Genomic DNA, 167,956 nt, shown 5'->3' on the forward strand with positions numbered 1-167,956 from the left:
GTGTTCAGCGGTTATGCGACCGAAGTGTTCCGCGGCGCCATTGCCGCGGTCCCGGCAGGCCAGACCGAGGCCGCCATGTCGCTTGGACTGAACGCCTGGCAGCGCTGGCTGCTGGTTGTTGGACCGCAGTTGCTGAGGCTCGCCCTGCCGGCCTATGGCAATCTCTGCATCTCGCTGTTCAAAGATACCGCACTGGTCTCGATCGTCGGCCTGACCGACGTCATGCGCGTCGCCTTCGTCGGAGCCGGATCCATGCGCGCGCCCCTGGGCTTGCGGCCACGCTTCACATAGCCGTTGCCCTGGCTGCCATAAGGGATGCCAAACATGTGGTTCGCCTGGCGCTGGTTCGCTTCAGCGTAACCTTTCAAGGAAGGTGGTGGCAAAGATCTTCCCTGGGTTCATGATATTTCCGGGATCGAGCGCCCTCTTGACCGCCCACATGCTTTCGACATTGTCGCCGTGTTCCCTTAGCAGGAAGCCACGCTTTCCTTGGCCGATTCCATGCTCGCCGGTGCACGTTCCCTCCATTTCAATAGCGCGCAGATTGAGTCTGCCTATGAAGTCGTCAATGCGCTGCATCTCGCCCGCGTCATTAATGTCCGCCATTACTGAGACATGGAAATTGCCGTCGCCGACATGGCCAACGATCGGTGCAACCAATCCTGTTTCTAAAATATCTTTCTGTGTTTGAACCATGCAATCGCCAAGTCGTGAGATTGGGACGCAAACATCCGTAGCGATGAATTTCGATCCGGGACGTAGCGCCAGGCAAGCCCAATACACGTCATGGCGCGCCTGCCATAGCCTGCTTCGATCCTCCGGCCGCAACGCCCGTCCAAAATCGCTGCCGCTCCATTCCCGGGCAATCTCCTCGAATAATTCCACCTGCTCAACAACCCCGGCATCCGTTCCGTGAAATTCGAGAAACAGGGTAGGCTGCTCGGGTATCGACATCTTCGAATGGAGGTTGCAGGCTCTGATCTGAATCTCGTCCAAAAGTTCAATCCGGGCGATCGGAAGTCCAAATCGGATCGTGGAGATCACCGCGTTGCACGCGGATAGCAAATCTGGAAAGGAGCAGGTCGCAGATGAAATTGCCTGCGGCACACCGTGAAGCCTGACCGTTAGTTCGGTAATAACGCCGAGTGTGCCTTCAGCGCCGACGAAAAGCCGGGTCATGTCATAGCCAGCCGCCGATTTGCGCGCCCTCCCCCCAGTCTTTCGGATCGAGCCGTCGGCCATCACGACGGTAAGCCCAAGTACGTTTTCCCGCATCGTGCCATAACGAACCGCGTTCGTTCCGGAAGCTCGCGTCGATGCCATTCCGCCAAGCGTCGCGTTGGCGCCCGGATCGATTGGGAAGAACAGGCCCGTCGCCTTGACATATTCGTTGAGTTGCTTACGCGTCACCCCGGCCTGAACGACGCAATCCATGTCCTCCTCATTCACGGCCAAGATCTCCGACATGCCGCTTAGATCGATGGATACTCCGCCAAAGGGTGCATTGACATTACCTTCTAGTGACGTGCCGGCGCCGAAAGGAATAATTGGCACGTTATGTTCCGCGCAGATGCGCACGGCTTCGGAGACCTCGTCCGTCGATCTGGGAAAGAAGACTGCGTTGGGCGATTGCACAGGATGCCACGTCGTAATGTTCGCGTGCTGTTTGCGGATCGTTTCATTGACGGAGACCGCTTGGCCAAATCGGTTGCGCAGTTTCTCAACCGCTTCCGCAATACCTGTTCCGTCGACTAGGCTCGTATCAACTTCGGTATCTGAAATCATAGCCGCGGATCTCCTCAGATTCTCTCGTGCAGCCGCTTAGTTGCATCAACGATGTGCGAGCGGGCCCGCTTTTCGCGCGACGCCTTCTTAGGGGTTGAAGGTGTTGGTCAGTTGCTTGTACACGGCGCACGGGTTTGCGACCCAGAGGTTCCCGCCGCGAGGATCCACCTCTGTTTGCGATCAATTATAAAACTACGCGTCAGATTCATCCTCCGCATAGTGCTTTTTTAAGCGCGTGGTTCGCTAAAGATGAGAACGCGAACTCCTTGGAATTAATGACTGGCGTCAACAAATTGCGAGCGCGGTGGTCGCAATTATGAAGACGATTGTCCCAGCCACTGCTGCTAGTCTTGCTCATCGGCCATGGCGGTGGGAGGCCGTTCCGATAGCAGATGGGCGGGAGGCCGACGATCGGAGGTTACGGGTGCGAAAAGCGCTCTGGTGCCGATGAGTTGATCACAAGCCAGTCCCAGTCTTCTGTCCAATTGCGCATCTCATTCGAGGTGTCGCGTTTCGATCAGATTGAGGCCCTTTATGGAACCCGGAATAGCCTTGCAGGGGAAAGTGACGGCTCCCACCGAAAGTGCTGTGACTGCCCCGGCCATGCGGGAGGAGCGTTCGAAACGCCGGCTATCCCAAGAAGGCATTGTTTTCGTTCTGGCAGTTGTCCTTGCATGCGGCTTTGCGATCATTCTTGGCGACGGTTTCTACCGTGTCGACAACATTATCGCACTCGTCCGCAGCGTTTCCGTATTGGGAATGCTGGGTCTGGGGATGGCTCTCGTTGTAATCGGACGAGGCATCGATCTCGCCATGATCGCTACGATGGTCGTAGCGGTGTCTTGGGCGCTCAACCTCGCCCAAGGGGGACACGACTTCTACTACGCCCTGCTACTTGGCGCGATTTTCGTCATCCTCGTCGGCTTAACGACCGGCTTTCTGGTCGCGTATGCCGAGGTGCCAGCGATTTTTACGACGCTCGCAATGGGGTCGGTGATATTCGGTGTCGGCCGACTTTTCTTCTTTCAGCTGGACAGCCAGAACACGCCAACCGGCTATGACTGGTTCGACTTCATTGGTCACGGATCGATATTTACGCTGCCGACCATCAATGGAAACGGCGTAGCCATTCCGACGCCGATCGTGCTGTTCGCGCTGGTTGCTGTGCTGCTTTTCTTGGCGCTAAAGTTCACGATTTTCGGTCGTTACGTTTACGCAAGTGGCGACAATCCACTCGCGTCTCGCACCGCAGGCATCCCCACGCGGGTGCTAACAATGGCCGAGTACACCGTCAGCAGCGCAGTCGCCTACTGCGCAGGAATCGTGATGGCTTCTGCAGCCAACGGAATTAACACGCGGATCTACAATTCGACGATGATCTACGACGTCTTGCTGATCGTTGTCCTGGGCGGGATCGGACTCAGCGGCGGACGCGGCGGCATAAGGAACGTCATCGTGGGCACGATTCTTGTGGGCGTGTTGCTTAACGGCATGACGATCATGAACGTGCCATACACCGTCCAGAACCTGGTGAAGAGCGTTACCTTGCTTACCGCGCTCTTCATAGAGTCCGCTGTCAATCCGCGGGACGAACAGACATCCCAGCAAGGTGATATTTGAGGTTTTGGCGGCGCTGCTATGGCAACCAAGTAAGGGAGGAAATGAAATGAAAAAGCTATTGAGTTCGCTGGCTTTCGCGGCCACAACACTCATCGCATCGGCGAGCATGCTGTTGGCCGAGGAGAAGGGGCTCGATGACGCCACCAGGGCGCCGTACTACGACGCCATCAAGGGTAAAAAGGTGGTGTTTGTCCCTCTGGCCATGGGCTTCGACCTAACCGAAGGATGGGCGGCGGCGATGCGCAAACAGGCAAATGAATTCGGATACACGTTCGATATCCGCGATCCGAATTGGAGCACCGACGCCGGAACGCGTGCCATTACCGCCGCAATCCAGGAGAAGCCCGACGTGCTGGTGGTGCAGAACCCCGATATTCAGTCTTATGCCCGCCTGTTGAAGCGAGCAGAAGAGGCCGGCATCAAGACCATTCAGATCAACATGAACTCGGTTTACACAACCGACGCGTTCATCGGCGTCGATCAGGTCAAGTTGGGCGAAGTGCAGGCGCAGGCGCTGGTTGATCATTGCGGCGCCGGCAAAGGCCCATCCACCAAAGTGGCACTCTTGCAGGGCGTCCCGAACGGCGCCGCAAATCTTTACATGATGCGAGGGATCTATAGCGTCTTGTCCCAGCATCCTGAGATCCAAGTCGTGTCCGAGCAAGCTGCGAACTACGATCCCTCCAAGGCACGTGCAATCATGGAAACGGTCCTCCAGCAGCATCCGGATATCTGTGGCGTATGGGGGGTATGGGATAGCCAGGACGTTGGAACGGCGGCTGCCATCGCGGAGGCCAAAAAGACCGGAAAAGTTTTCCTTGTGACCAGCGGCGGCGGCAACGAAGCCGCATGCGAAAACGTCAAGAAAGGATTGTTCGACCTCTACGTCACCTACGACACCTCGGTTCAGGGCATGGAATTGAACCAGAAGATTGCGGAGTTTCTGCAGACCCAAACGGCAGCTGGCGCGGTGAAGACGACTTACTTCACGCCCTTGCGAATGATCACCAAGAGCAACGTCAATGTACGAAATTGCTGGTCATTGACAGACATGCAGTAGAAAGCTCGGTCGCCGGCTACAAGATAGCCGGCGACTTCCGGATATGATCACCTGATCTCCACTTTATACTGGTAATCGCTATGTATGATGTAGGCATATTAACAAAGCTGCGGTATAGATATGTTCCCGATCACATCATCGGTGAGCTGTTGACAAAGCGATGGATGGACAATGCCATTCCGTTCGCCGCGTTGGCGTGTCTAATAGCCGCAATCGAACTGGCAGGGTTGAATTTCTTTGCCATCGACGCGTTGTTCGACCTTGCACGCCAGCTTGCTGAATTTGGGTTAATCGCCCTCGGGCTGGCAATCGTTATGATGTCGGGAGGCATCGACCTTTCCGTTGGTTCGGTGTTTGCGCTTTCAGCACTTGCGACACTCATCTGTATCAACGTGTATGAACAGTCGGTCTTCGTTGCCTTCCTCACTGCGATGGCCGTTGGCGGCCTGTGCGGTGCCATCAATGGCGTGTTGATCGGCTACTCACGCATCCGCGCCTTCCTCACGACCCTTGTCACCCTGATTATCTATCGCTCGATTTACGAACTAGTTTTCGCGAAATTCTCGACGGCGATCATGGCGACTATGGCAGATTCGCCCACCTGGGACTTCTTGGGTTATGGTACGTTGTTCGCGGTGCCAGTCTCATTTGGGATTGCGCTCATCATTGCGATCGGGTGGCATGTTGTGCTGTCACGTATGCGCTTCGGTTGGCGGCTGCAGGCCGTCGGGGGCGCCCGGCGCTCGGCTTTCAATGCCGGGATTGACGTCAGCCTCACGATCTTCAGTGCCTATACGGCGTCGGGTCTGCTTTGTGCCGTGGCGGGTTTCCTGATGGCTGCGCGGCTTGGCAGCACTGGCACGGACACGGGAGTTGGCCTTGAGGTCCAGGCGCTCACAGCCGTGGTTCTGGGTGGCATTTCACTCGGCGGCGGTCGCGGTTCCGTCTCCAAGGCCAGCATGGGTGCCATCTTCGTGCTCGTTCTAACAAACGGCTTGATCTCTCTTGGTGTGACTGGCCCCACCGCGTCGCTTATATTGGGCCTTGTCTTGATTACCGCGGTTTACCTTGATGTCCGCTGGTTGAAGAACCGCGAGAAGCTATTGCGGTCTGTCTACATCTCACCCGCCTATGCACAATTGCCGGATCTGGCAAAGTCACGTTCGGATCTTGGGCGGACTTTCGAGATCAACGATCGGTTGCGGAGCGTCGAAGTGATCGGGCTCGGGGAAATCGAATCCCCTGAGGATGTCATTCTAGACGACAACGATGACCTTTATTGCGGAACTCGAAATGGCGACATCATCCGGTTCTTCGCGCCCGACTATAAGCGGCAGGAACTGTTCGCTCATATTGGAGGGCAGCCGCTGGGCCTCGCCTTCGATCGGATTGGCAATCTGATCGTCTGCGTCGCCGGAATGGGACTTTATCAGGTTGCACAGGACAGGATTGTCTCCAAACTGACGGATGAAACCAACCGGAGTTTGACCTCTATTGTCGACGATTCCCAATTGAGGCTGGCCGACGACCTCGACATCGCGCCCGACGGCCGAATTTTCTTCAGCGAAGCGACAGTCCGTTATGGAATGCACGATTGGCCGGTCGACGCACTGGAGAGCCGTGGGAATGGCCGCATTATCTGCTACGATCCTACAAAAGGGACCACCCGCACCGAAATCCGGGGACTGATCTTTCCCAACGGCGTTTGCATGTGCGAGGATGGCCAATCGTTCATCTACGCAGAAACCTGGGCTTGCCGTATCACCCGCTATTGGTTTGACGGACCAAAAAAGGGAAAGTCGGAGAGCGTCGTGGAGAATTTGCCCGGCTATCCGGACAACATCAACCGCGCCTCCGACGGTGGGTTCTGGCTGGCGCTTGTCGGCATGCGCTCGCCGGCCTTGGACCTCGCGTTACGCATGCCCGGTTTCCGGCGCCGAATGGCGCGGCAAGTCGCCCGCGACAACTGGATATTTCCCAACATCAACACGGGCTGCATCGTCAAATTCACACCCCAGGGCGAGGTCGTCGAAACACTCTGGGACCTGGGCGGAATCAACCATCCCATGGTTACTTCGATGCGCGAACACAAAGGCTGTCTATTTATCGGCGGCATCTCAAATAATCGCATCGGGCGATACACGCTAGAGCGCGGCCGCTCCGACTGGACCGGTATGTCGAGTTACTGGGGCAGGAAATGATCCAACATGCTATACGCTGGCTCGATGGAATGTTGGGACGTGGGCAAGCGTCTATCACAGTGCCCGTCTACGATGGCCCGTTACAGGCCAACGACCTTCTCGAAAACGCCGCGGTGATAGCCAGGCTGCCGGCACCCGACAACCTCGTCTTGGCTTCGGAAGCTACTTGGCTATCGAGCGGCAGAAATCTTTGTCGGGTGACGCTTGGAAGCGAAACCGGATATGAGCTCGTCCAGCCCTTTGACAGCGAGATTTCCAGCCTCGCCGCCTCACCTGAGGGCGCGATTGCGATTGGCCTCGACGGTGTGGGCATAGTCATTCGTGGCGGGCCGCATGACGGATACGCGACTACAGAAGTTATGGAAAATCTCACTTGTCCCACGGCGGCTGCTTTTGTCGATGAAAATACCCTTCTCGTTGCCAATGGCTCAGCTGACAACAACGCCGCCGATTGGAAAAGGGATCTTATGGAGCGTCGCTCCTCGGGCTCCGTGGTGAAGCTTGATCTCGCCAATGGAAAATCTGAGTTGTTGGCGGACGGGCTAGCGTTCCCGGCCGGCATCGCCCGAGGGCCAAACAACTGCGTGCTGATATCTGAAGCCTGGAAGCATCGGGTGGTGTCGCTTGAGGCTCGCTCCGTGCAACCTGCCGTGGTCCTGAGCAATCTGCCGGGCTATCCGTCAAGGATAGAGCCCGCTCGTTCGGGCGGATATTGGCTGTCGGTTTTCGCGCCGAGAAACCAACTGGTTGAATTCGTTCTGAAGGAGGACCAGTACCGCCAACAGATGCTGAAACATATCGAGCCCGGCTTCTGGATCGCGCCGGCCCTGTCGAGTGGCACCAATTTTGGAGAGCCCCTCCAAGGAGGCGCCGTCAAGCAAATGGGTTTGTTAAAACCTTGGGCGCCGACGTTATCATACGGACTGGTGATCCGCTGCGGTGCCGAAATGCAACCGCTCCGCGGCTTTCACAGCCGAGCGGGCGGAACTCGCCACGGCGTGACTGCAACCCTCGATTATCCCGACGGTCTCCTGGTTGCGGCCAAGGGGACAAACGTCGTCGTGCTCATTGCCAAGGCAGAGTCTGGACAACTATGACCGAAACGATCATCGAATTGAGGCAGGCCACCAAGGCCTTTCGCGGGATCCAAGCCATCCAGAACATTAATTGGACGCTGCGGCGCGGCGAGATCCATGCGATCCTGGGAGAGAACGGGGCGGGCAAATCCACGCTGACAAAAGCGATTGCCGGTGTCCACCGGCTTTCGTCCGGAGAAATTCTGCTTGATGGCAAGGCTATAACGTTCCGGACCCCCTCCGATGCGCTGGCAAACGGCATTGCCATGGTGTTCCAAGAAACCAATCTCGTGCCATCGATGAGCGTTGCCCAGAACATTTACCTTGGCAATGAGAAACTATTCAACCGCCTGCGCGGCCTTTACATCGAGGCTCAGCAATTCTTGCAGTCGTTGAATTTTCAGGTCGACCCCACCAGCCTGGTGAGCGCCCTGGGCGGCGCGCAAAAGCAGATGGTGGAAATCGCCCGCGCGGTACATCATAAGGCCCGCGTCATCATCTTTGATGAGCCGACCGCGACATTGACGCCGGAGGAAAAGAAGCACTTCTTCAGCCTGGTTCGCCGCCTGCAGAAGCAGGGCGTCTCGATCGTCTTCATCAGCCACGCACTGGAGGATGCCTTGCTCATCTCCAACAGGATTACAATCCTACGCGATGGTGAACTGGTCGCGAGTGATACTTGTTCCGCCTTCAATCACGACAGGATCATCCGAGCGATGGTTGGGCGCGAACTGACCAGTGAAATATATGGCGCCCATGGGGCTACGGCGCGGCGTAGGCGACCATACGGCAAAAAGCTGCTCGAGGTAGAAAACCTGTCGATGGGAAAGATGGTGCGAAACTCTTCGTTTTCCATCTTCTCCGGCCAGATCACAGGGGTTTTCGGACTTGTTGGAGCGGGCCGTACCGAGATGATGAAGGTTGTGGCCGGGTTGATCAAGCGCGACTTGCTGCATGGAGGCACAATCAAGCTCGAAGGCCGGCAGGTGCGTTATCGAACACCGCGTCCGGCCGTGCAGGACGGCATCGTTTATGTGACTGAGGACCGGAAGCTTGAGGGCTTTTTTGAGACGATGTCGATTTCGGAGAATATCCAGATCGGACAGGTGGCAACCCGCTCAAACCCGTTGGCAATCGTAACGCCAGCCATGGCCCGCCAGTTGGCCAGCTCCTGGACCACTGCGCTTGGCGTCCGCGCCATTGATCCTGGCGCAAAAGTAATCGAGCTCTCAGGGGGCAATCAGCAGAAGGTTGTCATTGCTAAGGCGCTTGTACAAAAGCCACGAATTGTTATCTTCGACGAGCCGACACGCGGAGTTGACGTCGGCGCCATCGCTGAAATTCATGAGTTTCTCAACAAGCTTGCCGACAATGGTATTTCGGTGATAGTGATATCTTCCTATCTTCCGGAGGTTAAAGTACTTTCCGATCGCATCCTGATTGCACGGCAAGGCAAAATCGTTGAAGAAATGTCGGCTGAAACAGCGACCGACGAACTAATTATGTATGCAGCAGTTCATTGATCTCGCTGTCTACCGAACCTGCAGCGGACTTTTTCCAATCGAGGTTGTTCCGCAATGGCCAGTGCACCTTTACCTCGTTTGCATCGCAAAATAGGTCCATGTGCTTGTCCATGATGCTGATCAATTCCATTGTCGTGGGATGATCCTTGCCTAGATTGCTAATAAAGGCTCGGACAGGAATTCTATTAAGCAGCTCGTCCGACACTGCAAGGTGGCGAATGTCATGCTTTGACGACTTGGGACTGATCGCAAAGTCCGGCAGCAGGGTTGGCCCAAGCCCGCTATAAACAAACTGCTTGAGCGCATAGAGTGAATTGGTCTCCATCGCTACCTGGAGCCGGACACCCGCCGCCCTCTCCGCCGCATCAATCATTCGCCGCGCGCTGAAATCCCGCGAGAGCAGGCCACAGGGATGGCTGCTCAGTTGGCTGACCGAAACAGTGTCGCCGTCCAGTCCATGCCAGCTTCGTGGCACAATGCAGCTGAAATTGCTCGTCCGTTCAAAAACCGTGATGGCCGATTGGGGATCGGGCGGATTGAATGCCAGACCGATGTCGGTGATGTTTTCTTCGAGCGATTGCATGATCTGCTCGGTATTCATGACCTGGATGATAAAGCAAATCTCGGGATGCTTTTGCCGAAACCGGGCAGTGGCCGATGTCACGAAATCCAGAAGGAACGCCTCGCCGAGGGCTACCCGAATTTCCCCCCGCTTAAGCCGGGTCAGTTCCAGCAAGTGACTGATGATCTCGGAATCCTGGCGATGGCGCCGCGTCACATATTCCAGGAAGACGACTCCTAAGGCAGTCGGTGATACACCTTTTGAGGTGCGCGTCAGCAGAACAATTCCGAGGTCGGCTTCGAGTTCTTTCAACTTTCGTGCAACCGCCGATGGCGCGATACGCAGACGCTCGGCGGCTGCCCGCACCGACTGCTCTTCACAAACGACTGCGAAATAACGGATGGCACGCTCGTCCAGCTGGCGCAAATGTGTCCACGACATGTCATTCTCCTGCAAGCCGACTGGAAAAGGCGCACTGCATCGGTCGGTCGGCGCTGCTTCCGCTTATGGCCTGCGCCGCCAGGGGAGACCGCCAGACAAGCTTCCGGCGGCTATTGTCGCCCAGATTGGCCGATCTTTAAGCATCATAGGCCACATTCTCGGCGTGAGGCAAGAAGGCCTCAGGCGGCGAAATTCAGCACTCACGAGAGCCGATTCGCTGTTGCGCCCCTTAGGCGGAACGGGTTGTGTCGACCGCTCCTCAACGCAGATCGGCCCTAAAAGACCTTCGCCGAGACCGGCTGAGCGGTACCGCAGCCATGCTTTCTCCGCCTTCAAGTTTCACTGCCGCGCAGCCGGTCTCGGCCATCAGTCGGGCGGCATTGCGAAAGGCTGCTCTTCACTTTCTTCATAGGAGCCGAAAGGCATGTCTACGACCATCAAAGCTCGCTCCAGGCCACGCCTGACGGCCCTGCCGTGCAGGATCATCATGCCAAGGGTACACCTACGGTGACATTCCGTGCAACAGCATGCCGACACTGTCACCAACAAGAACAAAGTCGCAGTGCCGGTCGACCAGCGCGGCCATCGGAGTGGTATATGCCGTGAGGCCGACGAGAGGTGTTCTCCTCTTCATCGGACCAATATCCGACTGACCTGGTATGAACAACGGTGCTCAAAAGAGTATCCTCGTTTGTCTGCTGGCCGGTGGCGCGTTGCCATCAAGAATGTGTATGCCTGCCAGAACACCGCGTCCGGCGGGCAGCTATGTGTTGCGCCGTCTGCCTTCCAGGAGGTCAAGCACGCGGCGTGCCGCGTCAAGAACATTGGTACCAGGACCGAAGACCGCGGCGACGCCGTGGTTGAGCAGGAACTGATAGTCCTGTCGAGGAATGACGCCGCCGACCACCACGACGACGTCGCTCGCCCCTCGCGCCCTGAGCGCTTCGACGAGCTGCGGAGCCAGGGTCTTGTGGCCGGCCGCCAGCGAGGACATGCCGACGACCTGTACGCGGGATTTGACGGCAAGGTCGGCTGCTTCGTCCGGCGTCTGGAACAAGGCGCCGGCGATCACCTCGAAACCGACATCCCCGAAAGCCGACGCGATGACCTTGGCGCCACGGTCGTGGCCGTCCTGGCCAAGCTTTGCCACCATGATGCGCGGCTTCCCGCCAAGCGATGCGGCAAGCTCTTCGAGGCGCGCAACCAGCGTCTCGTACTCGGGCTCTCCGGAATAGGACTTGCCATAGATATTGCGCACAACCCTGGGCGCCGCCGCATGGTCGCCAAAGGCCCGGCGCAGGACGTCGGAGACCTCGCCGACGCTGGCGCGCGCACGCGCCGCTTCGACCGCCGCTGCGAGCATGTTGGCCTCGCCAGTGCGGGCGATTTTCTCCAGGTTCGCGAGCGCGGTCTCGGCGCGGAGGGGATCACGTTGCCGGCGGATCTGATCGAGGCGCTTCACCTGCGCCTCGCGCACCGCCTTGTTGTCGATGTCGAGGATGTCGATTTGATCCTCGTTCTCGAGACGATACCTGTTGACGCCGACGATCACGTCGTCGCCGCGATCGACCGCGGCCTGCCTGCGCGTCGCGGCCTCTTCGATCAGGCGCTTGGGCAACCCTTCGATGACCGCCTTGGTCATGCCGCCCCTTGCCTCGACCTCCTCGATCAGCGCCCACGCCGCGTCGGCGAGTTCCTTGGTCAGGCTCTCGACATAGTAGGAGCCGGCCAGCGGATCGACCACCTTCGTGACACCCGTCTCGTGCTGGAGGATGAGCTGGGTGTTGCGCGCGATGCGCGCTGAGAATTCGGTCGGAAGCGCAATCGCCTCGTCGAAGGAATTGGTATGCAGGCTCTGCGTGCCGCCCAGCACCGCGCTCATCGCCTCGAAGGCCGTGCGCACGATGTTGTTGTAGGGGTCCTGCTCCTGCAGCGAGACGCCGGAGGTCTGGCAGTGGGTGCGCAGCATCAGCGAGGAGGCCTTCTTCGGCTGGAACTCCTCCATGATCCGGGTCCACAGAAGCCGCGCCGCGCGCAGCTTGGCTGCCTCCATGAAGAAGTTCATGCCGATCGCGAAGAAGAAGGACAGCCGGCCCGCGAAATCGTCGACATCGAGCCCTTTCTTCAGCGCCGCGCGGACATATTCGCGCCCGTCGGCTAGCGTGAAGGCGAGTTCCTGCACCAGCGTCGCCCCGGCCTCCTGCATGTGGTAGCCAGAGATCGAGATCGAGTTGAATTTCGGCATCTCCTGCGCGGTGTACTCGATGATATCGGCGACGATCCGCATCGAGGGCTCGGGCGGGTAGATGTAGGTGTTGCGGACCATGAACTCCTTGAGGACGTCGTTCTGGATCGTCCCGGAGAGCTGCGCGCGCCGCACGCCCTGCTCCTCGCCGGCGACGATGAAGCTGGCGAGGATCGGGATCACCGCGCCGTTCATCGTCATCGACACCGAAACCTTGTCGAGCGGAATTCCTTCGAACAGGATCTTCATGTCTTCGACGGAATCGATTGCCACGCCCGCCTTGCCGACATCGCCCTCGACGCGCGGGTGGTCGCTGTCATAGCCGCGATGGGTGGCAAGGTCGAAGGCCACCGATACGCCTTGCTGGCCGGCGGCAAGCGCCTTGCGGTAGAAGGCGTTGGAGGCCGCGGCCGTCGAGAAGCCGGCATATTGCCGGATGGTCCATGGACGGCCGGCATACATGGTTGCGCGTGGCCCGCGCAGGAACGGTCTTTGCCCCGGCAAGCCGCCCAGATAGTCGTTTCCCTCAAGATCCTGTGCCGTGTAGAGAGGCTTGACGTCGATGCCTTCCGACGTGCGCCAGGTAAGCGTGTCCGGGTCGGCCTTGACCTCGCGCTCGGCGAGGGCACGCCAATGTTCGAGCTCGTCGGCCATCACTCGAACTCCATGATGAGGTCGTCGACCGCGAGGCTGGCGCCGGCCTTCGCCGCGATCGCCTTCACCACCGCCAGGCGCTCGGCGCGCAGCACGTTTTCCATCTTCATCGCCTCGACGGTCGCAAGCGTCTGCCCGGCCTCGACCGTGTCGCCCACCTGCACCGCCAGGGAAGTGATGACGCCGGGCATCGGGCACAGCAGCATCTTCGACGTGTCAGGCGGCGCCTTGACCGGCATCAGACGCGCCAACTGCGCGGCACGCGGCGAACGCACGATGGCAACAAGGTCGATGCCACGCCATTGCAGCCGCCAACCGGACTTGGACGGGGCTATTTTGCCCCCTACGTTCTCGGCCCCAACAAGAAAATGCGCGTGTGGCCTGCCGGGCAGCCAGTCGCTTTTCACCCGGACAGCCTCACGGCCGTCGAGCGAGACCAATGTGTGCCCGCTCTCCTCCAGGGCCGTGGCGACAAACTGCCGGTTGCCAAGTGTCACCGCCCAGTCCTCGCCAATACGGCGCGGATGGTTGGCAAGCGCCCCCGAAATTCGTGCGGCGCGTTGCTCCGCCAGGCGGTTGACAAAAACCGCGATCTGCGCCAGCAGGCACGCCTGGGTATCGTCCGGCTCAACGCCTTGAAAACCGTCCGGGAACTCTTCCTGGATGTAGGCCGTGGTCAGCCGGCCCTCGCGAAAGCGCTGCTGTCCCATCACCGCCGATAGGAATGGGAGGTTGTGGGCGATGCCTTCGACCTCGAAATCGTCGAGCGCGCGCGCCATCGCATCGATCGCCGCGTTCCGGTCCGGCGCCCAGGCGCAGAGCTTTGCGATCATCGGGTCGTAGTACATCGAGATCTCGCCGCCCTCGAATACTCCGGTGTCGTTGCGCACGACCGTGCCATCCTCGCGCCGCCCCTCGACCGGCGGCTGGTAGCGGGCGAGACGCCCGATGGAGGGCAGGAAATTGCGATGGGGATCCTCGGCATAGAGCCGGCTTTCGATCGCCCAGCCATTCAGCTTCACATCGTCTTGTGTCATGCGTAGCCTTTCGCCGGCAGCCACCCGGATCATCTCTTCCACCAGGTCGAGGCCGGTGATCAATTCAGTCACAGGATGCTCGACCTGAAGCCGGGTGTTCATCTCGAGGAAGTAGAAGTTCTTTTGCCCGTCTACGATGAACTCGACCGTGCCAGCGGAGAAATATCCCACCTGACGTGCGAGCGCGACGGCCTGCTCGCCCATGGCCTTGCGGGTAACCGGATCGAGGAAGGGTGATGGCGCCTCCTCGATGACCTTCTGGTTGCGTCGCTGGATCGAGCATTCACGCTCGCCGAGATAGACGATGTTGCCGTGCTGATCACCCAGCACCTGGACTTCGATATGGCGCGGCTGAGTGACAAATTTTTCAATAAAGATGCGGTCGTCGCCAAAGGAGGCCTTGGCCTCGTTCCTTGACGACTGAAACCCCTCTCGAGCTTCGCTGTCACTCCAGGCGATGCGCATGCCCTTGCCGCCGCCGCCGGCGGACGCCTTGATCATAACCGGATAGCCGATCGACGAGGAGATGCGAACGGCCTCGTCGGCATCCTCGATCAAGTCCATATGGCCGGGCACGGTTGAGACACTCGCGGCGGCGGCGATGCGCTTGGAGGTGATCTTGTCACCCATGGCCTCAATCGCCACCACCGGCGGACCGATGAAGGCGATACCGGCGTCCTTGAGCGCATCGGCAAAATTGGCGTTCTCCGACAGGAACCCGTAGCCCGGATGCACCGCGTCGGCGCCAGTGGCACGGATCGCGTCGAGTATCTTGTCGATGACGATGTAGGACTGCGAGGATGGAGCCGGTCCGATATGCACCGCTTCGTCGGCCATCTTCACATGCAGTGCGTCGCGGTCTGCGTCGGAGTAGACGGCCACGGTGGCGATGCCTAGCTTCCTTGCCGTCTTGATGACGCGGCACGCGATTTCGCCCCGGTTGGCGATCAGGATCTTTCGAAACATCAATTTACCCAAGTTGGAGATTCTCGTTGGTGCACGTACTCGAGTGTCAGAATATTTTGGGATCTTGCCTTTATGACGAATCCAGCAATTTCGAAGAAGCGTCGAACATCTTCCCCACGATTAAATATATTTACTTGAATATTTCGCATACCAATTGAGGCTTTGTTTATAATTTCTACAAGAACGACCGTTCCAATTCCAATATTTTGACAAGTACGTACGATGTAAAATTGATCTATTAATATTAACCCTCTCTCTTCATGAATTGTAATGCACCCGACATCGTCATTTTTATATTGAATTATCCAGCTGCATTGAGGGAATCTGTCCCCCATGCCTGGTCGAGGTGTCCAACGACCGAAAGTGCTTTCCGCCGCCTTTCTTATGGTCGACCGTTCGAGTTCGAGTATCAACGACTCGTCCTCGCCGGCCGCCTGGCGCAAGCGAACATCCGAAGTCTTTGTGAATCGCGCTTTTTTCATAGCGGCATGGTGTCGTGTTTCTTCCAGCGTGACTCGAGGTTCTTGCCGCGCAGCGCCGCGAAGGCGCGCGCAATGCGCTTGCGTGACGAGTGCGGCATGATTACCTCGTCGATAAAACCACGTTCGGCGGCAACGAACGGATTGGCGAAACGCTCCTCGTAATCCTGGGTCCGCTTGGCGATCTTTTCGGCATTGCCGAGTTCGGAGCGGTAGAGGATTTCGGTTGCCCCCTTGGCGCCCATCACGGCGATCTCTGCTGTCGGCCAGGCGTAGTTGACGTCCGCGCCGATGTGCTTGGACGCCATGACGTCATAGGCGCCGCCATAGGCCTTGCGCGTGATCAGCGTCACCATTGGCACTGTGGCCTGTGAGTAGGCGAACAGGAGCTTGGCACCATGCTTGATCACCCCACCATATTCCTGCGCGGTTCCCGGCAGGAAGCCGGGCACATCGACCAGCGTTAAGAGTGGAATGTTGAAGGCGTCGCAGAAGCGGACAAAACGCGCTGCCTTGCGGCTGGAATCGATGTCGAGGCATCCGGCCAACACCATCGGCTGGTTGGCGACGACACCCACCGTCTGTCCTTCGATGCGCAGGAAGCCGGTGATAATGTTTCTGGCGAAGGCCTGTTGGATTTCGAAGAAATCGCCTTCGTCGGCGATCGCCAGAATAAGTTCCTTCATGTCGTAAGGCTTTGCCGCATTGTTTGGTACCAGCGTATCAAGCCGCATGTCGAGCCGCGCCGGATCATCGAAGAATGGCCGCACCGGCGGTGCCTGCCGATTGTTCAGCGGCAGAAAGTCAAAGAGCCGTCGCACCCCTTCCAACGCCTCGATGTCGTTCTCGAAAGCGCCATCGGCGACCGACGACTTGCTGGTATGTGTTTGTGCGCCACCGAGCTCTTCTGCCGTCACGATTTCATTCGTGACGGTCTTGACCACATCCGGGCCGGTGACAAACATGTAGGAAGAATCGCGGACCATGAAGATAAAGTCCGTCATGGCCGGCGAATAGACGGCGCCGCCGGCGCACGGTCCCATGATCACGGAGATCTGCGGGATGACGCCGGAAACGTCAACGTTGCGCTTGAATACTTCGGCATAGCCGGCGAGCGAGGCGACACCCTCCTGAATGCGGGCGCCGCCGGAATCGTTCAGTCCGACCACCGGCGCACCGTTGCGGGCAGCCATGTCCATGATCTTGCAGATCTTCTGCGCGTGTGTCTCGGACAGCGAGCCACCGAGCACGGTAAAGTCCTGGCTGAAGACGTAGACCATGCGGCCATTGATCGTCCCCCAACCGGTCACGACCCCATCTCCGGCCACTTTCTGCGCGGCCATGCCGAACTCGGTGGCCCGGTGGGTTACATACATGTCGTATTCTTCGAACGATCCTTCATCGAGCAGCACTTCAAGCCGCTCGCGCGCCGTCAGCTTGCCTTTGGCGTGCTGGGCATCGATACGACTTTGGCCGCCGCCGAGCCGGGCTTCGTTCCGCCGAATTTCAAGCTGCTCCAGGACCAGGCGCATCAAACAATATCTTTCATGCTTAACCCACGTATTGCGGGGAAGGTTGCCTTCTGCTCCGTTGCGTCAAGCAAGAGTGCCGAACCGAGCGCCAAAAAATCTATCGGGGCCGTTAGCGCCTCCATCGAAACGTTTATTGCCATCTGACTGCTGCCTGCCCTCTTCAATCGCCTCACATGTGTTCCTTGAGCAAAACTCCAAGCGCGCTGATCCTTTGGCGATCTGCTCATCAGTTTGCGTCGAATAGCTGATCCGCGCGTTGTTGACTTTCTGTCTGCCTGCAAAAAAAGGAGCGCCCGGGACATAGGCCACTTTGGCGCGCGGCAGGGAAAACGCCTGCATGAATTCGCCAGCATCGAAGCCGTCGGGAAAAGTCAGCCAGGTAAACATACCGCCGCTTGGGTCGGTGAAGGCGATCTCTTGGGGAAAGCTTCGCCGGATTGTGTCGAGCATCAGGTTTTTTTTGCGAAGGTAGGTCTTGCGAATATCTTCTATGTGGCGCTCGACATCCGCCCGCTCCAGGAAAAGCGAGACTGCCGTCATGTTGAGCGTGTTGCATTGGGTGTCAGCGGCAAGTTTGAGCAGCGTCATATGCTCGATGACCGGGCGCGGGGCAACGGCCCAACCTAAGCGCAGGCCAGGTGCGAGTATCTTGGAAAAACTGCCGAGGTAAATAACGCGATCCTCGGTATCCAGGCTTTTGAGCGAAGGCAGCGAATTCCCTTCAAACCTGATCTCTCTGTAGGGCGTGTCCTCAAGGATCAACACGTCGTACTTGTTGGCGAGCTGGATCAGCGTCTTTCTGCGCTCAAGGCTGAGGGTCACTCCCGTGGGATTTTGGAATTCAGGAACAGTGTAAATGAACTTGGCTTCCGGATGACCGCGAAGCGTGCGTTCAAGAGCCTCCATGTCGATGCCTTGGTCGTCGATGGGCACGGTCGCATAGGTCGGCTCGTAGGGATTGAAGGCAGCCAGCGCCCCAAGGAATGTCGGATCTTCAACGACGATCAGATCATCCTTGTCGACCAGCATCTTGGCGACCAGGTCGAGACCTTGCTGCGCTCCCTGCAAGATGAGGACACAATCGGCGTCGCATCTTACCCCTTCCGCGCCCATCCGCACGGCTATCTGGGCCCTCAGCCGCGGTATGCCATTGGAGACCGTGTATTGAAGTGCCTCGCGACCGCTTTCACGAATTGCAGTCTCGAAGGCTGACGAGAGGGTATCGAGCGGGAAAAGGCTTGCGTCTGGATAGCCGCCTCCGAAGGAGATTATTTCCGGATCCGCGCCCAGCTTCAACAGGTCCCGGATGGCCGAAGGCCTGACATGCTTCATTCGTTCGGCGTAGGGAGAATTCTTCATGGGTCTCAATTCGTTCTTCAACAGCTGCGCGAGCGCATGGCGGATATAGCCACATGTGGCGCTGGTGCGTGCATTGCGGCTGCGGCTGCCCCAGGCGCGCCATGTTGAAAAAGTGCCAGCCGGGCTTCGACCGGCTGGCAGTTGGCCCGCGGTCCGCGGGCTTGGGAGGGTTATTTCATCGTGGTGAGGAGTTCGTAGTCCTTGCCATTGACCTTGTAGAGGCCGTAGCTCCCCGGTACGTCGCCATTCTTGTCGAACTTGAACTCGCCTGAAGCGCCCTTGTAGTGGATGTCCTTGCCGGCATCGATCAACTCCTTGGCCTTCTTCCATTGGCCGGGCTCGACGACATCGCCCTTTCCAGCAGTTACATCGCGAAGGGCCGCGGAGATCTTTGATTTTTCGCCGCTGGCTTTTTCTATGGCGAGCGCAAGCAGGAACACCGCGTCGTAGGAATTCGTTACGAAGGTGCCGTTGGGGTCACCGCCGGCTTCCTTGAACTCGTTGTTGAAGGTGTCCAGCGCATCCGACTGTTCGCCTTTCGGTGAGGAGACAAGAAAATTTGCGAGATTGTCCGCGCCGATGCCGTTTATAAGCGCCGCAGAGCGCATGCCCTCCGAGCCGACAAAGTTCTTGAAGAAGTCGTTCTCAATGGACTCCCTCACAATCGTGAGGCCCGATGTGTCACCATAGTCCAGGACAAGCAGGGTATCGGCGCCGCCCTTGGCGAGTTCGGCGAGATCGGCACGATAGGAGGGCTTTGATTCATCGTGCGCTGCGTAGCCGGCGATTTTTCCGCCTTTAGCTTCGTATTCTTTCTTGAAAGCCTCGGCCAAGCCTTTTCCATAGTCATTGTTGATATAAGCCACGGCGATTTTCTTCACACCGCGCTCGAGCATGGTACGAGCGAGGACCTGCCCCTGATATTCGTCCGACGGCACTGTGCGGAAAACTGTATCGTTGTCTTTGAGCGTTGTGATTACCGGTGAGGTACCGGCCGGCGTGATCAGCACGATGGCGGCGGGAATCGTAACGGAATTGGCAGCGGATATAACAGCGCCAGAGCACCAAGGACCAACGATGCCGATGACCTTGGAGACATTCACAACCTTACCGGCTGCATCGGCGCCAATTTGCGGATTGCACCCATCGTCTGCCACGACGCCGATCAACTTCTCGCCCTTCAGCAGTCCCCCCTGATCGTTGATCTGCTTGACGGCAAAGTCGTAGGATTTCATGATCTCGGGCGCCAGGGCGGCGGCTCCGCCAGTGATCCCGCCGAGCAGACCGATGGACTGATCCGCCCAGGACGGGGTTGACAGCGCCGTCGCTCCCATCGCCAACGCGAAAGCGGCAACTAGTTTATTCATGTGTGTTCTCCATTCGTGTGTTCCCCATCGAGATGGGCTGCGTTGATTTGACTTTTCAGGCACGTTCGGCGGCTTGGTCCGGCTCCTCCTCTTGGCGAGCATCCTTCAGCAGCGGGCGCTTCTCGGGAAATATCCCCTCCGGCCGAAAGCGAAGGACGAGTTGGAGCATGAGGCCGATCAGGAAGATTCGGCCGTACTTGGCCTGCAGGGCGTATTCGATTGGCAGTTGGTCGGTGACGAACTCGGAGGCGGACCAGATAATCCAAACGACGGCGACGCCGGCAAGAACGCCGCGGTTGTTGCCCGAACCTCCCAGGATCACCATGATCCATATCAGGAATGAGGCTATCATCGGATCGACGGCATCAGGGGTGATGGATCGACCCAGGTGCGCGTACAGCGCCCCGCCGAGACCCATCAAGGCGGCCCCGAAGACGAAGGCCTGCAGACGTCGAAAGGGGACGTCTTTGCCCATGGCCAGTGCGGCAACCTCATTGTCGCGAATTGCCCGCATCATCCTGCCCCAGGGCGCGGATGATTGCCTTTCTACGAGAAGGTAGGTTACCAGAAGGATCGCGGCGGCCATGCCGAAAAAAGCCAGCTGCGAGATAGTGTACGGCAAGTCTCCAAAGGGCCGGGGAACGTCGTTGATGCCGCGCGTCGAGCCCGTCAACCAGTCCTCGGACCTCGCAATGAGCCGGATCGTCTCGGCGACTCCGATGGTGACGATGGCGAGATAGTCGCCCCTGAATCTGAGGCAAAGTTTTCCCACAGGCCAAGCAATGATTGCGGACAACGCCATCGCTCCGATCACGCCAACGAAGACCGGCAGGCCGAAGCCGCCGAGCCTGTCGGCTACCGGGGGAGACGTGAGGATCGCCGTTGTATAGGCGCCGACCGCGAAGAAGCCGGCGATACCGGCATTGAACAGGCCGGCATAGCCCCATTGAATATTGAGGCCGATGGCCAAGAACCCGTAGATGCAGATGAAGGTTGCGACGTAAATGGGGTAGTTCAATGCGCCAAGAAGCTCCATGTCACACCGCCTACAAAACTTTGCCGATGAAGAGACCCGTGGGACGCACCAGGAGCACGAGCAGAAGGATCGCGAACGCGCTGAGGGCTTTGTATTCAGTCGGCAGGAACGAGACTGAAAGCTCTTCGACGACGCCTATGATCAAACCGCCGATCAGTGCGCCCTCGATGCGCCCGACCCCGCCAAGGATGGCCGCCGAGAAAGCTGGCAGAATGATGTTCCAGCCCATCATGGACTTCAGTTCGTAATTCATTCCCAGGAAGAAGCCGGCTGCCGCGCAAAGCCCACCGACGATCAACCAGGTGAGAGTGACGACCTTGGCGTTGTCGATCCCGCAAAGAAGAGCCAGATTCCGGTTGTCCGACATCGCGCGCATCGCCTTTCCCCACTTTGTGCGCGTGAGGAAGAGGACCAGGCAGGAAACCACGACAATGAGAGCCACAACCGTGTACAGTTCCGAGATCTTGACTCTCAATCCGAACCAGTCCTGCGGGCGCGTGATGCCTTTGGCGTAGGTCGTGGTGTTGACCCCCCAGATGACCTGAACGACGGAGCGGAGCATCAGGGCAACCCCCAGAGAGGCGATCGTGGTCAGGATCTTGGGTTTGGCCCGCAAGTGTTCATAAAAAAGGCGATCAAGCCCCACAGCGATCGCTCCCGTGATCGGTATCGCGACGAGCAGAGCGACGTAGACTGGCAGCCCGATCGACGCGGATCCGGCCAAGGCAAGATAAGCGCCGACAGTCGCCATGTCCCCGTGAGCAAGATGGGCATGCCGCATAATTGAGAACACGAGCGTGATTCCAATTGCGGCAAATGCGTACACCGAGCCGATGACAATGCCTGGCACGACGTAGAAGTTGAGAAATTCGGCCATCGAAAGCAGCCCCTATCCACCAAGGAACATGTCAGCCACGGTACGGTCAGCCAGCAATTCGCTGCCCTTTCCATCGTGCCGGTTGCGTCCGGCGGCCAGCACGTACCCGCGATCGGCAAAGGCGAGGGCCTGCTTGGCGTGCTGCTCGACAAGAAGGATGGAGACGCCCGTGTCTCTGACGTCCCGGCTGATCTGAAAGATCTGCTCCATATACTTGGGAGATAGTCCGGCCGTTGGCTCGTCAAGCAGAAGGACCTTGGGCTGGAGCATGAGAGCCCTGCCCATCGCCACCATCTGGCGCTGACCGCCGGACAGGCCACCGGCAAGCGCCTTCCTCTTGCCCTTTAGATCCGGAAACAACTGATAGACGCGGTCGCATGCCGCCGAGAAGTCGCCCTTCGTCAGGAAGGCTCCCATCTCCAGGTTCTCGTGGACCGTCATGTCACCGAAGACATTATCCACTTGTGGGACGTAGCTGATGCCGGCTTGAACAATCCTGTTGGGCGACCAGCCGGTGATGTTGGTTCCGTCGAAAACGATTGAACCGTCCCGGACTTGCAAAAGACCGAAAACGGCCTTCATCGCCGTGGACTTGCCGGCGCCATTGGGTCCGACCACTGCGACGATCTCACGCTCGGCAACTTCCATCGAGACATCGAGCAGAATATCGGCGTCTCCGTAACCGCCGCGCACATGCGTCATGACAAGGGCGGGGTTCATTGCTTCGCTCCCGCTCTTTCTCCGAGATACGCTTCGAGAACCTGGGGATCGGAGCGGACGGTCCTGAAATCCCCCTCGATCAAAACCTTGCCCTCAGCCATGCAGATCACAGGTTGGCAGAGGCGCTCGATCATCTCCATGTCATGCTCGATCAGGATGAACGTGTATCCGAGCTTGTCGTGCAGGTACTCAATCTTCTGCTCGATCTTGCGCAAAAGGGTGCGATTCACCCCGGCCGCCGGCTCGTCAAGCAAAACGAGCTTGGCGTCGGTCATCATTGTCCTGCCCAACTCCAGGAGCTTTTTCTGTCCACCCGAGATCAGGCCCGCGGGCTGGGAAGCAATGTGGGTGAGTTCGATGAACTCGAGCACATCCCGCGCCTTGTCGCGCGTTTGCCGCTCGGCTCTCCTCGTCGTCATCGGCGACAGCCAGTTACTCAAAAATCGTTCCCCGGGTTGATGCGGGGCTACCATCATCAGGTTCTCCAAGACGGTCAGATGGTGAAATTCGTGGGGTATCTGGAAGGTCCGAACGAGGCCGCGGGCAAAACGCTGATTGGGAGCGAGATCCGAAATGTCCTCGCCCAGGAATACGATCTTGCCGGACGTCGGACGGTGGGCACCGGCGATCAAGTTGAATAGTGTCGTCTTGCCGGCGCCGTTGGGGCCAATAAGACCGGTGATTGAGTTGGCACCCACGGAGATCGAACAATCGTTCATGGCCTGAAAAGGGCCAAAGAACTTCGTGAGCTTTTCACACGACAGCATTGGCGCGGAACTCATGCCTCCTCCGCCGTTGACTGAAAGAGAGACAGATGAAAGTCGAGCAGTAACTGCCCGCACTCTTTCGTGTCCGTGAAAGCCTCTATCAAACTTTTCCCCTCTTCCGCCTTTGAGCCGCCTAGCGAGGTGGACGCGGATTTGACTGGGAAACGTTAGCAGTTCGACGCTTGGCCCGTTTTTGTAAGCGGGCCGTGTTTTGTACATGAGGGCCCGATTCTTGACGGGCACATGCATAATACCAGGCAGGAGATGGCTCCCCGTCACCCTGAAAATGCCGTCGCCGGCGATCTGGCGTCAGGGCTGCCTGGATCGCGTCATGATCGTCTGATGAGTTTGGTTTGAAGAACCGAAGGTGCCGGCAACGTCCAACAGGGGTTTTTGGCCTGCCGAGTTTCTCTGGCCAAATCCAGCTGTCGCGGCAGAGGCCGAGGATGCAGCGTCCCCTCAACCCCAAGGTCCATGTGAAGCGACGTCAGTTCAGGCCAACAGCAGCCGCGGTCGCCCGAGAGTGACTTTTCACGAACTGTCTGGCGCGCTTCGGCCGGACCGCGCAAAGGCACATCCATGGTCAGCAGCCGAGGGAACGACAGCAGCCAGAACGCAGCCGACTGGGAAAGCCAAACTCCTTCCTTGCGGTGTTGCCTAGGCGCCGCTCAGGGTCTCAATGGAACGGGTGGGCCAGACTGCCAATTTCTGAGGGGGCGCCGCGACTCCGTTTCGGGCAGCAGCATCACGATCGCCCTGCAATGCGGGAGAAGCGCTAGCATACCGGTTCGCCATGAGACACATATCCACTCGATATCCCCTTGTTGCGCCGCTTCGTCGGCTGGTCCAGCGGCCATGGCAGTTTCATGGCAGAAATGGCTCTCTGCGAAAAGCAGGCCGGCAAACGACCGGGTACAAATGTGTCCCGGCGTGATGCGATCTGTTGGCCATATCGCTCCCGCTCGTGGGCCAATTCGAGAGGACTTTGCATGCCAAAAGTAAGGACCACCATAATCGGGTCCGTCGCACGAGGTCTCCCAAAGCGAGCGTCGGTCATCGCCTCCTGACATGCCCGAAAGATATTTCCAAAGTCCGCCTTTCATTCCGATCGGAAGTTAGTCTTCGAGTCGCATCGAAGGAGTGTATTGCTATGAACGCTGACAGCATAAACAACATTGACGATCTTGACCCTCTCGAGACTGCGGATTGGGTGGCATCCCTAGAGTCGCTGATACGGGAATCCGGTGACGCTCGAGCGCGCTTCGTGATGAGCGCCCTTGACGAAAAGGCCAAAGAGCTCGATGTGTTGCCCGACGTCCTGCCGTTTTCTCCCTATCGAAACACGATCTCGCTGGAGGCGCAGCCGCCGTTTCCTGGCGATGTGGAATTGGAGACCCGGCTGACCGCCATTATGCGCTGGAACGCGTTGGCGATGGTTGTGAGGGCGAACAAGGCCTACGGTGAGCTCGGCGGCCACGTGGCAAGCTACGCTTCGGCGGCCGAGATCTTTGAAGTCGGCTTCAACCACTTTTTCAAAGCGGATTCGGGCGAAGACGACGGCGACCTGGTCTTCTTTCAACCGCATTCGGCGCCAGGTGTGTATGCCCGGGCCTTCCTTGAAGGCCGGCTGACGAAGGAAAACCTGGAGAACTATCGAAGGGAAATCGGCGGGTCTGGCCTCTGCTCCTATCCGCATCCCTGGCTCATGCCTGACTTCTGGCAAGTCCCTACAGGTTCGATGGGCATCGGCCCGATCAGCGCCATCTACCACGCCAGGTTTATGCGCTACCTTCGGGACCGCAAGCTCGTTGATACTGACGGACGTCATATATGGGGCGTGTTCGGTGACGGCGAAATGGACGAGCCCGAGTCCATTGCGGGCCTGACGCTGGCCGCGAGGGAAAAACTCGACAATCTGACTTTCATCATCAATTGCAACCTTCAGCGTCTCGACGGGCCGGTGCGCAGCAACGGCCAGATCATCCAGGAACTCGAACAGCTCTTTCGTGGAGCGGGCTGGAACGTGATCAAGGTGCTGTGGGGAACCGAGTGGGACAATATCTTCGCTCGGGACAAGAGCCATGCGCTGTTGCGCCGCTTCGCGGCAACCGTCGACGGTAAATTTCAGACGCTCGGGGCCAAGGACGGCGCCTATAATCTGGCCAATTTCTTCGGAGAGGACCCTGAGGTGCGGGCTCTCGTCGCGCATATGTCAGATAAGGACGTCGATCAGCTCAAGCGCGGCGGTCACGATATTCGCAAACTCTTTGCCGCGTTCGAGGCAGCCAAAGCCACCAAGGGCAGGCCGACGGTAATCCTGGCGAAGACCAAGAAAGGATATGGAATGGGTGGTGCGGGCGAGTCCCGCATGACGTCTCATCAGGCAAAGAAACTCGACGTCGAGGCGCTGCTTGCATTCCGAGACCGCTTTGGTCTGCCGCTGACGAACGTTCAGGTTGAGACTCTCGAGTTCTACAAACCGGCTGATGATAGCGCCGAAATAAAGTACTTGCGCGACCGGCGTGGCGAGCTCGGCGGTTACATGCCGGCCAGGCGGAGGGTCTCCGAACCGGTCGCGATTCCTCCCATATCAACCTACGCTGACTTTGCCCTGCAAGCCCAAAACAAGGAAATGTCCACCACGATGGCCGTGGTGAGGATGTTCACCAATCTGCTTAAGGACAAGACTTTGGGGCCCCGGATTGTGCCGATCGTCGCCGACGAGGCCCGTACGTTCGGCATGGCGAACTTGTTTCGCCAGGTGGGGATCTATTCGCCGGTCGGACAACTTTATGAACCTGAAGACGCCGGCACCATGCTCTACTACAGGGAAGCGCGCGACGGGCAGCTTCTCGAAGAGGGCATCACCGAAGCGGGTGCGATCTCCACATGGACGGCGGCCGCAACCTCGTACAGCGTTCACGGGAAAGCCCTCCTGCCCTTCTATATCTACTATTCGATGTTCGGCTTCCAGCGTGTCGGCGACCTCATCTGGGCGGCGGCGGATCAACGTGCCCGGGGTTTTCTGATCGGCGCTACGGCGGGCAAGACCACATTGGGTGGAGAAGGACTGCAGCACCAGGACGGCTCGAGCCATCTCGTGGCCACGACGGTCCCAAACTGTCGGGCCTACGATCCCACTTTCGCTTACGAAATGGGGGTGATCCTCGATCATGGCATGCGCTCAATGCTCGAAGAGCAAGTAGACGAATTCTACTACATCACCGCGATGAACGAGAATTACGCGCAGCCGTCCATGCCTGCCGGGGTAGAAGCCGACATCGTGCGCGGCCTCTACAAGTTCGAAGGCAGCGCCAAAGCCACGGCCGATGTCCGCCTGCTCGGCTGCGGCACTATCCTCGTGGAGGTGATCCAGGCCGCCAAGCTGTTGCGCGAGGATTGGAACATAGCGACCGAGGTCTGGTCCGCAACAAGCTTCGGTGAACTGGCCCGAGAGGGTCGCGAGGTCGAACGCCACAATCGTTTCAATCCCCTTGGTGAGCAGAAAGTCAGCCATGTCGCGAAATGCCTGGGCGGGAAAACACCGATTCTCGCTGCCAGCGACTATGTACGTGCATATCCTCAGCTGATCGCGTCCTACGTGGAAGCACCCTACACGGTCCTCGGTACCGACGGCTTCGGACGAAGCGATACCAGGCAGGCGCTACGCAGCTTCTTCGAAGTGGATCGGCATCACATTGTCTTGGCAGCGCTCTCGGCACTGCAAAAGAGCGGGAAGCTGAAAGCGATGGCGGTCGCGGAGGCGATCGAGCGCTACGGCCTCCACGGCAACGCGGCTCCATGGAACATCTAAATATCAACGGAGTGTAGCGATGGTTGACCCGATCGAAGTGAGGCTGCCCGATATCGGCGACTACAAAGACGTGCCCGTCGCCGAAATCATGGTGAAGGCGGGTGATCTCGTCGAACTGGATCAACCCATTCTAACCGTCGAATCCGACAAGGCTACCATGGAGGTTCCCTCTCCAGTGGCTGGTCGGGTTGTGGAACTGAAAGTGGCGCTCGGAACCAGGGTCTCACAAGGAAACGTCTTGCTGACTTTGGATGCGGCGAACAGTCCCGAGAAACCGGCATCACCCGCCTCCGCCACAACCGAAGTCGTCACCGGTGCGGCTGTTCCCGCAGTTCCCGTGACACCGGCGAAAGAGGCGTCTCGCAGCGCTCCGCCCGCCGCGCCCCCGTCCGGCGAGGTTTCGACCTCCGACACCCATACCACGCCTTCCGTGCGCCAACTGGCTCGTGAGCTGGGCGTCGATCTGCAACAGGTCACAGCCACGGGACCGAAAAGCCGCATCCTGCGCGAAGATGTGGCGGCATATGTGAAATCAATCGTGGAGGGCGCACCGGCACGAACGGATCAAGCCGGTGGCGTCCTCCGGCGGGACCTGCCTGAATGGCCATCCGTCGACTTTTCGAAGTTCGGACCCGTACGACGCCAGCCACTGGCGCGTATCCAGAAGATTTCGGGCGCCAACCTCACAAGGAACTGGCTCACCATTCCTCACGTGACCAACTTCGACCACGCTGACGTGACCGACATCGAGGCCTTCCGCAAAGGCATCAATGCGGAACGCAAAGACGTGAAGCTCACGATGGTCGCGTTCTTGATAAAGGCCGCGGCGATCGCGTTGCGGACCTATCCGCGGTTCAACTCGTCCCTCGACGGCGATGAACTTGTCTTGAAGGAGTATGTGCACGTCGGCTTCGCCGCTGACACCCCGAAGGGCTTGATGGTCCCCGTCATCCGCGACGCCGACCGGAAAGGCCTGATCCAGATCGCGGAAGAAATGCGCGGACTGGCCGACAAGGCGCGGGATGGGACGCTGAACGCCAAGGACATGCAGGGTGGCTGCTTCTCGGTGTCCTCGCTCGGTGGCGTCGGCGGCGACGGCTTCACGCCAATCATCAACGCCCCCGAAGTGGCGATCCTCGGCGCCGGCAAGGCTTCGATGCAAGCCATTTGGACCGGCGACCGGTTTGAACCGCGGTTCGTTCTTCCCATAAGCCTTTCGTGGGACCATCGCGTGGTCGACGGCGTGGCCGCGGCGCGGTTCCTGGGCAACGTTGCATCAATCCTGAGCGACTTGCGTCGCTCGATCCTGTGAGCGGGACATGACTAGCAAGACGAAGATCGAGATCCCCGACATCGGTGACTTTGCCAACGTTCCGGTCATCGAAATCCTGGTCAGGACAGGTGAGGCCGTTTTGGTCGATCAGCCGATCCTGACGCTCGAGTCGGATAAGGCAACGCTCGAGGTCCCATCCCCCGCAGCGGGAATGGTCGACGCCATCCATGTATCGGTCGGAGACGAGGTATCGAAAGGCACGCTCATTGCAACCGTGGTCGGGCTTGAAACAGCCCAGCAGGACGTCGAGCCATCGAACGCGATCCAGAAGCAGGCTGCGTCGACGGCTGCTCGAACCGAAGGCGGCGTTGACTGTGACGTCGTGGTCATCGGCGCAGGACCAGGCGGCTATTCGGCGGCCTTTCGAGCGGCAGACCTTGGGCTGAAAGTCATCCTCATCGAGAAACACCAGACGTTGGGCGGCGTCTGCCTGAATGTCGGCTGCATCCCTTCGAAAGCACTGCTGCATCTCGTCGCCGTAAAGGAGGAAGCCGAGAGGCTGGCAGTACCCGGAATATCGTTTTCGCCCCCTCAAGTGAGCCTCGACGCAATCGTCAAGTTCAAGCAGGCGACGGTCGCACGCCTTACCGGTGGCCTTTCACAAATGACGAAAATGCGAAAAGTCGAGGTGATCATTGGAACGGCGGAGTTTCTTTCAAGCGACGCGCTGAACGTGAGCACAGCAGAAGGTGGGCGAGCCGTAAGGTTCCGAAAGTGCATTATCGCCGCAGGATCAGCGGCGGCCCATATTCCCGTCCTGCCGGATGACCCGCGTGTGGTCAATTCCACAGGCGCGCTTGAGCTTCCTTTTGTCCCAAAACGCATGCTGGTGGTCGGTGGAGGCATTATCGGCCTCGAGATGGCGACTATCTATGGCGGGCTCGGCGCGACCGTGGATGTTGTCGAACGATTGGAGGGGCTGTTACCCGGTGTGGACAGAGACGGCGTAGATATCTGGCGCAAGCAAAACAACCATAGATTTGGCGAGATCGCGGTCGGAGCCCAAGTCACCAGCGCCGTTGCGACGCCCTCGGGCATCAAGGTTACGGTTCAAGGCACAACGTCCTTCGAACGCGAGTATGACCTCGTTCTGCAGTCGGTCGGTCGACGGCCCAATGGCGCGGCACTCGGGCTCGATCGCGTTGACGTTGCTTGCGACAAGCGTGGCTTCATCGTCGTCGACGAACAGATGCGAACGAGTGCCCCTAACATCTTTGCGATTGGAGATATCGCCGGAGAGCCGATGCTGGCGCATAAGGCCATCCACGAAGGCCACGTAGCGGCAGAGGTGTGCGCCGGACTGAAAAGCGCTTTCGATGCCACCGTTGTCCCCAATGTGGCCTACACCAACCCGGAAATCGCCTGGGTCGGGCTGACTGAGGAACTGGCCAAGCAGTCTGGCGCAGCAGTTTCGGTGTCCAGGTTCCCATGGGCGGCTTCTGGTCGTGCAATCGCGAATGGAGCCGCTTATGGCGCGACCAAGCTGATCTTCGACAAAGGGACGAAGCGAGTGGTCGGCGGCATGATCGTTGGTCCTGGTGCAGGCGACATGATCGGCGAAATCTGTTTGGCAATAGAGATGGGCGCGGACGCGACAGACATGGCCAAGACGATCCATCCGCACCCCACACTCGGTGAAACGATCGGCATGGCAGCGGAAGTCGAGAAAGGCGTCTGTACCGACCTACCTCCAGCGGGAAAGAGATAGACCGCGCATCTCTACCACCCCTCGGGGCAGGTATGGATTCGCAACGAAATCTGGTCCGCTTCGGTTAAGGGCCTGGTGTTGTTATTTTGACGGCCGGACCAATCGAAACTGAAACGAATGGCCACAAGGTCGACTGCGGCGTGGCGAAAAGCAAGTTTGCCGCGTTTCTGCGCGGCAAACAGCCCAGCCCGAGAACGCTTTGCAACGGCGCTCCCTGCTTGAGGGCGCCACCGACGGCCAGGCAGTGTGCGAGAGAAGGGGGCACGGAGTACGAGTTCTCTACGCCCGCATCGATGGTGCGGTGCCTGACACATGAAAAGGCTGGCAGTATCGAGAATGGAGACCGTTCGACGAATTGGTTATGTTCGGTGACCGAAGGGTGAAGAAGAAAATGTATTTCGTGGTCCTCTGTGAAGATAAAGATATGAGCGGAAAGTTGCGCTCTCGAACGCGGCCCGCGCATTTGCAGTATCTTCAACCTTATCGCGACAAAATATTGCTCGCCGGCCCGCTATTGCAGGACGGGAGCGAAGAGTCTGCGGGTGGACTGATCATCATAGATCTTCCCGATTACGACGCAGCCGTATCATTCGCTCAAAATGACCCTTATGCGCTGGCGGGGCTCTTTGCACGCATCGAAGTACGGGCCTGGCGCAAGGTGATTCCCGCGTAGCCTGAGACACCAGCTCAGACGCGAAAATTGTTCTACGGAGGATTGACATTCATGGGGAACGCGAAAGACGACAAGCCCGGCAAGATGTTGACCAGCATGCGCGAGGCGGGATCGGCAATTGTTGTTACTGGTGCCGGGGGCGGTATCGGATCGGGCCTTGTAAGACGCCTCATCGGAGACGGCTGGCGCGTGCTTGCGGTGGATTTGAACCGCGACGGCTTGGCCAAGTTGCAGTCAGAGCGGTCGGTCGGCGCGCGACTGGATGTTTTCACCTTGGATGTGTCCCGGCCCGGGGACGTAGAAAGAACCGCCAGGCAAATCGATGACCAGGGCATCGCTGTGGCCGGCCTGGTCAACGCCGCAGGAATCCTGCAAGATGTCGTCCCATTCATGTCCCTTGATATCGAGCGACAGCGACAGATCTGGGACGTTAACTATTTCGGCGCGTTCTACTGCACCAAGTGGTTTGGAAACCTCATGATCAAGAACGGTGGCGGTTCCATCGTCAATATCACCTCGATCAATGAGCTGCGCGTGCTCCCCCTGCACGCTTACGGGCCGACCAAGGTCGCCATGGGATCGTTGACAACGCTGACCGCGGGCGAGTTCGGTGCAAAGTCGGTGCGGGTCAACTCAGTGGCGCCAGGGTTCACGTTGACCCCGGCAATGCAGGAAAAAATCGACTCCGGGAAGCGTGACGTCAGCGCGTTGAAGCGGGCCACAGCAATGCGGCGGCTGGTGGAGATCGATGAGGTCGCATCCGTTGTCAGCTTTCTCATGTCTGACGAATCCAGCGCTGTTACCGGAGTTTCAATTCCCGTCGATGCCGGGTGGCTTACAACCTCGCATTGGATGAATTTTGGCGATCTGCTGGCGACAGGCAGCGAAGAGAAACCAGGATCATGAAGCTCCTTCGAGTCGGCGAAGCAGGTCGGGAAGTGCCCGCCGCCGTGGATAGCCAAGGCAATCTTCGCGATCTGTCCGGCGTCGTCGATGACCTTTGCGGCAGGAGCCTTGCACCGAACGCGTTGCAGGCCTTGGCGAAACTCGATCTCGAAGCATTGCCGAAGCTCCAGCCTGCTCGCATCGGCCCGTGTGTTGGCTCTGTCGGCAAAATCGTGTGCATCGGCTTGAATTACAGGGATCATGCGCTTGAGGCAGGCCTGCCGATCCCCGCCGAACCGATCGTCTTCCTCAAGGCATCAAGCGCCATCTGCGGCCCAAACGACCCGATTCTGGTCCCAGCCGCGGCCGAGAAAACGGATTGGGAGGTGGAACTCGCGGTCGCAATCGGCACCGAAGCGAGCTACATCACGGAAGACGCCGCACTGACGCACGTTGCCGGTTATTGCGTGTTCAACGACCTTTCCGAACGAAGCTTTCAGTTTGATCGCGGCGGCACCTGGGACAAAGGCAAGAGTTGCGACACATTCGCCCCGCTTGGGCCATGGCTGGTCACTATTGACGAGGTCAAGGACCCACAGGACCTAAGGCTTTGGCTGGATATCGACCAAAGGCGTTACCAGGACGGGTCGACGCGAACCATGATCTTCAGTCTCGCGCAGATCATAAGCTACGTGAGCCGCTTCATGCGACTTGAACCCGGCGACATCATTGCGACCGGCACACCTCCGGGCGTTGGCATGGGTCAGAAGCCACCGGTGTTCCTGAAAGGCGGTGAGACCGTTCGAGCCGGGATACAGGGCTTAGGCGAACAAGTTCAACGGGTCGAGCTGCGCCAACCCGCCCGGGCCTGACCTTGTCCAGCAAACACCGCCTTTGTTCAAGGCACGTGTCTGCCAAACTTCTAGCATGCAGAGGCAACAATGACGAAGTCTATGGGTACGGTGGTCGCGAGGAATCTTGCGCCAGAACTGACGTCAGTCCAGGAATGCCGCCAGCTTACGGGAAGCAATCCCCTGTTTGGCGCCGTTTTCACCCAGCACATGGTGACAGGCCAGTACGACGCCGAGAACGGGTGGCACGATTTCCAAGTCGAGCCGCTGTCGCCATTCAGCTTTCACCCCGCGACCTCGACCCTGCATTACGGTCAGGCAATCTTTGAGGGATTGAAAGCTTATGCCCAGCCGGACGGCTCGATTGCGGTCTTTCGTCCTGAAGTGAATGCCCAGCGGTTTGCCGCAAGCGCGCGCCGCTTGGCCATGCCGCCCCTGCCAGAGCAGGTGTTTGAAGCGGCGATTCAACAGTTGGTTGATGTGGAACGCAATTGGGTGCCGCAGGGCTACGGAGAGAGCCTCTATCTTCGACCCATGATGTTTGCGCGGGACGCCCGCCTGACTACGCGGCCATCGGCAACCTATACTTTCTGCCTCATTGCATGCCCGGTGGGAGCGTATTTTCCAAACGGCGTCTCGGTGGTGACCGTTTGGATCTCCGAGGACTATGTCAGGGCCGTTCGGGGAGGCACTGGAGAGGCAAAATGCGCGGGCAACTACGCCGCAAGCTTTCTAGCCCAGCAGGAAGCGACGGCAAATCGATGCGACCAGGTCGTTTGGCTCGACGCCATCGACCGTGAGACCATCGAAGAAATGGGCGGTATGAACCTCTACTTTGTATTGGACGACGGGGGTCAAAGGAAGTTGATCACACCGGTGCCGACAGGATCCCTGTTGAAGGGAGTTACGCGGGCATCGCTGCTCACCGTTGCAAATGATCTGGGCTACCAGGTCGAGGAACGTCGTATTACGACTGAGGAATGGGAGCACGGTAGCCGGACGGGTACGATTGTTGAATCGTTCGCCTGCGGGACCGCGGCTGTCGTGACCCCTGTCGGCGCGGCCAAATCACGAAAAGGCAGTTTTACGATTGGCGACGGCGCGCCCGGGCCTGTCACCATGGAACTGCGCCAGCGGTTGCTCGATATACAGCATGGCCGGCAGAAAGACACACACGGATGGCTTTGCCCGATTGGACCGGCTGAAAAGGGCTAGGCAGGTTCGACCATAAGGCACTTCAAATGATCGAAAAAAGCGCTTAATTTGCGATGGAGCAACGAACAGGACGCACATACCTCATGGCCAGCCAATCCATCGACTGCACTACTGGCAGCACATGGAATAGCTTCGCTGACTACTTCCGGGCTGCCGCATATTCCAGTTTTCCGCAGGAGCACAGAACGTCTCCGGGCCGGCTGCGCTGCAGGATGGTGCTCGCCGAGTTCGGACCGCACAGCTACGACGACCCTGACGTTCCCGATCTCGTTATCTCATCGCCGCTGGAGATCATCAAGCCGGGCGAGACGTCATGGAACTTCGGCAGCGGATGGTCTCGAGGCGTTTGGACCCCCGGCAGCCTTTTTGCCATGCCTCCACATCATCGCAGTGACTGGCGCGCCGATGGCGTGCGCAGAGCCCTGTTGTTGATCGTCCCGACGGAGACGCTTAGGCGCGTCTTTGGGGTGTCGACGCCCGCCAACCTTCAGGAAGCTTTTGTTCCGCTCTCGAAAGACATCTGGCAGGACAATTTGGTGCATTCGCTCATTGTCAAATTGTGGGAGGCTTCAGAGCGAAATAGAAATACCGATTACATCTTGGCTGACGGCCTGCTTACCACCTTACTGAGTATTCTTCTTCAGCGCGCAGCCACCTCGGACATGCCGCAAAAGATCGTCTTGTCTCCGTTTAAATTGAAGCGAGTGAGCGACTTCGTGGATGGCAATCTGGATCAGAGCATTACAGTCAGAGACCTTGCGACCGTCTCAGGCCTCAGTGGCCGTCACTTTGCCAGGACTTTTACGCAGGAGACTGGGTTATCGCCTCACCGTTGGCTCATGCAGAGGCGCATAAGCAGCGCAACGCGCCTGCTGGTCGAGTCTGATCTCGACTGCGGATCCATCGCCGAGATGTGTGGCTTTGCTAGCCAGAGCCACCTGAGCGTTGCGATGAAGAGCCATCTCGGCGTGACACCAATTTTCTATCGGCGGGGCAATAAACCGGACTGATAGATGTGCTAACCGCCCACGGCAAGGGATCCATCGGCCGGTCTGAAGGGCCGGAATGTCGAGGGGTGCGTGCGCGCGATCCGATCATCGGCAATGGGTGAGTGAGAGGCTGCCTCAACGACCCGCAGCACCACCCCGGGGTTGACCGCCGACCCGACACCTACTTCGCAGCTCTGCTCATTCTCAATGGACCGCCGCATACATAATAGCTTCCTCAGTGGCCTGGGAGGGAGCGAACTCTTCGACCATGCGACCCTGGCGATAGACCAAGATACGATCGGAAAGGTTCATGATTTCCGGCAGATAAGACGAAATCACCACGACCGCATGGCCGTCGTCGGCGAGTTGGTTGAGGAGCGCATGGATCTCTGCGATGGCGCCTACATCGACGCCTCGAGTCGGTTCATCGAAGATGATAATCTCCGGCTTCTGCACAAGTCCCTTGCCGATCACCACTTTCTGTTGATTGCCCCCAGACAATTCGATGACGCGCGCGCTGCTCCTAATCGAGCGGATGGCAAGCTTCTTCTGCCAGGTTTCCGCGAGTCTGCGCATTTCACGTACGCTCACGAAAAGGCTCTTCCTGTTTCCGCCAGCAAGCAAGCCCGCATAAAGATTTCCGGCTATTGTTGTCGTATCGAAGAAGCCTTCGACCTTTCGATCTTCAGTGATGTACACGATGCCATCGCGCACGGCAGATCGCGGGGTCGGATAGCGCACAGGTTTGCCGTGCAATTCTATGATGCCGCCTCGTGTAAAGTCGCGTTTGACGATGCCGGCTATAACCTTGGCGGTTTCGGTTCGACCTGAGCCGATCAAGCCGAACAGGCCTGTGATCTGCCCAGCAAAGATTGAAAGTGAGTTGTTTCTGACAACCCCGGCCGCCGAGATATCCTTCAAGCTGAGGACCTTCTTTCCGGCCGGCCTGGCTGCTGCGCCGGCGTGTTTGCCGTAAAGTTCTCCAGAGAGAGTGCGCCCTACCATGGCGCGCACAAGCCTGTCGCGATCAAACTTGGTCACGTCGTCGGTGATCACGAGCTCGCCATCCCGCAGCACGCTGATGCGGTCGGCGAGCATCAACGCTTCCTCGAGTGCGTGGGAGATAAACACGATCGTAACGCCTTGCGCCTTGAGGCGCCTTACAAGCGAGAAGAAGTGGCGCTTTTCTTCCGGTGTGAGCGTGGCCGTAGGTTCGTCGAAAATGATGAGCCTTGCGTTCTGTTGAACCGCCCTGGCTATCTCCACCATCTGTTTTTTGGCCGCGCCAAGCGTCGCCACCAACGCCGTCGGATCGACCTGAAAATTCAGCGACTGCAGAAATTGTTGCGCCTGAATGTTCGTACCGCGAAGGCGGTTCAGTATCCCTTCAGAGCCGAGGAACAGGTTCTGAGCGACCGTCATGGACGGCACAAGCGAAGTCTCCTGAAACACCATTGCAATGCCGGCGGAAATTGCCTGCGAGGGCTTCGCAAAGGAAACGGGCGCACCGCGCAGAAGCATAGATCCGGATGTTGGCTCAACGACCCCGGCCATCATCTTGGTGAACGTCGACTTGCCAGCTCCGTTCTCACCGAGGAGCGCGTGGATTTCACCCTCACGGAAAACGATCGTTACGTCCCGTACTGCAAGACTTCCGCGGTAGCTTTTGGTGACGCCCCGCATCTCAACAATGTTTGTCATGCGAGCGCATCCTCGAATTCAATTACCGCATTGGCGCCCTTGGCCGTGACCAGAACACCGTCGCCGACGTCCAGGACGCTGGTCGTTCCATGGCGCAACCCGTTGGCACGACTATGATAGCTCGCAACCGGCACAAGATTCTTATCCAAGCGCACGATCAGGCCATAGGAGCGCGTCGGCGCCCAGGCCTTGGAAATGCCCATCGTTCGAACCGACCCGCATTGCAAAGGTTCCATGAAGGTTCGTGGGGGTGAAAGCGCGGGGGCAACCCATAGTTCAGGTGCAACCTCCGCCATCATTTTACGACGGAACTTCGCCTCGCTCAGGACGAACTCGATCAACCGGTTGCGCGGCGCGAACAATGCCAGCCAGAAGCCTCCGTCACGGGCATGAACCAGTCTTGAAGGGTACCCTGGCAAATCGCCCAGGATCGGTTGAGGCGATCCGCCCTCGAGAACGATTTTGACGAGACGATTGCACCACGCTTCGGAGACGAGGACGTGGCGACCTTCATCGATTGGCGCAATGCCATTCGGGAAGGCGAGGCCATCCGCCAACCTCCTTGCCCTCCCCTTCGACAGTTCTACGGCCCAGACGGCACCGCTGCTATTTCGTTCCAGGAAATCCCGACGCCATTCCGAAGGACGTCGACTCTGAGATCCCTGAGCGACGAGGACGGTGGATGGATCCAGAACCGCGAGTGCCGTCGGGCAGGCTATCTCAGGCAGATCGAGGACCGTCGAGTCATTACCGCCGAGCCATCTCCTTAGCCTGCCATCGTCGAATGCCACAACGACCGAGCCGTCCGGCATTGCTGCCAAGGCCGTGATCGTCTCATCAAAACTGACGAGGGCTGTAGCGCGATGCCCCAAACGATCCAGCTCGAAGATCTGTTTACCACTGGCTACCAGAATCTGGCCGCCACTTGTGCAGGCGAGATCGTCTGGTGCATCCAGTTCCACGACAATGCCTGCCTCGTCGAGCCTGGCATTGGGACGAAAGGCTCCGTCGAGCGGCGGGACGGTGATTGCCTTTCCGCGGAAGAGATCGAGAACAGGATCAAGAAGCGTCATTTTTCAGTCCAATACGACCCAGGTCCGGTCCAATTCCTGTCCCGCCCTGGCAGCGTTAGACAGCCAACTCGATTGTTCAGAATGCCGCCGATAAAGAGCCTGCCCTTATGCTCTCGCATCGACGTCACCATTGGATGTGAGCTGCCGCCGAGATCGCCAAGCGTCTCGACGATCTCTCCATTGTCGTCGAAACGAACGACCCCGCCTGTATTGACGTTTGGAAACAGCCAGTCGTCCTGTGGAAGCTTGCGGGTCATGCGGCGGCGCACATCAGGCATGCGAAGCGCCAGATCGTAGCTGGGCGTGCGCATTCCGAGGAATGCCATCCAATACGTGCCGTCGCTGGCGCGATTGATGTTATCCGGGTAGCCCGGCATGTCGGCGATCACGGGCTCGACCACACCAGTCTTGGGTCCGGATATCCAGTACCTTTGGACGCGGCAGGCCCAGCTTTCGGCGAAGAGGATCGACTGGCCGTCGTGCGCCAGACAGACCCCGTTGCTGTAGCAGAGATTGCGAAGGACTGTCCTGGTCTTCCCCGTCTTCGGATCGTAGCAAAGCAGTCGTCCTGTGGGGCGGCTTTCGACGGAATCGAGCGCCCAGTCATGGGCGTCATATCGGGTGGTAGAATCCGTGAAAAATATGCGCCCGTCCACGGCGATATCGCAGTCGTTGGGATCGCGCAGGCGTGCGTCGTCCACGATTGAAAAAAGTGACCGGTTTGTTTCGGCGGAAAGTCGAGTGACGGAACGATCCGGAGCCACTGAATAGAGGCCCATGCCACCGACACATACCTTGAGCGAGCCGTCCCGATCGAAAGCCATCCCCAAGGGGAACCCGCCGATGTGGGCGTACACCTCGCGAACCTTATGGTCCGGCGCAAGAAACCGGACGATCTCGCCGTGGCGCGTACCGGTATAGAGATTGTCCTCAAGGTCGAGGATGACGTCTTCCGGGCCTTCGACCTGACCAAGACCTATAGGGTCAGCGGCAGCCAGGCGATTATCCAGCGCATATGGTGAATCCGAGCTCGGAAGAGCCGTATCGCCATCAGCCATTTGGCTGTAGACGGGCGCCACATAGACCTTGGACAGGACCTTGTCGCGGTTTTTCAACCACCGCACATCAAGCATCACCGCCAGCGCCAGAAGGATGCCCAGCACCATTTGCGTGGATCCGGAGGCAAACCCCAGTCGGATAAGCCCGTTGGTCAAGGTCAGGATGATGACCGCTCCCATCAGACCCTTGGCCACGGAGCCGCGGCCGCCGCCCAGACTAATGCCGCCGACGACCGCCGCCGTCAGCGCAGAGATTTCCAGCCCTGCCCCGGTACCAGGCCCAACACCCCCCAGGCGCGCCCCGATTAGGAATCCGCCGAGCCCGGCGCAAACGCCCGAAATGACATAGGTGAAGAAGACCGTCCGCCGCACCGGAATTCCGATGTTGTGAGCGGAGCGGCGCGATCCGCCAACCGACTGGATATGCCAGCCCCAGCGTGATCGGCTAATGAAGACGTGCGCCGCAATGGCAAACACAGCAGCCACCACAAAACTCATCGGCAGGCCGGCAATCGTCCCGTCGCCGATGAAGTTGAAGCTCGCGTTGTCTACGTCAGAGGTCTGGATAAGATTGGCAAATCTTACCGTAAGGATGTCATATACGGCACGCAGGATCAAAAAAGTGACGATCGTGGTGAGGAACGCGCGCATCCTCATGTATCCGACCAACACGCCGTTGATTGAACCCGCCAAGGCGCCTACGGCCACAGCCGATAGGGCCGCCAACCACACCGGTCCGCCCAAGATGTAAATGACGGAAACGGCGGAGAAGGCGCCCAGGGCAAAGATGGCACCTACCGCGAGATCGATGCCGCCCCCGAGCATCACGATTGTCAGGCCGGTGACAACCAAGGCAAACTCGCCCAGTTGCCGGAGGGCGTCGATACCGCTGCGAATGGTGAAGAAATCGGGGATCAGCGAACCAAAGCCGACGATCACCGACACCAATGCAAAAACGGGAACTGCGTTGTCGGTCCAGCGTTTGGTGAGCACTTCGCCCAGAAGATGATCTGGAACGTACGTGTAGCGAAGGCGTACGAGCGTTTCTGACATACTCATCGTTGATCTAATGCTCCCGCAACGCTGGACCTGGGTCGTTCAAGATTAAGTCTCTCTCATTGCTCTTTCTGGAGCTCTTTGAGATTCCAGCAACGCCCAGCTACAGCGTTGTCCTTGGTTAGCGTGACCAGGTCCGTGTACAGGGACGTCTTCATCTGTCCGGCCGGAACCCCACTCTGAAGCAGCATCTTGATCGCGGTCGTTATGTTGCGAGACTGCTGTGGTACCTCAGTCGAAATCTCGGCGTTGATGATGCCCTTGTTGATCAGGTCACAGGCAATCTGCTCGCCGCCACCCGTGGACACCAGGTAGACCTTGCCGTCGAGCTTCGCATCGCGCAGTGCAGCGGCCGTGCCCTGTGCGGTGTTGTCCCAGTAGTCAATGATCCCGCACAAATCAGGGTGCTGCTGGATGACAGTGGCCGCTACGTTCTTGGCCGTCGTTGCGTCCCAGTTGGAAACCGGCTTGGCAACGATTTGAATGTCGGGATGGCTGGCTAGTTCCTTGGTTATGCCGGCATACATTCCAAGGCTGGTTGCATTGACGTCATCGCCCTGGATCAGCGCGATCTTCTTGGACGAGCCCTCGCTGCACCCCTTGAGGACTGCGCGCGCCTCAAGCTGACCGAGTTGGACCCAGTCCGCGCCCGCATAGAGGTCTGTTGAGACATTCGACGGATTGTCGATCTGGACTACATAGATCCCCTCCGCCATCGCTTTCTTCGTCAGCTTGACGTAGGAATTCACGTCAGGCGGCATTATGATCAGCACGTCTGGCTTGGCCGCTATAGCGTCCGTAATGGCCTGCGCACCCGCATCCACGACCCAGTTCGGATCCCGCACGTCGAGAGTGCTGCCCCAAGCTTTGACCTCCTTGCCGATATAGTGGATCCAGCCTTGGGCCAGGTCAAAGCCCGTCGCCATCGGCACCATGATGATCTTCTTTCCCGAAAGGGATTTGTCATAGTGCGGCCGGCCAGGATCCTCGTTGAAGGACCCCTCCGCGATGGCATGTGTCGTGACGCCCAGCAGAAGCGCCGCCGCCGTAAGAACTCGCCTCAAAGACATTTCATTTCTCCCTGTGGATTGTCAGATATCGCCCTGCTTTTCCGTCTGCTCATTGCGAGGATTGAGCAGGCTGTCGGCGATGAGGGCGCACAGCAGGACGAGCGCCTTCACCAATTTCTGGTAGAGATCGGGAACATCGAGGATTGTCAGTCCGTTGGACAAAATGCCCACGAGCAGCGCACCGATAACGACATTGCGAATGCCGCCCTTACCACCATTTAGTCCAATGCCGCCGACGACAACAACCAGGATGATATCGTATAGAAGTTGTGAATTGACGATCCTGGTGCTCATGCTGAGCAGGTTTGCCGCAGTAATGATTCCCGCGGTGAACGCCACCAGAGACGAAAACAAATACTGGGCTACGATCATTGGGCGCACGGGTATACCGACATTTCGGGCGGCGAGGTAATTGTCACCCATTAGGTAGACATACTTACCAAAGACCGTCATGCGCAGTATCATCTCGGCAAGTATCGCCGTTCCGGCAAAGAAGATTATCTCGATCGGAAATGGGCCAATATAAGTCGCTCCGAGCCATTGAAAAAAACTGTCGGTGGATGTGACTGCGACAGTATCCTGAGTGATCAGCGTAGAGCGTCCGAAGCCGTAGACGAACGAACCCGTGGCCAAGGTCGCAAACAGCGCGGGAACCTCGGCGTATGCGATCATCACGCCATTCAGAACACCTACCGCTATGACCGCCAGGAAGGCCCACCCCGCAGCCACCAGGAGCGGAGTACCGTCGTTGGCCATTGAAAGCATCCAGGTCACCGAGAGCGCCATGACAGCGACCATCGACAGATCGATGCCGCGACCGATCACGACAAGACCCATCCCGATTGCAAGTACGCCCAGGATCGAGACGCCGCGAACCAACGCGATCAGATTCCCCGCCGAGGCGAATCCAGGGACCAACAGGGCAAAACCGGCCAATAGCGCTACCGTCAGGAGAAGGACTATGTTCTCTTGACTAAGATATTCCGGTTTCAGCTTAGGCATCGCGATCTAGACCTTGGAAATTGCGGCTCTGTGTCTCCAGGCGATTGCGGGGGTCGCGCTCAACTCTTGGCTCGTCTCGCAAACCCGGGAGGTGTTTTGGAGAAACGCTGATCGCCTGAGGCAGACGTACGGAAGGCGTACGACTCCAAATTGGACAGCTGTTCCCCAATGCGCCCTGTGAGATCAGTGGCTGCGTATTCTTTCGATGAAGATTATTCGGGTTTTCGTTGCCCGACTTTTCCCGGTGAGCCGAGAATTGCACCAGCCGGCCATTTCAATCGGAGCTGGCCATTACAGCCTCCCCCAGGGAGGCCGGCAAACCATTTGCCGGACGTGCGCTGCGAACATGTTGTGGGTGTGAACATGCGCAGGAAAGGCAATCATCGGCGGTCGTTGCCCGGACAGTTCCGTTCCGCGATCCAGGATCAAAGGCGAGGCTAGCCTGACGTTGCGCGGGTTTTGGGAGCCAGGCGAACGGATCGGCGCGCATCTTCTGCTGCAAACCCGCATGCAGACCCTTGACGGTTCCCTCCGCTCGACATTCCGGCAATGGTATCCCCGGCATGGCCAACGACAATCACGAGCACAGAGAAACGGCCCGCGCCGCATGACCGCCTCACAAATCTTCATGCTCCCCGACATGGCGTCGTGATTGCCGCGGATCATGTAGACCCTGACGCCAGCTCGATGGAGGCGCGTCATCTGGGAAGCCAGAAAGCGCGCGGTCTTCATCGAAGTCTGGTCGCCATCGTAAAGACCGCCGGCAACCACGAGAGCGTCGACACGCTCCGCAAGGCAAAGGTCCACTATTGCAGCGAATGCCTGCCGGCTGGCATCGCCGACGAGCTCGGCAAGCTCAGAATTTCTGAGGACTAGCGAGCGCGGTGGCGAATCGAGATGGATATCGGCCGTATGAACAAATCGTAATGTCATCCCCAGTTCCGAACCGAAGCTCGGGCTTGTTCCTGCGAAGTTTAAGTCGCCCCAAACATAAGCCGGCGATCACTCTTAAAGCCTCGGTAGCAAAATCCGCCAGCGTTGGGCAACGGGAGGTGCCAGATACGGTGGCCTATAAGAAACCGGAACTCGACCGTCAAACGCGTGGGTCGCCGTAGACTCGCATGGCTCAGCCTGCGTTTCCTGAGTGCGACAAGAACGCGTGCCCAACCGGATGTGGTGGGAACTGTGATTCCAGCGCAGGTGGCCTCAGGCCCTTCTTTAGGTTCAAAGTTGACTGCCAAAATTCCTCGGTTCACGCTCGGAATCGGGCGTGGTGCGGCGAGACCGGCCGCCGTACGGTATCAGATCCGAGGACCGCATGAGCATGAGGCGGAAAATATCTTGAAGCAGCCCGCGAAAGCCGATCAGCGACATTCCATTGCCGCGGAACTGATTGCGGTACTGGCGGCGGTAACATCCGGCCAGCCACGCGTCATGACCATTCAAAACGGTAAGGCCCTGCCCTCCGGTCCATTCGAACTTGGGCACCGGTCGCTGCAATCCGGCCTCAGGGGTTGGGTCGAACACCAGACGCGACATCCCCTAGGTTACATAGAACAGCTTTACACTTTCGCCGACCGCGACCGGGCAGGAGACGAGGCGCAACGGGTGATTTCGATCAGTTACCTCGCTCTGGCCCGTGAGGAACAGGCAGAGCCCGCCGATAAGGCGACATGGCGCAACTGGTACGACTATTTTCCTTGGGAAGATCACCGCGACGGCGCTCCACATGCATTGCCGGACGTGATCATCCCGCGACTGCACGCCTGGGCGGAAGCCGCCGGCGATATCTCCGTACGAAGTGACCGTCGGCTGCGAATATCGATTGCCTTCGGCCTCGATGACCATGCATGGAATGAGGAACTGGTGCTGCAGCGGTACGAGGTGCTTTATGAAGCCGCGCTTGTCGAGGAGGCGCATCGCAGCCGGGCCGAGGACGCCAAGCTGTCTGTCTTCGGCCCGGCCATGGCGGCGGATCATCGCCGTATCCTGGCCACCGGCATCGCCAGGCTGCGCGCCAAGATCAAATATCGTCCCGTCGTCTTCGAATTGATGCCGCCGGTATTCACACTGCTTCAGCTCCAGCGCAGCGTCGAGGCGCTCGCCGGCCGGCAGGTGCACAAGCCGAATTTCCGGCGGCTGATCGAGCAGCAGGAACTGGTCGAAGAGACTGGCGCGGTGACGGCCGATACCGGTGGGCGGCCGGCCAAGCTGTTTCGCTTTCGCCATGACGTTCTGGCCGAGCGCGCCGTTGCCGGGACGAAATTGCCAGTTTCGCGTGCTTGACTCTCCTTATACTCCATATAAGTATATGTCATATAAATACTCATATGGAGTATATGCGCCATGGCTGTCGATCAGGCACGCAGCTCTGCCCTTTACGATCGCGTGCGGCGCGTCATTCCGGCCATCGAATGGCCGGTATTCGCCGATGATGTCGACGCCATTGTTGATCTGAAACGGCAGCGAAACGCTGTCATCCTGGCGCATAATTATCAGACGCCGGAAATCTTCCACTGCGTCGCAGACATCGTCGGCGACAGCCTGGCGCTTGCGCGTAAGGCGATGTCGACCCAAGCCGATGTCATCGTGCTCGCCGGCGTGCATTTCATGGCCGAGACGGCGAAGCTGCTCAATCCGCAAAAGACCGTGCTCATTCCCGACTTGCGAGCGGGCTGTTCGCTGGCGGATTCGATCACCGCCGAGGACATCCGCCTGCTTCGGCAACGCTATCCGGGCGTGCCAGTCGTCGCCTATGTCAACACGTCCGCCGAGGTGAAGGCGGAATCGGACATCTGCTGCACTTCGGGCAATGCGAAGGCGATCGTCGAGTCCCTCGGTGTTCCCCGGGTGATCATGCTGCCGGACGAATATCTGGCGCAGAACATTGCCGCCCAGACCGACGTCCAGATCATCGCCTGGAAAGGCCATTGCGAGGTGCATGAGCGCTTCACGCCCGACGATATCCGCCAGTTGCGCGAGGATCATCCCGGCGTGACGGTGCTGGCGCATCCCGAATGTCCGCCCGACGTGGTGGCCGAAGCTGATTTTTCCGGCTCGACCGCTGCCATGTCCGATTATGTTGGAAGGCAAAAGCCGCTCCGCGTCGTGCTGATGACGGAGTGCTCGATGAGCGACAATGTCGCGGTCGAGCATCCCGAGGTCGAGTTCATCAGGCCCTGCAATTTGTGCCCACACATGAAGCGGATAACGCTCGCCAACATCCGTGCGGCGCTCGTGCACAACCGCCATGTCGTGACCATCGATCCGCAAGTCGCCGGGCGCGCGCGGCTGGCCGTCGAGCGGATGCTGGCGGTATGAGCATGGGCGTCCACGATCTCGCAGGCCGGCCGGTCATCATCGGCGGCGGCATCGCCGGGCTGATGACAGCACTGCATCTGGCGCCGGAGCCGGTACTTCTTCTGTCGCGGTCGCCGCTTGGCGCGGACGCTTCGAGCGCGTGGGCGCAAGGCGGGCTTGCCGCCAGCCTGGGCGACGATGATGAGCCGGCACTGCATCTTGCCGACACGCTCGCCGCCGGCGATGGCCTTTGCGACGCTGAAGCGGCAAGGCGTATCCTGTACGCGGCGCCCGCAGCAATCGAGGATCTGGCCAGGCTTGGGGTTCGCTTCGACAGGACAGCCGAAGGCACTCTTCGTCTCGGGCTGGAAGCCGCTCATGGTCGCCGGCGCATCGTTCATGCCGGAGGCGACGGCAGCGGACGCGAGGTCATGCGCGCCCTTGTCGCCGCCGTGCGCTCTACGCCGACAATAGCAGTCGTAGAGGGCTTTGACGCGCGCCGGCTGGCCGTGGAGGACGGCAGGGTCACCGGCGTATTGGCGAACTGTTCGACGGGCCCAGTGTTCCTTGCCTCGGGCCGGGTCGTTCTCGCCACTGGCGGGATTGGCGGTCTGTTCCATGACTCAACCAACCCGTTGGGCAGTTGCGGACAGGGCCTGGCGCTCGCAGCGCGCGCGGGCGCAACGCTTGCCGACCTGGAGTTCATCCAGTTCCATCCGACCACGCTTGACGGGCCCGGTCGTCCGATGCCGCTCATTAGTGAAGCGGTTCGCGGCGAAGGCGCGACCATCGTCGACGAGACGGGCCGGCGTTTCCTTGACGGCGTGCCGGGTGCGGAGCTCGCCCCGCGAGACATCGTCACGCGCGCCGTCTGGCGACATCTTGGGCAGGGCCATCGCGCCTTCCTCGACGCGCGCGAAAAGCCGGGCGCGACATTCGCGCGGCATTTTCCAACGATTGCATCGGCCTGCCGCGGCGCCGGCATCGACCCGGCGCACGACCTCATTCCGATCCGGCCGGCCCAGCATTACCACATGGGTGGTGTCGCTGTAGACCTGGCCGGGCGAACCTCAATTCCGGGGCTTTGGGCTTGCGGGGAAATCGCTTCGACCGGTCTGCACGGCGCCAACCGGCTGGCCAGCAACTCGTTGACCGAGGCGGTCGTCTGCGCGCGCTGGGTTGCCGAAAGCGTTGCCGGTTCCAAGAGCGGCCGCATTGTGCGAGCGATCGTGAGGGAGTTGCCTGGGCCCGATCCGGCGCCTGTGCGCCCTCACCTTTCTCGTGCCCTCGGTGTCACCCGCGATGGTGAAGGGCTGAAAGGCGCGGCACGCGCCCTGCTGCCATTGGCGCAACGGTACGATGCGGCGTCAGATCCGGCCGCTGTCGGGTTAATGATCGCAGTCGCGGCCTTGCAGCGCCGGGAAAGCCGAGGCGCTCATTTCCGAACGGACTTTCCCGATCATGCAGCCTTCGCCCGCCGCTCCGAAATCATCCTCGACGCAGCCTTGGCTGCTGTGCGAGAACTTGCATCCTCCCCAATGCTGGAAAGCGTCGTTTGATGATCCTCACGCCACTTCCCGCGATCATGCTCGAGCCGCTGATACGAGCTGCTCTTCTCGAGGATCTCGGTAGGGCCGGCGACCTGACCACGGATGCGGTCGTGCCGAAGGACCACCACGCTACAACCGTGCTTTCGCCGCGCCAGAAAGGAACCGTCGCCGGGCTCGATCTGGCGATGCTGGCTTTCCGGCTGATTGACCAGGATGTCGACATAACGGTGCATCGCGCGGATGGCAGCGACATCGCGCAAGGCGAGGTCATTGCCTCGGTCAGCGGCCCTGCCCGAGCCATTCTTACAGCGGAACGGACCGCGCTCAATTTCCTTTGTCACCTTAGCGGTATTGCGACGGCGACGGCATCGATCGTGGCGGCGGTCCGCGGTCACGACGCCAAGATCGTCTGCACGCGCAAGACGACGCCCGGACTGCGGACGATCGAGAAATACGCCGTGCGTGCTGGCGGCGGCTGCAATCACCGCTTCGGCCTCGACGATGCGATCCTGATCAAGGACAATCACATCGCCATCGCCGGCGGAATCCGCCCCGCGATTGAGCGGGCGCGTAGCTGCGTTGGCCATCTCGTCAAGATCGAAGTCGAGGTCGATACACTGACCCAGTTGGACGAGGCCTTGGCGCTTAGCCCCGACGCTGTCCTGCTCGACAACATGTCGGTTGACGAGTTGCGCCAGGCGGTGGCCATGGTCGCCGGCCGGGCGATCACCGAGGCGTCAGGCAGGATCACCGCGACGACGGCACCAGCCATCGCCGGGACCGGTGTTGACCTGATTTCCATCGGCTGGTTGACTCACAGTGCGCCGATCCTCGATATCGGTCTCGACTACAACGAGCTTGATCGTCCTGCCTGACCAACCTCTCCCCGACACAGTTCGCCAGCTCCACGGACGCTCAGCTCGCCACAACGCAAGGAACAGGGTGGAAAATGCACGCAGCGACCTCGGAAAAGATCATGCCTGAAGTCCAACCCTTCGACGACCGCAGGATGTGGACTCTGGAGGAGGCTCGGGCACTCCACGACGCGCCTTTCAACGACCTGCTGTTTCAGGCGCAAACCGTTCACCGCCAGAATTTCGATCCCAACAAGGTCCAGCTCAGCCGCCTTCTCAGCATCAAGACAGGCGGCTGCCCGGAAGACTGCGGCTATTGCAGCCAGTCGGCGCATCACGAAACCGGCCTGAAGGCATCGAAACTGATGGAGGTCAAGCGCGTCATCACCGAGGCGACCAAGGCGCGCGACGCCGGCGCCACCCGCTATTGCATGGGTGCCGCCTGGAAGAACCCCAAGGCGCGCGACATGGATGCGGTCGTCGCCATGGTCGAGGGCGTGAAAGCACTCGGCATGGAGACCTGCATGACCCTCGGCATGCTCGACTTTGAGCAGGCCGCTCGTTTGAAGCAGGCTGGTCTCGACTACTACAACCACAATATCGATACGTCGGAGCGCTATTACAGCGAGATCATCAGTACCCGCAGCTTCGCGGAGCGGCTCGATACGCTCGAGCATGTTCGCCAATCCGGCATCAAGGTCTGCTGCGGCGGCATTGTCGGCATGGGCGAAGAGACGGTGGACCGGATCGACATGCTGGTAACGCTCGCCAATCTGCCGGAACATCCGGAAAGCATTCCGATCAACATGCTGATCCCGATCGCCGGCACACCGCTTGCCGACGCCAGGCCGATCGAGCCGATCGAATTCGTACGCGTGATCGCGCTGGCACGCATCATGATGCCGAAATCGCATGTCCGACTTTCCGCCGGCCGCACCGCCATGACCGACGAGATGCAGGCGCTGTGCTTCTTTGCCGGCGCCAATTCGATCTTCGTCGGCGACACGCTGCTGACGGCGGACAATCCCGGTGAGGACAAGGATACCCTTTTGTTCAGGCGTCTCGGCATCGAGCCGATGGAACTTGAGGCGCAATGACCGAGGCACGTCTTGCCCGCTATGACACAACCTTGCAGGGGCTGGCGCGCAAGGACCGGCTGAGGACGCTGTCGCCACGCACCGGGCTCGACTTCTCGTCGAACGATTACCTCGGGCTCGCCGCCTCCAAAAGGCTTGGCGATGCGGTAGCCGCTGCCATTGCCCGCGGCACGCCTGTAGGCGCCACCGGGTCACGGCTGTTGCGCGGCAACGCACCGGAGCATGAGGAATTGGAGGCGGACGCAGCAAGGTTCTTCGGGACTGAGCGCGCGCTGTTCTTCGGCGGCGGCTACATCGCCAATTTCGCTCTCCTGACCGCGCTGCCGCAGAAGGGCGACCTGCTCGTCCTCGACCAGCTCGCCCATGCTAGCGTGCATGAAGGTGCACGGGCCGGACGCGCTGAATTCGTGCTGGCCGCGCACAACGACGTCGACGCTTTCGAGGATGCGATAAAGCACTGGCGTGCCGAAGGCGGCAAGGGGCGGGTCTGGATCGCGGTCGAAAGCCTCTACAGCATGGATGGCGACTTCGCGCCGATGGAAAACCTTGTCGCGCTGGCCGATCTGCACGAGGCATTCATCATCGTCGACGAGGCGCATGCCACCGGTGTCTGGGGACCGGACGGCCGCGGCCTCGCCGCCGCGTTCGAAGGCCGCGACAACATCGTCGCGCTCCACACATGCGGCAAGGCGCTCGGCGCGTCGGGCGCACTCGTCACCGCGCCGAGAACACTGTGCGACTACCTCGTCAACCGTTGCCGGCCATTCATCTACGCCACCGCGCCATCGCCGCTGATGGCCGTCGCGGCGCGCGAAGCGCTCGCCATGCTGTCCGGAGAACCGACGCGCCGTGTTCGGCTGCAGGAAATCGTTGCCTCCACAGGCCGCCTGCTGGCCGAGCGCTTCGGCGTGGTGCCCAGCGGCTCGCAGATCCAGCCATTTGTCATCCGTGACGTCAGGCGCACCATGGCAGTGGCGGCGGCACTGCAGGTGCGCGGCTTCGACATACGCGGTATTCGTCCGCCAACCGTGCCCGAAGGTACGTCGCGCCTGCGCATTTCGCTGACGCTCAACGTCGACGAAGCCGCCATCTCTGCAATGATCGATGCGCTTGTCGAGGCGTTGGCCCAGAAAGACCAAAGGTGACATGACCAGAGGCATCGTCATCACCGGAACAGATACCGGCATTGGCAAGACGGTGTTTTCGGCCGGGCTCGCCGGCCTTCTCGACGGCTTCTACTGGAAGCCGGTGCAATCGGGCCTTGAGGAGGAGACCGACAGCGAGGTCGTTGAACGGCTCGCCGGTCTGCCGGCAGGGCGCGTGCTACCGGAGGTCTATCGCCTGAGGGAGCCGCTGTCGCCGCATCGTTCAGCCGAAATCGACGGCGTCGCGATCGAAGCGGCAAAGCTCTCGCTTCCAGCCTTGCCGGGTCCGCTCGTCATCGAAGGAGCTGGCGGACTGATGGTGCCGCTCAATCGGCAGACAAGGTTCATCGACATTTTTTCGCAATGGCGGCTCCCGGTCATTTTGTGCGCCCGCACCACGCTCGGCACCATCAACCACGCGCTGCTCTCGATCGAGGCGCTGCGAGCCCGCTCTATTCCGATCGTCGGCATCGTCTTCATCGGTGATGAGATGGCCGATACGCAAAAGACAATCGCGGAATTCGGCAATGTGCGGCAACTCGGCAGGCTGCCGCACCTTGATCCGCTGACATCCGCAACGCTGAGAGACGCGATGATCGCCAGCTTCGACCTCGCGCTGATTGCCGGGGGTGAATGATGTCGCAGTCTCAAGTCTGGCATCCGTTCACGCAGCATGCGCTTGAGCCGGCGATGCCTGAAATCGTCCTGACCGAAGGCGCCTATCTCCACAAGGCCGACGGCAGCCGCATCCTGGACGCCATTTCCTCCTGGTGGGTCGTCACCCATGGCCACCGCCATCCCCGCATCATGAAAGCCATCGAGACGGCTGCATCGACGCTCGACCAGATCATCTTTGCCGGTTTTACCCACGAGCCGGCCGAGCGGCTGGCCAAGGCGCTTGTCGGCCTCGCGCCGTCCGGGCTCGACTGGGTGTTCTATTCCGACAGCGGCTCGACCGCCGTCGAAGTCGCGCTGAAGATGGCGCTCGGCTATTTCCGCAACATCGGCGCGCCGCGTTCGCGCATCGTCGTCATGGAACACAGTTACCATGGCGATACCATCGGCACGATGAGTGTCGGCGCTCGCGGCGTCTTCAACGCCGCCTACGAGCCGCTGCTGTTCGAGGTCGACACCATCCCATTCCCGGCCGCTGGACGGGAACAGGAAACACTGGATCGGTTCGAGGCAGTCGTCGGCGATCGGCGCGCCGCCGCGCTGATCGTCGAGCCGCTCGTGCTTGGCGCCGGCGGCATGCTGATGTATCCGGCCTGGGTTCTCACCGAACTGAGGAAGATCGCCGAGGCCTCCGGCACCCTGCTCATCGCCGATGAGGTGATGACCGGCTGGGGACGCACGGGAACGATGTTCGCCTGCGAGCAGGCGTCGATCTCTCCGGATATATTGTGCACCTCGAAGGGCCTGACCGGCGGCGCGATCCCACTGGCCGTCACGCTCGCCACCGATGCGATCTTCCAGGCTCATTATTCCGAGGACCGCAAGAAGACCTTTTTCCATTCAAGCTCCTACACCGCCAATCCGATTACCTGCGCCGCCGCGATCGCCAATGTCGAGATCTGGCAGAACGAGCCGGTGGCCGAGCGGATCACGGCCCTGAGTGCGAAGCAGGCTGCCGGGCTTCGCCGCTTTGGCGACAATCCCTTCTTCACCGACAGCCGGGCGACCGGCACGATCGCGGCACTCGATTTGCGCACCGGCTCCGCCGGCTATCTCGCCGAGATCGGGCCGAAGCTGCGTGCGTTCTTCCTCGACAAGGGGCTACTTGTGCGTCCGCTCGGCAACGTCGTCTATCTTCTGCCGCCCTACTGCGTCACCGGCGACGAACTCGACCGGCTTTATAACGCCATTGAGGAGGCCGGCGAACGCTTCGGTTCGAGAGCATGAGCAGGTCGTCGCGCCTTCTCGGCTTCGGCCACCACGCGCCCGGACGCAAGGTGGCCAACGCCGAGATCGAGAACAATCTCGGGCTCGAGCCCGGCTGGATCGAGCGGCGCACCGGGATACGGTCGCGCTTCTGGGCAGCGGATGAGGACACGCTGTCGGGCATTGCCGCGCACTCCGGCGACATGGCGCTGGCGAATGCCGGTATCGACCGCAACGAAATCGGCCTGCTGCTGCTCGCCACCTCCACACCTGATCACCTGCTGCCGCCCAGTGCGCCGCTGGTCGCCCATCGGCTTGGACTCGGCCGATCCGGCGCCGTCGATCTGACCGGAGCCTGCGCCGGCTTCATCTATGCGCTGATGTTCGCCGATGGCTTCACCCGTCTGCACGGCAAAGCGGCACTTGTCATTGCCGCCAACATCCTCAGCCGCCGCATCAACCCGGCCGAGCGCGCCAGCGCCGTCCTGTTCGCCGATGCCGCCGGCGCCATTGTGATCGGTCCGTGCGATGACCCGGATCGAGGCATTCTCAGTGCTTCGGTGGATTCCGACGGCTCGCGCTACGGGCTGATCCAGATTCCCGCCGGCGGAAGCAACACCCCGTTCCATGGCGACCTCGACCTAGAGCAGACCCGGATGACGATCACCGACGGCCGCGAAGTGTTCGCCAAGGCGGTGGAGATGATGACTGCCTGCTCGCAGGACGCGCTCACAGCTGCTCGGATGCGGCCGCAGGACATCGATCGGTTCGTGCCGCATCAGGCCAACGCCCGTATTTTTGATGCTGTTGGGCGCAACCTAGGCGTTGCCGATCGTGCCGTCGTCAAGACGATCGCTGAATACGGCAATTCCTCCGCCGCGACGATCCCTCTGTCGCTGTCGCTGGCCAACCAGACGGAGCCGTTTCGGTCTGGCGAAACAATACTTCTGGCGGCGGCGGGCGCCGGCTTAAGCGGCGGCGCGCTTGTGGTTGGAATCTAGCGGACCACGCTCCAATGACGACCTGCCGGATCGAGATGCGAAGGAAAAAGAGGATCAAATGCGCAAAATCGTAGCCGGCAAACTTCATGGCATTCACGTCACCGAAGCAAACCTGAATTACCACGGATCGATAACGCTGGACCCTGACCACTGCGAGGCAGCAGGAATACTGCCCATGGAATTCGTGGAGATTTGGAACAAGAATTCCGGTGCCCGAATTTCGACCTATGTCATTCTTGGCGAACGCGGCTCGCGATGCTGCATTCTCAACGGCGCCGCCGCCCGCACCTGCCAGCCCGGCGACCAGATTATCGTCTGCAATTCCGTCTATTTGGACGAAACCGAAATCACCTTGCTGAAACCGCGGATCCTCATGTTCGACCAGGACAACCGCATACGCGATCGCCTGAGCTACTCGGTCGAGCTTGATTCACATGGCCGATACAGTTTCTCCATCCTGGATGAAGCGAACGCGCCTTTGGCCATTCCTGTCCTGGTCTCCGGCACCTGACGTGGCCGCGACACATCCGCAAGTGGCTACTTCGCCGCTTGCCGCAATACTCTTGTGTTGCCGTGACAGTCGCGGGTACCGGCCGATGGCATTGCAGACAGCCTTGATGCTACCTGCTGCCGCCTAACGCAGCCCCCCTGCTTGAGCAGGCTGAATATGTCGTGCGGCTTGAGTGAAGCGATCGGAACCTCGTCGACATAAAGCCGAAAGCGCTTGCTGCTGATTGGACCATTGATGAACAATGGTGTTCCGACCCGATTGTGGCGTGGCGCCGCCAGGAAGGTCATTATCTGGGCTGCGCCATGTCGGTTAGGCTTTGGTCTAGTTTAGAATTTCGCCGACGGATCTTACTCCATCGACGTGTGACCGCCTTGCTCCTTGTTGAGCAATTTCGCGATGCCTTGGGCGGAGACCGGCTTGCTGAAGTGATAGCCCTGCATCTCGTCGCAATTGTTCTTGCGCAGGAACGCCACCTGGTCGTTCGTCTCCACGCCTTCGGCAATGACCCTGAGATTGAGTTTCTGTCCAAGCGAGATCACGGCGCTGGCGACAGCCTGATCGTTCTCATCGGTAACGAGATCGTTGATGAAGGACTTGTCGATCTTCAGCCGCGCCACCGGAAAAGTCTTCAGTGCGCTGAGGCTCGAATACCCGGTGCCGAAATCGTCGATTGAGATCTGCACGCCGAGGCTCTGCAGCGCGTTCATCGTCGACACAGCCATGTCGACATTCTGCATGATCAGGCTCTCGGTCAGTTCGAGCTCGAGATATTTCGCCTCCAGGTCGCAGTCCTTCAGCGCGTTGACCACGCGATTGATCAGATTGCTTTCCTTGAACTGTCTTGCCGACACATTCACGCACACCACCATCGGCGGCAGGCCATCATCCTGCCAGGCCTTGTTCTGCCGGCAGGCTTCGTGCAGCACCCAGTCACCGATCGGCACGATCAGGCCGGTCTCCTCGGCCAACGGGATGAACTTTATCGGCGAGATTAGCCCCAGGCTCGGATGTTTCCAGCGTATCAGCGCCTCGACAGCAAAGACATGGCCGGAGCGAAGGTCGACCTGCGGCTGGTACAGCAGCGTGAATTCGCCGCGTGCCAGCGCATTGCGCAATTCCTCCTGCAGCAGGAATCTCTCATGGCCGCTCGAATTGAACTCGGGCGCATAGAACTGGACATTGTCGCGGCCAAGCTCCTTGGCGCGGTACATCGCTGCATCGGCATTGGCCAGCAGCGCATCAGCGGTTGCGCCGTCATCCGGATAGTTGGCAACGCCGATGCTGGCTGTCGTTCTCAGATGATGTTTGCCAAGATGAACTGGCTCGGCGACCGCCGCCCGGATCTTCTGCAAAGTCTCGGCCACAAGCTCGGCATTCGGCTCCTGGTCGAACAGGACGACGACGAATTCGTCGCCGCCCAGCCGCACGACCGTATCGGTCGCCCTGACGCATTCGACCATGCGGCTGGCGACGGCCTTCAACAGCAGGTCTCCCGCGTTGTGGCCGAGCGTATCGTTGACCAGCTTGAAATTGTCCAGATCGATGAACACCACGCTCACCCAGCGGCCGTAGCGCTGGGCATAAAGGATGGCCTGAGAGAGTCTGTCGCCGAGCAGGGCGCGATTGGGCAGCCCGGTCAGCGTGTCGTGGTTGGCCATGAAATGGATGCGGTCTTCGGCAAGCTTGCGCTCGATGGCAATGCCGGCGATGCGGGTGGTGAAATCGATGAGATTGCTCTCGGCCTTTGTCGGCTCGCGCACCGTCTTCGAATACATGGCAAAGACGCCGAGCACCACGCCGGTATGCGACAGGATCGGCGTCGACCAGCAGGAACGGTAGCCATAGGGCCTCACCAGATCGCGAAAATCCTCCCACAAGGGATCGCTCACAATATCGATGACGATGACAGGCTCGCGCCGGTAGGCGGCGGTGCCGCAGGAGCCGACCTTGGGGCCGATGCGGATGCCGTCGATGGCGTCGGTGTAGTCCTTTGCCAGGCTGGGCGCCGCGCCGTGCCGCAGATGGGCGCCGTCGGCGTCGAGCAGCAGCACGGAGCCGAAGATATCGCTAAGCTGCGATTCGATCAGCCGCACGAGCCGTTCGAGCACTTCTTCCAGCGGCGCGCTCGTCGCGATCATCTCCAATATATGCGCCTGGCCGCTGCGCAGGTCGTCGGCCAGCTTGCGCTGGGTGATGTCGTGGGCAATGCCGACCAGGCCAAAGACCCCGTTCTCGGCGTTCCTGAGCGGCACCTTAGTCGACGACATCCATTTGCCCGCGCCCGAGGCGTCGACGATGAATTCCTCCTTGTCGATCATCGGCTGGCCGCCGCGCAGCAGAGCCTGCTCGCTGGCGCGGAATTGCCGGGCCAGCTCTGGGGCATGCAGGTCGAAATCGCTGAGGCCGATCATCTCGCTCGGGTCATGTCGGCCATGGTCAGTCGCAAGTGCCTTGTTGACGACGACGAAGCGGCTTTCGGTGTCCTTGACCCACAGATAGTCGGGAACCCAGTCGATCAGCGCCTGTAGCGAAACACGCTCGCTGACCATCACGCGGCTGGCGGCGAGCTCGGTGATGTCTTCATGCGTGGCGATCCATCCGCCGTCGGGCATCGGCTGATGAATGATCTGGATGGTGCGGCCGTCGTTCAGCTCGGCGGTCCAGTTGGTCGAACCGTTGCTTGAGTTGATCGAACGGGCAAAGGCGAGGTAGGCCTCGCTCTCCATCGCAGATGTCCCTGCGGCGACCCGGTGTTCGATGATATCGGCAAGTGTCATGCCCGCCTGCAGCTTTCCTGGCGAGATGCCGTAGATCTCGGCGTAGCGGCGGTTGCACAGGATCAGCCGTTCAGCGACGTCGAAAAAGCAGATGCCTTGCGAGATGTTGTCGATTGCCGTCTCGAAGCGCCTGGCCTGGGCTTCGAGCGTGGCGATGGTGGCCTTGAGCTCGCGCTCCAAGTCTTCGTAAGCAGCAACGGCCAGCTTCGACAGCGCTGTGATTCCCGCCTGGTCCGCCGCCTCGGCACTTCGTTTCGATGATTTCGTGACCAAGCAGCGTTCTCCGGTTCAGGAGCAAGCAACATTGCTTGTTGGCACTAAACCACCGATTGTATTGGCAGATGCCTAATTTTGGGTGAATTCGTGCCGGAGCGCCCGGCCCCACCGATCAGCCGGGCGGATTTTGTCGGCCGGCGATTTCCCCCCGCGAACCGAATGCGGTTGACAAAAGGTGACGGTCCCGTTCAATTCGACGCATTCACCAGGGGAGTCCCGGCAAGGGGCTGAGATACTGCTGGCTTTCGCGGCGCAGTGACCCGTTGAACCTGATCCAGTTCATACTGGCGTAGGGACGGTGCAAGCGCTTTGCGGGAGTTCATGCCCGAAGACCTGTCTTAAGCAGGTAGATCGAAGCGTCTTTTCATCCTTCCGGCACAGAACTGGGTCTCCAATGCAAATGAGCAAAGGAGCCTCAAATGAATGCCTTGACCCCCGCCGTGTCGACGGGACCGCTGCCCGCCTCGCGGAAAACCTACAAGCCCGGCGCCATCCACCCGCAGATCAGGGTGCCGATGCGCGAGATCGCCGTCCACCCGACCGCCGGTGAGCCACCGGTCACGGTTTACGATCCGTCCGGCCCTTATACCGACCCCGCTATCGAGACCAGCATCGAGACCGGCCTTGCCCGGCTTCGGCAAGACTGGATCGTGGCGCGCGGCGATGTCGAATCCTATGACGGCCGCCATGTCAGGCCGGAGGACAACGGCTTTGCGACCGGTGAGCGCCTGACGCCGGAATTTCCCATTCGCAACCGGCCGCTCAAGGCCAAGCAGGGCAAGGCTGTGACTCAGCTTGCCTATGCCCGCGCCGGCATCATCACGCCCGAAATGGAGTTCGTCGCCATTCGCGAGAATCTTGGCCGCGAGATGCTGCGCGGCAAGCTGCAACGAGACGGCGAGGCCTTCGGTGCCGCGATCCCGGATTTCGTCACGCCAGAATTCGTACGCGACGAGGTGGCTCGCGGACGCGCTATCATTCCCGCCAACATCAACCATCCAGAGAGCGAGCCGATGATCATCGGTCGCAATTTCCTGGTCAAGATCAACGCCAATATCGGCAATTCCGCCGTCACCTCGTCCATGGCCGAAGAGGTCGAAAAGATGGTCTGGGCGATCCGCTGGGGCGCCGACACGGTCATGGACCTGTCGACGGGCCGCAACATCCACAATATTCGCGAATGGATCGTACGCAACTCGCCGGTGCCGATCGGCACGGTGCCGCTTTACCAGGCGCTGGAGAAGGTCGGCGGCATCGCCGAGGACCTCAACTGGGAGGTCTATCGCGACACGCTGATCGAGCAGGCCGAGCAGGGCGTCGACTATTTCACCATCCACGCCGGCGTGCGGCTGCACTACATCCCTCTGACCGTTGACCGGGTGACGGGTATCGTCTCTCGCGGCGGCTCGATCATGGCGAAATGGTGCCTGCACCATCACCGCGAAAGCTTCCTCTATGAGCATTTCGAAGAAATCTGCGACATCTGCCGCGCCTATGACGTGTCCTTCTCGCTCGGCGATGGCCTTCGTCCGGGCTCGATCGCCGACGCCAATGACGCGGCACAATTCGCCGAACTGGAGACGCTCGGCGAACTGACGAAGGTCGCATGGGCCAAGGATTGCCAGGTCATGATCGAGGGGCCCGGCCATGTTCCCATGCACAAGATCAAGCAGAACATGGACAAGCAGCTCGCAATCTGCGGCGAGGCGCCCTTCTACACGCTTGGACCGCTGACGACCGATATTGCGCCCGGCTACGACCACATCACCAGCGGAATCGGTGCCGCCATGATCGGCTGGTTCGGCACGGCCATGCTTTGCTATGTGACGCCGAAGGAACATCTCGGCCTGCCGGACCGCAACGACGTCAAGACCGGCGTCATCACCTACAAAATAGCCGCACACGCCGCCGACCTCGCCAAGGGCCATCCTGCGGCGAAGATTCGCGACGACGCGCTTTCGCGGGCGCGGTTCGAGTTCCGCTGGGAAGACCAGTTCAACCTGTCGCTCGATCCGGAGACCGCGCGCTCGTTCCACGACGAAACTTTGCCCAAGGAAGCGCACAAGGTCGCGCATTTCTGTTCCATGTGCGGGCCGAAATTCTGCTCCATGCGCATCTCCCACGACATCCGTGCCGAAGCGCAGAAGGAGGGGATGGCGGCGATGGCGGAAAAATACCGCGCGGGCGGCGATCTCTATATGCCGGTGAGTGACACCACGCCCGAGGTGCCCGAGCCGTCATGAGGGTGCTGGTCAAGGGGGCCGGCGTCGCCGGCCTCACCGCGGCCTTCGAACTCGCGGCTCGTGGCGCGGCAGTCACCGTCGCCGAAATCCGGTCCGGTCTCGGCGGCAACGCATCGTGGTTCGCCGGTGGCATGCTGGCGCCCTGGTGCGAGCGCGAAAGCGCCGAGCAGCCCGTGCTGGACCTCGGACGCGGCGCCGCCGAATGGTGGGATCAAGTGCTGCCAGGTCAGGCGACGCGGGCCGGGACGCTGGTTGTTGCAACGCCGCGGGATGCGGGCGAGCTTGACCGCTTCGCAAGCCGCACCTCAAGCTATTGCTGGATCGATGAGGAGGAAATCGCGCGGCTGGAGCCCGACCTCGCCGGCCGTTTTCGCCGCGGGCTGTTCTTCGCCGGCGAGGCGCATCTCGACCCGCGCACTGCGATGGCAGCGCTTCACGAAAAGCTTGTCGCGATGGGCGTCGACTTCCGCTTTGCCACGGACGCCCGGCAGCTTTCCGGATTCGACCGCGAGATCGACTGCATGGGAATGGCGGCGGGCGATGAGAGGCTGCGCGGCGTTCGCGGCGAAATGCTGATCCTGCACACACCCGATATCTCGCTGTCGCGCTCAGTCCGGCTGCTGCATCCGCGCTTTCCGCTCTATGTGGTGCCGCGCCCCGATCACCGTTTCATGGCCGGCGCGACGATGATCGAGAGCGATGACAGCGGTCCGGTCACGGTCCGTTCGATGATGGAACTTCTGAGCGCGGCCTGCGCGCTCCACCCGGCCTTCGGCGAGGCCGGTATCGTCGAGACCGGCGTCGGAGTTCGTCCAGCCTTTTCCGACAATCTGCCGCGTGTCGAAGCATGTGGAAATGGCGTCGCGATCAACGGGCTCTACCGCCATGGTTTCCTTCTTGCGCCCGCCATGGCGCGGCTGGCCGCCGATCTTGTCTTCGATCACGACAAATCCAAGGAACTTGCACATGATACTGATCGTCAACGGCGAAGCGCTTGAGAGTGCCGCCACAACGCTGGCGGAGCTGCTTGCAGCGCTCGACTATGAGGGCGATTGGCTGGCGACGGCCGTCAACAGCGACCTCGTGCACAAAGCCGACCGGGTAGAATTCCTGTTGAGCGACGGCGATCGGATCGAGATCCTGTCGCCCATGCAGGGAGGCTAGCGCCATGCTCGATCTGTTTGGAACGACGCTTGGCTCGCGCCTGCTTCTCGGCACCGCCCAATATCCTTCACCGGCCATCCTCGCCGACGCTGTCAGGGCATCGGGCACGTCAGTGGTGACCGTCTCGCTCCGCCGGGAAATGGCAGGCGGCAAGGCTGGCGAGAAGTTCTGGTCGTTGATCCGGTCGCTCGGCGTCCACGTCCTGCCCAACACCGCCGGCTGCCATTCCGCCAAAGAAGCCGTCACAACCGCGAAAATGGCGCGCGAAGTCTTCGGCACGTCCTGGATCAAGCTCGAAGTGATCGGCAACCATGATACGCTGCAGCCCGACGTGTTTGGCCTGGTCGAAGCCGCCCGCATCCTGTGCGAAGACGGCTTTGCGGTCTTCCCTTACACCACCGACGACCTCGTCGTTGCCGAACGGCTGCTGGACGCGGGCTGCAAGGTCCTGATGCCGTGGTGCGCGCCGATCGGTTCCGCGCTCGGCCCGGTCAACATCCCGGCGCTGCGCTCGATGCGCGGACATTTCCCCGGCGTCCCGCTGATTGTGGATGCGGGGCTCGGACGGCCATCGCACGCGGCAACCGTCATGGAACTTGGCTTTGACGCCGTGCTCTTGAACACCGCGGTTGCCAAGGCAGCCGATCCGGTCGGCATGGCGGGTGCGTTCGGCAAAGCGGTAGATGCCGGACGTGAGGCTTTCTGCTCGGGAATGCTCGAACCGCGCTATGTCGCCATGCCGTCGACGCCCACGTTCGGCAGGGCGGCCCTTTCATGAAGCTCGATCCCTTCTATCTGATCGTCGACAGGGCCGGATGGATCGAACGGCTGGTGCCACTTGGCGTCAAGCTGGTGCAGTTGCGCATCAAGGACAGGGATGAGGCCACGCTGCGGACGGAAATCCGCCGCGCGAGCGACGTCTGCACGGTCCATGGTTGCCAACTGATCATCAACGACTATTGGCGGCTGGCCATCGAGGAAGGCTGCGACTTCGTCCATCTCGGTCAAGAGGATTTGGCTGCGGCCGATCTGCTGGCGATTAAATACGCCGGATTGAAGCTCGGGCTTTCGACCCACGATCACACCGAACTGGAAACGGCGCTGGCGGCCGAGCCGGACTATGTGGCGCTGGGACCCATTTATCCGACTAGCCTCAAGAAGATGAAATGGGCGCCGCAAGGGCTCGAACGGATCAGCGCGTGGAAGCGACAAGTTGCACCGATTCCGTTGGTTGCCATCGGTGGCCTCAACCCTGACCGGCTCGACGGTGTCTTCGAGGCTGGCGCAGACTGCGCGGCAGTGGTCACCGACATTACGCTGAATGCCGATCCCGAAGCGCGCACGCAACAATGGATCGAGAAGACAAACCGATGGCGCTAAGGCAAGAGCCGCACGTGCTTGTCGTCGGGGGATCCGACTCCAGCGGGGGTGCCGGCGTTGCACGCGATATCGAGACGATCTCTGCCGTCGGCGTGCGCACCTGCCTTGCCGTCACCGCGGTGACGGTGCAGACCCACGATGCCGTCATCGCAATCCATCATCAGCAACCCGGGCTGGTCGCCGACCAGATGCGCGCAGCATTGCGGGCCAACAAGGTGTCGGCCATCAAGATCGGCATGCTCTCAACGGGGCGGGTCATTGTCGCGGTCGCGGCCGTGCTCAGCGAATATCCATGGATACCGGCTGTACTCGACCCTGTACTGGCTTCCTCTTCGGGCAGGCCACTGCTGGAAGCGAACGCGATCGGCGCCATGAAACGGGATCTCATGCCGCTCTGCCGACTCGTCACGCCAAATCTCATCGAACTGGCGGCCCTTGTCGGATCGGAACTGGCAGCGGACGATGATGACGCGCTCCAGCAGGGAAAAAGATTGCTTGCAGCCGGGCCGCAGGCGTTGTTGCTCAAGGGTGGCCACGCGACGGGACCGCGATCAACAGATATTTTGATGCGTCCCGATCAAGAGCCCGTCCGTTTCGACGCGCTTCGTCTTGCTGGAACGATGCGCGGGACGGGCTGCATGCTGGCCAGCGCCATCGCCGCGCATCTGGCGAATGCGAGGTCGCTCGAAGAGAGCGTGCTCGAAGGCAAGCGGTTCGTCTTGGAGAAACTTCGGAAGAATTCCGCCGAATGATCTAGCCTTTGCGAAAATTTTGCGTCCATCAAATCGGGAGGGATCCCAATATCACTTCAACTCCTCGGCGAAATGCCTGTAGGGTGGCGATCGCTGCAAGCCGAGACACTCGCGCCCCTCAGCATCAGTGTCAACGTCAACGCTGCAAAGGCTGCCGTGGGCAACACGCCTCTCCTTTCCGGGAAAAGCTTCGGCCTATCATGCCACGACCGACCGTGCAGCCATTCGGCGGGTTGTCGAACGAGGCGAAAATGACGAAGCGGAAGATCAACCTTGTTGGACCTGGCAAAGTCGGCCAGACCCTTATGCGCCGAATCGTCATGGCTGGCGAGTACGAGGTCCAGGACGTTGCCGGCCGCACTGCACAGGCCGCCGGCCTCGCCGTGGAGTTTATCGGCGCGGGAACCGCCGTTTCTGCGATTGCAGACATGCGACCGGCTGATTTTTGGTTCCTCACTGTATCCGATACGCAAATCGCAGCTGTGGCTTCCCTGCTTGCGGAGTCGGCCTCAAGCAGGCGCTCCATCGCGGTGCATTGCAGCGGCTTCCTGCCGGCCGCCGAGATGCAGCCCTTGCGAAGCCTGGAATGGCGCCTAGCCAGCGTGCATCCGTTGCTGACATTTGCCGACCCGGCAATCGCCGTCGGACAGTTTGAAGGGACGCTCTGTGGCATCGATGGAGATGCCGACGCCATAGTGGCTGTCGAGGCCCTTGTGCGCGGCATCGGCGGGCAACCGTTTTCACTCAACTCCGAATACAAGGCGATCTACCACGCCGCAGCCGTGTTCTCGAACAACTTCACCGTGGTCCTGCAAGCGGTGGCGCGCGAGGCCTGGGCGCGAGCCGGCATTCCACAAGAGATCATTGAACAGCTGAATGCCCATCTGCTTTCCGCGACGACGGAAAACATCACAAAGCTAGGCCCGGCAGCCGCGCTGACCGGACCGGCGGCACGCGGCGACCTTCGGATCGTCGCGCAGCAGGAGGCGGCGGTGCGGTCGTGGCATCCAGATGCAGGCAGGATCTATGGGGAGCTCAGCATCCTCGCCGGCCGCCTGAAGCGAACGGGGACGACGCGCCCGATGAGCGGAGTTTGAGGTGGGGAAGTTCGATTGGAAGCCCGTCGTGCGCCGACAATGGCCGGTTGGGGTCACGATGTTCCCTTGACGGGACGGTCGGGGCCATTGCTGCCGTTCCACCAATGACCCAGCCGCAAGTGCTGCCTATCAGACGGGCTATCGCGCGATGGATCAAGACGCATGCCGGGCGTGTCACGCCAAGTCCGGTTCGCCTGAGATAGCAGCCACGTTTGGCAGGGGCATAACCTCGATATTGTCAATCAGTCGTGTGTTGCCGAGCCATGCCGCGGCGAGCAGGCGCGCGGGGCAGTAAAGTGCGTTCAGAGGCCGGAGATCGGCGTCCGACCGCAATTCCAGATATTCCACCTCGCGATAGCCGGCCGAAAGGATGGCGGCGCGCGCGTCCGAGAGTGTTGGGCTCACCGGCGCTCCGTCAGCGATCTGCTCGGCTGCTTCGAGCAGAATCGATGCAAGCTTCGGTGCAGCTTGTCGCTCGGCCGGTGTCAGCCGCACATTGCGCGAGGATAGTGCCAGCCCATCTTCTTCGCGAACCGTCGGACAGCCGACGATGGTGATCGGAATATCCAGATCTCGTGCCATTCGCCGCACCACATGAAGCTGCTGGAAATCCTTTTCCCCGAAAAAACCAAGATCGGCGCTGGTCTGAAGGAATAGTTTTGCGACAACAGTGGCGACGCCATCAAAATGACCTGGCCGAAACGCGCCGCACAGACCCTCGCTGACGCCACCGATCGAGACGGTGCTGGCAAAACCGTCGGGATATATTTCCGTTGCATCCGGCGCGTAGAGCAGATGCGCACCAATGGTGCCGAGCTTTGCAGCGTCCTCCACCTCGGTACGCGGATAGGCGACGAGATCGGCCGTGCTGTTGAACTGCTTTGGATTGATGAACAGCGTCACAATCACGCGATCGGCCCTTCGAGCGCGGCCCGTACCAGGCTGAGATGCCCCTCATGCAAGGCACCCATTGTGGGTACCACCGCAAATGTGGCGCCTTCGCGACGCCATCCCGCGACGACGGTGCGAAGGTCTGGCACAGTCCTGACGATCGGTACACTCATGCCGGCTCTCCACCCTTGATCGCTTTGGGCCCATTCCCAAAGACGTGCTCAGCACCCGGAAAGCGTCGCTCACGCACGTCTCGCGCGTAGGCCGCGATCGCGGCTTCCGCCTGCTCTCCAAGTTCAGCGTAGCGCTTTACGAATTTCGGCCGAAAGTCCGTGAACATGCCAAGCATGTCGTCGACCACCAGGATCTGCCCGTCACAGGCTGACCCGGCGCCTATACCGATGGTGGGAATGGCGATGTCCGCAGTAATTCTACTAGCCAGTTGCGACGGCACCTTCTCGAGCACGATGGCAAACGCCCCAGCCTCCGAAACTGAAGTGGCATCGCGCAAGATCCGTTCCGCATCCTCGCCACGCCCCTGGACCTTGTAGCCACCAAAGGTGTTCACCGCTTGTGGGGTCAGGCCGACATGCGCCATCACCGGGATCCCGCGGGCGACCAGGAACTGGATCGTGCCTGCCATGCCGTCGCCGCCCTCGAGCTTGACTGCAGCACAGCCGGTTTCCGCCATCAGCCGGGCGGCATTGCGAAAGGCCTGTTCCGGACCTTCCTCATATGACCCGAACGGCATGTCCACGACCATCAAGGCCCGCTCGAGGCCGCGGCGCACCGCCTGCCCATGCATGACCATTATGTCGAGTGTGACGCCCAGCGTAGACGGCAAGCCATGCAGCACCATACCGACGCTATCGCCGACAAGTGCGATATCGCAGACACCATCGACAAGCCTCGCCATGGGTGTCGTATAGGCCGTGAGACAGACCAGCGGGGTCTCGCCCTTGCGGGACACGATGTCGGGCGGTGTCAGGGCCTTGATTTTACGTGTCGCGCTCATCGGATCTCCTCCCTAAGGTCAACTACGCCGGGGGGCGTTTGGCATAATTTTGTGCGGATGCGAAGAGCAAGTTTTCACGTCGCGGGAGACGTTGACGGCTGGTGGGAGGCAGTCCGCGTTCGTCGAAGTTGAACTGACCAGCCTCGATGGAAGCGGCGGACCAAGTTGTACGCAATGGAATACGACCCCTCCAAAACACTGAGACCGACCAGAAAAGTGACCAGGGACTTGACGTGAATGTGGATCTGATTGCGGTGGTTGGCGCCGTTAAAAACGGTCAGCGATGTGTTCTCACCATCGATCAAGCAAATGCCTTGCCGTCAGGGCGTCAGCATAATCCATCTATATGAATGCTGGCTCCGGGATCACTTCGATCGCGGCGCTTTGGCGCCCGTTCTTGAACCGTGGAGGACAAATGAGCTCCCAGGTGCGTTTCTTTATTATCCCGGACGCCCAAACGAAATGAGCTGATATACGGAGGCTGAAGCCTCCTGTCGCAAAACGCCAACAGACTGGCGCCGACCTACCGCCGTATTGATTAATTACCGCACAACTGGTCGACATAATGTCAGTTTCAGTCTGCCATTTATGCGACATTTTCAGTACAAATAGTGAACGCTGATACGTGCCACTGTTGGTCTCGGCCGCATCGGGGATCGGTGTCGCTGCCCCACATATAGGCATCCTGAATAGGCTGTCGTGATCGGATTGTCGCCGGCAGCGGGGTCGAGACCCAAGTTAATCCTGCGATCGTTCGGGCTTCCGCGGAAAAAACCCGGCACACGGGGGGCAGTGTCTCGATGCTGGGTGTCACGGGGAACATCGAACGACATGCTCGCGGCACCTTGGACCCGCCGGTGGCAAAACCGCGCCAGTCCGGTCCACGCTCCTCCCATCCGGTGACGATTCCATCTGCATCTCTATGCGCCGCCCACATGCTGCCGTGAGGGCCTTCCCGCAGCGCGCCTGCGGCGATCGCGGCTCGAAGAACGGATTCGGCAAGACGGCGCGCCTGGGTGAGATAGCGTCAGGTGGCTGATCCGCGCCACTGCTTGCGCCGCGCCTGCCAGCGTTCTGGAATCGACAGCTCGGGCTCCCGCTCGCGGGATTGTCGATCCCATACAGGCGTGGTGGAGACGAATTCGACGAGCCCTGCGACCTCATTCATGGCCACTATGAAAGGCACGCCCTCGAGATGTTCGACAAGACGGAAGACGTCCCCCTTGCCGTCCGATAGAGGATCGAACCAGCTCTGCCGTCATGGATGACGATGATGATCGCTACAGCCGAAACTTCATTGCCTTGCGCGTGCTCTCCTTGACGTCGAGCGCGAACCCCGCGCGCTCGAGCACCGCGGCGCAGAGCACCTTGTCCTTCAGCTCTTCCAGCTCTGCTTTTTCCGTTCTTGCTCGCGCCCTCGTCGCGCTCCCGTCCTTCGATTCCGCCCCGGATTTTCGGTGCAGGAACCGGATGCCGCGAAGAGCAAGGCGGGCAAGGGCGCGGCCGGCAAGCCGGCGTTTGTGCCGGGTCGCGCGAACAGGAGGCCGCGGCGCAGCCACCCTTGCCCGGCGCAGCGCGCAAGCGGCAAAGGACCAAATCCCCAGCTTTGCGCGATGATGCCTTTCGCCGGCGGCACTCGACGGGGCACTTGCCCTATTGGCGGATAAAGCGACCCGGGCGATTGCCACGGTTGTTGCAGATAAAGGTGCTGCCGGTGGTCTCGCTGGAGAGCATGACAGAGCCCCGCTTAGGCTGCAGAACAGCGCCCACGGCATTGGTGAAGTCAGACCAGGACATGCCGCGTGGCCGCTCGATCACGAGCGACGTCTTGTGGGGCAGAACCCGTGCGTTGACGCCGTGGCGCCGCAACCTGCGCGCCGCGATGCGAATGTTATCGCGTACGACACGGTTGAACTCTCCGAAGTACCTCATCACTCTTCCTCTTCTTCCTCGGCTGCAAATGAGATGGCGACGGACGCCAACCCATTGTTGGAACTAAAGCTCACAAGCACACCCTGTCGGGCCAAGGCCTTTCTGATGGCTTTGATGGTGTCGGGTCGGCCTTCTCGACCCCGCTCTACATTGGAGACAGTGGCAGCCGAAACACCAGCGGCGACAGCAACCGAGGCTTGGTCGAGGCCGGCCATCATGCGAGCAGCCGCATAGGTTCGGCCGCGCGCTTCGGCATTTGTAAGGCTCAGGGGCATCGCTCAAACTCCTCACCTACTTAGTGTCGTTTTAATTATGGCTCAATTAAGGCACACCGGCTGCTAGACTGACGACACGTTAGGATTGGATGATTCAAGGTACCATCGCTGCCAGCGAACTAGTCCTGATCGAGGCCGGTGGAGTTGTGCGAGGGTGTCGTCTCGATGCGGCACCCATGTGGGCATGCGCGCATGTTTTTCGATCGTCCCGACTATGATCTCACCTCGGCAGTGCCTGGGAGCTTCGCAATTGAGCCCGTGCCCGGGATGGTCGATGCGCTGGCGCGCGACCACGCCAACACAACCGCCATGAACTTCGGCGCGGCGCCGAGCTTCGATGACATAATCGCCTCGGCGCGGCAGATCGAGCGGGATCTCAACAGCCGCGCCTAGCCGCCGGCGCGCGAGCGCCGCCTCTCTCTGCTGCCGGCAGTCTTTCTTGCCACGCGCAACTCTGCGAGCGTGGGCTGTCTCCAGATCCCCTCCTCAATCTTCGATCCGGGACGCGCGGGCCAGGTTGCCACAAGTTCGGCGTGTGTAGCTGGGCGCCATCGCCCCCAGACGCTATCGGATGAGATTGGGACATCGGAGTAAGAGGTGTGAATGATCTCAGGATCGACCGGCTCGCCATCGGATCCCAAGAAAACGACTATGCCATAGTTAGACGTCATCACCGGCCGACCAAAGGGCGGCAGGTTTTCCGGATCAAGCGGATAGCGGCGGCGGCGGCGTTCCGTGGCGTGCACGCGTGCGGCCCGTTCTTTTTCAGACCCGCGATTGGCTTCTCGGCGTTTTTTGCGCTCGACCGGCTCGTTTCGCTTGGCAGCCTCCTCGATGCGATTCCAGTGCTGGTGCAGGGCTTCATACGACCGGTAGGGGATCGTCCATACACGGCGATCGGCATCCCAGGAGGCAAACGGCACCTGGCGCATCTCATCAACGACAGTGCGGGAATAGGGCGTGACCACTTCCAAATGACTATCGAGGCGCCGAAGGTACTTCGAGCCAATGGGATCAAAGACAAAGGCGTCGCGGCCCTTGGCGTCGGCGTGCGTTTCCGTCTGAGAACGCTCCCGTTCGAGCCATCGATCGAAGCGCCGCGCCGCGGTTTTGCCCGGGACGAACCACGCCTTCAGATCATCGTTCCACCGAGCGCGCGGGAATGTTTTTCGAAACCGCTCGACCGTCATGCGATCGTACGGAAAAGCCGCCGTCGTGCCGAGACGATCATTTTCGTTCGAAGTTGGCTTGCTATCGCTCATGTTTGACCAGGCGCCGCAATCGACAACAATTCGAACCAGATAACGTTTGAAGAAGGTGCTCGGTTCTGGGACCTCGATGGCCCCCTGGAGACACTCCTTTGCTCATGGCGCCGCCGTCGGCGCTTGTCCCGGGTAGTCACTTGGCAGGGCGCCAAGCCAATGCTCGCCCTGAGGCACGCCTTGTTCGTCCATGTTGAGCCCCTCGATGACGGTCGACCTGATCGTTTGGCAGTATCGAAGAACGCTCTGGTTGGAGATGTCGGTCGGTTCTCGGACCACTACGTAGCGTGCCCGCACGTAGTCGTTATTGCCGACAGCTTGCGGGACTGGGCTAAAATCTGCGGAGGCAATTTCAAACCCAACGATTTGGCACGAACGACCATCTTCTCGAGGTCATGGCCCAAGGCCCGCAAGGCATCGACGGTTTCCCCTGCGGAACGCATGTAGGTTTTTAGGAAGAGCTCAGCCGCATGGTAAGTCATCAATCTCACGGGCCCTGTGCCGATTCTTGGATCTCGAAAAACGAGCTGAGCGGCAGACAGGTAGTCATCTGCCAGCAGGAAAATGCCGTAGGGAGCGGCTCCGGCCGATTCAGGAATCATCGTCACACGCTTTCTAGCCAGCCCTCATTAGGCGATCCTCGCCAGTGTTCGGGTTGTATTGTTGCGTTTCACCAGTTCTACAGTAGTCTGCAACTGACTGATTTTCATGGGGCTGCGCTGGAATTCCAGGACGGTCGTCAGTGCGAGGCGGCAGTCTTGGGGGGATAGCGCATGCCGACCAACAATTGGATCCGGTTTCTTCGGAACTACGGACCCATTCCGACCAATGATAATATGTACGACGAGACCATTCAGCGGGCCTTGGCTCGCTTGAAGATGCAGCCAATCGAGCTGCCGGCGCAGCATTTGGCATGGTTGGTCGACAATTTCAGGTCCGAAGAATCCCAGTCCATTATCCTCACCGGCACCGCCGGCGACGGAAAGACCTATCACTGCCGACGCGTGTGGTTAGAGCTGGGTGGCACGATTGAAGATTGGAATGGCGGAGAGAAGATCCAGCGCCTCAGTCTGGGGTCTCGCCAACTCATCGTCGTCAAGGACCTAAGCGAGCTCCGCTCCGACGAGAGTAAGCCGCTGATCGAGCAAATGGCATGGGATGTCGCCGACCCCAATTCGCCCAGGGTCTATCTGATGGCGGCCAATCATGGCCAGCTTCTGGAAAAGATGAAGACCGCCGGCAGCGACAAGACGACGAGCGCTCTTGTCGAGGCGGTGGAGAATCTCCTCGTCGTTGGCCGCAGTGGGAACGCTGCGATTAATCTCGATTTGAGGGATCTCAGTCGGTCTGCCGCCGCCGTAATGATCGATCAGGTGATCGATGCGGTGACGCTGCACCCGGGTTGGGACGGCTGCGCGGATTGTCCGGCGATGAATGGGGAAACCTGTCCGATCCGCGAGAACCGCGAACGGCTTGTCGGAACCCACGACAACGGTCTCTTCCGGCGACGGCTTGGCAATCTGGTCGAAGCCAGCGAACAGAATGGTGGTCACTTTACCATCCGGCAGGTTCTATCCCTCGTCACGAACATCATTCTTGGCCATCCCGACGCGCGGGACGGACTGATGGCCTGCACGGATGTTGTCGAATTGGCAGCTGCGGGAACCGCGGAGCGAGCCAGTCCCTACCGCAACGTCTTTGGCGGCAACTTGAAACCAAGCCGAGCAGAAAGAACCGAACCCTTTCGCAAACTCAACCTGTTCGGCATCGGCTCGGAAACAAGCAACAAAGTCGACAATATGCTGGTCTACGGCGCCGACGATCCGGCACTGGTCGAAACCTACAAAACTCTGGTGCAGACCGATCAGGTTTACGGTGAGACGCCAGCCTATAAACGGGCGCAACAGTCCTACCTGGAGGGCGACGATCCGGGCGCTGTCGCCCGTTTTCTGGGGCTCCTTCGCGGACAGCGTCAACGGTTGTTCTTTACCATCTCAGATGAGCTGGCAGATACGCTGGACCTCTGGGACCTGACCGTCTTTCGGTACGCCGGTCTCTATCTGGAGACCAGTCGCGCGTTGGCCGAAAAGCGAGCATTGCCGCGGCAGGTGATGCCCATGCTCGTGCGCGGGCTGAACCGGGTGTTCACCGGTATGCTGATCCAGAACCAGGACGAGCTGGTCCTTGCAAGTTCAGGAAGCCAATCGCAGTCGAGGACCAGTCCTCTGCTGGAGGAATTCGTGTCCGTCGCCCGCCGGGCTGGCGAGGAAGTGGCGCTGCTCGGGGACGGGGATGGAGGCATGAAGCTGGTGGTTCGGCTTGCGCGTGATGATCCGCCTGAAGTCACATTGCAGCTTTCGACGACCCGCTTCGAGTTCTTGGGCCGCGTGGCGGAGGGCGCGCTGCCTACGAGTTTTTCGCTCGAGTGCCACGAGGACCTTCTCGCGTTCAAGGCACGACTGCTGAGCGCCGTCGAACGGCGGCGAGTCCTTGATGGAGACGATCGCAGTGACGGGATCGTCCTCAAGTTCATCGACCTCAATTCTGACGGCCGTGCATCATCGCGTAGCGTCACGGTGAGGCTCTGATGATGGAGATCCTGAAACGCCCTATTTCCCATGAGGATCGCACGGGACCAGCGTTCTGGGTCGACGAAGCGATCTGGGGGCATCGCCTGCATGACGAACAGACGCCCTGGCTCATACTTCTTGAATTCCTTGGCGTGCTCCGATCCGAGCAAGTCGCCGGCCGCGCTTTTGCGGAAGGGGAGTTCAACGCCCTTTCCTATCGTCCGCAGACACAGTTGCGACTGCGCAATCTCATCTTCAATAATCCCTACCTTTTGACCATCGGGGTAGAGGGGCTCTCGGACGATGCAGCCTGGACCAAATGGCTGGAGTTGATGGAACAGAACGCCGGCGGCCTCGAGAGCCGGGACTTCAGTTATCTCCGAGCCCGCTTCGACTCCTTCGACGATTTTGCTTCGGTGGTGGGGTTCTTGCAGTCGTCCGCCATCGAAGGCGCCAGCAATAAACGCTGGAGTTCAAAGTTCGTTTTCCCCTTCGGTCCAAGCGCGCTGTACGAGGATGCTGCGGTCACGGCGTCCGGTGTTTCGACCGACAGACGGTTTTTTGCTCGAACCGGCGAAGTTCTTTATTTGATGCTGTGCCGGTCCAAACGAGCCGCGGAGCTCAAGGAACGACTGGTCGGAAAACTCTTCGAGCAGCCAACCGTTTACGACCGGCTTGTTGCCGCGCTACAGGGCGAGCCACAACTTGCCGAGCGTGATCGACCAGGCGCCTACTTGCCTTGCTCGACCCACCCGATCTTCGATCAGCTCGCCGAGGATTGGATCGCCATTCTGGATAGCCCGATTTCGGTGTTCGACGCTCTGCCGCACATCGTAACCATCACCGGGCTCAATCTTGTTCGATACCAGCTTGACCGGGCGCGTGAGCTGCTCGACTCGGTGCCCATTACGATGATCTGCGAGATCGTATCGCCAAAAAAGACCGTGATCCGTGACCTCGCCGCGGACTCTTTCCAAGCGAACAATGCGCTGCCCGGTCTTGCCATTGAGCACTACGTGCGCAGTGCCGAAACCTCGCATGAGTGGAAGCTTGCCGTTGGGTCGGACGATGCCGTTCTCAGCGCTGCGGAGGTACTGGGCCGCCAATTTGACTGGCCGGACCCCGACGACCTACCGACCGGGATGAGCAATCCTGGCGACCTGATCGACGAGCTGGTCGGCAGGGCGAAGACCAGGCACGCGCAACATGTGGGCAAGGTCCATTCGACTTGGGCGCGGCAGATCGGATTGAGCTCGCGTCGATCAAGCCGGCGCGTGCGCTACGCACCGACGGACCGCCTGCTCAAGACGCTCGTTGTCTGCTGCGTCAGCGAGCGGATGGAGTTCAAGGACTTCCTCGCCGCCCTCCATGATCGCTACGGACTGGTGATCGGAGATCAACAGGCCGCGAGCATCATCGGTGCCGGAAAAGCCGATCAGGAAGACTTCTCCGACAATGCGCGGCGGCTAGAGGAACGGCTGATCAGCCTCGGGCTGCTCAACCGGCTGTCGGATTCGGCAGCCTACGTAGAAAATCCGTTTCGCCGCGGGGTGCGAGCATGAACGCTCTCGATCTGATCGGCGCGGCAGGCGCTGCGGCGCTCCAAGAGCGCCTACAGGGCCTCGGGGCCGACAGCGGCACCGCTCGTTTCATGCTCGATCGCCTCACCGGACCGCAGGTTGCCGCGATCGTCAGCCAGCTGGTTTCCGACCCTTCAATCCAGTCGCAAGTCAAGATTGCTGTGCCCCGCGCACTCGTCGATGGCCAGGGTCTGCCGGATACCGTGATCACCGATGAGCGAACAGTTGCGTGGCGGCATGCTGAGTGCGACCGCCCCGCGCTTCTTATCGCGAACACCGACGATGATCAGGGCGCCTCCTTGCATGATGTGGCGTTGATCGGCGCCAAGGAACTCAAGGAAGGACCCGCCTATTGGGTGCTTCCTGCATCTGATGGTCTTGGGCTGCCGGAAGAGCACGTCGAAGCTTGGCACATAGCACTCAAGGCTCTGTCCAGTGTCGACGACTGGCCACTCGCTCAGCTCAGCAACTACGTTGCCATGACGCGAGCCGCGATCGAAAACATGTCGCTACCGGTGGCGGACGCACTTGGCTGGGCGCTACCCGCACTTCAATTGCCGCGCGACACGGGATATTTCCGCTCGCAGAGGCCAAAGGACCTGCAGCAGCAAAGCCGCTGGAGACGCCTTTACGACAAACTCATCACTGACCGTCGACCATTGCTTTCCAAGCAGCGGCCCAACCGCCAGCCGATCGAAGCCGACGAGCTGCGGGATCAGTTCGAGACGGTTCGAGACGAGATCGCCGCCGAGTTGCATCCGACGATCGAGGCATTCGTCGACTCGCCAGCCGGGTGGCGCGATTCGACGGAAAAACTCGCTGAACTCGAGTGGGAACAGGACAATATCCTTCTCATCTTCTCGGGCCTTAAGCTCAAGAAGTTGAAGCTTCCGGAAGAGACGGCTCAGTTTTTCGACTACGAGCGGCCCGATCGCCTTAGCGATCCGGACAAGGCGTATCTCAGCGATCTCAAGGGTCGATCCCTCAAGGAATCGCGAGAGGACGACCGCGAGTTCTTCGAGGCTCATCGGGAGGATCTGGCGGCCAACAGGCAGTTGCGCGCCAAATGGGAGAAGTTCGTCTACGGACGCCCTATTGAGTGCACGGATTTCCTCGATGGCTTGGTCCGCAGCATCGAGCGGCTTTTTGCCCAGCTCGGCACGCTCAGGATGCCTCGGCGGATCGAGATTCGGTCTTCACGCCGGACAAAGACGCAATGGCTGGACATGAATGCCGACGTGGCTCGCGCCTTCAGCCTCAAGTACAAGGCCCTTCGTCAGGTTCTTCCCCAGGCGGTCAGCTGGGACACGCCGCACATTTTCGAGTTTGAGACGCTGCTCGAAGCCGCAAGCAAGAGCCGCAAGTTCCGCGAGAACGTCTCGACGTCGCGCGCAAACGTTCAAATCAAGTTCGATCTCACTCTGACAGTGGGAAGCGGCCCGGGTGCGGAGAAAAACACGGTTCAGTTGATCTGGCGGGCCGAGCCAGACGCGATCGGATTGGCGTTGCCCGATGACCTGGCCAGGCTCGAAAAGAACCCCTTCGGCATTGCCGAGGTGTCGCGCATGCTGGTCAGCAAGAAGGGAGCGATGCAGTCGGTGTCCCTCGCCGACGTTGGCACTTTGCAACCTTCTTTCCGCCAGGACGCCGGATCGCTGGTTCCACGATCGACCAATGTCGAAGACTTAAGCAAGGCTCTGCCCAGGTCCATCAAGGCATCCGTCGCGGGGGGGCGTATGACGCCGCCAGCCGGCGCGGTCCTTGGCGAGAAATGGACAGCCTTCGTCGTGGGCTACTCGGCTGCCATCCAAGATTGGCGGACGAACGGCATGGGGGGAACACCTCAGCTCGAACAGGCCGATTTGTATGCGATGCTCCTCGAGCAACTTCGTAGTTCGGCACCAGGTGACTTAAACCGGCGGGACCTGTGGGAACCGATCCTCAGGATCGGGACGGTTCAGATTGCCGGCTCGACGCCGGCTGCGATCGTAGCACCCTGGCACCCGATGCGGATGGCCGCCACGGCCGTCAAGATGCGATCCCTCTGCGGCCTGATTGATCACCTGCTCAAGGCGGAGGAAGTCAATTTCGGCGACCAGCGGCTGTTTTTTGCCGATCTCCGGTCCGAGCTCGCTCACCCCTACTATCCGGAGGCGGTACCGGGTTTCACCGGAGGTGAAGCGGTCCTCGTGACGGAGACGAGCACACTCAACGATTACAGCTTCATGGAACGTCCGGTTCGCGACCCCTCGGAAGCATCCACCGATGTAGATCCGGCCGAGGCTGCTCGTGAGATCCGCGGGCTGATCGGCCGTTACCTCGACTTGCAGCCGCATGAGCGCGCCAATCTCAGCATAATGCTCTACAACTGCGATGCTGCTGGCCTGCCTTTGGCCACGGTCAACGCGTTAGGGTCCGTTCACGAAGACGAGGTTCATTGCAACGTCCTCGTCCGCCATCGAGACCGTTCGAAGCTCAACAAGGTCTATACCGATCTCCTGGATCAGTCAGGCAACGACCCCGACGCCATCGTCGTCCGTGAAACCTCGCTCAACTTCATGTCGAAGCTCAGAATTGGGGTAATGCTTGAAGGAAGCTCCGGGCGCCGGGCGCCTGACGAGCGCAGCGTGGACGTGGCGTTCCTGCATGATGTCGTATCGCGTCAGGCTAGGGAAGCCTGGTTTTCCGTCCCGCGCAACGACGACACCGACCCCTCGATCGCCGACCATGTGCCGCCGCGGTGGTCGTATCGCCGGGTCGTTGGAGAAGAACAACTCACTGCAACAAGCTATCTGGTATCGCCCCGCCAACCTCGGGTCGGCTGGTCCTACCTCGACGCTCTGGCGGCCGTGATCCGCAAACAGTCGCATCGCGACAACGAGCATTATCTGCCCGCGCGTCAGATTTCGCTGCAGGACCATGGCCTGGAGGCCATGTTCAAGGATGTTCACGGCTTGGCCGAGTGGGTCGCCACGTATGACGACCTTCTCGACAAGCGGCAGCTCATGGCGCAGGGCATCAAGGTTATTCGATATCGGCGGGAACGTACGCACGGCCGCAACATGGTGGTGTCCTCGACCTCGGACCTGCGCGTGCTACCGGTGCTTGTCCGTCGCCGCCTGGATCAACTCAGCCTCGGGCTTGACGACGATCGCCTATCCGCGCTTGCCGAGAGAATGATCGCCGATGCGACGGCAATCTCTGGCGATGTCATCCTGCGTGCGGCCAAGCGGGGCGTATCAGCGGGGGAGTTGATCGGCCTAATTCTCAGTCGGGCTCTTGTTGCTGAGGAGCTGTTGAAGCGTCCGGCATCTTGGTTCCTCCTTGACGACTACGCGCAATGGCTGGGCCAGCGAGAAGAAGGGATTGCTGACATCCTTGCGCTCAGCGTCGACCCTGGGCCCGACGGGCGCCCAAGGCTTCGCGCTGTTGTGACCGAAGCGAAGTATGTTGAGTCAAATGGCTTGGCGGAAGCCAAACGTCATTCCAGCCAGCAGTTGCGACAGACCATGCGCCGGATCGAGGACGCGCTCTTCGGCGATCCGGGGCGGCTTGACCGTGACCTCTGGCTCTCGCGCCTTGCCGACATCCTGCTCGATGAACCATCGGCTCTGACCGCGAGCTTTTCGCTCGAGGAGGTGAGGAATGGCATCCGCAACGGCACGGTGGAGATCGATCTAAAGGGCTACTCCCATATTTTCGTTTCGGGCCCTGCAGACGCGGGTGGCTCCCCCGGCGATCAGGACGAAGTGACTGAGGTGCGGGGACTGCAGGAGACCTACACGCGCGAAGGTTTGCGGCAACTGATCAAGGCCTATGAGGCCTCTGACCCGTTGATGCCGATGAGAAGCGCCCTGGGAGATCGCAGGCCGTGGGAGACATCTGAATTTCGCGCGCCGGCGCCGCGCGTTCGATGGACCACGAAGAACGGTCCGGCCAGTGGTGCCGACCCCGAGCCGGACGCCCCTCCGCCAGGCCCTCCTCCAACATCAACCACGCCAATTCCGGTCGGGACCAAAGAGAGCGCCGGAACGGCGCCCGTTGCCGATGCCGGCGAGGCTGCTACTGCTGCGGCTGGCCACTCCTTCGCGCCTGATCAGGGGAAGCAGGAGGAGGCAGGACCGGTCTCACCAGCCGGTGAGAGCTTTGCCGACTTGGTGTCCCGGCGGGCGGGACAAGTGCAGTCGGCGGCTGATGAGGATGAACAATGGCTCGAGGCCACAGCCGGCCGACTGCGTACCGCGCTTATGGGTTACAATCTGCAAGCCAAGATCGCGGGGATACGATTGACGCCAAACGCCGCCTTGGTGCGATTTGTCGGCAGTGATCGCCTGCGCGTCGAAGACATCGAGGCTAAACAATCGGCGCTCCTGACCACGCATGGCCTGAGAGTGATCTCCATTTCTCCGCTGCCCGGGGAGATCGTGGTGGGCGTGGCGAGGGCAAAACGGCAGATCGTCTCGATGTGGGATCTCTGGGAGCGCCGCGCCCTGAACCGCAATGCCGCAGGTCTCAACACGAGCTTCCTTCTTGGTCTGCGCGAACTGGATGGCGAGATTCTCTACCTTAACTTGGGTGGACCCTTCGCCGGCGTGTCACAACACGACCCGCACACGCTCATCGCCGGCGCGACGGGCAGCGGTAAATCGGTGCTGATCCAGGCGCTGATCCTCGACATCGCGGCGACCAATCCTAGCGCCCTGGTACACGTTCATCTGATCGATCCGAAAATGGGCGTCGACTACTCCGCGATAGAGCGGCTGCCGCATGTGAAGGGTGGGATCATCATTGACCAAGCGGTCGCCATCGAAATGATGGAAGGGCTCGTCATCGAGATGGACAGGCGATACGAGCTCTTCAGGCAAAGTGGGGCTCGCGACATCCGATCGTTCAACATCAAGGCCGCGCCAGAAGCACGGCTGCCGATGAAGTTTCTCATCCACGACGAGTTCGCCGAATGGATGCTGACCGAGGATTACAAGGGTGCCGTGACCTCGATTGTTTCCAGACTCGGGGTGAAGGCGCGCGCCGCCGGCATCCACCTGGTCTTTGCGGCACAACGGCCAGATGCCGGGGTCATGCCCGTTCAGCTGCGTGACAATCTCGGCAATCGGCTGATCCTCAAGGTCGCGAGCGTCGGAACCTCAGAGATCGCCCTCGGGACGAAGGGTGCCGAGAACCTGCTCGGCCTTGGGCACCTGGCGGCGCGGCTGAGCGGCGAGGCCTCTACCGTTTTCGCTCAGGCACCATTTCTGTCCGACGAGGACATAGAAGACGTGGTGTCGGCGATCGCGGCTCAGGACGGTTGAGCTGGCAAAACCGGAGGCGCGGGAGGACAAAACAGGGGGGCGAGGGCGTAAATGACCCCGGCGCACGAAATCGCCGCCGCGACCCACAACAGGAACTGAATGATCTTCACCGTCGAGGGCGGCCATTTCTTGCCCTTGTTCTTGATCGAGACCGCATACTCTCCGTCGAGCTTGTTCAAATTGGTAATGTAGAGGCTGAAGGCCTGGCTGAAGCGACCCATGATGAAAACGCTGGCGATACTCACGACGGCCGCGAACAAGAAAATTGCGACGGCAATGAGCCGATCGGTCTTGACCTGGGATGCCGCGAAGTACCACAACCCGCCGATCGCCACCGAGAACAGCGGGGGAATCTTGTAGAGGATGTCGTTCATCGCTCTGAAGTGGGCGTATTGCTCTTTGTAAATTTCTTTGACGCTGACGTCGTTGCCTTCGGGCATGGGGATGCGCATCTCCTGTTCCGCCAGTACCCTATCAGCAAATTGGTTGGGCCTCGACCGTGGGCCGATTTCGAATTTTTCCCGTTCCGGATAAGGTCGAGCTTGATCCGAAGACAGAGTCACACACGCCGATGCCGATATATCTTGATGGTCACTCGACAACACCATTGGCGCCAGAGGCGATGGAAGCGATGGCACCTTGGTGGCATGCTCAGGTCGGAAATCCGCACTCACCTCACCTGAGCGGTATGTTGGCGTCACAGGCCGTTGAGACTGCGCGCTCGGAACTCGCGTCACTCATCGGCTCTGATCCACAGGAACTCGTCTTCACGTCCGGGGCGACCGAGGCAAACAACATCGCGATAAGGGGCATTGCTCTCGCCGCGCTTGAAGGTGGCATCGGGCGGCGTGACATTGTCGTATCGGCCATCGAGCACAAGAGTGTGCTGTCGTCCGCGAGTTCGCTGCGGAGTGCTGGCTTCCGCATCATCGAAGCGCCGGTTGATGTGAACGGCATCATCGATATTTCAGCTCTGGAACGGTTGGTCGGCATTGAGACACTCTTGGTGTCGGTGATGGCAGTCAACAACGAGGTGGGATCCATCCAACCGCTTGCCGATGTCGTTCGTATTGCCCGTGCGGCGGGGGCGCTCGTGCATGTCGATGCTGCACAGGGCGCTGGCAAACTTCCTCTCGACTGTGCGGAGTTCGATTTCGCGAGCCTTTCGTCGCACAAAATTTACGGCCCAATGGGCATCGGTGCGCTGTTCATATCATCGGCCGCTTCTCTCCGGCCGTTGCCGGTGTTGTTCGGCGGCGGTCAGGAGGCTGGCGTGCGCCCTGGAACCGTACCGACGCCGCTCGTGGTCGGGTTTGGCGCGGCCGCCAAGGTCTCCAGGACGCGGCTCGTAGCGGACGCCGCCCGTTCAGGGAGGCTGTCCACTCTGTTCCTCGAAGAGTTGCGCAGCAGGCAAGTGCAATTCATCGAGAATGTTTCCGCGCCGAGTCGGGTACCCGGAAGTTTGAGTCTGAGATTTCCCGGTAATGGAGCTATGTCGATAATAGTGAAGGCCGGTGATCGTATCTCGATTTCCGAAGGATCAGCTTGCACGAGTGGGCAGATCACCGCATCGCATGTCCTACTTGAGATGGGATTTACTCATCAAGAGGCTACGGAAACTATCCGTTTATACTTCTCCCGCTACAATAGCGAGGCGGACGCCATGGAGGCGGCCGCGGTGCTATCCGCAATAGTGGCGCCCTAGGGATTGCCAACTGGCGACACTCTCCAGTAGCATCCCCTCCATGTTGAACGACCTTCATGATCCGGCGACCGCGATTCGCGTTTCGGGCCACGAGACCTTCCCGCTTCGGCTTCTTTGGCTGAAGAAGGCGTTCGACCACGCATCCGACCCGGATGGAGTCGATCGTAGAACATTTCAGGAACAAAACGCAATCGCCACTTTCGGTGTCGGCAAGAACATGGCGCTCTCGATGCGTCATTGGGCGTTGGCGACGAAGATTCTGAGAGACAGCCCCACCCATCTTCACGCCACTGATCTAGGGCGGTTGATCTTCACCGACGGTACCGGGCTCGACCCATACCTCGAGCATCCGTCCACTCTATGGTTGATGCATGCACACCTCGTGAGTGAGCCGCGCGCAGCAACGACATTCTACTACGCGTTCAACCTGCTCAATCAGATTGCCTTTACCAGGGACGATCTCGTTAGGGCCATGGCAGCGATCATCGAAGCCCGTGCAACCGCAAGGGCAACCGCCGAAACCCTCAAGCGCGACGTTGAAGTGTTCGTGCGCAGCTATGCGCCCCGTCACTCCGATGCAGGGGAAGACGCGGCAGAACCGTTGCTAGTTGAGCTCGGCCTGTTGCGCGAGCAGCGGTCGACAGGCCAACTCGAATTTGTCCGTGGGCAGAAGCCTTCACTGGACAACAGCATATTTGCGCTCGTGTTAAAGCAGTTCTGGGAGCGTCAGCACTCGTTGTCCCCCACCCTCTCCGTAGAGCAGGTGCAGTATGACCCCGGGTCTCCCGGGCGCGTCTTCAAGCTTGACGAGGATAGCCTAGTGGCACGGCTGATGAGCATCGGGGACGCCACCGGCGGGAAAATGGTGTGGACCGATACGGCGGGACTCCGTCAGATCGCTCTGGCTGGCCGTCTCGGGGAAATCGACGAGATCGATCTAGTCAAAGCCGGTTACCGTGGGCGGAGAGCGGCATGACTAAGCTTGCCGACATCGTCAAGGTCGAACGCCGGTTCGCGCTGTCCGCTCGGATCGACACCGATCTCAATGGAACACCGCCGCTCACCGGGTATGTGTTGCAGGCGAGCGTCCGCAAGTCGCTATTGGCCATGCTGGCGGGGATCGCCGATGGGTCGCAGTTCGCCTTCACCTGGACCGGCCCATATGGCGGCGGCAAATCTTGTGCGGCGCTGCTTGTTGCCAATCTGGTCGCCGGCAACAAGAAACAGCGTGCTCTCGCCGAAGGGATCGTTGGGCAAGATTTGGCGGAGCAGTTTTCCTCGGCGTTTCCTAGCCGAGAACGCTCGTGGGATGTGGTTGCACTGACCGGCCGGCGCACGAGCTTGGCGGGCGCGTTGGCGGATGCGGCCGCAAAGCAATTTGAGTGGACTCAGGCGGCGCGGGATGCAGCGCGCGACGAACGAGCACTTATCGACCAATTAGAAGCGCGTGCTCGTCAAAGGGGCGGTTTGCTGATCGTCATCGATGAGCTCGGCAAGTTCCTCGAGCATGCGACGAGTTCTGCCGTCGACGTGCATATTTTGCAGGATCTCGCCGAGCGAGCAGCACGCTCTGACGGTAGGCTGGTGGTTGTCGGCATCCTGCATCAGTCGTTTGAGCAGTACGCCAACCGGCTGAGCCGGACTGGCCGGAACGAATGGGCAAAGGTTCAGGGCCGATACCAGAACGTGCCCTTCGTTGCGCAAGCCGATGAGGTCGCGGCGCTCATTGCTCGCGCCATTGGCAGTGACCAAGCTCCGGCCAGCGCCAAAGCGATCGCTGGACTGACGGCGGAGGCGATCTCGCACCGTCGACCGGTCGATGTCGTGGTGCTGACGGAAATCCTCACCCAAACGTGGCCATTGCACCCGGTTTCGGCGCTCTTGTTGGGGCCGGTGTCACGCCAACGGTTCGCACAAAACGAGCGAAGCGTTTTCGGCTTTCTATCATCATCTGAACCGAACGGATTTCAGGCGCACTTAGCTCGGACCGAGGTCGGCGGAAACGCTTGGTATGGGCCGGATCAGCTTTGGGACTACCTGGTCGCAAATTTCGGCAGCGCGCTTTCTGTTGGTCCGGAAAGCAATCGGATGACACTTGCTATGGAGGCCGTGGAGAAGGCTGCACTCTACGGCTCGCTGACTGCCAAGCTCGCCAAGGCCGCAGCGGTCGTCGAGTTGTTCAGGAACGGCTCCGGACTCGCGGTTGCCGACGACATCCTCTCCCTTTGCGCACCAGAAGCGAAGAAGGCCGACGTCGCGGCGGCCATCGACGAGCTGGTCAACCGGGCTATCCTCATTCGGCAGCCGCGGCTTGGCGGATATGCCCTCTTCGCCGGCAGTGATTTCGACCTCGACGAGGCCATCTCCAAGGTCGCGCTGAAGCTCGACGCAGATGTCCTGGCTGATTTGCCTTCACGGCTTGGCGTGGGACCGATCGCAGCCAAGAGCCACTACTTCGCGACCGGTGCACTGCGCACATTCGATGTCGTCATTCAGTTTGCCGACGAGAGCCCACAAAGTCCCGCTGCGTGGGCTAAAAGGACCGCCGCGTCATTGGCCAAAGCGAAGCGACGGTCGGCGGGTCTTCTCATTATGCTGCTGCCCGATGCGCGAAGCTTTGAAGCGCCGGTCAAGGTCGCCGCCAAACAGCTCAGCGTCGAATTGGCAAATCTGGGCGTCTTGGCTGGCGTTGCCGCCAGCGAGCAGGTCTATCTGCTAAGGGATCATGCGAGCGACCTCTATGCCTTGGACCGCATCGAAGAGACGCATCCGCAGCTCGAGGGTGATCGGATAGCCCGCCGAGAGTTGTCGGCACGCAAATCATTGATCGCCGAAATTGTTCGCAGCGACTTGCTGAGGGCCTTCTCTTTGGCCCGCTGGTGGGCATTCGGTGACAGAGCAAAGGATGCAGCCGGCAAGAAACTCGATGGCGGGGAACTGACCGTCTTGGCGTCGGCGCTTGCAACGGAAGCTTTCAGCAGCGCACCCGTCATCCAATCGGAGTTGCTCTATCGGGACAAGCCCTCGACTGCCGCCATGGCAGGCCTGAGGACCTTGATGCATGCCATGGTTTCGAAGTCGGATGTGGCAGACCTTGGGATTGAGAACTTCCCGGTCGAGCGTGGGCTCTATCTGACGATTGTTCGGCCGTTGGGGCTGCATCGGCAGGACGATAAGGGCGTGTGGCGCTTCGCCGATCCTGCCGATGACGGGGCGGGCAAGACACTCAAGCCTGCCTGGACGGTGTTGGGTGAGAAGCGGGTCAACCTGGCCGAACTCTTCGACACCTGGGCCGCGCGGCCATATGGCATCAAGCGCGGGGTCATGCCTGTGCTGGTATTGTCGTATCTGCTGGCGCATAGAAACGCGGTCGCGGTTTATGTCGACGGCGCTTTCCAGCCCGCCATCGACGATATCATCGCCGACCGCATTCTGCAGGATCCGGCAGCCATCGAGTTTCGCCGAATTTCGCGCTCCAAGCGGGATGACGCGTTCGTCCAGCAGCTTGCCGCACTTCTTTCGACCGAGGCAAATCCCGTTGAGGCGAAGGCCTTGCCGGTCGCATCGGCGCTCTATCAGCGCTTTCATGCTCTTCCGCTGTGGGCGCAGCGCACTCAGACGCTGGCCGAAAATGTTCGTAAGGTTAGGGACATCGTGTTGAAAGCCAGCGACCCTGAAGCGCTGCTGTTTTCAGACCTCGCGTCCGCGCTTGAGGGAGAACCCGATCCCGGGGTCAGCGTGGTCGCCGCACTGAACAAGGCAGAGTCCGCCTATCCGAAAATGCTGGAGGAACTCCGCAAGAATCTCGCCGAGCATCTTGGGGTCGACACGAAGACATTTGAGGGCATTGGGCCGCGCTCCTCTACGGCGTCGGGGGTGTCAGCAGAGTTGCGCGTCGACGCCTTCATCATGCGCGCCGGCGCTTTCGAGGGAAACAGCGGCGACATCGAAGGATTGGCGAGCCTGCTCGTTCACAAGCCGCCGCGGAACTGGTCCGACCGCGAGCAAGAGCAGGCCATGTTCGAAATGGCTAAGCTCTGCCTGCGCTTTCGCGAGGCAGAGACATTCGCCGCGGTTCGCGGCCGCTCCCCAACCTCGCAAGCCATTTCCGTCATGGTAGGGTTGGACCCCAAGGAGAAGCCACTCTTCCATGCCTTCCAGGTGTCGAAACAGGAGCTTGCGACTGCAGACAAAGCGGCAGACGACTTGATAGCGCAGCTTCGGCTAAAGGGCATGAGGCCGGCCGTAGAGCTTGCCGCTCTTGCGCGCATCGTAGAACGCCTTTCCGAAGGCAAGGGATTGGAGCCAGCATGACGATTGCGGTGCGTGAGCGTCATATCCTTGGGATATCAGGGGGTCGCGATAGCGCGGCCCTTGCCGTCCATATGCGGCAGACCCGGCCAGAGGTTGATCTCGAATACTTCTTCACCGACACCGGCAAGGAGCTGGAAGAGGTGTATTCGTTCCTCGACAAGCTTGAGGGGTTCCTGGGAAAACCGATCACCCGGCTTAATCCGGACCGGGATTTCGACTTCTGGCTTAAGGAATACAATCACTTCCTGCCCTCCCCCAAAACTCGGTGGTGCACGCGGCAGCTCAAGCTCCGTCCGCTCGAGCAGTGGCTGCGTGAAGACCTCGATGCGGGGGTTGTCGTACATTCCTACGTGGCCATCCGGGCTGATGAACCCAGTCGCGAGGGCTATCAGGCGACCCATGGCAACATGCAGGTGCACTTCCCTCTGAGAGAGGACGGCATCAGTAGGGCCGGTGTGATCGAAACACTCGAGAGCGCCGGCCTAGGCGAACCCGAGTACTATCGCTGGCGGACTCGTTCCGGCTGCACATTCTGTTTCTTCCAGCAAAAAATCGAGTGGGTGCGATTGATGCGCGAGCACCCCGACGCGTTCGACGAGGCCAAGGGATATGAGAAGTCCGCCCGCGATCACGGCTCACCCTTCACCTGGAGCCAGGGAGAGGGCCTAGAAGAGCTCAGCGCCCCGGCGCGGGTCGACGAGATCGAGCGGGAGTTCGAGCAGCGCCGCGCGCGACTATTGGCGCGGCGCCGCGTGAACCCGCTCGCCGGCAATGTTGTGCCTACGATCGATGACGTCTACGGAATTGACGAGGCCGCGGCAGGATGTGTGATCTGCCACAAGTGACAGGATGAGTGTCGCGTAGCCGCCCGGGCAACCCTTGCATTGCCACTGCCAAAAGAGCTGTAGAGGGCAAAGTCACCGGCATTGGGCCGGAAGTCAGAGGGAGGTTCTTGACACCTTCGCTTGATGCTAAGCTGCTGGGACTTAGAGCAGTCAGTTCTGCCTGGATATTGCCGACCGAGGGGGCCACTTGTTCAAAATATCTGCCCGCACAGTCTTGGAGCTGGGCGCCGAGCTAATTAGCTCGGATATCATTGCGTTCTACGAACTCATCAAGAATGCCATCGACGCCCATTCTCGGAAAGGGGTGGAGCTGGCATTCAATGTCCCGCTTCGGCGCAACTCCTATCTTAAGATCCGTGCTCGTGCTCTTGAGGCGAGCAGCGCCGAGGCGCTCAGTGACCTTCGCAGCGATCTCGAGAGTCGCCTCGACCCTACCGCCACCAACGCTCGCGCATCATTCGCGCCAACTCTGGCGAGCAAGTCCATCGAAGACTTCATTGCCAACCTTGATGACGGTTACGCCGAAGCCAACACCATAACCGTTTCCGATACAGGGGACGGTATGTCGATGGACGAACTGAAACGCTACTACCTGACTATCGGAACCCCTTCGCGCAAACACGAGGTCGACAGCTCGATCGCCACCGGCCGGGCGACGACGCCCTATTTGGGTGAGAAGGGCATCGGGCGTCTTTCCGCCATGCGGCTAGGTGAGCGCCTAAGAGTTGAGACTGCGAAGTCCGACGATCGGACTGTCAACGTTCTAGACATCAACTGGAAGGCCTTCGCTGATCTTGATGCCATGATCGAGGACGTGAAGTTCGAACCCCGTACTGCCGGCTCTAAGCCGGATGGGGCTTGGAGCGGCACACGTCTAACCATTGGTGACCTCCGGGAGGACTGGACCGAGGCGCGCCTACTGCAATTCGCTCGGTACGACTTCGCGCGACTTACTGATCCCTTCCTTGACCCTAAAAAGCGACCCCGCCTTGTCCTTTCCTGGAATGGAACGCGCATCCCTATCGACTTTATGGACAAGACGCTTCTGGAAGCCGCCCACGCCTCGTTTACGGGCCGATATGAGGTCAAGGAGGGGAAGCCCGGGCTGTTTGTCCGAATGGACGCGGTCAACCTCGGCTACCCCCATCCGCGGGAGTCGGACGTCTTGACACTCACGGAGCCAGATCTTGAGGGTCTCCTCACCGGAACCTCGGGAGAAATTCCATCGACTGCGCTTGTCTCCGTTGGGCCCTTCTACTTCGAAGGTTACTGGTACAATCGCCGCCACTTCACCGCAATCGACGGCATCGGTACTCGCAATGACGTTCGCGACCTGCAGAAAACTTGGAGTGGAATTCTGCTCTTTCGCGATGGCTTCCGCGTTTTTCCCTATGGCGATGAGGAGGATGACTGGCTCGGGCTAGACAGGCGCGCGCTCGGCCGCACCGGATATGTCCTGAACAAAAACCAGTTTGTCGGACACGTTCAGATCACGCGGGCAGGCAACCCCCACCTGCTCGATCAAACCAATCGCGAAGGTCTCCGTGTCAACCCAGAACAAGCTGCCTTTGTTCAAGTCCTGGGCCATGTCATCAAGGACCTACTCTGGGGCTTCTTCAAGGACGTAGACAGGCGACACAAGCTCACCCCAGTTGAGCTCGGCGACATGAAATCGCAAATCGCCGAGCTGAAATCGCGCGCCTCTGCCGCGGTTGCCCGAGTTCGGAGGCTGGTTCCCAAGGACGAACAAGATGTCGTCGATGACCTTCAGCATGCACTCGTCGAGTTCCAAGATCTCACAGCACGAGCTCAGAAACGCATCGAAGAAGTCGAAGCGGACGGCAAGCAAATGATTCAAATGGCCGGCGTGGGCCTGATGGTCGAGGTCGTGGCTCACGAGCTCGCGCGCGCAACCGAGGGCGCACTGCAAGCTCTGGAGGCCCTAAAAGGCCGAGACCTGCCATCCGAGCTCAAGGCGCGCCTCGACACCTTGCGCTCCGAAATGAAAAGTGTGTCCAAGCGGCTTCGCGTACTTGATCAGCTCAGCGTTTCCGGTCGCCAGCGCTCCGAAACATTCGATCTCGCAGAGCTCTTCGACGACATTCAAGAGGGCCACGCGGCGCAATTTGCGCGCCATGGCGTGTTGCTCAAGATCAGTAAGCCCAAAAATCCCATTCGCGTGCGACTTGTAAAAGGCATGGTGATTCAGATCATTGAGAACCTGCTTTCCAACTCTCTCTATTGGATTCAGATGCGGCAAAACCGGGAGCCGCGGCTCGTTCCCACCATAACCGTCACCATCGAAAGCAACCCGCCCACTATCACGTTCGAGGACAATGGCAGCGGCATCGCGCACGATCACATCGAAAAGATCTTCCGACCTTTCTGGTCGCTGAAGGAAAAGTCGAAGCGACGCGGTCTCGGGCTCTATATTGCGAAAGAGAACGCCGAACATCTTGGCGGCACCTTGTCGATATCAGACAAGCAGGACTCGCAGACACGTCGCCATAATGAGTTTGTTCTTGAGCTACCGGAAGCGGCGTTCGTCCCATGACACTTAATGCGCTTCTTAGGGACAAGGGCATCCAGACCGCGGTCATCATCGATGACGCCTATGACGAGGTGCCTAAGGCAAGCGACATCGATGCAGACGCATGGTCGACCTTCTTTGCTGATGCTGGCGCGTACGAAGACGTCTTGGTGGAGCTCTTCCCAGATTACGAGAACATCGACGGGTCCGAGCTGATCCATAGTGATGCTTTCGTGACGGCGGTATGGAAGGGGAGGAAGGGGCTGGCGGCGCTCGCGAGCGAACTCTTCACGGATTACGAAAACAATAAGAAGGCCGACACCAAATTTCTCGCTGACCTCGAAGTCGCGCTGGGTACCTTTGGAATTACCCCGATCCGCATGGGACGGACCGTTGTTGAGGCCGCCAAGACTGCCGATCTCATCTTCGCCGATCTCTTCCTTGGAAACCTCCAGGAGCCTGATGACATTGCGCAGTCAATCACCCTGGTGAAGGAGCTGATGGTTGCACGTCAAGCCTCGCCGCCGCCCGTGGTGCTCATGTCACGCAGTCATTTACTAAATGACAAGCGAGCCGACTTCCGGGACCAAGCGAAGCTCCTTGGGGCCCTGTTTAGGTTTTACCGCAAGGACGATTTGCTTAAGGCGGACAACCTTCCACGTACGCTAGAGCGCTTAGCGACGCACCTTGTTGATGCGGTAAAGATCGCAACTTTCCTATCGAATTACGAAGGGAGCCTCAAAGAGGCGGCGGCTCGTTTCTTCAAGACCGTAAGACGGCTCGATCTCTCCGACTATGGTGAGATCAGTCAGTTGCTCTTGAACTTCGAAGGGCAGCCGCTGGGCAGCTACCTTGTCGACGTGTTTGATAGCGCCCTCCAGTTTGAGATCGAGGCTGATGGCCCGACCATCGAGGCGGCCCGCGCACTCGAGGAGGTCGACCTTAGTCTCTATCCCGCTCCCCATATTGCCGGAACCAGTGACCTCCAGCATCTCGTTCACCAGACCGTCTGGCAGCATCGCGCACGGCTTGGCGTGGCCACCAACAAACTCGAACCTTCAATTGCTTTCGGCGATGTTTTCCTGCGCCGCGACTATCCCGCGCCCAGCCAGGAAACAGACCTTCGCGACGCATTCATCGTGATGACGCCGGCATGCGATCTCGTGCGCGAAGAGGGTACGAAACGAATTCTGCTGCTTGCCGGCGACGTCAGCCCGTTGACGTATACGTCGTGGGCCTACGGCAATTCCCTGACGACGCCTCTGGGCCGCTTAGAGGACGGCAGCGCCATTCGACTGGAATGGGATGCTAAAGACTTGCGATCCGAGAATCGCGCTGCAATTGGAAAACTGCTTGCGGCTGACGGACCCTATTTCCTGTTTCAGCGAATGCGGGAAAACTATGCGCTCGACCTGCAACAATCGCTGTTAACGCGCCTTGGTCGGGTGGGATTACCCGCCAAAATGCCGGCGACGTTTCCTGTGACGGTCACCGTCTCGTATTTCGACGACACAAAGACCCTGCAGACCCTCGACCTGCCGACGCTCGCTCAAGATGGAGCCGTCTGCTACCTCGGACGTGACGAGGATAATGCCGAGAATGCCCGCCTCGTCATGACTGAAGCCGCTATCGATGAACTGATGGCCGCGGTTGCGGCAATTCCTGACGACAAGGTCATTCCGAAGGGAAAGGACCCGCTCAAAGCCCTCAAAACAACCGACACTTTACCCCGGCTTCTGCAAAGGGGCCTGCCACTCGGCAAGCTGGCTGGCGGATATGGCGAGATCCGCTCGCACGAGAAACCCGCGGACGGCACAAAACCTCCGCTTTTGGGCTATATCACCAGAAACCCAGAGGCAAAGCAAAATAACCAGAACGGCGGAGTACTCATAACGGTGGAGCACGATTCGATATTCATCGCCGCCAACGTCTCCGCGCCAATAGCGGAGACCGCCGTCTTCGAGGAAGCCGTCGCGGCCCAGGTTGGTGGTGAGGCAGCGGGCTAGTGGGTTCCATCGAGGGCCAGGCGGTGTCGCTCTCTCGTGGCTAAGCTGCCGTGCGCTTTGGGACAACCATGGTCTCTATCGCCTGTTGTCACCAGTTTGGACCCATGTTGTAACCAATATGGCGACGATGGGAAATCTCGTCAGGTTCGATGATCTGGTAAAGTCCGTCCGGGCTTTGAGAACACCATTCCCAACCCTGCATATGACGCCACAGATTCGAGCCTGCAGTTGGGATCGAGTATCGTTCGGCTCGAAACATCTGCAGATACTTCGGGGCTGTCACCTATCATTTGGGTGAGTGTCTGACGCAAGCCTCTCGAACAAAGGCTTCAAAAACTCCGCTCGCGCTTTCGCTGCGGCAGCTGCGATCGACTCTACAACCGAGGTTTCAAGCACCCCGAATGCAGTCCATAGGCGCAGGGCGAGTGCAGGACGCGGCGGCTCCGCCGCCGCATAGTTGGCCATCTGCTCAATCATAATGGGAGCCCTGCTGCGAAGCTGAGGCGCCTGAACGAATTGGATTATCGAATTCACCACTGGCTCGACCACGCCAGCGTTCGGACAGACGACGGAACCTCCCCCGGGCAAATCATGGGTTTCAAGACCGAGCCATTCCTGAAGTCTTTCATCGACGCGAAGCAGGAAGTTTGGGGATGCGCCGATCTCCAGAGCGAGACTGACATTGATGTCTCCAACTTCATTCCGGGCCATGGGTAGCGCGAGAATCTGAGACAGGATCAGAAATGGAAGATCATTGCCGATCGCCGGACCGCCTGCACCGAGAGGAACCTCCAACTCTTCCGAAATGCCATCGGGCGCTCGAATGATTATCGTCGCACCATCGCCAATTGTCGTGACGTTTGGTCTGTCTTCCAGCATTGTTTCAATGAACCAAGGCAGCAGATCGCCATTGTCGTGGGCAAGCTCCTGCAGCACCGCGGCGCCGACAACGTCGGGAAGCGGCAGGCCACCGCAGCTCGCTATGAACATGTCGTACAGATCGTTCGCTTCTTCCTCCGAGTTGATGTTGGCCCTTAGAATGTCGCGAGCGATGACAATCGCAGCCGCTTTGGCGAGAATCTCTGGCACGCGCGGATACAAAAAGCGGTCTCCGTCAGGCATCGACAAGTATGAAGCCAAACCGCTATCGACGAGTCGTTTGATCCTTGGTTCGCCAAGCTTTGCCTCAGCTCCCTGCAGGGAAATGGCACCAAGGCCTTTTATGAGCATGATCGCACGCGGGTCGCCCGGCTGCCCGGATTCGTCTTCCATGAACGCCTTTGCGAAGCGCAGGAAGTCATCCCGCATGGTGCCATTGGCTATCCTCTCCCAGGCGCCGTCAAGAAGGCTTGGGCCAGTGACGGTCGGGACACGGGTAATGCTCATCATCATGCGTTCCTCGTCGATGATTGGCGGTGAGCCCAATGGCTTTTGCGCAAGCAGGAGACGGAGAATGCGAGGCTGACGGTAGTCTGCGTTGAACTGTGAGCCGCTATCGCAATGAAGGTTCCAGTCCTCGGCGATCAGTTGCACTGCCGTGGCGAACTCGGGTTGAGAAAGAGGATCAAGGTCGATCCTGACAGCCTCGCGCCCAAATGCTGATACCTGCCCCGACCCGGTGGTGGCCAGACTTTCAAACCAGGCCTCGTCAATCGCTGTCACAATTGCAATGCCGTTACCCCCACAGAGTTGAATGAGTTCCGACACGTCCTGTCGGGTTCGCTCTCCCGATCCACCGCCCCAGCCGTCAACGACAATTGCGATTGGATGAGCGGCTGGTTGCTGGAGGCGGTGCAGAAGCCAGTGTCGGACCGTGTCCTCGCTGGCCGACCGGAACAGCTTGGCTGCTATGACATTTGCCATGAACCGGATCGGGCCATGGTCGGCAGCAACCGCGTCGACAAAGATTGGCGTAAGATCGCCGCGCGCGCACAACTGAGCGAGTACGTTGGTGCGCCCGGAAAGCGCCGGACCGACAAGCACCGTCACTCGGTTGCCAGCGTGGATGGATTCTGCAAGGGCCTCAACGGCCGTGCGTGGTATAGAGAATTCCTTGCATAGAGGCCGCGTGAGATCCCTGACATCGCCGGTCATTTGGTCAAGAGCGCGCACCGATGCCGATCGAAGCAGATCGGCAAAGACGATGTCATCACGGGCCAGCAGGTCTCTCACGGCGTCGTCGTAGATCGCCCCCGCAAGCTGACTTGCATCTTTGAACCTTGCCGCAACCGCCGCCTCGTCGAATGTTTCGGTATCAACGACCGCGCCGTCGAAGCTTCGCAGTATGGAGGTCTCGACACCGTTCGTGACGATTGCTAGCGGAGCCATGGGTTCGACCAAGCGCGCGTAGGACAGCGCCTGGCGTACCGCATCCTTGTCGATGCTCTCGTCTGGCGCCTTCAGCTCGATGACCGCGAGAGGCTTGCCGCCGTTCCGAATAAGAATGTCGGCCCGCCCCCCGGCCCAGGTTTGCTTGCTTCCGATGGCGTGATCCGAGTGGCCCAGACGGATTGTGAATGTTTCCTGAAGGTCGATCGCCAGCCCGGGAAACGTCGCGGCGACGAACTTCGCAAGACGCGCCTCCAGTGTGGCCTCACTCACCGATTTGGGTTGTTGAGGTTTGGTATCATCATCCATTTTCTAGACTCCAGGTACTTCGACCCACAACTCTTCATTGGCAGCGGCCTGCTGGCCAACGCCACCGAGACCGTCACTCTGTTTGGCCGATTTCCTCAACCCCGGAAGGTTCGCCATCAGACGGGTCCTCGCCACCCAGAAGCCCGAAGGGACTCTCTCCCGCAAGCAGTTTCTCCTTCGACAGCAATCCGGCATCCTCGAGCGCATCAAAGTCCGGCAGGTCTCGCAGCGTGTTGAGCCCGAAGTGGGACATAAACGTCCTGGTCGTCACATAGGTGTAGGGTGCCCCTTGGGTGGGGCTTCGGGGACCGGACGCAATGAAGTCCTGCGAACGCAGCACACCGATCAGGTCGCGGCTCACTTCCTTGCCAAAGAAGGACGACAGCTCGGCGCGGGTGATTGGTTGGAAATAGGCAATGCACATGAGGACCAGATTTTCCAGCTGCGACAGGGATCTTCCTGCACTGCTGTCGGCACCTTGGCCCGTTGCGGCGCGAATGGCGTCCGCGTAATTTTTCCGCGTCCGGTGCTGCCAGGCGCCTGCGACGGAAACGAGTTCGTAGGGTCGACCGCGCAATTCGTCGCGGATGTCGTCAATGATCAGATCGATGTTGCAGCTCTTGCCGACGACGCGCGCCAGGATCTCTCGCGTCACCGGTTCGCTTGCGGCGAAGATCACCGCTTCGATGCGACCCATCCATTCACGCCATCGCAACGCCGCCGGCAAATGCTCAAGTTCGGTGTCGACCGGCATTGGCTGGCTTTCCTTTATGTCATTGCGCCTTTCAGATGTTGCTGGCATGGTCACAGGCCATACAGCCGAAATGTCGAACGTCCCGAGAGTTCACGTACAGCGTCGAGGGTCCGCAAACGCTCGAACAAGCGGCGCGACGCAAAACGCGACAGGTTTTTGGTTACAAGCGCGCCGGAAACCGCATCGTCATCGAGCAGTTTCTCGATCGCTTCCCCTGCCCCTTTGGCGCGGAGCTTTGGCGCTACCGACAACAGCCTATCGGCGCGCCGGCCAAGTTCAGTTCCCAGTCGGCACGCCTCGGTGGCGCCGTGCGCCAGCGCCAGGCACACAGCCCGCTCGAAGTTTTGCTCCCCGGGCCGTATTCTCGTCGCGATCCCGCGCCCGCCTTCTGTCTGGAAGGCTGGCGTAAAAACCTGCGCCATCAAAAGCGGAACCGGCCTTGGCCAACGCAGCTTTCGCGCCAGCACGAGGTCCGCTAGCCACCAACCGAGCGGCTCGGCATCCAGACGCGCACGATAAACGTAAGCAACGATCGCCGCGGCGGAGTACGGCGCCGGTCTCCCGTCATCGTCCTCCACCAGATGAACGACCTGGTCGGCAACAGAGGCAAAAAACTCGCCCCATCGCAAACCGAACAAATCGACGATGCCGGCAAGCATGTCGGCATCGAGCTCGGGCACCCTCGATACGAGCCGACGCCAAGCAGCCAAAATACCACCTGCGGGACCGATTGCCGACAAATCAGCCCCAGGCGGGCGCAAATTCCAGACGTCGCGCAACGCTGCCTCGTCCTCGATGCGGCCAGCGAGCCGCACCGCCGCGACGGCATTTCTCAGTGCCAGGCGTTGTCGCCAGGCGCCCGCCCATGGCGGATCGGAGCGCACTAGCACGTCCAGCGCGTTGAGGGCCGCGCCTGCCATGAAGACAGCCGCGGCGTCGGTCGCGACTGGTCCGTGCGGGATCGCCCAGCCGGACACAGTCGGTGTGGCCAGGGTGACAAAAGGCGGGGTGGGAGCTCGAATCATGCCGGATTATGATAAATCGCCTGTGCGCTTTTGGCCAACAGATTGCCCATGTTCCGCACAGCCTGTCGGAATAACAAAACGAATGATAATGTTGCCTTATCGTTCGTTTTCCTCTTTATAGAAGAAATGGCCTCTCACGTCGACCAAAACCCCGAAAACCCTACTCGGCGCGGCTCCGCTCGACCACAGCAAACGGCGCCCCCTGTCGATCGGGAACGTGTCAACCAGAACGTGGCCGCAGGCGCGGCCGAGCCCGACGCCACGGTCGCCGACGACCTGCCCGACATCATCGACGTCGTCCTGGAGATGGGCCGCGCGCCGCAAGAGCCGGCGGCGGAAGCCGAAGTGCACTCCCCTCTCCTTCCGGTCGTCTCGACCGAGCGCCTGCCGGCGCATCTCGACGCACTGGCCGATCGCGCCCGCGATTACGTCGCGGCGGCGAGCTCGGCCAATACGCGCCGCGCCTATGCCTCCGACTGGAAGCATTTTTGCGCCTGGGCCCGCCGGCAGCATCTCGACGTGTTGCCGCCCGATCCACAAACCGTGGGGCTCTACATCACCGCGCTCGCCTCCGGCAGTGCAACAGGCGCGGCAGCGGGGCGCAAAAAATCCGTGGCGACGATCGAGCGCCGCCTCTCCTCGCTGACCTGGAATTATGCGCAACGCGGCCAGCCGCTGGACAGGAAGGACCGCCACATCGCCACCGTCATGGCCGGCATCCGCAACACCCACGCAGCCCCGCCCCGCCAGAAGGAGGCGGTGTTGCCCGAGGATCTGATCGCCATGCTGGAAACGCTCGACCGCGGCACGCTACGCGGCTTGCGCGACCGCGCCATGCTGCTGCTCGGTTTTGCCGGCGGGCTGCGCCGCTCGGAAATCGTCGGCCTCGATGTTTCGCGCGACCAGACCGAGGATTCTTCGGGCTGGATCGAGATCCTGGACAAGGGCATGCTGGTGCGGCTGCGCGGCAAGACCGGCTGGCGCGAGGTCGAAGTCGGCCGCGGCTCGTCCGATGTCACCTGCCCGGTCGTGGCGCTGGAGACCTGGCTCAAGCTCGCGCGTATCGCGCACGGTCCCCTCTTCAGGCGCGTCACCGGCCAGGGCAAGGCGGTTGGCGCCGATCGGCTCAACGACCAGGAGGTCGCGCGCCTGGTCAAGCGCACCGCGCTCGCGACCGGCGTGCGCGGCGATCTGTCGGAAGGCCAGCGCGGCATGATGTTTGCCGGCCACTCGTTGCGCGCCGGCCTGGCCTCCTCGGCCGAAGTCGACGAGCGCTATGTCCAAAAACAGCTCGGCCATGCCTCGGCTGAAATGACCCGCAAATATCAGCGCAGACGCGATCGTTTCCGCGTCAACCTCACAAAAGCCTCCGGGCTTTAGGCGCTGGAGAAGGCCCCTCCCCGGCCCTTCGGATGCCGAGACGTGCGTTATCGCCAGGATAGCTGGTCCTTCGGCAACCGGCCGCTTGGGTCGAATACGGTTACCTTGTGCGGCAGACCCGGACCCCAGTTCCAAAGGACCAGGTTACGATCCTCCATCTCGGCGCTCGGCGCGAAACTTGGGACCACAATGCCGGCAATACTGCGAGGCCGCAGCCGGTCGTAGACGGACCAGGACGCCGGGCGCTCTCCGTCGCTGAGCGCCGTCGCCCAGGCGCAGGCCATGTCCTCGAGCGCGATAGAAAATTCTCCCCTCGCCTCGTCGGTTGTCAGATCCACGATGTCATGGCAGTCGATCTCATAGGAACACAGCACGCAAGGATCGATCCGGTGCGCGAACCCCTGGTTGGCTTCCTTGACCGCTGTCATGATGGTCAGCGCCAAATAGAGCGCCGGCACGCCTTTGGGATTAAATCGCGCACCTCTGATCGCCGCCCCTTCGCCGGAAGTCGGCTTGAATGCCCAACGTGGATCGTGTGCCCGGTAGCAGGTTCCAACGAACCTCAAGCGAAACCACCAACGGCCATGTGATCGAGATAATCACGGACCGCAGCGGCCTTGCCTTCCTTCACCAGCGCTTCAGCAGTGCGTCCGCCAAATGCTGGAAGCGGCTGAGCTCGATACCAAGCCATCGCCTGCTCCTTGCCGCCCGCCCAATCCGTCACACGACTGATGATCTCAAGCATTTCCCGCAGACGCCCCTGTGTCTTAACCGTAGCGCTGCGCTCTGAGCGATAAAGGGTCTCGCGAGCAAGACCGGCGGTCTGGGCCAACTGGCCCTTGGACATGCCAAAACCGTCCGCGACCTGCTCGATCGCAATCTTCCCGTTCCGGTCCATATAGGACAAGATGAGAGGTCCATTCTGCTCGGGGATCTTGAGTGCATGGGCCACAAAATTCATCCTACCATATTGAGAGTCATATTTCTTGTGCAAAAGATATGGCAGTTCTCGGCACCTTTCAAGCCCAGGACCGAACCATTCAAGCTGCTGCCACCGCCCTAGCACGCACGCGGATCAAGCTGACCGTGCGCGCGCTTATGTCGAAGCAGCGAGTTCGGCAAACACCCGTCGCGCCTATGCCGCCAATTGGAAGCATCTTTTGTGCCCGGTGCCGGCGTCAGCCTCGGAAAGATCCCCGCGCACGCCGGTGACCAAGGCCGCGCGTTTGACCAGCCGCGCCACCTCCTGGCCACTACGCGGCGAGCGGATAGCTCTCGCCGGCCCAGGCAGAGAACTTGGCGGCAAAGGCCTTGAGGTCGTCAATCGCGATGTGGTGCGCGATTGCGAACTCGACTTGCTGGGCCAGCGGGACCTCGCCGAGAAAGGCGCTGATATGACCGGGGTGCTGCTTGGCCAGATCGATATCAGCAAGGCAATGCGCCAGCGCCGCGTCGTCCAGTTGATCACTGTAGGGTGCGTTCACCGTCGTCAGGACTGAACCTAAATGCTTGCTCATAGTGCGCGTAAGATAGTCATTTCCGGCTTGTCGCACAAGTTGCCGCCCCTCTTCCGCACCATCGGCGATCCGGGACGTCAGCGTTGTTCTCGTGACCCAAATCGGCCAGGATCGCCCTCCAAGATCGCCGACGACGACGCAGGGCGTTCCCTTGACGAGAAAAGCGCGGATTTCCCACCCGGCCGGAGCCCGAGAATGACTGAGCAAAAACCCGTCCGCCTGCCCGACCCCGCTTCCGTCGAAACCGTGCTCGCAGCTTTAGAGCCGCAGTCGGCCGACGTCGAACTCGCCCCTGCCCTGAACAAGGCCTTTCCGGGCTTCGTCTTCACCGTCGCGACCATCGACGATCCCTACTGGTGCAACCCTCACGACGTTGTCGCTGCCGACGGCACCCGCCTCGGTGACCATCGCGCCTGGGTCGAGTATGAACTGGCCGAAGTCGGCAGTGACCTCAACGCCTTCTGGAATCGGCATCGCCAGAGCGGGGAAAAATTCGCCGAATGGCGCGGTACCACGGCCTTCGCCTTTGCCCCGACCGGTCCCGGCGTCGCCGACTTCGTGCAGATCTCCCTCGACCGTGAGATTGAGGTTCTGGCCGGCGCGGTGGTCGATCCCGACTATCGTCCCCGCAATGTCGACGATCTGTTCGAGCCGACCTGGGTTCTGCGCGGTTCCGAGGTCGAGACACAACAGCTCGCAGGGCCAGTCTACCGGCTGCGTGGCCGTTCCGGCGGCGGCATCGTCCACATGCGCAGTTTTTTGGCCCGCAGGACGCGCATCGAACGCGAACTGCGCGAGGCGCAGCGGCCCGAGCTGGAAAACCGTGTCATCCGCGAGGTCAGGCCAGACGGCACGCTCGACACCGCGTTTTTCGATGCCAATCCCGACTGGTTCGATTTCGTGCCGCGCGAAAACCGGTTTTTTGCGGACTGGGAACGATCAAGTGCGGCGGCCAACCGTATCTTTGCGCACTGGGCCTTCGACATCCACGACCTCGAGGATCGCGACCGGCGCGAGATCGGTTTTATCCCGCGGCCGCTCAAAATGCCGACTGAGCGGCTGCTCGCCGACGAAGGCGTCTCCGTGCACCGGCTGATGGAGCGGATCGAGGCGATCGACACCGAAATCGGTCTGCCTTTCGCCTGGTTCTTTCTGATGACCCACGGCCACTGGGTCGATCCAAATGTCGGTCGCGCCATCGCCGACGGCCTGCGCACGGGCCGGGTGCGGCTACCTGACCAGGACGCCGCCATTCTGCTCGCCTGGGCGGACAAACCGTATCTGTTTTGAGCAAGCACCATGAGCCTGCGGCTCTCGAACCTGCGTCAGACGCAAAACTGCTGCGCGCCGAGGGAACCATCTTCGGGGGGTCTGGGCGATGAACGCCGGCACATTTTCGTCTGGTGAGCGAACTCGACACCATTATTCCGTTCTCACACTTGGCGTTTATCGTGAATGCAAAGGGCTGATGAGCGCCGCCCTCTCCTCCGACGAGGTATCAGCTGGAAACGCTTAGTTTAGCTTCTTCAAGGGAGACGAAAGATGACATGGCCGCTTTGCAATGTCGGGTCAGCGCGGTCGAGTTTAATCTGCAGATATTCGTCAGAAGCTCAATGTCGTGATCACTTGCCATGCGCCGGTGCGGGTCGCCTAAGGAATCCGAAAAGAATTTGGGCGGGACGCTTGGGTAAGCAGGATTTGTGCTTGGGAAAAGCAGGATTTGTCCGCAGACAAAATCGCCGAATTGTGTAGCATATTCAGCTGCATGAATCACATCGTGTGATCTTATCCCGAGACCATTAAGCTTTTGTTAACTTTAAATTTCTTGCCCGGGCGAACGAATCGGACATAATGACGGTTGCTTGGCGCTTTTACGTCAAAAATCGTTTTTAGAGAGTCTCGATCGAATGAACGTGAGTTCGCCCGTTCCTACGAAAATCCCGCTGCTGTTCGAGAAGAGTATCCTCGATCAGGGCGACCAGATATCGAAGAAGTTGCACCTGCTTTCGATGCAGCGCTTCCCTCCCCACGCAAAGAAAAATCTTCGTTCGTTCTCGCTGGCGGAGGTTGCCACGTATCTGGGGGTTTCCCAGAGCCATCTGAAGAAACTGCATCTGGAAGGAAAGGGGCCGGTGCCGGAAACCTCGACGTCGGGCAGACGCTCGTACACTGCTGAACAGATGCTTGAGCTGCGCCAGTATCTCGACCAGTACGGTCGGTCTGACGCCCGCATGTATGTTCCCCATCGGCGGCCGAGCGAGAAGCTTCAGATTTTAGCTGTGGTTAATTTCAAGGGGGGGAGTGGGAAGACCACTACCGCTGCCCACCTCGCCCAATACCTTGCGCTTACCGGGCACCGTGTCCTAGCTGTCGATCTCGATCCGCAAGCGTCGCTTTCTTCGTTGCATGGGTTCCAACCTGAACTCGACCAGACGAAATCGCTTTACGACGCGATTCGTTATGACGGCGAGAGGGTGCCTCTCTCGGAGATCATCAAGCCGACGAATTTCCCGGGCTTGGACATCGTCCCAGCGAACCTAGAGTTGCAGGAATTCGAATACGACACGCCTCTGGCAATGACGGACAAGTCGTCGAATGTGGGCAGGGCGTTTTTCACGCGCATCTCGAAGGCATTGATGGAGGTCGACGATCGCTACGATGTCATAGTTATCGATTGTCCGCCGCAGCTTGGCTACCTGACGATCACCGCACTGACAGCGGCGACCTCAGTGTTGATCACGATCCATCCACAGATGCTCGATGTTATGAGCATGGGCCAGTTTCTGCTGATGCTCGGGAACATCCTGGAGCCGATCAGGGCGGCCGGTGCGGAGGTGAATCTGGAGTGGTATCGCTATCTTGTTACTCGATTCGAACCCACGGATCAGCCGCAAGCGCAGATGGTGGCGTTCCTGCATACGCTGTTCGGCGAATTCATTCTCAAGAACCAGATGCTGAAATCAACGGCGATTTCCGATGCGGGGATTACCAAGCAGACCCTCTACGAAGTCGAAAAGAATGCAATGACCCGTTCCACATACGAGCGGGCAATGGAAGCCTTGGACGTCGTAAACGGCGAAATCGTAGCTTTAATTCATGAAGCATGGGGGCGTTGACTTTGTCTGCTGACAAAAGTGGACTTTTGCCAAATGTATTCAATGGACTACGCGCTATCTGGAGGTAAAATATGGCACGTAAGAATCTTCTTGCAGGCCTCGTAGAAGCGGGGACCGACGACCGGGCGTCATCGGCCTCCGCTGCGGCATATCCGATCCGCGGCGCGTCAAAATCCATGATCCGCTCTGTCAACGAATTGGCAAAGCAAGCGGATGCGTATCTTGAGGGCGAGCATGTCGTCGAACTCGACCCAAGCGCAGTCGACGGTTCGTTCGTTTCTGACCGCATGGGCGACGACGAGGAACAATATCAAGAGCTGCTGGAAGCGATTCGGGAGAGAGGGCAGGATTCTCCCATACTTGTCCGTCCGCATCCGAGCTCAGACGGCCGCTACATGATCGTCTTTGGCCATCGCAGGGTCCGAGTCGCCCGCGAGCTGGGACGGAAGGTGAGGGCGGTCGTCAAGGAGATCGACGATAAGACCCATGTAATTGCCCAGGGACAGGAGAATTCCGCTCGGGCAAATCTCAGTTTCATCGAGAAGGCGATGTTCGCAAAGCGCCTTGAGGATTTGGGGTACGACAGAGATGTGATCTCGTCAGCATTGACCTCGAACGCCGCTGCGGTCTCGAAGATGGTATCAGTTGTCACAAGAATTCCGACATCTGTGATCGGCAAGATTGGATCAGCTACGTCTATAGGCCGCGAGCGGTGGGTTGAGCTGTCTCTGCTCGCCGGCAAGAAATCTGAAGTGGTTAATGCAATCTTGTCCGAACCAGAATTCGGTGAGCTGGAGAGCAACGAACGCTTCGACAGGCTGCTAGTAGCCTTGAATGCGAAGGGGAAGCCGGTTCGCAAGGCAGCCGTGAGGTCCCAAGCACAGTCGTGGGTCCCCGAGGACAAATCAGTTAGCGTCAGCGTCAAGAAAGCAGGCAAGGCCATCACGATCGCCGTGAAGGAGATGGACGGCAGCCGCTTTGGGACGTGGATATCCGATAATCTGAGCAACCTTTATGAGGCGTTCAGAAAGTCGGAGAAGACATCAACAGGAGACTGAAACCGCAAAAGAAAAAGGCCCCCGAACGTCACCGTCGCGGAAGCCCTTCTCGTCTGTCGCAAGCTGAGAATCGCATTTCCCCGAATCACTGTCAAGAGTCGTGGCGCCGTTTTGGCGAGCAGAATTCTTTTGCCTAATCGAGGGTGAAAGAAAATGGAGACGGGTATTGCAACGACGCCCTTTGGGCGGCGACCGATGTCGCTTGCCATGTTGGCAGCGCAAAACGAGTCACGTGAGATTCCCAAGGGCAGGGTCATCGACAAGTGGCAGATCTACCGCAATCTCTGCGAAGGCAAGAGCATCGTCGGCATCGGCGATCGTGCTCTGGCCGTCCTGAATGCGTTGCTATCGTTCTATCCTGACAGTGAGTTGAGTGAGGAAAACGACCTCATCGTCTTTCCCTCGAACGCTCAGCTGTCCCTCAGGGCACACGGGATGCCTGATGCCACGCTCAGGCGGCACCTGGCGGCTCTTGTGGACTGCGGGCTGATCATCCGTCGGGATAGCCCGAACGGCAAGCGTTATGCCCGCAAGGGCAGAGGAGGGGAGATCGAGGAAGCATTCGGCTTCTCCCTGGCGCCGCTGCTGGCCCGGGCTTACGAGTTCGAGGCAGCAGCCGAGCGTGTTCGCGCCGACAACAGGGCGCTCAGGCTTATGCGGGAGCGGATCACCTTGCACCGCCGCGACATTCACAAGCTGATAGAGGCGTCTCTTGACGAAGACGTCCCTGGCGACTGGGGAGGCCTGTGGAAGCGCTTCCGCGGCGTTGTGGAGGCAATTCCGCGCCGAGCCTGCATTGCCGCGCTCGAGCCGATTGTCGCGGATCTTGCGGCATTACACGAGGAAGTGACTAAGCTGCTGGACAATCATATGAAATCCACGAATCCGGGCGGCAATGACTCTCAAAACGAGCGGCAGCAATCTGATTCAAATACCGACTCTATTTTTGAATTTGAACCTGCTTTCGAGAAAGCCAGGGCGCCGGCCGAGCCAAGGACGAGAACCGCAGAGCCCCCGAAAGCCTATCCGCTTGGGCTTGTGCTGAAAGCATGCCCGGAGATTGTGGACTATGCCGTCGACGGGATCAGCAACTGGCGCGATCTCATGATTACCGCCGCCCAGGTGCGGGGTTACCTTGGTGTCTCGCCATCTGCATATGAGGAGGCCTGCCATGCGATGGGCCAGGAAACCGCTGCGATCGTGATTGCCTGTATCCTGCAACGCGCTCAGCACATCAATTCCGCCGGCGGCTATCTGCGCGTGCTGACTGACAAGGCCAGGGCGGGGGCGTTTTCGGTCGGGCCGATGCTGATGGCGGCACTGAAGGCGAATGGCATAACGGCGAGGATGGCAGGATGACGATCGCCAATCCCACAGCCGGTTCAACCTAACATGGCTTCGCAGGATCGAGAAGCTGGCGGCGCCTTTGTTGGTTGGACAGTGTCCAGGCGATCAATTTCATGGGACGGGAGAGGAATTCATTGGCCCGAACGGGTCGCACCATGCGGCTACAAACGGCGCAATTGCCTTCATTACGCCGACAACGAGCGATAGTGGCGCATGCGCAAGCCGCCCGCCGGCCGATCGAAGCAGGCCTTGCAATTATTCGATTTGCTGCGTTTAACTCGAAGCTCTTGGATTTCAAAAACGGGACGGCCTAACCGCCTGCCCAATTTGCAATAGTACAAAGGAAACGCATATGGCGACTGGAACGGTGAAGTGGTTCAACAGCACCAAGGGATTTGGATTTATTCAGCCCGACAACGGCGGTCAGGATGTTTTCGTCCACGTTTCCGCTGTCGAACGCGCGGGTCTCTCAACTCTGAATGAAGGTCAGAAGATCAACTATGAAATCGAACAGGACCGCCGCACTGGCAAGTCCTCTGCCGGCAGCCTCAGTAACGCCGGCTAAATTTTCTCCTGCGTCCCAGCAAGAGGGGAATGAACGCGAGATAAGGCGGAGTTTGGTCTTCCGCCTTTCGTTTCACATTCTGAGCAGATCATGCCGATAGCAGCCGCGCTCCCGCACGACCCTCGAGAGATAAAGTCAGGCTGCGACCTTCTTGCTCGTCCGCTTCGCCGGCGCCGGCTTTTCCGGCTCTTTCGGTTTGCGGCCGAGCCCCATCGTCTTGGCCAACGCCGAGCGCGCAGCGGCGTAATTTGGCGCGACCATCGGATAATCCGCCGGCAGGCCCCATTTGGCGCGGTACTCGTCAGGCGTCAGCCCGTAGTGGGTCGACAGATGGCGCTTGAGCGATTTGAACTTCTTCCCATCGTCAAGGCAGATGATGTAGTCCGCCATCACGGACTTTTTGATCGGGACAGCAGGCTTGAGAGCCTGCGGCTGTTCTACGGAAGCGCTGCTGGCCGTTCCTTTCAGCGCCGCATGTACTTGGCCGATCAGGGCGGAGAGGTCCCCCACTGGAACCGGATTGTTCGAGACATAGGCTGAGACGACCTCGGCGGTAAGCTCGATGAGGGCATCGAGGTTGTGGTCGGCTTCTTCTGTCATGAAATTCTCCAGGTCGTTTGAAAGGGGGCAGGGGAAGTCTTGCTACATAGTGATGGTTGTGGCTGAAAGCAATAAATGTCTCAGCACCTTAAGTATCGCCATAAGCTATCGCTGAATCGCCATAAGCTATCGCTGATAGGCGTCGGCCCTGGAAATCGTTTCGGCTGCCGGGCGCCGGAACCGATGTGCAGCCATGCGGTCTTTGAGCTTTGTAACTCCGAAAATAACGTAACGAAATTCCGCGCTACACGAAAATACGGCCAGTGAATGAATCCTGGCATTCCTCGTTCGCCAGTGACGTTGGCTCAACGAGCCCGGTCTATTCCTGGCGTCTTCTACGGATGACCGTTTCTTCTTTTTTGCGAACCGTTTGGCCGGTCGCCGGAGCTCGGTCCGAGAATGAAGTCAAACACGGGTTGGGGCTGACCGAGCACTGTCGCCTGCAAGGTTGCCGGGGTCCGTACCGCGGCTTCTGCGTGGTCGGCGAGCCCTGCGGGCGACATGCCGAGCGCGCGCTCGAAGGTATGATCCGCAGTGTTCAGCCGACGAAGGAGCGCCGCGGCGCGTCCGGCATGACGTATCGCTGCCACGTGCTTGCCCTCGCGGATCTTCACGCCGGCTGCCGATAACAGGATCAATCCCTTGAAGAGCGTCCGAAGCGGAGCGCCTCGGCCTGCAACTTGCCACAGCCCTTCCCACGCCTCATGCGCTTCCCAGTAATAGCCGTGGTTGAAGAGGTCGAGACCCCAGAGGAATATGTCTGAATCCAGCGACGCCTTTGCCGCCAACGGCATGACTTCGCTGTTGTAGCTATGTCCTGCGGGATCGCGCACGGGATGCGGTTGCCTGCCCGGCAGATACGCATAGGACGGAAAGCTCTTTTCCGGCAGCCAGCGCCGGCGCAACATCGAACCAATAGCCATCAAAGCCGTATAGCACACCGTGGGAGGACCTGGCCGCCGGTATGGAGTGGGTCGCGGCGGGCAGCGGAAAAGTGCAGGCATAGACTTCCACAAACTATGCGAGACTGCCCCAAGGCACATTCTCGAAATTGAGCTAGCCAAATCCCACGCCAACAGACATTAACCAGACAGTGTTCATGACTTCGATGCTATCGATCAAGCTTAGCAGTCGGGAATGCAGCCGAATCGTTCGGCTGAGGAAATATGTGCGAGCGAGGCTGTCGCCGCTGGGTTTAGAGGGGAAGTGATGACCGGCTCGAGCAGATTTGAAAGGCCAGTCGTTGTTCAGATTAGCCGCCACAGCTCGGAGCGTGTCGTGTTCGATATCAATGACGCGTCCAATATCTTGCTACGACATCTCGATCGTCAGACTGAGAAGCGCAAGATAGCGATGGACGCCTGTCTGCGCGTATTGCGTGGAGAGGCTCATCCAACATCCGCTCGGCGTGCTTTCGTAGCTGCCGCGCTCGAAGCAAAGATTTTGCGTGGCGATTGAGAGCTATGACGGCGCTCATGAATTTCGTCCATCTCGGCATCGCCGTCGGAGATACTTTATATGTGGGGCACCCGGTCCTGCCGAACTGGCAATGTCGGCATTGTGGCCGCTCCGAGCCGGGCCGAATTCCTGACTTGGCCGACGAGGATTATCAAGCTTTCTGGGACCGCTCTTCGGGGGCCGCGCGGAAGCTAGCGCGTAGGCGGCGCTTCGATAGGCGATGGTGCCGCCAGCAGAGGAAGAGGGCAGGCGGGGTTGCGGTTGGCGGATGAAGGTCCGGGAGAGAGGCTCCCGGCGTCCGCCGTGGAGCAAACCCATGGTACAGATGGAAATTCAGGTACCGACGCGGAACGCGCGTGCAGGCTACAAGGTGGATGTGAGCCGCGGCCAGTGCGTCGGCCGCGTGTCGTCGGAGTGGTTCAACCGACCGGCCGACGAGCGCTACCTGTCCCTCACCGACCTCCGGAAATCGGTAAGGGCGCGATCGCAGCGCAGCCGCACGCGCATTGTCGAAAGCGAACGGATCCGCGTCGAAGCCAGCCGCGACGACGCGGAACGCCTCCTACTCATGCTGCCCGATGCCGAGGCACCCGTTGCCCCCACGCATTGGAGTTTTGGTCAGCTTGCCAGCCTGGTCGGCGCACCGGCTGCATACCTGCGCCAGCTCCCGGCCCCGCTCGCCGCCATCAATCTCCAGTGCGGGCTGAATTCGCAGCGGGCAGAGCAGGTAAAGACACTCGAAATCCAAAACGGTCGCCTCGAGTTGCGAGCGGTGACCGGTCCCGACTACGGGAGGATTTTCGACCATGAGCTGGTCGAGGCCGTGCAGAAGATTGCCGGCAATGGCACCGGGGATACGCGCTGGAAGGTGCCAGGTGTGCTCGACTGGTCGACGGGGATCTACAATCCGAACGTCGACATCTCCAGCGACACCACGACGCTCTACGCGTCTGATCGCGATGTCTTTTTGTTTCTAGTCGATGACTTGAACCCGATCGAGGCCGGGCGGCTGCCGAATGGGGAACCGGATCTCTATTTTCGCGGTTTCTATTGCTGGAATTCCGAAGTCGGAGCCCGCACCCTCGGGATCGCCAGCTTCTATCTGCGCGCAGTGTGTCAGAACCGCAATCTGTGGGGCGTTGAAGATTTCGAGGAAATCACCATCCGCCATTCAAAGTATGCCGCCTCGCGGTTCGCCCTGGAAGCCGAGCCGGCGCTGATCCAGTTCGCCGATTCTTCGCCCATGCCGTTCGTCAACGGCATCAAGACAGCGCGGCAACGGGTCGTCGCTCGGGATGACGAAGATCGCCACAGCTTCCTGCGCAAGCGCGGCTTTTCAAAGTTCGAGACCACGAAGATCATCGATACCGTGCTGCTTGAGGAAGGCCGGCCGCCAGAATCGATTTTCGACTTCGTACAGGGCATCACGCGGGTCGCGCGCGACAAGGCGCATCAGGATGTTCGCCTGGACATGGAAGGCAAGGCCAAGAAGCTTCTCGACTTCGCCGCCTGATCCTTCCGATGCCGGCGTGGAATGACCTCCGGTCGCTGGCCTTAAGTCTGTGATCTCCGTCAAGCCAGCGCCGTCCTCAAACGCATGAGGCCGGCGCTTTTTTCTTTTTCGGTAGCGGGTCATAGCCGGACCAATGGCTCCCGCCCGCCCTGTCGTGACAAACTCATGGAGCATACCGTCGACCGGCAGGCACTGATCCATATGTCCGATGGACCACGCCAACGTCCTGGAGGCCCTCGGCGCTCGGTCGCCTCGAAATCCGCGAGCCGAACCAGAGCAGCGCTCCTTATCCCGACCCATCGATCGTTGCGGCAGGTGGATGGCGCTGGCGCGAGGCCTAGAGGCAGAGGGGGGAGGGGAGGGTTCCTGACGGGCTTGGAGGTTCGGGGAGAGGCCCCGGGCCGCCCGTCACGGAGAACCTGACCATGGCTAAGAACGCCATTCAGAAGATCGCGATGAACGCTGCGGAGAACATTCCCTATGACAAGCTAATGCTGTCGCAGAAGAATGTCCGGCGCATCAAGGACGGCTTGTCGATTGAGCAGCTCGCCGAAGACATCGGTCGGCGAAAGCTGATCCAGAGCCTGAACGTCCGCCCCGTACTCGACGGGGAGGGCGAGGAGACCGGCACGTTCGAGGTGCCCGCCGGCGGCCGGCGTTATCTCGCACTTGGCATCCTCATCAAGCAGAAGCGACTGGCGAAAAACGAGCCGATCCCCTGTGTCGTCAACCGCAAGCAGGAGACCTCGGCCGAAGAGGACTCGCTTGCCGAAAACCTGCGCCGCGCCGACTTGCATCCCCTCGACCAGTTCCGGGCCTTCAAGGCGCTCAGCGATCAGGGCCTCGATCCCGACGAGATCGGCGCCCGCTTCTTCGTGTCGCCGGCGACGGTGAGGCAGCGCCTGCGGCTGGCATCGGTGTCGCCAAAACTGCTCGAGCTCTACGAGAAGGACGAAATCCGGCTCGAACAGATCATGGCGTTTTCGATCTCGGACGACCACGCGCGCCAGGAGCAGGTCTGGGAGCGGATCTCCGGCTCGCACTCGCAGGAAGCCTACTACATCAGGCGGCTGCTGACGGAGACCACGGTCCGGGCCGACGATCGCCGGGCCGTCTATGTCGGCGCGGAAGCTTATGAGGCGGCTGGCGGCGTCATCCTTCGCGACCTGTTCGAGCAGGATTCCGGCGGCTGGTTCCAGGACGCGGCACTTCTCGAGCAACTAGTCTTCGACAAGCTGAAGGTTGATGCCGAGGCGATCCGCGCCGAAGGCTGGAAATGGGTCGAGGCGGCGATCAGCTTTCCCTATGGCCACACCTCCGGCATGCGGCGCATCTACGCCGAGGCCCAGGAGCTCAGCGCCGAGGAGATCGAACGCTACGACGCGCTGAAGGCCGAATACGACAAGCTCGACGCGGACTATGCCGCGGCCGAGGATGCCGACGAAGCAATCGAGGCTAAGCTCGATCAGCTGGGCGCCGAGCTCGATGCGATCGACGATCGTCCTCAGAGCTACGACCCCGCTCAGAAGGCGATTGCCGGTGCGTTCGTGACGCTCGCTGCCAACGGCGAGCTCCAGGTCGAGGCCGGTTTCGTGCGGTCCGAAGACGAACCTCGCTCCGAGACGGACGACGTCGGTGAGGGCGAGGATGCCGAGGGCCAAACCCGATCCAATGATGACGACGATGGCGATGGTGTTGTCGTCAACGGCAAGCCGGTGAATGACAGTTCCGGCGATGACGGCGAGGAGGATGGCATCAAGCCGCTGCCCGATAGGCTCGTCTTCGACCTGACCGCGCAACGCACGCTGGCGCTGCGCAACGCGCTCGCCGGTGACGTCGACATCGCCTTCCTCGCGGCACTCCACGCCGTTGTGCTGCAGGTATTCTATCGCTTCGCGCCGGACACCTGCCTCGAAATCAGCCTGAAGAGCGGCAGCTTCTCCCAGGTCGACGGTCTTGCCGAGACGTCCTGGGCCAAGGAGATCGCCGAGCGGCACGAAGCCTGGGAGCGCGATCTGCCCGATGAGGCGGATGGCCTTTGGGACTTCCTTCTCGGCCTCGACGAGGCAAGCCGCAAGGCGCTGTTCGCGCACTGCGTCTCGTTGACCCTCAACGCGGTGGTCGAACCATGGAACAGGCGGCCGCGGGCGCTCGAGCATGCAGACGTGCTCAGCCGTTCGCTCCAGTTCGATATGGTCGACGCCGGCTGGACGCCCACGGTCGAGTTCCTTGGGCGCCTTACCAAGGCGCGAATTCTACAGGCTGTCCGCGAAGCCCGTGGCGCGGACTCCGCGCAGCTGATCGACCATATGAAGAAGGACATCATGGCGCGTGAAGCCGCCCGTCTTCTCGAAGGATCGAACTGGCTGCCCGAGCCGCTGCGCCTCGATGTCAACGAAGTGGCTGACGATGCTGTCGACGCCGTCGCCGGCGAGATGCCGGACGAGGCGGCGCTCGATAGCGATGCCGCCGAACTGCCGGCCTTTCTAGCCGACGATGTGGATCCGTCCTCCGGTGAGCCGGTGACCGACGGCGACGAGACGGACCAGCTCCAAGCCGCCGAATAATCGGCCCTCCCGCTCCGCACCGGGCCCGGCACATCAGCCGGGCCCATTCTGTTTTTCAAGATGGAGAAATTCGCATGTCCGCACATATCATCTACGAATCCGCCCCTTTGGGGAGCGTCATCCGCTACTCGGACGGCGCGGCGAAACCGCCGTCGCGCTTCACAAAGAAGCTCGCGGGCTGGGAGAGCCGCAACGGCTTCGGCCGTCTGGTCAAGAAGGAACCGCCGCGAACGCGCACGACCTACTCCTCGCCGGCGTACTTCACTCTGCATGAGGGTGATTTCGGGCAGGGCGGCATCATCGTCGTCTCGGTCAGACGCACCTGGTCCGTCGAGAGCGACCTGCAGTTCGAAATCGTCGAGCGCCCCAGAATCGGCATGGTCCGCGTGCTGCAGGCCCTCGGCGACAGCCCGGAGCTTCTGCATCTGGCCGAAAACTCCGAGGCGGCCGAGCGCTGGCTCGCCGGCAACTCCTACGGCCGTGCCTATCTCGAGGAGGTCTCCGCCGACGAGGTCGGCGCCGCCGTCATCGAAGGGCGCACGGCCGCCTGATCGTTTCACCGCATAAAACCAACCGATGACGGGTCCGGGGTCGCGAGCGATCGCCGGGCCTGTTTCGTTCCACGGAGATCGACATGTTCGACTGGAACAGAAGCTGCTCCTATGACGAGCAGCATAAGAGACGTTTTCACACGACAGCTCGTTCAAAGCTGAAGAAACTTGCCGCTGAACTTGCGCTTCCGCCGGGCAGCTATGATCTGCGCTCAAACAAGGCGGGCATAGCCGTCTCCGGTGAAATTACCCTGCACCATGACCGTGTTTACATCCAGGTCGGCCAGTTCGGGCTTTCCTCCGGACACGGAATCCTGATCCGCACCTGCAGGGGCCGCAAGGACTATATCGGCGGAGCCAACCACTTCGTCGCGCTCGGCATGCTCGATGACATTCCGGCGCTCGCCGGCGCTGTCCGGGCAATCACCGGCGTCGGTCGGGATGCCGCACAATCCTCCGATCGGCGCGCCGCCTGAAACCGCTCCCCGGCATCCGAAGCCTGCGACGTCGCCGGTGCAAACCGCGCGGCGCCGCAAAACTGTCCAAGGCAAGTATGTCCGACGACGATCCCGGCAAGCGCGGCCACGCGCGTCGGTCCGCTACGGGACCACATCGAAGATTACCATTCCGACCCACTCGAGCCCGGCCATTGCGCCGGGCTCTTTCGTCTTCAGGTCACACCACGCGGTGTCGATCTGCTTCAGGAGCAACCGCCATGACCTCCAATCCACCTTTCAGAAAGGTGCTCGCCGGCGTCGCCACGCGCGAGCAGATGTTCCAGCTGTTCAACCACCACAGGAACAACCCCGATCTCGATCCGCTTTCCGGCACGCCCTACTCCGGCGAGTGGTTCGAGATCGAGGCCTCCTCTTACCATTTCATGCTCGGACTGCTGCCGCCGCTCTTCCAGAGGCTTGGCCTGTTCGGCATGTCGGAATTCAAGGCCGGCAACGTGACCAGCGTGTTTTTCGCGATCAGGATCCGCGGCCGCGAACGCTGGTTTCATGGCTTTTGCGATCTCTCGGATCGGCAATCTCCAGACAAGATGCGTGCCGCCATCATCGCCCACGAGACGGGCGCGACCGACAGCATGACCCGAGAGGAAAAGCTCGAGGCCATCTGGAATGCAACGCATCCGGACTTCAAGGGAATAGCCGGCGAAATCAATCCCGATGCTTGGCCCGTCGAGCACTACGGCAAGCGCACAATGCTGGTCGATGGCGGTCGCGACGGCACGATCCTGAAACTGCTCGAGGAGCTGTCGGACGATGAGATCGAAAGACATATGTCGGCGATACGCGCACATGCCAAGAGGAGAGGAAGCAACGATGCGGACCCCTCGTAGAGAGTCGCCACTGGCGGTCGCGCACACCTATGGAGCGCATTCGACCTATACCGCCGGCTTGGGTGTCCCGGATCGTCGCCAATACCGGCGCACGCCGCCCGGGGCGCCAACCGTCGCAGCTCTCGTACGTCCCGGAGATACGGTTGCCACCTCCTACAGCACCGGCGGGGTCGTCATTGAGGTGACCCCGATCGGCGGCGCGTTTATGTGAGCAGGATGGTCCTGGATCGTTGAGCTTCAGCTGATTGAGCACGGCCGACGACGAAGACCTCGTCTGAATTCGCCTCGAACAGCATCAGGATGCGGCTGTCGACGGCGACGCATTCGTTGATCCAGTGACGGTCAGTGTCGCAGTGCTTTGCAGCGCGATCGGGCGGCACATAGACGATCGTGAAGTGCGAAAGCGTTTCGCCCGTCGGCGCCGCATAGAAATATTTTGGGATGTTCTCGACACCTTGTCGAGTCGGCATCCACGTTGCCGGATCGGGTCACATCTACGCTGGCTGAAGCCTATCGTCCACCCACCGCAACCATCGACCGCATGTTGTCACGCCACGGATGTTTCGAAACCCGCAGCATGCTCGCCGTACAACACGATCGCTGGTCACCCTCACCATACCGGCATGGTCGAGAAACCGATGTCCGGCGCGTGCGCCGGCATCGTGCGTAACAACTGGAGAAAAGCCATGCCCGAGTTCACCGTTGAAACAACTTACCGCATGCCGGTTTACCGGCAGCGCAGTTATCACGCCGCAACTGCCAGCGATGCCTGCCGTCAGGCCATTGAGGATGACGACTGGTCCGATCAAAAGCTCGACTTCGAAACTGCTGGCGAAACCTACATCACCGGCCTCTGGTCCGGTGCCGACGCCGCCTATCGCGGCCCGTCAATTGCAGTGCCTTCGTATTTCCACGAGACGAGCCAACGGAAGGCCGACCACTTCCATGAACTTCTCGATCAGCTCGCTTATGTCGCCCAGCCGATGGGCCTCTCTCAGGTGGACTTCGAATGCTGGCTGCCAAGGGCAACCGCGGCGATCGAAAAGGCGAGAGCGATCATTGAGGAGCGCCGTGATTCAGTGCAGGGCGCGGGGGAGCCGGATGGCTCGCCATAGTTGGCCAACGCCCTCGTTCAAAGTCGCGGAGAAATTTACTTGCCCTTGCGAAGCACTTTGGGCAACCGACGCTTCCATCGCTCCGCGCGTGGAAGGGACTCTGCGCTCTTCCGAGGCTTTCGCGACAAGCGCGTCCGCTGCGGCTCTTTAGCCATAACAGCGGCCCCAGACCCGGTCTCGACGCTCGGCAGACCGGCGTCCTTGATGATCTCCGATACAGGAAGCTCCTGGGAAGACGTCGAGAGCTCCGAAAAATCTGCTTTCGGGGTGCTGTCGATTGTTGTGACAGGCACCACAGGCGCCTCGATGTTCGTCAGTTCCGGTGCCGTTTCCGCGCCAATCGCGGCAAGATCGAGCTTTCCCCAGATCGAACGCTGCCGCGCGGGCTCACCACGCTTCTTCTTCACCTCGACGATGAAGGGTCGGCTCTGCCGCCTCATGTTGAATTACCTTTGGATGGGAATCGATCCGCTTACAGCGAGCCTGCTTGTCCAACGCATTGTCTGAATCGATGACTGCCAACCGATTCACGACATTGATGGAAATCGCAGTTGTCATCCCTCGCCTACGGAAGAGCCGGCATCTCCCCGTCACCGACCCGCCAGGTCCACGCACCAATCTCCGGCCGATCCGCAATCATGTCCTGCAGCGAAACCTCGAACGCTTCGTCCGCTCCAGCCGGGACGACAAAGAGCGCGATTGGTTCGTTCCTGTTCTGGAGCAATGCGTTGGCGATCGGCTGGTCGGGTTGCAGGTCGTAGCGCAATCCCTTTACGCTCTTCTCGCGAAGACGGGCAAGCGCGTCGATCAGCCGCTTTTCAGGGACCGTCTCGTAAGGAATCCAGTTCTCGGACACGACCATCAACGCGATCTCCTCGACAATGGCGAGGCCGGCCGAATTCAGTCCGAACGTGGCGATAGCCATGAGATGTGAGCTCGAATCCGCTCCCCACAGCGACAATTCTCTCTCGAAGCGTGCCTGCAAACGCCGATGCATTGCGTCGTCGATGATGAAGGGAAAACCGGGCAAATGCCTGACGACAAGTTTCTGACCCGATCGAGCAGACACGATCTCCTTCACCTCGCCTACGAGGAGCAGCAACTTCCGCGGTCCGGATTTTGGCGGAAGTGCTGTAGCAAGAACCACGTTGCGACGCTGTTCGATCGCTTCCTTGTTCTCGGCCCGGAACGGCTCGGGGACGAACAGGATGTCCGAAAGCGCTCCGCCTCTCACTGTCATTTGCCCGGCCGCCTCGATGAGGTGCCAGCGGACATTCCACCAATGTCGCTTGCCGGCCCATCTGGATGTCCAGACCGTCAATTCAGCCTCGTGCCAGAGATAGTGAAGGAGGCCACGCAATGACATCCTCCTTGGATCTCCGGCCACGCTGGCGGAGTTCTGGCCAGCAGGCATGGACGCCGCCCGACTTCCCATCTTCGACAGGCTGAAATCGAGCTTCAAAGCCGCCATGCCGCTTTGCGGATTGACCTGGATCGCGCTGCCCATCAAGGCGCCCAGACCGGACAATTCGTAAGGCGATTCATAGGAATCGCAGGACGGATCATGCCCGCCGCCGCTGAGCGGCATGCGCTTGATCAGATGCAGGTCGCCGATGCGGGCGATGTACATCGGGCAGCCCGGCTCGCGGCACAGGCATAGTGGACGCTCCCCGCAGGCATACGCGTTCGCCAGTGTCGCCTGCAGGTCAGGCGCCCCTTCCTCGAAGACCTCACTGCCAATTCTAAATCGTCGCATCACCTCCGCAGCTCCAGGTCGCCGCCGCATCCCTGTCCGCGCATTGAGTCATGACTTTGCGCAGAGCGCAACCCGTTTGGTGCATCGGCCCCAGAGGGAGAGGGGAGCAGGGAGGAGTGCGGCCCGGCTGGCGCGGAGAGAGTGCCGGAGTGGGGGCCACTCCCCTCTCGCGAAGGACATCTCCATGAACATCGTCTCGACTACATCGACCGTTGCCCGGACGGCCGCTCCCCTTGCCGCACCGCCGCCCGCCGCCATCGACAACGCCCAGGCGATCTATCAGGCGGCAATGCAGCTTCTGCCTTTCCTCGAACAGGGCAAGCCTGTCACCACCGCCGTCCTGCGCACCGCCATGACCGAAAGTTTCGGCGGCAGCGATGCGCAGGGCTTCTGGGTTTGGAAGGATGCCTACGAAGCGCTCGAAGCCGCCCAGGTGCTGTTCCTGCGGCGGTTCGGACAGGCGATCCTGTCCCGGTCGTCCACGCCGCAGGCCGCGCTCTCCATGATGAGCAGGATCGCGCAACTCATGCCGACCCACACACGGCGTTCCGACGAAAGCCAGGCCATGCAGCAGCTCTCCACGCCACTGCCGCTCGCCTTCGTCGCGGCTCACGCCGCAGGGGTCGCGTCGTCAGACCTCGTTCTCGAACCCTCGGCCGGCACCGGCCTTCTCGCCGTCCATGCCGAGATCGCGCGGGCCTCGCTCTTCCTCAACGAGTTTGCCGATATGCGGGCCGATCTCCTCGGCCTGCTGTTCCAGCGTGTACCGGTCTCGCGGCACGACGCCGCCCATATCGATGATCACCTCGATGCCGGCATCCAGCCCTCCGTAGTACTGATGAATCCACCTTTCACGGTCGGCGCCTATGTCGACGGCCATGTCGCCGATGCTGGATGGCGACACCTCTCCTCCGCATTGGCACGCCTGCGTTCGGGCGGCCGTCTTGTTGCCATCACCGGCACCGGCCTTTCACCCGAAAACCCCAAATGGCGGGCTGCCTTCGAGCGGCTGCAGCAGCAGGGCACCGTCATCTTCACCGCGGCGATCGACGGCCGCGTCTATGCACGCCATGGCACCACCGCCGAAACCCGCCTAACGATCATCGACAAGGTGCCATGCGCGGACCCGTCCGGCTTCGTTTCCTCGCCGGGCAAGGCTTTGGACGTGGAGACGCTGCTTGCCTGGATCGCCGACCTGCCGCCCCGCACCCCGGGCGGCTTCCCAGACTCGATCGGCGCCCGGTCGAACGAGATCCTGCGCAATGCCGCCATACACATGGCGGGCCGATCCGCATCGAAAGCTGCACCTGTGGTCGCCCCACCGGCTGCCCCGAACGCCATCCGGCCGGTCCGCTCAGTCCCGCGGGCGAAGTCCACCCGCCCGGTGACGACGAGCATCACGCCGGCCATCCCCCTCGCCTACGAACTGCGCGACTGGATGCCGGAGGAGGGCGGCCGGCTCACCGACACGATCTACGAGCCCTATGTACTTCAGTCGATCCACATTCCGCGGGCCAAGCCGCATCCGACGCCGCTCGTGCAGTCGGCCGCCATGGCCGCCGTCGCACCCCCGAAGCCATCCTACCGGCCGCTCCTGCCTGACACGATCGTTGATGAGGGCCTGCTGTCTGACGCCCAGCTCGAGAGCGTGATCTATGTCGGCGAAGCGCATTCCGGCCATCTCGCCGGCGCCTGGATCGTCGACGAGCCCTGCGATGTCGTCTCGGCCGCGCCTGACGGCGCCGACAATGCGGTTCGCTTCCGCCGTGGGTGGTTTTTGGGGGACGGCACTGGCTGCGGCAAGGGCCGCCAGGTCGCCGGCATCATTCTCGACAACTGGCTGCAGGGCAGGCGCCGTGCGATCTGGATCTCGAAGTCGGACAAGCTGATCGAAGACGCACAGCGCGATTGGGCAGCACTTGGCCAGGAGAAACTCCTGGTCCAACCCTTGTCCCGTTATCGGCAGGGCACGCCGATCCGCCTTGCCGAAGGCATCCTCTTCACCACCTACGCGACGCTGCGCTCCCAGGAACGCGAGGGCAGGAAATCCCGGATTGCCCAGATCCTCGACTGGGTCGGACAAGAGGCGGGAAGGGCCGGAGGCCCGACAGAGATCAAAAAGTCTTTCGACGGGGTAATCGTCTTCGACGAGGCGCATGCCATGGCCAATGCCGCCGGTGGAAAAAGCGAACGCGGCGACGTCGCGCCTTCGCAGCAGGGCAAGGCAGGACTGCGGCTCCAGCACGCGCTTCCCGACGCCCGTGTCGTCTATGTCTCGGCCACGGGCGCGACCGCCGTCGAAAACCTTGCCTATGCGCAGCGCCTTGGCATCTGGGGCAGCGAGGATTTCCCCTTCGCCAACCGCGCCGAGTTCGTGGCCGCCATCGAGGACGGCGGTGTCGCGGCGATGGAAGTGCTTGCCCGCGACCTCAAATCGCTTGGGCTCTATACCGCTCGCTCACTCTCCTATGACGGTGTCGAATACGACCTGCTCGAGCACGAACTGACCGAGGAGCAGATCCGCATCTACAACGCCTATGCGGACGCCTTCCAGGTCATCCACAACAACCTGACCGCAGCACTGGAGGCGGCCAACATCACCGGCGGGACCGCCACGCTGAACCGCAACGCCAAGGCTGCGGCGCGCTCAGCCTTCGAGAGCACCAAGCAACGCTTCTTCAGCCATCTCATCACCTCGATGATGACGCCGACCTTGATCGGCGCGATCGAGCAGGACCGCACCGACGGTCATGCGGCCGTGGTGCAGATTGTCTCGACCGGCGAGGCGCTGATGGAACGACGGCTGGCCGAGATTCCGACCGAGGAATGGTCGGATCTCCATGTCGACGTGACGCCGCGCGAGTATGTCGGCGGATATTTGATGCATTCCTTCCCGACGCAGCTGTTCGAGGAATATTCGGACGCAGACGGGAACGTCTATTCGCGACCCGCGCATGATGAGGATGGCAACCCTGTTCAATGCCGGGAAGCCGTACGCCGGCGTGACGAGATGATCGAGAAGCTTGCGTCGCTGCCGCCGGTCGGCAGTGCCCTCGACCAGATCATCCACCACTTCGGCACTGACAGCGTTGCCGAGGTGACGGGCCGCTCGCGCCGCATCGTCAGGAAGACCGGCCGCGACGGTGTCGACCGGCTCGCCGTCGAAAATCGTCCGGGCTCGGCCAACCTCGCCGAAACCCAGAGTTTCATGGATGACGACAAAAGCGTGCTGATCTTTTCGGACGCCGGCGGCACAGGGCGCTCCTATCACGCCGCTCTCGGTGTCAGGAACCAGAGGCTGCGCAAGCACTATCTGCTCGAAGCCGGCTGGCGCGCCGACAACGCCATCCAGGGTCTCGGCCGGACCCACCGCACAAATCAGAAGCAACCGCCGCTGTTCCGGCCCATGGCCGCCAATGTGAAGGCGGGCAAGCGGTTTTTATCGACTATCGCGCGGCGGCTCGACACGTTGGGTGCGATTACACGCGGCCAGCGCCAGACCGGCGGGGCAGGGCTGTTCCGGTCCGAGGACAATCTGGAAAGCCCCTATGCTCACGCGGCGCTACGCCAGCTCTACATGCTGCTCCATCAGGGCAAGATCGAGGGCTGCTCGCTCACGACCTTCGAGGCCGTGACCGGCTTGTCGCTGACCACCGACGAGGGCGGCCTGCGCGACGAGTTGCCGCCGATCACGACCTGGCTCAATCGGCTGCTCGCACTGCGCATCGAGACCCAGAACCTCCTGTTCGAGGTCTTCGAGCAGTTGATGACGGGAAGAATAGAAGGCGCCATCGCCGCCGGCACCTACGACAAGGGGCTGGAGACGATCACGGCGGAGAGCATCGTCATCACCGATCGCCGCACCGTCTACACGCATCCGGTTTCGGGCGCGCAGTCGCATGTGCTGACCGTCGCGCGCAAGGACCGCATCCGCCCGCTCGGCCTGGCCGACGTGCTGGCAATCGCCCGCGCGGAGCCGCAATCGGTTCTGCTGGCCAACACGCGGTCGAGCCGCGCGGCCGTGCAACTGCCGACGGCGAGCCTCATGCTCGACGACGGAGCCGTCGAGCACCGCGTACGTCTGCTGCGGCCGACGGACGAACTGCGCTTCGGCCGTGATGCGCTCGCCGAGACGCATTGGCAGGCTGCGGAGCGGAAGGTGTTTTGCGAACTCTGGGAGGCGGAAGCCGCCGCGGTGCCGGAGTTCACCACCAGCACCTTCAACATCGTCACAGGGCTCCTGCTGCCGATCTGGCGGCGGTTGCCTGACGACGATTGCCGGGTTTACCGCATCCAGACGGACGCCGGCGAGCGCATCATCGGCCGTCATATCGCGCCGACGCTGGTCGCGACCATGTACCGCAATCTCGGTCTCGATGATGTGCCAACGCTCGCGCCGGAGGAAGCTTGGACCGGCCTGGTCGAGGGCAGGATCGGGCTGCAGCTTGCCGATGGCCTGATCCTGCGCCGCAGCCGGGTTATGAGCGACTACCGCGTCGAACTCATCGGCTTCACCGACGCCATGGTCCCCAGGCTGAAGGCGCTGGGGCTGATTTCCGAGATCATCTCCTGGAAGCTCCGGCTGTTCATCCCGACGGCCAAGCAAGGGCCCGCTATCCTCGCCTCGCTCCTCGACCGCCATACGCTGGTCGGCGTCACTGACCGTACCGCAGCGGCTTGAGGGGAGGCGATCATGACCGGCTCGGCATCCGAGCTGGCACGCCGCCTCGGCGACCAAGCAGAGGCGGTGTGCCGTGAATATCTCTCCAACGGTCATCGCTCCGGCAATCACTGGATCGTCGGCGATGTCTGCAACACGCGCGGCCGCTCCATGCATGTGCGGCTAGAGGCCAACACGAAAGGACCAGCCGGAAAGTGGGTCGATGAGCAAAGCGGGGAACATGGCGATCTGCTCGACGTGATCGCACACAGCTGCGGCCTCGCCAATTTCCGCGAAGTCGCCGATGAAGCGCGCCGGTTCCTCTCCATGCCGCGACCACAGTCGCCGACCTCCGGCGGGCAGCGCCAACCAGCCGCCGCACGCGGCTCTCCCGACGCTGCGCGTCGCCTGTTCGGCATGTCACAGCCGATCGCCGGCACGCTTGCCGAACGCTACCTCGCCGGTCGCGGCATCCGGCTCGCCGCGCACGAGCGCACCCTGCGCTTCCATCCCGGCTGCTACTACCGGGATCTCTTAACGGGCGAGACGCAGAACTTGCCAGCGCTGATCGCCGCAGTCACCGACCGCGACGGTCGTATCACCGGCCTCCAGCGCACCTGGCTCGCTCCGGACGGCAACGGCAAGGCGACACTCATCGATCCTCGCCGGTCGCTCGGCCACTTGCTCGGTAACGCTATTTGGCTCGGCCTCGATCCCGGGGCCGAGGTGCCGGTCATGGCCGCCGGCGAGGGATTCGAGACGATGGCTTCGCTCAGGACGGTGATGCCGACGCTGCCGGTGGCCGCTGCCACCTCGGCCAATCACCTCGCCGGCCTGAGCTTCCCGCTTGGTTGCCGTCGCCTCTACATCGCAGCCGATGCGGACGCCGCCGGCCGGCATGGCATCGAACGTCTCAGCCGGCGAGCAGGCAAGGCCGGGATCCTCGCCCTGGCGCTGCGGCCGCAGCTTGGCGACTTCAACGACGATCTGCGCTATCTCGGCCCTGCCCATCTCACGGCATGGCTCGGCGATCAGCTCGCCGCGGAGGATGCTCGTCGCTTTCTGCCGTCCGGATGAAGGGCTCGGGCCGGCAGGCGGGCAGGGGCGGCGTCATTGAAAGCCTCGCAGGCATGGCGGCGGTCCGCCGGAGAGGCCGCGCCCGCGGCCTGCCTGAGAGGCGATCCCTGCCACCCCCAGTTCACGGCCGCAACGGCTGCGCCGTCCTCCGCTCGCGCTCCGGCCTTCGGTGCGGCCGCGCCCGGGGCGCGGCCGGGTTTCGCTGTCAGGCCGCGATGGGCGCGGCCACAACCGACGGAGCACACCATGACCTACGAGCTTCCTTTCGACGACGGCTACGAGCCCTACCACGCCTCCTCGCCGACCGACCGCGTCATCCTCGAACTGCAGATGTACGGCCACCGCCCGCATCAGGACGAACCCGATCCCCGGCCGCTTCCCGACGACGAGGTGATCCGGGTTGGCCTCGCCGGGATCGTCGAGACCTTTGCCGGCATGCTTGGCGACACCAGGCTCGAACCCGACCTCGACGACCTGCTCTGGTCTTTCACCAATGTCTTTCACCGCGCCGCGGAACGCGTCGCCCGCAGCCTCGACCGCAATGAGGAAGCGCAGCGCTCGAGCCAGAACGAGCAGGACGGCTCGGAGGTGAAGTCGGTCGAGCTGGAACGGCTCACGGCCGAGGGCATCACCTATATCGAGCGCCGCAACGTTCTCGAGATCATGCGCGACGAGGCCGCCGACCTCTACGAGGCGCAGACCGGATCGGCATGGCGGCCGCGCACCGGCTCCAAGGTCTCCCACCAGTCGATGACCGCGGCGGTGATCGACAGCCGCGACTTCCTCGCCGCCCGCCGCCTCGCCGAAGCCGAGGTGCTCGTTCCGGCCGGCACCAAGATCGCCTTCGCCGGAGGCCTCGACTGCAACGATCACGACCGGATCTGGGACGCGCTCGACAAGGCCCGCGAGAAGCATCCCGACATGGTACTGCTCCACGGCGGCAGCCCGCGCGGCGCCGAACGCATCGCCGCCTGCTGGGCCGAGAACCGCAAGGTCACGCAGATCGCCTTCAAGCCGGATTGGAACCGGCACGCCAAGGCGGCTCCGTTCCGCCGCAACGACCAGCTTCTCTCGGTCGTGCCCTACGGCCTGATCGTCTTTCCCGGCTCCGGCATCACCGAGAACCTGGCCGACAAGGCCCGCCGCCTCGGCATCCCGGTCTGGCGGTTCATCGAGGAGGGCGGCGCGTGAGCGCCGCCCCACCATCCCTGATTCCGACCTTCCCGGCCCCGCGCAGCGGGCGGCCGGTTTCGGTGTGCCAGTCCGGACGGTCACGGCGGTCCAGCGGCCTCTCCGATGCAAACGCGTCTCGCGATGGCGGCCTATGAGAGAGCCAGAGGTGGCCGAGAGCGGAGGGCAGTGCGGGGCGGTGAGAGAGAGCCCCCGTGCCGCTTCCATCGCGCTCTCTCTGGAGGACCAGATCATGACAACTCACAACACTGCCACCCGCGTCGCCACCCTGGTGAGCGAGGACCGTCGGGTGAACTTTCTCCCCGGCCTGTTCGGGCTCCAGCACCTGATGGTCGCCGAGAACACCCTCTACGGCCTCATGGAATGGCTGAGCCCGCTCGATTATGGCGGGGGCTTCTGGCGGTTCTACGAGTACGAGGGCAAGCCGCTCTATCTCGTGCCGACTTCGAAGGATCGCTATCGGATCACCTGCGAGACCAATGGCTACGAGGGCGAGGTATCCGCCGACGCGGCAGGCGTCATCGTCACGCTGTTCGCCCTTTCGCATCTTTCGTTTCGATATGAGTCCGACCTGCTGGCCGAGGGGTACGCCCGCCTCTACGCATTCGCGGCCGAACATCCGGAAGCCTCCGAAATATTCCAGGCGATCGACTGACCGCCATCGGCGCCTGATAGGTGCAAGGGGGCCGCGTTTACGGCTCCCTTGCAGATCTGCCCGCGTGGCGATCGTCTAGTCCGGATCGGTCTCGGTGAAGGGCGAGGGCAGGGTGGTTTCCTCGGGAAGCTGGGCGACAGCCTCGATTGCTCGTTTAAGCCTGTGGCTGCGAAAGGCGCTGTCGGCGAACCACAGCTCGATCTCGGCCGGATCCAGCGTGTCGACAAGCGCCGAGGTCGGCACGGCGCAGCCCGAGTCCCGGATAACGCGGATGTTGTGCTGATAGCGCCGGATGCGTTCCGCCATCGGCAGCTCCGGGCCCTGCTTGAGCAACTTGTCTTTCGGCCATTCCGGCATCGCATATCTCCCGCGGTGGCCTTCGCCTCATGGTCACGCCGCTTTGGCGATGTTCATTTCCACGTGCATGCCGGCTGTCGCCACCATGTTGACCAGAGTATCGAGGCCGAACAGGTCGATCTTGCCGCGCATGAGATCGGAGATGCGCGGCTGGGTGACGCCGAACAACCTGGCGGCCTGGGACTGGCTCAGCCCTTCGGTGGCAATGTGCTGCTTGAGCGCCATCATCAACGCCGACCGCAACTTCATGTTCTCGGCCTCGGCGGGCGTATCCGCGATGGCGTCCCACACACTCTCGAAGCGCTCGTTGCTCATCGGTTCAGCTCCTGCACCAGGTCCTTGTAACGTCCCGCGGCGAGCGTGAGGTCCGTCCGCGCCGTCTTCTGCGTCTTCTTCTGGAAGCAATGCAGCACATAAACAGCGTCGGCAAACCGGGCCACGTAGATAATCCTGAATGCGCCAGCCGCATCCCGGATCCTGATTTCCCGCACACCCTGCCCGACCGTGTTCATCGGCTTCCAGTCGTCCGGCTCGCGGCCGTTCTGAACCTGGTCGAGCTGATGACCAGCCTCGCGTCGCGCCGCCGCGGGAAAGGCGCGCAGATCGTCAAGGGCGCTCCCACGGAACTCGACAGACTTGGTCATCAAACCTACCAATACAAAATTTTATATGGCCTGGCAACTGCGACCGTCTCCGAGTGCTGGGATGGGTGATCCGCGTGATGACTTCTCATCGATCGTGCTGTGAGGCCTGTCGGGCACATCCGGCAGCGCCGGACCGGGCTCTATTGCGCCGCCAGAGGCGGCTCCACGAAGCCTGCTGACGCACTCTTCGCCCTTGCGGGGTCACGATCCCTTGCGCGACCCCCACGAGCAATTTCGGGACACACTCCACAAGGCTCGTGAGAAGCAGCCGGGCGGTGGGGGCCTCCGCGGCGCGTCGAACAATTGCGAGCATTGCCGTCCACGCCATCGGCTCGCGCAGGGCGAGGGGGTGGCTGGTGCGGGGCAGGGGCTTTGGAGAGAAAGGAGAGACACGATGGCGATGATATTCATTGGAGGCTCACGGGACATTAACGTCCTGCCCGAGCCTGTCATCGAGCGGATCAGCGCGATTGTCGCACACGAGCACGGCGTTCTCATCGGCGACGCGCCTGGGGCGGATGCAGAGGTGCAGGGCCTGCTGGCGGGCTATGGCTACGAGCATGTCGGTGTGTTCCATGCCGGCAAAGAACCGCGCCACAACCTCGGCGACTGGGCGGCCTACCGCATCCCGCCACCTGATGGCGCACAAGGTTTCGCCGTCCATGCCGGGAAGGACCGGGAAATGGCGCGCCGGGCCGACTATGGCCTGATGATCTGGGATGGCGCATCACCCGGCACCTTCCTGAATGTGCTGCGCCTAGTGTTGATCGCTTCGCCCTGCGTCGTCTACGACACGATGCGGAGCAGGGTGACGACCACCTGCAGCGTGGCTGAATGGCGAGCCATGTTCGAACGCGCCGGCGCCGACTTCGCGCGCGAGCTCATCGCCCGGATGACGGCAGAGGAGCGGAAAGCGGTAGCGGCGTAAGCGCAGATGGACGCCACCTTCAGTCACGTTGGGCGATCGGCTACGGTCTCGGCCAGCTTCCTATTGCAGCGCAACCCGGCCCCCTGCGAAGCCGGCATGACGCGCTCAGGACGGCCCCAGCATACGACGACCTTCTTGCTCTCATCGCCGCCGGGAGCCAGGACGACAGCCCTGAAGCACGGTTGCATGGCCGCCCACGCGGCGGCGCAGCGCCTCTCGCCGAATAGCTGCGACAGCTTCGTCGGCAGCGGCGATCATGACAGCCGTCGTCGGCTTGCCGAGGCTGCGGAGAGACCAGGGTGCTTCCTCGCCGGAGTTGGCGGTGCCGAACGATAGTGAGGGGCGATGACGGGAGCGGTCGAGGATCTCCCGGCGGCCGCCGGCCAGAGGTCACGCCTTGCGACCGAGGCAGCCACAGAAGATCGTCCCGGCTTCGGTTGCAACGCGAGCCATTCCCTTTTCATGTCGCCTTTGTAGAGGACCGCCTGCTTTGTGCGGTCAACCCCCGTTGGGGGTACACTCGGCGAAAATTCAGGAAAATTAAATTCGATTTCAATTTTGTTTGCGGGCCGGCGAAGGGCCTGCCCGCGGGTTTCGGCAAATAGAATTTTCCAGAATTTGCGCCGAGATGACCGCAGCAGGACGGCCCTCTCCTTCGACGCCATCGGGAATGGTTCCCGATGCAACCGAAGGAGAACTATCATGGCTACCACGATCGCCAACCTCACCACCAAGTCGGACGGCTCGATGGAAGGCGTCTTCGCAACGCTCCGGATCAACGCTCCGATCACCGTCATCCCGAACGGCAGCAAGGCCAGCGAGGAAGCGCCCGACTTCCGCATCCTCAACAAGCGCACCGGCTTCGAGATCGGCGCGGGCTGGTATCGCAAGTCGCAGCGGTCCGGCGAGGAATACCTCTCCGTCAAGCTCGAGGCGCCCGAGATCGGCGTGATCTTCGGCAATGTCGCACCGGCCCCCGGCGGCGATGAGAGCAAGAAGGTCATCCTCTGGAACAACCCGCAGTGAGCGATCGGTGGCCGGCCCCGCAGGGGCCGGCTTCCCCGCCAGGCAAAAGGAGGATGCAATGAGCCGCTACACGATCACGGTCACTGGCACCGTCACCGGACAAGGCCACTCGGACCCCGAAGCCGTCATCGGCTACGACCCGCCGCTTCGGACTTATTTCCTGCAGGCGTTCCCCCACGAAGTGACCGACGAACCCGCGCTCTGGCTTGGCACCCACGATCTGGCGTTCGAAGCGCTTGACGATCTTCACCACGCGGCAATTGCGCATGGCTACGACTTCATGCCGCTGCCGCCAGAGGTCGCCACGAAGCTGGTCGAGGACAAGGCCGCTGCCGGCGATCGTCCGCAGCGCGATGGAATCCTCGGGCGTCTTCTAAAGCGCCTCAACGACCCCGACTAGGCGAACGCAAAAAAAGGGCCGGCGACGGAGCTCCGTCGCCGGCCCTTTTTTTGTACATGGCAAAGAGCCGTAACCGGCCCCATCACCCGATGGGACAGCGACATCCGGCAAGCGGCTTATCCCTTCGGCAGTTTATGCTTGTGGGTGTGGATGTAGTCCTGCACCGCCTTGCGCAGCAACTCGGTCATGCTGTGTCCGTTGTTGATCGCCAGCAGCTTGAACTGGCGCTGCTCTACAGCGGTCAGATAATAACCGCAGCGCACCATCTCCTCCTCCCGCATTTTCTTTCCGGCGATCGGGTCCTTCTTCTGGCCCTGCCGCACCAGTTTGCGAAAATCGGGTGGAGTGGCCGATGCCGGCTCGGCCGGTTGCATCGCCGCTGATTTAGCCTTTGCCTGCGGTGTCTCGGCTTTCGGCGGAATAAACATGCTTGGAAGGGCCGGCGGCTGTGTCGAGATCGCCTTCATCATGCGGGCTTTCTTGTCGGCGCCGGCCTTGGTTTCGTCGATCATGCCACATGCCTCGTTGCTTCAATGAAGGTTTTCAGGACGTCGTCAAAGACGCCCTCGCTCTCGGCAATCGCCTTGGCGTCGGGTTCCGTCGGGGTGTAAAGCGTCTGTCCGGTCTGGAGATCGCGATAGGCGACGCGGTTGTGGAGCATGTGCTCGGCGACCGGCGTGCCGTTGGCCTGGATGATGGCGCGCAGCTCGGTCAAGGCGCGCGCCCTGCCATCGATGATCGTCTGTTTCGTCAGCACGAACACCGTCGGCAGTGGCCGGCCACGGCTTTCGACGGCGAGCGGAATATAGTGATCGGTGACCTGGATGGCGGCGGTTACGTCATCGAGCGCGAAATAGATCGGTACGACGACGATATCGGCCGCGTACAGTCCGGCCATGAGATTGTCATTGGTGGTGCCTTCGGTGTCGATCAGGACGACGGAGCGCTCGCTGTTGTGCCGGACAGCGGCTTCGACGATTTCCTGCGGGGTCATCGCGCTGACCAGTTGGAGGCTGTCGGGACGATTGCCGGCGTCACCCAGCATCTGGAACCACCGGCTCATGTTCTGACGACGGTCGCCGTCGATGAGGGTGACCGAATAGCCTCGGTGCAGCGCGACGGACGCGAGCGCGCGTAGCATGGTGGACTTGCCAGTGCCTCCCTTGGGGATCACAGCGGACATGATCAAGGCGGCCTCCTTCCCGGGTAACGGTCCATGTTTCTTTGTCTCCATGTTAACATGGAGACAAATCATCAACTCATCATGGACACATCGTATCATTATCACGTTCGAGACATCGCACTATATTGCGACGGCGACACGTCCGTTTGTCAACAGAAGCGGTGCAGCGATGGAAGGCCCCTTCAAGGGCCAATCATCAACGCAGCGGCTATTTCCAGGCGGGAGAAAGACTGGCCGGCCCCGCACACCCTCCTGCCACTGGCGCGATTGCAAGCCAGCATGGCCACCGCTTCCGGGTATGGTAAGGTCGGATTTGTCTCCATGTTAACATGGAGACAAATCATCAACGACGCATCTTGGAAACTTTATGACGGACTGCGATGGGGCATGTTGCAGGCGGCGGCCCGGCGGCTTCGAGTGGAAATCCGCGCGCCCTTTCTTGCTCTTCTATTGGCAGGATAGCCTATTTTGTGATACACACAAAATAGGCGGCGCAGCCCTAACGGGCCTTAGCGCCCGCAAGCGGGCTTGAGAGATGGATGCAGACGCTCAGAAAGCTGCGGTGAAGAGCGCGTCACGACGCTATGGCGAGGTGACGCACATCCGGTTTTCGGCTGACGAGCTGGCCAGTCTCAAAGCCATTGGGGAACGGGAGGGCGCAACCGTCAGTGAGGTCGTCCGACGTCTGGTGCGGGCTGAGGCCGGACATCTGCCTGTCGCGTCAGAGGCGTTGCGGCCGGCGATCGTGGACATGGCCGATCAGCTGCGGCGCGTCGGCGTCAATTTCAATCAGGCCGTGCGCGCCATGAACCACGGCCGTGTTGCCCATGATGAGGATCTTGAGCAGGCTTTGATGGCGGTAGGCAACCTGGTGCGGCAGTTCCGCGAGGAACTGAAGGTGATGACTGGCGGCTCCCGCAAGGCGCGGGAGGCCAGGTCATGAGCGGCCGGCTTGCTGGCTACGCAGCCGAAATCGAACGCTACCTTCGGGGCGCTGCCGGCGTGAAGCGTGAGGAGCTGGACGATGACAAGTCACTGACGGGCGCCCGACGCGAGGCCAGTGAATTCCAGGCGATGAAAAGTTATGAACGGACCGGTGGCGGGGGACGGGTCGGGCAAGGACAAGCCGGCTCGTTCGTAAGTGGCGGCAGGAATGCCCCTCGTTCGTCGCCGGGAGGGACAGGAGGAGGCTCCGTCCCCAGCGGTGCTGCGAAATCCGCGACGGCTGCTGCGACCTCTAGCGCGCCGATCATGGTCTATGGCGCCACGCTCGCCGGTTTCCGGCCGGAAGAGGAGGAGGAAGACTGGAAGCGGCGCGGCGGCGGCGGCGGCCGTAGTGCGGGTCGCGCGAGCGCTACAGGACGGGCGGCGCGGGTCACCTATCAGGCGCGCGCCGTGGCCGCACGGGCAGGCTATGCGGCGGGCGCGCAGGCTGCTGTGTTCAAGGTTATGCCCAATCCGCCCTCGACCAACGAAGCCGCCGCTAGGCTGCTCAATTACATCGGGAAGCGCGAGGACGAAAAAGGCGAGAAACACGACATCGAGATTTTCGACGAGGACGGACAGGTTCTCGCGACAGGTGGCGCACGAAAGGCGTTCCTGGAAACGTTTTGCGAGACGTTCGAACCGCCCTTGGAAAACACCAATTTTATCGAGGTTCGTTTCAAGCTCGCTGGCGAGGTCACCGATGCCGCCTTGAGCGAGGCGATGAATAAGGCCTTCGGAGCAAAACCGTTCATTTACGCTCAAGATGGACACACGGTGCAGGTATACGCACACACCGATGAGCGGGCCGGGCCGCTTGCGAGAGTCCTGGCCGGTGGGCGGGAAAATTCGCGCAGCAAGGCGCTCGATAAGATCGAGGCACGCTTGTCCGAGGCCATGGGCGCGGCGGGGGTGGTAGCCAAGGCAGAGGTGATGGCGGCCGTCAGCCGTGAACCCAAAGCGAAATATTTCCTGCAGAAGTTCATCCGCACCCACAGCCAGGTCCGCCACGCAAATGGCGAGCCCGTGCCTGGGGCGAAGAATTCCACCAAGGCAGCGGCTTCGGTCTATGAACAATGGCGCCCGCAGTTTTCGGGGCGTGAGCGCCGCAATGCCTATCACCTGCTTTTCTCGGCAAAGGCCGGCACCGATGCCAACGCCGTCATGACCGCGGCGCGCGCCGTGCTCGAGGAGCGCGCGCCAGGGTACAAGTTCGTCCTGGCGCATCACAAGGACACCAAGCACGTCCATATCCACGCGATGGTGCAGGCGCGGTCAGCCGACGGCGAGCGCCTGAAATTCTACAAGCCAGATCTGGCAGCCTGGCGCGAGACATTTGCGGAAAAAGCACGCGAGAACGGCATTGCGATGGTGGCGACGCGGCGCATGGATCATGCGATGACGCGGCCCTTCACGAAGGAGCATGCCGGAGCCTACAGCCGCGCCCAGAGCGATCCGCGCTACCAGGTCAGCGCCAGGACGATCGAGCGGGTGGAGGCCAAGCGGCAACGCCGTTTGGATGGACAATCCCTTGTCGTTAACGGCGATGCAATCGCTGCCGCATGGCAAAAGACTGTGACGACGATGCGGACTGCGGGCGTAGTCGGTCAGGCTCTCACGGCAGCGGAGTCGATCGGCAACAATTTTCTGCGGTTCCGTCGCGATCGGACAGGGGAGGGGCAGCCAGGTCCTGCCGCGGGTCGCGGAGCTGATCAATCGGGGCAGAAGTCTTTCCTGTCCCATCCCGGTATGAGAGAATTGAATGCACTGATAGGAGATTTGAACATGGCGCAAACCCCCTTGGAAATGCGGCGTCAGATGGCCCGCGTCAATCAGGCTCTGGACAACATGCGCGAGACGCTGCCGCCGGCGCATCAAGGACAGTTCGAACAGTATCGTGAAGAGGTGAACGACAAGATGCACGATCGTCTCGCGCGGCTGCAATTCGAGCGGCAGCAACAGCGTCGTGGTGGTGGCAGTGGCGAGCCGATCCCCGAGCGCGAGGCGCGAGGGCGAGACCTTCCAACTCGGGACGATCCCCGCCAGCCGGAGCAGCCACGCACAGGCACCGAGCAGCAGAAGGTGGGAGCCAAGCAGAAGGACGCGAACAAACAGAAGGCACGGCAGTCAGAAGAGCAGGACCGCAAAACACAGCGCTCGAACGATAACGATTACGAGCGCTGAGCAAAGATTGCTTGCCGGCCCTCTGAAGCGCGGGAGCGTGCGGAGAACTGTCGCCGAGACTCGTTCTGCCTCGGAGGTTCAGGATCAAGAGCCACGCATCTCATTGGGAGGATGATATTGAAATCCGCTAACCTGCCGCATCGCGGGTGATCAGATGCTGGTCCCGTTTCCGGCGAGCGCAAAAGGCATTCGTCAATGAAGCTGATGCACGACGCGGCATTGGCCACCCATCAGCCTGCGGCGCTGCTACCCATGATCGTCGGTGGAGGAAAGCCCGGACTAACGCCTCGATCATTTGTGAGGCGGCTGCGACGTTCCCGGTTACGCTGACCGGATCCGTTGGAGATCTTCGTATTCACGTTGATGACCCATCCGTGACCATCATTGATCGCGTTGCGAATGGCTGCAATGCGCCTAAATCGGCCGTACATCGCGTGTGAAGTGCCCCCCGAAAGCGGCCGTAGCCTTAGGCCCACCTTGTGGCGGGTCGGGCGCAATAGGCGCCGCCGCGATGGCGAGGATGAGTCGCATTTGATTTCGTTCGAGGGCAACGATTCGACGGGTGACTGATAAGTAACGATAGTAGTCCGGCAGAGTGCCAAGGCATGATGACGGCGAACGCGCACCAGTTGAATGAGAGGTAGTCTTAGATGCAGGGTTTGACGACCTGTCCGGTGTGCCAGGGGGCGTTCGGCCGATGCCGAGAGCGTGCGACGCCTCGCGATGCGTCCGCATTCGATTGCGACGGTTGTGGCGCGTTCGAGATTAGCCGGACGGCCCTGGTGACATGGTTCGAGCCTAACCGTCATCGCCTTACCGCCCTCCAACGGTCGGCGCTCAGCCACGCGTTGCGAACGGCATCGCGTGGGACATCGCCTCTGATGATCACTACCGACTGGATGGAGCGCTTCTTGCCAAGCGCGCGACTGCCAACGCCCGCGACGCAAGTTGCCAATCTCATCGCGCATGTCGGCGATGTCATGGCGGAGACCGGAGAAGGATGCTTTCTTGACGATGTCGTCGATACGCCGCTCGTCGGGGCCTTCAACCGGACCATGTTCGACGCGCTTCTGAAGGAGGTTCGCGAGCGCGGCCTGGTCACGGCGGTCGGTAAAGCGAGTGTGCCAAATCCTCGGGATGTCGGCGTCCTCCAGGGCACGCTGTTCGGACTCTCGCTGGAAGGGTGGGAACGCTACGAAGCCGAGAAGCGTGGCAAATTTGCTGGCCGCTACGGCTTCATCGCGATGAAGTTCGGCGATGCGGTGCTCGACCCGTTCGTCGAAACCGTGGTGAAGCCCGCGATCCGCGATGCCATCGGCTTCGATCTCGTTGACCTGCGCAATGTCTCGCGAGCGGGTGTCATCGACAACATCCTGCGGGCACAGATTCGCGATGCGGCCTTTGTGCTGGTCGATCTCACCCATGACAATGCCGGCGCGTATTGGGAAGCCGGGTATGCCGAGGGGTTGGGTAAACCGGTGATCTACCTGTGCGAGCAATCGAAGTTCGATGCCGCGAAAACGCATTTCGATACCAATCATTGCACGACCGTGATGTGGTCGGCGGCAGAGCCCGCCCCGTTCGTCGAAGCACTGGTCGCGACGGCACGGCGCTCGCTCAACCTGTTTCCCGACATGGTCGCGGCCGGCCATTGATTATGCTGAGCTTACCCCATATTATCGAAATCAGGTAAACTTTGCTAAGGTTCCTCGAATTGGACGCTCGTCTCAACCCCTATGCGCCAGGCGCCGGTACGCCCCCGCCCGAATTGGCTGGGCGAGACGACATCATTGAGCGCGCTGCAGTCGCGCTCGATCGGATTCGTGCGGGGAGGTCGGCGCGGAGTGTCGTGCTCTATGGGCTGCGCGGGGTCGGCAAGACCGTCTTGCTGAACCGGATTCGGCTCGACGCCGAGACACGCGGGATCGCCAGCGTGCGAATCGAGGCGCCAGAAGAACGATCACTACCCGCGCTGCTCGCCCCCGCCCTTAGAGCCGCGCTCTTCCGGCTGCGCCGAATTGATGCCGCCAAAGCGGGCTTGGGGCGGGCGATGAAGGCGCTTGCCGGTTTCGCGGGCGCGCTGAAGATCAAATATGCCGATATCGAGGTTGGCCTCAATATCGATCCTGAGCACGGCCTCGCCGACAGCGGCGATCTCGACACGGATCTGGCCGATCTGATCGCCGCGGTGGCAGAGGCCGCCGCCGAGCGTGCCACGGCGGTCGTCCTGTTCGCCGATGAGCTGCAATATGTGCCTGAAGATCAGCTCGCCGCGCTGATCATGGCGCTGCACAGTGCCAACCAGGCGCAACTGCCGATCACGATGGTGGCCGCTGGCCTTCCGCAACTGCTAGGCTCAATGGGCCGCGCCAAATCCTACGCGGAGCGGTTGTTCGAGTTCATCGCGATCGACCGGCTCGACGCAGATGCCGCGCGCGATGCGCTCCGCCTCCCGGCGCAACGCGAGGGCGTTGAGTTTTCTGACGAGGCCGTCGGCATCATTCTCGATAAGAGCAGCGGTTACCCCTATTTCCTTCAGGAATGGGGCAAGCATAGCTGGAACGTGGCGGACGCTTCCCCGATCGATGGCGACGATGCTCGCCGGGCAACCGATGAAGCGCTGGCCGATCTGGACGCGAGTTTTTTTCGGGTGCGGTTCGACCGGCTGACGCCTGCCGAAAAGGGCTATATGCGGGCCATGGCGGAGCTTGGCCCGGGACCGCATCGTTCCGGCGATGTCGCCGCGCAACTGGGCCGCCAGGTGACCACCGTCGCGCCGATACGCAACGCCCTGATCGCGAAGGGCATGCTGTACAGTCCTGCGCATGGCGATACCGCCTTCACGGTGCCGCTGTTCGACAGCTTCATGCGCAGGATCATGCCCTCGCCATGACTTACAGGTCTGCTGCCGACATTCTGGAGGAAGCAGACCGGCGCGGCATGCGCCGGGCGTTTGTCGTGACCGCAATGATGCTCGAGATGGAGGCGGTCCAAAGTCATATCGACCATCTGGGCTCCGTCAGTGGCGAGGACGGCGCCGTATACGAATGCGGCGTCTTCTCCGATCTTGGTCAAGACTGGCTGGTGGTGGTCACTGAAACGGGAGAAGGCACCCATGCGGCGCTGAGTGCCGTCAGCTATGCCCACCGAGCGTTTGCGCCCTTCGAAGTGATGATTTTGGTTGGTGTAGGCGGCTCACGCAAGGAAGAGGCACCGATCGGAAGTGTGGTTGCCTCCGAGCATGTCTACATGCCGTATAGCGCCAAATATGGACCGAAAGGTCGTTCCAGCCGGCCCCGCTCATTTCAACCGGACAGCCGTCTGATCGGTATCGCCAAAAAAATCCGTCGGGAAAAGAAGGGCTGGCCGACCCGCATTCGCGATCCACTCGACTGCGTCCTGCCGCCGCGCGATACCTACCCAGTCGATTATCCGCCGATCGGCCTGGTGAAGCCGATCGCGTCGATCGAGGCGGTTCTCGACGATCCCAAAAGCGAACTCGAGGCGCTGATCGCCGAGGGTTATGGCGATACCTACGTCGTCGAAATGGAAGGCTATGGGGCGATCTATGCTGCCAGCCGGGAACGAACACCCGGCATAGTCGTCCGCGGCGTCTCGGACATGACGCAGGGAAAGTCGCCAGAGGACGACGCGCTTCGGCAACCGATCGCGGCGGCGCACGCGGCGGCTTTCGCGTTCGAGATGTTGAGCCATTGGGGCCAGATTTATCCGCGATCGGGTAGCGGCGGCGACACGGCGGCGGTGCAGCTCGGCGCGCCGGAAACACCGGTCACGGCGGTTATCGAGGTCGCGGAGGTCGCGGCCGATACCACGCCCGACGTCGCGGCCACGGAGGCGGAGCCCGCTACAGCGAAACCAGAGCCGTCTGTCAGCGCAGATGTGGTGATCAACCTCAATGCGCAGATGGAAGAGGTGACGCCTGAATGGATCGCGACGCTACAGACGGCGCTGCGAGAAATCTGCGGCACGGATGATATCCTGGTGGTTCGCGCGGCGGCGGGCTCGGTACGGCTATTCGTCGCCGATCCAACAGGAGCGCTGCGAGCGGTCCGCAGAATCGCCTTGCGGGAAGGACTGCTGACGAATGCGGATATCGAGCTGATCGGTGTGATGGCTGTGGCCGATGCCGTAGCGCTCGACGCCTCGATCGCGAATCTGGTGGCCGCATCGGCCGACCTTATGGCGTGGCCGCAGACGCTGCCCGATGGCGAATGGATCGAGCGCCCCGAACTGGAGACGCTGGTAGAGCGGATCGAGGGCCAGGTGTCGAGCACCAGCGTTGTGCTGGGGCCGCCGGGTGCTGGCAAATCGGCGCTGCTGGCAGCACTGGCGCACCGCTATGTCGAGCGAGGCTGGCCGGTCCTTGGTATCAAGGCGGACGCGCTCGACCCCGATATCGCAACCGACACCGATCTGAGGGATCGGCTCGGCCTGGAGAGGTCGGCCGGCACCGTCGTCGAACAGGTCGCGACATTCCGGCCCATCCTGGTGATCATCGACCAGCTCGATGCCCTTGCGGGCTATCTCGATATTCGGACGGCGCGGCTCAGCCTTCTGCTCAATCTCGTGCGGCGGATCGGCAGGCTCGACAACGTCCACGTCATCCTCTCGGCCCGGCTCTTTGAGTTCAATCATGACACCCGGCTGCGCGCGGTTCAGGCTGAACAGGTAGCGCTGGCGCTGCCACCCTGGAGTACCGTGGTCGAGCTGCTCGATCAGCACGGCGTGCAGGCGGGCGGCTGGCCGCCCGATGCCCAGGAATTGATGCGCACGCCGCAGGCTTTGTCGATCTACCTCCAGCTTCGCAGCAGCCGCGAGTCCGAGCCATTCGACAGCTACCAGGCGATGCTGGAGCGGCTTTGGGAGGAGCGGGTTCTGGCGGGCGAAGACGGCCCTCGTCGTGCCCGGCTGCTCGCCGATATCGCGGACCACATGGCCCAGGAGGAAAGCCTGTGGCTGGCTGCCGCCCGGTTCGATGATCACCGCGCCGACCTGAAGGCGCTTGAAGCCGTCGGCATTTTGACCGCCGTCGATGGCAGTGTTGGTTTCAGTCATCAGACGCTGTTCGATTTCGCGCTCGCGCGCAGCTTCGCCCGTGAGCCCGGACGACTATCGAAATATGTGCTTGAGCGGCAGAGTTCGCTGTTTCTGCGGCCGAAGTTGTGGGCCGGGCTTACCTATCTGCGGGGCGTCGATCGCAACGCCTATCTAGTCGAGCTCGAAGCAATCTGGGCGGCGCCGGATCTGCGCCGGCATCTGCGCTTCCTGCTGATCGACTTCCTCGGCCATGAGGCCGCACCGACGGATCGCGAGGCGCTGCTGATGGAGCAGGCGCTTGCGCTTCCGGCTGAACGCTGGCGCACCTTTCGTGCGCTGAGCGGAAGTCGCGGCTGGTTCGAGCGGTTTGCCCATAGCTTCATCAGTGAGGCGATGACGGCGCACGACCGATCGGCGGACCGGATGATCGAAGTGCTGTCTCGCGCCTGGCCTTTTGCGTCGGCGAAAGTGGCGGCGCTGGTGGCGGACCGATGGTTGCCGGACCCGGCCTATGATGCGCGCGCTTGGGTAGTGGTTCAGAATGCTACCGATTGGACCGATCAGGTCACCGACATAGCCTGCACGGTTATAGCACGAACCGACATCGCGCCGATGATGATCGATCATGTCGTGGCGACGATCGGGATCGACCATCCCGAGCACGCATTGCGATTGGTGCGAACGCGGCTTGAACGGCAACTCCGCATCGCGGAGGGCGAGGCGGCCGAGAAAGCCAAGGTCCCCAAGCCCAAATTCGAGAAATATGAGGACCACTTTGTGTGGTTCATCAAGAACGACCCGCGCGATCCGATCAAAAAGCTGATTGAGGAGCGGCAGGAGTGGGACAGCCTGCCCGCGCTGGCTGAGCAGTCTCCGGTCGTCTTTATCGAAACGCTTTGGCCATGGTTCCGCTCGGCGTTCGAGACGCTCGCGCGCTTCGTCGAGGAGCGTGAAGGTTATCTCGGCTATCCATTGCCGAGCGCGGGCAACTTCCACTTCGATGAAGAACAGGCCGACGGCCTGCCCGAACCGGCGCTGCTTAACGCGCTTCGCGTCGCAGTTGAGCAATGGGCTGCTGCGGACAAAGACGCGTTTCTTGCTTGGGCAAATGTGCAGACGGAGATCGCGCTGGCACCGGTGCAACGCCTCGTTGCCCACGCCTTCGCCCATCTCCCTGCGCTCTACGCCAAGGATGCATTGGGCTATCTTCTCGGTGATCCGCGCCGCTTCTGCCTTGGCACCGCCGGGACATTGAGCAGCACGACAAAGGGACTGGTCGCGGCGTCCGCCCATTATTGGACACCGGACGACGTAGCCCGCTTCGAAGCGGCGATGACTGGTTTCGCGCCGCCGCCCCCGCCGGACCAGACAAAGCCGGAAGATCGTCGTTCTTGGCGCCGCGCGGTTCGGCGCGTCCAGCTCGACTTGCTGCGAGCCCTCCCGAAACACCAGATGAGCGCTGCCGCGCGCCGGCGCGTCACCGAAGAGCAACGTGTCTTTGGGAACCGTGACATTGGCTCCCGTTTCACCGAAGCGCGGATGATCGGTTCGCCGATGGATGCCGACGTGATCGCGCGCGCCAGCGATGACGATGTGGTCGGAGCGTTTGAGGTGCTGCCAGATGTGACGGGGTGGGATCACCCGCGGAGCTTCATGGTTGGGGGCAACATTCAGCTGTCGCGCGAGTTTGCAACGTTCGCCGCGCAGGATCCGGTCCGCGCGCGCCGCATCCTCGATCGTCTTGGACCCGACACCGGCACCCGCGCCGCCGGTTATGCGCTCGACGCGATGGCGGAGAGCGCCAATGGCGATGCTGTGATGTCTCTTCTGCGCGATGTGACTAAGCGCGGCTTTGACGGGGAAGAGTTTCGGGGCTCCGCGGCGCGTGCCATCGAGAAGCTGGTGCGGCGCAAGGAGCCGGTGCCCGATGACATTTTGGAGTTGCTTGAGGGCTGGCTCGTGATGCCGGCGCCAAGGGACGCCGGAGATGACGCTGATGCGTCGGACGACGAGGAGATTTTCGATAGCGCGGTCGAAGACCTAACCGAGAAGGCCGAATCCGATGGCGACAGTCTTCAGGAGAGCCTGATCTGGGGGCATGGCGGTTTGTCCATCATCCCGGGCGGCGCCTATCCGGTCGTCGAAGCGCTCACGCGGGCTCGATTGGCCCGGAAGGAGGGCGACCGCTTGATCGACACGCTCGAACGCTTCCTCGCCTGCGACAAAACCGTCGAGAATTGGGATCATCTGCTGCTGTTCCTGCCCCATATCGAAACCGCCGATCCGGCGCGCCGAACGGCGTTTCTGGAGCGGTTGTTCATCGAGGTCCCCGGCCTTGTGGGGACCAAGATGGCGGCGCATTATCTGGCAAACGCGCATTGGCATGAGGCTGCATTCGTCGACGCACAGCTTGATCGCTGGCGGGCTTCGGGCAGTCGTCGAGCCCGGATGGCCTATGGCGAGATTGTGGCTATCGCCGCCGTCGTGCAGCCCGCACTCGATTGGGCGCGCGCGCGTCTTGAAAAACTACTCGACGACGAAACGATGGGCGACGCGCGGGTTGGAGCCGTGCATTCGGCGGCCAATCTGTGGGCCGATCCGAACCATCGGTCACACGCGAACCCGATCCTCGTTCGCGGGCTGGAGCGCGGACCCGCCGCGGTCTGGCCGGCGGTATTCGATGTGTTTCGGCTGGTCGACGAGCTTTCACCCGATGCCGAGACGGCCGCTCTGCTTACGACGATCGCCGATCGCCTCACCAGCGAGGCCCGGGTCGACGCCACCTTTATCGTGGAGCGGCTCGCTTCGCTGCTGCCGCACCAGGCCCTTTTGGTTGCGCGGCTGTCCGAGCGCCTGATTGAGCATTGGCGCGATGATCTTGGCAATATTCAGACAAGCACGGCCTTTGCCGCTGCGGACCTCGTCAATCTAGCTGTCACTCTGCATCGATTGGGACCGGAAACACGCGACGTTGGCACGTCCCTGTTCGAGCTTCTGATCGAAATCGAATCCTATGCGGCGATGGAAACGCTCGAAGAGATCGATAGCCGATTTAGGGCGCGGCCGGCACCGTCCCGGCGTCGATTGCCGAGACGGCAGGCGCAAGCGCGGCGGACCAGGCGGCGCGCGACACGGCCAGCTTGATGCGTGACCCTGGAAGTTTTACGAGACGGTCGCGCTCGGGATTCTCAGTCTGATATACAACGCCTACCAGAAGGACCTTGACCCCGGCGCGCTCGCGCAACGGCACAGGGAGACCGCGTCCGACATCTGGAATGTCCGCAATCCTACCTTAGTCTGATCGCCGACGCATTGAATAACGCGGTGCCTGTCGACGAGCTCCGGACGAAGCGCGACGAGCTACAGACCAGCCTTCATGAAATCTATCGCGGCGCGCCGTTCACAGATGGCAAGGCCTACAGGAAGGCTCAGGCGTCGTTGAAGGACAATGAGGAGCTTATGTTTTCCGACAAGGAGATCGACGCCATGCTCCCCGCCACGCTGCGGCGGTCCGAGCGGTCAGCTTAACCCTGTCACAGCGGCATCAAGTCGATCACCGACGCTATGAGCGAAGGGTAGCTATCCAGTGTTCCTCGCCTGAAAGCTGCAGGGCCGGTTCCGGCCCAAATCGCGACATTTGCAGAATGCTCTAAGGCGGCTCCTGGCGCAACTTTGTCGTCCCGGAGCAACCGGCTCGAGGCCACTAGCCCGTGAAACTGAATTGCACCGAAGAGCGTTCGACCTAGCCCCTCGGCTCGGCATGGAAATCCTTCGACAGGAGCAAAGAGGTACATACCGTCCGACTTGTGGGCCGCGATTGTTCGCTTCCTTGCTCCAGTCGCGCGCCGACGTGTTGGTCAAGTCCCGTGCCGGAGGGAATCTCTGGCACCCCTTTACGTGGCTGCTGGCGCATCAAATGCGGCCCGTGCGGTTGGCTCGTTGTCGGCGATCGTCGTAGGTTGCTCGGCTAATCGACTAGATCAGGCAAAGCATCTTCGACGATTCTGAGATTTCGATCGAAAGTCTCGGTGTCGGATGCGTTGGCGCGCAGGGACTTCACGTTGTTCAGGATCGCCGCAACCGCCGCTTCTTTGTCGGGCGCTATGCGTGTCATCACCGCTTTGGCCGCCAAGGCGGAAAAATCTATGGCGGCATAAGCCGGTACGACTGCAGCGTCTGTTGCTTTCAGCCGTTCTTTTACGATTGCGCGCCGGCCTGGCGGTGGAGCTACAGAGCCCGCTTTTGCGGCAAATGTTGCGCCGCGCTGCAGGCGGGTCTGCAAGAGACCTGAGTGGTAGGCGGGTGGTGTCGGCACAATCGTCGGGAGCCCAGGAGATGGAACCGCCGCGGAAGCGTCCAAAGCAGGTCTTTTCGTGCGCGAAAACTCGACAGAGGCGGGCAGGGGCATGAACGCACGTTTGGCTAGCGGGGCGTCGGCGAAATAGAAATTGCGGGTGCCGAGGATCGGCAGTTCCCCACGCGGTAATATGATGACCTTGTTCTTGTCGAGCGTACGGATTTCGTCCGGCCGCATCAGGGGCCGCCGCACTTCCTTGCGGTGCTCCGAGCGCGTGTAATAAGTGTCGAACAACGTTGCCTTGGTGCGCGTCACGTCCTTTTGCACGTCCGACGTTTCGCCGAGCTGCTCGGAAACGTAGCGCAGATCGTCGGCGTCCTGCGCACCGAAAAAGATCTGCACGCGAGCAGCGTTGATGAGCGTCTTGCGCCCTTCCTGGCGATAGATCTCGTCTACGGCCTTCAGCGACTGCACGAAAAACCACATGGAAACGCCGTTGCCGCCAAGCACGCTCGCCATTTCGGTCACGTTCTCGAGCTTGCCGAGGTTCTGAAACTCGTCGAGCAGCACAAGCACAGGATGCTCGTCCGGACGCGGCATAGTTTCAGACATGAAGTTCATCATCTGCGTAATCAGGACGTTGAACAAAGGTCCAAGCGAGGTGATCTGCTCGCGCCGTACGTCGAGATAAAGAGAGATCCGCTCGCGCTTGAGCTTGCGAATATCGAACGTGCTACGCGAGGTAGCTCGCATCAGGCGCTCGTTGAGAAAGGGGGCCATGCCGGTCCGCACGCCGGCGTAAATTCCGGAAAACTGCCGCTCAGACATTTCGAAATATGGCAGCAGGGTTTGCAGCGTAAAATGCGAGCATTCGCGGCGGCGTTCCTCGCGTAGCGAGCCGATGAACTCCAGGAGTGGCTGCTCGGCACCGTTCATAATCTCGAGAATTGTAGAGAAGGTCTTCTTCTCGTTTAGGATCGCAGGCGATTCCATTACGAAGGATGCTATGCCGGTAAAGAGGAGGCGGGCATCGTTGACCCAATAGGGATCCGCGTTCGAAGGGGGGCGCGGAAACAGCGCCGCAGCGATGTTGCGGAGGTCGATGTCGCGCTGCGCTGAGTCCAGCGAGATGAAGTCCATCGGATTGTAGCATGCGGTGTTGCCGTCGGGATCAGCTGGCGCGAAGCGCACCACGCGGCTCAGGGTCGAACGGTAACCAGCGGTCGCCGCATAGGTCTCACCCCGCAGGTCGAGAACCACGAGCGAATGCGGCCAGGTCAAGGCATTCGGTATGATGAGAGACGTGCCTTTGCCGGAGCGCGGCGGCCCTATGACGAAGCCGCCGACATCATCGCCATCAATCCACAATTTCTTGCCACCAATCAGCTTGCGCCGCGTCAAGCGGATCTTGCAGGAACGCTGATCGCGGCCGGGCGACAGAATTTCGGCAAGCTTGCCGCCGACTCGCCCGACGAAGACGCCGCCAACTTTCGTCATGCCGGTTTTCGATACGTCGCTCATGGTCATGAAGCGAGAGTCATTGCGCCTTCTCGGGCGCATGAGAAACAAGCTCACAAGTGGCAAGAGAAACCCCAATGCTCCCGCCCCAAGGGCGTATTGCACCCGGTCAAAATTTCTCGCCATCGTGTCCGCCCAGGCCTGACCAACAACCGGCAGGGGCTTGGCGTTCAGCTGGTCGAACAGGACGTGGGAGCCAGTGTGGTACCAATCAGTCGCGGCATAGGCGACCGTGAAGAGCAGGACGCCCAAGGCCATCGCCATAAGCATCATGAAAATTGCTGTTGCGATTTTCTGCATGGTTGGGCCCCGCTAGATCGTCTCCGCCTTGGTGAACTTGATCTCGCTGATGCCGCGCCGGCCGCCTTCGGTGCGGACCATCTGGACGACCACCGGAATGACCTCGCGCAGGTAGTCGAGGATTTCACTCCGTGAGAGCCCCGTACTGCCCTGCATGACCATGAGCGCCAGCCGCTCGTAGGCGGACCGGGCGGAATTGGCATGAACGGTCGTGAGCGAACCCGGGTGGCCGGTGTTGATCGCCTGGAGGAACGCGAAGGTTTCAGCGCCGCGTAACTCGCCCAATAACAGCCGATCGGGTCGCATGCGAAGCGAGGCCTCGAGCAGCTGTTGCGCAGAGACTTTGGCAAGGCCCTGGTCGCCCTTCGAGGCTATCAGTGTGACGTTGTTGGCAGCCGGCAGCCTCAGTTCGCGGGTGTCTTCGATTGTGATGATCCGTTCATGGGCCGGAATCTCCTTTAAGAGCGCATTCAAAAACGTCGTCTTGCCAGTCGACGTCCCGCCTGAAACGACAATCGAGACACGGTTGCGCACCGCATATTGCAGGAACTCCATCGGCGACGTGTCATGCAACATTTCGACAAGTCGCTTTTCTTCGGTTGAAAGCGCCAGACCGCTGCCCATCGCCGTGTCCTCGAATGCGCCAAGATCCTTGTAGGCATCAAGGCTCATATCCATGATGACCTGCTTGCGAATCGAAATCGCCCCGCCTTCGGGCGCCGCGGGCGGCAAGATGCATTGGATGCGCTCACCCGAGGGTAGAGCAGCTGACAGGACCGGCTTTTCTTCGTTGATGACCTGATTTGTCGCCGAGGCGACGCCCGTCGAGATGTTGCGGATCCAGCCGGGCGTGACCTCGCGCTTGACGACATGCTCCATTTCCTTAGCGCCGAGGCGTTCGATGAACAATTCACCTGGCCTGTTGATCGCGATCTCGGACACCGCATCTTCGTTCAAATAGGACCATATTGGCTCCAAATGAGCGCGCAGGACCGGGGCTCTTACCCAAGGATCGGAGAGGGGATGCACGGCGTTCATTTCACCGGGCTCCATAGCCGGGATAAAAATGATTCTTTGGCGTCGCGTAAAGAGGCGTCGGATCGATCGCGGTCTTCGGCCGCCCACCTGCCTTCATTCGTGCAACTTCTTCCTGAACGGGATCGGCGTACAAATCCGAAAAATCGAGATCTCGCCGGACTAGCACGACAACCGATGTGCCCTGGTCGATATAAACTGTCGGGCCAATGTTCTGCGTGTCGCGAAACGCCTCTTGCGCGAGTTGCTGCAGGGCGGTCGATGACTTATCGAACGCGATGCCGCGGGCGTCGCGCTGCGAACCATTGCCACCATAAGTTACGGTCGTGGTCCCACCGGTTACGGGATCGATCGTCGACACCTGGCGCTGTTGTCCATCCTGGCTGCTGTCGCCAAGCGAGGACAGATATTCAGAGACGCCGCCAACCACGGAAAGCATGATGGCGTTGCCGTACCGTTCAACCCAGTGCGTATCGACATGGCCGCCCATGCCGCCGCGGCCGAGTGCATCCGCACCGGGCGACTTGATATCGACGGAAATGCCGTCCGAGCGGATGACTCTGTTCCAGACGATGAACACGCGCTTCTGACCGCGCGCAAGCCCCGAGCGGTATTCCCCGGTCAGGCGCGAGCCTTTCGGGATGAGAATCCGCCTGCCGTCGAGCGAGAAGACATCCTCACGCACGACAGCGCGCACGGCACCGGGAAGGTCGGTGTTGATTGCGGTTTCCAAATAGCCGCGAAGGATCGTTCCTTCAGGGATCAACGCATCGGTGCGTCGGAAGACCCTGGCTTTGACGATGCTGGAAGAACTTGCCTCAGACTGTGCCAGGAATGCCTTGTTGGGATCGCTGTCGGCGCCGGGGACCGGGATGATCTGACCGTCGGGCGCGATTTCTACCTGTGCCGCCTGGGCGCCGGTATCTGTCGAGCCGGTTTCACCATTTGTCACCATCTGGTTGGACCGTAGGCGTTCCCACACTGCCTTTTCATGCTCGGCTGCCTCAGCCTTGCGGCGAGCCTCGTCATCAGCCGCGGCCTTGCGGCGGGCTTCTTCCGCCTCGGCCTTGCGGCGAGCTTCCTCGGCCGCCATTTGTGCTTCCAGCGCCCGCCGCTGCGCATCGAGATCCGCGCCCTCCTGCACGGTCTGATCGACGTTGTCGGCTTGTTGCGTGCCCTTCTGGTCGTCAGCCGGTGGCGGCACCACGATCTGGTCGATCGTGCCGTCGGCAGGTTGAGGCGGCTCGTTCAACGCCGGCGGGCGGAACTCCGGCGGGTTGAAGTTTTCCTCGCCATCGCTGCGAAGATCGCGCGATACCGGCTCCCGAGGCCAGTTCAGCCATATCAGCGCGCCTACGAGCACCACGCCGAGGCCGACCAGAACGATCTTGGTACTTACGCCCGCTCCGCGGCGCACGACAGACGGGCTGCCATCCAGTTGGTTATAATCGATCTGGGTCATCACCGTCCTCCACTGGATCCGAACAGTGTGGAACCACCTGTCAGTTTCGCTGGACCGTAGACCTGCTCGACTGGATCGATAGCGTTGGGTCGGGCCCGGTTGTAGAGGCAGAGCGTCTTGCCATCGGCTCGCAAGGTGAATTGCCGTGCCACTTTGTCGATGACGGTGTATTTGCCCTGCGTGCGAACGTTGACGAGCGACTCATGGCGCTTGTCGTCGACAACAAAAATCGCCGGAATGTCACCCTTGAACTCCAGAAACACCTTCGTGCCGTCGTCGAATACGGTGCGCGGCTTCAAGCTGTCGTCGCCCTTATAGGCATAGTCATAGTTGAGATCGGCATAGTTCAGATCCTTCAAATCCGGATCGGCGGCGCTCTCCTTGGCCTGTGAGAGCAACCGCGCGTTGATATCCTCGTCCGGGTATTTGAACCGGACCTGGAAGGATGCCCGGTCGCGGCTATTGTCAGTTGCCTGCAGCAGCAGGGAATAGACGCGCCGGTTGGTGACCACGTTGACGTTGGTCCAAGCATCGCGCTCCAGCGGCTTGACAAACAGAAATCGCGATCCGCGTTTGGGGATGATCGACCAGCCTTTCGTGTCGCCGGCGGAGACAGTTTCGATGACTTCGGTCGGGCTGAGCTCGACCATCGTGGAAATGCCAAGAGCTGCACGCACCGACGTCACGTCGTCATTGTTGAAGGTGACATATCGGATGCGGCTGTCGCGTGCGGCCGCGCCGTGGATCGTGCCAAGCAGAAGGGCGGCTGACAGGACGAAGCTGACTCCCCATCTCATTGCAGGCTCCCCGCGGCCGGCGCCGATTCCTGATCGCGGCGGTAATCCGTAACCTGAAATCCCAGCGGGTTGTCGAAACGCCATTCGTTCTTGAGTGGCGTTGAAGTGTAGCGGAATTTTATCACCGCCACCCAATTGTCGGCCGTGGACGAATTGTCCCGCCGCGTCGTCGTGGCAAAGCGCACCGAGGCTGTGTTGCGATTGAGCAGGGAAACCGACTTGATCTCGACCGAGATGGTGGCATTGCGGCCATAGGTCTTGTCCAGCGATTGCGGATTTGCAGGTGTGTAAAGCCATGTCAAATCCTTGGACGCCGCGTCGGTCGAATAGAGCTGCGCCAGGTCGTAATTCTGTTTCAGTTCACGGGAATCGTATGTTTCTCGGGCACGAATATAGCGGACGAGATTTGCCGCCGTGACGGCTTCGTTCTGGGACAAATCTCCAGGCTTCAGCGCGCGCATGATCTCGAGGTAGCCCGTCGATTTGTCGACCTCGACAACGTACGGTTCGAACTGCCGGAGCGGCAGGATCAGCACGAGCGCAAGCAGCGACAGCACCGCCACCAGACCGGAAACGCCGCTGACGATCCATGCCAATGTACGCGATCGGCGCATTGACCTGTGCGTGTCGTCTTCCCAGGTCGCGCCCGCCCTGTAATAGCGTCTGTCGACGAGCTCGCTGCCGCTGTTACCAGCTGTTTCCGATGGAGTTGACACTTACTAGCTGCCTCGTTTGCGTGATGCATCCTGATCCATGGCCGCGATCGATGATCGTTCCTGTGTTCTAGGCCAGAGGCCTGGCGTTATCGCGCGCACCTTGCTGGATGGCGGAGCGAGCTGCGTCGTCCGCCCTTGCTGCTCGCGGAGATCGGAAGCTGTTTGCCGCTAGCTGCCGGGCGCCCCGAGCGGCGCGGCCGGCGGCCCATCGCGCGCCGGAGTAGCGCACGGCGTTGCTGCCGAAGTTTCGATAGGGGTTGTATGCGCCCACGGTGCTGAGATACCCGCCGCCATTCAGGATCGAAGCAATCGATGGGATCTGCATGAGAACATAGATCCCGATGATCGTCACCAGCACCAGGGGCAGCACCAGCGACATTTTGCTGTCCATGGTCGCTCCGCCGGTCGTGGCGGTGTTCAGCGCCGCATTGACGAGCGAGAAGTAGAATCCGAGAAAGCCGTAGATCAGGATTTGCTGGATCATCAGAAAGGTGGTGAGCGAAAGGAAGCCTTCGCTCATTCGCGAGGACCAGCGGTAAAGCCAAAGAATGATCCATATCGGCGCCAGAGCGAGCGTGATGAACAACATCACCTTGGCGGCGATGATCGCCGCGATGGCGAGCGCTGCGAAGATGATCGCCGACAGCAGGACGAGGAGCGACAAGAGCGCGCCAAAAATGTCGTAGAAGGATCCGCTATAGACCTGATTGGCGACGTCTTGCGCCCCTTGGTAGAGATTGTCGATAAGCGCTGGAATTGCCGCCTGGTCGTTGAGCTGATTCCCGGTGGCTCGCGACACGGCGCCGACAATGACCTTGCCCACCTCATCTGGAATGCTTTGAACAAGCTGGTAGATCGTCGCGGAAAATGTGCCCCATCCGGTCAGCAGCAGATAGATGATGACAGCGCGGCCGAGGCGATAGGCCGCTTCGAGCGGCGAAATCGACTCACGCCCGCTCAGGATCGAATAGCCCCACCACACGATATAAAGGGTCAGCATCAGGGTGAAGACGTTGCCCATCGCATTGCCCAACTGCAAATAGACGGTGCGGACGAAGTCCTCGCCGATGTTGTCAATGCCACCGAGAATGCTTTCGGCAAGACCGTTCATGGATCCTCGTCAATGATACTGGCGAACGGCGTTGAATTGACCGGCTTAAGCCCGCCGCATTCGTCGGCGTGGGCATACGCCAAAGGCCCGCACGGCGCTTTCCGTTCGCGATTTGCGCATCCGAACAGCACTGCGCCGAGCCCAATCACAGCGCATATGCGCAACGCCCGCCTCGACAAGCGCTAGCCCCCGCTCTTGCCGAATTCCGCGAACGGATTGACGGTGCGCGGCGTCATCATCTTCTGCACCTGGCTTTGGCGAAGAAGATCTCCCTTCAGCTTCTCATTCAGGGCCGCGACCGCACCGTTCTGGACGCCGATCAATTCGTTGACCGCGCGCGCGTTTTCCAGCTGCATTCGTGTGTTCTGGTCTACCGATCCCTTGACGTCCTGCGACTGCCCGATCTGCCCGCTCGCGGACTGCAATGACTTTTGGCGCTGGGTGACGCCCTGCGAGGCCTGCGAAGTCAGCGCGCTTAGCAGCGAGGCCACGTTGACGCTGCCGCCATAGGCTGTGTTGACGGCGCTCGTTTCCTTGCCGGCAATCTGCTGGAGCTGCTTCACCAGCTGCAGCCCATTGATGACGGCGCCGGCGATTTTCTGGATCTCCGGCGACAAGCCACCAAACGAAAGCGCGCCGCCGTTCAGGATCGATCCGAACGACGGAGCCTGGGCAATCGACATGTTGCCGGCGAGGCCCATTTGTCCGATCCCGAGCGAACCGTCACGGCTGCCGCTGAGAGCCTGCAGGATCTCCTCGCTCTTTTTCAGAATATCCTTGTTCGAATCCATGATGGAGTTGGTGTTCTCCGCATTCTTGCGGGCGACATCGAGATTGGCGCCATCGATGACCGCAATCTGTGCAAAGCCCGCGGTCGTCCAAAGCGCCATGCCGGCAGCGATCGCGAATTTCTTCATGTCAGCCTCCTATTGCTGTAGAGAATTGATCACGCTGGTAGCGCCGGCAGGATCACTGGTGATGATGATCGAGCGGCTGTCGGCCGAGCTTGCCCCCACGTTCTCAACCGCGCATGGAAGCCACCGGCCGCGATCGATCTTCAACCGTTCCAGTTCCGCGGGATCACAAGAAAACGGGTTTGGAGAGCCGCTCTTCGGCTGTTGCACCAGCTTGGACGACTGCGATGCCTGCACGTTCTGCAACGATAGAAGTTGGGCCAGCAACGCCGTAAAATCTCCGGCCTGGGCGAGGTACTGGTTGGTGACATCGGCGTTGATCCCACGAGCCGACGAGTTCAGCTCCCAAGCGTCCTTGTATTCAGTCACCTGGCCAACATGGCCCGACAGCGCGTCGATCGCCGCGTTGTTGGCGCCCATCTGCGATGAGCTTGCATCGAGGCCGCCAGCCGCCTTCCTCACCGTGCCCATAGCCGCGTCCTGGGCCGTGCCGCCTGCGCCGTCGGCCGTTACGATCGAGAATGGTGGCGGCGCAGCGGCCGGAGCCTTGCCGCTCGATACATATTCGTTGAAGTAGCTGTTCCAGCGGCCGACACCGCCGGCCCACCCTCTTTGCTCGGCAGCGTTCGATCCGTTGTAGAAGGAGGCGAGACAGCTGTAATTCGTCGCCCCGCATTGCTTGACACCCATCCCGAGATACTTGACACCGCCTTCGACGTTCTGCTCGTTCACGTTGCGGTCAAGTCCCATTGATTTGCCAGTGCCCTTGGTCAGCTGCATGACGCCTTTGACGCCGGTGTGGCTCCCGGCGCATGTGTCGAAGCGCGATTCCTGATAGGCAACGGACAGCGCCAGGCCTTCGGGCACGCCGTATTTCTGCGCATAATAGCGGATCGTCTTCACGTTGCCCGCGTCGCGCTGCAACGCTTCGGCCGGGGATCGGCGAAACATCTGTGAGCGGTATTTGTTCGAATAGGTGCAGACGACGCTTTTCTTCTTGTCGGTTTCGTCCTTCTTGGCTTCGTCCGACTTTGTGCTGTGCTGCTCGTCCTCTTGCCGCTTGTCGAGGTTCGACCCGTCGATGACCGCGATCTGAGCGACAGCCGCGGTCGTGCTTCCCGCTGTCGCAAGAGCCACGGCCAGACAAGCGCGGCTAAGCCGCTTCGTCATGCTCGTTCTCCCATCCGCAGAAGTATGGCAGCCACATTTCCGGCTCGTCGCCGAAGGTCTCCCGCAGCCGTGCGCATTCCTTGCTGTTGGCTTCGTTGGAGGACAAGACCTTGATGAGATCGGGCATCGCCGACAAATCGAGCTTAGCAACGATCGAGTCGCTGTCGTGCTTGACGAGGAAGGTGCGTGTTTCCTTCGCGGTTCGGCGCACGAACTCGAATTCTTTCGCTGTCAGCGAGAAGCGCTCCATGTAGGACTCCTTGCTCGCCTTCGGGTTGGGGAAGAAAATGTTGGTCTTCGTTTGCTCGATCAGCGACGATGAGATGGAGGAGCTGACGACGTCTTCCGCTGTCTGCGTGCCGAAGCCGACCACGCCGTTGCGGCGACGAATGGTCTTCAGCGTTTCATTGATGAAAGCAGCGAAAACCTCGTCGTCCAGCAGCTTCCAACCTTCATCGAGGAAGAGCATGATCGGCGAGCCGTCGATGACCTCCTCAAGACGATGGAAGATGTAGAGCAACGCTGCTGAGCGCAGCTTTCGGTCGCCCAGGATCCTGGTCATGTCGAAGGCGACAACCGGCTTCGAGAAATCAACCAGATCGACGGGATTGTTGAAAAGCCAGCCCTTGTCCTTCGGGTCGAGCCAGGGCTGTATCCGCGCCGCCAGATCATTCATGCCAGGCATGAGCGAGCCTCGCAGCACCTCGGGCAGCAGGTCGAAGGTCCGTTGTTCGCGTGGGATCTTGTAGATCATGTCGACCGCGGCGTTGATGACGCGCATCTCCGCCACATCAAGCGCGCCGCCTTCCGGCGTCAGAATGTAGAGGAGCAAATCTTCCAGGAAAGAACGGTTTTCCGCCGTGTCATCAAGCTGCAATGGCGCGAAACCGGTCGGCTGGGAAGGTTCCATCACCTCGTAGCGACCGCCGAGCGCCCGAACGAAAATTTCAGCGCCTCGCATATAGTCGAAATAGACACATCGCGGCCGCGGCATGATGCGCATGGCCTGTGCCATCAGGAACGACAGCACCACGGTCTTGCCCGAGCCGGTCGGGCCGAAAACCGTGAAGTGGCCGACATCGTGAACGTGGAAATTGAAATAGTAGGCCGTCTGGCTGGTCGTTTCGAGCAAAGCGATAGGGCGTTTCCAATGCAGCCGCTCACGTTGGCCGGACGGGAAATTGTGTCCTGAAAAAAGACCGGCGAAATTTAGCGACGAGATCAACGCGCGTCGCGCGATGTAGCTGAAATTTCCCGGCAACTGCGCCCAGAAGGCCAGTTCCGTGTTCAGTGTCTCGCGGACCGGCACGATCGACATGCGCGAGAGCTCCGCCGTGATGTCAGATAGCGCGCGGTTGAGGCCACTCATGTCCGATGCCAATGCCATGACGCTCATGTGATGTTGTCCGAAGACGACTTCGCCGCCGGCCAGTTTGTCGGCGCCTTCGTGGACGGACTCCTCGACCGTTGTGCCCGCCTCGTCGGAACCCTCAACCTGGTTGGCGATGGTGTTGATCCTGCGCATCGCCGTTACACGGTCTTCGATCGCGAAACTCTGTGTCAGGACAAACTCATGTGGCAGGCGCAAGAGACCATCCAATGAGCCCGGAGCGGTGAACGGCGGGTATTCCTTGATCGATACCATGGCGCCGAGCTTGGCTGCGTCCGGCCCGCGAAGTTCCAGCGCCGACTTGCCAAAAAACAGCTGTCGCGTTGCCAGCACGTCGCCAAGGGACAAGCGCGGCAAAGGCATTTCCACGTCGCCGCCACCGGCGAGGATTTTCGCCAGAAATTCCGCAGGCTCGGAAAAGAAGCTGTCGCGACGCTTCACGACACCGAGAAGACGCGCCCCATATGCGGTGAAATCCTTGACCATGCCGTCAAGGATGTCATGCAGTTCGGCAATCGCCTCTTCGCGGGTTTCTTCGCCTGCGGTGCTGATGCGGAATGCGTTGAGCGCCTTGTCCACCCAACCGACCCGGCCGACCATCGGGCGGCGTATGACCGTCAGATACGCCTCGTTGACGAAAAGGTTTTTCGACCCAAGCTCATCCATGTAGCGGGCGTCGAGCTCGGCGACGAAAGGATTGTCAAAGTCGCCTTCGATCTCCGGCGTCACGTGGCGGCGAATGATCGTTGTGTAGGCCGCAAAGCGAGAGGTCGAGAGATTGCGGAACGTGGTGTTGCGGTTGAACATTCGGCTGTTCAACTCGGCCTGGTCCATCGTCTGGAACGGCAGGCCGCTGAGCTGCATGGCGCCGACCAGAAAGCCGCTCTTCGTCACGATTAAATTGTCATCGACATGGCGAAGGTAGGGGATGTGCATCGCCGCGGGTTTTTCGCGGCGGCGCTCACGGCCAAACTTCAGGTCGGCATCGAGGCTCATGGCGAATAGCTCCTCGCACCCCAAAAAGTAAGGTTCGCCACCGCTCCGCGCTTAGAGACGCGCCGCTCGAAAATATGAAATATGTAGGGGTCGCGCTGGCACAGATATGCGCTGACCAGATGCACCACGCCGAACACGCCAAGACCGAGCATGAAGCTGCTCGTGGCGATAAAGCCGATCACCGCCAGGATGCCGTTCAGTGCAAAAACTTCATATCGCACCCCCCATTTCATCGGGGGGCGTGTCAGGGGCAGGCTGACCGGCTCGACATAGACTTCCTCGTCGTCCATGTCTCAGCTGCCTCCCGCCGTCGCGCGAACCGCGTCCACCAGCTGGGCAGCGCCGAAGATGAGAGCGATGCCGATGATGATGGAAAAAGCCATCATCCACGCCAGTCGCCCCGTCATGGCGAGGAAGCCGAGAAAACAGACCGCGATGATGGCGAATGAACGCGCTATGTTGCCCTGCAGAACGCCGACGAACCACTCCAGCACATTTTCGACTGGCGCCGCCGACTGGGCGTACGCGGTGGCTGGCGCCAGAGCTATTCCGACCGCCGATGCCAAGGCCAGTTTCAGGGCAAATTTGCCCGCTTTCCTATATTCCACCCTTGGCTCCTTTCAGTTGCCGAAATCCATGACATGACCATCCTGCCAAGCGTCCTCGTTTGCTGGCGGAGCGGCCGCGAGCATTTCGGATTTGGTCAGGGCGGACTTCTTCACGACACCGCCGAACTTCCAGCGGTTTAAAATTTTCACGATGTATTCAGCCGTCTCCGGATTCACCGGAATGCCCTGCGCCTTGTAGACGCTGTTTGGCCCGGCGTTGTATGCCGCCAGCATCAACAGCGGATCCTGGAATTCGTCATAGAGTGACTTCAGATAGCGAAGGCCAGCCCGGACATTTGCCTGTGTATCGCAACGGTCGCTCACCCCTAGATCGGCCGCCGTGCCCCGCATCAGCTGCATGATTCCCAGGGCTCCGGCCTTCGAGAGACCCTGACTGGTGCCGAGATCGCTTTCGGCCCATGCCACTGCCTCGGCCAGATCGGCGTCGAACCCTTCTTCTTGAGCGATTGAACGCACAAGTTGGGAGACCTCAGCACGATTTGCGGCATTACACGTTCCCGGCGTTTGCACCCCGACTGAGGCAAGGGCTTGCGCCGGCGTTGCAAAGGCGACTGCGACGCGGTCTGATGCCAGATCCTGGGCGTGCGTTTCCAACGGCATTGCAGCAGCACAAAGGGTCAACAGAAGAGCTGTTCGAGTGTTCATACTGTCGCCAAAATTTAACACTTTACTATGGCTATACGCAGCCCTAGTAAAGTGTCAACACCATATGCACCGCAGGGACGGATTTCGATGAAACAGATTGCCCTTTGCACGGTTTTGCTGCTCCAGAGCACCGCGGCTTATGCGGCCGGCGCCGACGCCCCAAATGCCTTCGCGCAGCCGTCGGAGCGCTACCTGCTTCAGTTTGCCAAGCCGGGCGAGAAGGTGTTCGTCTATGAGCGCTACGATGCGAAAGGCGCGCTCTTTCAGCGCGACGTGTCCGCCCTCAGCTCGCCGGTTAAGATGCCGTCGGCGACTGAGCGCATCATCAACGGCGTAACCTATCGACTGCGCGGCCTTGCGGCCTGCCCAAAACCAAAGATCACATACAAGACGCAGGAGTGGGACTGCACGAAGGCCGCGCAGGACTATGAAGACGGAATCTACAACGATCGTGCTTCTGTCGTGCTTTGCAAAACACTTGTGCTGCAGAGCAGAAAGGAGGAACCCGACGCCGTGTCGTGTTTTTCTCTCGTGGGTGCGGGCAATACAAACGACCCGTATAACGTCGCCTACGACGATGACGAAATGGTTTTCCTCGACATGGCCGCAATCGGACGAAACAAGGACGGCAAGTCGCTGCGCCCCGATCTGGAGCATTCCGCCGAGCTCGGTGGACAGTTCCAGGAATGAAACAGGCGCGCTTTGCAGTGCTGGCCACATTTTCTATGTGCGCATCGGCACAGGCGCAGGATGCGACCAACTCTAGGGTACCCACTCCCGTCGCGGTATCGAAATCGGCTCAACTGCTGACCGGAGATACCTGGCGTGACGGAGATCAGCTTTTCCGCCTCTATGGCGTCCAGTCATGTCTTCGCGGCACGTCAGCCGAAGAGCCAAATGGGAACAAAATCGATTGCGGGAATACCTCGCTGGCGCATCTGGCAGCCCTGTTCGATAGCGCCGCGGTTTCATGCCAGCCAATTGGCTACGCCCTAGACAAGGCGGTTTTTGTCGTTTGCGGTGCGCAGCTCAATGGCGAAACAATTGACGTTGGCACCGCGCTCATAGCGACCGGATACGCGTTTGCCGCAACGACAGCAAAGGGCAAAGCCGTCAATGAGAACTACCTTGTCGCGGAAATCAACGCTAAGATGAAACGCACCGGTCTGTGGGGCACGACGTTTCAGCATCCAGTGCAGCTGCTGCTAAACAAGCGGTCGGAGATACAACAATGAAGCACGACGACGAGGCGCACAGATATTACTATCCGGTGGAAGGACGCGGTGACGGTGCTATTGGCGGAGCTGCTGCGTTCTTGGCGATCATCTTGGTACCTGCCGGACTCTATGCCGCCTGGAATACCTTGACCACATGGATTTCAGCGCTCTTCTCCTAGGACTGCAGTTTCGCGAAAGAACCGAGCAACGCGCGAAAATCGTCCACATCAACCTCGCACCAGTCATGAGCCGTCAGCCGTTGAAAGTAAGCAGCCTTCATTTTGATTTCCGCGATAGTGGCTACTGGAGCAATGGCAGCACGCCTTCGCACCGCCGCCTCTTCCGCCATGACCGCGTCCAGCCTTTGACCCAGCAGAACCGCATCCTTCCCCTCGGCCTCCATCGCTTGCTTGCCGAGACTTTCAAGCTCAGCGACGCTTTGACGATGTTTAGCAATCAGTTTCGCGACGCCTTCTGCCGCTTCAATCTCTCGGTTGCTGCAGACCAGTTGAATAGGCATCATCTTGCTCCTGGCTTACATCGGTCAGACACAGATAGCTGTGGAGGTGAGGAAAAATAGGGATGGCACCATCCCTTTTTTGAAGCGACCAATTCTGGAAGACAGGGGCGGGGGGCGCCTGCGTAGAAGGATTGGCTTCTGATGTTTCGTGCCCTGGTGGTCGAAGACCAGACACTTATGCGTCTGGCACTAATGAACGAAGTGCAGGCAAGCTTCGAAAAATGCGTCGTTCTGGGCGCCGAAACGCTGAACATCGCGACCGTAGAACTTCAAAACAACCATTTCGATCTTGTCGTTATCGATCCTGGCTTGCCTGGTTTTGATCCCACCTCACAAGGCGATCGCGTCGCTGTCGTCGACAGGATCATCGAGGCGTCACCCAGTGCCATCCATATTGTCGTCACCGGTTCGGACAACCGCTGCGAGGCAGATGGTTTCCGGCGGATCGGCGCCGCCGCCTATCTCGGCAAGACCGGGCTTGCGCCCGGCGTGTTCAGCGACGTGCTGGACGACATTTCCACAAAGGGGTTCTCCTTGCGCCTGTCGCGGGCCGTCATGACCAAACCCGATTACCGCTTTTCCGTCCTTACACCGCGCGAACAGGAGGCCATCGACATGATGGCTCACCGCGCACCAGGCGTGAAACGCAAGGAGATCTTTTCGCTCATGGCCGATCGGCTCGCCATCGATGCCGGCTCGGCCGAAAAATACTACAAGCAAGCTCGCGCCAAGCTCATGCGGCAAGGCCATCCGCTTCCACAGGGACTGTGATTGCGATGGCCTCTTTAACCGTACATGGGATCAAGGTTCCCGTCGAACCGCAGGATGTTTCGCCGGTAATCTGGCGAGCGCTTCAAAGCCAGAGCTATGAAGCAAAGGAAGCGAAGTGGATCTTCAGGGCGGTCAAGGCGCGCGATCGCGTACTGGAGCTGGGGTCCGGCATCGGCATCATCACCGCACTGATCGCGAAAATCCCCGGCGTTCAGGTGTGGGCTTTTGAAGCAAATCCCGCAACAGCGGAACTAGCCAAGCGTGTGATGGCGGCCAACGATCTCGACAATGTCAAATATTCCCAAGGTATCCTCACAGCAGGTCCCCCGCGATCCTTCACCTTCTACGTTCGCCGGGACCTTTGGATGTCTTCCACGGACAAAGACCAGGGACCCTACGAGCGCGAACTTTCGATCGTCTCGGCCAATGTCGATCGTTTCATCACCGATCATCGAATAAATGCCCTCGTCATGGACATTGAAGGTGCCGAGAAAGAGCTTCTGCAGGATGCCGAGTTGCCCGGCGTCGAGCGCATCTTTCTTGAGCTGCACGACCATCTCTATGGCCTCGACGGCATCCGCAACATCACGCTTGCGCTGGCAGAAAAGGGATTTGCCTACGATCCGCGAGGCTCCCGAGGGCCATGCGTGCTCTTCGCCAAGAACGATGGACCCCGCGAATACGAGGATGTCGAAGATGTTGCGTAATGCTCTCGCCGTCATATTCGCCCTGGCCCTTCCGCTCGCCAGCGCCGCTGAGGAAATTCCCCTCGATCCCAACGAAGTGTCCGTTCAAGACGCCAGCGGAAAGACGGTCGCGGTTTTTTCGGTAAAGCAGCTGCGGGGAGAGTTTCCGCAACAGACCTATGACACGCGAACCCCCTGGACGAGCGACAACGAGAAAATCGAATATCGTGGGCCGCTGCTTGCAAACGTGCTTGCCAAGGCTGGAGTAACCGTCGCACAGGAGGTGAAAGTTGTCGCCTATGACAACTTCGTTTCCGATATTCGTGTGGACGAAATCCGGTCTTATGATCCGATCCTGGCGGTCGAGCGTCGTTGCAACGAGAACGACAAGGCCAGCTCGCTTTGCCCGTCGGGCCAGGAGTTCCGCCCGATCAGCATGGTAGAGAAAGGCCCCATCTTCATTGTTTGGCCCTTCGATCAGTTGCCTGCGTCATATGTTCCCGCAAGAAACTCGATCTGGGTCTTTTTTCCAGTCATCCTGCGCGCCACGAAATGAAGTTCTTCAACGGCCGTTTGCTCACTGTTCTGCCGTATCTCGGTATGGCTGCAGCACTTGGCCTGAGTGCGTGGACATTCATCCAATCGGACCGCTATCGTCAGGAGACGGATGCCATCCTCAATCAGACCTTCGAGATTCAGTGGCGCGCGGCACAGATTCGCGAGCGCCTTATTCGAGTGTATGGCTATCTTCGCATTGCCGACGCGACGGGCAAGCTTGATGCGGACATCGATCGACAAATGGCGTTGGTGAGCGTCAACGTCGCGCAGTTGGAAAACCTGCCCTATCTGAACCGCTTTTTTCCCGATCATGACGCCGAACTCCTGGGCGGGGTTCGCCTGACCCTCGAACAAAAAATCGCACCCCTCGTGTCGGCGCGCAAAAACTACACTCAAGCCATTGCCGACATGACCAAGCTCGAACAGTCAATTTACGAGATCTCCAGCTCCACCGTTGATCACAGCGCCACCTTGCAGCAGACCGCCAACATCGACATTGCGGCCTCGCGCAACTGGTTCATCTTCGCCATAGCGCTTGGCCTTGGTGCCACCTTCTATCTCGTTATCCATCAGCGCTATTCCTCGGCCAACCGCCGCGACCAGCATATGCGCTCGTTTGCTTCCCTGTTTGCGCATATGACCCGATCGCGTGTTACAGCCTTGCGGCTGTTCCTTGAGCACGCACAACCAGACAAGCAGCCGAGCGGTGAAATGCTTGAGGCTGCGCGCGGTGCTGCCAACGAACTGGAATCGATCACCAACAGCGTGCTTCAGATCGCCTATGCACCACAAGATTCCAGCACCGTGGCGCTCGGCCAACTGCTTGAGGATCTCACGCGCGATCGCAGCAGTTTGGTGCAAGTTCTGGTCGATGCAAAAGCGCGTCTGCATCCCGTGCCGGCAGCGCCCTTCCGGCTGGTGGTCAATGAGCTGATCGAAAACGCTCTGGCCGCGTTTTCCAGCGCCAGAAACGCACGAGTACTCATCTCCGCGACACTCAAACGACAACCATTCCTCCCGCGCAGTTATCTTGTGCTAGAAGTGGCCGACAAGGGCGCAGGCATGCCGCCTGCAATTGTTGCAAAGGCAACGACCCCTTTCTTTTCAACGCGAGCTGGAAATCATACCGGCCTTGGACTGACCGCATGTTCCCAGATGGTCTCGACGCTCAACGGAAAGCTCGTCATCCATAGCGCCCAAGATGTCGGTACAACCGTACAGGTGAGGATTCCTGTGCGTTCGACCGCAGCCACATTTTGGCAATCGTCCTCAGGCGCAGCTGAAAAACGATAGAGGGCGCGGGTAGATCACAAAGAGCTCTGCTCCATTTCCACTCGAAGCGCGCCGTTATGCGCTGCCACCGCGAAAACCTGCCAGGCATTCGTCTGGCCAGCCTAGACCGATGATGACCCTGGAAACTTACGGCTCTCTGAAATGAGTATCTACGCCTCCGGCTGTGCCAGAAGCAGGTGGTCAGTTGTTGGGGGGATCTTATCGGAAAAGAGGAAGGTCGCTGGATCTAGTTTCAACGCCTTGGCGATCGCCGCAATCGTGTCCACGCTGATATTGCCGCTCGCGCGTTCCAGTTTCGTGAATGTCGCCTCCGCCACGCCGATGAGTTCGGCCATCTCATATCGGTGCAAAGTACGTCGTTGTCGTTCAAAATCGATGATGTGCGCCAGCCGCTTGCGGATCGCATTGTCGTCCAACCGATGCGCCCATTCCGGAACTTTCTTGCCGCCGGCGAGCAGTGCTGCAAAAGACAGTTGCAAGCCGTTTGCCATGATCTGCAGCGTCGTCAATGTGACATTATTTTTCTGACGCACAGTTTGAATGTAGGTTCGATAGGCCAGTTTTTCGCCCTCGGCGGTCCGAAACAGTTCGGCCATGTGCATATGGGATAGGCCGCGTCTGGCTCTCTCCCGCTCAAGCGTCAGTGCAATGTTGGCGCGCAACGGGTTGTTGACCACACCTCCGTCGTCTCGTTTCATAAATCGATGTAGTCGCACAAACCTGCCTTTTCGACCTGTCCTTTTTCGCGCGGATCATCCATAGTAAACTGTCAAATCTGCAGTGAGGAAAGGCTATGACCATACTCAAATTCCTACTAGGGGGTGCCGTCGCCATCGCGGGCGCCGCAGCTCTTCCATCCCAATCAAAAGCGTCGGAATGGGGCTGTCAGGTCCTCCTATGTCTTTCCGGCGACTGGCAAGGCACCCCCTCGTGCCACCCGCCAATTTACAAGTTGATTGCAGCGATGGAAGCCCCGGGTTTTAATTGGCCGACCTGTCCACAAGCCAGCTCCAGCGCGGCGAGATTTGAGAAGTATGAGGATTGTCCGTCCGGCTGGCAAGCAGTTGGCAGCTCCGAATCCGATCGGCCGGGCTTAGCTCAAGAACGGAACATCTGCCGCATCGCGGCCGATAGCTCCTTGCCCGTTGTTTTCAAAAACAACGCCGTCGGCGGGCATCATGGAGACGGATCACGTCCGATCCAAATCGAAATCGACGGCAAGGTGGTTGCGGCAACAATCCAGACTGCGGGAAACGATCGAGGGCATTCCCTTGGTAGTGGCCCCACCTACTACACCATCCCTCGGCCGATGCGCAAAAAGCCCTGGTTCATCGAGTATGATGACGCGAACGGCGTGCGCCAGAAAAGCTGGTTCAATCTCAGCATGCCATGAGCCAGGCGATCACGCAGGACGAGGTACTATGAGGGTGACAATTCAGGGAGGTTTGTAGTGTTCAAGGTGCTTCTCCTGTCCACTGTGATTTTGAACACAGGCGCTGTGTTGACAGCGGCTGGTCCGAGCGACAAGCCGCGATCAAACGTGGACAATCCTATGTGGCCCGCTTCACTAAAATGGGACTGCAACACAGCTACCAAAATCGTGTGCGAGCGTGATGGCAGTTGCTCAGTGGCTGAGGACCACACTGGATTTGTGCTGAACTACGGCAGCAACGAAGCTGAGTTTCCGGCCAGCAATGTCAGGATCAAACGCCACTATCAACAGACCGTGCAGGGGAGCCCTTTGCAGCAGGAAGTTAAAGTTGAACTGGCCGACAATCGCGTTCTTTGGCTGACGGCCGTGGATGCTAGCCGCACTTATTCGCAAGCGTGGGTTGGCGCATTGAGCGAGTTGAAGGGTGGCGCGGTACTGATGGTATCCGAGGGCGTCTATTGTATGCCACACAAGTGAGTGGCGCCGAGAGGGGAGGTGAGCGAAGGACGATATGGTCTGCCCTGGAACGCGTGCCCGACTGCTCAGAAGAGTTCAGAGTATCCAGTTTAGATCAAAAGGATCCTGAGCGCATGGCCCTCAAATCAACACGTCGAGTTCTTGATGAGTGCCAGGAAATACTAGTGAAAGGCGATGCATTACTTTTATGGCGCAAAATATATTTGCCTTTTACTGGTGAAAGTCGCATAATCTATCTTATGGAACAGCACGGTATTGCCGCAAAATAGAAATGTCTTGATTCCGCAAAGTTGGAATGTCGCCCTGCTCGTCGATGAGCGAGGGAGACGGCGGGTTGGGACTGATTTTGATGAGCGAGCGCGAGCTGCAACGCATCGAGGTGCTGTCGAAGGTTTTGGAGCGGCGCATGACGGTTGTCTCGGCCGCGCATGTCCTGGATATGACGACGCGTCAGGTCCAGCGTCTGCTGAAGGTGTTCCGGGCCGAAGGCGCCGCAGCACTCGGCACAAGGCTCGAGGCCGACCGTCGAACCATCGATATGTCGCCGGTGTCGGCGATCTGGCGATTCAGTTGGTCCGAGAACACTATGTCGACTTCGGACCGACCTTGGCGGCCGAGAAGTTGGCGGCGAACCACGGCCTGGTCGTGTCGCGCGAGACGTTGCGCAAATGGATGGCGGAAGCCGGAATCTGGCTGTCCCGAAAGCAGCGCAGGACGTTCCATCAACCCAGATTACGTCGGGAGTCATATGGCGAGCTGGTGCAGATCGACGGCAGTGATCATCGTTGGTTCGAGGAGCGGGGCGATCCATGCACCCTGCTCGTCTTCATCGACGACGCCACGAGCAAGCTCCAGCAGCTTCGCTTTGTGAAGTCGGAGAGCACCTTCAGCTACTTCGAGACGCTCGAGCTCTATCTGAAGGCGCACGGTTGCCCGGTAGCGTTCTATTCCGACAAGCATACGGTGTTTCGTGTCGCCAAGAAGGATGCCAAGGCAGGTCGCGGCATGACTCAATTCGGCCGCGCCTTATCGGAACTCAACATCGAGATCCTGTGCGCCAACTCGAGCCAGGCCAAAGGCCGGGTCGAAAGGGTCAATCGGACGCTGCAGGACCGCCTCGTGAAGGAACTGCGCCTTGCCGGCATATCGGACATCGAGGCGGCCAACGCGTTCCTGCCGATATTCATGGCCGACTTCAACGAGAGATTCGCCAGGGTCCCTGCCCGACCGGACAATCTGCATCGCGCGTTGAATGCTGCGGCGGATCGGCTGCGTGACGTGCTGTGCAAGCGGGAGCAACGTTATGTCGGCGAGCAATTGTCGTTCTCCTACGAACGCAGGCAAATCATGCTTGAGAAGAACGAGCTTTCGTGCGGACTGGTCGGCAAATACGTCGATATCTACGAGTTCGCCGACGGTCGGCTGGACGTTCGCTGGAAGGCGTGTTCCTTGCCCTACACCGTGTTCGACAAGGAGCAGCGCATCACGCACACGGCGGTCACCGAGAACAAGCGGCTCGGCGAAGTGCTGACTTGGATCAAGGCTCAGCAGGACGAGGCGCGGCCTGCGCCGAAGATCAAGACCAACAGCGAGCAGACCGCCTACAAGAAGCGCGGAACGAAACCGGGCCGCAGGACGGATTTCATAAACGATCCTGCAGTTATCGCGCGACGAGAACAGGCACTGGCAAGGTTGACCGCTGCCGAGTGAAGCGGCTCTCAAAGCTAAAGCCAGGGAGCCAAGCTGGAACCCCCCGATCGGGCTGCGCAACCCGGACCAGCTTACGCCCGATCGGGCGCTCATGTCGGCGCCAGGAAGTGCGTCACTGTCGCATTTCTAACTTGCTGCACCCTGCCCCTTTGGAACGGCCAATGCGACATTTCTACTTTGCAGAGCGAGCGACATTTCTACATCGCCGCCACACACGGTATTGCCGCAGAGCGCCTACAAGAAGCGCGGAACGAAGCCGGGCCGCAGGACGGATTTCATGAACGATCCTGCTGTCATCGCGCGGCGAGAACAGGCACTGGCAAGGTTGGCCGCAGCCGAGTGAAGCGGCTCTCAAAGCTAAAGCCGAGGGGAGCTTACTAGAACGCGCCCGACCGGGCTGCGCAACCCCGACCAGCTTACGCCCGATCGGGCGCTCCGTCGGCGCCAGGACCCGCCTCATCGTCGCAATTCTAACTTGCCGCGCTCCGCGCTCTCAAACGCAGGATGCGACATTTCTACTTTGCAGAACCGGCGACATTTCTACATCGCCGCCACACCGTGTTCATCCGCTTTTGGCTTTCAACGACACCAGCACTGCCGGAGCCTGCCGCCCAGGCCGCACGCGCCAAGACCGGGGAGCGCTACGAAGCGTTCGTCACGGCGGCAAGTAGCTAATAAACTTCGATCTTTCTTCAGACTGTGGTTCCACCCGCTATAAAGTTCAGAGCTTGACCGAACCCGCCTTTATGAAACGACACTCCTGACGAAGTAAAAGCCCGAAACAGTGCTGCCTTTGCAGACGCAGGCTCAGTATTCTTGCCCCCTCGGTTCATAACAGCCTCTAGCCGCCCGATCGGACTCCATTGAGGGAAATCCCTCATTCGCAGCGAGCCCGTCGACGCCTATAATCATCGGCATGTCAACACCAACGACGGAGAAAGCCATGGCGACCGAGCAATCCGAAGACAAGCGCCCGACCCCAGATCGTGCCGAAGACAATGCGTTCTTTCCCTCTCCCTATTCGCTCAGTCAGTTCACCTCGCCGAAGTCCGACCTCAGCGGCGCGGACTATCCCAATCCTTACACGGGAAGGCGCTGGAAGATTCTGATGATTGGCGCCGACGAGCGCTATCTGCTGACCGATAACGGCACAATGTTCTCGACGGGAAACCATCCCGTGGAAACGCTGCTGCCGATGTACCATCTCGACAAAGCCGGCTTTTCGTTCGACGTCGCGACGTTGTCCGGCAACCCCGTCAAGTTCGAATTCTGGGCGATGCCGTCCGAGGATGCAGAGGTGAAGGGCCTGTTCGCGAAGTATCGCGACCAGTTCAAGAGGCCGCTGAAGCTCGCTGATGTGATCAAGAAGGACCTCGGTGACGACTCCGACTACATCGCCATCTTCATCCCTGGCGGCCATGGCGCCCTGATCGGCCTGCACGAGAGTGAAGAGGTGAAGGCTGTCCTCGAATGGGCCGCAGCCAAGGACAAGTTCATGATCTCGCTGTGCCACGGGCCGGCAGCCTTCCTCGCCGCGGGCATCGGAAAAACGAAGGACAGCTACATCTACAACGGCTACAAGATCTGCGCCTTTCCAGACAGTATCGACGCAAAGACGCCCGATATGGGCTACATGCCCGGTCATCTGACCTGGGCCTTCGGCGAGAAGCTGAAGGCGCTCGGCTTTGAGATCGTCAATACCGATATCTCCGGCATGACCCACCAAGATCGGAAGATGCTGACCGGCGACAGTCCGCTTGCGGGCAATGCGCTGGGCAAGCTTGCCGCCAAGGCTCTCCTTCAGGAAGTCGCTTCCGCTTGAATGACAGAAGCGGGACGGGCGTCACGGGTTTCCCAACATCCGTCCCGCATCCTGCCTCGCGAGATTTGCCGCTCCAATTGGTGGACGGAAGGTATGGATCCGATCGTCGACACTGTCATCGCCATTGAGACCAGCGACGATCTCCCGTCGATCCAGCAAGCCATCTCGCAACCGCTCGGTTATGACCGCTTCGTCTTGTTCTCCGCCTCGCCGGCGCGAGATGAACTGGTCGAGAAAATCTTTTGGGTGGAGGGCGATTGGTTCGGTGACGGCGAGACCGTCGATGCCCAAACCTATGTCCGCCGCTGCCCGGTGACGCGTCATGTGCTCGAGAGGGACGAACCGTTCTTCTGGACAAAGACCGTCTCGGCGGGCGGCGAGAAGTATCGCGTGGCCGGGATCCATGGTTTGCAGGTTCCCATCTTTGGCCGCGCTGGTCTCGAAGGCGCGATGAGTTTCGGCGGAACGCGCATCGATGGAGCGGTCCGAACCCGTCTCATGCTGACGATCGTCGGCGCGGCCGCGTTCCGTTCGGCCCGCCGCCTGATCGAGGCCCGCGAGCAGAAGGGAACGGTGAACCTCTCTGCGCGTGAGAGGAAGTGTTGCGCTGGATCGCCGCCGGCCGTCGCCAAGTCGACATAGCGGCGACGCTCGGCCTGTCCGAGCGGACTGTGGAGAACCATCTACGCCGCATACGGCTTCGCCTGGGGGTGGCGACGACGGCACAGGCCTCAAGGTCGCGACCCAGGCAGGCGAGATCGAGGGCTGACGCACGGCGCGGCGATTAGTTGTCCGGGAGTGACGAAATGGGCAAGACCGTCCTCATAACGGGCGCCGCAACCGGCTTCGGCCGCGGTGTCGCCCTAGGCGTCGCGGCGCGCGGCCACAATGTGATCGCGGGCTGCCAGGTCTGGCCGCAGGTCTGGGAATTGCGCAAAGCGGCCAGGGCTGATGGCGTCGAGATGCGGGTCATCAAGCTTGACGTGCTGAATGAGATCGACCGCGCCAATGCACTCGGCCTGGAAATAGACGCCCTGTTCAACAATGCTGGCATCATGGAATCGGGACCGCTGGTCGAGATCCCGATGTCCGTCTTCCGATCGGTCTTCGAGACCAACGTGTTCGCTGCGCTCGAACTGGCGCAGGGCTTCGCGCGGGCCATGGTGAAACGCGGCACCGACGGATCGTCTGGACATCGTCGGTCGCGGGCCTGGTGAAGGTGCCATTCGACGGCGCCTGCCGCATCCAAGTATGCGGTCGAGGGCATCTGCTCGGCCATGCACGAGGAACTGAAGCCCAATGGCGTCGAGGTTGTAACGGTGACCCCGGCGCTTTGTCGTCCGCGGTCGGAAGGTCGGCGTAAGAGTAGCGCAGAATGTCAGGGTCGGCCGGCTCGCCATCGCAGCCGACAAAGACGACAGGTCCATACCCGGATGTCATGACGGGCCGACCGAAAGGCGGCAGGTTCTCGGGATCGAGCGGATAGCGCCGCCGGCGACGTTCGTGGCGCGGGCCTGAGCGGCCCGTTCTTTGTCGGACCCTCGGTTTTCGATTCTGCGCTTCTTGCGCCGCTCGGGCTCGTTACGCTCGGCCGCCTCTTCGATCCGGCTCCAGCCTCGGCGATCGGGTTAGTCGCGCATCTCGTAGACCTGCGGGTTGCCTTCCTCATGCTCGCGGCGGCAATGGCCTATGTCGCCTTTGCTTCGAATCCGGCAAGGTATGGATGTTGAGAGCGGCCAATCCCCTCGCTGATCGAGATCCCAATTCGTCACGGAGCTCCGTCGCGGATTTCGGAAGGGCTGCCATTATGCAGATTTCGACACTGGGTGGCGCGCCACCAGATCATTTGAGACAGTATCGAGAATCTCGCTGGAGAGCTTCGGGTCAGGCACGACCCGGGAAAGAACAACCGATCCGACCATCTCTGCGAGGGCGCCGATTGCTGCAGTTCGCTTGGCTGTCGTGTCACGTCCAGGTACGAGCGCGGTGAGAAGATCGATATAGCTGTTTGTGACTTTGCCGAAGAACTGCCGCAGTTCTGGGTCGTCGTGCCGTGCCGCGTCGGCAGCTAGCGCGGCAAGGCTACACCCGTGTCCCGGGTCATCGCGGTGGTAGTCCGAAACATAGTGACGCACCAGCGCCTGTAACGGATCGTCACTGGAGGCGATGCGCTTGGCCAGATCCTCACTCATCTCCTTGTAAGCCCGCTTGACGGCCTGAACAACCAGGTCGTCTTTCGACTTGAACTGCCGATAGAAGCCTCCGTGGGTCAGGCCTGCCGCTTTCATCAGGTCGGCAATGCCGATCCCGTCGATTCCTTTTTCGCGGAACAGCGCTGCGGCAGTGTCGATCACCCGCTCTCGATTCTGCTCAACCGTCTCTTTGCTGACCTTCACGACCACACCTTCTGCTAATGATGATGGCTAACATATAGCCACCGCCGGACATTTGTCATCCCGGTCTCCCGACCTGCAACCCCTTGACAATGATTACGCACATCATCATAAAAGAGAGTAATGATGGTATACATAATCATTGCTCAGTTGAAAGGGGAAGTTGACATGACACAGGATCAATCGGCCGCGGGCATTGAAACGCTCGCGCTCACATCGCGTCGCCTGGCCTTGAAGAACGGTGCAGTTACGCTTTCGGCACTCGCCCTTTCGGCGTTCGCTTTATCGCCGCCGGCCCTGGCAAAGATGAAACACAATAAGGTTACAGCCACACCCACCCGCTTCGTGGATGTAGGCGGACGCAGACTTGCCTACCGCTCAGTTGGCAAGGGTAAGCCCATTGTCCTTGCCCACCGCTTCCGCGGAGTGCTCGGCCTGTGGGACCCCGCCTTTATCAACGCGCTGGCGTCGCAAGGCTTTCAGGTCGTGACCTTCGACCATTCGGGATTCGGCATGTCGACCGGCGAGAAGTCTTACAATCCCGCATCGATGACCAAGGACGCCAAGGATCTCATCGACGCACTGGGGCTGAAGGATGTGGTGATCGGAGGCTGGTCCTTTGGCGGAATCGTCGCGCAAATTTATGTGGCAATGTTCGGGGCCTCCGTCAGCCATGCCGTACTGATCGCCGCAACACCTCCGGGCCACTTGGTCAAGCCTGGGGACCAGCATTTCTACGACCTGGCTGCGCAAGGGCCCGCGACCCTCGAGCAGTACACCACGATGTTCTTTGATCCAGACGACGCCGCAAGCCGTAGCGCATCGCAGCGCTCGTTCGCACGCATCTTCTCCAGCGAAAATCCCCGCAGCCCTGACGTGCCCCTCGAGTGGGCTCTGACGCAGGTCCCACACTCCCCGCCGAACCCAGTGTTTCCTTCGGATGAGGTGTTGCAAGCGCTAAGGAACACAAATGTGCCGATCCTGCATCTGAACGGCGACCATGACATCTCCTTCCCGGTCGAGAACTGGTATGCACTGAGCGGCCAGTTGCCCACGCTGAACTTGATCACCTACCCGCGGGCAGGCCACGCGGCTCACTTCCAGTATCCCGAGTTGGCGGCCTCGCAGATCGCTGCCTTCATCAAGGATGCGCACAAAGCCTGAACCCAGCGGGTGGGATCAGGTCGGCCGAACAGGAACCCTATCCCACCCTGCGCGGCGGCTCCTATTAATGCTCCACCGAGATCTGCTGCTTGAGGATACCATTGCGCTCATGGCCCGGTGGCGTCCTCGGCAAGCTCTACTGGTCATCTCGGCCAAATAATCCTGCGGAAAAGGCTCCGGTTGCTTGGTTGGCAGCCATTTGGGGTCAGCACCCACGGCGCCATCGCGCCGCAGATAAAGTCGCCGGACGGCAAAGCGACTGTGCCCGGATCAGGCTAAAATCTCGTCTGATCCAAAGCGCTTCCGCTTGACAATGATGATGGGTCTCATTATTAAGATAATGATGATTATAGTCATCATTAGCTTAGCTGAAGAAGGATGTTGAGATGACTTGGGGTAAAACGCGGTCCGCTCGCGACAAGGTCGCACTTATCACTGGAGCCTCGGGCGGCATCGGCATGGCAGCAGGGGTGGCGCTTATTCGCGCCGGATATCGTGTGTTCGGTACCAGCCGCAAGGCTGCACCCAACGAGGTGCGTCAGAGCATTCACATGCTCCGTTGCGATGTGACCAATGACGAGTCCGTCAGACAAGTGGTCAAGGAAGTCATGGCGCTTGCCGGCCGGATCGACGTGCTCGTCAACAATGCGGGCCGGAGCTTGATCGGCGGTGCCGAGGAATCATCGCTGGCTCAAGCCCAAAGCCTGTTCGACATAAATGTCTTCGGAATCGTCCGCATGACTAACGAAGTCCTGCCGATCATGCGCAGCCAAGGCAGCGGTCGGATCATCAATATCAGTTCGGTGGCTGGTTTCCTGCCTGGGCCCTACACCGCTCTCTACAATGCGACCAAACACGCGGTCGAAGGATATTCCGAGGCGCTCGATCACGAACTTCGAACCTTGGGAATTCATGTCTCCTTGGTCGAACCCGCCTTCACGCGCACCGCGCTCGAAGAAAACGGTGAACAGCCTGATCGGGTGTTGAGTGTCTACGACAAGGGACGTGAAGCCATGAACGCGACCTGGCGCAACGGCATCGCTGCCGGCGACCCGGTGGAGGCCGTGGCTGACAAGGTGGTGCAGGCAGCCACCGAAAAGGTACCGCGCATTCGCTACACGCCTGGAAAGACGGCCGGCCGCCTGCGCCTAATGCGGCGCTTTGTTCCCGAAAAGTCCTTCGAAAAGAGTTTTCGCAAACAGATGAACCTGGCGGATTGACATTCGATGGCGTCATCGCCGCAGCTCTGCATTGCCGCTTAATCAAGGATCCCAAAAATGAAGCACTACCTGTGCAAGTACATACCGCCACGCGTCGACTTCCTGGCAACGATGACCGCCGAAGAAAGTCGATGGATGAAGCAGCATGGGGTTTTCCTGGATGACCTGCTCGAAAAGGGGCTGATCGTCGCGCATGGCCCGGTGATGGATCCAAGTGGCGGTTATGGTGTGTCGCTTTATCGGATTGCCGATGATCAGGACATCAACGCGGTAACTGCCGAAGATCCCATCGTGAAAAATGGCGTCGGTCATTATGAGCATCATCCGATGCTTCATCTGAAGGCACGCGGCTAACACTGTCATCAAGGTCGACCGCCAGGTCCAACCGGCCCAGAGGCGGTGCTGCATCCATCGGCGAGTTCGTATCCATTGCTATGGGTGCAATCGCTTCATCATCATCCCGGCAGTGCATCGAACTGCTAGAACCTCAATCAGGAAAATACATATGACGACCGCACTTGTTACTGGCGCTTCGAGCGGCATCGGCGCAGTTTACGCGCGCCGCCTGGCCGCTCGTGGCCACAACCTGGTTCTTGTCGCTCGGGCAACCGACCGGTTGAACACGCTCGCTGAAGAGCTGGGCGACGCGCATGGCGTAGCGATCGAGGTCATTACGGCCGACCTCACAAACCATCAGCAACTCGAACCGGTCCTGCAGCGTCTCCAGTCCGATCCGCCTGTGGACATTCTGGTGAACAATGCTGGCGCAGCATTGAGCGGCGACTTTGCGAGTGCAGACCCCGTGGAGATGGATAAGTTGGTGCGACTCAACGTCGTCGTGCCCACATTGCTCGCTTCTGCCGCCATCCGGGGTATGGTCGAGCGCGGCAACGGTGCGATCGTCAATATCGCCTCCGTACTAGCGCTTGTGCCCGAATACTCCCCTGGAATCTACGCGGCAACAAAGTCCTATCTGCTCACGCTGTCACAGAGCCTGGCAACCGAAGTCACGTCAAAGGGCGTCCATGTACAGGCGGTCCTGCCTGCGGCCACGCGAACAGAGATCTACGAGCGCGCCGGTGGCGATATCAGCAAGGTGCCCAATGTTATGGAAGTTGAGGATCTGGTTGATGCGGCTCTGATCGGTTTCGATCGTAGGGAGGTTGTCACGATCCCGCCGGTGCCCGACGTTGCGGCATGGCAATCCTTTGAGCAGGCTCGCGGCATCTTGGCGGCGGGCTTCAGCAACTCGCAACCGGCCGAGCGCTACCGCGGCTGAGCCGAATCTGGGCCGCTCCGTAAGGAGGGCGGCCACGATCTTCCGACACCGTTGGTTTGCGTCAGAATCGAGCCGGACGGCAGGAACTGCCAGCCGCATCCTTCGGCGCGACCGCACTTCTGTCTCACGTTAAAAGCAACGACCGATGGCCTACAGGAGCCTCAATCCCTTCACCGAAGAGACGGTCAGGGAATATGCCGAACACACGGATGAGCAGGTCGAGGCCGCGTTGGCCAAGGCCCCACGCACTGTTCCAATCCGGCTGGTCGAAGAGCGACAAGGGAGCTCGCCTTGCCATCTTTGACGGACTCGCCAAGTTGATCGCCGCCAACCGCGACGCGCTGGCTCGAACGATGGCCGAAGAAATGGGCAAGCCGTTATTCCAGGGCCAAATGGAAGCTGATCTGTGCGCCGAAATTGCATCGTGTGCATCACGCCATCGCCGATGCCTTCACAGCTGCATTTGTCGGCGCCATGCAGAGTGCGCCGATGGGCGACCCGATGAATCCGCAAACTCTTCTAGGTCCCCTCGGGTCGCGCGAAGGCTGGAAGGACTCTGCCAACAAAAGCAATTAGCCACGGCGCCAAAGCCCTGACCGGAGGTAAGCGAGCCAACCGCACCGGCTTCTTCTACGAACCAACGGTGCTGACCGGTGTCACGCCCGACAACCCAGCATACCACCAGGAATTCTTTGGCCCAGTCGCGCAGGTTTTTGTGGTCGACGACGCGGCGGCGGCATTGGCGAATGATTCGAAGTTCGGACTCGGCGGCACGATCTTCTCAAG

The 167,956-nt window shown here is 60.4% G+C and carries 139 protein-coding genes, 7 pseudogenes and 1 riboswitch (1 of these 147 cut by a window edge); of the genes and pseudogenes, 88 read left to right on the top strand and 58 right to left on the bottom strand.

The features are described from left to right. Positions 1–291, top strand: the 3' portion of a protein-coding gene (locus tag O7A05_RS34400; RefSeq protein ID WP_415926988.1) for an ABC transporter permease subunit. Its footprint begins 39 nt before the window's first position; only the last 291 of its 330 coding nucleotides appear in the window; its start codon lies off the left edge, out of view; the stop codon is at positions 289–291. 60 nt (positions 292–351) lie between these two features. Here the strand turns inward: O7A05_RS34400 and O7A05_RS10330 are convergent, their stop codons facing one another. Continuing rightward, positions 352–1,785, bottom strand: a complete 1,434-nt coding sequence (locus O7A05_RS10330) for an FAD-binding oxidoreductase (protein WP_337092926.1) — start codon at positions 1,783–1,785, stop codon at positions 352–354. Between the two features lie 534 nt (positions 1,786–2,319). Here O7A05_RS10330 and O7A05_RS10335 point away from each other — a divergent pair. From O7A05_RS10335 to O7A05_RS10355, 5 genes are all read left to right on the top strand, one after another. Further along, on the top strand, positions 2,320–3,405 hold the full coding sequence (locus O7A05_RS10335) for an ABC transporter permease (protein ID WP_337092928.1): 1,086 nt from the start codon (positions 2,320–2,322) through the stop codon (positions 3,403–3,405). Positions 3,406–3,451: 46 nt separating this feature from the next. Then, complete coding sequence (locus O7A05_RS10340; protein WP_337092930.1) at positions 3,452–4,465, top strand: sugar ABC transporter substrate-binding protein; 1,014 nt, start codon at positions 3,452–3,454, stop codon at positions 4,463–4,465. Between the two features lie 164 nt (positions 4,466–4,629). Beyond that, positions 4,630–6,666, top strand: coding sequence for an ABC transporter permease (locus O7A05_RS10345; RefSeq protein WP_337092931.1), 2,037 nt, complete (start codon positions 4,630–4,632; stop codon positions 6,664–6,666). Beyond that, positions 6,663–7,763 carry a strictosidine synthase gene (locus tag O7A05_RS10350; protein ID WP_337092933.1) on the top strand — a complete coding sequence of 367 codons (1,101 nt, stop codon included), beginning with the start codon at positions 6,663–6,665 and terminating at the stop codon, positions 7,761–7,763. Before O7A05_RS10345 ends, O7A05_RS10350 begins: the two co-directional genes overlap by 4 nt. After that, positions 7,760–9,265 carry a sugar ABC transporter ATP-binding protein gene (locus O7A05_RS10355; RefSeq protein ID WP_337092934.1) on the top strand — a complete coding sequence of 502 codons (1,506 nt, stop codon included), beginning with the start codon at positions 7,760–7,762 and terminating at the stop codon, positions 9,263–9,265. Before O7A05_RS10350 ends, O7A05_RS10355 begins: the two co-directional genes overlap by 4 nt. Here O7A05_RS10355 and O7A05_RS10360 read toward each other — a convergent pair. The 11 genes and pseudogenes from O7A05_RS10360 to O7A05_RS10410 form a co-directional block, all read right to left on the bottom strand. Further along, positions 9,243–10,268: a LysR family transcriptional regulator gene (locus O7A05_RS10360; protein ID WP_337092936.1), complete on the bottom strand. Its 1,026-nt coding sequence runs from the start codon at positions 10,266–10,268 to the stop codon at positions 9,243–9,245. The genes O7A05_RS10355 and O7A05_RS10360 overlap by 23 nt on opposite strands. A gap of 313 nt (positions 10,269–10,581) precedes the next feature. Next, positions 10,582–10,902: pseudogene (locus tag O7A05_RS10365) on the bottom strand (3-methyl-2-oxobutanoate hydroxymethyltransferase); the annotation flags it as partial. A gap of 129 nt (positions 10,903–11,031) precedes the next feature. Next, positions 11,032–13,167 carry a methylmalonyl-CoA mutase gene (gene scpA, locus O7A05_RS10370; RefSeq protein WP_337092937.1) on the bottom strand — a complete coding sequence of 712 codons (2,136 nt, stop codon included), beginning with the start codon at positions 13,165–13,167 and terminating at the stop codon, positions 11,032–11,034. Beyond that, complete coding sequence (locus O7A05_RS10375; RefSeq protein WP_337092938.1) at positions 13,167–15,170, bottom strand: acetyl/propionyl/methylcrotonyl-CoA carboxylase subunit alpha; 2,004 nt, start codon at positions 15,168–15,170, stop codon at positions 13,167–13,169. The genes scpA and O7A05_RS10375 overlap by 1 nt, the downstream gene beginning before the upstream one ends. A gap of 478 nt (positions 15,171–15,648) precedes the next feature. After that, positions 15,649–17,181 carry an acyl-CoA carboxylase subunit beta gene (locus O7A05_RS10380; protein WP_337092939.1) on the bottom strand — a complete coding sequence of 511 codons (1,533 nt, stop codon included), beginning with the start codon at positions 17,179–17,181 and terminating at the stop codon, positions 15,649–15,651. A 63-nt stretch (positions 17,182–17,244) separates the two neighbouring features. Further along, positions 17,245–18,540, bottom strand: a complete 1,296-nt coding sequence (locus O7A05_RS10385; protein ID WP_337092941.1) for an aminotransferase-like domain-containing protein — start codon at positions 18,538–18,540, stop codon at positions 17,245–17,247. A 170-nt stretch (positions 18,541–18,710) separates the two neighbouring features. Beyond that, positions 18,711–19,907 carry an ABC transporter substrate-binding protein gene (locus O7A05_RS10390; protein ID WP_337092942.1) on the bottom strand — a complete coding sequence of 399 codons (1,197 nt, stop codon included), beginning with the start codon at positions 19,905–19,907 and terminating at the stop codon, positions 18,711–18,713. Between the two features lie 55 nt (positions 19,908–19,962). Continuing rightward, positions 19,963–20,943, bottom strand: coding sequence for a branched-chain amino acid ABC transporter permease (locus O7A05_RS10395; RefSeq protein ID WP_337092943.1), 981 nt, complete (start codon positions 20,941–20,943; stop codon positions 19,963–19,965). Between the two features lie 10 nt (positions 20,944–20,953). Continuing rightward, entirely contained in the window at positions 20,954–21,820 is an 867-nt protein-coding gene (locus O7A05_RS10400; RefSeq protein ID WP_337092944.1) for a branched-chain amino acid ABC transporter permease, read from the bottom strand. A 12-nt stretch (positions 21,821–21,832) separates the two neighbouring features. Continuing rightward, positions 21,833–22,540, bottom strand: coding sequence for an ABC transporter ATP-binding protein (locus O7A05_RS10405; RefSeq protein ID WP_337092945.1), 708 nt, complete (start codon positions 22,538–22,540; stop codon positions 21,833–21,835). Next, on the bottom strand, positions 22,537–23,307 hold the full coding sequence (locus O7A05_RS10410; RefSeq protein ID WP_337093085.1) for an ABC transporter ATP-binding protein: 771 nt from the start codon (positions 23,305–23,307) through the stop codon (positions 22,537–22,539). The genes O7A05_RS10405 and O7A05_RS10410 overlap by 4 nt, the downstream gene beginning before the upstream one ends. Positions 23,308–24,457: 1,150 nt before the next feature. Between O7A05_RS10410 and mdeB the strand changes: the two genes are divergently transcribed. From mdeB to O7A05_RS10450, 8 genes are all read left to right on the top strand, one after another. Further along, the gene (gene mdeB, locus O7A05_RS10415; RefSeq protein WP_337092946.1) at positions 24,458–27,121 is read left to right on the top strand and encodes an alpha-ketoglutarate dehydrogenase; all 2,664 of its coding nucleotides are present in this window, start codon (positions 24,458–24,460) and stop codon (positions 27,119–27,121) included. Between the two features lie 19 nt (positions 27,122–27,140). Then, a complete protein-coding gene (gene aceF / locus O7A05_RS10420) occupies positions 27,141–28,433 on the top strand; it encodes a dihydrolipoyllysine-residue acetyltransferase (RefSeq protein ID WP_337092947.1) in 1,293 nt (430 codons plus the stop codon). Positions 28,434–28,440: 7 nt separating this feature from the next. Beyond that, on the top strand, positions 28,441–30,162 hold the full coding sequence (lpdA, locus tag O7A05_RS10425; RefSeq protein WP_337092948.1) for a dihydrolipoyl dehydrogenase: 1,722 nt from the start codon (positions 28,441–28,443) through the stop codon (positions 30,160–30,162). A 379-nt stretch (positions 30,163–30,541) separates the two neighbouring features. Next, positions 30,542–30,835 (top strand): YciI family protein, encoded by a 294-nt coding sequence (locus O7A05_RS10430; protein WP_337092949.1) that lies wholly within the window; start codon positions 30,542–30,544, stop codon positions 30,833–30,835. A 51-nt stretch (positions 30,836–30,886) separates the two neighbouring features. Further along, the gene (locus O7A05_RS10435; RefSeq protein WP_337092950.1) at positions 30,887–31,741 is read left to right on the top strand and encodes an SDR family NAD(P)-dependent oxidoreductase; all 855 of its coding nucleotides are present in this window, start codon (positions 30,887–30,889) and stop codon (positions 31,739–31,741) included. Then, positions 31,738–32,592, top strand: coding sequence for a fumarylacetoacetate hydrolase family protein (locus O7A05_RS10440; protein ID WP_337092952.1), 855 nt, complete (start codon positions 31,738–31,740; stop codon positions 32,590–32,592). The genes O7A05_RS10435 and O7A05_RS10440 overlap by 4 nt, the downstream gene beginning before the upstream one ends. 69 nt (positions 32,593–32,661) lie before the next feature. Then, positions 32,662–33,786, top strand: a complete 1,125-nt coding sequence (locus tag O7A05_RS10445; protein ID WP_337092953.1) for a branched-chain amino acid aminotransferase — start codon at positions 32,662–32,664, stop codon at positions 33,784–33,786. Between the two features lie 83 nt (positions 33,787–33,869). Continuing rightward, positions 33,870–34,796 (top strand): AraC family transcriptional regulator, encoded by a 927-nt coding sequence (locus O7A05_RS10450; protein ID WP_337092954.1) that lies wholly within the window; start codon positions 33,870–33,872, stop codon positions 34,794–34,796. Between the two features lie 183 nt (positions 34,797–34,979). Here O7A05_RS10450 and O7A05_RS10455 read toward each other — a convergent pair whose 3' ends face one another. The 6 genes and pseudogenes from O7A05_RS10455 to O7A05_RS10480 all read right to left on the bottom strand — a co-directional run. Continuing rightward, positions 34,980–36,476 carry a sugar ABC transporter ATP-binding protein gene (locus O7A05_RS10455; protein WP_337092955.1) on the bottom strand — a complete coding sequence of 499 codons (1,497 nt, stop codon included), beginning with the start codon at positions 36,474–36,476 and terminating at the stop codon, positions 34,980–34,982. Continuing rightward, positions 36,473–37,549 (bottom strand): SMP-30/gluconolactonase/LRE family protein, encoded by a 1,077-nt coding sequence (locus O7A05_RS10460; protein ID WP_337092956.1) that lies wholly within the window; start codon positions 37,547–37,549, stop codon positions 36,473–36,475. Before O7A05_RS10460 ends, O7A05_RS10455 begins: the two co-directional genes overlap by 4 nt. Next, on the bottom strand, positions 37,546–39,666 hold the full coding sequence (locus O7A05_RS10465; protein WP_337092957.1) for an ABC transporter permease: 2,121 nt from the start codon (positions 39,664–39,666) through the stop codon (positions 37,546–37,548). The genes O7A05_RS10460 and O7A05_RS10465 overlap by 4 nt, the downstream gene beginning before the upstream one ends. Before the next feature lie 56 nt (positions 39,667–39,722). After that, positions 39,723–40,733: a sugar ABC transporter substrate-binding protein gene (locus O7A05_RS10470; RefSeq protein ID WP_337092958.1), complete on the bottom strand. Its 1,011-nt coding sequence runs from the start codon at positions 40,731–40,733 to the stop codon at positions 39,723–39,725. Between the two features lie 21 nt (positions 40,734–40,754). After that, positions 40,755–41,735: an ABC transporter permease gene (locus O7A05_RS10475; protein ID WP_337092959.1), complete on the bottom strand. Its 981-nt coding sequence runs from the start codon at positions 41,733–41,735 to the stop codon at positions 40,755–40,757. A gap of 636 nt (positions 41,736–42,371) precedes the next feature. Next, positions 42,372–42,668: pseudogene (locus tag O7A05_RS10480) on the bottom strand (metallophosphoesterase family protein); the annotation flags it as partial. A gap of 405 nt (positions 42,669–43,073) precedes the next feature. Between O7A05_RS10480 and O7A05_RS10485 the strand changes: the two are divergent. From O7A05_RS10485 to panD, 10 genes are all read left to right on the top strand, one after another. Beyond that, the gene (locus O7A05_RS10485) at positions 43,074–44,021 is read left to right on the top strand and encodes an NUDIX hydrolase (RefSeq protein ID WP_337093086.1); all 948 of its coding nucleotides are present in this window, start codon (positions 43,074–43,076) and stop codon (positions 44,019–44,021) included. Positions 44,022–44,081: 60 nt separating this feature from the next. Continuing rightward, on the top strand, positions 44,082–45,056 hold the full coding sequence (gene nadA / locus O7A05_RS10490; RefSeq protein WP_337092960.1) for a quinolinate synthase NadA: 975 nt from the start codon (positions 44,082–44,084) through the stop codon (positions 45,054–45,056). Further along, positions 45,053–46,594 carry an L-aspartate oxidase gene (locus O7A05_RS10495; RefSeq protein WP_337092961.1) on the top strand — a complete coding sequence of 514 codons (1,542 nt, stop codon included), beginning with the start codon at positions 45,053–45,055 and terminating at the stop codon, positions 46,592–46,594. The genes nadA and O7A05_RS10495 overlap by 4 nt, the downstream gene beginning before the upstream one ends. Continuing rightward, a complete protein-coding gene (gene nadC / locus O7A05_RS10500; protein ID WP_337092962.1) occupies positions 46,594–47,460 on the top strand; it encodes a carboxylating nicotinate-nucleotide diphosphorylase in 867 nt (288 codons plus the stop codon). The genes O7A05_RS10495 and nadC overlap by 1 nt, the downstream gene beginning before the upstream one ends. 101 nt (positions 47,461–47,561) lie before the next feature. Next, the gene (gene bioB / locus O7A05_RS10505; RefSeq protein WP_337092963.1) at positions 47,562–48,536 is read left to right on the top strand and encodes a biotin synthase BioB; all 975 of its coding nucleotides are present in this window, start codon (positions 47,562–47,564) and stop codon (positions 48,534–48,536) included. Then, positions 48,533–49,681 (top strand): 8-amino-7-oxononanoate synthase, encoded by a 1,149-nt coding sequence (locus O7A05_RS10510; protein ID WP_337092965.1) that lies wholly within the window; start codon positions 48,533–48,535, stop codon positions 49,679–49,681. The genes bioB and O7A05_RS10510 overlap by 4 nt, the downstream gene beginning before the upstream one ends. 1 nt (position 49,682) lies before the next feature. Then, the gene (gene bioD / locus O7A05_RS10515) at positions 49,683–50,318 is read left to right on the top strand and encodes a dethiobiotin synthase (RefSeq protein WP_337092966.1); all 636 of its coding nucleotides are present in this window, start codon (positions 49,683–49,685) and stop codon (positions 50,316–50,318) included. Further along, entirely contained in the window at positions 50,318–51,583 is a 1,266-nt protein-coding gene (locus O7A05_RS10520) for an adenosylmethionine--8-amino-7-oxononanoate transaminase (RefSeq protein ID WP_337092967.1), read from the top strand. The genes bioD and O7A05_RS10520 overlap by 1 nt, the downstream gene beginning before the upstream one ends. Continuing rightward, positions 51,580–52,563, top strand: coding sequence for a beta-ketoacyl-ACP synthase III (locus tag O7A05_RS10525; protein WP_337092968.1), 984 nt, complete (start codon positions 51,580–51,582; stop codon positions 52,561–52,563). Before O7A05_RS10520 ends, O7A05_RS10525 begins: the two co-directional genes overlap by 4 nt. A 58-nt stretch (positions 52,564–52,621) precedes the next feature. Then, entirely contained in the window at positions 52,622–53,074 is a 453-nt protein-coding gene (gene panD, locus O7A05_RS10530) for an aspartate 1-decarboxylase (RefSeq protein WP_337092969.1), read from the top strand. 347 nt (positions 53,075–53,421) lie between these two features. Here the strand turns inward: panD and O7A05_RS10535 are convergent, their stop codons facing one another. Then, entirely contained in the window at positions 53,422–56,124 is a 2,703-nt protein-coding gene (locus O7A05_RS10535; protein WP_337092970.1) for an EAL domain-containing protein, read from the bottom strand. Positions 56,125–56,324: 200 nt separating this feature from the next. Beyond that, a riboswitch (TPP riboswitch) is annotated at positions 56,325–56,441 on the top strand. Positions 56,442–56,546: 105 nt separating this feature from the next. On the opposite strand from O7A05_RS10535, the gene thiC reads away from it, so the two are divergent. The 7 genes from thiC to O7A05_RS10570 all read left to right on the top strand — a co-directional run bounded on the left by thiC (position 56,547) and on the right by O7A05_RS10570 (position 62,763). Beyond that, positions 56,547–58,370, top strand: coding sequence for a phosphomethylpyrimidine synthase ThiC (gene thiC / locus O7A05_RS10540; protein WP_337092972.1), 1,824 nt, complete (start codon positions 56,547–56,549; stop codon positions 58,368–58,370). Next, positions 58,367–59,368, top strand: a complete 1,002-nt coding sequence (gene thiO / locus O7A05_RS10545; protein WP_337092973.1) for a glycine oxidase ThiO — start codon at positions 58,367–58,369, stop codon at positions 59,366–59,368. Before thiC ends, thiO begins: the two co-directional genes overlap by 4 nt. Then, positions 59,337–59,534, top strand: coding sequence for a sulfur carrier protein ThiS (thiS, locus tag O7A05_RS10550; RefSeq protein WP_337092975.1), 198 nt, complete (start codon positions 59,337–59,339; stop codon positions 59,532–59,534). Before thiO ends, thiS begins: the two co-directional genes overlap by 32 nt. A gap of 4 nt (positions 59,535–59,538) precedes the next feature. Continuing rightward, positions 59,539–60,312: a thiazole synthase gene (locus O7A05_RS10555; protein ID WP_337092976.1), complete on the top strand. Its 774-nt coding sequence runs from the start codon at positions 59,539–59,541 to the stop codon at positions 60,310–60,312. Then, positions 60,309–60,914 carry a thiamine phosphate synthase gene (locus O7A05_RS10560; protein WP_337092977.1) on the top strand — a complete coding sequence of 202 codons (606 nt, stop codon included), beginning with the start codon at positions 60,309–60,311 and terminating at the stop codon, positions 60,912–60,914. Before O7A05_RS10555 ends, O7A05_RS10560 begins: the two co-directional genes overlap by 4 nt. Further along, complete coding sequence (gene thiD, locus O7A05_RS10565; RefSeq protein WP_337092979.1) at positions 60,905–61,666, top strand: bifunctional hydroxymethylpyrimidine kinase/phosphomethylpyrimidine kinase; 762 nt, start codon at positions 60,905–60,907, stop codon at positions 61,664–61,666. The genes O7A05_RS10560 and thiD overlap by 10 nt, the downstream gene beginning before the upstream one ends. Before the next feature lie 251 nt (positions 61,667–61,917). Continuing rightward, positions 61,918–62,763 (top strand): Rossmann-like and DUF2520 domain-containing protein, encoded by an 846-nt coding sequence (locus O7A05_RS10570; RefSeq protein ID WP_337092980.1) that lies wholly within the window; start codon positions 61,918–61,920, stop codon positions 62,761–62,763. Positions 62,764–62,937: 174 nt separating this feature from the next. On the opposite strand, the pseudogene panC reads toward O7A05_RS10570, so the two are convergent. From panC to O7A05_RS10595, 5 genes and pseudogenes are all read right to left on the bottom strand, one after another. Further along, positions 62,938–63,827 (bottom strand): annotated as a pseudogene (panC, locus tag O7A05_RS10575) (pantoate--beta-alanine ligase). After that, on the bottom strand, positions 63,824–64,669 hold the full coding sequence (gene panB, locus O7A05_RS10580; RefSeq protein WP_337092981.1) for a 3-methyl-2-oxobutanoate hydroxymethyltransferase: 846 nt from the start codon (positions 64,667–64,669) through the stop codon (positions 63,824–63,826). Before panB ends, panC begins: the two are co-directional and overlap by 4 nt. Before the next feature lie 841 nt (positions 64,670–65,510). Then, a pseudogene (locus O7A05_RS10585) lies at positions 65,511–66,021 on the bottom strand (DUF3991 domain-containing protein); the annotation flags it as partial. A gap of 301 nt (positions 66,022–66,322) precedes the next feature. Then, entirely contained in the window at positions 66,323–66,601 is a 279-nt protein-coding gene (locus O7A05_RS10590) for a hypothetical protein (protein WP_337092982.1), read from the bottom strand. Then, entirely contained in the window at positions 66,601–66,876 is a 276-nt protein-coding gene (locus O7A05_RS10595) for a helix-turn-helix domain-containing protein (protein WP_337092983.1), read from the bottom strand. Before O7A05_RS10595 ends, O7A05_RS10590 begins: the two co-directional genes overlap by 1 nt. Before the next feature lie 192 nt (positions 66,877–67,068). On the opposite strand from O7A05_RS10595, the gene O7A05_RS10600 reads away from it, so the two are divergent. Beyond that, positions 67,069–67,269, top strand: a complete 201-nt coding sequence (locus O7A05_RS10600; protein WP_337092984.1) for a hypothetical protein — start codon at positions 67,069–67,071, stop codon at positions 67,267–67,269. On the opposite strand, the gene O7A05_RS10605 is transcribed toward O7A05_RS10600, so the two are convergent. Beyond that, positions 67,266–68,138, bottom strand: a complete 873-nt coding sequence (locus tag O7A05_RS10605; RefSeq protein ID WP_337092985.1) for a hypothetical protein — start codon at positions 68,136–68,138, stop codon at positions 67,266–67,268. The genes O7A05_RS10600 and O7A05_RS10605 overlap by 4 nt on opposite strands. Positions 68,139–68,416: 278 nt before the next feature. Beyond that, on the bottom strand, positions 68,417–68,740 hold the full coding sequence (locus O7A05_RS10610; protein WP_337092986.1) for a hypothetical protein: 324 nt from the start codon (positions 68,738–68,740) through the stop codon (positions 68,417–68,419). A 171-nt stretch (positions 68,741–68,911) separates the two neighbouring features. Here O7A05_RS10610 and O7A05_RS10615 point away from each other — a divergent pair, with 171 nt between their 5' ends. From O7A05_RS10615 to O7A05_RS10625, 3 genes are read left to right on the top strand one after another with little or no spacing between them, the layout of a single operon-like run. Beyond that, entirely contained in the window at positions 68,912–70,726 is a 1,815-nt protein-coding gene (locus tag O7A05_RS10615) for a hypothetical protein (RefSeq protein ID WP_337092987.1), read from the top strand. Next, positions 70,726–72,270 carry a hypothetical protein gene (locus O7A05_RS10620; RefSeq protein ID WP_337092988.1) on the top strand — a complete coding sequence of 515 codons (1,545 nt, stop codon included), beginning with the start codon at positions 70,726–70,728 and terminating at the stop codon, positions 72,268–72,270. Before O7A05_RS10615 ends, O7A05_RS10620 begins: the two co-directional genes overlap by 1 nt. Further along, complete coding sequence (locus O7A05_RS10625) at positions 72,267–77,597, top strand: FtsK/SpoIIIE domain-containing protein (protein ID WP_337092991.1); 5,331 nt, start codon at positions 72,267–72,269, stop codon at positions 77,595–77,597. Before O7A05_RS10620 ends, O7A05_RS10625 begins: the two co-directional genes overlap by 4 nt. Here the strand turns inward: O7A05_RS10625 and O7A05_RS10630 are convergent. Further along, positions 77,585–78,037: a hypothetical protein gene (locus O7A05_RS10630; protein ID WP_337092992.1), complete on the bottom strand. Its 453-nt coding sequence runs from the start codon at positions 78,035–78,037 to the stop codon at positions 77,585–77,587. The two genes, O7A05_RS10625 and O7A05_RS10630, sit on opposite strands and share 13 nt — an antisense overlap. Positions 78,038–78,168: 131 nt before the next feature. Between O7A05_RS10630 and O7A05_RS10635 the strand changes: the two genes are divergently transcribed. From O7A05_RS10635 to O7A05_RS10660, 6 genes are all read left to right on the top strand, one after another. After that, entirely contained in the window at positions 78,169–79,302 is a 1,134-nt protein-coding gene (locus O7A05_RS10635) for a cysteine desulfurase family protein (RefSeq protein ID WP_337092993.1), read from the top strand. 40 nt (positions 79,303–79,342) lie between these two features. After that, positions 79,343–80,278, top strand: a complete 936-nt coding sequence (locus O7A05_RS10640; RefSeq protein ID WP_337092994.1) for a DUF4007 family protein — start codon at positions 79,343–79,345, stop codon at positions 80,276–80,278. Next, positions 80,275–83,616 carry a hypothetical protein gene (locus O7A05_RS10645; RefSeq protein WP_337092995.1) on the top strand — a complete coding sequence of 1,114 codons (3,342 nt, stop codon included), beginning with the start codon at positions 80,275–80,277 and terminating at the stop codon, positions 83,614–83,616. The genes O7A05_RS10640 and O7A05_RS10645 overlap by 4 nt, the downstream gene beginning before the upstream one ends. Then, positions 83,613–84,461: a phosphoadenosine phosphosulfate reductase family protein gene (locus O7A05_RS10650; protein WP_337092996.1), complete on the top strand. Its 849-nt coding sequence runs from the start codon at positions 83,613–83,615 to the stop codon at positions 84,459–84,461. Before O7A05_RS10645 ends, O7A05_RS10650 begins: the two co-directional genes overlap by 4 nt. 187 nt (positions 84,462–84,648) lie before the next feature. Continuing rightward, positions 84,649–87,015 carry a sensor histidine kinase gene (locus O7A05_RS10655; RefSeq protein WP_337092997.1) on the top strand — a complete coding sequence of 789 codons (2,367 nt, stop codon included), beginning with the start codon at positions 84,649–84,651 and terminating at the stop codon, positions 87,013–87,015. Beyond that, positions 87,012–88,997, top strand: a complete 1,986-nt coding sequence (locus O7A05_RS10660; protein ID WP_337092998.1) for a hypothetical protein — start codon at positions 87,012–87,014, stop codon at positions 88,995–88,997. Before O7A05_RS10655 ends, O7A05_RS10660 begins: the two co-directional genes overlap by 4 nt. A gap of 279 nt (positions 88,998–89,276) precedes the next feature. Here the strand turns inward: O7A05_RS10660 and O7A05_RS10665 are convergent, their stop codons facing one another. The 3 genes from O7A05_RS10665 to O7A05_RS10675 all read right to left on the bottom strand — a co-directional run bounded on the left by O7A05_RS10665 (position 89,277) and on the right by O7A05_RS10675 (position 93,413). Next, on the bottom strand, positions 89,277–91,634 hold the full coding sequence (locus tag O7A05_RS10665) for a type I restriction endonuclease (protein WP_337092999.1): 2,358 nt from the start codon (positions 91,632–91,634) through the stop codon (positions 89,277–89,279). 73 nt (positions 91,635–91,707) lie between these two features. After that, positions 91,708–92,436 (bottom strand): SMC-Scp complex subunit ScpB, encoded by a 729-nt coding sequence (gene scpB / locus O7A05_RS10670; RefSeq protein ID WP_415926991.1) that lies wholly within the window; start codon positions 92,434–92,436, stop codon positions 91,708–91,710. A gap of 2 nt (positions 92,437–92,438) precedes the next feature. Next, the gene (locus O7A05_RS10675) at positions 92,439–93,413 is read right to left on the bottom strand and encodes a DUF1403 family protein (RefSeq protein ID WP_337093002.1); all 975 of its coding nucleotides are present in this window, start codon (positions 93,411–93,413) and stop codon (positions 92,439–92,441) included. Between the two features lie 126 nt (positions 93,414–93,539). On the opposite strand from O7A05_RS10675, the gene O7A05_RS10680 reads away from it, so the two are divergent. Further along, positions 93,540–94,793 (top strand): site-specific integrase, encoded by a 1,254-nt coding sequence (locus tag O7A05_RS10680; protein ID WP_337093003.1) that lies wholly within the window; start codon positions 93,540–93,542, stop codon positions 94,791–94,793. A gap of 47 nt (positions 94,794–94,840) precedes the next feature. On the opposite strand, the gene O7A05_RS10685 is transcribed toward O7A05_RS10680, so the two are convergent. From O7A05_RS10685 to O7A05_RS10695, 3 genes are all read right to left on the bottom strand, one after another. After that, positions 94,841–95,359: an RES family NAD+ phosphorylase gene (locus O7A05_RS10685; protein WP_337093004.1), complete on the bottom strand. Its 519-nt coding sequence runs from the start codon at positions 95,357–95,359 to the stop codon at positions 94,841–94,843. Beyond that, positions 95,356–95,745 (bottom strand): MbcA/ParS/Xre antitoxin family protein, encoded by a 390-nt coding sequence (locus O7A05_RS10690; protein WP_411908802.1) that lies wholly within the window; start codon positions 95,743–95,745, stop codon positions 95,356–95,358. The genes O7A05_RS10685 and O7A05_RS10690 overlap by 4 nt, the downstream gene beginning before the upstream one ends. A gap of 301 nt (positions 95,746–96,046) precedes the next feature. After that, a complete protein-coding gene (locus O7A05_RS10695; protein ID WP_337093005.1) occupies positions 96,047–96,517 on the bottom strand; it encodes a hypothetical protein in 471 nt (156 codons plus the stop codon). Between O7A05_RS10695 and O7A05_RS10700 the strand changes: the two genes are divergently transcribed. From O7A05_RS10700 to O7A05_RS10720, 5 genes are all read left to right on the top strand, one after another. Then, positions 96,506–97,600 carry a hypothetical protein gene (locus O7A05_RS10700; RefSeq protein ID WP_337093006.1) on the top strand — a complete coding sequence of 365 codons (1,095 nt, stop codon included), beginning with the start codon at positions 96,506–96,508 and terminating at the stop codon, positions 97,598–97,600. The genes O7A05_RS10695 and O7A05_RS10700 overlap by 12 nt on opposite strands. Before the next feature lie 617 nt (positions 97,601–98,217). Beyond that, a complete protein-coding gene (gene repA, locus O7A05_RS10705; protein ID WP_337093087.1) occupies positions 98,218–99,426 on the top strand; it encodes a plasmid partitioning protein RepA in 1,209 nt (402 codons plus the stop codon). Positions 99,427–99,497: 71 nt separating this feature from the next. After that, a complete protein-coding gene (gene repB, locus O7A05_RS10710) occupies positions 99,498–100,484 on the top strand; it encodes a plasmid partitioning protein RepB (protein WP_224616961.1) in 987 nt (328 codons plus the stop codon). Between the two features lie 153 nt (positions 100,485–100,637). Then, entirely contained in the window at positions 100,638–101,843 is a 1,206-nt protein-coding gene (gene repC / locus O7A05_RS10715) for a plasmid replication protein RepC (protein WP_337093008.1), read from the top strand. A gap of 340 nt (positions 101,844–102,183) precedes the next feature. Next, a complete protein-coding gene (locus O7A05_RS10720; RefSeq protein ID WP_337093009.1) occupies positions 102,184–102,396 on the top strand; it encodes a cold-shock protein in 213 nt (70 codons plus the stop codon). A gap of 135 nt (positions 102,397–102,531) precedes the next feature. On the opposite strand, the gene O7A05_RS10725 is transcribed toward O7A05_RS10720, so the two are convergent. Both O7A05_RS10725 and O7A05_RS10730 read right to left on the bottom strand, forming a co-directional pair. Continuing rightward, on the bottom strand, positions 102,532–102,996 hold the full coding sequence (locus O7A05_RS10725) for a Ros/MucR family transcriptional regulator (protein WP_337093010.1): 465 nt from the start codon (positions 102,994–102,996) through the stop codon (positions 102,532–102,534). Between the two features lie 335 nt (positions 102,997–103,331). Beyond that, positions 103,332–103,919 carry a DUF309 domain-containing protein gene (locus tag O7A05_RS10730; protein ID WP_337093012.1) on the bottom strand — a complete coding sequence of 196 codons (588 nt, stop codon included), beginning with the start codon at positions 103,917–103,919 and terminating at the stop codon, positions 103,332–103,334. A 286-nt stretch (positions 103,920–104,205) separates the two neighbouring features. Between O7A05_RS10730 and O7A05_RS10735 the strand changes: the two genes are divergently transcribed. From O7A05_RS10735 to O7A05_RS10760, 6 genes are all read left to right on the top strand, one after another. After that, positions 104,206–104,454, top strand: a complete 249-nt coding sequence (locus O7A05_RS10735) for a DUF982 domain-containing protein (protein WP_337093014.1) — start codon at positions 104,206–104,208, stop codon at positions 104,452–104,454. A 316-nt stretch (positions 104,455–104,770) separates the two neighbouring features. Beyond that, on the top strand, positions 104,771–105,967 hold the full coding sequence (locus tag O7A05_RS10740) for a DUF932 domain-containing protein (RefSeq protein ID WP_337093015.1): 1,197 nt from the start codon (positions 104,771–104,773) through the stop codon (positions 105,965–105,967). Positions 105,968–106,392: 425 nt separating this feature from the next. Then, entirely contained in the window at positions 106,393–108,534 is a 2,142-nt protein-coding gene (locus O7A05_RS10745; protein WP_337093016.1) for a ParB/RepB/Spo0J family partition protein, read from the top strand. A 74-nt stretch (positions 108,535–108,608) separates the two neighbouring features. Continuing rightward, entirely contained in the window at positions 108,609–109,085 is a 477-nt protein-coding gene (locus tag O7A05_RS10750; RefSeq protein ID WP_337093017.1) for a hypothetical protein, read from the top strand. A gap of 83 nt (positions 109,086–109,168) precedes the next feature. After that, entirely contained in the window at positions 109,169–109,561 is a 393-nt protein-coding gene (locus O7A05_RS10755; RefSeq protein ID WP_337093018.1) for a hypothetical protein, read from the top strand. Between the two features lie 239 nt (positions 109,562–109,800). Then, positions 109,801–110,430 (top strand): DUF1419 domain-containing protein, encoded by a 630-nt coding sequence (locus tag O7A05_RS10760; protein ID WP_337093019.1) that lies wholly within the window; start codon positions 109,801–109,803, stop codon positions 110,428–110,430. Positions 110,431–110,633: 203 nt separating this feature from the next. Here O7A05_RS10760 and O7A05_RS10765 read toward each other — a convergent pair whose 3' ends face one another. After that, positions 110,634–110,900 carry a hypothetical protein gene (locus O7A05_RS10765; protein ID WP_337093020.1) on the bottom strand — a complete coding sequence of 89 codons (267 nt, stop codon included), beginning with the start codon at positions 110,898–110,900 and terminating at the stop codon, positions 110,634–110,636. Positions 110,901–111,053: 153 nt separating this feature from the next. On the opposite strand from O7A05_RS10765, the gene O7A05_RS10770 reads away from it, so the two are divergent. After that, positions 111,054–111,545 (top strand): hypothetical protein, encoded by a 492-nt coding sequence (locus O7A05_RS10770; RefSeq protein WP_337093021.1) that lies wholly within the window; start codon positions 111,054–111,056, stop codon positions 111,543–111,545. Positions 111,546–111,580: 35 nt separating this feature from the next. Here the strand turns inward: O7A05_RS10770 and O7A05_RS10775 are convergent, their stop codons facing one another. Both O7A05_RS10775 and O7A05_RS10780 read right to left on the bottom strand, forming a co-directional pair. Beyond that, entirely contained in the window at positions 111,581–111,985 is a 405-nt protein-coding gene (locus O7A05_RS10775; RefSeq protein ID WP_337093022.1) for a hypothetical protein, read from the bottom strand. Positions 111,986–112,110: 125 nt separating this feature from the next. After that, complete coding sequence (locus O7A05_RS10780) at positions 112,111–113,301, bottom strand: DUF1173 domain-containing protein (RefSeq protein WP_337093024.1); 1,191 nt, start codon at positions 113,299–113,301, stop codon at positions 112,111–112,113. A 184-nt stretch (positions 113,302–113,485) separates the two neighbouring features. Here O7A05_RS10780 and O7A05_RS10785 point away from each other — a divergent pair, with 184 nt between their 5' ends. The 4 genes from O7A05_RS10785 to O7A05_RS10800 all read left to right on the top strand — a co-directional run bounded on the left by O7A05_RS10785 (position 113,486) and on the right by O7A05_RS10800 (position 120,884). Further along, positions 113,486–117,982, top strand: a complete 4,497-nt coding sequence (locus tag O7A05_RS10785; RefSeq protein WP_337093025.1) for a strawberry notch family protein — start codon at positions 113,486–113,488, stop codon at positions 117,980–117,982. 12 nt (positions 117,983–117,994) lie between these two features. Then, positions 117,995–119,038 (top strand): DUF7146 domain-containing protein, encoded by a 1,044-nt coding sequence (locus O7A05_RS10790; protein ID WP_337093026.1) that lies wholly within the window; start codon positions 117,995–117,997, stop codon positions 119,036–119,038. A gap of 246 nt (positions 119,039–119,284) precedes the next feature. After that, the gene (locus O7A05_RS10795; RefSeq protein ID WP_337093027.1) at positions 119,285–120,229 is read left to right on the top strand and encodes a DUF2493 domain-containing protein; all 945 of its coding nucleotides are present in this window, start codon (positions 119,285–119,287) and stop codon (positions 120,227–120,229) included. A gap of 232 nt (positions 120,230–120,461) precedes the next feature. Next, complete coding sequence (locus tag O7A05_RS10800) at positions 120,462–120,884, top strand: antirestriction protein (protein ID WP_337093029.1); 423 nt, start codon at positions 120,462–120,464, stop codon at positions 120,882–120,884. Between the two features lie 75 nt (positions 120,885–120,959). Here the strand turns inward: O7A05_RS10800 and O7A05_RS10805 are convergent, their stop codons facing one another. The 3 genes from O7A05_RS10805 to O7A05_RS10815 are packed head-to-tail and all read right to left on the bottom strand — an operon-like array spanning position 120,960 to position 121,885. Continuing rightward, positions 120,960–121,241 carry a hypothetical protein gene (locus O7A05_RS10805; protein ID WP_337093030.1) on the bottom strand — a complete coding sequence of 94 codons (282 nt, stop codon included), beginning with the start codon at positions 121,239–121,241 and terminating at the stop codon, positions 120,960–120,962. Positions 121,242–121,274: 33 nt separating this feature from the next. Beyond that, positions 121,275–121,556 (bottom strand): helix-turn-helix domain-containing protein, encoded by a 282-nt coding sequence (locus O7A05_RS10810; RefSeq protein ID WP_140812471.1) that lies wholly within the window; start codon positions 121,554–121,556, stop codon positions 121,275–121,277. Beyond that, positions 121,553–121,885, bottom strand: a complete 333-nt coding sequence (locus tag O7A05_RS10815) for a type II toxin-antitoxin system RelE/ParE family toxin (RefSeq protein ID WP_140812472.1) — start codon at positions 121,883–121,885, stop codon at positions 121,553–121,555. The genes O7A05_RS10810 and O7A05_RS10815 overlap by 4 nt, the downstream gene beginning before the upstream one ends. 394 nt (positions 121,886–122,279) lie before the next feature. On the opposite strand from O7A05_RS10815, the gene O7A05_RS10820 reads away from it, so the two are divergent. The 3 genes from O7A05_RS10820 (at position 122,280) to O7A05_RS10830 (ending at position 124,239) form a co-directional block, all read left to right on the top strand. Then, positions 122,280–122,813 carry a hypothetical protein gene (locus O7A05_RS10820; RefSeq protein ID WP_337093031.1) on the top strand — a complete coding sequence of 178 codons (534 nt, stop codon included), beginning with the start codon at positions 122,280–122,282 and terminating at the stop codon, positions 122,811–122,813. Between the two features lie 702 nt (positions 122,814–123,515). Beyond that, complete coding sequence (locus O7A05_RS10825) at positions 123,516–123,839, top strand: DUF736 domain-containing protein (RefSeq protein WP_027144402.1); 324 nt, start codon at positions 123,516–123,518, stop codon at positions 123,837–123,839. Positions 123,840–123,897: 58 nt separating this feature from the next. Next, positions 123,898–124,239, top strand: a complete 342-nt coding sequence (locus O7A05_RS10830; protein ID WP_337093033.1) for a hypothetical protein — start codon at positions 123,898–123,900, stop codon at positions 124,237–124,239. 116 nt (positions 124,240–124,355) lie between these two features. Here the strand turns inward: O7A05_RS10830 and O7A05_RS10835 are convergent, their stop codons facing one another. Together O7A05_RS10835 and O7A05_RS10840 are read right to left on the bottom strand one after the other, a co-directional pair. Beyond that, a complete protein-coding gene (locus tag O7A05_RS10835) occupies positions 124,356–124,751 on the bottom strand; it encodes a hypothetical protein (RefSeq protein WP_337093035.1) in 396 nt (131 codons plus the stop codon). Then, positions 124,748–125,422, bottom strand: a complete 675-nt coding sequence (locus O7A05_RS10840) for a ParA family protein (RefSeq protein ID WP_337093036.1) — start codon at positions 125,420–125,422, stop codon at positions 124,748–124,750. Before O7A05_RS10840 ends, O7A05_RS10835 begins: the two co-directional genes overlap by 4 nt. Positions 125,423–125,957: 535 nt before the next feature. On the opposite strand from O7A05_RS10840, the gene O7A05_RS10845 reads away from it, so the two are divergent. The 6 genes and pseudogenes from O7A05_RS10845 to O7A05_RS10870 all read left to right on the top strand — a co-directional run bounded on the left by O7A05_RS10845 (position 125,958) and on the right by O7A05_RS10870 (position 137,176). After that, positions 125,958–126,365, top strand: coding sequence for a hypothetical protein (locus tag O7A05_RS10845; protein WP_337093037.1), 408 nt, complete (start codon positions 125,958–125,960; stop codon positions 126,363–126,365). Next, positions 126,362–128,590, top strand: coding sequence for a relaxase/mobilization nuclease domain-containing protein (locus O7A05_RS10850; protein WP_337093038.1), 2,229 nt, complete (start codon positions 126,362–126,364; stop codon positions 128,588–128,590). The genes O7A05_RS10845 and O7A05_RS10850 overlap by 4 nt, the downstream gene beginning before the upstream one ends. 881 nt (positions 128,591–129,471) lie before the next feature. Beyond that, positions 129,472–130,245, top strand: a complete 774-nt coding sequence (locus O7A05_RS10855; RefSeq protein WP_337093040.1) for a hypothetical protein — start codon at positions 129,472–129,474, stop codon at positions 130,243–130,245. Between the two features lie 113 nt (positions 130,246–130,358). Next, positions 130,359–131,483: an ATP-binding protein gene (locus O7A05_RS10860; RefSeq protein WP_337093089.1), complete on the top strand. Its 1,125-nt coding sequence runs from the start codon at positions 130,359–130,361 to the stop codon at positions 131,481–131,483. Beyond that, positions 131,480–136,792, top strand: coding sequence for a phosphorylase family protein (locus O7A05_RS10865; RefSeq protein ID WP_337093042.1), 5,313 nt, complete (start codon positions 131,480–131,482; stop codon positions 136,790–136,792). The genes O7A05_RS10860 and O7A05_RS10865 overlap by 4 nt, the downstream gene beginning before the upstream one ends. 52 nt (positions 136,793–136,844) lie before the next feature. Next, a pseudogene (locus O7A05_RS10870) lies at positions 136,845–137,176 on the top strand (SLATT domain-containing protein). A 439-nt stretch (positions 137,177–137,615) separates the two neighbouring features. Here O7A05_RS10870 and O7A05_RS10875 read toward each other — a convergent pair. From O7A05_RS10875 to O7A05_RS10930, 12 genes are all read right to left on the bottom strand, one after another. Continuing rightward, a complete protein-coding gene (locus O7A05_RS10875; protein ID WP_337093043.1) occupies positions 137,616–139,763 on the bottom strand; it encodes a type IV secretory system conjugative DNA transfer family protein in 2,148 nt (715 codons plus the stop codon). Positions 139,764–139,775: 12 nt separating this feature from the next. Further along, positions 139,776–140,801: a P-type DNA transfer ATPase VirB11 gene (gene virB11, locus O7A05_RS10880; protein ID WP_337093044.1), complete on the bottom strand. Its 1,026-nt coding sequence runs from the start codon at positions 140,799–140,801 to the stop codon at positions 139,776–139,778. A 1-nt stretch (position 140,802) separates the two neighbouring features. Continuing rightward, positions 140,803–142,260 carry a type IV secretion system protein VirB10 gene (gene virB10, locus O7A05_RS10885; RefSeq protein ID WP_337093046.1) on the bottom strand — a complete coding sequence of 486 codons (1,458 nt, stop codon included), beginning with the start codon at positions 142,258–142,260 and terminating at the stop codon, positions 140,803–140,805. Next, positions 142,260–143,057 (bottom strand): TrbG/VirB9 family P-type conjugative transfer protein, encoded by a 798-nt coding sequence (locus O7A05_RS10890; protein ID WP_337093048.1) that lies wholly within the window; start codon positions 143,055–143,057, stop codon positions 142,260–142,262. Before O7A05_RS10890 ends, virB10 begins: the two co-directional genes overlap by 1 nt. Continuing rightward, complete coding sequence (locus O7A05_RS10895) at positions 143,054–143,773, bottom strand: VirB8 family type IV secretion system protein (protein ID WP_337093049.1); 720 nt, start codon at positions 143,771–143,773, stop codon at positions 143,054–143,056. The genes O7A05_RS10890 and O7A05_RS10895 overlap by 4 nt, the downstream gene beginning before the upstream one ends. 67 nt (positions 143,774–143,840) lie before the next feature. Further along, the gene (locus O7A05_RS10900; RefSeq protein ID WP_337093051.1) at positions 143,841–144,884 is read right to left on the bottom strand and encodes a TrbL/VirB6 family protein; all 1,044 of its coding nucleotides are present in this window, start codon (positions 144,882–144,884) and stop codon (positions 143,841–143,843) included. Positions 144,885–145,066: 182 nt separating this feature from the next. Beyond that, positions 145,067–145,801: a type IV secretion system protein gene (locus O7A05_RS10905; protein ID WP_337093052.1), complete on the bottom strand. Its 735-nt coding sequence runs from the start codon at positions 145,799–145,801 to the stop codon at positions 145,067–145,069. 9 nt (positions 145,802–145,810) lie between these two features. After that, positions 145,811–146,968, bottom strand: a complete 1,158-nt coding sequence (locus tag O7A05_RS10910; protein ID WP_337093053.1) for a transglycosylase SLT domain-containing protein — start codon at positions 146,966–146,968, stop codon at positions 145,811–145,813. Beyond that, positions 146,952–149,354: a VirB4 family type IV secretion system protein gene (locus O7A05_RS10915; protein ID WP_337093054.1), complete on the bottom strand. Its 2,403-nt coding sequence runs from the start codon at positions 149,352–149,354 to the stop codon at positions 146,952–146,954. Before O7A05_RS10915 ends, O7A05_RS10910 begins: the two co-directional genes overlap by 17 nt. Then, entirely contained in the window at positions 149,351–149,644 is a 294-nt protein-coding gene (locus O7A05_RS10920) for a VirB3 family type IV secretion system protein (protein WP_006339854.1), read from the bottom strand. Before O7A05_RS10920 ends, O7A05_RS10915 begins: the two co-directional genes overlap by 4 nt. A gap of 3 nt (positions 149,645–149,647) precedes the next feature. After that, complete coding sequence (locus O7A05_RS10925) at positions 149,648–149,962, bottom strand: TrbC/VirB2 family type IV secretion system protein (RefSeq protein WP_023720448.1); 315 nt, start codon at positions 149,960–149,962, stop codon at positions 149,648–149,650. Between the two features lie 12 nt (positions 149,963–149,974). Next, positions 149,975–150,628, bottom strand: a complete 654-nt coding sequence (locus tag O7A05_RS10930) for a lytic transglycosylase domain-containing protein (RefSeq protein ID WP_337093056.1) — start codon at positions 150,626–150,628, stop codon at positions 149,975–149,977. A gap of 87 nt (positions 150,629–150,715) precedes the next feature. Here O7A05_RS10930 and O7A05_RS10935 point away from each other — a divergent pair, with 87 nt between their 5' ends. The 3 genes from O7A05_RS10935 to O7A05_RS10945 are packed head-to-tail and all read left to right on the top strand — an operon-like array spanning position 150,716 to position 152,024. Further along, positions 150,716–151,318, top strand: coding sequence for a hypothetical protein (locus tag O7A05_RS10935; protein WP_337093057.1), 603 nt, complete (start codon positions 150,716–150,718; stop codon positions 151,316–151,318). Further along, a complete protein-coding gene (locus tag O7A05_RS10940) occupies positions 151,315–151,863 on the top strand; it encodes a thermonuclease family protein (protein WP_337093058.1) in 549 nt (182 codons plus the stop codon). Before O7A05_RS10935 ends, O7A05_RS10940 begins: the two co-directional genes overlap by 4 nt. Further along, entirely contained in the window at positions 151,860–152,024 is a 165-nt protein-coding gene (locus O7A05_RS10945) for a hypothetical protein (protein WP_337093059.1), read from the top strand. The genes O7A05_RS10940 and O7A05_RS10945 overlap by 4 nt, the downstream gene beginning before the upstream one ends. On the opposite strand, the gene O7A05_RS10950 is transcribed toward O7A05_RS10945, so the two are convergent. Next, entirely contained in the window at positions 152,021–152,365 is a 345-nt protein-coding gene (locus O7A05_RS10950; RefSeq protein WP_337093061.1) for a hypothetical protein, read from the bottom strand. The genes O7A05_RS10945 and O7A05_RS10950 overlap by 4 nt on opposite strands. 141 nt (positions 152,366–152,506) lie before the next feature. On the opposite strand from O7A05_RS10950, the gene O7A05_RS10955 reads away from it, so the two are divergent. Genes O7A05_RS10955 through O7A05_RS10970 form a run of 4 tightly spaced genes read left to right on the top strand, consistent with a single transcriptional unit; the run spans position 152,507 to position 155,673 of the window. Further along, the gene (locus tag O7A05_RS10955) at positions 152,507–153,136 is read left to right on the top strand and encodes a response regulator (RefSeq protein WP_337093062.1); all 630 of its coding nucleotides are present in this window, start codon (positions 152,507–152,509) and stop codon (positions 153,134–153,136) included. A 5-nt stretch (positions 153,137–153,141) separates the two neighbouring features. Beyond that, positions 153,142–153,843 carry an FkbM family methyltransferase gene (locus O7A05_RS10960; RefSeq protein WP_337093090.1) on the top strand — a complete coding sequence of 234 codons (702 nt, stop codon included), beginning with the start codon at positions 153,142–153,144 and terminating at the stop codon, positions 153,841–153,843. Then, on the top strand, positions 153,833–154,378 hold the full coding sequence (locus O7A05_RS10965) for a putative pterin-binding protein (protein ID WP_337093063.1): 546 nt from the start codon (positions 153,833–153,835) through the stop codon (positions 154,376–154,378). The genes O7A05_RS10960 and O7A05_RS10965 overlap by 11 nt, the downstream gene beginning before the upstream one ends. Beyond that, positions 154,375–155,673 (top strand): sensor histidine kinase, encoded by a 1,299-nt coding sequence (locus O7A05_RS10970; protein ID WP_337093064.1) that lies wholly within the window; start codon positions 154,375–154,377, stop codon positions 155,671–155,673. The genes O7A05_RS10965 and O7A05_RS10970 overlap by 4 nt, the downstream gene beginning before the upstream one ends. 149 nt (positions 155,674–155,822) lie before the next feature. Here the strand turns inward: O7A05_RS10970 and O7A05_RS10975 are convergent, their stop codons facing one another. Further along, positions 155,823–156,350: a helix-turn-helix domain-containing protein gene (locus O7A05_RS10975; protein WP_337093065.1), complete on the bottom strand. Its 528-nt coding sequence runs from the start codon at positions 156,348–156,350 to the stop codon at positions 155,823–155,825. A gap of 116 nt (positions 156,351–156,466) precedes the next feature. On the opposite strand from O7A05_RS10975, the gene O7A05_RS10980 reads away from it, so the two are divergent. The 8 genes and pseudogenes from O7A05_RS10980 (at position 156,467) to O7A05_RS11015 (ending at position 162,331) form a co-directional block, all read left to right on the top strand. After that, on the top strand, positions 156,467–157,066 hold the full coding sequence (locus tag O7A05_RS10980) for a hypothetical protein (protein WP_337093066.1): 600 nt from the start codon (positions 156,467–156,469) through the stop codon (positions 157,064–157,066). 57 nt (positions 157,067–157,123) lie between these two features. Next, entirely contained in the window at positions 157,124–157,582 is a 459-nt protein-coding gene (locus tag O7A05_RS10985; RefSeq protein ID WP_337093067.1) for a hypothetical protein, read from the top strand. A gap of 334 nt (positions 157,583–157,916) precedes the next feature. Then, a pseudogene (locus tag O7A05_RS10990) lies at positions 157,917–159,292 on the top strand (ISNCY family transposase). A gap of 558 nt (positions 159,293–159,850) precedes the next feature. Next, positions 159,851–159,955 (top strand): annotated as a pseudogene (locus O7A05_RS10995) (CopG family transcriptional regulator); the annotation flags it as partial. Positions 159,956–160,235: 280 nt separating this feature from the next. After that, positions 160,236–161,114, top strand: a complete 879-nt coding sequence (gene hchA / locus O7A05_RS11000; RefSeq protein WP_337093068.1) for a glyoxalase III HchA — start codon at positions 160,236–160,238, stop codon at positions 161,112–161,114. A 93-nt stretch (positions 161,115–161,207) separates the two neighbouring features. Then, a complete protein-coding gene (locus O7A05_RS11005) occupies positions 161,208–161,756 on the top strand; it encodes an autoinducer binding domain-containing protein (protein WP_337093069.1) in 549 nt (182 codons plus the stop codon). Continuing rightward, positions 161,714–161,902 carry a helix-turn-helix domain-containing protein gene (locus O7A05_RS11010; RefSeq protein ID WP_337093070.1) on the top strand — a complete coding sequence of 63 codons (189 nt, stop codon included), beginning with the start codon at positions 161,714–161,716 and terminating at the stop codon, positions 161,900–161,902. Before O7A05_RS11005 ends, O7A05_RS11010 begins: the two co-directional genes overlap by 43 nt. 18 nt (positions 161,903–161,920) lie before the next feature. Beyond that, positions 161,921–162,331 carry an SDR family NAD(P)-dependent oxidoreductase gene (locus tag O7A05_RS11015; protein WP_337093071.1) on the top strand — a complete coding sequence of 137 codons (411 nt, stop codon included), beginning with the start codon at positions 161,921–161,923 and terminating at the stop codon, positions 162,329–162,331. Positions 162,332–162,919: 588 nt separating this feature from the next. Here the strand turns inward: O7A05_RS11015 and O7A05_RS11020 are convergent. After that, a complete protein-coding gene (locus O7A05_RS11020) occupies positions 162,920–163,510 on the bottom strand; it encodes a TetR/AcrR family transcriptional regulator (protein WP_337093072.1) in 591 nt (196 codons plus the stop codon). Between the two features lie 165 nt (positions 163,511–163,675). On the opposite strand from O7A05_RS11020, the gene O7A05_RS11025 reads away from it, so the two are divergent. The 6 genes from O7A05_RS11025 to O7A05_RS34410 all read left to right on the top strand — a co-directional run. Further along, positions 163,676–164,671, top strand: coding sequence for an alpha/beta fold hydrolase (locus O7A05_RS11025; RefSeq protein WP_337093073.1), 996 nt, complete (start codon positions 163,676–163,678; stop codon positions 164,669–164,671). Between the two features lie 386 nt (positions 164,672–165,057). Beyond that, positions 165,058–165,891, top strand: coding sequence for an oxidoreductase (locus O7A05_RS11030; RefSeq protein WP_337093075.1), 834 nt, complete (start codon positions 165,058–165,060; stop codon positions 165,889–165,891). Between the two features lie 57 nt (positions 165,892–165,948). Further along, a complete protein-coding gene (locus tag O7A05_RS11035; RefSeq protein ID WP_337093076.1) occupies positions 165,949–166,245 on the top strand; it encodes a YciI family protein in 297 nt (98 codons plus the stop codon). Between the two features lie 151 nt (positions 166,246–166,396). Beyond that, complete coding sequence (locus O7A05_RS11040) at positions 166,397–167,170, top strand: SDR family NAD(P)-dependent oxidoreductase (protein ID WP_337093078.1); 774 nt, start codon at positions 166,397–166,399, stop codon at positions 167,168–167,170. 209 nt (positions 167,171–167,379) lie between these two features. Continuing rightward, a complete protein-coding gene (locus O7A05_RS34405) occupies positions 167,380–167,766 on the top strand; it encodes an aldehyde dehydrogenase family protein (protein ID WP_415926989.1) in 387 nt (128 codons plus the stop codon). Further along, positions 167,742–167,956 (top strand): aldehyde dehydrogenase family protein (locus O7A05_RS34410; RefSeq protein WP_415926992.1); only part of this gene is annotated, 215 nt, incomplete at its 3' end. The genes O7A05_RS34405 and O7A05_RS34410, both read left to right, overlap by 25 nt.

Source organism: Mesorhizobium argentiipisi (SeqCode) (genome assembly GCF_037179585.1).
GTDB classification, from domain to species: domain Bacteria; phylum Pseudomonadota; class Alphaproteobacteria; order Rhizobiales; family Rhizobiaceae; genus Mesorhizobium; species Mesorhizobium argentiipisi.

Bases quoted from the DNA above. Each gene is read 5' to 3' on its own strand.
- O7A05_RS10330 (WP_337092926.1), bottom strand. From the start codon at position 1,785: ATGATTTCAGATACCGAAGTTGATACGAGCCTAGTCGACGGAACAGGT.
- O7A05_RS10335 (WP_337092928.1), top strand. From the start codon at position 2,320: ATGGAACCCGGAATAGCCTTGCAGGGGAAAGTGACGGCTCCCACCGAA.
- O7A05_RS10340 (WP_337092930.1), top strand. From the start codon at position 3,452: ATGAAAAAGCTATTGAGTTCGCTGGCTTTCGCGGCCACAACACTCATC.
- O7A05_RS10345 (WP_337092931.1), top strand. From the start codon at position 4,630: ATGGACAATGCCATTCCGTTCGCCGCGTTGGCGTGTCTAATAGCCGCA.
- O7A05_RS10350 (WP_337092933.1), top strand. From the start codon at position 6,663: ATGATCCAACATGCTATACGCTGGCTCGATGGAATGTTGGGACGTGGG.
- O7A05_RS10355 (WP_337092934.1), top strand. From the start codon at position 7,760: ATGACCGAAACGATCATCGAATTGAGGCAGGCCACCAAGGCCTTTCGC.
- O7A05_RS10360 (WP_337092936.1), bottom strand. From the start codon at position 10,268: ATGTCGTGGACACATTTGCGCCAGCTGGACGAGCGTGCCATCCGTTAT.
- scpA (WP_337092937.1), bottom strand. From the start codon at position 13,167: ATGGCCGACGAGCTCGAACATTGGCGTGCCCTCGCCGAGCGCGAGGTC.
- O7A05_RS10375 (WP_337092938.1), bottom strand. From the start codon at position 15,170: ATGTTTCGAAAGATCCTGATCGCCAACCGGGGCGAAATCGCGTGCCGC.
- O7A05_RS10380 (WP_337092939.1), bottom strand. From the start codon at position 17,181: ATGCGCCTGGTCCTGGAGCAGCTTGAAATTCGGCGGAACGAAGCCCGG.
- O7A05_RS10385 (WP_337092941.1), bottom strand. From the start codon at position 18,540: ATGAAGAATTCTCCCTACGCCGAACGAATGAAGCATGTCAGGCCTTCG.
- O7A05_RS10390 (WP_337092942.1), bottom strand. From the start codon at position 19,907: ATGAATAAACTAGTTGCCGCTTTCGCGTTGGCGATGGGAGCGACGGCG.
- O7A05_RS10395 (WP_337092943.1), bottom strand. From the start codon at position 20,943: ATGGAGCTTCTTGGCGCATTGAACTACCCCATTTACGTCGCAACCTTC.
- O7A05_RS10400 (WP_337092944.1), bottom strand. From the start codon at position 21,820: ATGGCCGAATTTCTCAACTTCTACGTCGTGCCAGGCATTGTCATCGGC.
- O7A05_RS10405 (WP_337092945.1), bottom strand. From the start codon at position 22,540: ATGAACCCCGCCCTTGTCATGACGCATGTGCGCGGCGGTTACGGAGAC.
- O7A05_RS10410 (WP_337093085.1), bottom strand. From the start codon at position 23,307: ATGCTGTCGTGTGAAAAGCTCACGAAGTTCTTTGGCCCTTTTCAGGCC.
- mdeB (WP_337092946.1), top strand. From the start codon at position 24,458: ATGAACGCTGACAGCATAAACAACATTGACGATCTTGACCCTCTCGAG.
- aceF (WP_337092947.1), top strand. From the start codon at position 27,141: ATGGTTGACCCGATCGAAGTGAGGCTGCCCGATATCGGCGACTACAAA.
- lpdA (WP_337092948.1), top strand. From the start codon at position 28,441: ATGACTAGCAAGACGAAGATCGAGATCCCCGACATCGGTGACTTTGCC.
- O7A05_RS10435 (WP_337092950.1), top strand. From the start codon at position 30,887: ATGGGGAACGCGAAAGACGACAAGCCCGGCAAGATGTTGACCAGCATG.
- O7A05_RS10440 (WP_337092952.1), top strand. From the start codon at position 31,738: ATGAAGCTCCTTCGAGTCGGCGAAGCAGGTCGGGAAGTGCCCGCCGCC.
- O7A05_RS10445 (WP_337092953.1), top strand. From the start codon at position 32,662: ATGACGAAGTCTATGGGTACGGTGGTCGCGAGGAATCTTGCGCCAGAA.
- O7A05_RS10450 (WP_337092954.1), top strand. From the start codon at position 33,870: ATGGCCAGCCAATCCATCGACTGCACTACTGGCAGCACATGGAATAGC.
- O7A05_RS10455 (WP_337092955.1), bottom strand. From the start codon at position 36,476: ATGACAAACATTGTTGAGATGCGGGGCGTCACCAAAAGCTACCGCGGA.
- O7A05_RS10460 (WP_337092956.1), bottom strand. From the start codon at position 37,549: ATGACGCTTCTTGATCCTGTTCTCGATCTCTTCCGCGGAAAGGCAATC.
- O7A05_RS10465 (WP_337092957.1), bottom strand. From the start codon at position 39,666: ATGAGTATGTCAGAAACGCTCGTACGCCTTCGCTACACGTACGTTCCA.
- O7A05_RS10470 (WP_337092958.1), bottom strand. From the start codon at position 40,733: ATGTCTTTGAGGCGAGTTCTTACGGCGGCGGCGCTTCTGCTGGGCGTC.
- O7A05_RS10475 (WP_337092959.1), bottom strand. From the start codon at position 41,735: ATGCCTAAGCTGAAACCGGAATATCTTAGTCAAGAGAACATAGTCCTT.
- nadA (WP_337092960.1), top strand. From the start codon at position 44,082: ATGGCTGTCGATCAGGCACGCAGCTCTGCCCTTTACGATCGCGTGCGG.
- O7A05_RS10495 (WP_337092961.1), top strand. From the start codon at position 45,053: ATGAGCATGGGCGTCCACGATCTCGCAGGCCGGCCGGTCATCATCGGC.
- nadC (WP_337092962.1), top strand. From the start codon at position 46,594: ATGATCCTCACGCCACTTCCCGCGATCATGCTCGAGCCGCTGATACGA.
- bioB (WP_337092963.1), top strand. From the start codon at position 47,562: ATGCCTGAAGTCCAACCCTTCGACGACCGCAGGATGTGGACTCTGGAG.
- O7A05_RS10510 (WP_337092965.1), top strand. From the start codon at position 48,533: ATGACCGAGGCACGTCTTGCCCGCTATGACACAACCTTGCAGGGGCTG.
- bioD (WP_337092966.1), top strand. From the start codon at position 49,683: ATGACCAGAGGCATCGTCATCACCGGAACAGATACCGGCATTGGCAAG.
- O7A05_RS10520 (WP_337092967.1), top strand. From the start codon at position 50,318: ATGTCGCAGTCTCAAGTCTGGCATCCGTTCACGCAGCATGCGCTTGAG.
- O7A05_RS10525 (WP_337092968.1), top strand. From the start codon at position 51,580: ATGAGCAGGTCGTCGCGCCTTCTCGGCTTCGGCCACCACGCGCCCGGA.
- panD (WP_337092969.1), top strand. From the start codon at position 52,622: ATGCGCAAAATCGTAGCCGGCAAACTTCATGGCATTCACGTCACCGAA.
- thiC (WP_337092972.1), top strand. From the start codon at position 56,547: ATGAATGCCTTGACCCCCGCCGTGTCGACGGGACCGCTGCCCGCCTCG.
- thiO (WP_337092973.1), top strand. From the start codon at position 58,367: ATGAGGGTGCTGGTCAAGGGGGCCGGCGTCGCCGGCCTCACCGCGGCC.
- thiS (WP_337092975.1), top strand. From the start codon at position 59,337: ATGATACTGATCGTCAACGGCGAAGCGCTTGAGAGTGCCGCCACAACG.
- O7A05_RS10555 (WP_337092976.1), top strand. From the start codon at position 59,539: ATGCTCGATCTGTTTGGAACGACGCTTGGCTCGCGCCTGCTTCTCGGC.
- O7A05_RS10560 (WP_337092977.1), top strand. From the start codon at position 60,309: ATGAAGCTCGATCCCTTCTATCTGATCGTCGACAGGGCCGGATGGATC.
- thiD (WP_337092979.1), top strand. From the start codon at position 60,905: ATGGCGCTAAGGCAAGAGCCGCACGTGCTTGTCGTCGGGGGATCCGAC.
- O7A05_RS10570 (WP_337092980.1), top strand. From the start codon at position 61,918: ATGACGAAGCGGAAGATCAACCTTGTTGGACCTGGCAAAGTCGGCCAG.
- panB (WP_337092981.1), bottom strand. From the start codon at position 64,669: ATGAGCGCGACACGTAAAATCAAGGCCCTGACACCGCCCGACATCGTG.
- O7A05_RS10590 (WP_337092982.1), bottom strand. From the start codon at position 66,601: ATGAGGTACTTCGGAGAGTTCAACCGTGTCGTACGCGATAACATTCGC.
- O7A05_RS10595 (WP_337092983.1), bottom strand. From the start codon at position 66,876: ATGCCCCTGAGCCTTACAAATGCCGAAGCGCGCGGCCGAACCTATGCG.
- O7A05_RS10600 (WP_337092984.1), top strand. From the start codon at position 67,069: ATGTTTTTCGATCGTCCCGACTATGATCTCACCTCGGCAGTGCCTGGG.
- O7A05_RS10605 (WP_337092985.1), bottom strand. From the start codon at position 68,138: ATGAGCGATAGCAAGCCAACTTCGAACGAAAATGATCGTCTCGGCACG.
- O7A05_RS10610 (WP_337092986.1), bottom strand. From the start codon at position 68,740: ATGATTCCTGAATCGGCCGGAGCCGCTCCCTACGGCATTTTCCTGCTG.
- O7A05_RS10615 (WP_337092987.1), top strand. From the start codon at position 68,912: ATGCCGACCAACAATTGGATCCGGTTTCTTCGGAACTACGGACCCATT.
- O7A05_RS10620 (WP_337092988.1), top strand. From the start codon at position 70,726: ATGATGGAGATCCTGAAACGCCCTATTTCCCATGAGGATCGCACGGGA.
- O7A05_RS10625 (WP_337092991.1), top strand. From the start codon at position 72,267: ATGAACGCTCTCGATCTGATCGGCGCGGCAGGCGCTGCGGCGCTCCAA.
- O7A05_RS10630 (WP_337092992.1), bottom strand. From the start codon at position 78,037: ATGCCCGAAGGCAACGACGTCAGCGTCAAAGAAATTTACAAAGAGCAA.
- O7A05_RS10635 (WP_337092993.1), top strand. From the start codon at position 78,169: ATGCCGATATATCTTGATGGTCACTCGACAACACCATTGGCGCCAGAG.
- O7A05_RS10640 (WP_337092994.1), top strand. From the start codon at position 79,343: ATGTTGAACGACCTTCATGATCCGGCGACCGCGATTCGCGTTTCGGGC.
- O7A05_RS10645 (WP_337092995.1), top strand. From the start codon at position 80,275: ATGACTAAGCTTGCCGACATCGTCAAGGTCGAACGCCGGTTCGCGCTG.
- O7A05_RS10650 (WP_337092996.1), top strand. From the start codon at position 83,613: ATGACGATTGCGGTGCGTGAGCGTCATATCCTTGGGATATCAGGGGGT.
- O7A05_RS10660 (WP_337092998.1), top strand. From the start codon at position 87,012: ATGACACTTAATGCGCTTCTTAGGGACAAGGGCATCCAGACCGCGGTC.
- O7A05_RS10665 (WP_337092999.1), bottom strand. From the start codon at position 91,634: ATGGATGATGATACCAAACCTCAACAACCCAAATCGGTGAGTGAGGCC.
- scpB (WP_415926991.1), bottom strand. From the start codon at position 92,436: ATGCCAGCAACATCTGAAAGGCGCAATGACATAAAGGAAAGCCAGCCA.
- O7A05_RS10675 (WP_337093002.1), bottom strand. From the start codon at position 93,413: ATGATTCGAGCTCCCACCCCGCCTTTTGTCACCCTGGCCACACCGACT.
- O7A05_RS10680 (WP_337093003.1), top strand. From the start codon at position 93,540: ATGGCCTCTCACGTCGACCAAAACCCCGAAAACCCTACTCGGCGCGGC.
- O7A05_RS10700 (WP_337093006.1), top strand. From the start codon at position 96,506: ATGACTGAGCAAAAACCCGTCCGCCTGCCCGACCCCGCTTCCGTCGAA.
- repA (WP_337093087.1), top strand. From the start codon at position 98,218: ATGAACGTGAGTTCGCCCGTTCCTACGAAAATCCCGCTGCTGTTCGAG.
- repB (WP_224616961.1), top strand. From the start codon at position 99,498: ATGGCACGTAAGAATCTTCTTGCAGGCCTCGTAGAAGCGGGGACCGAC.
- repC (WP_337093008.1), top strand. From the start codon at position 100,638: ATGGAGACGGGTATTGCAACGACGCCCTTTGGGCGGCGACCGATGTCG.
- O7A05_RS10720 (WP_337093009.1), top strand. From the start codon at position 102,184: ATGGCGACTGGAACGGTGAAGTGGTTCAACAGCACCAAGGGATTTGGA.
- O7A05_RS10725 (WP_337093010.1), bottom strand. From the start codon at position 102,996: ATGACAGAAGAAGCCGACCACAACCTCGATGCCCTCATCGAGCTTACC.
- O7A05_RS10730 (WP_337093012.1), bottom strand. From the start codon at position 103,919: ATGGCTATTGGTTCGATGTTGCGCCGGCGCTGGCTGCCGGAAAAGAGC.
- O7A05_RS10735 (WP_337093014.1), top strand. From the start codon at position 104,206: ATGACCGGCTCGAGCAGATTTGAAAGGCCAGTCGTTGTTCAGATTAGC.
- O7A05_RS10740 (WP_337093015.1), top strand. From the start codon at position 104,771: ATGGTACAGATGGAAATTCAGGTACCGACGCGGAACGCGCGTGCAGGC.
- O7A05_RS10745 (WP_337093016.1), top strand. From the start codon at position 106,393: ATGGCTAAGAACGCCATTCAGAAGATCGCGATGAACGCTGCGGAGAAC.
- O7A05_RS10750 (WP_337093017.1), top strand. From the start codon at position 108,609: ATGTCCGCACATATCATCTACGAATCCGCCCCTTTGGGGAGCGTCATC.
- O7A05_RS10755 (WP_337093018.1), top strand. From the start codon at position 109,169: ATGTTCGACTGGAACAGAAGCTGCTCCTATGACGAGCAGCATAAGAGA.
- O7A05_RS10760 (WP_337093019.1), top strand. From the start codon at position 109,801: ATGACCTCCAATCCACCTTTCAGAAAGGTGCTCGCCGGCGTCGCCACG.
- O7A05_RS10765 (WP_337093020.1), bottom strand. From the start codon at position 110,900: ATGCCGACTCGACAAGGTGTCGAGAACATCCCAAAATATTTCTATGCG.
- O7A05_RS10770 (WP_337093021.1), top strand. From the start codon at position 111,054: ATGGTCGAGAAACCGATGTCCGGCGCGTGCGCCGGCATCGTGCGTAAC.
- O7A05_RS10775 (WP_337093022.1), bottom strand. From the start codon at position 111,985: ATGAGGCGGCAGAGCCGACCCTTCATCGTCGAGGTGAAGAAGAAGCGT.
- O7A05_RS10780 (WP_337093024.1), bottom strand. From the start codon at position 113,301: ATGCGACGATTTAGAATTGGCAGTGAGGTCTTCGAGGAAGGGGCGCCT.
- O7A05_RS10785 (WP_337093025.1), top strand. From the start codon at position 113,486: ATGAACATCGTCTCGACTACATCGACCGTTGCCCGGACGGCCGCTCCC.
- O7A05_RS10790 (WP_337093026.1), top strand. From the start codon at position 117,995: ATGACCGGCTCGGCATCCGAGCTGGCACGCCGCCTCGGCGACCAAGCA.
- O7A05_RS10795 (WP_337093027.1), top strand. From the start codon at position 119,285: ATGACCTACGAGCTTCCTTTCGACGACGGCTACGAGCCCTACCACGCC.
- O7A05_RS10800 (WP_337093029.1), top strand. From the start codon at position 120,462: ATGACAACTCACAACACTGCCACCCGCGTCGCCACCCTGGTGAGCGAG.
- O7A05_RS10805 (WP_337093030.1), bottom strand. From the start codon at position 121,241: ATGCCGGAATGGCCGAAAGACAAGTTGCTCAAGCAGGGCCCGGAGCTG.
- O7A05_RS10810 (WP_140812471.1), bottom strand. From the start codon at position 121,556: ATGAGCAACGAGCGCTTCGAGAGTGTGTGGGACGCCATCGCGGATACG.
- O7A05_RS10815 (WP_140812472.1), bottom strand. From the start codon at position 121,885: ATGACCAAGTCTGTCGAGTTCCGTGGGAGCGCCCTTGACGATCTGCGC.
- O7A05_RS10820 (WP_337093031.1), top strand. From the start codon at position 122,280: ATGGCGATGATATTCATTGGAGGCTCACGGGACATTAACGTCCTGCCC.
- O7A05_RS10825 (WP_027144402.1), top strand. From the start codon at position 123,516: ATGGCTACCACGATCGCCAACCTCACCACCAAGTCGGACGGCTCGATG.
- O7A05_RS10830 (WP_337093033.1), top strand. From the start codon at position 123,898: ATGAGCCGCTACACGATCACGGTCACTGGCACCGTCACCGGACAAGGC.
- O7A05_RS10835 (WP_337093035.1), bottom strand. From the start codon at position 124,751: ATGATCGACGAAACCAAGGCCGGCGCCGACAAGAAAGCCCGCATGATG.
- O7A05_RS10840 (WP_337093036.1), bottom strand. From the start codon at position 125,422: ATGTCCGCTGTGATCCCCAAGGGAGGCACTGGCAAGTCCACCATGCTA.
- O7A05_RS10845 (WP_337093037.1), top strand. From the start codon at position 125,958: ATGGATGCAGACGCTCAGAAAGCTGCGGTGAAGAGCGCGTCACGACGC.
- O7A05_RS10850 (WP_337093038.1), top strand. From the start codon at position 126,362: ATGAGCGGCCGGCTTGCTGGCTACGCAGCCGAAATCGAACGCTACCTT.
- O7A05_RS10855 (WP_337093040.1), top strand. From the start codon at position 129,472: ATGATCACTACCGACTGGATGGAGCGCTTCTTGCCAAGCGCGCGACTG.
- O7A05_RS10865 (WP_337093042.1), top strand. From the start codon at position 131,480: ATGACTTACAGGTCTGCTGCCGACATTCTGGAGGAAGCAGACCGGCGC.
- O7A05_RS10875 (WP_337093043.1), bottom strand. From the start codon at position 139,763: ATGCAGAAAATCGCAACAGCAATTTTCATGATGCTTATGGCGATGGCC.
- virB11 (WP_337093044.1), bottom strand. From the start codon at position 140,801: ATGAACGCCGTGCATCCCCTCTCCGATCCTTGGGTAAGAGCCCCGGTC.
- virB10 (WP_337093046.1), bottom strand. From the start codon at position 142,260: ATGACCCAGATCGATTATAACCAACTGGATGGCAGCCCGTCTGTCGTG.
- O7A05_RS10890 (WP_337093048.1), bottom strand. From the start codon at position 143,057: ATGAGATGGGGAGTCAGCTTCGTCCTGTCAGCCGCCCTTCTGCTTGGC.
- O7A05_RS10900 (WP_337093051.1), bottom strand. From the start codon at position 144,884: ATGAACGGTCTTGCCGAAAGCATTCTCGGTGGCATTGACAACATCGGC.
- O7A05_RS10905 (WP_337093052.1), bottom strand. From the start codon at position 145,801: ATGAAGAAATTCGCGATCGCTGCCGGCATGGCGCTTTGGACGACCGCG.
- O7A05_RS10910 (WP_337093053.1), bottom strand. From the start codon at position 146,968: ATGACGAAGCGGCTTAGCCGCGCTTGTCTGGCCGTGGCTCTTGCGACA.
- O7A05_RS10915 (WP_337093054.1), bottom strand. From the start codon at position 149,354: ATGAGCCTCGATGCCGACCTGAAGTTTGGCCGTGAGCGCCGCCGCGAA.
- O7A05_RS10920 (WP_006339854.1), bottom strand. From the start codon at position 149,644: ATGGACGACGAGGAAGTCTATGTCGAGCCGGTCAGCCTGCCCCTGACA.
- O7A05_RS10930 (WP_337093056.1), bottom strand. From the start codon at position 150,628: ATGAACACTCGAACAGCTCTTCTGTTGACCCTTTGTGCTGCTGCAATG.
- O7A05_RS10935 (WP_337093057.1), top strand. From the start codon at position 150,716: ATGAAACAGATTGCCCTTTGCACGGTTTTGCTGCTCCAGAGCACCGCG.
- O7A05_RS10940 (WP_337093058.1), top strand. From the start codon at position 151,315: ATGAAACAGGCGCGCTTTGCAGTGCTGGCCACATTTTCTATGTGCGCA.
- O7A05_RS10945 (WP_337093059.1), top strand. From the start codon at position 151,860: ATGAAGCACGACGACGAGGCGCACAGATATTACTATCCGGTGGAAGGA.
- O7A05_RS10950 (WP_337093061.1), bottom strand. From the start codon at position 152,365: ATGCCTATTCAACTGGTCTGCAGCAACCGAGAGATTGAAGCGGCAGAA.
- O7A05_RS10955 (WP_337093062.1), top strand. From the start codon at position 152,507: ATGTTTCGTGCCCTGGTGGTCGAAGACCAGACACTTATGCGTCTGGCA.
- O7A05_RS10960 (WP_337093090.1), top strand. From the start codon at position 153,142: ATGGCCTCTTTAACCGTACATGGGATCAAGGTTCCCGTCGAACCGCAG.
- O7A05_RS10965 (WP_337093063.1), top strand. From the start codon at position 153,833: ATGTTGCGTAATGCTCTCGCCGTCATATTCGCCCTGGCCCTTCCGCTC.
- O7A05_RS10970 (WP_337093064.1), top strand. From the start codon at position 154,375: ATGAAGTTCTTCAACGGCCGTTTGCTCACTGTTCTGCCGTATCTCGGT.
- O7A05_RS10980 (WP_337093066.1), top strand. From the start codon at position 156,467: ATGACCATACTCAAATTCCTACTAGGGGGTGCCGTCGCCATCGCGGGC.
- hchA (WP_337093068.1), top strand. From the start codon at position 160,236: ATGGCGACCGAGCAATCCGAAGACAAGCGCCCGACCCCAGATCGTGCC.
- O7A05_RS11005 (WP_337093069.1), top strand. From the start codon at position 161,208: ATGGATCCGATCGTCGACACTGTCATCGCCATTGAGACCAGCGACGAT.
- O7A05_RS11015 (WP_337093071.1), top strand. From the start codon at position 161,921: ATGGGCAAGACCGTCCTCATAACGGGCGCCGCAACCGGCTTCGGCCGC.
- O7A05_RS11025 (WP_337093073.1), top strand. From the start codon at position 163,676: ATGACACAGGATCAATCGGCCGCGGGCATTGAAACGCTCGCGCTCACA.
- O7A05_RS11030 (WP_337093075.1), top strand. From the start codon at position 165,058: ATGACTTGGGGTAAAACGCGGTCCGCTCGCGACAAGGTCGCACTTATC.
- O7A05_RS11035 (WP_337093076.1), top strand. From the start codon at position 165,949: ATGAAGCACTACCTGTGCAAGTACATACCGCCACGCGTCGACTTCCTG.
- O7A05_RS11040 (WP_337093078.1), top strand. From the start codon at position 166,397: ATGACGACCGCACTTGTTACTGGCGCTTCGAGCGGCATCGGCGCAGTT.
- O7A05_RS34405 (WP_415926989.1), top strand. From the start codon at position 167,380: ATGAGCAGGTCGAGGCCGCGTTGGCCAAGGCCCCACGCACTGTTCCAA.